Source organism: Flavobacterium sp. AC105, from assembly GCF_979258495.1.
In genome coordinates, this window is the sequence record NZ_OZ409860.1 from 1,038,088 (window position 1) to 1,268,773 (window position 230,686).

A 230,686-nucleotide genomic window follows, 5' to 3' on the forward strand; every position below is an offset into this window, starting at 1 on the left:
GTACGCTTTATAGCTCATCAGGTTATCTTAATATGTTGAGCGGACGTAGAGGAAATGTAGAAGTAGATTACTGGACACCTGAAAACACAGATGCAAAATATCCAAGACCAGGCGGAATTACAAGCAATGATAATCCAAAATACGGCTCTACTTTAGGATATTTTGATGCTTCATATGTTAAAATTCGTACGATTACCCTTGGTTATAATATTACCGAAAAATTTATTAAAGACCTTGGTGTTGATAGATTTCGTCTTTACTGCACCGTGCAAAACCCATTCGTAATCTATTCACCTTACCACAAAGAAACAGGTATGGATCCGGAAACCAACTCGTATGGTAACGAAAATGCAGCAACAACCGATTTTTACAAAAGACGTTTGCTGACATTAGGAACAAACACGCCTTCAACGCGTACCTTCTTGCTAGGGCTTAATTTAACATTTTAAAAAAAGATAACGATGAAACCGATACAAATAAAAACTTTTATGGTAACAGCGATAATAACGCTGTTCCTGGGAGCATGTTCTAATGTTTTAGAAGAAGAGCCTCGCAGCATTTTTACTCCCGAATATTTTAAAACCGAAAAAGGGGTTGTTGGAGGATTAACGTCAATGTATGCTCACTTGCGCTATATCTACGGACAGGGTTACTACTACAATACGACCGAAACCGGAACCGATGAAGCAACATACGCACAAAGTGCAGATGCCAATTTTAAAGATATGGATCTTTCAGGAGTAGGATCAATTACGCCTTCTTCAAGCCGTACCGATGCATTGTGGCAGCCTGCATTTATTAATATCAATACTGCAAGTGGTATTATCGAAAATGCTCAGGCGATTGGAACCATATCAAACGCCATGATTTCTGAAGCCAGATTTTTTCGTGCATTTGATTATTTCCAGTTAGTGCAGACTTTCGGCGGAGTTCCGTTAGATTTGGGAGCAGGAGAACTTAAATTTAATACAAGTCCGTCAAGATTTTCAGTTAGAAATACCGTACCGGAAGTTTATACAAAAGCTATTTTTCCTGATTTAGTCCTAGCATCAAATGAATTGCCGGATGTGGGAAGAGTAAAAGGAGGCGTAACCAAAACAGCTGCCAGACTATTTTTGGCAAAAGCTTATTTAACATATGCGTGGTGGTTAAAAAATCCAAACAACATTCCAACTTATCCTGAAACTCCTCGCGTTGATCCTGACGGACATGATGCAGCATGGTATTTCCAGAAAGCTTATGATGTAGCAGCAACAGCAATCGATTCTCACGGCGCATTTGCGTTACAGGCAACTTATTATGACGTAAACGTAGGAAGTAATGACCGCAACAATGAAATCCTATTATACGCAGATCATACTGAAAAAAGCGAATTTTTTAATGCCAGCAGTCTTACCTATTCAAATGGTGCTGCACCCGAAAATTTTGCCGTTTGGATGATGACGCCAAATTATACCAACATAAGAAGTTCAGGCGTAAGCTCAGTACAACGTGAAGCTGAACAGCACTTAGGACGTCCTTACGTTCGTATGTGTCCAACAATTGGCGCAATCGCAAATACATTTGCAGACAAAACCAATGATTCTCGTTACGATGGTACCTTTACAACAGTATATCGTGGTAACTGGAACAAAGCGGGTAATACCAGCCCAACACTTAATAATGCGAATGGTTTACCTATTGCCCCGGGAGGTGCAGTACTTTCATTCCTGAATAATGAAGATCCATCGATTGCTTACAGCGCATCAAATGGAGCGGTTGGAGCAGGAGTTTTGGCAGGAAGATCAGATTTTGTTATCGCTCCAAGCGGTATCAGTAGAATTTTGTTTCCAGGTCTATGGAAACTGGGAGTTTACCGTACAGATGGTGCCGGAGGATTAGGTCAGCCAAATGCCGCAAGTACACGTCCTTACAATATTGCCAAATTATCAGAACTCTATTTAATAGCTGCAGAAGCGGCTGTAATGGGTGCTGCTCCTCAAGGCGGAAAAAGTGCCAGAGAATTAGTAAACGTTTTACGCGCCCGTGCCGGAAAATGGAGATTTGACAACAACGGAAATGTTGCTAAAACAGTAGATAATAGCGCTGCAATGGTTGCTGCAACGCCTGCAACTATTGATATTAATTATATTTTGGCAGAACGTTCACGTGAATATTTTGGTGAAGGATATCGTTGGTTCGATTTAATTCGTACTCAAAAATGGACAGAACTTTCAGGTTCATACCAAATTTGCGGAACTGCATACGGAGATCACACACCAGCAACTGTAACAAGAGACATAAAACCCTATCATTATTTACGTCCAATTCCACAAGTTCAGTTTGATGCAATGATTATGACAAGTTCAGAAAAAGCAGCATATCAGAATCCCGGATATTAATAAAAAATAGCATTTTTTCTATGATAAAGAATAAAAACAAGTTGGTTAAACGTAAAGTTTAAGATAGTTATAAGTGTTATTTTACAGTTTGATTTATAGCTAATTAGGTTTGTTTTTAGACGAAAGCCGAGAGTTAATTTCTTTCGGCTTTTTGTTGAAATAAAGAATAATAATCTGAGAACTAAATTATTTCTTCGGAATAAAAAATCACAAGTATCAAAATAGAATGTTTGCATTGAAACTAAAATGGACGCAAACCAATTAATCATACAACCAAAAAATGAACAACAAAATAGACCAACAAGCAGCAGATAATATCCGTGCTTTAGCCATTTCGATGGTCGAGAAAGCCAATTCAGGACATCCCGGAGGCTCAATGGGAGGTGCCGATTTCATGCACATTTTATATTCCGAATATTTAAAATACGATCCAACCGATATGCACTGGATTTTCAGGGATCGGTTTTTTATGGATGCCGGACATCTTTCGGCCTTGATGTACGCGCAGTATTATCTGCTTGGGAATTACGAAAAAACAGATCTTCAGAATTTCAGACAATGGGGATCCGTAACGCCCGGACATCCGGAAATTGATGTCAAAAGAGGAGTCGAAAACACATCCGGACCGCTTGGTCAGGGACACGCAATGGGAGTTGGAGCGGCAATTGCAGCCAAATTTTTATCAGCACGATTCAATAATTTATTCGATCATAAAATATACGGGTTTATAACCGATGGAGGCGTTCAGGAAGAAATCTCACAAGGTGCCGGACGTATTGCAGGACATTTGGGACTCAACAATTTTATTATGTTTTATGATTCAAATGATGTTCAGCTTTCGTCGATGACCGATGAGGTTACAACCGAAAATACGGCGATGAAATACGAATCCTGGGGCTGGAAAGTCATCACGATCGACGGACATAACCACACGCATATTCGCTCGGCCTTAAATGCAGCGCACGCGGAACTTGAAAGGCCAACACTTATTATCGGAAGAACCATAATGGGAAAAGGCTGCGTTACCGCCGATGGAACGATGTACGAAGGACAATGCGAATTGCACGGAAAACCTATTGGAGCTACAAAAGCAGACTTCGAAAAAACCTTGCTAAATCTGGGCGCAAATCCAGAAGACTCATTTGCGATTTATGAAGAAGTCGAAGCAGAATATCGAAAAATTTTAGCCAAAAAGACAAAAGAAGCAACAGATAAAAAAGCAAAATTTCAGGCTTGGGAAAATCAAAATCCTGAACTGGCTCAAAAGATAAAACAGTTTTTCAATAATGAATTGCCAAAGCTGGATTTCAGCAGTATAACCCAAAAAGCAAACGCAGCGACCAGAGATGCTTCGGCAGCAGTTTTAGGATATCTGGCTGAGAATGTAGAGAACATGATTGTGTCTTCTGCCGATTTATCGAACAGTGATAAAACAGATGGTTTCCTTAAAAAATCATCGGTTTTGCAGAAGAATAATTTCAGCGGAGGATTTCTGCAAGCCGGAGTTGCGGAACTTACCATGGCGGCAATCGCCAACGGAATTGCACTTCACGGCGGGGTTATTCCCGTTGTGGCAACATTTTTCGTGTTTTCAGATTATATGAAGCCGGCAATTCGTCTGGCTGCTATTCAGGAACTTGCGGTAAAATATGTCTGGACACACGATTCCTTCCGCGTAGGCGAAGACGGACCAACGCACCAACCCATCGAGCAGGAAGCACAGATCAGGTTATTGGAGAAAATCAAAAACCATTCGGGAGATCATAGTTTGTTGGCACTTCGTCCGGCAGATGCAGTTGAAACTTCCGTTGCCTGGCAAATGGCATTAGAAAATAAGAAAACACCAACCGGACTTATTCTTTCCAGACAGGAAATCAAGGATCTTCCGTCAAGCGGAAATTCAAGATTTGAAGAAGCATCTCAGGCTAAAAAAGGAGGCTATTTGGTAAAATCAATTCAAAATCCGGATATCACTTTAATCGCAAACGGATCAGAAGTTGCCACACTTATCGAAGCCGCAACAGCATTAGAAAATAGCATCGACATCAAGATAAACGTAGCTTCTATAATCTCAGAAGGTTTATTCAGGTCACAATCAAAAGACTATCAGGAAAGTGTTATTCCAAAAGACGGATTGGTTTTCGGACTTACAGCGGGACTTCCGGTTAATCTGGAAAATTTGGTTGGCAGCAGCGGAAAAGTTTTTGGTTTGGATCATTTTGGGTATTCAGCTCCGGCTTCTGTTTTGGATGAGAAATTCGGATTTACAAGCAAAAATGCTTCCGAAGAAATTTTGAAATATTTAAAAGAAAATAATTACAGTATATAATAATAATGTTTTGAATTTCAATAAATACAATAATTCGACAGATTTAAAATAATACTTGCTTACGTTATTTATATTATTTAACTTACATAATAATTTAACAAAATCCGTTTTTAAAATAAAAATTTGAAACGGATTTTTCCTTTGATATGGTCGTTTATACTATATCTTTGCCGCCATATTTATGGGCAAAAATGACGAAAAATAAAATAAATAAATGATAATTTTAGGAGATAAAGAATATTACAAAGGAATTGGTCAGATTAATTTTGAAGGAAAAGATTCAGATAATCCTTTAGCATTTAGATATTATAATCCAAATCAAATTGTCGCCGGCAAGACAATGCGTGAACATTTTAAGTTTGCAGTTTCATATTGGTATAGCTTTGGCGGAAATGGTGCTGATTTACACGGACACGGAACTCATAATTTAACCTGGAACGAACTCAGAGAACCTATTCAGGCGGCAAAAAACAGGGCCGATGCTGCTTTTGAATTTATTGGCAAAATGGGATTCGATTATTTTTGTTTTCATGACCATGATTTGGTTCAGGAAGGGCAAACTTTTGGACAATCAGAATTGCGATTGGCTACAATGACAGAATATCTAAAAGAAAAAATGGCAGCGTCAGGAATTAAGGTTCTTTGGGGAGCGGCAAATTGTTTTTCGAATTCCCGTTATATGAACGGCGCGGCAACAAATCCGGATTTTAAGGTGGTTGCCAGAGCTGCAGCGCAAGTAAAACTGGCTATGGATGTAACAATTGCCCTTGATGGCGAAAGTTATGTTTTTTGGGGAGCGCGCGAAGGATATATGACTTTGCTTAACACGGATATGAAACGCGAACTGGATCATTTAGGACAGTTTTTTATCCAGGCAAGAGATTATGCAAGGTCGCAGGGTTTTAAAGGAAATCTTTTAATTGAGCCAAAACCTATGGAACCCTCTAAACATCAATATGATTTTGATTGTGCTACGACTATTGGTTTTTTGTGTAAATATGGTTTAGAGAAAGATTTTAAATTGAATATAGAAGCAAATCACGCCACATTAGCACAGCATACTTTTCAGCATGAACTTGAAGTTGCGGCAAATGCCGGCATGCTTGGCAGTATTGACGCCAATAGGGGAGATCATCAAAATGGCTGGGATACAAGTCAGTTTCCAAATAATATTCAGGATGTTACAGAGGCGATGTTGGTTTTTCTTAAAGCAGGAGGACTTCAGAGCGGCGGAATAAATTTTGATGCCAAAATCAGAAGAAATTCAACAGATATGGAAGATATTTTTCTCGCACATATTGGCGGGGCTGATGTTTTTGCAAGAGCCTTATTAACGGCAGATAAAATTATATCATCGTCATCTTATGAAACTTTAAGAAAACAGCGTTACAGCTCTTTCGATTCCGGAAAAGGAAAAGAATTTGAAGAAGGCAAGCTAAATTTTAAAGATTTATATGCCATTGCCCGAGAAAATGGCGAACTGGAATTACAAAGCGGAAAACAAGAACTTTTCGAAAATATTATCAATAGATATATCTAAGTAAATATTCAGATAAATTTAAATTATTATAAAATTCAACCTCTAAAGTCATTTTGATTTTGGAGGTTTTTTTGTGAATTATGCTGCAATTATTAAATTTTTCAGGCAGAACGAATTGGGCTTCGATTCAATTTTGAAATTTAAAATCATGCTTCTTTAATTGCTGGTACTGTTTTGCCTTAATTGTTTCTTCTCTAATGCATTGATAGTGCTGACTCAAAAATAATTTATCAGAAAGGGATTAACAATTATCTTCAAAAAACAATTCTATATAGGATTTTTGTTTATTTTTATTTCGGATAATCAGATAGTTGGTAAGTGAATATTTACTGATAATCTTCAGATTTGTTTTTACAAATGATATTATAAATGTTTTCAGAATCTTTTATTTCTAATAAGGAGTAACCGAAAATCCTTTAAAGAGTAGGTAAATTTAAGATTATAAATTATGAATGTAGTAAAATATCAAATTGAAGAGAATAGCAATCAGATAAATATAGCAGTAAATATAATAACTGCCGATGGTGCTTTGGTTACAGCAGATGTAGATTTATACTTAAATGACAAAAAATATCTTAAAGGAGAATCAAAAAATGGTGAGCATTTTATAAGTGAATCTCCTCTTGGAATTGCAAATGAGCTGGCAAATGGTTTATTGGTAATAGAAGCAGATATGGATTTAAAACTTATCGAAAAAGATTTTTGGGAAGATACTTTTAAAAACTTAAGTGTCGAATATATTTTGAAAGGGGGAAAAGAAGACAAAAGCTTTAAACTTGAAACAGAAGATATTAAATACAAAAGTGATTCCGGCAGAATTATTATTACCAAAAAATATATTTTCCTAAAACGAGTTAAATCATGAAAAAGATAATTCGAATACTAGTACTTAGTCTGATACTTATTTCAAGTGTGCAGGCACAAGAAACAGTGAAATTAAAGGATTTAAAAACGCCTAATTCTCCGGGTTTTCAAATTCTTGACGTTGCCCCTTCGTCTATAGAACGACCAACAAATCCAAAAGCTTTTGCAGCAACTTTAATGAGTTTAACAAGTAATGGCACTGCGATTCCAAAAAACTTTGCTTTGGAATTTTCGCCTTTTTGGACGTTTAAATCAGATTCTGTAAGTAGTGTTCACAAATATCTTAACATTAGAAAAGATAATAATTCGAATGCTTTTAGCGGAATTTTTAGAAAAATGAGTCTTTCACTAGCTTCAACTTTTAGTGATTCTACATCAGGAAGTTTGCTTAAAAATACCAATTATATTGCTTTTGGGGTTAGAACTAATCTCGTTACCATTAGAACAAAAGCGCAATCTGATAAAATCTACAAAGCATTGTCTAAATATTCTAAGAAAGTTAGAGAGCTAAGAACCCATAAAGCTGAGTTGGATTCGCTAAATAATGAATTGGCCAATAGTATCGCGCTATCAGAACAATTAAATGATAATTTGGAAGATGTTACGGGTGATGAAAAGAAAGATATACAAAAAAAATATAACGAACAGATTGCTAAACAAACTGTGATAGGTTTAAAAATTGTTGCCATAAGCCAGGCTCAGCCCAATGAATTAGAAAAAGCTTTAGATGATGATAAAGACATTCAAAGCTATTACAAAGTCTTTGCAGAACTTCCGGTTTTTCAATTGGATGGTGCTTTTGCGTATTCAGAAGCTTTATCAAATAATCAATCGGATAACAGGCGTTTTAACAGAAGCGGATTTTGGCTTAACGGAGCTTACAATATCAATAATCTTAAAGTTGATGATAATTTATTAAACGGAAGTTTTTCAATAATAGGATCTGTTCGCTACATCAGCGATAATATTTTAGAAGTCAATACAACAGATGTTTTTAATAGAACGAATGCTTTTGATTATGGCGGAAGAATTCAATATACCATAAAAGATTTCTCTATATCGTATGAATATTTAAAAAGAGAATATTCAGATAATAGCAGCCTCAATAGTGATAGAAGTGTAGGTTTGATGGAATATAAAATTAATGATAACCTATATTTTACCGGAACTTATGGTAAGAATTTCGGAGAAGTAAACAGACTTTTTACCTTATTCGGAATCAACTACGGATTTGGAGATTCTAAATTAAAAACGGAAAGTGAATAATAATTATCTGAAAAAAATAATATAATTTATAAAAGTATTGTATGAAAGTAGGAATTTATATAAATGGATTAGGGCAGTCTCTCGCTGATGAAAACGGGATTGATTATGCAACGAGATTAGCCAATGAAATGAATAAAAATGACGATGACTTTGATTATAGTACAAAACTGGAAAAGATTGAATACGCTGCAGGGCAAAAAAGTAATATCATTTGTATTCTAAAAAAAGATAAAAATACAGCAGCTGAGGATATTATTTATAAATTTTATGAATTTCAATACAATGAAGCCTTAACGAAAAGTTACACCAACAAAAACCTGATCTATAAAAATTACCTGTTGTTTACTATCGTGATTACTAAATTCCCTATTCTGATATGGAGAAGTATTGCGCGTACCAAAGAATATAAATTTACCATTCAAACGTTATATATCTTTTTCATTTTTTTAGTGATTGCCCTGTCTATTTTACTAATGGTTCCGGCTACTTTGGCCTTATTTTTAAATGATGGTTTAATAACGGCAATAAAAAATGTTTCCTGGATATATGGGCCTTTGCATTATTTGGGAATTACGAAAAAAGGTATAGTCGAAACTTCAGAGATATTTGTTCCCATAATAGCTTTAATCATGTTAATCATACCAAAAGCTAATTTGATCATTGCAGGATTGGCGACTGAATTTGTAAGTGCACATTTATATCTTCAATACGCTGAACAAAAAGGAATTATCTTGGGAAGTTTAGATCTTCTCTATGAATATATTGTTAATAATAACAAGGATGCGGAAATACATGTTCATGCCTATAGTTTTGGATCCCTGATCGCATTGGATTATTTATATCCTTATAAAAGAGAACTCACAGGCAATACATTAAAACGAACAAAGGGTTTGATTACCATTGGAACTCCTTTTGATTTTATAAGCAGTTATTATCCTAATTATTATGATGATCGCGGTACTGAAATTGAATCAAAAATAAAGTGGATTAATGTATATTCTATTACCGATACTTTGGCGAGTAATTTTAGAAATGATTCTAATGCAGGACCTGCGGATTATGGGATTACCAAAACGGGAATTCTGCCAGCCAACATTAATTATGAAGTGATAATTGCTACTAATTTCGGGCTTTTAAATTATATGCTTTTAAATAATTTAAAAGTGCACGGTATGTATTGGAGTGAAACCACCAATGGCAAAAGCTGTTTGGATCCTATTTACATGAAAATGGTTCAATTGCAAATGATATAACCTGAACTTTTGGAAATCTCAGTATTAGATTTACTAAAATTTGATACAATTTAGAACAGCCAATTCCATTATCCTCCATCTTAAATTTGTTAGTTTTGAATGAATGATATTTCATTTTCAAAACAATAAAAAAGATCTAAAATGGTGAACGAAAGAGTGATGGAGAAGTTGGGCATTTTGGCGGATGCAGCCAAATATGATGTCTCGTGTTCATCGAGTCAAAGCAACAGAAAGAATAAAGATAAAGGATTAGGAAATTCTAAAGGAATGGGAATTTGTCATTCTTATACCGAAGACGGACGTTGTGTGGCGTTGCTGAAAATTTTACTCACCAATCATTGTATTTTTGACTGTGCGTATTGCGTAAGCAGAAAAAGCAACGATGTTAAACGTGCCGCTTTTACAGTGCAGGAAGTTGTTGATCTTACAATTGGTTTCTACCGAAGAAATTATATTGAAGGATTATTTTTGAGTTCCGGTATTTTTGATAATCCGGATTATACGATGGAACGTTTGGTCAGGATTGCCAAGAAATTGAGGTTAGAACACAATTTTAATGGCTATATTCACCTAAAAGCTATTCCCGGAGCAAGTGACGAATTGCTGCAGCAAGCCGGAATTTACGCAGATCGTTTAAGCGTAAATGTTGAAATGCCAACAGAACAAAGCCTCAAATTACTAGCCCCGGACAAGAATCACATTGATGTGATTAAACCCATGGAATATCTTAAAGAGGAGATTGCCGGTCATAAAGAAGAAAGAAAACAAAACTACAAAGCACCACTTTTTGCTCCGGCAGGACAAAGTACCCAGATGGTAATTGGCGCTACAAAAGAAAGTGATCTCGAAATTCTGGGCATGGCAGATTATTTCTATCAGCAAATGAACATGAAACGTGTTTATTATTCCGGATATGTACCCATAAGTTATGACAATCGATTGCCGGCTATAGGAACGCCAGTTCCTGTAATACGCGAAAACAGGTTATATCAGGCTGATTGGCTGATTCGGTATTATGGTTTTAATGTAAATGAAATTGTAGGTTTCAATCAGCCCAATCTCGATCTCGATATTGATCCAAAACTAGGTTGGGCGTTACGAAATCTGAATCAGTTTCCCGTAGATATCAATACTGCTGATCTGGAACTGATCAAACGTATTCCCGGAATTGGTTATTTAAGTGCCCAGAAAATTGTCGCGGCCAGAAAATTTAAAAGACTTATTCCTGAGGATTTACAAAAAATGGGAATTGCGTATACGCGTGCCAAATATTTCCTGGCTTTTGCAACACCATTTCAAATTCAAAAAGACTTAACGGCGATTCAGATCAAAGCTCATATTTTGAATTTTCAATCCAGTAAATACAAGAACGATTTTTCGAGTCAACTTTCATTATTTTAATGCCAAATGACACAAATAATTTACGACGGAACCTATGAAGGCTGGCTTACGGCGGTTTTTGAAATTTATGATTATAAACTAAATGATATTGTTTTTGCTAAAGATGAAGCTTCCGGTGGATTGCTTTTTTCAGATAAACATTTTGTTGTAACAGAAATTACAAAAGCAAATCGGGTTTTAGATGGTTTAAGAAAACGGCTTTCAAAAAACGGTCTGAAAAGCATTTATTATACTTTTTTATCAGAAGTAGATAAAGCGGAGGAAATCATGTTTTATTTTGCAAAATATGCGCTTTCAAGTGCTGAAAATATCGAAGAAGATTTTGGAAATCCTATCGTATGGAATATCAGAAAAGCAGACAGACTTGTCATGAAAGAAGCCCATCGTATGGAAGCCTTTGTCAGGTTTAAACTCACCAAAGACGAATTATATTATGCCATTGTTGAACCCGATTGTGATGTGCTGCCTGTGATAGAAAGCCATTTTAAAAGCCGTTACGCAGATCAACGCTGGTTAATTTATGATGCTAAACGCAAATACGGCATTTATTACGATCTCGAAAATGTTTCTACAGTTGAATTGCAATTTGATGCACAAGCATCTTCTTCAAAATTTCTGGCTGAAATATGCGATGAAGGAGAAGAATTTTTTCAGAACCTATGGCGTCAATATTTTAAAAGCGTCAATATTGAATCCAGAAAAAATACAAAACTTCATCTTCAGCACATGCCAAAACGATATTGGAAAAATTTGATAGAAAAGATTCCGGATATGAAAAGATCATAATTTGAAACATACTATAAAACCCTTAAACATTGATTTATTTAAGGGTTTTTATTTTTTCTAAATTATACTTTAAAGCAATTGCAGCTTTTTATCTTTTTGCCTTTTTGCAAGAGAAGGCTGCTCAAAATAGGAGGTAAGTTCTAAGGAATAAATGACGCTGGTAATTTTCCATTTTCCATCTCTTTTAATTAAAGTTAAATACTTGCCGCCCCAATTTGTCATTTTGTTATTGGCCCAAAAACTATAATCCATTGTTACAGCTGCAACGGTTCCGTCTTCGATAATATGAACGTTATCAAATTTATCTTCGGTAGATTCATAACCAAATAAACCTCTTAAAAAACCTTTGTAACTTCCTGAAAAATAATTGGACCCGGCTTTTTCTTTGCCTCTCTTTTCTACTTCTTTACTTTGAGATTTATCTTTAAGAGCGGCGCACCACGTTACGGTTCCATCATTAAATAAATTATAAAAAGTGACAGAATCTTTTTTAATAACGCTTTCGCTATATAGTTTTATAATCTCGTTTATTGCAACTTTATCAGTAGTTTTTTGCTGTGGATATAAATGCTGAATCGTAATCAAAAGCATGAAGGTTAGTAGTTTTATAGATTTCATTTTTCTATTTTTTACGATTATTAATCCATTTGTACTCAATCGTTAGTCCGTCATATCCGTAAGCATCTGCTTTCATTTCTTCAATAGCCGTATAACTTACCGGATGAATAGTGCCAAGACGTGATGTCAATGCCTGATGAACAGCTTCGATATATTTGGCTTTATCTTCTTTTAGATTGGTAGAATCAGAAATTTTAATGGTAAGATGAAAACTATTGGTCTTTAATTCAGTCAGGGATTCTGAATTTATAAACCAAAAATCATTTGGAGTAAAGGAAACGGTTACAACCGTAACTTCCGGTTTTTTGTTTAGAACCTCTTTGGTCAGGCCACTGATTGTAAGTGCTAATTCTTTTGCTAAAGCGGGATTTTCTTCACCGCTTATTTTTAAATTGATTATAGGCATACTTCAAATATTTAAATTAATGAAGTACAAAGCTCAGTATATCAATACTATTATTTATTGATGTATGTTAAGAGTTTTATTCGGCTGAGGGATTCCGGTTTAATGCCCAGATAAGAAGCAATATGATACTGAGGAACTTTTTGTTCGATGCCCGGATAAAGTTTTCGAATCATTTCTAATCTTTCGGCTGCGGAATTTTTAAGGAAAGAGGTTTCTCTTTTACATTTCCGAATAAAATAAGAATCGGAAATGTATTTGGCCAGTTTTAGAAAATCAGTGTCTTTTTCTATTAGAGCATGAAATTGTTTATGCGTAATATAATAAACCTGCACATCGGTTAAGGCTTCTATATTGCAATTCGTAGGCATTTGAGTTAAAAAACTGGTGTAGGCACTTGCGAAGCTATTTTCGAGATAAAAATCATTATTAAACTCACCATCATTATTTTGAATATAAGATCGCATTGTTCCTGAAATTATGATTGCTATAAAATCACAAACAGCACCTTCCTGAATCAAATACTCTTTTTTCTTTAGGTTTTTGATGTGCAATTCTTTGTAAAAAACTTCAAAATGATGATCGCTTAATCCTAACACTTCCGTGAAAATAACTCTTAATGATTCCATTATTTTTAAAATAAAATAGATTTAATATCCGTAAGGCTTGGATTTCTAAAATACTGATTCTATAAATTGAAGCATATTAGAAATTTAGAAAGTTACAATTGAATTATTAAAACAGGGTTTATTAATTTTCTACCAGTTCAATATCCATTGTTTTAATCAATCCGTCCTGAAAAGTGTAAATATGTTTTACTAATCCGTCAAACATTAAACCGCCTTGCAAATCTTTTACATTTTGATGTACCTTGACTTCCAGGCTTCCATTTTCTCTTTTATCAAAACCAACAGGTTCAACTTTAGGGTTTATTTCCGTCCATTGTCTGGTCCAGTATTCTTTAATTTCGTTGTGTCCGCTAATGTAACCGCCTTCCCAGGCTTTTGACCATTGCACATCTTCTTGCATTGTCGATAATGCATGGTCAATATTTCTTTCGTTAAAAGCAGAATAGGCTTTTTTGATTGTATCTTCGAATTGATTTGCCATTTTTCTTTAGATTTTCGTTTTGCTACTATAATTCACCTTGCAATTTAAGCATTTTGAGTTTATGAAATAAATTTCAAATAAGCATTTCAAAAGAATGTTTAAAAAAAAACAAACCCTTAAACGATGATGTTTAAGGGTTTGTTCCAGAAGAAAACCACTTCATAAAAGTCTATTTTGCATTAAAAGATTTTCCTGAAATCAATTTTGCGTTTATTAATCATTTTATGTTCTGATTGTTTATGAAATTTTATAAAATAGAATTTAAAATTAAAGAGCATTTTGTACCACATTTGGAACTTCCGGATAAGAATCTTCCAGAGCAGTTTGAATATCTTCTGCCGGATAGATTAATTGGGTCGTAACCTCCATTTTTATATTTTTTCCTTCAATTCCGCTGGCTACCAGTTTACGATCCCAGCCCGAAGTTAACATCCCATCTTGCTGACCTAAATCTACGCACGTCACATAATCTTTATAACTATATGCTTTTAAAGTTTCTGAGAATAAACTGTTAACAGCATTATGACCCGCAAATTTGCCAAGAAACATAGAGAACTGACAAGCCATAAGTGAGCTATTTCCTTCATCGTCAGTAGGAATATTGGCAACATCACCAGCGGCAATTACATTGTCATATTCTTTTAATTGCAGATATTGATTTACATGCAGGCGTCCCAATTTATCTTTTTCTCCTTTAAAAAAATTGCAAAGTGAACTTGCTACTAATCCAATTGTCGAGATAACTGTTTGTGAAGCTATAAAACGTCCATCACTTAATGTCGCTCCATTGTTTTTGACTGCAGCCATATATACTCCGCTTGCGATTGTTATATCTTTGGCTCTCAATGTTTCTATAACGTAATCCTGCGCATCAGGAGCATAATAATTGCCAACTTTGTGTGACTTTTCGATCAATACAACATTAAATTCAATGGCTTTTTTGTTAAGATCAGCTAGTATTTTATTTGCTTTTTCTTTGATAACGGTAACTACTTCAAGACCAGTTAATCCGCTTCCGGCAACTACAAAAGTTTTAGCGCCTTCGCCTTCAAAATTTTTATGCGCTAGTTGTGTTAAGTGATTTTCCAGTTTTTGGGCTCCGTTAAAAGTGTCTACATTAAAAGTATTTTCAATGCCCGGAATGTTTATAGCCTTTAAAACACTTCCTGAAGATAAAATCAAATAATCGTAATTTAAAATTCTTGAACCGCTTTCGGTAGCAACTGTTACGATGTTTTGTTCAGGATCGATAATTTCTGCTTTACCGATAATAAGTTTAATATTCAGCTGATTGAAATATTTATTCAGTTCAACTCTTAATCCTTCCAAAGAAACCTCATATAATCTTGGACGAATCGTTAAATATTGATCCATATTGACCAAAGTTACTTCAAGCTCATTTTCTTTTTTTAATTCACGACTTTGACGAATAGCACTCAAAGCACTCCAAAAACCCGCAAATCCACCGCCAATAATCAATAATTGTTTTTTCATTTCCTTTAAAATATTTGTCGCAAATTAAGGGAAATAATCCATATTTATAAGTAAATTCCTTCTTTTTTGTTTTGGGAATTTATTATTTAAAATTCATTTCAAATTTTTCAAACTGAAAATTATTTTTTATTAGTTTTAAATCAATAGATTAATAAAATAGAAAAAAACAAAATCTGAATTGTCGAGAGTTTAAATTAGCTTAAAATAATTCCAGTTGATTATTTGGATTTGAAGGTTTGTTTTTTGGAGGTTTTGCCTCTCCAAAAATAGTTCTTCCGCCATATTTATATGATTCGTCGCGTTCTTTTTGAATCAAGGCATCAAAGTTAGAATTGGGTGTAAAACTTTCTTCGGCTTTTCTTGAGATTTCAGATAATTTTTGAATGGCCTGAATTTTGTCCGTATTTCCAATTTTAGCCCGATTTATGGCTCTTTGCAAAGTATCAATTGTTTCGTCATAAATTTTTACGGGAACAGGAAACGGATGCCCGTCTTTTCCGCCATGAGCGAAAGAAAAACGCGCAGGATCTTCAAATCGGGTAGGAGTGCCGTAAATGATTTCACTAACTAAGGCTAAAGATTGCAGCGCTCTTGGTCCCATTCCTTTTAAAAGTAAAAGTTCTTCAAAATCTTCCGGTTTATTTTCGTGCGTTGTCCATAACATTGCGCCGAGTCTTTTCATATTAACATCTTCCATTCTCACATCGTGATGTGCAGGCATAGAAAGATATTGCATTTCCTTCATGATTTTTGTTGGCGATTCTTTCGATAATTCTAAAATACCTTCTCTGGATTTTTCGGCTGTCTGAGCAGTAAGATTTAAAATTGTTCCTTGATTTTCGCCGTAAATAAAAGTGTGAGGCTCATTTATAAAAGACTTTAAATCCTGCGAATGCCAATGATATCTTCTGGCGGTTTTAGAGTTAGGGTTCATTCCCTGCTGAATAACGGCCCATTGTCCTTTATTATCAACAATAAAATTATGCTGGTACAATTGAAAACCGTCCTGAATAGCTGTATTATCTACTTTTGCGGTAAGTCTGCTGCAGTTTGCAAGATTGTTGCCGTCAAGACCGGTTTTTTCGCCCACAAATAAAAGTTCTTGTGGCGTTAACATCGAATGTTTGCCTTTTCCTCCGCAGATATAAATTCCGAGTTCTTTCGAATGCGGGTTTACGGACTTTTTTAATGCGCCAAGTACCGAAGTTGTAATTCCGGAAGAATGCCAGTCCATTCCCATTACGGCACCAAAACTTTGAAACCAGAAAGGATTGCTTAATTTGCTTATTACTTCGGAAGTTGAAAATTCTAAGGCAATTGTTTCGACAATTGCAAAACCAAGTTTAGACATTCGGTCAGCAAGCCATAACGGAACATGTCCGTAATGTAAAGGTAAATCTGCTGTGCCTGAACGTTTCATTTAGTGGAATTTATAGTTATACAAAAATAAATAAAATACGCTTAAATGCTGGTGCGATCGAAAAGTTGTTCCAGATTGTAACTTTTATTTTTCTTTTTTAAACCATTAAAACAGAAATCTGATTTTATATCGGTTTACAGAAATTATTTCCCGTGTAGTAATTTTTCTAAATATTCTATTTTATCTTTTTCAGCTTGCAGCAAACGTTCGTAAAGTTTTTTGTTTTCTTCAAAAGATTCCACAAGTTTATCTAATGGATTGAAAGTACAATAATTTGAATTTACAGGACCATTTAGAGTACTGTCATTAAAAGTATTGAAATAATTAACCATATTTTCTTCAGTAAAGTTTTTTATAGCTTCAACACTAACTCCAAGTGCTTTTGCTACTTCTAAAAGCTTTTCGTCATCAATAGTTTCGCTGTTCTCTATTGCAGATACCGTTTGTTGAGATGTTCCTAAAGCTTGTGCCAAAGCTTCTTGCTTCATGTCTTTCAGTTCACGAATACGGCTAATTTTTCGCCCTATATGACTTGGTTTTGATAGTGTGCTCATAGTTCAAAGATATTCAAAATTCTTTAAAATTTTCTGGTTTGGTAAAACACGTTGCTATAGCAGTAAGATACGTTTAATAACAAGATCTTGTGTTTATTGCGTGTTTAAACAAAAGTACGATTTTTTGGACAATGTTGTGATTGAAAGAATGAGTTATGAAAAGAATTATTAAGGATGAAAGTGAAGCAAGTTAAACCTTAAAGTTTTTCTTCTTCTAAACCATCAACGGCAGAAATCTGATCGAGGATATTGGTTTGGTTTGGCGAAATGTAGTTTTTGACTTCGCTTGGGGTTTCTTTTTTAAAAAGAATATCTAATGCATTGTACAATTTTAATAAAACATCCTTGTCTTCTTTCGCTATATCTAAAGCCGTATTAAAATTAAAAACATAATTATTAGAATTACGTACTTCTACTTTTATAGTTTTTGATGTGATTTTAAATTTGACTATATCCATGTTGTTTATTACTTAATTTGCTGGGCAAAGTTATCGTAAATATCTTGAAAATTTTAAATATAAACCAAAACTAGGATAGAGAATTGCGAGGTCACATTTTATAGTAAGATTTTGGTAATTAAAAAGTAATTTTTTTATATTGTTACTTAATCATTTAGTATAGAAGACTGCTTTAAAGGCAGGGTCACTATAAATTCTGCCCCGTTGTCTTTTTCCCCTATGGCTGTAATAGTTCCGTTATGGCGCTTGGCAATTTTTCTGCAAAGGGCAAGTCCAAGACCATTTCCTTCATATTCATCTTTAGAATGCAGTCTTTCAAAGGCAGTAAATATCCTTTCGGCAAAAGCGGCATCCATTCCAATTCCGTTATCTTTGATTTTAATTTGCACAGCTTCCATTTCATTAATAGTTGTAAAAGAAGCTGTTATAATTACTCTTGGAGGCTCATCAGCTTTAGAAAATTTAAGGGCATTTTGTATTAGATTATAGAAAAGTTGTGTGATAAGAATTGGGGCTCCCTCTATTTGCGGCAAATCGCAGCCAACAAATATGGCACCTTTTTCTTTGATGATGAGTTCCAAATCTATTTTTATATTCTCAATAATTTCATTTAGATCTATCGTTTCAACAGGCTGTCTGCTTTTACCCAGCGTAGAGTAGGAAAGAATTCCCTCTATGATATTCTGCATTCTTTGTGTAGACTGATCTATTTTATTAAGGTACTTTATACAATTGTCGTTAAATGCAGTGTCTTTTTCATTTCTTAAAAAAGTATTGAAAATTTTAATTTTTCGAACAGGCTCTCTCAGGTCATGGCTCACTATATTGGCAAAATGCAAAAGATCATCATTGGATCTTTTTAGTTCTTCGGTGTTGCTGGCCACTTGTCTTTTTAGTTCGTCTTCAAATTTTCGCTGCTCATTAATATCCTGAATGATTCCGATTATAGTAGTTGGAACTCCATTTTCGTCTTTGATAATTTTGCCCTTAATTTTTGCCCACTTAGTGGATTGATCATTATTTACGATACGTGTTTCATAAGATATTTTTCCTGTTATCAGTGCCTCCTCATGTGCTTTCTCTCGTATGGCAAGATCATCAGGATGTAATTTTGCGATAAGTTCGTCGTTAGAAACTTCCTTGTCTATAGACCAGATGGTATTGAAATTTCCGGAAGTTTTTATCTGTTTTGTGGCGAGGTCTATTTCATAAGTACCAAGTTCAGAAGTGTCGATCGCCATTTTAAGTCTTTCTTCTGAACTTTTTATCTGCTGTTGCGCCATGTACAACTCTGTTACATCTGTACCTGTATTCATTACTCCATAAACGTTGCCATCAGCATCTTTGAGTGGAATAAAGCTATAATTGAAATAATAGGTGGTCATAACGCCTTCAATAACCAAATCTACTTTTTTATTCTTTCCATGATAAGGGACGCCAGTATTCAGTACATTGATAGCCTGATCAAAGAATTCCTGTTTTTTGATTTCGGGCAAAACCTCCAGATAATTTTTTCCTATGACATCGTTACCTTTGCCCCAGGTTTTAATCATGGAGTCATTTGCGAGTTCTATTTTGAGATTACTACCAGAGTATACTGCGATTGGCAAAGGTGTATTGTCCACTATATCGTTTAAGAGCCCAATATTTCGGTACATAGCGTTTTGATTTAGTTTTTGTTGGTGAAGCTATTTGATTTTTTAAATTATTTGCTTATATTAATTCGGAAAGATGTTTCAAAATTCAAATCGTGATTTTTTATATTTTTTTTCTAACTTTTATCCTTTTCGTTTTGATATTTTGTTGTTGGAAATCAGGCGTTGTAAATTTGATTTGAAGCGCTCTATTCCGTGTATGCGTTTTGCATTGTGTTTAGTGCTGCAATGTTCTACCCGCTTCCGCCATAATTTATAGCTGCTAAATTTTAATTCTTTTTTCATCAGTGATCGAACTTCGGATTCAGATAAATTAAACTGAAACTTTATAGCTTCAAACGTAGTACGGTCCTCCCAGGCCATTTCAATAATACGGTCGAGTTCTTCAAGTGAAAAATTGGAACTATTTGCTTTCATATTTCAATTTTCGTCGTTTAAATATAATATATATTCAGTCTGCACAAAAATTTTTAAACTCACTTTTTATAAAAGTAGAAGCAGTCGTGCATAGCTAAGTTAATTAATTAGAATTTATTTTGTTTAACTTTTTTAAAAAATAATTAAACAATACCGTATCTTTAACAATATTAGAATCGAAAATTTTGAATTTGCCAAAAAAACAATAATTGAGTATTTATAATTAGTAATTATGATCTTATAAAAATGTTTAAATCTTAATTTGACGCATTCAGAAGAAGATTACCAATAAATTTCTAAAATGAATAAAATTGTAATTGCGAATCTTTTATGATTAATAAAAAGAATTCTCGAGTAATATGTAGTTTTGAGAACAAAATCCCAATAAAAAACCCTTAAACATTTGATGTTTAAGGGTTGTTTTTTGTAGCGAGGACGGGAGTTGAACCCGTGTCCGCGGCGGCGGATATAAATCCTGCGAGCTATAAGTTATAAATCAGATTTTGAATAAATTCTCTTACTGATCCTGTTTTTAGATATTTTTCTCTTTTGAGTGCTTCCGATTTAGAAGCGAAAAATTCCACATGAATTACAGTCCAAGGTCTAAATTTTAATGTAAATCCTTTTGTCCCAAGATGATTATGAGATTTGAACCTTTCAATTAAATTAGAGGTAAATCCAGTATAATTTTTATTAAATCTTTCAGAATAAAGAATATAGACAACAAATTCTTCCATATATGAATTTTGTAAATAAAAAAAACACCAACTTTTCAGTGGTGTTTTTTGTTTTTGTAGCAAGGACGGGAGTTGAACCCGTGTCCGCCGTGGCGGATACAAATCCTGCCAGCTATAAGTTATAAATCAGATTTTGAATAAATTCTCTTCCTGATCCTGTCTTTAGATATTTTTCTCTTTTGAGTGCTTCCGATTTAGAAGCGAAAAATTCCACATGAATTACAGTCCAAGGCCTAAATTTTAATGTAAATCCTTTTGTCCCAAGATGATTTCTAATGATTCTTTTTCTTTATAACTGGTGAGGACGGAGCAAGACCTATTTTTTGATTTTTTGTTATATCATCCGGTTTCGGAGCATTTTGAGTAAAAACATCTTGACCAATTTGAGTTGAGCGCCAGTTATTTTTTGTATCTGTTTCAGTAGTCAATAGCCAAGTTGTAACTATAGTTGGTTCGCCATTAATTATTTGAACCTGTCCACTCCACGTAGTAACTGCATCTGAATTTCCGTGAATTTTATTAGTCCAGACAACAACCCATCCAATAGCATGGCTTTTATCATTATCAGTGTCTATTTGTCCTACTAAATCATATTCCCCTTCTGCATCACCTACTTTAGTAATATATGTTCCAGTGATTTTCGCTCCGTTGACCTTTAAAGTCATACGTGATGTTAATTGATTGTACCAAGTTCCGTCCAATTGTGCCATAGTAATTAGTATTAGTTAGTATTAGTTAGTTTTGATAAACCCGTTGAAATTCAGGATATTAATAGTAAAGTTCGTGATTTTTTTTCAATTGAGCAGAATTTTTTATAAATCCGAATATTCCCAATCTACTTGATATTTAATGAATTTGTCATTGCCAATTTTTTCTATAAGGTAAACTTTAAAATACGGATGAATTGAAGTTACTGGAAAAGGAGTCACAAATCCGGACTTCTTATAAGCATCAGTTTTTTTAATTTCTTTTTGGTAATACAAAACTTCATTTTCTCTGAGTTTAGCACTGTCATCTAATTTAATCTTCTTTAAAAGGCTCACAGCAGAAGTTTCCGATTTATTTTTGTCTTTATCAAAAACAAATCTTTCAGACTTTATTTTGAAATATATTTTCCCGTCCTTTTGAGTTTTCGTATCCTCTTTTAGGTTAAATAGTACGTATTTTAAAGGTTTTAAGTGTTTGTCTCCTCCTTTAGAGAAAGTATAATAATCACTTTCTTTTGTCTGTCCGCTTATAAAATTTACTAGCAGAAAAAATAGTATAGTTATATTTGTTTTCATAATTAGTTACTACAGGTTGATGGTCCTTTATATAAGTTCTCATTTATTAAATCAGTAATTGCTGTCTGTTCAGCAGGAGACAAATTATCCCACGCAACAGTGGTTAAGGCACCTCCTAATTTCCCTAAACCAAGCCACGTTACAGATTCATATGTCGAGCGAGGGAGGCGATTATTATCAAATTGTTGTATAACATCCGCAATAGTTCCTCGATAATGACTTGCTATCATATCATGATTCCAATTAGGGTGATTTCTGTTGTAATAATAATCCATCAAGCCCGGATAATTATTTTTTAAAGAATTCACATAGGCAACTTGTTGTTGAGTAGTCATTGTAGCGGGATCTAAACTTCCATTTTGTGCAGCTGACAACATTTTTCTAAAAATCTCTGCGTGAATAACTTCATGAGCAAATACGACTGCATTTCCTAAATCTGATAAAAGTGCTAATTTAGTATTGTCAAATTGAATTTCCGTTATATAATTTACAGGAGCGACTGTAATAGCAAAAACATTTGCGTCCAAATTATTATTAACAGTCAATTTAAGATGACTTACAGCAAAATCACCGTCAAACTTTTTTATAGCAGTACTAAATAAAGTAGAAGCCATTAATCTTTCATAAATACATTTGGCTTTTCCTGTTAGCTGATCGAATATTTTTTTATCTAAAATACATTGATTCAGTTTTTTAACATAACCGTCTGGACAACTGGTTTCCGATGGTGTAGTTGTACTACCACCGCCACCACCGCCATAACCCGGACCCGGTGTTCCACTTCCAGGTGAAGGTGGTACGTTTGATCCGCCACCATAACAACCAACTTCGTACAGTGCTTCAAAATGTCCATCTTCATACCAATAGCCATAATAAACACAAACTTCTTCATCATATCTTGAAGTTATTGAACGTTGCATTTTTTTCCCATTCTTAAACTCGAGTTTGCTTCCTATGTCTGTTGCTAACTCCTGTACAAGAATCTTGCCATCAAAATTATCCTTAATGCTGTAGTAGTTGAAATCTTTATCAATTACAGTATTTTTTTTATCTGTAGTGAAAATTTGAACATTGAAAAGTTTGAAACCCTTATTTTCATCTTTCACAAACATTAAGCGATGATGGTCATTATATAGGTCGGTTTCTTTATTAGTTGCGCTTAGGTTCGCTAAAAGAGTGAAGGGTACTTCTATTACTTCCCCAATCTCTCCATTGGAAATAATGGCATCTTGCCATTGGAGTTCTTTTACATATTCGAAAACGTTTGTATTATAATTACTTTTATTGGCATCAAACCAAATTTTAGCTTCAGTTGAAGACTGACTAACATTTTCTTTAGTGATTTCTTCCGTAGCACAACTACTCATTAAAAGGATAAAGCTTATAACTACAAGACCTTTTAATATTTTGTTAAATTTTCTCATCTAAGTGATTTTCTTACGCTAAAGTATAAATTATTACTTACAAACAAATAGTAATTTTATAAAAAAGTAAGTTTTAAGTTAAATAATGTAGATTTATTTTGATTCTTGGACAAACTGCAGCTGCGGATCTAATTAAAAAAAATCTACATTTATTTTAGAAGTTATTAAAAACACGTAAAAACACCTATTGTTGTTTATGTCGATAATAAGATATTTGCTTATAACAAAAAGGAATTTGTAAATAAATTTATATGAGTCTCAATTTACATAGTGTCGATAATTCTGAAAACCCAAACAAAGAGCTTGTGTGGCTTAAAGTTACTGCCAAAACTAGTTTAGAGGGATATGCCGTAGTTGATCGAACCTTTGATCTAAACGAAAATGTTTCAAATGAGTTTCGTCATGTTTTTTTCTTTCCAAATATTGAAGTCGAAAAAGATGAGTGGGTATTATTATGCACTGGGAAAGGTAAATATAGAAAGGTGACAACTAGTAAAAACTCAATTCATAGGTTTTTTTGGGGCTCAGATGAATGTGTTTGGAATAATAGTGGTAATGATAGCGCATCCTTAATTCAATACACTAATATTAATAGCAAGAAAGTACCTGCTGTAAAAAAATAATATTTAACAGAAAACTGTCTGAAGATATTTGTCGGGAGTTTTGCTTTTATATAATTGTTTTGAAATATTTTGAATAATCCTCAGGTAAAACAGCATCAATGTCACGTAAATATTTTTCTAAAGCGCTCATTGTAGCATGACCGGTAATAAGCATTAATTTGCTTTTTGCCTCGTGTGGGGTACTGTCTTTTACTAATTCTTTGTATAGTTTGGTTATAAAAGTATGTCTGAAACTATAAAGTCCGTAATCTTTACTAAGTTTTAAACTATCTTTTACTTTTTTAAATCGATCTCCAAAATAACCTCTTTTATCTGTTTCGTTAGTTGTCCAATCGAACCCTATTCCTTTTGGTGTAAATAAGAAACTTTCTTTTTCAAATTTTTCTAGGTCAGGAAGTTCCTTCAATAGAATTTCAGGAATTATCTTAGTTTTGACAGGTTGGTTTTTTGCTCTAACATATATAAGTCTATCCTTAATATTAATATCTTTTATTTTTAATCTCACAACTTCTATTGGTCGCAGATGGTTTAATGATATAAATTGAATGAATAAAAGTAAAATAGTGTCGTTCTTTAATAGGTATTCTAATATGTCTTTTTCTTGTTCGGTGCTGAAGGTCTTATTTCTTTCAGGTGTAGATTTTAAAACATTAATTTTTTTTATGAAATTATCAGGGATAATTTCATTGTCTTCAAGAGTTGCGAAAAACATTGATAGATTTGCACGGCTATTGTTTCTATTTCTTGCACTTGTATTTGTTAGAATGGTGTTCAAATACGTTGTTACAGTTTTCTTGTTTACAGTTGTAATGTATCTGTTTTCAAAACCATTTGCTAACAGCCACTTTTCAAATGACTTTATTCTTACTCTAAAATCTTTATAGCTGTTTTCGTTTAATGTGCTTTTATTTAATTCAAGTGCAAAAATTACTGCATCAGGAATGTTGTAGTTTTTTAATTTATCTACTGGTTCTGAGTCTTCAAAAGGATTGTAACCATTTGCCAGAATTGTTTCAACAGCTTCACGAAGGATTTTTATAGCTTCCTTACGTTCTCTAAGAGTTTTGAACTGATTTACGCCTGCGTAGACATGAGTTTGGCGCTCTAATTTTTCTGTTAATGGATTTCGAAAGGAAAAATAAACATACCAGCGTTTTGATAAATCGCCTCTTGCATCATAAATGCGTGGTATTGAATATTTCTTTTTATAACTTAAAACGTGTTCGTTTTTGTGTTCTTTGGATAGTAAGTCGTGAATTTTAGACATAAAAAAACGGTTTTAAATCACTCTAAAACCGTTTAACTTATTGTTTTTAAAAAACTTAACTTTTTGTAGCGAGGACGGGAGTTGAACCCGTGACCTCAGGGTTATGAATCCTGCGCTCTAACCAACTGAGCTACCTCGCCAAGATTGCAAGTGAACCGTGTTCCTCATTGCGGGTGCAAATATAAAAATAATATTAGAGCTTACAAGCATAAAATGAAGAAAAAAAAATATTTTTAAAAATGCATTGTTTTTGGACATATATTCTTATATTTCGAAAAAATTAAATGTAGCTCATGGATCCAAAAATACGTTACGAAATCGAGTTTCCGATCAATTCTTCGCCGCAATTATTGTATCAATATATATCAACACCTTCAGGTTTGTCAGAATGGTTTGCAGACAATGTAAATTCAAGAGGTGAATTCTTTACTTTCATCTGGAATGACTCGCAGGAAAAAGCGCGTTTGGCTTCTAAAAAATCCGGGGAAAAAGTAAAATTCAAATGGGTTGATGAAAGCAGTAAGGACACTGAATACTTTTTTGAACTGCATATTTTAGTTGATGAATTGACTAAAGATGTGTCGTTAATGGTAGTCGATTTCGCTGAAAAAGAAGAAGTAGGAGAAGCTAAACAATTGTGGGAGAATCAGATCTCAGACCTGAAACATCTTATAGGTTCTGTTTAGTAAAAGTCTATTTTATACCTTATATTTGCCCTGAACAAAAAATCAGGGTTTTTTTATGATCAATTTTAACGGAAACATAGTAGCACAAGACGATAATATATTAACTCAAAATCGTGCTTTTTTGTATGGAGATGGTGTTTTTGAAACACTAAAAATCGTCAACAATAAAATCTTGTTTCTCGAAGATCATTACTTCAGATTAATGGCTTCAATGCGTGTTGTCAGAATGGAAATTCCGATGAATTTTACAATGGAATTCCTGGAAGAACAAGTTTTAAGTTTAGTTCAGCAAAACGAAATTTCAGCATCGGCACGAGCCAGAATTACAGTTTTTAGAAACGATGGAGGTTTATATTTGCCAAAAACCAATGAAGTTTCGTATTTAATTCATGCAACGCCTCTTGAAAATACTTCTTACGCTTTAAATTTGAATGAATATGAAGTTGATTTGTATAAAGACTTTTATGTTACAAAACAATTATTATCGTCTATTAAAACGACTAATAAAATGATTAACGTTACCGGAAGTATTTTTGCCCATGAAAATGGTTTGGCAAATTGTCTTTTGGTAAACGATACAAAAAATGTTGTCGAAGCTTTGCAGGGCAATTTATTTATGGTTGTGGGTAAAAAACTAATTACCCCGCCAATTTCTGAAGGTTGTTTAAACGGAGTTATGCGCAGGCAAATTTTGGCTTTAGCTAAAAAAGTTGAAGGCATAGAAGTGTCTGAAGAAATAATTTCGCCGTTTGATCTTCAAAAAGCCGACGAATTATTTCTGACGAATGTAATCATGGGAATACAGCCGATAACTAAATATCGAAAAAAAGAGTTTACAAGTAATCTGGCTCATTTATTAGTGCAGAAACTAAATGAATCTATATCTGAAAATTAATTCAGATATGGATTTTCAGGTGCATTTGACCAAATAAGATAATCGCCACCAAGCTCAATAATCTGCTCTTTCCAAAAATGCGTGGTCGACTTTCCGATAATTTTGTTTTTGTAATTATTATCGGCAATGATCCAGGAGTTTCCTTGCATCTCACTTTCAAGCTGATTTTCATCCCAACCGGTATATCCTAAGAAAAAACGAATATTATTTTTACTAATAGATCCGTCGTTAATTAAGTCTTTGGTCGATTCAAAATCACCTCCCCAATAAATTCCGTTAGAAATCTCAACACTATTTGGGATTAATTCCGGGATATTGTGAATAAAATAAAGGTTGTCTTGTTCTACAGGGCCTCCGTTATATATCTTGAAAGTGGCATCAATTTCAGGAATTAAATCATTAATAGTGTATTTTAATGGCTTATTAATGATAAAACCTATTGATCCTTCTTTGTTATGGTCTGCTAATAAAATTACCGATCTATTAAATGATAAATCTCCAATTATCGAAGGTTCGGCAATAAGCAGGTGTCCTTTTTTTAATTTTTCTGAAATCATACGGCTACAATTTTTATTAAATTTAATCATAAAATTTTTAAAAACCCAAATAAAATCGTTAAACCGCACAAAAAAACCCTCCATGAGGAGGGTTTTGATTATATTATAAGTTTAGAGAACTTTTCTTACTTAGTTCACTGCACCTTCTAATTCAGCTCCAGCTTTGAATTTTACTACATTTTTTGCAGCAATCTGGATAGTTTTTCCTGTTTGAGGGTTTCTACCGTCTCTAGCAGCTCTAGCAGATACTGACCATGATCCAAAACCTACTAATGAAACTCTTCCACCTTTTTTCAAAGTAGCCCCTACGTTTCCTAAAAATGATTCTAAAGCTAATTTTGCCGCAGCTTTTGTGATTCCTGCATCAGCAGCGATAGCATCGATTAATTCTGATTTGTTCATAATAATTAGTTATTAATTGTTGGTTAAAAAAAATTGTTAATACACAAATTTAGTAGGAAATCCGTTCCTTGCAAGTGTTTTCTTTAAATTTAGCAAAAATTGTTAATAACTTAGTTTTTTTGTTCATAAAGCAAGTCATTTTTCTGTCAAAAACAAGTAAAAACCCCTGTTTTACTGACCTTAATAGACTTTTGCCTCGTTGGTAAAAGTGATCCCATTTAATAATTCTGCCACTTGCATTCGTTTTTTTCCCGGTAATTGCAAACTCAAAAGTTGAACAAAACCGTCTTTAATCGATATTTTGATTTCTTTTTTGCTGCTAATCAGACTTCCAATCTCAAAATTATGTGATTCTAAAACCAGTTTTGCCTCATATATTTTGATGCTTAACTCTTCATTTTTATCCTTCAAAAAGCACCACGAAGCAGGATAAGGACTCAAACCGCGTATTAAATTATTGATTTCATCTCCGGATTTTGTCCAGTCGATCTTACAATTTTCCTTGTTGAGTTTGTAAGCCGTTTTAATTTCGGCATCATCTTTCTGAATTGTTGTTGTTACATTTCCGTTTTCAATTACTTTCAAAGTATCAATAACGGTTAAACTTCCTAAATCCATTAATCGGTCATGCAATTCTCCGGCATTTTCTGTTGGTTGAATTTCAATTTCCGAATTTAAAATCATCGCACCGGTATCAATTTTATCATCAATAAAAAATGTAGTAACGCCCGTTTTGGTTTCACCATTAATAATTGCCCAGTTGATAGGTGCCGCACCGCGATAATTTGGCAATAAAGAAGCATGAAGATTAAAAGTCCCTAAACTAGGCATTTCCCAAACTACATTTGGCAGCATTCTAAAAGCAACCACGATTTGTAAATTAGCATTTAAAGCTTTCAATTCGGCTAAAAAACTTTCGTCTTTTAAATTTGTAGGCTGTAATAAAGTAAGGTTGTTCGCCAGTGCATATTCTTTTACTGCCGAATATTTTATTTTTTGTCCGCGTCCCGCCGGTTTATCCGCAGCTGTAATAACGCCAACAACATCATAATTGTTTTTAATAATGGTGTCCAGAATACCAACGGCAAATTCCGGAGTTCCCATAAATATAATTCTCAATTTTTCCATTATAATTTTAAAGTGTATTTATTATTCGATTGGATGGTAATATAATTGTTTTCGAGTAATTCCTGAAGTGCCAAAAGTACATCGTTGGCGTCCAGTTTTACTTTCGTCTGAATTTCTCGCGAATTTAAAGCTGCGGTTTTTAATACGTGAAGAATTTTATCTGCAATGGAGTCGGCTTCTGTAATTTTGCCCTTTTGTGTAATGCAATATGAACAAACGCCACAATTTTTTGTTGTTTCTTCTCCAAAATAATCCAAAATCAATCGGTTTTTGCATGTTTTTCTGTCCTTTATATAATATAGAACAGATAAAAGCTGGTCTTTTTTAAGTTGATTTTGTCTTTCCAGATATTTTGCAACTCTGTTTATGGTAAGATTATCTTCGCGAACTTCATTAAATAATATAGTTGCGTCGTTATTCCTTGATTTATAATCGATGATTTCTTTCTCTTTCAGTTTTTCTAATACTGCCGAAACCTGCGCTTCTGTATGATTTGATTTTTTTGCAATTAGCGAAATATTAAACGGTGTTTTCATTTCGTAAATTCCGGGATACGTCCTCAGAATTGCGAGAATGATTTCTTCGTCATTTGAATTCAAACTCATATATCGGATTACTTCTTTTGATTCGATCAAAAACTGCATCGTAATCTTTTCAGAAAATTCCTGAGACATAGTAATAATTCCCTGCTGATTCAAAAACTGCAAAGCATTATAGGTTTTAAGAGTTGGGAAGTCGTACTTCTGACAAAAATGATTTAGTTTAAACGAAAACGAATCATCTAAACCTTCGCCGTAAGCGATCTGAAAATAATTGCAAAGTTTTACATACATTAAATTCAGAAACTGTTTATCCGGCAGAATGCTCAAAAACTGTTGTTCTGATTGATTACTATCCGATGAATTTGTCAAAACAACCGAAAATGCTTTTTCGCCATTTCGTCCTGCTCTTCCTGATTCCTGATAATAATTTTCGATATTTTCGGGCAATTGTGTGTGAATAACCGTTTTTACGTTGTCTTTGTCAATTCCCATTCCAAACGCATTTGTGGCTACAATGACCTGTGCTTGTTCTGACATCCACAATTGCATGTTTTTGTCTTTTTCTTTTGCCGAAAGTCCGCCGTGATAATAAGTCGCTTTAAAACCTAAAGATTGCAATTGCGTTGACATATTCAAACACGATTTCCGGTTTCGCACATATATAATAGAAGGCTGTGGATTTTTCTTTAAGATTTGTTCTGTGCGATACAATTTGTCTTCGACTTCGAAAACCATGTATGCAATATTTTTTCTTTCAAAAGATTGCTGAAAAAGTTTTGGATCTTTTAATCCCAATTCGGTTTTAATATCTTCAATAACTCTGGGAGTTGCTGTTGCAGTCAAAGCCAAAAACGGAATCTTAGGAAAAAACTTTTTAAGTTCTGAAATCTTCAAATAAGCCGGACGAAAGTCGTGTCCCCATTGCGAAACACAATGCGCTTCATCAATAGCAATTAAATTTATAGGCAGATTTTTAATGCGTTCCAAAATCCAATCTGATTGCAAACGCTCAGGCGAAAGATATAAAAACTTATAATTTCCGTATTGGCAATTGTCCAGAAGATCAATAATTTCTTCGGTATGAATGCCGCCGGTAAGTGCAATTGCTTTAATTTCCCGCTTTTGCAAATTTGCTACCTGATCTTTCATCAAGGCAATTAAAGGCGAAACTACTAAACAAATACCTTCCTGCATCATGGCCGGAACCTGAAAACAAATCGATTTTCCGCCACCGGTTGGAAGCAGGGCAAAAGTATCCTGACCGTCCAAAACCGAATCAATAATTTCTTTTTGAAGTGGTCTGAAACTGTCGTGTTTCCAGTATTTTAAAAGAATTTCCTGCGCTTCTGGCATTGGTTATGTTTTAAAGTTAAAAAATTTAGAAATCAGTTTCTAGTTTTGCAACTTTAAACATATGCCTAAATTTTATCTAAGATATAAAGAATTCTGTTCTCAACCGTATCTTTAGGCACTTCAATTAAGTCGTAGCCATATTTTTTATAGGTGTCAACAAGATATTTCTGAATCGTTTGTGCCTGTTCAAAATTTTCGTAGCGCTCTGTATCGCTCTCGTAAATTTCTTCCCAAGGCGGCAAAATAAAAGTTTTCGTATATTTAAAATCTTCACAAGCTTTTATAAAGTGTGAAGGATATTGATCGCCAATATAATCCATATAAGCAACTACATCCGGGATTCCGCGGTCTATAAAAACTACATTGTCAGGTTCTTCCAGTGCATTTTCGAATTGCTTAATGCGGCCTTCCAATAACATTTCGCTAAACAATAAAGGCTGTTCCAGGAACAACTGGTCGATACCACGTTGTTGTGCTTCGAGCGTAACTTGTCTTGAAATTTCAGGATAACAGCAATAGCCACGAGCGACTAATTCGTTAATAAGAGTAGATTTTCCCGTTCCCGGGCCACCAATGAGAACTATGATTTGTTTTTGCACTTTCTAAAAATAAAGCGCAAATTTACCTAAACTTATTGGTATTTAAAAAGAATATTTTGCTTTGAGCGAATGATTTCGCAATTTTAGGAGATAAATGTTCCTGCTTTCAGCTATATCTTTTATGTCGAACCCCGCCATAAAAGGATATCACCTCAATCAGGGCTAATGAGCAAGCATGGTTTTATTTTTGGAAACATTTCAAATATTGTGTTTCCTGCAAGGTTTCCAAAACCTTGTAGGTATAAATGACCTTTTTTTAGATTTATATAATTCGACAACATGATTTCAACGGATTAAAATCCGTTGCTACAAAATAATTCGTTCCTCCGGAACTGAAACAAAAAAGAGTCGTAGGCCTCGACAAATATTGTGCGGGATTAAAATCCAGCTCTACAAAATCCATCGTTCCTCTGGAACTAAACGACAAAGAGCCATCGGCTCGACAAATATTGTAGGGCTGGACTTCAGTCCAGTTTATAGCAAGTATTAGTCCCATCGGGACATCATATTTATAGAAAATTACAAGGTAGTTTGGCAAAACCCCATCGGGGTGACATATTAAAAATCAATATACCGCTCCGCTGGAGCTTTTAAGTATGAAACGTAAAAATTGGCTATAAATATTTTACTCCGCTGGAGCTTTTTGGTTGTAATTTAATATCACTCACAAAACAAATATTTTCCAGAACTAGTACTTTTCTTTCCCGAAGGAATAATCAAATGCGATTCAAATTTCTTTCCTTTCAAAACATCATTCACGAAATCCAAAACATATTGTTGTCCCTGATGAAAAAGATAGCCTGAAAATTCATGTCCGCCACCGCAAAAAGTAATCAATTCAATGTCCTTATGTAATTCATTCATATGATTATAAACGGCATAAGATCCAAAAAGAATCAGCCAGCCCGAAGCATTTGTTGGGCAAGAGCGATGAGAACCCGCATTATACGGAACCGTTTCATCACTATTTCCGTGTGCCAATAACATCGGGATTGCATTTTCTTTGGTAATCAGATTAATATCCTGAATTGCTCCCGAGCCTCCAATAAAACCTTTGTATTTAAAGTTTTCCGGTAGATTGTTTTTATATAAATTCATCAGTTTATAATCCCAAAACGAAGCCTGAAAACCAATTTCGGCACCAGCACTAATTCCTGAGATAAATATTTTCGAGGAATCAAGATTGTATTTATTGGCATTTTCAATCAAGAAAGAAGTCGCCTGCCACATATCGCTCACGCCAATTTGAATTGCTTTTATTTTCTCGGTCAGCGTTCCTTTACAACCAAAATCTTTTCCTTTCATATATAAACTGTACGAAATACTGGCAACCGCATAACCGTTTTTCGCCATAAACATTCCGAAATCTTTTTCGCTTGTACGTTCTCCCCAGAAAATCCTCCGCCAAAAGCGAAAATAACTAGCGGAATTTTTTCATTCGTTTTCTTCTGAGGTAAATACAAATCCAGATCCAGTTTGATGGTATCATTTTGAAAATAAGTCATTGTTTTTATTTCCTGAGCCTGAAAATTGTGAAAAGTGAGAATTGTAAAAAGTAAAAAGATAATTTTTTTCATTGAATTGTGTTTTTAATCTCGCAAAGTCGCAGAGTTCCAAAGTTTTTTAAGTTTGGCTCTTTTAATTATGCGAGAGAATTTCTTAGTAAAGTTTATCAAATATAAAAGTTAGCCACGAATTTCACTAATTAACGCGATTTTTTTAATTTATAACTCAATCTAAACCATACGAAATTTCCATTTTTTTTAAAGAAGTTTTAATTTGTGAAAATTTGTGAAATTTGTGGCAAAAAAACATCCTAAAAAATCTAAAATCTAAAATCCAAAATCTAAACTCAAAACCGTATATTTGCGTTTATTTTTAATTACGAATGGAAAACGATAAAGAAAAAGAAACCGCCGAATTTTACGAAAGATTAAAGGTTGAGTTAGATAATTCAAATACCTGGCCTGCAGAGTACTTGTATAAATTTATAATGCCTTCAGTAGGCGATAATGTTGAACGAGTTGAAAAAACGTTTGACAATATGGGTGCGGTTATCAAGACAACAAAATCTAAAACCGGTAAATTTACCAGTGTTTCTATAGATGTTACCATGCATAGCGCTGACGAAGTGATTAGCAAATACAAAGAAGTTTCTACCATAGAAGGTATAGTTTCATTATAAATTATGATCGAAAAATATAAAAAAGAAGTCGCAAATGACGTTGTTTTTAATTTAGAATATAATTCTGAAAGACAGCGTTTACTTATTCCCGAATATGGTCGTCATTTGCAAAAACTGATCGATCAGGCAACGATTATTGAAGATGCCGAAACGCGTAATAAAGCTGCGAAATACATTATCCAGGTAATGGGAAGTCTTAATCCGCATTTGCGTGATGTTCCGGATTTTCAGCATAAATTATGGGATCAGCTTTTTATCATGTCTGATTTTAAATTAGATGTAGAATCGCCATATCCAATTCCTTCGAGAGATGTATTGCAGTTAAAACCAGATGTTTTACAATATCCTCAAAACTTCCCGAAATATAGATTTTACGGTAACAATATCAAATATATGATTGATGTTGCCAATAGATGGGAAGATGGTGAAATGAAAAATGCATTGGTTTTGGTGATTGCCAATCACATGAAAAAATCATATTTGAGCTGGAACAAAGACACAGTAAAAGACGATGTGATTTTTGAACATTTATTTGAATTGTCTGATGGGAAAATCAATTTATTACAAAGTACAGAAGAACTTTTAAATACAACTGATTTATTGCGTACCAACAAACGCATGTCAAACAAAATCACGCCACCGGGACAACCAAAAATCCAAAGCAATAAAAACATTAAAGGTCCGGGAAAGCCAAAGCCTTTTCAGAAAAATAATAATCAGAAGTAAAAAAAGGCACTAAGTTTCTAAGATGCTAAGGGACTAAGTTTTTTTAGTTCAATAACTTAGAATCTCATTAACTCAGAACCTAAATAAAAAACAATCAGAAATAAAAAAAGGTACTAAGATACTAAGTGACTACGTCTCTAAGTTTTTTAAAACTCAGAATCTTAGAAACTCAGAACCTTAGCAACTTTAAAAGAAGAACCTTAAAAAAAATCTATGGGAATTTTTAAAATCGAAGGAGGAATTCCTTTAAAAGGAGAAATCACTCCGCAAGGAGCAAAAAATGAGGCATTACAAATTTTATGTGCCGTGCTTCTAACGGGGGATAAAGTAAAAATTAATAATATTCCCGATATTATTGACATCAATAAATTAATCACTTTGTTGGGTAATTTAGGAGTTAAAATTCAACGCAATGAACCGGGTTCGATTACGTTTCAGGCTGATGAAGTTAATGTTGGATATTTAGAAACCGAAGCTTTCAAAAAAGAAGGTGGAGCGCTTCGTGGTTCTATTATGATTGTTGGACCGCTTTTGGCACGTTTCGGAAAAGGATATATTCCAAAACCGGGAGGAGATAAAATTGGCCGTCGTAGATTAGATACACACTTTGAAGGTTTTATCAACCTTGGAGCAAAATTCAGATACAATAGAGAAGATCACTTTTACGGTGTAGAATCTCCTGCAGAAGGATTACAAGGAACAGATATGCTGCTTGATGAAGCATCTGTAACCGGAACTGCAAATATCGTTATGGCTGCAGTTTTGGCAAAAGGACAAACTACAGTTTACAACGCTGCCTGCGAGCCTTATTTACAACAATTGTGCAAAATGCTGAACTCTATGGGAGCTAAAATTACCGGAGTTGGATCTAACTTATTAACTATCGAAGGTGTTGAAAGCCTTGGTGGTTGTGAGCATAGAATCTTGCCTGATATGATTGAAATTGGTTCCTGGATTGGTCTTGCGGCTATGACCAAAAGCGAAATCACGATCAAAAATGTAAGTTGGGAAAACTTAGGTTTAATTCCAAATACTTTTAGAAAATTGGGTATTACGATCGAAAAACGTGGTGATGATATTTATATTCCTGCTCACACAAACGGGTACGAAGTAAAAACAGATATCGATGGTTCTATTTTAACCATTGCTGATGCGCCTTGGCCAGGATTTACGCCTGACTTATTGAGTATCGTTTTGGTTGTGGCAACACAAGCAAAAGGCGATGTTTTAATTCACCAGAAAATGTTCGAAAGCCGTTTGTTTTTCGTAGATAAATTAATCGATATGGGAGCAAAAATTATGTTATGTGATCCGCACAGAGCTGTGGTTATGGGACATAATTTCGAATCTCAATTAAAAGCAACAACAATGTCATCTCCTGATATTCGTGCGGGAATTTCATTATTGATTGCTGCGCTTTCAGCAAAAGGAACAAGTACAATCCAAAATATTGAACAAATCGACCGTGGATACGAGCGTATCGATGAGCGTTTAAGAGCTATTGGAGCAAAAATCGTGAGAGCGTAAAAAAATAAAGTTAGCCACGAATTCACGAATTAAACGAAGATTAAGATGGTGCTTTATTGCATTAATTTTTTAAATAAAATTCGTGTAATTGAATTCTATAAATTAAGAGTTGTTTAATTCGTGAATTCGTGGCGAAAAAAAATAGTCTACATGACAGATGAACAAAAAGCTGTAAAAGCTACTATCTTTAGTATAGTTGGAAACACCTGCTTAGCCGTTATAAAAGGCTTGGCAGGTTTTTTTGGCAATTCTTACGCCTTGATTGCAGATGCAATAGAATCAACAGCAGACATATTTTCGTCTTGTTTGGTTTTATTCGGAATCAAGTATTCTAACAAACCTCCTGATGAAAATCATCCTTATGGACATGGCCGCGCCGAACCTTTAATTACCTTTTTGGTAGTTGGATTTTTAATTACTTCGGCAACAATTATTGGGTATGAAAGTATTGCGAATATCCAGACTTCACATGCTTTGCCGAAATCGTGGACTTTATACATTTTGGGCGCTATAATTATATGGAAAGAATATTCGTTTCGTTTGGTAATGAAACGAAGCAAAGAAACAAATAGTTCTTCTCTTGCAGCAGATGCCTGGCATCATCGTAGTGATGCGATTACTTCAGTAGCAGCATTTATTGGGATTTCAATTGCGCTGATTATGGGAAAAGGGTATGAATCAGCAGATGATTGGGCGGCACTTTTTGCTGCTTTTTTTATCTTATATAACAGTTACAAAATTTTTAGACCTGCGCTTGGCGAAATTATGGACGAAAATCTAAATGATGATTTAGTCGAAGAAATTCGTATAAAATCCTTAACTGTTGAAGGTATTCTTGGAACCGAAAAATGTTTTATCCGTAAAGCAGGAATGAAATATCATGTTGATCTTCATGCTATAGTTTCGGCAAAAATTTCTGTAAAAGAAGGGCACGATTTATCACATAAACTACAAGATACTTTAAGGGAACAAATACCTCAATTAGGGAATATTTTGATTCATATTGAACCAGATGATTATCATTGAAAAAAAGCTTCTAAGTTGCTGAGGTTCTGAGTTGCTGAGGTTTCTTTAGCAATTAAAAAAAAATAAAATCCGTTTATTCTATTGGAGTAAGCGGATTTTTTATTTGGACGTTCTCCGCCGCGGCGGTCGACGCTATCCGCGATATCTTTTATTTTTAAAGGAAAAAATAAAAAGATATCGCTTCTATCCCTAACGCAAACTTGGATAAGTTAGATGTTTAAGCCTTTAAGTGTTTTGTCAGTTCGAGCGGAGTCGAGAACCCGCAAAGAATTTCAACTTAGCATCTCAGTATCTCAGCAACTTAGTCTAATACATTCAAAATCTTCATTCCTAAAACAACTCCATTTTGCTGAATTCCGCCTTGATAAGAATGTACATAATCCAATCTGAATAATTTAAACTTGCCAAAACCCAGATTATCTAAACCAACAGTAAATTCAGAATATGGTTTTCTGTCCGGAATTGCCAATGAATGAAATCCAATATTCATAGTTGATTTTAAGAGATTCAATAATGGAATTTTATTCATAATAAATCCCGTATCATTATATTCCAAGTGATTTTCAAAATAACTGTCATTTGTACTATTTGCATAATACGGCATTAAATTAAAAACATTCAGATAACGATCACTTGTACCAATATGAGTTTGGTTTCCGTTAAAATGCCTGTAATCGATGAACGAAATATTCTCGGCATTAAAGAACTTTCCAGCTCTGAAATTCATTCCCAGAATTCCTTTATTATCTAACGATAAATCATATTGTACAGAAGCTCCGATGCGTTCAAACTCATATTTTTTTTGACTTGCTGCAAATGCTTTTTCAAAGGCTAAAAATATTGTTGGATATTTATCATCTTTAAAATTATATCTTCCGTCAGGTCTTGAAATGTATTTATTTCCAAAATTAATTCGCGCAGTTAAAGCAGCTTTAAATAAATGATGAGGATCAAAAGCCTGAGCATCAAAGTCATTTGGCGCAAGCGGATTGTTTGAAGAATAAATATCATTCCTTTTAAAGAAAGAGTAATCAGTTGTATTAATAAGAGGTTTTCGCTGTTCGTAACCTACTTTTGCATTCAGGTTTATTCCGTTTGCAACATCTTGGGCATAATTAACCTGAGCAAATTCTAAATTGTACAACTTCATATAATTGTCTTTAAAAAACAAAGAACTTATAGAATTTATGAACTTGCTTATAGGTTCGGCACTATTAAACTGCGCAACTTTTGTTCCTCCCGAAACTCCAATTGTAGCGTAATTGATATTATTAAATTTATGACTGAATTGGCCAGTAACACGAAAACGATCATCCGAAAAACCATAATTAAAAGTAGTACTTATCGAAGTCGATTTTCCTTGTTCTTCATTCCATTTCTTAAATGAAAAACCAGAATCTAAATTAAATCCCTGAACCGTATTAAAACTCAAAGACGATAAGTTTAATAATCCTTTATATTCAAAAGAATGTTTTTTGAACGTATTTTTGTTTTCATACCCCATTATAACATCCCAAATCTTGAATTTGTTGTTTTTTGCATCAACAGAATCGGTATATTTTTGAGATTTTCTAATAGTTTGCAGACTGTCTTTTTTGGTGTAATCGTTGCTTTCTTCAATAGTTAACGGAATTGGGCGAATTTCATTCCAGAAAGTATCATCTTTTTTATTGGCATTTGCTTCAAAAGCAACGATTTCATTTCCGAAAGTTTTCTTTTCAAATGAAGCCGGAAATTCATAATTCGAATAAATATAATTGAATTTTCCGGAGAATTTCACTCCAAAAGCACCGGCATTAAATGAAAGCGTTTGCGCATTTTTCGACCAGATTTTATTTTTAGAATTATAACTGAAACTCTGTTTTAAGGTCATAATTTCAGTAAATTCATTTTTCATTCGGTAACCTTTTATATTCAAATCTATGGCATAAATAGCGTAACTGTCATCTACAATATAAATATAACCTTCAAAAACAGGTTCTTTATCGCGTTTTGGCGTTACTTTTATTTTGAATATCTGTTGATTATTATCGTCAAAAAAAGTTCCTTCGAGTTTGTATTTATAATAATTGAAAGCATTATCGGCAATAGGCGAAATGAGGTTTATATTGAATTCCAAAGTATTGTCATAAAAATCATAAGTAGATAATGTGGCTGTGTTATAACTATATCCACGGTTGTTTCCTGATATTTTTGAGGCAATAATTTTCTCTTTTAGCTTATTGGGTTTTTCAAATGAAATTTTCGAAATGGTTTCTGATAAATATAAAATTCCTGTTCCGGTCGAATCTAAGTTAGACGCCATATCATCGCCAATATCAACCTTCATTCCCATTATTTTCTTGGGTAAATCTTTGATTTTAAACATTCCCTTCGAATAAAAGTCGGCAGTATATCTTGCAGCTTTTCCGGAGTTTTCTTTTTTGTTTGCAATTGCACTTTTTATAATCGCATTGGCAGGATTATTTTTTGGATCAATTACAACTTCATTTAATGCAAAACTTTCTTCCTGCATTACAATGTTTAAAGTAATTGTTTTTGAATCTGGTGAAACAGTTATTTTTTGCGTTTTAAATCCTAAGTATTGAAAAACGATTTTGTCTTTACCAATTTCTTTTACATTAAGTTGGTATTTTCCCTGTTCGTTAGATGTTGTTCCGGTATAGGTATTTTCCTCAAAAACTGAAACAAATGGCAGCGGATTTCCTTTATCATCGGTAATAGTTCCTTTGATTTGAGCGAAGTTGGAAAGCGAAAAAAATAAAAAGGCGAGTAAAGTATAGTTTTTCATGAAAGCTTTTTCTCTCACAAAAATAGAATAAGTAAAAAACGTGGCTATTAATAATTTGTTAAATTGTAATTGTTTTAGAAGAACCCTTTTGTCAGGCTGAGCGGAGTCGAAGCTCACGTTCCAATTGGAGCGCCCTTCGACTCCGCTCAGGATAACATTCGTTTACTTATTTTATAAGAATGCCTGAATCGCCAATTCATAACTTTTTAATCCAAAACCTAAAATAACACCTTTTGCATTTCCTGACAAATACGATTGATGTCTGAAACTTTCGCGTGCATATGTATTCGAAATATGAACTTCGATAACCGGAGTTGTAACCGCTTTTATGGCATCGCCCAAACCAATTGAAGTGTGCGTATAAGCGCCGGCATTTAAAATAATTCCGTCAAAAGAAAAACCGTATTCCTGAATTTTTCCAATCAATTCGCCTTCAATATTACTTTGGTAATACGAAAGTTCAATGTTAGGATAAGATTTTTGCAACGTTTCAAAATAATCTTCAAAAGTTTGACTTCCGTAAACTTCAGGTTCTCTTTTTCCTAAAAGATTCAAATTGGGTCCGTTGATAATAGCGATTTTCATAAATGATTAATTATATTATAGTGTTTTTGAATCCATTTTACATTTCACAGAGACATTTCACAAGAATGTAAAAATAAAAAAACCGTTCTAATTAATAGAACGGTTTTTATAAAAGTATGTGATATTCTTTTTAGAACATAAATCCAGCGGATATTTGTACTGTTGAATTTTTAACATCTGCATTTTTTGAAGCTTCCGTTAATCCTAAGCCATAACGACCTTGAATAAAGAAGTTTTTGGTTAGCTTAAATCCTAATCCGGCATTAAGACCAAATTCGAAAGTTTCAGCATCTTTAACATCAAAATCATTTTTTTCGCTTAATAAGAAAGAAGCTTGTGGTCCAACTTCAAGGCTAAATGAATCAGTTAAATAAAATTTTGCCATTACAGGAATAGATAAATACCCCAACTCATTTTTGAATTCGTCTACCGCATTTTTGTAAGTTGCTCCCTGAGTTGAGTATAAAAGCTCCGGTTGAACAGAGAATTTGTCTAATAATTTAATTTCTGCAACAAGACCTGCATGATAACTGGTGATTCCTTCTTTATCAAATGCTACTCCCTGCATATAAGCATCGCCTGTTTGACTTGCAAAATTTACCCCTGCTTTTACTCCAAATTGTAATAATTGTGCGTGCATTGTAGCTGATGTTGCGATGAACAGTACAGCTGCTAAAAATATTTTTTTCATAAAAATGTTTTTAAAGTTTGGTATCCGTTTTTAATGTTATTATATAAATCAAAACTACAGAATAATGGATTTATTGTTTTGTATCCTGTTTTAAATAATTAATAAAATTCCCACTTATTCCTTATTTGCGACTGTTTACCTTCTATTTTAACGTTAAGGAATCTGAAAATCAGTTTCTTTTTTTAGATGTAATTATGTCTTATTCTGATATTTAATTTTCTTTTAGTGGAATTTTTTCATAAGAAAATAGCTATGTTTGTTGTGTTGTGAAATTAAAAGTACATTATTTTTACTACCATTAGAATGATGTTTTTAAATTTTGCAATACAGTTTTCTTTTCCATACGGAAGTGATTTTCCTTAAAACCTTTCTGAATTTTTAGAAAGGTTTTTTTATGTCTTATTCTAATATTTTTTTATTTTTTAAATGATCTTATTCGGCTGTGTCGTTGTTATGTTTGTGGTATTGTAATTAAATAAAACAGAAATATGTTTAGGGCCTTTCTTTAATTAGGGAGGCTTTTTTTATTAGATTAGTTTAAATGTTTGATGCTAAAGTTTAGTTTTAATAGGACTTTCACTTCAATTACCACTTTATTTGTTAAAATGCAAATAAATTTTTATTAAGTATATTTTTATATTTGATTATTAATTTTAAACCAAACAAATAATATGAGAAAAATTATTTTAACTGCTTTAGCAGTAATGGCATTTGGATTTACTAATGCTCAAAAGACAAGATTTGGAGTAAAAGGGGGCTTAAATATTTCAACTGTTGTTGGAGGAGAAGTTGAAAACACGAAATCTTTAGTAGGCTTCCATGTTGGAGGTTTTGCAGAAATTCATGTTGTTCAGAAATTTTTTATTCAACCAGAGCTTTTATTCTCCACTCAAGGAACTAAAGTTGATGGTCCTTTTGGGACGGATGCTGATATTAAACTGAATTATTTGAATATTCCGGTATTGGCTAAGTATTATATCATAGATAATAAATTTAGTGTTGAAGCAGGACCACAATTAGGTGTTTTATTGTCAGCTAAAGCTGAAGGTGATGATATTAAAGATTTTACCAGATCAGCAGATTTTGGTTTTAATATAGGAGCTGGGTATAATTTCACCGATAATCTTTCAGTAGGTCTTCGTTATACTATTGGTTTATCTCCTCTTTCTGATGAAGATATTGATAATGCAGACGATTATTATGACAGTGCAAAAAACAGTAATCTTGCATTGTCTTTAGCATATAAATTCTAATCTGCTTTTTTAAAATATTTAAAACCTTCCTAATTCAGGAAGGTTTTTTTATGCCTAAAAATTGTTTTACTTTGTAGCTATGAATTGGAGTAGATACATAAAAGATTATCAATCTTATTTGCGAATCGAAAGAGGTTTGTCTAAAAATACAATCGAGAATTACAGTTTTGATATTGAGCGATTGTGTCTTTTTTTAGAAACCAATCAGATAGATGTTTCTCCGATTAAAATAACGGATGAAACGGTTCAGCAATTTATTTATTCGGTTTCAAAAGAAGTAAATCCGCGTTCTCAGGCACGAATTATTTCCGGATTAAAAAGCTTTTTTAGTTATTTGATTTTTGAAGATTATAGAAATGACAGCCCATTAGAATTAATAGAATCTCCTAAAACCGGCCGGAAATTACCGGATACGTTATCCATTAAAGAAATAGACGCTTTAATTGCTGCCATAGATTTAAGTTCTAACGAAGGCGAACGAAATCGCGCCATGTTAGAAACCTTATATGGCTGTGGACTTCGGGTTTCAGAATTGGTGTCGCTTAAAATATCAGATCTGTTTTTTGATGAAGGCTTTATCAAAATTACCGGAAAAGGGAATAAAGAACGTTTTGTTCCTATTGGAAAATTGACTCAGAAATACATGCAGATTTACCAAAAAGAAGTTCGTGTAAATCTCACTATTAAAAAAGGTCATGAAGATACTTTATTTTTAAATCGTAGAGGAAATCAGCTCACACGTGCCATGATTTTTACCATTATAAAAGATCTCGCAGTAAAAATTAATTTAAATAAAAATATAAGTCCGCATACTTTACGACATTCTTTTGCAACACATTTACTCGAAAATGGTGCCGATTTAAGATCGATTCAATTAATGTTGGGACACGAATCGATCACAACAACCGAAATTTATGTACATTTAGACAGAAGTTTTTTAAAAGAAGTGATGCATTCTTTTCATCCCAGAAAATAATTTTTTTTGCGGAGCCGTCATTTTAAAAGCAAAAATTAATATCTTGTATGATATTTTGTATTAATAAGAATAAATAAATATAAATTTGAGTTGATACTCATTTTTATTAAAAGTATTATTTTGATCCAATTTACATAAATAAGTGGCATATGGTTTTTGATTTATATGAAAATGAGGATTGCTTAAAAGTAAATAATTTTTATAAAAAATTATTAGCTGAAATGCCAGATTTGCTTTTTCAGTTTGTTATAGATCGCGATAATAATTATTCTTTTCCCTTAGTCAGTAAATCTGCTGATGAAATTTTTGAACTTACCTGCGATGCATTTTCAAATGAGAGTAAATTAATTATTTACGAACGAATTTTTCCACAGGATCGTGAACTCTTTTTTCAGTCCTTAGTAAAAGCAAAAAGAGAAATAAAACCCTGGGAAGTTGAATTTAGGGCTATTTTACCTAAAAAAGGATTGCGCTGGTTTAAAATTTCTTCTAAAACAGAATTGTCTTCTGATGGAAAAGTTAGTTTCTTCGGGCACGTTTCTGATATTACAGATCTGAAAGATAAAGAAGAAAAACTCCGCATTTCAGAAGAGCGCTTTCAGTTTGCGCTTGAAGCTTCTACAGCCGGTATTTGGGATTGGGATATGGTTACCAATACTGTTTTTTATTCTTCGTTATCATTAAAAATTTTAGAATTAGAATCAACAGATATATTTGATGATCCGGAACGTTGGGATAAAATTGTACATCCGGATGATCTTCCAAAATACTATTCGGATATTCAGGAACATTTTGATAATAAGATTCCATATTATGAAAATTACCACCGCGTTATGACTTCGAGCGGTAATTATAAGTGGATTTTAGACAGAGGAAAAGTTATAAAAAGAGACGAAAATGGGAAGCCATTACGCGTTATAGGAACGCATACCGATGTTTCGCTGCAAAAAGAAAAAGAGTTAGAACTTATAAAAACGATGAAATTGTACAGCGATCAAAATAGCCGATTGGTTAATTTTTCGCATATCGTTTCACATAATTTAAATACTCAGGCTGGAAATATAAAATCGATTTTAGATTTTATAGATGCTGATGTTGATAAGCAAACGATTAACGAAATGCTGGAACATTTGCGAACCGTTTCTAACGATTTAAATGAGACGATTTCTAATTTAACCCAGATCGTAAAAACACAAAGTAATATCAATATTGCTGTGGCGCCTTTGAATCTTTGCGAGTATATCGAGAAAACGATTTCAACAATAAAAGGATATGACAAGCAGACTAATGTTAAGATTATTAATAATGTTCCTAAGTATTTGACCATTAATTTTAATCCGGCTTATCTTGAAAGTGTTTTACTGAATTTTGCAACAAATGCTATAAAATATGCGCATCCGGATCGTGATCCTGTTGTTGTTTTTGATTTTTCGATTGAACCAGAAGGTTATAAATCCCTGAAGATTACAGATAATGGTTTAGGGATTGATTTGGCGGTTTATGGCGATTTATTATTCGGAATGTATAAAACATTTCATAAACATGAGGAAGCCCGCGGAATTGGACTTTATATTACCAGAAATCAAATCGAGGCAATGAAAGGAACTATTTCTGTAGAAAGTGAAGTAGGCGTGGGGACGAGTTTTAAAATCGTGTTTAATGATGTTTAACAGTTAATAGTTTCTCGATAAAGATTGATATAAACACCATTTATATAACATAGCCAACGGTTTCAACCGTTGGAGCGCAATCCATTAATGATCTATGTCCCCACGGTTAAAACCGCGGGCTATATTTAAAATAAGCTAAAATTTCTGGATAGTAGTAAGACTGGTGATGCTGACATGAAAAAACAAAGGCTATCCGTTAAGATAGCCTTTGTTTTTTATAAGGAAAAGAGATTATTTCGCAATATTTACGGCTCTTGTTTCTCTAATTACTGTAACTTTTACCTGACCCGGATAAGTCATTTCAGTTTGAATTTTTTGTGAAATCTCGAAAGATAAGTTCGCTGCATTATCATCAGAAACTTTTTCGCTTTCTACAATTACACGAAGTTCTCTACCAGCCTGAATTGCGTATGCATTTTTTACACCGCTAAAACCGTAAGCCACTTCTTCAAGATCTTTCAAACGTTGAATATATGAATCTAAAACCTGGCGTCTTGCACCTGGTCTTGCACCTGAAATAGCATCACAAACCTGAACGATTGGAGAAAGTAATGATTTCATTTCAATCTCGTCGTGGTGGGCTCCAATTGCGTTGCAAACTTCTTCTTTCTCACCATATTTCTCCGCCCATTGCATTCCTAATAATGCGTGAGGTAAATCACTTTCAGTATCCGGAACTTTACCAATATCGTGAAGTAAACCAGCTCTTTTTGCCAGTTTTACGTTTAAGCCTAATTCGGCAGCCATAATACCACAAAGTTTAGAAACCTCTCTGGAGTGCTGCAATAAGTTTTGTCCGTAAGAAGAACGGTATTTCATTCTACCTACAACTTTAATTAATTCAGGATGTAAACCGTGAATTCCTAAGTCAATAACCGTACGTTTACCAACTTCAACAATTTCGTCGTCGATTTGTTTCGCTGTTTTTGCAACAACTTCTTCAATACGAGCTGGGTGAATACGTCCGTCAGTTACTAATTTGTGCAATGACAAACGGGCAATTTCTCTACGAACAGGGTCAAAACAAGAAAGTATAATAGCTTCCGGTGTATCATCAACAATGATTTCTACTCCCGTTGCAGCTTCTAGGGCTCTAATGTTACGACCTTCACGACCAATAATTCTACCTTTTACATCATCAGATTCAATGTTGAAAACCGAAACGCAATTTTCAACTGCTTCTTCAGTTCCAACTCTTTGAATTGTGTTGATGATAATTTTCTTCGCTTCTTGCTGTGCAGTAAGTTTCGCTTCTTCAATAGTATCCTGAATATGCGACATTGCTTTGCTTTTAGCTTCGGCTTTTAAACCTTCTACTAATTGCTCTTTTGCTTCTTCGGCAGAAAGCCCAGAAATTACTTCAAGCTGTTGTAACTGGCTTTTGTGTAATTTGTCAACTTCTGCTTGTTTTTTGTCTAAAACTTCAATTTTGTTATTGTATTCTTGTGTTTTAGCTTCAAAATCGTCATTTACCTTTTTAGCTTTCGAAAGCTCATTAGAAATTTGAGATTCTTTATCACGAACTCTTTTTTCTACTTCAGCGACTTTTTTATCCCTTGCTAAAATAACCTGTTCGTGTTCTGATTTTAATTCGATAAATTTCTCTTTTGCCTGAAGGATTTTATCTTTTTTAATATTTTCTGCTTCTAAATTAGCATCTTTTAATATGGAAGCTGCTTCTTTTTTTGCGTTTTTGATTAGATTAGAAATATTGCTTTTTTCGATGATTTTAGCTATTGCAAAACCTGCTGCAATACCTACAATGCCTGAAATAATGATCGTTATTATGTCCATGTTTGTTAAAATTTATATATAAAAAAGCCTACATTAATTGCTTGAATAAACTCGTAAAGACAAGTTTTGAGCTAACTCACTGTTCAAGTTTCCAAGCCGAAGCATGGCATACTATAGTAGCGACGATTTGCTCATTCTAAATTGTTAGTGTTGAGTTTACCAATTGTGAACTAATGTAGGCAGTATCTTAGTTTATGTAAAGAACGTTTAATTTTCGAGATATTGATCTAATAGCGAATTTAATCTTTTAATTCTTTCGATGGTTTCTTCGCCATCGATTGCATTATCAATTTGTTTTTGTTCTACTTGTGATGCAAATTGCAAGGCACACATAGCCAGAACATCTTGTTTGTCACGAACCGCGTAACTTTCTTCGAATTGCTTAATCATAGCATCAATTTTTTTAGAAGCACTTCTAAGTCCTTCTTCCTGAGCTGGTTCAACCGTTAACGGGTAAACTCTGTCTGCAATTGATATTTTAATTCTCAGCTTTCCGTCCATGTTTTACTAATCTGATAGTTGTGCTATACAGTAATCAATTTCGCGAATTAATGAATTTATTTTAAGCTTAGTCTCTCTCTTGTTATTGTCGCTGCCGAGCAACGAATTGGCTATTTTAAGTGTATCATATTGCTTTCTCAAAGCTTCCATTTCTTCAGATTGTTTCTGGATAATTTGCGCAGCTTTGGCTAGTTCTAATCGTAAAACCTGATTGTTTTTCTCCAAGCTTTTTGATTTCTCAAAGAGCTTCTCGACTTTATATTCAAGAGTATCAATTATTTCGGCAATTACACTCATTATAAATCCTATTCATTACTTAATCATACAAAGTTAGTATTCCTTTTTATTAATGCAATTTTTTATCGATTTTTTTACATTAAAAATAATCAATCAGATGAAATTCAATCAATTGTATTTTTGTAGCTTTTTGCTCGTTTTTAGTAGCTATTTTCTTTATCTTAGCAAAAATGTTGCCTTATGAGATTATCAATACTTACCCTGTTTTTTTGTAATTTAATTTTTGCCCAAACGCAATACCCAAAAGATTATTTTCGTCCGCCACTGGATATTCCAATGCAGCTTTCCGGTAATTTTGGCGAGTTGAGACCCAATCATTTCCATGCCGGTTTTGATTTAAAAACCAATCAGAGAGAAGGCTTAAATGTATACGCTATTGCCGATGGCTACGTTTCGAGAATAAAAATTTCTACTTTTGGAAACGGAAAATGCATTTACATAACACATCCAAACGGATACACTTCTGTATACGGACATTTGCAGACGACTGTTGGCGAAATTCAGGAATATGTTAAGAAAAACCATTATCAGGAAAAGGCATATGAGATCGAAATGTTCCCAAAACCTTTCGAATTACCGGTTACAAAAGGACAATTAATCGCACTTTCCGGAAATACGGGTTCTTCAGAAGGACCACATTTGCATTTTGAAATTCGTGATACGAAAACGGAATTTGTTATTAATCCGATATTTTTCGGATTTGATAAAAATATAAAAGACAGTAAAAAACCAACGATTTCAAGTTTATATGTATATCCAATGGATAATACAACCGTAAATCAATCTAAACAGCCTTTATTGTTGAATGTTTCGCTTCAAAAAGACGGAACTTATCTGGCAAGTAAAGTAAAAGCAAACGGGAAAATTGGTTTCGGAATTTCTGCTATAGATTTTGATGATGTGTCGTTTAATAAAAATGGCGTTTTTAATGTTTCGACTTTTTTTAACGGAAATCAGAATTACAATTATCAGTTCAATACGTATTCTTTTGATGAAATGCGTTACGTAAATGCTTTGGTTGATTATGCTAAATATAAAAAATCAGGACAGCGCGTTCAAAAACTTTTCATGAAAACGCCTTATGCTTTGAGCATTATAAAAACAGATTCACTTCGTGGAATTATTCCGGTCGAGCCGAATTTAGCTTCAACGTACAGAATTGAGGTTTCAGATTATTTTGGAAATTTAAGTTCCATCACAGTTCCAATCGAATATGATACGGCGACGCCAATCGTAAATGCAGAACCTGTAACGTCAAAATATTTCATAAAAGTGAATAAAGATTCTAATTTCGAAAAAGATAATATGTCTGTATTTTTTCCGGCTGGAACTTTTTATGATGATTTTAATTTGAATTTTGATGTTAAAAATAACCGAATTTATATTCACGATGATACGGTTCCGGTTCATACAAACTTTACGATTACCATAAAAGACAGCACTTATGCAGAAGCGTTAAGGGATAAACTTTTTATTGGAAGAATTAGCGGAAATAGTGCCAGTTATAATGGTACAATTAGAAAAGGCGATGTTTTTACAGCCAAATCAAAAACGTTAGGACAGTTTGGATTGGTATTAGATACGATTCCGCCAACTATTAAAATTGTAAAACCAATTCAGGGTAAATGGATTAGTGATCAAAAGAAAGTTGAGTTTATAATTAATGACGCTTCATCAGGAATTAAATCCTACAACGGTTATTTAAACGGAAATTGGGTTTTGTTTGAGTATGAAAATAAAACGAGAAAAATCACGCATACTTTTGATGATGCTTTGTTAGCCGAAGGCGCAAATGATTTAAAAATTGAAGTGATTGATAATGTAGGAAATTCTGTTATCTTTGAAACTCATTTTTTTAGAAGCCAACCAAAATAAAACCAAAACGTTTGAATAATAACAGGTTAATATTCGTTTTTCTTTTTTTATGCATTACTTGCGTTTCATTTGCTCAAAATGCTCATGTTAAAGGTATTATTATCGATAATGAAAATCGTCCGGTTGCAGATGTAAATATTGCTGCATCAGGAAGTGTTTCGCAATCAGACTCTAATGGTTTTTTCGAAATTGAAATACCATCAAATAAAAAAATCTCTCTGATTTTTACCCACATTTCATTAAAAATGATGAGTTTAACGGTGAGTTTAAGACCAAATGAAATCTTTGTTTTTAATCCCGTAATGAGCAATTCTGAAGAACAAATGGGAGAAGTTTTTGTATCATCCAAAAACAAAAAACGTGTTCAGGGAATTACAAATATTGATGCGGCAACGATTAAGAAAATTCCGGGTGCAAATGCCGGAATCGAAAATATATTAAAAACACTACCAGGCGTAAATTCCAATAATGAATTAAGTACACAATATGCAGTTCGTGGCGGAAATTACGATGAAAACTTAGTTTATGTAAACGAAGTCGAAGTGTATCGCCCGTTTTTAATTCGTTCCGGTCAGCAAGAAGGATTAAGTTTTACAAATACAGATTTGGTTCAGAATGTAGATTTTTCTGCGGGAGGATTTCAGGCTAAATTTGGAGATAAATTATCTTCAGTTTTAGATATTACCTATAGAAAACCAACTCAGTTTGGAGCATCTTTAGAAGCCAGTTTATTAGGCGGAAGTGTTTCTGTTGATGCCGTTTCAAAAAATAAAAAATGGTCTGCCGTAACTGGCGTTCGGTATCGAAACAATAGTTTATTGGTCAATAGTCAGGATACACAAACTAACTATACGCCAACATTTGCAGATATCCAGACCAATGTAAATTATGATATTTCTAAAAAGTGGCAAATAAGCTTTCTAGGAAATATTTCTCAAAACAAATATTTATACCAGCCTTTAACACGCGAAACCAGATTTGGAACTATCGATCAGCCAATGGCACTTGCGGTGTATTATGAAGGTCAGGAAAAAGATAAATATGATACTTATTTCGGGGCTTTAAAAACAACTTATAAAGTTTCAGAAAGTCTTACTTTAAAATTAATCGGGTCTTTATTTCATACTACAGAACAGGAGCATTTTGATATTCTGGCACAATATCGTTTAGGAAATGTAAACTCTGAAGAAACAACAAGAGTCGAAGATGTAGATTTTACTCGCGGAATAGGTTCGCAACTAAATCACGCCCGAAATGATCTGGACGCATTAATCGCCAATATAGAAATTAAAGGTTTAAAAGAATGGCAAGAGAATCAATTAGAATTTGGATTAAAATATACCAGAGAGTCCATTCGGGATCGCGTTGTAGAGTGGGAGGTTATTGATTCGGCGGGATTTTCTATAAATCCTCCAATAGTTCTTTTGCCTAAAAATAATCAGCCGTATGAGCCGTATACAGGTCCGCTTTTGCCGTATCAGGATATTCGCGCCACAAATTTCAACACAATCAACAGGGTTTCAGGTTACGCACAATGGAACAATAAAACAGAACTGGGTTCAAGTCAGATTTGGTATCATATTGGGGCACGTTTTCAGAGTTGGGATGTTTCGGGCGCTGCAGTTCAAGGAAAAATGCAGACCGTTGTTAGCCCGCGTGCTCAGTTTGCCATAAAACCCGATTGGGATATGGATATGGTTTTCAGGATTTCCGGAGGATTATATCATCAGCCGCCATTTTACAGAGAACTTCGTGATTTAGACGGCGTTGTAAATCCAAATGTAAAAGCGCAGGAATCCGTGCATATTGTTTTGAGTAATGATTACAATTTCAAAATGTGGAGCCGTCCTTTTAAATGGGTTACAGAGGTATATTATAAATCACTTTCAGATGTAAATGTGTATTCTATTGATAATGTGAGAATTCGTTATGTCGCCAATAACAATGCTACGGCATATGCGCAAGGTTTAGATTTTAGATTAAACGGAGAATTTGTGCCCGGAACAGAATCATGGATTAGTTTTGGGTATTTAAAAACCGAAGAAGATTATGCAGATAAAGGATATATCGCCCGCCCTACAGATCAGCGTTTGAAATTTGCGATGTTGTTTCAGGATTATATGCCCAATATTCCGAGTGTAAAATTGTATTTGAATTTAGTTTATAATACCGGTTTACCGGGAGGTTCTCCGGCATATTCAGATCCGTATTTATACCAAAACAGACTAAATGATTACCGTAGAGTAGATGTTGGTTTTGCCAAAGTTTTTGTAGATAGCAGCACTAAAGTCGCCAAAGCAAGGTGGTTGAAAAACTTCAAAGAATTATCGGTTGGATTGGAAGTTTTCAATCTTTTCAATAATCAGAATGCCATAACTAATACTTGGGTTCGTGATGTATATTCTAAAAATCAATACGCAATTCCCAATTATATGACCTCAAGAGTTTTCAATGTGAAGTTGAATATGAGGTTATGATAAAAATTTGGCAATAAGAAAATAAACTTCAGCGTTTAAAGTAATAGTTCATTTTTGTAAAATTCAATAAAAATAGATAATACAATCAAAAATGGTATATTTGATAACCGAATATAATTATTGTAAATGAAAAACTATCCAAAATATATAGCCTTATCGATCATCGCAACATTCATAAGTTGTAAAGATGAAGTTCAAAAGCCAAAAGTAATTTATGATGCTGCCAGTAAAACAAGTGTTGTCGCTAAAACAGATTCAACGCAGATAGAAGTGGCTGATTTACCCATTCAGATGGAAGGAACGGATTATTTAATTCATCCTGTTGGAGATTTGCGTGTTTTCGAAAAAGGAACCAAATCCCGTTACGGATCTTCAAGTGTAAACGATTTGAGTTTCACGATTTCGAATTTAGGAGAATATGAAATAACGGGTTACTTGCAAAATTTGAAATTCCAAAAAGTAGATTCAGATTCTATAAAACCTTTGACCGATAAACCTGCTTTGATTTTAACGGCTACTTATTTAAAAACAGTTGCTGACAGAACCAAAAACCAAGTTATGGTATATACTTTAGCCGATGCAGACACCAATAAAGATGGTAAAATTGATACCGGTGATATTAAAACATTATACTTAAGCAATATCAGCGGAGAAAATTTCACTAAGATTTCTGAAGATTTTCAGGAATTAGTTGATTGGAGTTTAATTGAATCTAAAAACCGTCTATACTTCAGAACAATCGAAGACACCAACCAAAACGGGCAATTTGATAAAAATGATGTTTTGCATTATAACTACATTGATTTAGCTTCTAAAAAATGGGAAGTGAAGAGTTATAAACCTATTTAAGGTTCTGAGATACTAAGACTCTAAGATGCTAAGTTTTTTCGAGTAACGGATTATAAAAATCCGTTAAAAAAAGAGCCGTTAGTCTCGATCAATATTGTAGGGCTGGACTTTAGTCCAGTTTAAAGAAGGTCATTTTAATTTGTGTGAAAAAATCTAAATCAAAATATCGCTTTCCAAATCAGATTTTTCTATTTCAATACCAAATCCTAAACGTTCCACCAATTCAATTACGAGTTTTTTATACCAGTTTTCTGATTTTGGATGAATGTATATCTTCTCAATTAATTGATTGATGTTGACATTAATTTTTAATCCGTCATTTAATTTTAGATCGCTCTTTGAAGTGTCCGTAATAATACGAACCTCACGTTCATATTGAAAGCTTTTTCGTTTAAATAAAAACGGAAAGAACAAATCATCAAACGGAATATATTCTTTTTTGTAGTCGATGTAATTTACTTCGCCAATATACTGATCAAAATTATTTTCAGGTTTCAGCGCTTTTTGCAATCTCCCAATAGTGGACTGAATGGCTAATCCTTCGCTATTTTGGGTGAATATCTGCCACATGGCAAACGATTCATATTCGTTAATATGCCAGCTGCTTATGGCAACTTTTTCGCGATGCGTTTTGTAATAATTTAAAAAGTCAGGATTGTCAATAGCGAGTTTTTTAATCTCCTCAAAAGTAGGTTCGCTAAAAGTGCCTTCGTACTGATCTTCAAATTTATCAGAACGGGACATGAATAATTTCTTAGATAATAATAAATCAAGAAATTTAGACAAGTCTAAGTATTTCCAAACAATTGTATCCGGATCTTCAGGCAGTTTTATGTTTGGATTGTTAAGGTACATTTTTTAAGATTTAATTATTATACTAAAAAAAAATGCCACAGATTACACAGATTTAAAAGATTTTATTTCATTGTTTTATAAAAAAGAATCTGTGTTAATCTATGTAATCTGTGGCTAAAATATATCTTTATATTTATGATTCAAAAGATTGCATCGTAACCAACTTATTATAAGTTCCGTTATGAGCAATTAATTCATCATGAGTTCCTTGTTCTACGATTTTTCCTTTTTGCATAACGACAATCAAATCTGCTTTTTGAATAGTCGAAAGTCTGTGCGCAATTACAATCGAAGTTCTGTTTTGCATCATGTTTTCAAGAGCAATCTGAACAAATTTCTCGCTTTCCGTATCTAATGCAGATGTCGCTTCGTCCAAAATCATAATTGGAGGATTTTTCAAAACCGCACGAGCAATCGACAAACGTTGTTTTTGACCACCTGAAAGCTTGTTTCCGCTGTCGCCAATGTTGGTGTAGATTCCTAAAGGCAATTCTTTTACAAACTCAAAAGCATTGGCAATTTTCAAAGCTTCAATGATCTCATCGTCTGTAGCGTCTAATTTTCCCAAAGAAATATTAGCTTTTATAGTGTCATTAAATAAAATGCTGTCTTGCGTAACCAATCCCATTAAACCACGAAGTGATTGCAGATTCATGTCTTTGATATTGATTCCGTCAATCGAAATTGTGCCGTCATTTACATCATAAAAACGAGTCAGTAAGTTGGCGATTGTACTTTTTCCACTTCCGGATTGACCAACAAGTGCAACGGTTTGTCCTTTTTTAATTTTAAGAGAAAAGTCTTTTAAAACCGTTTCGTCTTCATATTTAAAGTTAATATTCTGAACATTAATATTATCATCAAAAGTTGTCTTTTCGATTGCATTATCCTTTGATGTAATTGTATTTTCCTGCTCTAAAATTTCAAGAACACGTTCTGCTGCAGCATTACCTCTTTTTACTCCGTAAGAAGCTTTCGAGATTGATTTAGCAGGTGTCAGAATGTTATACGCTAATCCCATATAAGCGATAAATGATGGGCCATCAAGGGTTTTTTCTATCAAAACCATTTGACCTCCGTACCAAAGTAATATTGCGATTACTGTAATTCCCATAAATTCGCTGGCAGGCGATGCTAAGTTCTGACGATTTCCGATACTATTTGATAATTTGAAAAAACGTTCTGTTGAATTTTGAAAAATACCGTTGAAATAGTTTTCAGAATTATACCCTTTTACCACTTTTAATCCACCAATAGTTTCTTCAATAGTGGATAAAAAACTACCTTGTTCTTGTTGTGCTTTACTGGATTGTTTCTTTAATTGTTTTCCAATTAATGAGATAATATATCCGGAAACAGGAATAAAAATAAATACAAATAAGGTAAGCTTGGCGCTAATAATTAACATTGCGCCTATAGTGAAAATGATAGTTAAAGGCTCTTTTACGATAAGTTCTAAAATCGCTAAAAATGAAGTCTGAACCTCGTTTACATCGGCAGAAATTCTGGATATAACATCTCCTTTTCTTTTTTCAGAATAAAAAGCTAATGGTAATTCCAGTGTTTTTTTATACAATGCATTTCGCATATCCCTTAAAACACCATTTCGCAAAAAATTGATGAAGAACATAGCTAAGTAATCGGCTAAATTTTTCAATAAAAATATCGAAATAATTAGTGCAACCATTATCGAAAGTACAAAGCCAGGGTTCTTAGGATCTGTGTGTGTTGTGATATAATAACTTAAATAGTTTTCCCCGTAATCTTTTATATGGGTGATTCCGTCGTAAGTTGGCATAACAAAATTCTTTTTGGTTTTATCAAATAAAACCTGAAGCATCGGAATTAATGCCATAAAAGAAAGTGTACTAAAAAGCGCATACAAAACATTAAAAAAGATGTTTAAGAACGCGTATTTTTTGTACGGATAGATGAAAGGAACTATTTTTTTGAAATTACTCATTATAGGTTATTATTTTTACCATTAAAACCCGACAGTTTCTTAAAACAATATCGGGTTCATTAAAAAAGTATGTGTATTTTATTTACTTCAATTGCATTCCTGCAATGATATTTTGTATTTTTTGATCTAAGAAACTTTCTGCAGCGTCAAAATTTTCAACCGAATCTAATTCTGCATTAACACTAATGTAGAATTTAATTTTAGGTTCAGTTCCGCTTGGTCTTGCACAAATTTTAGAACCGTCTTCCGTATAATAAATCAATACGTTCGACTTCGGAATATCCATTGTAGATTCTTCGCCAGTCAATAAATTTAATGCGATTGACGATTGGTAATCTTCAACCATAATAACACGTTGTCCGTTGATTTCTTTCAAAGGATTTTCGCGTAAATCAATCATCATCTGATTAATTTCCTGTAAACCTTCCATTCCTTTTTTGGTTAAAGAAACCAGGAATTCTTTATAGAAACCATTTTCAACATACAATTGTAAAAGTTCTTTATAAACAGAACTTCCTGCTGCTTTTGCCTGAGCCGCAACTTCGCATATTAATAAAGTCGCCGCAACGGCATCTTTATCTCTAACGGCGTCACCAACCATAAAACCAAAGCTTTCCTCACCACCGCCAATAAATTGAAGTTCTGGGAAATCCTTAATCATTTTGGCAATCCATTTAAAACCAGTCAAGCCCACTTTGCATTCTACGCCATAACTTGTCGCCAATTCCATTATCATAGGAGTTGAAACAATAGTAGAACCCACGAATTGTTTTCCGTTAATTTTTCCGGCTTTTTTCCATTGTTTCAATAAAAAAGAAGTCATCAAAACCATCGTTTGATTTCCGTTAAGCAAAATCATTTTGCCTTCATTATTTCTAACGGCAACACCAAGACGATCGCAATCAGGATCAGTTCCAACCACGATATCCGAATTGGTTTTATCGGCCAAAGCCAAAGCCATAGTCAAAGCTTCCGGCTCCTCAGGATTTGGAGATTTTACTGTTGGGAAATCTCCGTCCGGAACTGCCTGTTCAGGAACAATATGTACATTTTTGTAACCCGCCTGCGATAAAGTATCCGGAATAGATTTAATCGAAGTTCCGTGCAGCGAAGTAAAAACAATCTGTAAATTATCTTTGGCTTCAGCCGGAGTATTAAAACTTGCGTTTTCGATAGACGATTTTATAAAAGCCTTGTCAATATCAGTATCGATATATTCAATCAGGCTTTCGTTAGCGTTGAATTTAATTTTGTCGTAATCTAAATTTTCGATTACATTGATAATTGCAGCATCTTCCGGCGGAACAATTTGTCCGCCATCTTGCCAGTAGACTTTGTATCCGTTATATTCCGGCGGATTGTGCGAAGCTGTAAGAACAATTCCGCATTGGCAGCCTAAATATTTAAGCGCAAAAGACAATTCCGGAGTCGGACGCAAATCAGAGAATAAATAAACATGTATTCCGTTTGCCGAAAAAACATCAGCCACAACCTTTGCAAGCGTATTGCTATTATGACGACAATCATAAGCAATAACCACTTTTAACGGTTGATTTGGAAAAACCTCATGCAAATAATCAGATAAACCCTGAGTGTTTTTTCCAAGTGTGTATTTGTTGATTCTGTTGTTTCCCACGCCCATCACGCCGCGCATTCCGCCAGTTCCAAATTCCAGATTTTTATAAAAACTTTCCTCGAGTTCTTTTGGCGAAGTTGTCATTAATTCCTTAACGGCTGCTTGTGTTTCCTGATCAAATGTTGGCGTTAGCCATTCGTTTACAGCATTTAAAATATTAGGTGCTATATTCATGTAATTTTTTTTTTAATGTTTAAACTTAAAGATAAGATTTTTTCAGGAGCTAATCCTGCTGTCCACTATATCTTTTGTGGCGAACCCCGCCACAAAAGGATGCCGTTCCCATCAGGGCTAGGGCTTTACGTTAAAAATTAACCTCTCGGGAAACTTTATAACGTGCTTCGTTGCTTTTAGTTCTCAAAATAATTTCACCAAGAAAACCTGCCAAAAATAATTGAGTTCCTAAAATCATGGTTGTTAATGCAATAAAAAACCAGGGATTACTGGTAATCAAGCTATATTTCATTCCGTTATACATATGGTACAATTTTGAAATACCAATATAACCCGCCAATAAAAACCCGATAATAAACATCAAAGAACCCATTGCGCCAAATAAGTGCATAGGTCTTTTTCCGAATCTTGATAAAAACCAAATCGTAATTAAATCCAGGAAACCGTTTATAAAACGCTCCATTCCAAATTTTGTTTCACCATATTTACGCGCCTGGTGAATAACCACTTTTTCTCCAATTTTATTAAAACCGGCATTTTTTGCCAAAACCGGAATATAACGGTGCATTTCGCCCGAAACTTCTATGTTTTTTACAACCGTATTTTTGTATGCTTTTAATCCGCAGTTAAAATCGTTCAATTCAACGCCGGAAGTTTTTCTGGCAGCCCAATTAAATAATTTCGAAGGAAGATTTTTCGCCACAACAGAGTCGTAACGTTTCTTTTTCCAGCCTGAAACCAAATCGAATTTTTCTTTGGTAATCATTTCAAATAATCCTGGAATTTCGTCCGGGCTATCTTGCAGATCAGCATCCATTGTAATGATAACATCACCTTGTGCTTTTGCAAAACCAGCGTGTAAAGCCTGCGATTTTCCGAAATTCTTCATAAAACGAATCCCCTTTACATTTGGGTTTTCATTAGAAAAACTTTCAATAATATTCCAGGAATCATCCGTACTTCCATCATCTACAAAAATGATTTCATAAGAGTAATTGTTAGATTGCATCACTTTAATAATCCATGAATAGAGTTCTTTCAGTGATTCCTCCTCGTTTAGAAGCGGTATAAGTATAGATAAATTCATTTAGTTTTTTATTCTTGTGTAGTTTTGCTTTTAAAAAATGCTGCGAAAATTAATCCAAAAATCGAACTGATTACAATAGCAAAAACAGAACCTTTAAGTAATTCTAATGTAGAATACGGATTTGTTTCTTTCATTTTTGCAATAGTCTCATTAATAACCGAAGCTGGCGATCCAAATTTCTGCATCATTCCTGCAGTATATTTAATGATCAATTCGTTTAAAGTATCTTTTGCAGCCGGATCAATAAAATTGAATAAAATAATATTAAAAAACGTAGAAATCAGGATTCCGGTTACGGCAGCTATAAAATAAGTTGTAAATGCTTCCTTAAATGTAAAGACACCATTTAATTCTTTCTTGGTTTTCGAAAGTAAAATAATACATATAGTAATGTTAACCGCAAGGCTTAATAAGCCAATCCACCATGAAGTGAATAAGTTTAAATCGATTGCATATATAGTAGACGTTACTAGTGCACCTGCAATTCCTATTAATACACCATATGTAATACCGTTCTTTTTTATAACTTCATTAATCATAATTTCTAAGTGTTTTAAAATTAATCCACAAATATAGCAATTCCCAATATAATGGAAGACAAAAAAAGCTTTTTGAATTTAACTAAAAAAAAGTGAGTTAAACATTTGTATATTAAAAAAGAATTGTAAATTTGCAAACTCAAAATAATTAAAAGTTTAAACAAAAAAGAGTATCCTTTGTTTACACCTTTTTCTAACCATGAAAAAGCTTCAAAATAAAAATGCTCTAAACAATAAATAAAAGAAAAGATGAAAAAAGGAATCCACCCAGAAAATTACAGATTAGTTGCATTTAAAGACATGTCAAATGATGACGTTTTTATCACTAAATCTACTGCAGATACAAAAGAAACAATTGAAGTTGACGGAGTTGAGTATCCAGTTGTAAAAATGGAGATTTCCAGAACATCTCACCCTTTTTATACTGGTAAATCTAAACTTATCGATACTGCAGGACGTATTGACAAGTTCAAAACTAAATATGCAAAACACGTTAAAAACTAATAACTGTTTTTATTTATACAAAAGCCTTCCAATTTGGGAGGCTTTTTTTATGCGGTATTTTGTTTGAAGATAGTGTAACCAAGATTTCAGTGTAAATTAAGTTTTGCGCAACTAAGAGTTAACTTATTTCACGCAAAGTCGCGAAGTCGCAAAGTTTTTCTTTTTTAAGCTTTTCTTTGAGACTTCGCGACTTTGCGAGATTAAATAAAATTACTTTGCATTAAAATGATTAATCAGTACAAATTCGTGAATTCGTGGCAAAAAAAACGGATTGGATTCCATATTTTGAGTAAGAATACCTTTAATGAAACCCATAAATATTTGTAACTTTGACCTCGATAACCAAATCAGGATTTTAACAAGTACCAAATTTTTTAATTTATGAATTACATTCTTTTTGACGGTCCCGTCCGGAATGCACTATTGCCATTTACGTTTACAAGACCTGTTGCTGATATATTAATCGGGATAATGACGATTCGCCAAAAATGGGAAGCGCGTTTGGGGTCGACTATAACTACGATTACAGAGGAATATTTGTCAGAGAAATTTCCGATGGTAGAATTAGAAGAAAATGTGATGATTAACGCTGCGTATCTGCCAAATGATACGCTTGCCGAAATGGTTTCTAATTTAACAACAAATCAGGCGATATTTAAAGGAGACGATGTAATTGCTTTTTTTACAAATGAAAATCAGGAAGAAGTTGATTTTGATTCGTACGAAATTATTCAATACAGCGATGATATATTGACAGTTGAACATACCTGGGATATTTTCTCTAAAAATGATGCTGCAATTCGTGAAGACTTTATTTATTTAACCGAAGACAGAAAGTCACAGCCAATTCCGAAAAGTGTAAATGTTATTGCGCCCGAAAATATATTTATTGAAGAAGGGGCAAAATTAGAGTTTGTAACCTTAAATGCTTCAACCGGTCCTATATATATAGGTAAGAATACCGAAATTATGGAAGGAACCGTAATTCGCGGTCCTTTTGCTTTATGCGAAAATGCACAAGTAAAATTAAACGCTAAAGTTTACGGAGCAACTACAGTTGGTCCGGGATCAAGAATAGGAGGAGAGGTTAAAAATTCGGTTCTGTTTGCAAATTCAAATAAAGGGCATGACGGATTTTTAGGTGATTCTGTTCTGGGAGAATGGTGTAATATTGGAGCGGACAGCAACAACTCGAACTTAAAAAATAACTACGAAGAAGTAAAATTATGGAGTTACGAAACAGAAGGTTTTGCTAAAACCGGACTTCAGTTTTGTGGTTTAATGATGGGCGATCATAGTAAATGCGGCATTAATACGATGTTTAATACCGGAACTGTTGTTGGCGTAAGTGCTAATATTTTTGGTAGTGGTTTTCCTCGCAATTTTGTTCCGAGTTTTTCATGGGGAGGCGCAGCAGGTTTTACCACTTATGTAACCAAAAAAGCTTTTGAAACTGCAAAACTAGTAATGGGAAGAAGAAATATAGATTTTGACGAAACAGAATCGGCAATCTTAGAACACATTTTTGAGGAAACTAAAAAATGGAGAAAAGATTAATTCAATTAGATAATTAGTCAATTAGATAATTAGAAAATGTAATAAACAAACCCGATAGATTTTTAATCTGTCGGGTTTGTTGTATATTATTTATTGTCAGACTGAGCGGAGTCGAAATCCCGTTTATTGAATCACTTTGCGAAACTTCGACTTCGCTCAGTCTGACAAAATTGAGTTATAGTAAAAACCCGCCATGTTCATAAAAACGTGACGGGTTTTGTTTTATTTATTTTTCAATTCTGAGAAAATTTCCCTGAAGATCAAAAAATAAATCCCAATCGTTAGAAAGTTCTACTTCAGTATATGTTCTTTCTTTGTCGATTGTATTTATCGATTGAGTTGGATAATTCGCAGTTACATAAGTACGGATCTTCTCTGGAATTAAAGCGGTTGGTATAGCTTGACGATCTCCGTCTATTTCTACCCAGTTTCCGTTAGCATCAAAATCAATTTCGAAACCGTTCGAAAGCGAAACATCATAAACAGTTCCGTTTGCACCTGCATTATTTTGTTTTTCTACTAATCTAATTGTTGCAGTTGGAAAATGCGTACTGATTAAAGTCGCTGCTGCTGTTGGTAATGTAGATGGATTAACTACAACTTCGTTATGATTGTCGCCGTCGTGATCAATTCTGACAAAATCTCCCTGAGTAGTAAAAACTAAATCTAATCCGTTAGAAAGTTCAACGTCATATTTCGTTTTTTCATTTTCTATCTGAACAACAAATAAAGATGGATAGTTCGCTGCAATATATGCGTTAATTTTTTCCGGAATTAATGTTGTTGGAATCGCCTGATTTCCTCCGTCAATTTCAGTCCAGTTTCCGTTAGCATCAAAATCAATTTCGAATCCGTTTGCAAGCGAAATGTCATAAACAGATCCGTTTAAACTTGGCACTTTTAATTTTGTTGTTGATTTATATACTGCATTTGGGAAATAAGTATCTGTAAATGTTTTTGCTGTACTAGGAAGTGTTGTTGGTTCGATGACTGTTTTATCATTATTAATTATATCTTCTGCACTATCGCAAGAAGCTGTAGCAAGTAAAATAGATAAAGCAAGGAAACTTGTTAAGAATGGTTTTTTCATGATTGTCGTATTAAAATTATTATTTTATTTATAGTGCAATATTATAACCTGAATCTGGAAACATTTAGGAATTTTCTTTCTTTTAGGAAATAATTAGAAAATAAAAAAGAAAGCTCCGATATTTTAATATCAGAGCTTTTCAGGTATGGAATTTATAGTTTTAGTAATCGATTCTAAGGAAATTTCCCTGAGTATCAAATATTAATTCTAAGTTGTTCGAAAGTTCAATTTCAACATAAGTTCTTTCGTTATCAATAGAAGTAACCGTTTGATTTGGGTAATTCGCGGCAATATAAGTATTGATTTTCTCCGGAATCAATGCAGCCGGAATTGCCTGATGATTTCCATCAATATCAACCCAGTTTCCGTTTCCATCAAAATCAATTTCAAAACCGTTTGTCAGGTAAACATCATAAATAGAACCATCATTATCAGCTCTGTTTTGTTTTTTTACCGTCAAATAAGTTGCATTTGGAAAATAAGTTGTAACAAATGAATCTGCTGATTTTGGCAAATCACTTGCCGTGATTATAATATCCTTGTCGTCATCGCTATCGCAAGATGTTGTTGTCAATAAAGATAAAGCGATAAAACCAGTTAAGATTATTTTTTTCATGTTTGTAATATTTAATGTTGCTTAATTATCAATTCTTGTAAAAGTGCCTTTAGAATTGAATTCCAATTCTAAACCATTGCTTATATCTACTTCATAACCTTTATAATCTTTGCTGATTTTGGTTACTGTTGTATTGGCAAAATTTGCTTTTACATAAGAAGCAATTGCTTTAGGAACTATCGCGGTAGGAATTGCGGTATGATTTCCATCAACTTCTTCCCAATTTCCTTTTCCGTCAAATTCTACTTCAATATTGTTGTCAAATTGAACTTTATAATCTGTCGAGAAAGTTTCTTTGTCCTTAATAATATAAGATGGTTCTTGTCCTGCAAAATGAGTTTTCAGGAAAGTTTGCGCATTAACGGGCAAAGCCGCTTTTGTTATAGTTGTTTTTTGAGCGTTTGCAGAAAATGTTAATCCCACAAGCAGGCATGTTGCCAGTTTTAATTTCGTTTTCATAATCGTATGTTTTAATTCTGGTACAAGTGTATAACCTGAATTAGGAAACAATTAGGAAAACATAATAAAAAGACTACTTTATTGGAAATTTAATTTTGAAGATATGATTTTCGTCAAATGAATATTCAATAGAAATGGAATAATTAAGAATGATCGATTTTACGATAGATAAACCCAATCCTGTAGATTCGTTTGTTGTTGTATGGCGGTAAAACCTATTGAAAATAGCATCTGAATTTAATGGAGAATTATTTCCGCTGTTTGAAATTATAATATCGTTTTTATCAATTATAAAATTTACAAATCCTTTCTGATGATTATGAATCAAGGCATTTTTCAATAAATTACTAATTAATGTAATTGCCAAACCTTTATTCATTTTAAAATGTAAAGCATCATTTTCGGTTACAGATATTTTTACCTTTTTAAAATCAGCTAAATCCGAATAATCTTCCGTTAACAATAAAATAAGTTTATTAAAATCAACATTTTCTTCCTCAGAATATTGTTGGTTTTCAATTTTTGATAACATCAATAACGATTTATTCAATCTTGTTAATCGGTTCAAAGTATCTGTAATTTTTCCAATTTCCATCATTTGTTCTTCTGATAGTGCGCTGTTTTCAGTAAATAATTCGAGTTTATTAATACTTATTGCTAATGGAGTTTGTAATTCATGAGCCGCATTTTCGATAAATTGTTTCTGACTCGAATAAATTGATTCGTTCCTGTTTAGCATTATTTCGACTTCTTTTCCTAAAATATTAAATTCGTCAATAGGAGAATTTATTGGTTTTAGTTTGCTTCCGGTTCCGAGTTTTATTTCTTTAAGATTATCTAAAATAGTATGAAATGATTTCCATATTTTTTTTAGAAGCAAATGATTTACCACCAAAATACTAATTACCAACATAACATATAAACCAATTAAGGAAAGAAATAAATCTTCTAATAATTCATCTTCCTCAACAATTGAAGCTTTTATAATGAGTTCATAAGAGTTTTGTTTATCATCATCAAAAATAGTTTTTAATATTCTTATAGGTTCATCTTCATTGTCATATTCCATGAATTCAGACGAAGTATAAAGTTCGTCTTTATGCGAATAATTGCCTTTTGGAAGTGGCTTTATCGTAAATTTATTGATTCCGAATTCAGGAGAATTCAATATTGTTTTATCCGAAAAAACATGTCGGATTATCATCATTTTTGAATTCTTTAAATCATCATCAATATTATCATGCACTTCATCTAAAATATGGATATAAAAAATCCCCGCCCAAATTGGGATAACAATAAGCAAGGTAATTGCCAGATAGCGAAGTGTGTAATTTTGTAATTTCATTAACTCATTTTATATCCAATACCGTAAACTGCCTGAATATCAATTTCGGCATCACTGTCTTTTAGTTTTTTTCGTAAATTTTTAATCTGCGAATACACAAAATCCAAATTGTCAGCCTGATCCGTATGATCGCCCCAGACATATTCGGCAATAGCCGTTTTGTTAATTAATCGGTTTGGATTAATGATAAAATAATAAAGCAAATCAAATTCCTTTCTGTTTAAAGTCAATTCTTTTTCATCAATCAAAACCGTTCGTTGTTCCGGCGAAAGCGTAATATTTTTCCAAACAATAAAATTATCTCCATTATGATTGTTTCTTCTAATTGCTGATTTAATTCGGGCGTGTAATTCCGATAAATGAAAAGGTTTACTCAAATAATCATCAGCGCCTAAATCCAGGCCTTTAACTTTATCATCAACAGCATCTTTTGCCGAAATAATAATCACGGCACTTTGTTTTTTTTGTCTTTTTATTTCCTTTAGTAAATCCAGTCCATTTCCGTTTGGAAGCATAATATCGATTAAAATGCAATCATAATCATAAGCGCCTAATTTGTCTAATCCTGAAATAAAATCGTGGGCAGTTTCTACAATATATTTTTCTTTTTCAAGCGATTGCTGCACCACTTCACGCAAACCAGCTTCATCTTCTATTATTAAAATTTTCATTTTTGCTTGTTTTATGATACTCAAATGTAAGAATATGATTTCAAAATAAACCCGGATTTCTGGAAACATTTAGGAATTTCTCTAATTATGAAATGTGCCAATTAGAAAATGAAATGCTGCTGTTTTAAAAGGAATTATATAATTTTCTAGTAACCATCGTTTTACATTATCTCATTTTCTAATTGGCACATTATCTAATTCTGAAATTATCTAATTAAACAAATTGGCACATTATCTAATTAAATCTATCTTTGCGCTTTCAAAAAAATACTTGTTTAGGGATTAAAAATCTAAACAGTCTAAAAACCTAAAAAATCTAAATGATTACAGTTAACGATATTTCGGTTCAGTTTGGTGGAACTACATTATTTAGCGATGTTTCTTTTGCTATCAATGAAAATGATAAAATTGCCCTTATGGGTAAAAATGGTGCGGGAAAATCGACACTTTTAAAAATAATTGCAGGTCAAAGTAAACCTTCTACCGGAAGTATTTCGGCTCCAAAAGAAGCAGTTATTGCTTATTTGCCTCAGCATTTATTGACAAAAGATGGTTCGACTGTAATGGAAGAAGCTTCAAAAGCTTTTGGTGAAATTTTTCAGATGAAAGCCGAAATTGATGAAATCAACGAACAATTAACCGTTCGTACTGATTATGAAAGTGATGAATACATGAAATTGATCGAAAGAGTTTCTGACTTAAGCGAGAAATTTTATGCAATTGAAGAAGTAAATTACGAAGCAGAAGTTGAGAAAATTTTAGTTGGTTTAGGTTTTGAACGCGAAGATTTTACACGTCAGACTTCTGAATTTTCCGGAGGATGGAGAATGCGTATCGAACTGGCAAAAATCCTTTTAAGAAAACCGGATTTAATTTTATTAGATGAGCCAACCAACCACATGGATATCGAAAGTATTCAATGGTTAGAAGAGTTTTTGATCAATTCGGCGAAAGCAGTTGTAGTAATTTCGCACGATAGAGCGTTTGTAGATAATATTACAAACCGTACTATTGAAGTTACAATGGGAAGAATTTACGATTATAAAGCAAAGTATTCTCATTATTTAGAATTAAGAAAAGATCGTCGTGTACACCAGCAAAAAGCATACGACGAACAGCAAAAAATGATTGCTGATAACAGAGCTTTTATCGATCGTTTTAAAGGAACATTCTCTAAAACAGATGCCGTTCAGTCTCGTGTTAAAATGCTTGAAAAACTGGTTATTGTACAAGTTGACGAAGTAGATAATTCTGCATTAAAATTAAAATTCCCGCCCGCAGCACGTTCAGGACAATATCCGGTTGTGGTAAAAGAGCTTTCTAAATCATACGGAGATCATGTGGTTTTTAAAGATGCTAATATTGTAATTGAAAGAGGTCAGAAAGTAGCTTTTGTGGGTAAAAATGGTGAAGGAAAATCGACTATGATCAAAGCCATTATGAAAGAAATTGGTATTGATGAAGGAAGTGTAGAAATTGGACACAATTCTCAAATTGGATATTTTGCTCAAAACCAGGCTTCTTTATTAGATGAAAATGCTACCATTTTTGAAACTATTGATAATATTGCTGTTGGAGATGTTCGTACGCAAATAAAAAATATTCTAGGCGCTTTTATGTTTCAGGGAGACGATATTACCAAGAAAGTAAAAGTGCTTTCAGGAGGAGAAAAGACACGTTTGGCAATGATTAAATTATTGTTGGAACCTGTTAACTTATTAATTCTGGATGAGCCTTCGAATCACTTAGATATGAAAACCAAAGACATTATCAAGGATGCATTACGTGATTTTGACGGAACTTTAATCCTGGTTTCTCACGATCGTGATTTCCTTGACGGATTAGCAACAAAAGTTTTTGAGTTTGGAAACAAACGCGTTAAGGAACATTTTGAAGATGTCGCTGGTTTCTTAGCACATAAAAAAATGGATTCTATGAGAGAGATTGAAAAGTAATTCGCTAAAATACTTACAGTATATGAAAAGCACAAGTTAATTCTTGTGCTTTTTTATTGCGCTATATTTAAATAACTATAAGATTTATAAAAGTTTAAAGTATGATTTAAATCAGGTTTCTGTACGATTTATCAAATTAAATTTATTGTAAGAATTAATTTATAAAATTAATCCTCAATAGCAACAAGATTTAATTTATAGTTATGAAGCGAGCATATGATTTTTTGAGCTTAAAGTTCTTTTTTATTTTTTTAATAGTTCCTTTTTTCTCGAACGGACAAACTTCGGCATATAATATTCAAAGTGAAATAAAATATCCGCAATTTAAATTTCAGGGACTTTTTCAAGGACGTTATTTAATGAGTTCTGACGGAATCGATGCGACAACCGGACTTCATCACACAGATGATAAAGCGGTCGAAAATACATTTGATGTTAAAAGAATGCGCTTGGGTGTTACCGCCAAATTAAGTGATGGCTTTGATATTGTAGTTCTTGCGAATTTGGCTGATTTTAAATCAGATCCGAAAAACAAAGTCTTAGAAAATGCTTTTGCACGATATATTTTCAATAAAAATATTGGTATTATGGCCGGTCAGTTTAGGCCCTCTTTTGGAATCGAAGAACTCAATCCTGCTGATATTCTCAGATCATTTGACTATTCTAATCAATACACGGAATTTGGCAATAATGGCTGGGCAAGTTTTCAAACCGGAGCTTCTGTATCTGGCATTTTTACTTTGGGGAAACTTCCGGTTAGCTACGCAATTTCTGCCATAAATGGAAATGGCAAAAATCAGGTTTCCGATAAAGACAATGGCAAACAATATTCTTCGCGTCTTGCTTTTGAATTAAGCAAAAAATACAATATTAATTTTGGTTTGAATGGCGGAATTGGGGAAGTTTTTAACAGCAAAGTTTTTGCAGTTGCTTTAGATTTTACAGCAGATTTTAAATTAGCAGACAAATTAATATTGCAAACGCAGCTCGAAGGAAAACAAGGAACCAATCATTATTTATATTATTCTTTAGATACAGATTCCCGAACCACAAATATTAATGATTATGAAATGCGCGGCGCTTATTTTCTGCCTAATCTGAGATATGAAATTAAATATCAAAAACTAACGGCGATAGAATTTTCGTGCCGCTATGAATATTTTGACAGGAATTTTAAAATCAATTCAAACGCAAGGCAAACGTATACGCCAATGTTTGGTTTAGAATTTGGAAAAGGATACACCGGACGTATCGAAATGGGAATGCAGTTTGATGACTATAAAATTAATGTGCCCAAAACAATTATTTATGATAATAATTTATTTATCATACAATTTCAAGGCAGGTTTTTCTGATTCAATTATTAGAAAATTATTCTCTGTTTTTTATTAATTTAGACAGAGAATGCAATACAACGAGCTCATCCTGCAGCAATACGGCGTAGGAATTTCTCTCGGGATTCCGGGCTTACTGTTGGCTTTTATGCTTGGTTTTATAGGTTCTCTTTGCGGAACTTTAACGCATACGAACCACGGACCTGCACCAGTTTTTTTGGAAGTGGGTATGTCGACCTAAAAATTGGTGGGTCAAAGGACTCATAACCGGATTGGTTATGCTCTTTTATGTGGCAATTGCGGATTATAGCTCCGAATCTTCGGTTATTTTTAAGATTAAATCCTGATTCCGGGTGGAAGTAATTCTTTGTATTCAGGATTTTTTTTGATAAATAATACAATTCTAGGATGAATAGGCATTAATTTAAATTTCTTTTCAATGACAATTTCCATGATATTTTTTAGTAAAGCATCAATTATAATTTGATTGTCAAAACCTTCCGGCGTGTTGATTTTTGTTAAGAAAATTTTCTTTTCCTGAAAAGAATACTCAACAGAAAGTAATCCTTCAGGGACCATGGTTTCAAATTGTCTTGCAAAAGTATTGTCTTTGATTTCCATAGTTTCAATAGGTTCCATATTTGTCATGTTTTGGGGTGGATTAAAAAATAATAGAAAAAGAACATGAAATAACAATGCACAAAAAGTCTTTTAAAATAAGATTCGCATAGATTATTCCGACTACAAAGATAATCATTTGATTATCAATATTAAGTTAATTTTTTACTGACATACCTATTATGTAGTTTCCTGCCTTTTTCAATTTTGCTTGTTTTGGTCAATAATAATGGTGTAAGATTTGCTGTGCATATCACTAAAAAAAGTAATTTTAGCTTGAAATTAAAAACCGTAATTATAATTCCTTGTCCATCAAATGAGTAAAATTCCTGTTTATTTTATGCCTGGTCTGGCTGCGAGTTCAACTATTTTTGAAAGAATCAAATTAGATGAATCTGTTTTTGAAATGTGTTTGCTGGAATGGGAAATTCCGGAACCAAAAGAATCTTTATCTGATTATGCACTTCGCATTACTAAAAATATCAAACATCAAAACCCGGTTTTAATTGGAGTTTCCTTTGGAGGAATTCTGGTTCAGGAAATGGCGAAACATATCGAAACCCAAAAAGTAATTATTATTTCGAGTGTACGAAGCAATGCTGAATTTCCAAGAAGAATGAAAATCGGAAAAACAACAAGAGCTTATAAACTGATTCCGATGAAGCTAATTTTGAATATTGAGAATTTAGCAAAATATTCGTTTGGAGAAAAAATCAATAAGCGTATAAAGTTATATGAAAAATTCCTGGCAATGCGCGATATTCGATATTTGCAATGGGCAGTTGAGAATGTAATTTTATGGGACAGAAATCAAACCGATGAAAATGTAATTCATATTCATGGCGATCAGGATGAAGTATTTCCTATTAAATATATCAAAAGCTGCATTGTCGTAAAAGGAGGAACTCATATCATGATTATCAATAAATATAAATGGCTGAATGAGAATTTGCCTTCGATTATATTGGAAGATTAAAGGTAGGTGTGTATATAGTAACTCCGCGCAATCTTGTCATCCTGACGGAGGAAGGATCTTAGCAAGAAACTAACGCAAAGTGTTTTCTGTATTGTCGAGCTACTAATAGAGATCCTTCCTTCGTCAGGATGACAATTATTGTGGTTACCTCATGAGATTGCTTCGTTCCTCGCAAAAACTAATAAAAAAATCCCAAACACCATTAATTTGGAATTTGGGATTTTAAAATATTTGGAATTTAAAGTAAATCTAGATTTTCTTCATTTGATCTTTCATCATGGTGATTTGCTCTTTCAGCATTCCTTGTTTGTCTAATTTCTTAGCTTCGTTCAATAAATTAGTCGCTTCAAGTTTTCTGCGGCGTGACATGGCAACTCCGGCAAGGTTTAATTTTGCTACGGCTAAATCCATATCCATTGATAGTCCAAGTTCGATCGCTTTTTTGAAATGTTTCTCGGCCTGGTTAATATTGGTTTGAGATAACATGATTCCGTGAAGGTAATTAAAGTATCCTTGTTGTTTTCTTACCAATGCAGCTTCTGGATTTTTGATGTATGCCAGCCATTTTTTAGCGCCTTCAAAGTCTTGTTTTCTTAATTTAAGGAAAGCTAAAAGGATGAATTCATTTTTAAAGTAAAGAAATATTGGAATTGCAGTTAATAAAATAAGGAAGATTCCGTTCCCGATATTACTTTCGGTAAATTGCCAAATGCCAGCAACTACAAGAAGTCCGGCTAAAATAAGTTTAATATTTTTGTGAAACATAATAGATGTATATTTGTGATTGCAAATATAGTAAAATGAATTAAAAATATTTTTATTAAAGTACTTGCCAGAAAAAAAAGTCTTTGTATATTTGCACTCGGTTTTCGAATAACGATATTCAAAAACAGAAAAGAGATATTAGACACCATTTTAAAGATACAAAGCAATGAGCAAAAGAACATTTCAACCATCGAAAAGAAAAAGAAGAAATAAGCACGGATTTATGGACAGAATGGCTTCTGCGAATGGAAGAAAAGTTCTAGCGCGTAGAAGAGCAAAAGGAAGACATAAATTAACTGTTTCTAGCGAGCCTAGACACAAAAAATAATGTTTGTATAAACATAAATAAGGCGTTACTTTTTTTAGTATCGCCTTTTTTTATACCTTGTCGGTAAAAAAATCTCAACATTCTAGTTTAGAATACACTACGAATGTTTTTTAAAGTACTTTATAACTACACAATACAAATAAAATGCCTAAAGACACATCAATAAAATCCGTTTTAATAATAGGTTCAGGACCTATTGTTATTGGTCAAGCTTGCGAATTTGATTATGCAGGTTCTCAATCTGCACGTTCTATTCGTGAAGAAGGAATTGAAGTTATCTTGATAAACTCAAATCCAGCGACAATTATGACCGACCCTACAATGGCCGATCATGTATATTTGAAACCATTAACTACAAAATCGATTATTGAAATTCTAAAGGAACATCCACAAATTGATGCTGTTTTGCCTACAATGGGAGGTCAAACGGCTTTAAATTTATGTTTGGAAGCTGAAGAAAAAGGAATCTGGCAGGATTTTGGAGTAAGATTAATTGGAGTTGACGTAAACGCAATCAATATTACAGAAGACAGAGAGCAGTTTAAACAGCTTTTAGAAAGAATCAATGTACCAACTGCACCTGCAAAAACGGCTACTTCCTATTTAGAAGGAAAAGAAATTGCTCAGGAATTTGGTTTCCCGCTTGTAATTCGTCCTTCGTTTACACTTGGAGGAACAGGAGCTGCAATTGTTTATAAAAAAGAAGACTTTGATGAGCTTTTAACTCGCGGACTTGAAGCTTCGCCAATTCATGAGGTTTTGATTGACAAAGCTTTAATGGGCTGGAAAGAATATGAGTTAGAACTTTTAAGAGATAAAAATGATAATGTTGTCATCATTTGTTCGATCGAAAATATGGACCCAATGGGAATTCATACCGGAGATTCGATTACAGTTGCGCCAGCGATGACATTATCTGATACAACTTTCCAAAAGTTACGTGACTATGCCATCTTAATGATGCGTAGTATCGGGAATTTTGCAGGAGGCTGTAACGTACAATTTGCAGTTTCACCAGACGAAAAAGAAGATATTGTAGCAATCGAGATTAATCCTCGTGTGTCTCGTTCTTCTGCATTAGCATCAAAAGCAACAGGTTATCCAATTGCGAAAATTGCTTCTAAACTGGCTTTAGGATACAACTTAGATGAATTGCAAAACCAGATTACAAAATCGACTTCGGCTCTTTTTGAACCAACTTTGGATTATGTAATCGTGAAAATACCACGTTGGAACTTCGATAAATTTGAAGGTGCCGACAGAACTTTAGGACTTCAGATGAAATCTGTTGGTGAGGTAATGGGAATTGGACGTTCGTTTCAGGAAGCATTACACAAAGCCACTCAATCTCTTGAAATTAAAAGAAATGGGTTAGGTGCTGACGGAAAAGGATATAAAAATTACGAACAAATTATCGAGAAACTAACTTTTGCAAGTTGGGATCGTGTTTTTGTAATTTATGATGCAATCGCAATGGGAATTCCGTTGAGCCGTATTCATGAAATCACAAAAATCGATATGTGGTTCTTAAAACAATACGAAGAGCTTTATACTTTAGAGAAAGAAATTTCGAACTATAAAATCGATAATCTTCCTAAAGAATTGCTGCTTGAAGCGAAACAAAAAGGTTTTGCCGACAGACAAATCGCGCACATGATGAATTGTCTGGAAAGTGAAGTGCATACTTTGCGTATGGATCAAAACATTAACCGTGTATTTAAACTGGTTGATACTTGTGCTGCTGAGTTTAAAGCGCAGACACCTTATTACTATTCAACTTTTGAAGCTGAAATTGAAAAAGCAAACGGCGAGCGTTATGTAGATAACGAAAGTATTGTTACTGATAAAAAGAAAATCATTGTTCTTGGTTCCGGACCAAACAGAATTGGACAAGGAATTGAGTTTGATTATTCTTGTGTACACGGAGTTTTGGCTGCAAAAGAATGTGGTTACGAAACGATCATGATTAACTGTAATCCTGAAACAGTTTCGACTGATTTTGATACGGCTGATAAATTATACTTCGAACCGGTTTTCTGGGAACATATTTACGATATTATTCAGCATGAAAAACCAGAAGGTGTTATTGTTCAGTTAGGTGGACAAACAGCTTTGAAACTGGCTGAAAAATTATCTAAATATGGCGTAAAAATCATCGGAACTAGTTTTGATGCACTAGATTTAGCAGAAGACAGAGGACGTTTCTCAGACTTGTTGAGAGAATTGGATATCCCTTTTCCACAATTCGGGATTGCTGAAACTGCTGATGAAGCTTCTGCGCTTGCAGATACTTTAGACTTCCCGTTATTGATTCGTCCTTCTTATGTATTAGGAGGTCAGGGAATGAAAATTGTAATCAACAAAAAAGAACTTGAAGAGCACGTTATCAATTTATTAAAAACGATTCCAGGAAATAAATTACTTCTTGATCACTATTTAGCCGGAGCAATCGAAGCGGAAGCGGATGCAATTTGTGATGCTGATGGAAATGTTTACATCATCGGAATCATGGAGCATATCGAACCTTGCGGAGTTCACTCTGGAGATAGTAATGCTACATTGCCTCCTTTTAACTTAGGAGAATTTGTAATGCAGCAAATAAAAGATCATACTCATAAAATTGCGAGAGCGCTGAAAACAGTAGGTTTAATCAATATTCAGTTTGCGATAAAAGATGATACGGTTTACATTATTGAGGCAAATCCAAGAGCTTCGAGAACAGTACCATTTATTGCAAAAGCATACGGAGAACCTTATGTAAACTATGCTACAAAAGTAATGTTAGGACACAATAAAGTAACAGATTTCAACTTTAATCCGCAATTGAAAGGTTATGCGATTAAACAACCAGTTTTCTCTTTCAGTAAATTCCACAATGTAAATAAAGCATTAGGACCAGAAATGAAATCAACTGGAGAAAGCATCTTGTTTATTGATGACTTAAAAGACGATCAATTCTACGAATTATATTCCAGAAGAAAAATGTATTTGAGTAAATAATAACTCAGATTTGTATATAAAAAAAGCTCCAATGAAAATTGGAGCTTTTTTAGTTTAATCTGGAAGTTGATTTTTATTAATAGTCCTTAAAATATTATTCATTAGAGAACGACATATTATCTCTAGTGTTTTTTTGTACCGAAATAGCACCAAATAATGCTAATAAAAATGCAAATGCATAAAAACCTTTTTCGCTTGGCAGAATAGTTGCATTCCAAAGTCCGACTGTTAGTAACACAATTGATAACAGCGTTCCGAACCAGCAAATTCCGTAATACATATCTGTTACCGGAAGTTTTTCGAGTCTGTCCCTAACACTTTTTTGCAATGAAACTACCGCAAAAAGGCCAAACATTAAAACGGTGAAGTAATATCCTTTTTCATTCAACAGCATTTCGGCTCTTGCAAGTCCAACAATATATCCAACCATTCCTGCTCCAAGAGCTACCCAAGACGCCGCTATAAAGGCATTCGATGTTTTTTGTACCATATTATTTAATTTATTAATCTTATTGGTTATAAGCAAATGTAATTAAATTAGGTTCACTTTTACAAAAGGGTATATAAATATTTGTTCAGTATAATCCTCTTAATGGGTAAAATAAAAAAAGCTCCATATTGGAGCTTTTTTTGTTTTAAAATAAGATATATTATTTGTTGTTAATCAATTGCTGCAAAGGCTTTAATTGTTCCATGTCAATTTTTGATTGTTTCAAAACTGACATTAAAGTCATAATGTTATTTGGATTCATGTTTTCACCCAATACGCGAACGACTGCAAAACCGTTTTCTTTTTTGTTGGCAAAAACTACAAATTCTTTAATATTGTCATCAGTACCAACATAACTTATAGATGCACCGTCTTTACCGGACCCAAACGACATTAATTGCTGGTATTTTGGATCTTTCAGGATCGCTTTGATTTTTGCTCTTTCTGTTTCAAATTGTACCTGGTTTTTAGCGTTCGCTTTAAAAGCTAAAATATTCATTTTGTCAAATGACTTTAAAGCTTCGTTTTGCTCTGCGGATAGTTTTGCTTTCTCTAAATTTAAAATATTAGGCGAAAGATCAAGCGCAATAAAATCTTTATTATCTGTATTTTCTACAAAATATTTCTGCAATGAAGGTTCAGAATTACAACTTACTAAAGTTAGTAATACTAAAAGGGCTGAGGTAAAGACGCTGATTTTCATATTATTTTTTACCTTTTGAGGCTTTTTTTAAATCAGAACCACCCGGAAGCTGCATTTTATCCGTTAGAACTGAAATTTCGTTGATATCAAAATTACCTGTTAATGATAATAAAACTGTTTCGTCGCCTTTAGCTCCGTCAATAAACATCAATAATTCTTTTACTTGTGAATCTGTTGCACCTGATTTTACAGATATTCTTACGTTTCTTCCGCTATCGTTTACTCGCATTAATTCTTCTAAACCGGCAGATTTAACATATTTATCAGCAGAAGCTTTCATGTCAGCTTCAATTTTAGGATTTTTGGTTGTAAATACTTTTAAGTAGTCTAATTTTTTGATCAGATTAATGTATTGTTGTGTTTCTTTATCAGAACCATCAGCTTTTACCTTGCTCATTAAATCAAACATTTTTTTGTTTACAATTACAGATGTTACATCGTCCTGACCATCAAATTTGTCAAAAACGCCTTGTGCATAAAAAGCTTGTGTAACGAATGCGAAAACTAGTGTTATGATGAAATTTTTCATTTTTGATTGAATTTTAATTATTGTTTAAAAATTTTGTTTTTTGATTGCTCGTATTCTTTAATGTATTGTACACTTTCTATACCTACATTAACATTGTTTGATAATAATGCCAAAGCTTTTTGAGTTGCTTTCAGCGCTTCTTCAGGATTATCATAGGTTCCTAATTCTGATTGCGCTACAACCGGAGTTGTAGTTTTTTGGCTCACAAAATAAAAGGTTCCAATTCCTAGTAAAAGAACAGCCGAAGCCGCAATTGATAACCACGCCACATTTCGTTTTTTGTCCCGAGACTTCGGGAGTGGAATCTCCTGCGTCGATTTTTGTTCTTTTACCTGAGAGAAATAACCAAACATTGGTTTGTATTGCTCTAAATGCTGCGCAACATTCGATGAAGAAAAATAAGTTTTTAATTCATTTTCTTCGGCAATAGTAGTTTCTCCCTGAAAGTATTTTTCTAATATATATTCTATTTTATCTAATTCCATAACTGTGTGTATTAACCATTGATTCTCTTATTTTTTTTCTCGCTCTCGAAAGGGCTACCCGAATAGCGGTTTCATTCATGTTGACAATTTTCGCAATTTCATCAAATTCATATTGTTCAACATCGCGTAACTGAATTAATATTTGCAGCTGTTCAGGCAACTGGTTTATAATTTTTTCAACCCATTCTAAACTATCTGAGTCTTCTAATTTTTTATCTAATTGAGGCTCTCTGTCGGTAAAATTATTATGAACGATTTTTAGATTTCCGGCTCTTTTTGATTTTAACTGGTCCAGACAATAATTTTTGGTCATTGTCATTGCAACAGCTTCAATATTATTATAAGCGTCTAAATTGTCTTTTTTGTTCCATAATTTCACCATAACTTCCTGTGTAGCATCTTCTGCTTCCTCAGTACTGGTGAGCAATCTTTTTGCCAGACGAAAAACTTTGTCTTTAAAAGGATTTACTAATTCTATAAACACAATCTGGTTCATCTGTGGTTATTTTTTGGTTTTTGGCTGGTTCATGTAATTCGCATATTTCGATCGGGTTAGCGATAAATTTAAGCTCATTTTCATTTTATAAACAAACCATTAATAGTTCGCTTATATAGTCAAGACGAGACACTATTATTTTTGTTACAGGCAATATGTGAATTTTAATAAAAAAAAGTGCTTTAAATTAATCATTGTTAAAACTAAAGATACTATTTTTACGTTAGTACTCATAGATACCACTATAATGAAAACAATTTTAAAGAGTTTACTGCTGCTTTTTTTACTTGCATTTTCTTTGCAATCTTGTGAAGATCAGGATGATGTTGCGGCTCCGGCTGACTTGCAGGTAAATAATTTTATCTGGGAAGGATTAAATCAATATTATTTATGGCAAGCCGATGTGCCTAACTTAGCTGATGATCGTAAAGAAGGAATTAATTCTTTTTTAAGAGGATATTCAAATCCCGAAGATTTATTTCAGGATTTATTGAATAAACCAATCAGCAAATTCCCAAAAGGTCAGGCAATTGACCGTTTTAGCTGGATTGTTGACGATTATACGGTCTTAGAACAAGAACTTCAGGGAACTACAAAAAATGATGGTGTCGATTTTAGACTGAGTTACAAACCAGGAAGTTCAACAGAGTTGGTAGGCTTTGTACGTTATATCATTCCAAATTCTGATGCTTCGACAAAAGATATCAAACGCGGTGATCTTTTTACAGGAATAAACGGAACACAACTTACGGTTTCAAATTATCAATCGCTTATAAGTGCTGATAGTTATACCTTAAATATGGCATCTTTTAACGGAACTGTGGTTACGCCTAACGGAAAAACAGTTTCTTTGGTTAAAACAACTTTAGATGAAAATCCAGTTTTTATTAATAAAGTAATTACATCGGGAAGTCATAAAATTGGTTATTTGATGTATAACGGATTCTACGCCAATTATGATGGTCAGCTTAATAATGCTTTCGCCGAATTAAAAGCGCAAGGCGTAACAGATCTTGTTTTAGATTTAAGATATAATGGTGGAGGATCTATCCTAACGGCAACTCGTTTGGCAAGTATGATTACAGGTCAATTTACAGATCAGATTTTTGCTAAAGAAAAATGGAACTCGAAAATTAACGAATATTACGAAAGTAAAGATGCAGAATCGCTTAATAATAGATTTGTAGATAAAATTGACGGAGGAGCGCCAATTAATAGCCTTAATTTAAGTAAGGTCTATATTATTACTACAGATGGTACAGCTTCTGCAAGTGAATTGGTTATAAACGGATTAGCGCCATATATTTCTGTTGTTCAGGTTGGTGAAACAACTGTGGGTAAAAATGTAGGTTCTGTTACTTTATATGATTCCCCAACTTTTGCAAAAGTAAATGTAAATCCAAATCATAAATATGCGATGCAGCCTTTGGTTTTAAAAATTGTAAATGCAGCTGATTTTGGTGAATATACAGATGGTTTAAAACCAACTTATGAGCAATTGGAATATATTACAAACATGGGCGTTTTAGGCGATCCGTCAGAGCCATTACTAAATCTTGCACTTTCAAAAATAACCGGAGCAACGGCTAAAAAAATACAACAAGACAGAGGACAAACTTTGAAAATGTTTATGGATGCAAAAGCAATGAACGGAATCAGAAATCAAATGTATCTTGAAAAACTTCCGTAAAGAACTTAGAAGTTTTAAAACATTAAAATAAAAAAGAGGCTTTCAGAAATGAAAGCCTCTTTTTTTCAAAAAATCCAAAAACTAATTCTAATTATAAAAAAACTAATCGTTAAAGTAAAAGCCGTTTGGTCCAACACCAACGCCAATTTCTTTTTGTAAAGTTCCGCTTAAACTGTAGATATAAGCTTTACTGTCTGCTTTAAAATCTCCGCTATCAGCGATGTAAATATGATCGTTATTAACAGCAAATCCGTATAAATATCCAATAGAAGGAGTTGCAATTGCAGTTGTTGATGCAGCAGTTGCAGTTGTGCTTATTGCGTAAACTGAATTTCCTACTGTATAATAAATTTTACTATCATAAATATCTAAAAATGCAGCTCCGTCTAAACTTTCAGGAAATGTAATTTTAGAAGTAGTTTTATCTGCTAATTTTACTTTTACAATTTCACTTCTGTCTCCGTAAGGACCTCTTAAAGTATATAAAACACCGTCTTTTACTTCCATAGTATCAGCACCATATCCTACAGTTACTGCAGGTTCTAATGCTTTTGTAGCTGGGTTTACTACCAATAATTTATCGCTGCTGTAAGGCTCAGTAATATATAATTTTCCGTTTTCTAAAAGAATTCTGTTAGCAGTTGCATTCAGTTCAATTTTAGATTCAAAAGTATTAGTCGCTAAATTAATTACAGCAATATAATCGTCAGTATCTCCGGCTGGATTAGTTGAAGAAGAATATGTATTTGCATTAGTAACATAAGCTTTTCCGTTTAACGTAACACCATATCTTGGGTTTTTAAGTCCGGTTTCAATTTTAGCAACTAACTTAAAAGTATATCTGTTTACTACATTAATTACGTTTGTACCACCAGCAATGATGTAAGCATTGTCTCCATCAAAAAAGATGTTTTGTGCATATTTCCCAAGCAAATCACCAGCATTAGCCGTTGTGTAAGCGTCTTTGGTAAAAGTGGTAAAGTCATCACTTAGGAACGAAACAGAACCTTGTCCTGCACTTCCTTCATTTAAAATAAAAACACCATTGTCATAAACTCCTTTTGGTTCATTCGAATCATTGTCATCATTAGAACATGAAACAAATAAGGAAACGCTAAGCGCTATTAAAAACAATTTACTAAACTTCATATATTAAAATTTTAAGGTTAAATACATATTAAAATTGCGACCCGGCATAGGTCTGTCTTCTAAGCTTTCATAATCTTCATTAAAGAGATTCAGGACTTGAAAACCAAGTTTGAAAGAGTCTAAGAATTTAAAATCATAATCAATTCCGATGTTTGAAACGGTATAATCATTTATAATTTCTTTTGGGTCATTGTCTGATCTTGTATACACAAAACCATTATACAAGAATTGATAATAAGCAGAAATATTATTTCTCGAATAAGAAACCGATCCTGTTACTTTATTAAAAGGCACAAAAAAGAGTTGTTTTTTAGTTGCTTCATCTTGAGAAACGGTGTAAGCGTAAGTAGCATTTGCACCAAAATAATTTTTGCCAAAATGCTTTTTCCAGCTCAATAAAGTTTCTGCGCCATAACTATTTACGTTATCTGTGTTTTTGGGTGACCAAATGCCATTATTTCCGGGAATCCATTGCAATAAGTCTTTTATTTTCATGTAATAAAAGGTTTGTGTAAGCGAAATGTTTTTGAAGGTAAAAACGTTTCCAATTTCTGCCTGATACGAACTTTCAGGTTTTAAATCCGGATTCCCGCCTTCTTCCCAATACAAATCATTAAAGGTTGGAATTCTGAAATTTCGGGACACATTCAATTTCAAATTATACAGTGTATTAAATTGATAAGAAGATCCTAAAGAAAATAAAACAGGCGATTCATAATTGTCTGTAAACTCTTTTCTAATGCCAAACTCATTCTTCCAGTCTGCCGAAATATCTTGTTTTACCAATAAGGCAGCCGAACTAATTTCGCGAACGTGATCTCCAAAACCACTTCCGTAACCTTTTGTTCGGTTGTAATCCAGAATACCATTTATTTGTGTCGATTTAAAAAGCTGATATCCTAAATCGGCTTTAGTAATAAGGCTTTCAGTTTTTCCAAATGTGTAGAAGTTTTGCGAATTATCAGCGTAATATTGATAATTTTCAAAAATATAAGCAGCTTTTAAGTTGGTTGTAAATTTGCCGAAATCACCATCATATTCTAATAAATTTCTATTGAAACCATTAATGTATTTTGTTTTCGTTTCAGATTCGGATATTAATGAAGTATTTCGATCTGTATTAGAAGTCTGGCTGTATAATTTCAGGCTGTTTTTTGCATCGAATTTATAACCAACATTCGCGCTCATCGTAATGACGTCATATTGACCATTTTGGTTCCAACGCTGTTCACCTTTCCAGTTGTATTTATTGATGTATTTATAATCGTTGGTCGAACTATTTTTAGAAAAACCAATTTGTGCGCTCCATTTTTCGTTAGAAATATTGGTTTTGAAATTGATACCGATAGTATTAAAACTTCCGTAATCCAGTTTTAGAAAGTTATCGAACCTTTTGTAAAAACTCAAATCATTATTAAGATGAACTGTTCCTCCAACAGCGCCGCTGCCATAAAGTACGCTTCCTCCACCGGCTTTTATACTTATAGAATTATAATCAGAACCTGAAATCGTATTAAAATCAGTGCTTCCGTTCATTTGCGAATTGATGTTGATTCCGTTCCAGATTACGGCCGTTTGCGATGCTGTAGTTCCTCTAAAAGCAACTGTCGAAAGCATCCCGCGTCCGTATTCTTTAAAATAAATAGTCGAATTAAAGTTTAAGAGATCCGTAAGTAAAGCTTCATTTTTATTGATAATAGAATCATTTAGCTTTAAAACCGATTGTGAATTGGAGTATTTTTTAAGATTTGCATCAGAAACCAAGACTTCTTTTAGTTTTGTAATAGAGTCATTCTGCGCGCAAATAAATTGGCACATAAGAAAAAAGCAAAAAGCAAAAAGTTTTTTTAATGTCATAATTTCTACACTCTTTTTCCCGAGAGTTCGATATTTGTTACAAAGGCAGGTCTCCTGGCTTGCGTCTTGTTGTTTACCTTCCCACTCGCGTGGGCGAGCAGTGGTTTGGAGTTAACAACAAGCATTCTTTTCAGAACTAAGCTTACAGTTGCGGGTACAGCTCAAGATTTTTAGCAATTGCGATTCACTTGATTCCCTTTTAATGTGTTTTCTAAAATTAGAAACACAACCTTAATTTCGTGCAAAGATAAAGTTAAAATTACCGATTTATCTAATTTTTGTTTTACTTTTTAAATTATAATTTAAACAAAACAACCTTTACGTCGTTATTTTTATGACTTCGCCAAAGTCAACTTTATTGTTAAAAGCATCTTTTAAAGGCAATGCAGTATGATGACACAAGATGCTTCTGATAACTCCGGCATGAGCTACAATAATGATTGGATTTGAAGTTTCTTTTGAAATTTCATTGGATAAAAAATGCTCAACACGATGGTGTAAATCGATAAAAGATTCTCCATTTGAAACCTGAATGTTTACAAAATCTTCCATCCACGGATTCAGTTGTTCGGGATCAATTTCATTCCATGTTTTCATTTCCCAATCACCAAAATTCATTTCCATCAAACGTGGATCTTCCTGATATGAAATAGTTTTAATATTCTTCTGAATGAATTTTGCCAAAAGCACGCAACGTTTCAAAGTACTGGAATATATAACTGCTTCTGAAGGTAATTGTGAAACGATATTTTCAAAAATACTTTCAAAAGGTTCTGCTAAATCCACATCGGTTTGTCCGTAACAAATTCCTTTATCACAGCTTGTTTGAGTGTGGCGAACTAGATAAATTTCCATATAAAAAGAATACTTAAATAATAAATAACTTCGCAAACTTGCTGCGTTGCACCAAGACAATCTCCTGTATAACCATCAATCCATTTTTGGAAATATCGAGCCAAAAAATATCGGGTAATAAAAACAGGAATTAAAGCAAAAAGTATTTTATGATGAAAATAAGCGAATACCAACAAAGGAATTAATCCGAAGAAAAAGGAACCAAAAATTTCTTTCCAGGTATGCTTTTTTGCAATAGGCTTGCTTTTGCTTGAAGCGTCATCACGAGAATATTCGTGTGTAAAAATGATTGAAATCGCCGCCAAACGACTCAAAGCATGAGCAGAAATAAACAAAAGAAAAATAAAAAGATAAGAATCATTATTTGTGAAAAGCGAAATAGATTCTGAAAGCAATTTGAATTTCAAAAGAAATAGCAAAACCAAACCAATTGCTCCATAAGCGCCAATTGCACTATCTTTCATAATTATCAGGATTTTTTCTTTGGTCCAGCCTCCGCCAAAACCATCACAAACATCAGCAAAACCATCTTCATGAAAAGCTCCGGTGGTCAGAATAGAAATAATAATAGCAATAATTACGGCAGATTCTATTGATAGAAAAAGAGAAAAAACATAGAACGCTAAAAAAGAAATACTTCCAACAATCCATCCTATAAAAGGAAAATAACGAGTTGCTTTATTTAAATAATCAGAATTGTGATCAATGTTTTTTGGACAAGGAATTCGGGTGTAAAACATTAAACAGGTAAAGAAAATATGTAGTTCTTTTTTCATTGAAATTTGATATGTATATTATTTGGCTAAAGCCATTTTCGCTGCAAATTTTATACCCCAGATAAATCTGGGGGCTATTCAATTCGAGATTGTGCATGAATTATATAGTTTTGAATTTGTTGACATTTTGATTGAAATAAATATGTTGATAATTCAAATTTGAAATTGCATTTTTGCGGAATTATTTCTTGAATAGCCTCCAGATTTATCTGGAGGTTACAAATTTGTATTATCAATTGGCTTTAGCCAAATTCTATTTATTCAATATTTTTTGAAACCCAAATTTGCTAATAATTTCATCATATTCATCCTGAAACGTTTTTTTCTTGTGATGAATTTCTTGATTTTTTATATAATCTCTCACTTTGTCAATCATAGATTCTGAAATTGAAACTGCAAAATATTCATCTTGCCATTCAAATTTCTCTTTAGTCAATTTATTTTTATTAATCCAAAAAGAAGATTCCCCTTTAATTAATTGCATAATCTTTTGTATATTTTGATCTATTCCTAAAGAAACAATACAATGACAATGATCCGAATAGCCATTAATAAAATCAAGGTATATTCCTTTTTCTTTAGCATTTTCTTTTATATGATTCCAAACTTTTTGACGTAATTCAATAGAATTTAAGAATGGAAATCTGTTTTTTGTACTCCAAACAAAATGTATGTAAACTTTTACTAATGACATATAATAATTTTATAAAACTACTTCCTGCTAACTCCCGCACTTTCAAAACTCGCCATTTCATTCAAAAAAGCTTCTGCCGATTTTAAAATAGGAAAAGCAATTGCACAACCCGTTCCTTCACCTAAACGCAAATCCAGATTTAAAATTGGTTTTGCCCCTAAATAATCAAGCAATTTTTGATGTGCTTTTTCAGCAGAGCAATGACAAAAAACAGCATTTTTTCTAATATTAGGATTTATTTTCGACGCAATTAAAAAAGCGACACTGCAAATAAAACCATCGACAAGAATTAGGATTTTATTTTCGAAAGCCGTTAACATTCCGCTTGCTATTTGTATGATTTCAAAACCTCCAAAATAAGCGAGCTGCTGCATTAATTCGGCTTGACCGGAATAATTATGAATGGCATTTTTAAGAATATTTTGTTTCTGAATCAATTTTTCATCTTCAACACCAGTTCCTTTTCCCACACATTCTTCAATAGAAAAACCAGTTAAAAGACTCATTAATACTGAAGCTGTAGACGTATTTCCAATTCCCATTTCGCCAAAACCGATACAATTACAACCCGTTTTTGCAATATTTTCAACGATAGATTTTCCTTTTTCAAAACACAATTGCAATTCGGTTTCGCTCATTGCGGGAATATGCAAAAAGGATTGAGTTCCTTTTGCAATTTTAGCATGAATTAAATTTGCATTCGTTGGAAAATCATAATTTACGCCAGCATCAACAATTGATAATTTAATATTGTTCTGATTGCAAAATACATTTATCGCAGCACCGCCTTCCAGAAAATTACCAACCATTTGTCGGGTAACATCTTGTGGGTAAGCGCTAACGCCGTGATTCGCAATACCGTGATCCGCTGCAAAAACCACAATATTAGGGTTTATGATTTTAGGATTTAAAGTTTCAAAAACTGTCGCCATCTGAAAAGCCAAAGTTTCCAGAGTTCCCAAAGCGCCAATTGGTTTGGTTTTAGAATCTATTTTTTCTTGTAAAAGTGTACTGAAATCAGTTTTGTTTTCAACTTCAGTTTGAGATTTTAAAACGAAATCAGAAATAGAATTTTCAGTAATATGTTTAATTTCTGTACAAACAGGCGATTCCGATTTTTGTTTCCAATTCAGCTGTTGCAACATAGGCTGATTGTCGTAATTTGTGGCAGGTTTTCCGATACAGAAATAACCCAAAGGTTCGATATTTTCCGGTAAATCAAGGGTTTTTTTGAATTGGTAATAATTCAAAATCGAAACCCAGCCCATTCCGTAGCCTTGTTCTGTAAGCGAAAGCCAAATATTTTGCGCCGCACAAACCGAACTAAATTTTACCGCTTCATTACTGCCAACAGTTCCAATCGTAAATTGATTCAGAACAGATCGATCGTAGGCAATAATAAGTCCAATTGGCGCTTCTTCAATTGCTTCCAGTTTCAGCGATTTATAATGTTCTTTTTGCTCCGGATTATCCGTTAGCGATTCAGCTTTTTTATTATAATCCAAAAACAAATTTTTAATCGCACTTTTAACTTCAGTAGATTTGATGATAAAATACCTTGTAGCGTCAGTCAAACCAACAGATGGCGCCCAATGTCCGGCCTGCAAAGCTTTTTTAATTACCTCATCAGGAACCTCATCGGTTGTAAAATGTCGGGTATCGCGACGTGATTTTAAAATATCATCCAGGTAGCTCATTTTAAATCCCAATTTTTTAAATTCCAAATCAATATCAATTGTAAAATCAATTCAATTTGAAATTTAATATTTTAAGTAAAGGTAAAGTATAGCCTTGGAATTTGGAATTTAAAAATTTGGAATTTTTATTGCGATTGATATTGATCTTGGAATTGTTAACCTTTGATCTTAACCGGAATTCCGGAAACCATCAATACAACTTCATTAGCATTTGAAGCCAAAAATTGATTCATCCAGCCTTGCAATTCGGTAAATTTTCTGCCAATATGAGTTTCGGCATGAACGCCCATTCCAATTTCATTTGTTACAATAATCAAAGTTGCATTTTCCTGATTGGCAATCGAAAGAAACTCTTTTTTCGCTTCTTCCAAACTTAAAGTAACATCATATTTATGATCTGTAAAAAAGTTGGTAAGCCAAAGTGTAACACAATCAATCAACGCTATTTTTTCGGAAAAATCAATTTTACTTAAATATTTTTCCTCTTCAATATTCGTCCAGCGTTCATCGCGTTCCTGCTGATGGCGATCAATTCTATTCTGGAAATCGGCATCCCATTTTCTGGCAGTTGCCACATAAATTGGTGATCCTGAAAGTTGTAAGGCTAAATTTTGGGCATAACTGCTTTTTCCTGATCGCTCGCCACCGGTAATTAAGTAAATCATTTTTAATTATTAATTGTAAATTGTTAGTTGTTAATTTTAAGGATTGGTTGTTTAGAAATGATTTGACTTTTAGTAGTTTTAATAATACTCGTGATAAGTTTTAATATTGTAATTGCATCATTACTGATATTTTGAAACTCTTTTTCATTTAAATAATCGGTTGCTTTTAATAATTCTAACCAATAAACAGATTCATTAGCTTCTTTTTGAGCAATCGCAAATTTATGAACAAAATCATTTTACTTTCAGCATGTTCTGCTTCCCGAATCATTGCTCCAATACTTGTTCCAGATCGTAGTAGTTGTTTTGAAAGTGTAAATTCTTTCTTTTCAGTACATAAATATTGATATAGTTTGACTATTCGAATAGCAAAGTCAAAACTTTTATCTTTTACAATATTATTTTTCATAATTAACAACTAACAATTTATAATTAACAATTAGTATGGGCAATGTCTGCAGCCATTTCCGCAGCAAGTTCCTCTTTTTAGATGAAACCAGGTTTTAAAAACATAATTTCCGTTTTCGATATAATAATCAATTCCTTCAATCAGTTTTTCTTGTTTTGGCAAAGATATAGCTTTATTGTTAAGCGCTTTTTGGGGAGTCATTGTTTCCAGATAAGCATCAATTTTGTCTTCGCAAGCTTCTTTAAAGCAAGACGGACAAAGACAATCGCCTCCTTCTGAAAGATTAAAAATAGGAGGGAAGTCGTTACACCAACATTTGTTTTCAAAAGAAATATCTCCGCAGTTAAAAGAAGAATCGCAAGTAGAGCAAATTTTGGTTTTTGTGGTATTCATATAGGTTAAAATAGATTTGTGGTTTTTGTAAGAATAAAGGTAAACAAAAAAAATAGAAATTGCGTTACCTTTGTCACTATCGAAAACGTAATTATGAAATTATAATGGCTCAAAATCCAAGCCAGGAACGAATAACAACAAAAGATATTCCAAAATAATATAACCTACATATGAAACATTTATTACCCAAATCGATTTTTATTTTATCTTTTTTTATTCTTATCGGATGTAAAAAGAATGAAAATGAAGTTGTTGCAAAATCTGAAGCTGCAAAAAATAGTATCGAATATGCATCTGGACTTTCTATCCTAAAATATGAAGGCTATTCGGTTGTAACGGTTACAGAACCCTGGCCGAATGCGAATGCAAAATTCACGTATGTTTTAAAAGAAAAAGAAGCAAAAGTTCCGGATAGTTTACAAAAATATACTGCAATAAAAGTTCCTTTAGAATCTGTTGTTGTAACGTCGACAACCAATATTCCGTTTTTAGAAATGTTGGAAGTTGAAGATAAATTGGTTGGTTTTCCGCATACAGACTATGTTTCATCAGAAAAAACAAGAGCCTTAATTGATAAAGGTGCTGTTAAAAATGTTGGACAAAATGAAAAATTAAACATCGAACAATTAATAGAATTATCTCCGGATCTGATTGTAACTTTTGGAGTTGACAATAACAATCCGACGCTTGATAATTTGAAAAAAAGCGGCTTGAATGTTTTCGTTCAGGCCGATTGGATGGAACAATCTCCTCTTGGAAAAGCAGAATGGATCAAACTTTACGGCGCTTTATTTGGAAAGGAAGAAAAAGCCAAGGAATTGTTTGATAAAATTGTTTTGAGCTACAATCAGGCACTAAAATTAGTGGCTGATAAACCGGCAACTTCATCTGTTTTATACGGTTCTATGTACGAAGATATTTGGTACGTTGCCAAAGGAAATAGCTGGGTTGCACAATTTATGAAAGACGCGCATGCAAATTATTTATGGTCAGATTTAAAAGGAACCGGAAGTGAAGGTTTATCTTTTGAAAAAATATTGGTAAAAGCCAAAACTGCTGATTTCTGGATTGCTTCAGGTTCTTTCAAAACCCTGGATGAATTCGGGAAAAGCAACCCGCATTATACGCAATTTGATGCTTTCAAAAATAAAAATGTATATACTTTCGAAGGCAAATTTGGCGCAACAGGCGGAACCGTTTATTATGAATCAGCGCCAAGTCGCCCGGATTTAGTTTTAAAAGATTATATCAAGATTTTTCATCCTGATTTATTGCCAAGCTATGAATTTACTTTTGCATCTAAATTAAATTAAGGATCAATTGGTAAATAAAAAGCGAAATATAATTCTGTTTTCCGTACTTGGTCTGGCACTTTTGTTTATGTTTTTTCTGGACATTAGTCTGGGTTCTGTTACGATTCCGTTCAAAGAAGTTTATACCAGTATGACTGGCGGTCAGGCGAGCAAATCAACGTGGGAATATATCATTATTAACTATCGTTTGCCAAAAGCTATTACTGCGTTTTTGGTTGGCGTGGGATTATCGGTAAGTGGTTTATTAATGCAGACTTTATTTAGAAATCCATTAGCAGGACCAGATGTTTTAGGATTAAGTTCCGGAGCAATTCTGGCCGTTGCAATTGTAATTTTAGGTGCAGGTTTATTGCCAACTTTTTTAACGCCGGTTTTATTATCACCATACGGAATTGTATTAGCGTCAACATTAGGAAGTATTTCGGTTTTAATGCTGGTTTTAGTAGTAGCACAAAAATTAAGAAATACAATGGCAATTTTAATTGTCGGACTTATGTTTGCCAGTTTTACCAGCGCCATTGTTGGAGTTTTGACTTATTTTAGTTCGGCTGAACAATTGCAGAAATTTACTTTTTGGTCATTAGGAAGTCTTGGAAATCTTTCCTGGACTTCTATTTCGATTCTGGCAGTTTGTGTTGGTGTGGGTTTGCTTTTAAGTGCCAGTAGTATTAAACCTTTAAATGCTTTGCTTTTAGGCGAAAATTACGCTAAAAGCATGGGATTGAATTATAAAAGAGCCCGATTGATTATCATTTTTGCAACAAGTATTCTGGCAGGAAGTATAACAGCTTTTGCCGGTCCGATTGCTTTTATTGGTTTGGCAGTTCCGCATATTGCAAAGCTCACTTTTCAGACGAGTAATCATGCGGTTTTATATTGGAGTACGTTTTTTTATGGTGGAATTATTATGTTGTTTTGCGATATCGCTTCGCAAATGCCGGGGTTAGAAACTACGTTGCCAATCAATGCGATTACATCTTTAATTGGTGCGCCGGTTGTGGTTTATTTGCTAATGCGAAAAAGAAATTTTCAGTAAACATGATTGCCCACAGATTTTACAGATTAAACGAATTATCACAGATTATTTTAAATCATATTAATCTGTAGAAGAAAACTTAGAGACTTAGAATCTTAGCAACTCAGAACCTTAAAAGATGAATACAATCCTATCAACTTCAAATTTAAGTATTGGCTATAAGTCCAAGAAAGCAACTGTGACTATTGCTGAGAATCTAAATTTGAATTTTGATTCAGGAAAACTCATTGCTTTAATTGGGGCAAACGGAATTGGGAAATCAACTTTACTAAGAACTATTACAGGAATTCAGCAGCCTTTATCAGGAACTGTTTTCCTAAATGATAAAAATATAAATACTTATAAACCTCTGGATTTAGCTCAGAATTTAAGTTTGGTTTTAACCGAAAATTTACCGCCAAGTAATCTTTCTGTTTTTGAATTAGTGGCGCTGGGTCGTCAGCCGTATACCAATTGGATAGGGACTTTAACCCAAACTGATATCGAGAAAGTTCAGGAAGCATTAGCACTTACGCAAATAGAACATTTGGCTAAAAAGAAGCATTACGAAATTAGCGACGGACAATTACAAAAAGTTCTTATTGCAAGGGCTTTAGCGCAGGATACGCCCTTGATTATTCTGGATGAACCAACGACACATCTTGATTTACTGCACAAAGTTTCTCTTTTTAAATTGTTGAAAAAATTAACGCAAGAAACTCAGAAATGTATTTTATTCTCCACACACGATATCGATCTGGCAATACAATTAAGCGACGAAATGATTATTATGACTCCAGAATTTATTGTTCAGGATGAACCTTGCAATTTAATTTCAAAAGGAAGTTTTGCAGCTTTATTCAAAGATGAACATATTGTTTTTGACGCTGAAAAAGGGAAGTTTGTGATTACTTAAGCAGTATTGTAGGTATTGTTAAGCTTAAAATAAAAAAAAAATAGTTCTAAAATAAATCTGATTTATACCTACAAGGTTGAAAAAACCTTGCAGGAAATCGTTCGCTAAGTTTCGATTAAACATCTATACAAATAAACGATTAAACTTTTCTCAGCCCAATTTGTCTCTTCGCTTCACCAACCACAAAAGCCACAGAATTCGCGATATTAAAACTGCGAATTAATTTAGACATCGGAATTGTTAAATGATTTTCGAAACGAGCCAAAACTTCTTTGCTCAAACCAACACTTTCTTTTCCGAAAACCAACCAGTCTCCATCCTGAAAATCCGTTTCCAGATATGATTTTTCGGCATGAGAGCTCATTAAAAAAACACGCGATTGATCTGGAATCTGCTCAATCCATTCTTCTATATTTTGATATTCGGTAACGTCAAGATGAACCCAATAATCCAATCCGGAACGTTTTAGATTTTTATCATTAATCACAAATCCAAAAGGATGAATTAAGTGTAATCTACTTTCAGTTCCTACACATAATCTTCCAATATTTCCAGTATTATTCGGGATTTCAGGTTCTACAAGAACAACGTTTAGCATTATTTTTTTGAGTTATAAGTTATAAGTTATGAATTAAGAGTTATAAGTTATGAGTTATAAGTTTCAAAAATTATCTAATTCTCAATTGACACATTATCTAATTAATTTTCTAATTTAAAATCAGAGACTTCAAGAACTTCTCCGGCTTTTAAGTCCTGCAAATATACATTTCCTATTCGCACGCGGACTAATCTCAAAGTAGGAAAACCAACAGCGGCAGTCATTTTTCTGACCTGGCGAAACTTTCCTTCATTTACAGTTATCGATGCCCATGAAGTTGGTCCGTGACGTTCGTCCCGTATCTTTTTTGCTCTTGGTCCAAAATCAGGAATTTCAGTTACAATAAAAGCAGAGCAAGGTTTGGTTATGTATTTTCCGCCATCAAAACCAATTTCAACACCGTTTTGTAATTGTTCAATCGCTTCCGGTGTAATAACGCCATCGACCTGAACGTAATATTCTTTATCGACTTTCTTGCTTCTTATTTGTTCGCTTACTTTTCCGTCGGTTGTGAGTAAAAGCAATCCTTCAGAATCTTCGTCTAATCGGCCAATAGCCATTGTGCCTTCGGGGAAATGGTATAATTCTCCCAAAAGCTTTTTCTTCCTTTTTAATTCATATATAAATTGGCTTAAATAACCATAAGGTTTAAAAAGAATGAAATGTTGATGCATGCCGTATTTTTTTGACTGCAAAGATAGTTTTGTTTAGAAGAATTTCAATTAGCAAATGTGTCAATTAGGGAAGATGTCTATTAGATAATTTACGCAACAATGAAATTATCTAATTATCTAATTGACACATTATCTAATTATCTCATTAAATAAACCAAAAGCAATGTTAAAGGTTTTATTTTTTTGCGTTAGAATTCGTAATATTATAAGACTAATACTAAAATATACAATCATGGAAACTAATAATTTAGGAACGAAAAAGATAAACGGAGTTCAAAAAAATATAGATGAATCTAAAGGGAAAAATGTTTCTCACGATACAGAATCGAAAGAACCAAAACTGAATAAAGAAGTTGTCGCAGATAAAGACGGTGATAAGGAAGTTGTTGATAGAGCACGAAATGAGAATGAAGATATAAAAGAAGTCTCAAGCAAAACACAAACCAATAACGCAAATGCAAACCGCGGAGTTACTACGGATGAAGAAGCAGAAAAAACCGTAGAAAACAAGGACCTAAACTCAGATATTACGCCAAATCGTTATCCGAATTCTAATCCTGAAAGTCATAAAGATCGCGGAAACATGAAATTAGATGAATAAAATTATCTCATCCAATCGATAAAAATAGCAATAACATCTAGTTAAAAACGGCTGTCTGAATTCAGGCAGCCATTTTTTTTCTTTTTTATTTCATATTAAATGTGTTATATGTTTAGCGAAAATCGAGTCTAAAGCTGTTTAATTTAACTTAACTTACGGCATTTAAAAAATAATCTTACAATTATTTTAAGTTTTTACAATATTCTCTTAACTTTAAAGACTATAAATTTGATTTCTAAAAACTCTATTTTATAATCATATGAAAAATATTTACTTTGCACGCCATCTAATGGCTTTTTTAAGTTTTTTTTGCTTTTCGGTAAATCTTTTTGCCCAGACAGCACCCGCGCCGCAAACCTTGCCATATGTACAAAATTTTGATGCATTAGCGGCAAGTTCAACTACCTATCCTGCAGGTTTTCAAGGCTGGACAGCAAGTATAGTACCCGGAGCAACTTTTAATACAAGCGGTACATTAGTTGCGGACAGACCTTTAGTAGCAAGTAGTACAGCTGCTACGAATAGTGGTAATTTTCATAATTATGATGGAAAAATTGGTTTTTTAAATACTGGATCTCTTGATTTGACCATAGGTTTTGCATTTGCAACATTAGGACAAACTGCAATTCAGGTTCAATATGATGCCATGACAATTCGTAATCCGTATGATGTACCGCCAACTACGACTAATACGCGTATTAATGAAATGGTTTTGCAATATAGAGTAGGGACTACTGCTGCTTTTGTTTCATTATTGCCAACCGCTTATTCAAATAATGATGTAAAACAAATAACTGCTGTTACAACTCCTCAAAATTCAAAAACAATAAAGGTTACATTGCCTGCAGAATGCGAGAATCAGCCGGTTGTTCAAATTCGTTGGATTTCAAGACAAATTTCAGGTGCAGGTTCACGTCCGTCATTTGCAATTGATAATATCGATATTAGAAGCGATATTCAGGCTCCAATTAGCGAAACCGGATATCCAAAAGCAGATAATATTGCGTCAAATGGTTTTGACTTTTCTAATAAACTAAACGAACCTGCAAAAACATATTACGTTTTATTGCCTTCAGGAAGTGCAACACCAACGTCTGCTCAGGTAAAAGCAGGTCTTGATGCCAATGATACTGCAGCTTTACAATCAGGATTTCTGGATGTTACCGATATATCTCAGGTGTATGTAAAAAGTTTTACAGGACTGATTTTAAATACAGCATATTCAGTTTTCTCTGTTTCCGAAGATCTTAATGGAAATATACAAACGAATGTTACTAAAACCGATGTTACAACTTCGAGTGTCGTAGTTCCTTCAGTTTCAACAACAGTTTCTTCACTTTATTTAGGATTTTCTGAAGCAGCTTATAACTCAGAAAGTTTGAGTTACCAAATTCAGGCTTCTAATCTTACAGATAATGTTGTGGTGACTTCTTCTTTGACAAATTTTACGGTATCTAAGGATAATACTGCTTTTGCATCTTCTATAACATTTACAGCTGCTGAACTTGCCACAGCCCAAACTGTTTATGTACGTTTTATACCATCTGCAATTGGTAATTTTTCAGGTGAAATAAAGCATGAATCAACTGGTGCAACGACTAAAATTGTTACGGTATCAGGAATAGGAATCAACCCGTATACACAAGGTTTTAACGATGCAAATGTTCTGACAAATAGTGGCTGGACACAATATAATGTAGCCGGGACACTAAATAAATGGGGATATACAGCTGTTACAAGAAATGTAAATTCAGGAACTGGAGCTGTTTTAATGAATGGCTTTTCTGACACCGGAGCCAGTAAAGACTGGTTGGTTTCGCCACGATTACGTTTGAATAATTTTACGCAATTGCCATTATTGTCTTTCTATTCACGTAAATTTTATGCAGGATCAGAATTAAAACTATTGGTTTCTACAGATTATGATGGTAAAAGCAGTCCGGAAACAGCAACCTGGACAGCGATAAACGGTAATTTTCCAACAACAACGGGAACTTATGTGCAATCTCAATTTATAGATTTAAGTGCTTATAAAACAGATCATACCTACATTGCTTGGGTTTACGAAACTACAGCAGGAGGAACTAATAATGCTGCAGAATGGTCGTTAGATGATATTGCTATTACTAATGAAGTTGGTTATGTGGCATCAAATCCTATTTTAGATTTTGGAGATGTAAGTCAGAATAGCGTATCTGCAAGTCAGTCTTTTGTTTTTAAAGCAATGGGTTATAATGATATTACATTAACTGCGCCTGCACATTATCAGGTTTCTTTAGATAATATTGCGTATCAGTCAAGTATTATTGTTACCGAAGCTGATGCAGCTGCAGGAAAAATAGTCTACGTAAGATTTGCTCCTACTGTAAAAGAATTAAGCCTTACCGGAAAAATAACAGTAACGGGAACTTCATTAAACAAAGAAATTGGGTTTCTTACCGGCTCTTCTATTCCAAAAGCAGATACTTTTGATATTGTAACGTATAATTTAGAATTTTTTGGTACCGATGTAAAAGGAACGGACGGAGTTGAATTTGGTCCAACTGATGATGCTTTGCAAATTGATAATGTTGCCAAAGTAATGAACAAGTTAAATGCTGATGTTTATGTGGTTCAGGAAGTATCTGATGATCCGTCTTTGGATGCTTTAATTCAGAAAATAAACATTAACGGAAAAACATTTGATAAGTCAGTTTCGACATCCTGGTCGTATTCATTTGAAGCACCGGATCCAAATTTCCCACCTCAAAAATTAGTTGTTCTTTATAATACACAAAACACTACAGTAAAAAATACGCGTGTAATGTTTAAAAAACTATATGATGATGTTCGTGCAGGAACAGCAACTTTGCCAAATTATCCTGGCGGAAATGGAGCAAGTTTCTTCTCGTCCGGACGTTTGCCATATAAAGTAGATATAGAAACCAATATTGGCGGAATTAAAAAACAAATTAGCCTGATTGATCTTCATGCCCGAGCCAATAGCGGATCGGATATTTCGAGATATAATATGCGTAAATACGATGCTCAGGTATTAAAAGACAGTTTAGATGCCCATTATCCAAGTACTAACTTTATGATTTTAGGAGATTTTAATGATGATGTAAAAGCATCTGTTATTGCAGGAAATCCTTCGTCATATGAGCCAATCGTTACAGATGAAACTAATTACAATACACTTACGCTTGAGATTAGTAAAGCTGGAGCTTACAGCTTTTTAAGTTCTGGTGGATTTTTAGATCATATCGTTATATCTAATGAATTAACAGATCAATATATTCCAAATTCAATTGCGGTTTATGATCCTCGTACAGATATCGCAAACTATACAAATACAACTTCAGATCACGGACCAGTTATTGCCCGTTTTGAATTGAAACCTGATAATTTATCTACGGTTGATTTTGGAAACAAAAATAAATATGGTGTTAGAACATATCCAAATCCGGTAACAGATCAGTTGAATATTGTGGTAAAAACAGAGGAGAACAGGAATTTGAAATTAAAACTGTATGATCTAAACGGTCATTTAGTAGGCAATTCAGTTGAAATTAACGTTGGACAAGATAAAAACACAACCGTAATTCCAATACATAATTTACAATCGGGTATTTATATTTATACGCTTACCGAAAATAATAAAGTAATCTTTAGCGATAAGATTATAAAGAAATAAAATCGCATAATATGAAAAAAGGCAGCCTGATTAGAGCTGCCTTTTTTTATTTAATTAAAAAGTAAATTTTCAAAAGCATCAAAATCTACATCCGGCGTTATTTCATAAAAATAATTTAACTGCCATTCCTGGGTTTTCTGAGCTTGTTTACTTGTCGTTTCATACCAGGGCGGATAAACACGAGTAGCTCTTTTTCCTTCTGTAGTTTTCGTAGAGAAGATTTCTTTTTCTAATAAGATTGCTTTCGGAAATATAAATTGTCCAAATTGAGCATCTTTTCTCACACTAACGATTACAAAATCAATATCGTCTGAAGAATCAAATGGTTCAATAATTCCAAAGATATTCCGTTTCCATAAAGTCACAAACTGACCTATTTTTGTTGGGGTAATTTTAGCTTCACGATAAAAGATACGTTTTTCATTTAAATAAAAAACATGACCACCGTATTCGGCGCTTTCAGGATCTGCTTTTGGCTGCGTACAATCAAAATCATAACAATCATAAACTAATTCCTTGGCAAGTATCAGGTCTTTGGGGAAGGACTTTTGATTTGACCAATGGTTTTTGATTATCATTTTGAGAAAGTTTGCTTTGAGGCTTGTTTTCAAAATTATGTAGGTTTAGGGGGTTACGTAGGTTTGGGTTTAATAGTTAATATTTTTTTTTAAAATGAAACATTCAATCCAAAATTCAATCCCCATTGGAATTGGTTAAAAGATTGATTATTCAAGGGGTTAATATAGTAATTTATTGTGGGTTCTGCAAAAATATTTGTTTTTTTGTAAATTTTGTATTGAACCGTACTGCTTAAGGTTGAACCGTATACAAAATCATTGGCATTCAGATTCTGACCTATCGCATTTCCGTCCAAAGCCGCATTGTTCGAAATTAATTTACCCACAAAACCACCGGTGTTTAAACTGATACTGGCTTTGTTTTTAGTAAATACAGCATACGAAACCTCCAAAGGCATCTCAAGATATCTTAAACTTTGATCTAAATTTCCAGTTTGTACATTATCACTTTGTATATCATTGCTTTTTATGGCATTTATAGTACTATTTGAAACAAATACATAATTAGAATTATTAATTATTTTTGGCGCAGCTGTAGTTTCATTTTGATTAAAATAATCACTTGGGCTTAAAGATGCTGAAGTACCAACTTTTGAATTGATATAAGATACATTAGCAACACTTTGACCTAATTCATTAATTTTAAAACCAGAACCTACAGCCCATTTTTTATTAATCTTATATTTTGTTTTTACACCATAAGTAGTACCTTGTTTAGAATCGTTTGTATTGCCCAGCGTTTTGTCATTTTTGTAATTTTCAGAACTGGCAACTCCGGCAAAAACAGCAAGATCCCATTTTTCGGCATTAGAAAGAGGTTTAGTTTCTTTTTCTTTTTTAACTTCTTTATTATCAGCAATACCTTTTTCTAAATTTTGAAGTTCTGCCAGTTGAACAGAATCTTTTTTGCTTAAAGCGTTATTAGATTTTGAACTGTTATTTTGAGCGCTGGCAATTGATTTATCAAATAAAATACTTTCGTTTTTTTGCTTCGTTTTATTTTCAGCAAAAGATTTCTGATTGTTATTTACGCCTGAGTTTGCAGGATTAAAAGCAAGACCATTATTGTTTTTATTGTTTGAAGTTAGTTTATCTTCAAAAATAGAATTCGACAGTTTGTTTTTTGAACCAGAATTAAAACCGTTTGTTTTACCGGAACTGAATGTTTTCTCGGCTAAAATTTTATCTGCAGTTTTTTTGTCCGTATTTAATTTTTGATTTTTTGATAATGAATTCAATGGATCTCCTTTTCCAGTTCCGGTTGTAAATGTTTTTTCGGCTACAGCCTGATTTGCATTTCTTTTTGCGGAATTTGGCATTTTATTTTTTGAAGCCGAATTAAATTGATTTCCAGTTCCGGTTGTAAATGTTTTTTCGGCTACAGCCTGATTTGCATTTCTTTTTGTGGAATTTGATATTTGATATTTTGAATCCGGATTATTTTGATTTTCTTTTTCAGAAGAAATTGTTTTTTCGGCTACACTTTTATTGATGTTTCTTTTTTCAATATTTAATTTTTGATCTGAAGCATTATTTGAAGCATCATTATTAGAATCCGCATGAGCAACTGCAGTTTCTGGATTTTGATCTTCTTTCGAATTATTTAAATTATTTTCAGTGTTATTTGTTGTTGAAACTTCTGTATTACGATCTGATTTTCCTTCAATACCATTTCCTTCTGTAGAGATTGAATTATTTTTATTTACATCATTTTTTTTCTCTTCAAAAACAACATTATTATTTCCTTTTGAGCCATTATCTATATTCTTAATTCCAGAATCTGAATTAAAATGTAAAACAGAAGGGAGCAACAAGCCTAATAATAGACATGCTGCAGCCGACCACCAAAGAATTGCTCTTTTCTTCTTTTTAGGTTTGTCTAATTTTTCCTCAATTTGCCCCCATAATTCTGGCGGCGGAACACTTGAAAAGTTTTCCATTGATGAAAAAATATCTTCTATATTTTGTTTCTTCATGCTGTTTTAAAATTTTTTATGCTCAAAATTCTTTTTTGCAAAATCCCCTTGGCCCTGTTTAAATTTGATTTTGATGTTCCTTCTGAAATCTTTAATAATTCGGCGATTTCTTTGTGTTTCATTTTTTCAAAAACATACAAGTTAAAAACCGTCCGGTATTGATCAGGTAAATCCCGAATATACTCTAACAATTTTTCTTGTTCTATTGGGATAATATCTAATTCCTCTTCTTCAATAAAATCAGTATCAGGATCAAAAACATCGAGAAAGAAACTTTCCTTTTTCTTCTTATTTAAAGTCTCGATTAGTTTATTAATGAAAATACGTTTTAGCCAGCCCTCAAAACTTCCTTCAAATTTGTATTGGCTTATTTTTTGAAAAACAATGACAAATGCTTCTTGAAAAACATCTTTGGCATCGTCTTCATTTTTCATATATTTTAGGCAAATACCATACAAGACAGGAGAGAACAACTGATATATCTTCAGTTGTCCAGCCCTGTCATTTTTCATGCATTGCCTGATATATTTTTCTAAATCGTCTTTCAAAAAGTGGTTAAATTTGGTTTTGCAAAAATAGCGTTTATAAGCTTATAAAACTATCTTTTATAAATAGTGCGAGTTGCGTCCTGGCTGTTACTTACAATCGTTAGGTTTTGATTGTCAAGGTTTTCTATGATGTAAGTTTTGCCTTCAAACGTAATTAAATCATGTTCTGACTGATCAAAAAAACCAATGCCTTTTTCTATTTTATACGTACTATTTCTAATTTCCACATCATTTTTATACGTGATAACGCGTCCTTCAGGAGTAAAAATTACCTTTTTATTAAACCCAATAGTTTTAGGAGTTGAGGTATACGGATTACTTGCTCCGCCAATAGATTTTTCCCAGATCCAAGTATTCACTATCGATCCCGAAGTTACACCTGTTGCCTCAAATGAATAAACTGTTGAGAAAAGGCAAAATACAATAAAAAATAAAAAATGCTTTTTCATGATTCAATTAGTTTAAGCTTGTAATTTTGTCTTTAATCGCTTTTTTGAATGCTTTTACTTCAGCACTTTGATCTTGAGTATCGTTGTTATCAATATATATTTTGGTAACCGTTATGCCTTGGCGCAGTTCAAAATAAATACCACCCTGATCAGCTGAATCCGGAGAACCATACGTTTTGGTTTGTCCTTTTAGGTTTAAAATTTCTGTAGGAACATTTTTCAGGAATAAAGTATAATCGCCTCTTTTTGCTGTTGCAGTATATTTATATTGACCAAAATCATAACTTCCGTTCACTACATTTTGGAATTTCATAATGTTGAAGTCGTTAATCTGGTAGAATTTTTGACAATCAGAACCCGTACATTCGCTGAAAAAACTTCCAATCACGATATTATCCGGACTTTCTGTAGTTCTGTTAAAAAGGATTGGTTTTGGAGTAAACGGAATTAAAATAAAATCAGACGGATATGTTGGCGAATTTGTTGTTGGCTCACCAGGAAGTGGCGCTTTTTCGTAATAATTGATTAAAACTTCGCAATTATTTTGAACAATCGAAGTAATCTTGATCGTATATCCGCTAGTTGGTTTTACTCCTGCAAAAATGCCAACTAACATGTTTTTAGTAAAATCGATATTTGGATCACTTGCATTTGGACACGTATTTGCGTGTTTCGTAAAATAATAGTCCATTTTTTCTTGAGAACCAGCTACAACTGCAGCCGGATTATTAGGTAAACTTTTAACGGCATAATTACATAATAGAGGAAATCCTGTAAAAGAAAGTGTGGTATTCGTTCCGCAATCTACATTCAAATCTTCACCGCCAAGCGAGCAGGCGCTGAATCCAAAAGCTATAAATAAGCTCAGCATTAATTTTTTCATGATATTTTAATTAGGTTATATTTTGTAGATGTGCTTTTTATAGAATGGTTGCGTATAAAATATTTTTTAATTGAATTTTTTCAGAATGTTTGTTTATTTTAGAAATGGCAATAATTCGTGAAATTTTGGTTTTAAAAATTAACGACTACGTATTATTGCGTACTTTTACTTAAAAATAAACTTAGTTATGATTGACTTTCTTCCTGTTTTATTGGCTTTTGTTGTTGCATTATTCTTAGGGATTTACTTAGGAAAAATGTTGTTTTCGGCTAGGTTTCAATCAGAAAAAGTAGGTTTGGAAGAAAGATTAAATGCGAATCTGAATCAATTGCAATTGCAGAAAGAGCAATTTGAAAACGAAAGAAGAAATTTCGAAAAACAGCTTCAATTTACAAATTCAGAAAAAGAAAATATCCGAACAGAAAAAGACAGTCTTGCCATTCAGCTTTCTAAAAAAGAAGTCGATTTTGAAAATTTATGGGAACGCCATAAAGAACAAAAAAATGAAATCTCTGAATTACAGGAAAAATTTACCAAAGAATTCGAAAATCTGGCTAATAAAATCCTTGAAGAAAAATCAGCTAAATTCACCGAACAAAATAGCGAAAACATGAAAAATATCTTGCTGCCTTTGCAGAATAAAATTCAGGGTTTTGAACAAAAAGTAGAACAAACACATAAAGAAAGTATTGATTATCACGCCGCTCTACGCCAACAAATTTTAGGCTTAAGCGAAATGAACGCTCAAATGAGCAAAGAGACGCTAAACTTGACGAAAGCTTTAAAAGGCGATAGTAAAATACAGGGAAATTGGGGAGAACTGGTTTTGGAACGCGTTTTAGAAAAATCAGGTTTAGAAAAAGGACGTGAATATGAAGTGCAGCAAAGTTTTACAAATACCGATGGGAACAGGGTTTTCCCCGATGTCGTAATCAATTTGCCGGACGGTAAAAAGATGATTGTCGATTCTAAAGTTTCTCTTGTTGCTTATGAAAGATGGATCAACGAAGAATCTGAAATCCTTAAAATTGATTTTCTAAAAGAACATGTATTGTCTATTAAAAGACACGTCGAACAACTCGGAAGTAAAAATTACCATGATTTATATCAGATAGAAAGTCCTGATTTTGTTTTGCTTTTTATCCCGATAGAACCCGCTTTTGCCATTGCGCTAAACGAAGATTCGACCTTATATAATAAAGCCTTTGACCGCAATATTGTTATTGTTACGCCAACGACATTATTAGCGACTTTAAGAACAATTGACAGTATGTGGAGCAATCAGAAACAGCAGGAAAATGCTTTTGAAATTGCCAGACAAGCCGGAGCATTATATGATAAATTTGAAGGTTTTGTAATGGATTTGGTCAGAATTGGAAATAAAATTAAGGACACAAAAACCGAATACGAAAACGCCATGAATAAATTGGTTGATGGCAAAGGAAATTTAATTTCAAGCGTAGAAAGACTGAAGAAAATGGGAGCAAAGGCTAAAAAGTCGCTTCCGGAAAATATTATTGCAAGAGCTTCAAATACAGACGAAAATCAATCTTTAAATTAAAATCGTATGAAAAGAATTTTTATAATTATTCCGGCAATTTGTGTATTGATTGTTTCAGCGTATTTCGCTTTTATTTATTACGTTCCGTATAGCGAAGGATATCGTTCCGGCGAATTAATCAGGATGAGCCATAAAGGTGTCGTGATGAAAACCTGGGAAGGCGAGATAAGCCAAGGCGTTTCCGGATCGCAGATATTTAGGTTTTCGGTTTTAGACAGCGATAAAGATGTAATAGATCAATTGAATAATTTAGAAGGCCAATATGTAAAATTGACTTATATAGAACGATACAGAACTTTTAGCTGGTGGGGAGATTCTCATTATTTTATCACGGCTGTTCGAAAAGAAACTTCCCCATTTAAATATAAATAAACAATATGACTGCAGATTTTAAACCCGTTTCTTCATCAAAAATTAGTATTTCAGAATTAATGTTACCGTCGCACACTAATTTTAGCGGTAAGATTCACGGAGGATATATTTTACAATTATTAGATCAGATTGCTTTTGCTTCTGCATCAAAATTTTCCGGGAATTATTGCGTAACCGCTTCGGTTGATACGGTAAATTTTTTAAAACCAATTGAAGTTGGCGAATTGGTAACCATGAAAGCTTCTGTAAATTATGTGGGCAGAAGTTCTATGATTGTAGGTATTCGTGTTGAAGCAGAAAATATTCAGACCGGAGCCGTAAAACATTGTAATTCGTCTTATTTTACAATGGTTGCAAAAGATAAAGAAGGAAAAAGTGTTGCCGTTCCGGGACTTATTTTATCCAGTTTAGATGAAGTACGCCGTTTTAGAAAATGCATCAAACAAATTGAATCTAAAAAAGAAGTTGAAGAACATGCCAAAATAACCAATGTAAATTCTATTGAAGATTTGGCGAGTTTAGATAAATACAATGTACTTTTAGAAATTAGTTAAAATAATAAATTAGATAAGAAATGGTAAAATTTGGATACACAATTTTGTATGTAGAAGATGTCGAAAAATCGATTGTGTTCTACGAAAACGTATTTGGATTCGCGAGAAAATTTATTGCACCAGAAAATGAGTATGGCGAATTGAATACAGGAGATACTACGATTTCATTTGCATCAAAAAACTTAGCAAATCAAAATTTAAAAGAAGGTTTTATAGAAAGTACTTTAGAAGATAAGCCTTTTGCAATTGAATTGGGTTTTATAACCGATAAAGTTGAAGAATTAGTGCAAAAAGCAACTTCGTTTGGAGCAATATTAGTTTCAGAACCAAAGCAAAAACCATGGGGACAAATCGTTGCCTATGTGAGAGATTTGGACGGATTTTTAATAGAGATTTGTACAGAAGTTGAAGGGTAAGATTTAATATTTGAATAAATATTATGTAGTGTCCCTAAGGGACATTTTTGACAATAGATATTTTTTGTACCAATATTTAATTCCTAAGAATATCTCATAGGGATTATAATATTTTAATTTTGCGGGATTATTTTCTGCCAATATTTATTCCTACGAATATCTCATAAAGATTTTAATTTGAGATTTTAATTTTGCGGGATTATTTTCTGTCAATATTTATTGCTACGAATATCTCATAAAGATTTTAATTTGAGATTTTAATTTTTGCGGGATTATTTTCTGCCAATATTTAATTCCTAACGGATATCTCATAGAGATTACACGTTAGGAATTTTTGATTTTACGCAATGCTTTTTCTTCCCATATTAATTCTCATAGAAATATCTCGTAGAGATTACATGTTGGTAGAAAAAAAATACATCCGCTCCAATTGTCCCGTAGGGACAACATATATAATTCTTCACAAATATCTTTTACTCATTTCACATTTCACAATAAAGATTTCACAACAAAAGAAAACATTTCACAAATATTTAGCATAATATCAGAGACTTAAAGCCAGAAATTTTCGTAACTTTAAAATATAGGACTAATTCCTATAAGAATGTTTCACGGAGTATTGCCATTCGACTTTTTTAAAATTAGTAAGTCCAGTTTTTTCTCTTCTTAAAATAAAAAAATCGATTGACATAATTGTTTAAATAGTAACGATTATGAAAAAAATTACCTTATTTATTTTACTCTTTAGCGCTTATTCCGTTATTGCTCAGGATAAATTTTATACCAATTCAGGAACAATAAATTTCGAAGCTTCGGTACCATTTTTCGAAGAAATAAAAGCCGTAAACAGACAGGTTGCCATTATTTTGGAGCCAAAAGCCAGTACTTTTATTTGTACTGTTGTCATCAAAGATTTTCGTTTTAAACTTGATATGATGCAGGAACATTTTAATGAAAATTATCTCGAAAGCAATCGATATCCTAAAGCTGTTTTTAAAGGAAAAATTGAAAAATTTGATTTAAAAGATATAAATGAAATTGAAAAGCAATATCAAATAAAAGGAAAATTAGTAATGCACGGAAAATCAAGAGAAGTTATTGTAAATGCCCTGATCAAAAAAATGGGTGACGGAATCCAGATTATATCTGATTTTCCGATTTCTATAGCTGATTTTGATATTGAGATTCCAACCCGAATTGCGGATAAAATTTCAAAAACTGCCAATACAGAATTAATTGGTGTAATAAGAAGTAACGAATTAAACTATCTGACTTTAAAATAATTAGTTCAGACAATTTATAATTGCCTTTTCTAAATCTGTAAATTGAAACTCAAAACCGGCCTTCTGAATTTTTGCCGATGAAACCCTTTGTCCAGTTAGAACAGCAACACTCATTTCGCCCAAAGCAATCTTAAGGAGAAAAGCAGGTATTTTAGGAAGCCAGATTTTGTATCCGTATAATTTAGCAAGCGTTTTTGATAATGTTAAGTTTGTAGTATTATCTGAAATAGTTGCGTTATATGGACCTTGTAATTGTTCGTCTGTAACTGCTTTTAAATAAATTTGAGATAAATCTTCGACATGAATCCAGGGGATATATTGTTTTCCTGTTCCTAAAACGGCGCCAAAACCCGATTTAAAACTCGGAATTATTTTTTTCAGGAAACCTCCGTCATTGCCTAAAACAATTCCGGTTCTCACATTTACAGTTCTTATTCCCAGCGCTCCAATTTTATCAACGGCGTTTTCCCATTCCTGACACGTTATGCCTAAAAAATCCTTTGCGGGCGATGTCATTTCATTGCAAATTTTATTGCTGTTTACAGCGCCATAAATTCCAACTGCCGAAGCTGAAATAAAAGCGTCCAACTTTTTATTGTTGTTTTTTAAAATTGAAAATATAAGATCAATCGGTTTTACACGACTTTCTAAAATTAATTTTTTGCGTCTGTTACTCCATCTTTTTTCGACTATTCCCTCGCCGGCTAAATGAATAATATAATCTGCTTTTAAAATGGCTTCTTCTTCAATAAAATTTTGATCTAAATTCCATTTGTAGTACTTAATCAAGAGTGTGTTTTTTCTGTCAGAGCGGGTTAAAACAGATACGGAAAAACCATTGGCAATTAAGACGTTTGTCAGATGTTTGCCAATAAAACCAGTGCCTCCGGTAAGTAAGATATTTTTAGCCATGATAGTTTATAATATATTTAACATTACCTTCTGTTGAGGCATAAGTAAAGATACTTAAACATTGATTATCTTTAACAAAATTCTAAATTTAATGAAATGGCTGCTAAAAAAAAGAATATCACAAGAGATGAAATCGTTTCAAAATATATGGATGAAGTTTTAGAAAAAGGACAGAAACCAAAATCTGTTTATCATTTTGCAAAAGAAAATGATTTTACTGAAGCTGAATTTTATACTTTTTTTGGAACATTGGAAGGTTTAGAAAAAGAGATTTTCAGATTGTTTTTTGTTAATACAATTGACTTATTGCATAAAAATGGAGATTATCTCGAATACGATATGAAAAACAAAATGCTCAGTTTTTATTTTACATTCTTCGAAATTCTGACCGCAAACAGAAGTTATGTTTTGCAGTCGTTAAAACTCGACAGAAATCCGCTTAAAAATTTAGTACAATTAACGTCACTTCGTGAGGGATTTAAAGAATATGTTTCTGAAATCTTAACAGACGATTACAGACTTGAACAGGAAAAACTTCAAAAATTTCAGGAAAAAACCATTCAGGAAACTGCCTGGTTACAATTAATGATGACGATAAAATTCTGGATGGACGATGCTTCGCCGGCGTTTGAAAAAACAGATATTTTTATCGAAAAATCGGTTAACGCTTCATTTGAATTAATGAATGTTGCACCTATAAATCATTTGATAGATTTTGGAAAATTTCTATTCAAAGAAAAAATATACAGCAAACAATGAAAACAATAGATTATATCCCAACGTCAAAAATAGAAAGAGCCAGCAAATTGGTACAAACCGGTGCAAAAGTAGGCGTAAACTATATAAAGCATTATGCTGAGAAAATGGTAAATTCTGATTTGACGCGTGATAAACTCAATGAAAATAATGCCGAAGATATTTACGACGGATTAAAAAGCCTGAAAGGAAGCGCATTAAAAGTTGCGCAAATGCTGAGTATGGATAAAAACTTTCTGCCACAGGCATATGTGGAGAAATTCTCGTTATCGCAATTCTCTGTTCCGCCGCTTTCTGCTCCTTTGGTTTTAAAAACGTTCAAAACTAATTTCGGAAAAACTCCTTATGAAATTTTTGATGAATTCAATGCTAATTCTGTCAATGCGGCAAGTATTGGTCAGGTTCATTTAGCAACGAAAAATGGAAAAAAACTAGCCGTTAAAATTCAATATCCTGGTGTTGCCAATAGTATTTCGTCAGATTTGGCTTTAGTAAAACCTATTGCGATTCGTATGTTTAATCTTCAGGGAAAAGATTCTGATAAATATTTTAAAGAAGTTGAAGACAAACTAATCGAAGAAACCAATTATTTATTGGAATTAAAACAAAGTCAGGAAGTTGTTGAAGCTTGCAGTAAAATCGAGAATATTCTTTTTCCGGGTTATTATCCTGAGTTTTCATCAGAGAAAATTATCACAATGGATTGGATGACCGGAATTCACCTTTCCGAATTTACAGCAAAAAATACAGATCGCGAAGTGGGCGATAAAATTGGTCAGGCACTTTGGGATTTCTATATGTACCAGATTCATGTTTTGCGAAAAGTACACGCAGATCCGCATCCGGGAAACTTTCTGGTAGACGATCAAAACCATTTGATTGCACTGGATTTTGGATGTATGAAACAAATTCCAAACGAATTTTACGTGCCTTATTTTGAGTTAATCAATAAAAATGTGATTACAGATCAGGCACTTTTTAATCAAAAATTATTCGAATTAGAAATTCTTCGTCCCGATGATACAGCTTCAGAAATTGAATATTTTACCGAGATGTTTCATGATTTGTTATCGCTTTTTACGAAACCTTTTCAAGGTGAAACTTTCGATTTTGCCGATGAAACTTTCTTTGAAAGTATTGCCAAATTAGGCGAACGTTTCTCAAATGATACAAATCTCAAAAAAATGAACGGAAATCGTGGTTCAAAACATTTTATTTATATGAACCGTACTTTCTTTGGATTGTATAATTTAATGTTTGATTTAAAAGCGAAGATAAATGTTGAGAATTATTTGAAATACTAGTTCTTTGTTTCAGGTTTCAAGTTTCAGGTTGCGTAACTTGAAACTTGAAACCTGAAACAAAATAACTACTTTAAGATTCCTTTTTTATAAGTCGCAATCGCGCGATCTCTTGCAAAAGCATGCTCGACCATCGGTTCGTTATAACCCAAATCAAATTCAGGAATCCATTTGCGGATGTAGATTCCTTTTTCGTCAAATTTCTTTTGTTGAATTTCGGGATTAAAAACCCTGAAATAAGGTGCAGCATCACAACCAGTTCCGGCTGCCCATTGCCAGTTTCCAACATTTGACGCTAATTCAAAATCTAATAATTTTTCGGCAAAATAAGCTTCGCCCCATTGCCAGTTAATGAGTAAATGTTTGCATAAAAAACTCGCCACCACCATGCGAACGCGATTGTGCATATAACCGGTTTCATTCAATTGGCGCATTCCGGCATCTACCATCGGGTAACCTGTAGTTCCGGAACACCAGCGTTTAAAATCATCTTCGTTATTGCGCCATTCGATTCCGTCATAAGCCGATTTGAAATTGTGATTCACAACATTAGGAAAACTAAACAGAATCTGGATAAAAAATTCTCTCCAAATCAATTCGCTTAAAAAAGTTTGATTTTTTCTGTTTGCCCAATTTACTAATTTCCGAATACTTACTGTACCAAAACGCAAATGTGGCGAAAGATATGAAGTACTGTCTAAAGCCGGAAAATCCCGTGTTTCTTTATAATTAGAAATTTGTGTTAAGTTGTGAGGAAGCACTTTTATGAAACTTCTTTCAAAACCAATTTCAGATAATTCAGGAAAAGGAAATTGATTTTTAGTAAAATTAGAGAACAAAGGTTTTGTGTCATATTCAGAAGCTTGTCCTGAAAGATGGTATTTCTCGAGCCATTTATTTTTATACGGTGTATAAATCGTGTACGGAAGTCCGTCAGCTTTTGTGATTTCTTTTTCTTCAAATATCACGTGATCTTTGAATGAGAAAACTTCAGCATTGTTTTCTTTTAATAAAGAACTAATTGCCAAATCACGTTTTATGGCGTAAGGTTCATAATCTTTATTAAAGAAGATTTGTTGAATATCGAATTCTTCTACAAGTGATTTCCAAACGTCGAAAGTTTTTCCTTTTTTGATTAAAATCGAGGATTCAATTGTGTGGAGTTCGTTATTTATTTTTTCAAGTGAATCATAAATAAAGCTTACACGTGCATCATTTTTGGGAAGATGTTCCAAAATATCTTCATCAAATATAAATAAAGGAATCACGGGAAAATCTGATTGAAGGGCATGGAATAATCCAATATTATCTTCTAATCGTAAATCTCGTCTAAACCAGAAAAAGGTTGCTTTTTGTTTCATTATAAAATTCTGTCCTGTTTTTTCGCCACGAATTCACGAATTTTTTTGTAATGTTTTAATTCGTGAATTACTTCGTCTATTCCCTTCGGTCGAGTCGTGGCTAACTTTTTAAATGCTTGTATTGAATAATTCTTCGATTTTGTTGCGGCGATAATCAAAAATGGTTTTTAGTTTGTTTTTGACCATTATATAATTTGCAATTTGGCCTAAGAAGCCAAATGGTAAAGCATAATGCACAACGTCAGTCATTTTTGTGCCGGTTTCAGTGGGTTCAAAAAAGTGTTTGTGATGCCATAATGCATAAGGTCCGAAACGTTGTTCGTCTACAAAATATTCATTTTCCTGAGAAACTGTGATAATGGTCATCCAGTTGATTTTGATTCCTAAAAGCGGTTTTAAAGTATAGGTAATAACTTGTCCGGGATACATGCGTTTGCCATCAAAATCCTGGATCTCAAAACTCATATTGTCGAGCGTTATGGTTTGCAGGTTTTTTGGGCTTGAAAAAAAGTCCCAACATTCTTCGATACTGGCGTTTATATGTTGTACGGCTTCTAATTTATATACTTTCATACTATCAATTATTACGGATTGTTCTTGAAGGAGCTGTTGCGTTAGGGATTGAAGTGAGCTCTTTTTTTGAGAGGCTTTTGCCGAACAAAAAAAGCGGGAACGGAAAGCCTAATCCGCCGCGGCGGATAACAAATTTTGCTACATTTTATAATATTTGAAGGGAACGAATAACATTCCGAAACATTCTCCGTGCTCTTTTCCCAAATGTTTATGATGTATTTTATGTGCTTTTCGTAAACCAATGAGGTATTTGTTTTTGGTGTTTTTAAACCATTTAAAGCGCTGATGAATCAAAACATCATGTATTAGAAAATAACACAGACCGTAAAAAGTGACGCCGCATCCAATGAAAAACAAATAATTGAACCCGCCCTGAACGCCAAAATAAAACAGAATGATACTGGGAATCGCAAAAATGACAAAGAAAATATCATTTCGCTCAAAAGTATGTTCGTATTTAGGCTGGTGATGATCTGCATGAAAATACCACATAAGTCCGTGCATGATGTATTTATGGGTTAGCCATGTTACACATTCCATGAAGAGAAAAACGCTTAAAAAGATTAAAAAAGAAATCATTTTGTTAATTATTGAAGTATTAAATTATCATTTAAAGTATAAAGGCATAGATTTTAAGTGCGAATAAGTTTGTTTGAGTGTTTATTTTGGCTTTTATCTATATGCTATGCCTTTTATGTTATAGGTAAATTCTAAACAAGTTTTAATTTGTAAGTTACAAAAGATTGCGCTAAAAGCCCGGCCTTGGTATAATTTGAAACCCTGATTCTTGAATTTCCTATTTCGTAATAAGGTGTATTTTTGAGTTTTTTCAGCAGTTTTTTATAGTAAATATAAGCAGTATAAACACCAAATTGTGCTTCTATTGGGAGCTTTATGATTCCTTGATAAGCAATTCTAAAATCTTCTTCGATTTCATTTATAATGGCTGTTTTTGCATTTTCATCAAAAGTATTGAGATCAACTCCCGGAAAATAATTTCGGTTTAAAACCAAATTATCATCTTTTAAATCTCTCAGAAAATTTACTTTCTGAAAAGCCGACCCCAAACGCATTGCTTCAGCTTTCAATTGGTCGTATTTTTGATCGTTTCCTTTTACAAAAACCTTGAGGCACATTAAACCCACAACATCTGCAGAACCATAAATGTAATCTTCATATTCGGTTTGTGTGTTGTAATTTGATTTTATAAGGTCAAGTTTCATGCTTTTTAAAAAAGCCTGAACTAATTCGTCAGTAATATTATATTCTTTTACAGTATGCTGAAATGAGTTTAAAATTGGGTTTAAACTTATGTTCATTTCCATTGCTTTATAATATTCTTTTTCGAAATCATTGATAAGTTCTTCTTTGTTATAATCATGAAACGAATCAACGATTTCATCCGCAAAACGCACAAAACCATAAATACTATAAATAGAATCGCGAATGCTTGGCGACAGCATTTTGACTGCTAATGAAAATGAAGTGCTGTAGTTTTTGGTAACCAGCTTGCTGCATTTGAAAGAAACGGCGTCGAATAGTGATTTCATTTTTTAAGATCTAAAAGATTTTTGAATTAACTCAGCTACTAATTTTCCTGATATTAAAGCAGGCGGAACACCTGGGCCAGGAACCGTTAATTGTCCTGTAAAATATAAATTACGAACTTTTTTACTCTTTAGTTTTGGCCTTAGAAATGCAGTTTGCAATAAAGTATTTGCCATCCCGTATGCATTTCCTTTATATGCATTATAATCTGTTACAAAATCGTTCTTGCAAAAAGATCTCTTAAATATAATGTTATTTTTGATTTTTTGTTGTGTAATATGTTCAAAACGCGTTATAATTTTTTCGAAATATTCTTCTCGAAGTGTTTCATTATCAGTAATTCCCGGCGCTAACGGAATAAGAAAAAAAGCACTTTCCATTCCTTCCGGAACTGCGGTTTTATCTGTTTTTGATGGAAAATTGGCGTAAAACAAAGGCGCTTCCGGCCATTTTGGATTATCATAAATATCAATCGCATGCTGATTAAAATCGACATCAAAAAATAAAGCGTGATGCGTAATATTTTCTATTTTTTTATTAAATCCCACGAAAAAAAGGAGAGAAGAAGGGGCGAAAATCCGGCTTTCCCAATATTTCTCAGAATATACGCGATGTTGTTTTTCCAGTAAAGTTTCGGTATGATGATAATCAGCACCGCTTAAAACCACATCTGCCTGAATAAATTCTCCGTTGATAATGATTCCGGTTGCCGTTTCGTTTTCGACAATTATTTTTTCTATTGGTGAATTGGTTTTGATGGTAACGCCTAATTCCAAAGCCAGTTTTTCCATTCCCCGAACGACGTCAAACATTCCGGTTTTTGGATGCCAGGTTCCTAGTCCAAAATCGGCGTAATTCATAAAATTATAAAACGAAGGTGTTTTGGTTGGTTTTGCGCCTAAAAATAAAACCGGAAATTCAAGGATCTGAATTAGCTTTTCATTTTTAAATTTCTTGTGGATATCAGTACTTACGGTGCTAAAAAATTGATTTAATTTTAAAATCGTTTCAGGCGTAATTAATTCAAGCGGGGAAATTCCCGGACGATAAACTAAATCTTTAATCGCAATATCATAATTGCTTTTTGCCTGATTTATGAAAGCTTCTAATTTCTGGCCACTTCCTTTTTCGATGTTTTCAAAAGTGGTTTTTATTTCCTCCAGATTATCATAAATATTGATGAAATCATTAACGCCAAAATAAACCCGATAAGCCGGATTTAGTTTTATAAGCTCATAATAATCTGATGGTTTTTTATTGAAATCCTGAAAAAAACGCTCAAAAACATCTGGCATCCAATACCAGCTTGGTCCCATATCAAACGTAAAACCGTCTGACTTAAATTGTCTTGCACGGCCGCCAATGCTTTCGTTTTTTTCATAAATAGTGACTTTGTTACCTTGCCTGGACAAGTAACATGAAGCGGCTAAAGCAGAAAAGCCTGATCCTAGTATTGCGATTGTTTTTGTCATTTGTTTAACAAATATACAAAAACTTTAAACAAAAAATATTATATCATATTAATTGTTTCTTCCATAGATTCAAAAATGCGGATTCTTTCCGGTAAATTTTTCTGGTCGATGTGTTCAACCATATTGCCCATAAGCCAGATTTCATTGTTTTGCAGCAATAATTTTTGTCCCATTGATTTGACATACTGATTTATAACGCTGCGGTCAGGCTGAATTGTCATAAACGAAACGAAAGTAATATTCTCGAAATGTCTGGTAAGATCCTGCAGGTTTTCAATTGGCATGCTTTCGCCCAGATAAATGGTTTTGTATCCTTTTGATAAAATTTCATATTGCAGGTATAACAAACCTATTTGATGAATTTCATTTAAGGGTAACGAAAGAACAAAAATCCGATCTGTTTTGGTTGGTTTCTGAATTTGAAGACTTTCAGTATATATTAATATTTTTTGCTTGATTAAATGGCTCATGAAATGTTCATTTGCCGGAGTTATGGTTTCGGATTGCCACAATAATCCCAATTCTTTCAATAAAGGAAGAAAATGTTCCTTGAATACTTCTTTGAATGATTTTTCAGAAATTAACCAGTCAAAAGTGTTGAAAAATTGTTCCTGGTCAAAATTCATCATGGCCATTTTAAAGGAAGTAATGGCAAAGTTTTGTGAATTCTTTTTTGAGATAATTTCGCGAACCAATTGTGGAATTTTCTCTTCTGAATAAGTAGCAATTTTAGAAATCTTATAACCGTATTCGTGTAATAATGTTATGTTTAAAAGTTTCTGTAGGTTTTGTAAATTATAAAGCCTGATATTCGTATCAGTACGCATGGGCTCAAGAATGTTATATCTCTTTTCCCATATTCGAATGGTATGAGCTTTTATTCCAGATAAATTTTCAAGGTCTTTTATACTAAAAACAGTCTTAATATTGTTTATCATTCTATTGAATTTGGTCAAACAAAAATAGAATAAAATCTGAAATTTCGTTTAAAACTTCAGTAAAATGATAGATTATTAAAAGTTTGTAGTATCATACTGATTTAATTTATCCAGATGCAATATTGTTTTAGAACCATCTTTACTTCTGTTGTACATTGTTCTGAATTTCGCACCATAAATTATTTCATTAAAAGTATATGATGTTCTTGCTGCGACTGTGTTGCTAAACATATCATCAAAGGTGGTTATGAAAACCAGAATTTCACCATGTATCTTTTTAAAGTCTTCTTCGGTAAAATTGTATAAGGGGCTATTTTCGGTTATAGGATGCACTAATGTCCAGCTTAAAGAAAGCGCATTTATGGTATCGAGTTCGAGTTCTAATTTGTAGAATTTATTTGTTGTTATCCCGTCTTCTTCCAGGCTTATTCCTAAAGTCATTTTGGCTGTAGCATCTGTAAAATTGGTATTTTTAAAAGGAACAAGACGAATCATCAAACCTTTTTGCGCTCCATAAGGTGAAATTAATGCATTGTGCGAAAACTTTAAAAAAGCGGTTGGTTTGCTGAATCTTCCAAAAAATAAACCTGTTGCAATAGCAAAACTCAGTAAGCCAATTAAAGCTTCGGCTGCGGATAATGCGCTTGTTAAAAAACCGGTTGGGCTAATGTGTCCGTAACCAACAGTTGTAAAAGTTTGCGCGCTAAAAAAATAAGCCTGACCAAATTGTATTAACTCACTTTGAGATTGTGCAATTCCGTCCAGATGCTGAATGCCAATAGCGTAATAAATTATGGCAAAAATAAAATTGATGATAATATAAAAACCAAACAAAATAGACAGGAATTTCCAGTTTGGCATCTCGATCATGGTATGGTACCAACTAATGCGGTGCAATAAATGCATACCAGTTTTTTCGATATTTGGCGTTCCGTTTTTGTTTACAAATCGACCTCCGTAACTGCTGGCATTTGTTCCAAAACCGGAATTTTTGTCGGTTTGGGCATTATTGTTTATTTTTCTTAAAAGCGACATGTATTTTTTGTCAGGTTATTGTTTGATTACTTTTTTGGTGCTTTTTCCATTTTCATTTGAAACAGAAATAAAATAAATTCCTTTTGGATATGAACTCCAATCGGTTTTCACGGTGTTTGAATTTTGTTTTGATTCATACAGTAAATGCCCTGAAACATCATACATTTTATAATTTAGAATAGGCTGACCCGCCTGAATCGTTAATGAATTTGTAACGGGATTTGGATACAAAATTAGATTATTTAATTCACTGTTTTCAGCTATGGATAAATTATTATCTGATGTTGCAATCCAGCTTGACGCCAAAGCATTATCCAGGTCTGTGCTGGAAAGCTGTAGATAATTTCCGTTGCCATCTGCGGCCGGCCAAGGAGCTGTATTGGAGTATTCTACAGTATCGATCGTGTTTCCAAATCCGTCTGCTAAAACAATTTTTTGTGAAGTATTGGAAAGATTACGAGAGAATTGCCCAAAAGCTGTTTTGCCGTATTTAGCTTCAAAACTGGTTTTGTTGCTTGTTATGTATAAACTTTGGCCGGCTAATAACGTTGTATTGGCCGGAAATTGATACGAAAGTCCAAGTTCTTTTAAATAAACGCCGGTTAGGTTTGCATTTGTATTTCCTGTGTTTGTGAGTTCGATAAATTCTAAATCATTACTGGTTGGAAAACTTGCCGAAACACTTGGATTATAATTGATTTTTGTAATGACAAGCGATGGAATTTCAATATTGCTGCAACCTGAATAACTTCCTAATTGAGTCGTCATCCAACTAATTCTATTGGATAAAAATGTTTTTAGATTGTTAATTTCAAGTGCATCATTTGGAATTGTTCCCCATTTTTGATTTTCCCTAACTTTTGCTTCGCTGATATAAGCTGCAGTTTGATCTATAAATTGAGAAAGAGTATTGTAATTTAAAGGTTGTCCTGACTGCGTTAGCTCGTTCCATCTTTTCGAAAAATAGCATTTATAAGTACTGTCATTAAATAAATCACGCCAGAATTTAGCGCCTTCATTATCTCCGTTTGAGAATTGCCAAACATTATATTTACTGCGATCATAACCCCATGAAAATAAATCATTGCCATACGATAAATTAAAATCCCAGATTGGGCCTGCGCGCAATTTTCCGTCTTTGTCTTTATGAAAATAAGTGCTGTATTGATAACTGTCGACGTTTGAAGCCAACTCTGCCAAAACCATATAATCAACAAACGACGGAACATCAATAATCGATGGATATCCGGTTGCTAAATCAATATTATGTGCGTTTGAAGTGGTTTCGAGACTTAAAAACTGATCTTTGATATAATTATTTTGCTGAACAGTAATGTTTTCAGGTTTTGGTAATTCATGAATAAAATCAACAGAACCAGCGTATGAAGCCATCGTCCAGGCAACAGGATCTCCTCCGGTTGTTTTGTCTGATTTGGTAATATACCCTCCACTCATATTGGGAAGCGTATTGTCAGAATCAGCCATTTTTATAACGTTTACCCTGCTGGTATTTGATTTTATTTTTTCCTGTAAAATATACAAACCCTGATAAGCGCCATTTATCACCACTTCGCAATAAACAGTTCGGGAGGCATAATCACCAATTTGTCGGGATAAATTATAAGAGATATAATCTCGAATGCAGGACGGATCAAATGCTAAGGAATTTAAAACCCAGTCATTTTCTGCGGGCATTCCAAGCAGGCTGACATTATTATTGCTTGTATTATTTGCTTTTAAAGTCGTAAAACCATAAGGCTTTTTTGGAAGAGATTGCGAAGTTGATCCTCTAAGTTCAATACCAATACGTCCGTTATAATCAAGATAGGTATTTGTATTACTGTCGGTTAGATAATTTCTTGTTCCGTCAGGTCTTTTAATGATTTTCATCGATGCTAAAACTTTTGGATCATCCGGAATTTCAGCTGGCAAATTTGTAGCAGGATTAATATCGGTATTAATGATTACGATTGGCAAATTACTATCTGTAAAAGTTTGTGATTTTACAGTGGTTGACAAAAAAAACACCAATAAAATTAAAAGGATATTTGATGTGTAAGTTTTTGAAAAGTAGTGGTTTATCATAGTTAGATTAATTTTAACAAATGTAATCATAACTATAATACTTATAAAAAAGCGGATTTTTTTTGCGAAAAACAGATTAAAAACAACCTGCAAACATGTTGTTTTGCAGATTGTTTTCTGTTAAGCTTATTTTGATTTGTTATTTACAAAAAGTAGCTCTGTTTTTTATAGCACTTTGACTTCCTAATTCAATTGCTTTTGAAAAATCTTTACATGCATTTTTCTTGTCTCCTAATTTATTATACGCCAAAGCCCTTAAATTGTAAGCGATATAATCTTTTGGATTTAAACCAAGAGAAGAAGTACAATCGGAAATGGTTTCCTTAAAGTTTTGTAATTTGTAGTTTACGTTTGCGCGGCCCGTAAAAGCGTCGGCGTTCATGTCGTCTAATTCGATTGTTTTGCTAAAATCGTCTAAAGCTCCTTTTAAATCATTGAGTTTGCATTTTGCTACGCCTCGGTTTTGATATGCCTCGACAAATTTTGGGCTCATTGCGATGGCTTTTGTATAATCGGCGATTGCGCCTTTTGTGTTGCCGGCTTCGGCTTTTTTCATGGCTTTGTCAAAATAGCCAGTTGCAGATTGTGCCCAGCTCGAGCACGTAATCATGATAAACGATACTAGTAATAAATGTTTCATAAACCAATTTGGGATTTAGGTTAGTAGGTTAATTATTCTAAAAACGAATTTAATAAAGTTTTGTTTTGTTGCGGAAGTTCTTTTGTTAAATAATGAGCAATAATTTTGAAGATGATTATAGTTTTCTAAATCTATAATTTATTTTGAAAATGGGTGCCCTAGCCCAGACAGGAGCGGCATCCTTTTTCTGGCTTCTTTAGCCGGGAAAAGATACAGCGGATGGCTGGATTAGCTCCTGAAAAAAATGATAAACGATAAATTTAAAAGGTTTTGTTTTTTAGAAATAACTGAAAAGAATCAAATAATAATCCAAACCTGATAAATAATAATTGACGTTATGATACTAAAAAACATATCATACATTTGTCTCACAACAAGCAATATAAAATATAGTGAGCCAAAAATTACGTATTATAGTTTTCTTTTTCTTTAGCTTCATTTGCGGAATATCAAGCGCTCAAAATACTGAGATTGATAGTTTGAAGAGGATTCTGATTCACACAAAAATTGATACTTCAAAAGTAAATCAGTACAATAAAATTGCGGATTTGTATAAAGAAATCAATCCTGATTCGACTTTGTTTTATGCACAAAAAGCATCGCTTATTAGCAAGAAAACAGATTTTACTTTTGGACTTGCAACGGCTTATGTGAACAAAGGAAATGCTTCGATTATTTTGGGAAATTATCCTGTTGCTTTAAAATATTTTAAAAGTGCCCAAACTGAATTTAAAAAAGCGCTGCAGGAAAACCCGAATAAGAAGGAAATAAAAAGCGGATTGGCGCGATCTTATGCGAGTTCCGGAGTTGTATATTCGGAGCAAAGCAATCAAAGTATGGCTTTGAAAAATTATGAAGAAGCCTTGAAATTATATCAGGAAATTGATGAACAGGCAAATGTTTCTAAGGCTTTAAATAATATTGGAATCATATATAAATCACAGCTTAATTACCCAAAAGCTTTAGAATATTTAAAGAAAGCATCTCAAATTCAATCGGTTTTAGGTGAACAGAATGCGGCGGTTACGCTGACTAATATTGGTGTAATTTATTTTGAAACCGGGCAGGACAAAAACGCTTTTGCATATTATGAGAAAGCAAAAAACCTGTTTGAGAAAAATGAAAACAAACGCGGATTTGCGTTATTGTGTAATTATCTGGGCGATTATTATAAGAAGCAAAAAGATGTAAATCTCGCTTCAGATTATTATAAAAAGTCATTGGATTTGTATGAAGAACTGCAGAATAAATTTGGCGCAGCACTTTCTTTATATAATATCGGAAACTTATTGCTGGAACAAAAAAAGTATAAAGAAGCAATGCCTTTTGCGCAAAAATCACTTGATTATGCCAAGGAAATCGGCGTTCTCGATCAAACGTATCATTCAGAAAAACTGCTTAGCGAATTGTATGAATCGTTGAATAATCCTAATGAAGCTTTATTGCATTATAAAAATTATGTGGCTGCACGCGACAGTATTATTAACGAAACTACCAGTATGAAATTTGCTTTGGCCGAAGTAAATTACGAATACAAACAAAAAGAAGCTTTATTGTCTGAGAAGAATAAAAGACAGATTCAGTTTATCATTTTTTCGATTCTGGGAACTTTATTACTGATCGCTTTGATTTTGGTAATTTATAACAGAATGCAGGTAAAACGCCAACTGACATTGAAAAAAGAAGTGGCAGAATACGAACAGAAAGCGCTGCATTTGCAAATGAATCCGCATTTTGTATTTAATTGCCTGAGTTCGATTTCGAGTTTTATTGTTCAGAACGGAACAGATTCGGCTTTGAAATATTTGTCTAAATTTTCAAAGCTAATGCGTCTGACACTCGAATATTCTAAAGGTTCGTTGATTCCGATTGATAAGGAAATCGAGAGTTTACAGAATTACCTGGAACTGGAACAGCTCCGTTTTCATGACAAGTTTGAATTCGAAATAAGATCAAGCGAAAGAGTAGAATTTAATATGGGATTATCGCCCTTATTGATTCAGCCTTTTGTAGAAAATGCTATTCTTCACGGAATTGTTCCAAAAGAAGGAAACGGAAAAATTGAAGTTGATTTTGATGTAGAAAACGATCAGTTGATTTGTACGATTACGGATGATGGAATTGGTTTGTCTGAATCGAAACATCTGAAAGAAAACTCAGTTACGGCGCATAAATCGATGGCGTTGGAAATCACGAAAAAGCGTTTGGAAATCATGGAATCCATCACATCCAAATCGGCACAAATAGAAATTACCGAATTACAATCTGATAATAAAAAAGCGGGCACAAAAGTAGTTTTACGATTGCCTGTTCAATACATACCCTAATTTTAAATAAATGATAACAGCAGTATTAATTGAGGATGACAAACATTTGCGAACCGGTTTAAAAGCGCTTTTAGACCGTTATACAAATGATATTTTGATTATTGGCGAAGCCGAAAGTGTAAAAACCGGAATTGCTGTTATTGAAAAATTAAGACCTCAGGTCATTTTTCTGGATATTCACTTAACGGACGGAACCGGATTTGATATACTGGAAGGACTTACCAAAGTAAACGGAAAATTGAATGCCCACATTGTATTTATCACCGCGCATGAGCAATACGCTGTAAAGGCATTTAAATTTAGTGCGCTGGATTTTATATTAAAACCGGTTGATCCGGAGGAATTGCAATTTACGATGGCAAAAATAAAAGAAGCTGTTGGAAAGAATAACTCCTTTGAAAACATTGATTTGCTGTTGGAAAACATCCGAAAAAAGGTAGATAATTTTAAACGAATCGCGCTTTCTACGAGTGACGGCATTCATTTGTTTGAAGTTTCGGATATTATTCGCTGTGAAGCAAAAATAAATTACACGCAATTCTTTATCAAAAATCACAAACCGGTATTGATTTCAAAAACACTCAAAGAATATGAGGAACTTCTGGCCGAACATGGTTTTGAACGCATTCATCAATCACATCTTATTAATTTATCGTACCTCAAATCATACATAAAAACCGATGGAGGTTATGTGATTATGGCCGATAATTCTAATATTCCGATTGCGCAGAGTAAAAAAGAAAAACTACAGGAGTTAATTAATGCTCTTTAAAATTACCCCAAAGACCAAAAACTATTAATTATGAAAAGAAAACTACTTATACTTTTACTGCTGTTTACCGTAATGCTAAATGCGCAGGTTTTAACTTTTACCGATCCTACTTTTAAGGCAATGCTTGTAAATGGAGGCGCTGCGAACTTTACTGCTTTTTCCGGCGGAGTTGCTGTAACCCGAATAGATACTAATTTTGATAACCAAATTCAGATTTCTGAAGCGGCTTTGATCGACAGGCTCTGGATTGAAGGAGCAAATGCTTATGCCGTTACGAATATTCAGGGAATTGAAGGTTTTACAAACGTAACTGAATTAGGTTTTACCGGAATCAGCACAACGTCTGTTAATTTAAGCGGAATGCCAAACCTGAAAACAATTTTTCTAAAAAGTCCAACTTTAGTTTCAGCGACAATTTCAGGAATGAATGGATTGACAGGAGTTTCGGTTATGGAAAATCCTTTAATGACAACTTTAAATATTTCGAATTGCTCAGGTTTGGCTACTATTGTGGCGCAGCAAAATCCTTTATTTGATACTTTCAATGTTAGTAATCTTGCAGCTTTAAAAGGATTATATCTGGAAGATAATATTCTGACTGCTCTTGATTTAACGGGTTGTTTAAATCTGGAATCTTTTAATGCTGTAAATAATAAACTGACTTCAATAAATATTTCGGGATTAACAAAGCTGACTACTTTTTTAATTGAGGATAATCCAACTTTAACCAGTATAAATGCCTCAGGTTGTACGTTGCTTAATATTCCGCAATCGACATTTCTTTTTAGTAATGCACTTATTACAGCTGATTTTTCGAATTGTTCCAGTTTAGAATATCTGCAAATTCCGGATAATGCATTAACGACATTAAATCTGGCTGGTTGTAGTGCTTTGAAAGATTTAAATATTAAAAATAATGTTTTAACTTCATTAACATTAACAGGCTGCACGGCACTTACCAATATAGATTGCAGCAACAATCAGCTTACGGCTTTGAATTTAAGTTCGTCTCCAAATCTTGTACAAATTCTGGCAGCTACAAATGCTATTTCGAATTTAAATCTTGCAGGAACTTCTAATTTAAAAAATGCATTTTTAAAATCGAATCAAATTCTGTCATTGAATCTTTCGGGAAACACCAATCTGGAAATTCTGGATCTGGATTTAAATCCAACAACCAATCTGAATCTTTCCGGTTGTACAGCATTAAAAAATCTAAATATTCCGAATACGCCTCTGGTAACTGCTGATTTTTCGAATTGCAGTTCCTTGAAAAATATTAATAATATCAGTAATGCCTTATTGTCTATAAATGTTCAGGGTTGTGCTGCGCTTGAAGTACTTTCGATTGCGGGAGAAATAGCTCAAAAAGCCCCGTTAACAACAATAAATGCTTCTGGTCTTGCTAATTTAAAAATTCTGAATGTCAGTTATAATAGCCTGACGTCACTAAATTTAACAGGCTGCATGAACTTAACAAATTTGTTTTGTATGGATGCACCAATTACAACTTTAGATTTTTCGGGTTCACCAAATATTACTGTTTTAAATATTAGTAATACAGGTTTAGAAAATATTGATGTTTCGAATTTATTCAATTTCCAATCGTTATCAGCAAATAACAATCCGAATCTTAAAATGGTTTTTGCCAAGAATGGGAGAGATGAAGATTTCTTTTTTGGAGCCGGAAATACAGGATTGGTTTTTGTTTGTCAGGATGACGCTTATATCGAAGACACGAAAAATTATTTGTTAGGTTTAGGATTGTCAAATGCGGTTGTAAATTCGTATTGTACTTTCGCTCCAGGCGGAAATTACAACACCATAACCGGAACAATTGCCTTTGATGTTGATAATAATGGTTGTGATATCAATGATGCCAAACAAGCAAATGTAAAAGTAAATTTGAACGATGGTGTTACGCAAAGTTCTACTTTTACAGATAAAAACGGAAAATATACTTTCTATACCGGCACAGGAAATTTTACGCTAAAACCTGCTGTAGAAAACCCAACATTCTTTTCGATTTCGCCAGCTTTGCCAGCCGTTATATTTGCAGATAATAATAATCATGTTTCGACTCAGGATTTCTGTGTGACTTCTGCAGGAACTATAAATGATGCTGAGATTGTTATTGCGCCAATTTATCCGGCAAAACCAGGATTTATGGCCTGGTACGAAATTGTGATTAAAAATAAAGGAAATCAAACTCTTAACGGAACTGCCGATTTTAACTACAATCAAAATTTGCTGCATTATGCTTTGGCAACTTTAGCGCCAAACACCCAAATTCCGGGTTCGATGAGTTGGAATTACACCAATTTGTTACCGTTTGAAAGCAGAACTTTTTATGTAGGTTTAAATGTAAATACGCCAACGCAGACTCCGCCCGCAAATCTGGGAGATATCCTGAATTTTACAGCTTCTATAAATCCTGTTTCCGGTGATATAAATCCATCAGATAATCAGTTTGTTTACAATCAGACTATAATTGGTTCATATGACCCAAATGATATTACGTGTATGGAAGGCGAAAGTGTTTCTCCTTCGGCAATTGGCGATTATTTGCATTATGTAGTGAATTTTGAAAATACAGGCACAGCCGAAGCTGAAAAAGTAGTCGTAAAAATTGTTATCGACGAAAGCAAATACGATATTAATTCATTGCAACTATTAAACGCTTCTCATCCCGCGAAAATTTTGGTGAAGAAAAATGTAGCCGAATTTGTTTTTGAAAATATCAATTTGGGTATGATAAAAACGCCGCCGGTTGGAGGTCATGGAAATATTTTATTTAAAATAAAAACCCTATCATCACTTATTACAGGCGATCAGGTTGGTAAAGAAGCTGATATTTATTTTGATTATAATGCAGCAGTCGAAACCAATAAAGCCGAAACGATTTTTAAATCATTAGGCAATAAAGATTTTGAACAAGATAAAAGCATCAGAATATATCCAACCCAAACAAAAGGAGAAATTCATGTTGATTGTAATACCACAATAAAATCAATTGAATTATTTGATGTTCAGGGAAGAATTCTTCAAAGAAAAATAGAAGATAAAAATACTTCGCAACTTGATATTTCTGATAAAGCAAACGGATTATACTTCTTGAGAATTACTTCTGATAAAGGAATCAAAGTCGAGAAAATAATTAAAGAATAAAATAATTAAAAATACATTCAGGTATATTTTATACTGCTCACAAGCCTTTCAAAGTCATTGATTTTGAAAGGTTTTTTTTATTGAAAAAATTAATATTTTTTTGGAAAAGAAATATGAAAATAAGGATATTAGATAATAAGGTATAATTTTACATCAAATAAAAATTGAAATGAATCTATACGAACTTACCGTAAACGATACCGAAAAAATAGCGTTGAAGGATTTGCTTTTTAGCGACGAAAATAAAATCGCTTTAGCGCAGACTATTAAAGAGCATCAGTACATCGAAGAATTAAAAAAGTACAATCTTAATGTTGATCATAAAATATTGCTTTACGGTCATTCAGGATGCGGAAAAACAACAACTGCAAAAGCGATTGCTGCAGCTTTGAACAAAAATATCGTAATTATCAATCTGAGTACTTTAATTAATGCCCGAATTGGTGAAACTTCTAAAAATGTAAAAGCCATATTTGATAAAGCGATTCGGGAAAAAGCCGTTTTGTTTTTAGACGAATTTGATCAAATAGGAAAAAGCAGGGATAGCGATGATAAAGACGTTGGAGAAATGCGACGTTTGGTAAATACTTTGATCCAATTGATAGATTATTTTCCAAGTGACAGTTTGTTGATGTGCGCAACGAATAATTACAATATGATCGATACGGCGTTATTGCGACGATTTCAATTAAGGTTAAAATTTGAAATGCCTGACGAAAATGAATTAGATCTTTATTATGATAAAATCTTAGTGGCATTTCCTCTTCATTTGCAGGAAATTCCACGTAAGTATAAAATCTCTTATGCTGAAGCAAAAGATTATATTCATACCACAATGAAAAAGCTCATTATTGAGGAATTGGAACTTCAGAAATAAGATATGAAAGAAAATTGGCTATTTATAAAAACTCCAAACCTAAAAAATTAATAAACCTAAAAAATGAATAAACAAATTCTATTGTCATTACTTATTGTGAGCCTATTTTGTACACAATACATTGTTTACGGACAGGTGAAAAAGAACGAAGCCGCGATTAAAGAATCTATTCGGCTTGATACGGATGAGGTTTTTAATAGTCTCGTTCAAATTAGAAGAGCGTTACATCAAAATCCGGAACTTGCAGGAAAAGAAAAGAGTACGCAGGAAACAATAAAAAAATATTTATTGAATTTAGGACTTCAGGTCGAAATGGATATTTACGGTTATGGGATCGTTGGTATTTTAAAAGGCGGTAAAAAAGGCAAAAGAATTGCCTGGCGAGCAGAAATGGACGCTTTGCCAAATGACTTTCCGGATAAATCTGATTTTAAATCCAAAGTAAAAGGTGTTCAGCATGGTTGCGGACATGATGTGCATATGGCAATTGCATTAGGAATAGCCGAAGTTTTGACAAAAAACAAAAAGTCATTGCACGGAACGGTTTGTTTTATTTTTCAGCCGGAAGAAGAAACGTTTGTAGGCGCAAAAAAAATGATTGAAAATAAAATAGTTGCCAAATTTAAAATTGATGAAATTTATGGACTTCATGTAACAGCATTACCAGTGGGACAAATAATGGTAAAGCCAAATGAAATGTTCGCCTACCAAAAAGAAATAGGAATTCAGTTTAAGAATACATTATCTGCCGATGAGGTGAAAGAACTCACATCAAAAATTCGCAATTCCTTAGTTAGGACAAATAATGGCAGTAAGCCATGGGAAATCCAGTCTATTATAGATCCTAAAATTGGATTGACGAATCCAAACACCATATTCAAAGATTATTTTATTACGGAGGGAAATTTCAGAAGCTATTCTAAAAACGGCACGTTCCATATAAATGCAGAAATATATGAAACAGATGCCACTCGATTAAAAAACATTATTCCTGCCGTTGAAAAGGTAATCAAAGACAGTAATTACGCTTCTCAATTACTTTCTGTTACGTTCATAAAAGAAAATCCAACGGTTGTAAACGATCCAAATTTAACCCGCACGGCTGTAAATACGCTTGATGATATTTACGGAAAAGAATTTGTTACTACAGATTACGGGCAGGTTCCTTATTTTAATGATGATTTCGCTTATTTTCAACAAAAAATACCGGGAGTTTATTTCTTTTTGGGAGGTTCCAACTTCGAAAAGGGAATCATAGCCATGAATCATGCTCCTGATTTTGAAGTTGATGAAGAATGTATTAGAACTGGAGTAAGAACATTTTCTTCGTTGCTATTTGAAAGGGGTAAATAAAACCAGATTCACTTAATTGCAGTTTTGTAAAAACGCTGATTTTACAAACGTTCAAAAAAGACATAAAAAAAACCTATTTCAGATGAAATAGGTTTTTTTTATTTTGTGACCACGGTGGGATTTGAACCCACACGCCCTTACGAGCACCACCCCCTCAAGATGGCAAGTCTACCGTTTCTCCACGTGGCCTAAAATAAAAAAAGGTCAAGTAAAATAAATTACTCGACCTTTTGTGACCCGACTGGGGCTCGAACCCAGGACCCCATCATTAAAAGTGATGTGCTCTACCGACTGAGCTATCGAGTCATTGCTTTCAAGAAACTTATTTTGTTAATCACAAATTTTGTGACCCGACTGGGGCTCGAACCCAGGACCCCATCATTAAAAGTGATGTGCTCTACCGACTGAGCTATCGAGTCATATGTTTCTTGAATGCGGGTGCAAATATAAGGAGTTTATTTTATTATTTGCAAGCATTTTTATTATAAATTTGTCTTTTTTTAACCAACGTCTACAACGCCCTAGTTTATAGGGTTTTATTAAAATGAAAAAAATCATATTATTAGGATATATGGGTTGCGGAAAGTCAACTATTGCCCAAAATCTTTCAAAAATTACAAATATTCCGTTTTTAGATTTAGATAAATGCATCGAAAAAAGAGCAAATTTATCTATAAATGAAATTTTCGAACAACACGGAGAGATTTATTTTAGAAAATTAGAACACAAAATGTTTCTGGAATTACTCGAATCTTCAGAAAACAGCATAATTGGTTTAGGCGGAGGAACGCCTTGTTATGCCAATAATCATGAATTACTAAAAAGAGATGATGTTACCTCTATTTATTTAAAGGCTTCAATAGAGACTTTATATAATAGATTAGTGCACAATAAAAGTAAACGTCCTTTAATTGCCAATATGGATGAAGAAGAAATGAGAGAATTTATTGCCAAACATTTATTCGACAGAAGTTTCTATTATAACCATGCACAGCATAAAGTGGTGGTTGATAATAAGACTGTCGAAGAAACGGTTGAAGATATTTTAGAGGTATTAGCTTAAAAAGGCATAATCGTCGCCATTGTCATCAAAAACAACTTGTACATGCTCTAATAAAGATGTAGAAAGTGAAATTCCTTTAAAATCGGCCTTTACAGGATATTTTTTATGATTTCTGTCAACAAGTACCGCTGTTTTGAATTTCTTTAACGGAACGTCTAAGAAATGACGAACAGCGTAGATTAAAGTTGTTCCGGAGTTTAAAACGTCGTCAACCAATACTAATCCTTTGTTTTCGTATTCTGATGCAGTCAAAGAAGTCTGTATTGGCAATTGTGGATTTTGCTTATCGACTTTGACTTCGCAAAGCGAAACCTTAAGTGTCGAAATATTGCTTAAAGCTTCGGCAATTTTTTGGGCAAAAACAGAACCGTTAGAAGCGATTCCGGCAATCACAATTTCTTCTTCATCAACAAAAGTCTCGTAAATTTGATAAGCGATACGTTTTATTTTATGTTCGATTTCCTGATTGTTTAAAATGATGTTTTTGCTCATGATTTATTTTTTTTGCTAATATAACTAATTTAAATTCCAACTTTTAAAATCCAAATCCCAATATTGAGGTTTTGATTTTAATTTTTTTTGGATTTTGGAATTTAATCTTTGGAATTTAATCTTTGGAATTTTAAAACTGTAATTTTTGAATTTTGATTTTAAAAGTTGGAATTTAATTTTCCTCGTCTTCATCAAAAATTTCATTACCGTATTCGTCAATATCTCTTCTGTCTTTTTTGGTTGGTCTTCCGGTTCCGGCTTTGCGATAATGTTCTTTGGATAGTTTTAATAACTCTAAATGCGCATATGCTTCCGGAGAAGTTTCGTTTTTTCGGTATATATCAACAAGTTTTGCGCCCACACGACTTTCGGGAATATCGAGTACGGTAATAATTTGTGTAATCTGATCTTTTCTAAAGGTAATTCTATCCGTTGGGAAAACTTCCTTAGATGGTTTGGCAACCTGCCCATTTACTGTGATATGGTTTTTTTTGCATGCTTCAGTTACCATATTTCTGGTCTTGTAATAACGCACGCACCATAAGTATTTATCTATTCTCATAATTTTTCTAAAATCAAAGTTAAATTCTTTACAAAAATAAATCAATATTGTATCTTGCGCACTTAAAAAATTAACAATAATGAATAAATTTAAATATTATTTTATTTTATTGCTTGCGGGTATTTCTTTGGTTTCTTGTAATAAAAAAGATGATGATGATATTGTGGTCGTTCCCTTAAGGGATTATACAGTACAATATAATGCTGATAATGACTCAATTGTAAAATATTTAAAGACTAATTATATAACTGTAACACCAACTTATGATGTTACAATAACTAAAATTCCTGCTGGTGGTACACAGGTTTCTATTTGGGATCAAACAGATTATCCACTGCAATTTAGAAATGTTTACAACCATGATGTTACTTATAAAGTCTATTATTTGACTTTAAGAAAAGGAACAGGTCAGTCTCCTTGTAATTCAGATCGAATTTATGCTTCTTATTCAGGAAATTTACTAGACGGAACTCTTTTTGATTCTTCATATGGTGTTGGAGGAACTTTCGATTTATATATGTATGCAACAGCTCCTGTAATAGATGGCTGGGGAGAAATTTTTCCTCAATTTAAAACCGGTACTCCAGCCAATGGGCCTGATGGTACTGTAACTTATGATAATTATGGAGCGGGAGTAATGTTTTTGCCATCAGGTTTAGGATATTACGGATCTGCTCAAGGTAAAATTCCAATTTATTCTCCTTTGGTATTTAGTTTTAAATTGTATGATGTTCAAAGATTAGATCATGATATAGAAAATGTTGGAGGTCAGGCAACAAATATTCCTGATGGAGTTCCTGATTATTTAGAAGATATTAATCATGACGGGTATGTTTATGATTTTAGAGATACGGCTAAATTTCCTAATCCTCCGGCTAATTTAATTGATGATACTGATGGTGACGGGATCGCTGACTTTTTAGATTTTGATGATGATGGGGATGGTTATAAAACAAGATTTGAAATTACAAAACCAGATTATGATCTTGATCCTTTAATTTCTGGTTTAAGTAAGTATTATCCTTTTGATAAGGTTGATGATAATCCTAAAACTCCAAATGTAGATGAAACGGAACGTCATGGAATTCCTTCGTTTACACCAAGCGGAAAAAATGAGGATATTGATTATCTTTCTCCAACCAGATTAAGAATTCATGTTGATAAAGCGCATCATTCGGCTAAGTAATGATTTGCATTGAAATAAAAAAACCCGAAAGCTAGTTTCGGGTTTTTTTATGGATAATAATTGCTGGAAGTTTTATAAAAAAAGAAGTCTTTGTATTTATGCGTACTAAATTTGTATAAACAAAAATCCTCGAAAATTACTTTTCGAGGATTTTTTATAAGTAAGAAAATTAAAAATTATTTTCTTTTGATAACTCTTTCTACAGCTTCAACAATGGCTTGATTGTTTAATTTGTATTTTTCCATTAATTGCTCTGGAGTTCCAGATTCACCAAAACTATCGTTTACAGCTACAAACTCTTGTGGAGCTGGATTGTTTAAAGCTAATACTCTGGAAACGCTTTCTCCAAGACCTCCAAGAATGTTGTGCTCTTCTGCAGTTACCACACATTTTGTTTTAGCCAATGATTTTAGAATCGCTTCTTCGTCAAGAGGTTTAATTGTATGGATGTTGATTACCTCGGCAGAAATTCCTTTTGCTTCAAGAGCTTCAGCAGCAATAAGGGCTTCCCAAACTAAGTGTCCTGTTGCAACAATAGTTACATCAGTTCCTTCGCTTAATAAAATAGCTTTTCCAATTACGAAAGGTTCGTCAGCAGGAGTGAAGTTAGGTACAACCGGACGGCCAAAACGTAAATAAGCCGGACCATGATGATCTGCTAATGCTAAAGTAGCTGCTTTAGTCTGATTGTAATCGCAAGTATTGATTACAGTCATTCCTGGCAACATTTTCATTAAACCAATATCTTCAAGGATTTGGTGTGTTGCTCCGTCTTCACCAAGTGTTAAACCTGCGTGAGAAGCACAAATTTTCACGTTTTTATCAGAATAAGCAACTGATTGACGAATTTGATCGTAAACTCTTCCTGTTGAGAAGTTAGCGAAAGTTCCTGTAAAAGGAATTTTTCCTCCAATTGTTAAACCTGCAGCGATACCAATCATGTTAGCTTCTGCGATTCCAATTTGGAAAAAACGCTCCGGGTGATTTTTTTTGAAATCATCAAATTTTAATGATCCAATTAAATCAGCACAAAGTGCTACTACTTTTTCATTTTTTTGACCTAATTCAGTCATTCCCGCTCCAAAACCTGAACGAGTGTCTTTACTTCCTGTATTTTCGTATTTTTTCATTGTTTTTCTTTTGAGATGCTAAGTTTCTAAGTGGCTAAGTTTCTGAGTTTTTATACTGAGAACTGCCCACTGAGACTGAACACTTTTTTAATAGTCGATTTGATCTGCAGAATAGTTTTGAGCCAAAGCACTTGCCAACTGATCGTTGTTTGGTGCTTTACCATGCCATGCATGAGTATGCATCATAAAATCAACTCCGTTACCCATTTCAGTATATAATAAAATACAAACTGGTTTTCCTTTTCCTGTTCTTGATTTAGCGTCAGTTAAACCTGCGATGATAGCGTCGATGTTGTTTCCTTCTTTGATTTCAAGAACGTCCCAGTCAAAAGCTTCAAATTTAGCACGGATACTTCCCATTGCTAAAACTTCGTCAGTTGTTCCGTCAATTTGTTTTCCGTTAACGTCAACAGTTGCAATAAGGTTGTCTACTTTTTTTGCAGAAGCATACATGATCGCTTCCCAGTTTTGACCTTCTTGTAATTCTCCGTCACCGTGTAAAGTGTAAATTAAATGATTGTCACCATTTAGTTTTTTTGCCTGAGCTGCACCAAGTGCTACAGATAAACCTTGTCCTAATGAACCAGAAGCCATACGTACACCAGGTAAACCTTCGTGAGTTGTTGGGTGTCCTTGTAAACGTGAGTTTAGTAATCTAAAAGTTGCTAGTTCTGATACAGGGAAATAACCGCTACGTGCTAAAACGCTATAAAATACTGGAGAAATATGACCGTTTGAAAGGAAAAAGATGTCTTCTCCAATTCCGTCCATATCAAAACCTTCTTTGCGCTCCATAATGTTTTGGTATAGTGTTACCAAAAATTCAGTACAACCTAATGATCCACCTGGGTGGCCTGAGTTGACAGCATGTACCATTCGAAGAATATCTCTTCTTACTTGGATAGTTAAATCGCTTAATTGTTGTGTGTTAGGCTTCATTTTATATGTAAAAGTTAAACTGGTGCAAAAGTAATTTTTATTTTGCGGGGACACAAATGATTTTTTGCTTTAGTTTGCTATGATTGTTAAATTCTGCTTGTTTTTTTATTGATATTAAAAAAAAACTCCAAAATCTTGTGCGTAGTATATAAAAGTTTGCCACACCTTAAAAGATAATGTTGATTTAAAAATCTTTATCTTTTAAGGTGTGGCAAAATTGTAATTTGGGTCAAAAAAGGCTTATTCGGTATCTCCTTCGCTATAAAAATTATTTTCTTCGTCTTCGGATCCAACATCTTCTTGTTCATCATCAAGTTCTGAACCTGGAATGTCTAAATCATTTCCGAGTTTGTCGCTGTTTTGTTTCCATTCGTGATTGTCCTGATTGATGGTTTTTTCTGTTGAAATTTCTTCTGCATCGATATCTTCAAGTTTATCTTCTTGATTATAAATATCTTCACTTGCCGGATAATCTAAATTTTCAAGATTTCTCTCGATCTGATCTTCTTTTATCTGATCTTCACTTATTGGATTTTTTTCTTCTGAATTTATCATGATTCTATATTTTTAAATGGATAATAATTTCATTTTCTAGTATGTATTAAAGTTACAAATCAATCTTTCGATCGTGTTATACTTTTATGTTATAATTGTTGTAATTTTTGCATTTGTGATTATTGCAATTTCTTAAAAAAATGTCCCGTCTTTTTTGCGTTAGGGATGGGAGTGATATCCTTTTGTTTTTTTCTTTAAAAAACAAAAGATATAGTGGACAGCCCGACCGAAGGGAACGCCCAAATAAAAATTTCAATTTCAATTTTTTTATCCCCAAGCTTCGGGACCAAATTCCAACCTAATTTTATTGTTATAGTAATTCTTCATTATCTAATTTTCTAATTGCCACATTATCTAATTAATTTTCTCTGAAATTAACCTATCTTTGCCGACTGAAAAAAGAAACAGATGAAGTTTGATTTATTACAAAAAGATCCGCAATCTAAAGCAAGAGCGGGTAGCATTACTACAGATCACGGCGTAATTGAAACGCCTATTTTTATGCCTGTTGGAACTGTAGCTTCAGTAAAAGGAGTACACCAACGCGAACTTAAAGAAGATATTAATCCGGATATTATTCTGGGAAATACATACCATTTATACTTACGTCCGCAAACAGAAATTCTTGAAAAAGCGGGAGGATTGCATAAATTCATGAATTGGGATCGTAATATTTTGACTGATTCAGGTGGATATCAGGTATATTCTCTTTCTAATAACAGAAAAATTAAAGAAGAAGGAGTAAAGTTTAAATCGCATATTGATGGTTCTTATCACTTTTTTTCACCGGAAAGTGTAATGGAAATTCAGCGCACAATTGGAGCTGATATTATTATGGCTTTTGATGAATGTACGCCTTATCCTTGCGATTACAGATATGCGCAACGTTCGATGCACATGACGCACCGTTGGTTAGATCGTTGTATTAATCATTTAGATAAAGTGCCTTATAAATATGGGTACGAGCAAACATTTTTTCCGATTGTTCAGGGAAGTACCTATAAAGATTTGCGTCAACAATCAGCCGAATATATTGCGAGTTCAGGTCAGCAAGGAAATGCAATTGGTGGATTGTCAGTAGGAGAGCCTGCTGAAGAAATGTACGCCATGACTGAAGTTGTTTGTGAAATTTTACCGGAAGATAAACCTCGTTATTTGATGGGTGTTGGAACTCCGATAAATATTTTGGAAAATATTGCGTTAGGAATTGATATGTTTGATTGCGTTATGCCAACAAGAAATGCCAGAAACGGAATGTTGTTTACGGCAAATGGAACAATTAACATTAAAAATAAAAAGTGGGAAGCTGATTTTTCGCCAATCGATGAAATGGGACATACTTTTGTTGATACAGAATATACAAAAGCCTATTTGCGTCACTTATTTGCTGCAAATGAATATTTGGGAAAACAAATTGCAACAATTCATAATCTTGGTTTCTATATGTGGTTGGTTCGTGAAGCCAGAAAACATATCTTAGCAGGAGATTTTAGACCATGGAAAGAAATGATGGTTAAAAATATGGACCAAAGACTTTAAAAAAGTTTCAAGTTTCACGTTTCAGGTTTCACGTTGCTTTGAGTAACCTGAAATATGAAACGTGAAACAACAAAAACAAAAAAATCTATGCTGACGATAATAGATAAGTATATTTTAAAAAGATATTTAGCCACTTTCTCGGTGATGATCTTATTATTTATTCCGATTGGAATTGTAATTGACGTCTCTGAAAAGGTAAATAAAATGCTGGAAAACAAAATTCCGTTTACGGCAATTGCGCTCTATTATTACAATTTTACCGTTTATTTTGCTAATTCACTATTTCCTATATTCTTGTTTTTATCGGTAATTTGGTTTACATCGAAATTGGCAAATAATACAGAAATTATCGCAATTTTAAGTTCGGGAATTTCATTTACACGTTTTTTACGACCTTATATTATTGGTGCTTCTATCGTTTCGGTTTTTGTGCTTTTAATGGGTTTCTTTATTGTTCCTGCCGCGAGTGAGGGTTTCAATAATTTCAGGTACACCTATTTAAAAGGAAACGGAAAAGAGCTCATGCATGGTGAAAACACGAATGTGTACAGACAAATTAACGATAATGATTTTATTTTTGTAAATAGTTTTAACGAAGAATCTAAAACAGCTTTTAATTTTTCGCTGGAACATTTTGAAAAAGATAAGCTGACCTATAAAATTACGGCAAGCCGTATTAAATGGGATGCGAAAAAGAAGACTTATATATTATATGATTATACGAAAAGAACGATTGGGGATTTGAATGATGTAATTGAAAAAGTTCCTGAAAAAAATGTTCCTTTCAAATTTGAATTGGCGGATTTAACGCCTGTAGTTTATATTGCAGAAACACTTCCGTTAGGAAAACTGATCGACTTTATCGAAAAAGAACGTAAACGAGGATCAGGAAATATCAATACGTATTTAGTGGTACTTTATAAAAAATATAGTGTACCGGTTTCTGCCTTTATATTAACGATTATTGCTGTAGCGGTTTCAGCAATGAAACGCCGTGGTGGTATGGGAACCAATCTTGCTATCGGAATTGCAATTGCCTTTTCATTTGTGTTTTTCGATAAAATATTTGGTACTCTTGCCGAAAAATCTACTTTCTCACCTTTATTAGCTGTCTGGTTCCCGAATATTGTTTTCGGAATTTTAGCAGTTTATTTATTACGTAATGCGAAACGATAATTTAAAAAGTTATTTAAACCTTCATTTAATTGTTTTTATCTGGGGTTTTACGGCCATTTTAGGCGCTTTGATAACCATTGATGCCGAAAATTTAGTTTGGTTCAGAATGCTTTTGGCTGGAGTTTTTCTGGCAGCTTTTATCATATATAAAAAACAATCCTTTGTGATTTCGGCTAAATCTTTTGCCAAATTAATTTTTGTTGGATTGCTGATTGCCATGCATTGGATTTTCTTTTTTAAGGCAATTCATGTTTCGAATGTTTCTATAACACTTTCGATTTTTTCGTTGGGAGCTTTTTTTGCTTCCTTATTAGAGCCGCTTTTCTACGGAAGAAAGATTTTGTGGTATGAAGTTTTCTTCGGATTAATAATTATTGCAGGTTTAGCACTAATCATGCAGGTTGAAGTGAAATATCTGCACGGCATGTATTATGCTTTAGCTTCTATTATTCTGGGTGTTTTATTTACGTTAATGAACGGAAAATTAATTTCGGATCACGAGCCTTCGGTTATTACATTTTATGAATTTGGTGCCGGGGTTTTCTTTATTTCTGTTTATTTTTTAGTACAGGGAAAATTTACGGCAGATTTCTTCGTGATGTCCTTAAATAATTGGATTCTGTTACTTGTATTGGCTTCAGTTTGTACGGCTTATGCTTTTACGGCTTCGGTAAAAGTAATGCAGAAATTAACACCTTACACCGTAATGTTAACCACTAATTTAGAGCCTGTTTACGGCATTATGCTGGCTTATTTTATTTTGGGAGGAAAAGAAAAAATGAGCACAGAATTTTATATTGGCGCCTTAATAATTGTAATTACAGTTATCTTAAACGGCGTTTTTAAACACTATAAAAATAAGAAAGAAGTGTAATAGTTTACTTATTTTTAAATTACAATTTGATACTTTAATAACAATTATCTGCACCAATGATATAATATTTTTATATTTGCGGTTCGATTTACAAACAAAATTCAAAAATCCATGGAATATTTAGATTTTGAGCTTCCAATCAAAGAACTTGAAGAGCAGTTACAAAAGTGTGTTATAATTGGAAAAGAATCTGATGTTGATGTAACACCAACCTGCAAGGAAATCAACAAGAAATTAGAGCAAACTAAGAAAGAAATATATAAAAACCTTACGGCATGGCAACGTGTTCAGCTGTCAAGGCATCCAAACAGACCTTATACTTTAGATTATATCAGAGCAATTTGCGGTGATACTTTTTTAGAACTTCACGGAGACAGAGGTTTTAAAGATGATAAAGCAATGGTTGGCGGATTAGGAAAAGTAAACGGACAGTCGTTTATGATCGTTGGTCAGCAAAAGGGTTTTAATACAAAAACACGTCAGTACCGTAATTTTGGTATGGCAAATCCTGAAGGATATCGTAAGGCTTTGCGTTTGATGAAAATGGCAGAGAAATTTGGTATCCCGGTTTTAACTTTAGTAGATACTCCGGGTGCATATCCGGGATTAGAAGCCGAAGAAAGAGGACAAGGTGAAGCAATAGCCAGAAACATTTTTGAAATGGTTCGTTTGCAAGTGCCAATCATCACTATTATTGTTGGTGAAGGTGCTTCTGGAGGAGCTTTAGGAATAGGTGTTGGTGATAAAGTATACATGTTAGAGAATACCTGGTATTCTGTAATTTCGCCAGAATCATGTTCGTCTATTTTATGGAAAAGCTGGGAGTACAAAGAACGTGCTGCCGATGCTTTGAAATTGACTTCGTCTGACATGAAAAGACAAAAATTAGTAGATGATGTTATTCCGGAACCACTTGGCGGAGCACACTACGATCGTGAAACTACTTTTAAAACAGTAGCCGAATATATTACAAAAGGATATAACGAATTGAAGGACTTATCAACAGCCGACTTAATTGCCCAAAGGATGGACAAATACAGTAAGATGGGCGAATATAAAGAGTAAATTCTTACAATAGTAATTAAAATCCGAAGCCTTATCGTTTCGGATTTTTTTTTGGTTATCAACAAAAAAAACTTATTTATAAACAATTAATAGTTATAACTCAATAACGATTTTTTTTTAAATTTTGCTACTTTCGCTATATGGAAAATTTCAAAAATATAAACCCTGTCAAGGTAGACAAAACCACAATTATCAATTTAGAAAAAGGAAAGTTACCTCCGCAAGTACTTGATTTAGAGGAAGCTGTGCTTGGTGCGATGATGATTGATAAAAAAGGGGTTGATGATGTAATTGATATTTTGCAGGCTGATGCTTTTTATAAAGATGCACATAAATATATATTCGAAGCTATCGTTCAGCTTTTTACTGAAACACAACCAATTGACTTATTAACTGTTTCGGCACAATTAAGAAAGAATGGAAAATTAGATTTAGTTGGCGGTGATTTTTATTTAATTCAACTTACGCAAAAAATCGCATCTTCGGCGCATATTGAATTTCACTCTCGTATCATTCTACAGAAATTTATTCAAAGGAGTTTGATCCGAATTTCTTCTGAAATTATCGAAGCCTCATATGATGAAACTACAGATGTATTTGATTTGCTGGATCAGGCCGAATCAAAATTATATGAAGTAACACAAGGAAATATAAAACGTAGTTCTGAAACAGCACAGAGTTTAGTACTTCAGGCAAAAAAACGTATTGAAGAAATTGCCAAACAAGAAGGTTTAAGTGGTGTTGAAACCGGTTTTACAAATTTAGACAAGCTGACTTCAGGATGGCAGCCTTCGGATTTAATTATTATTGCGGCAAGACCTGCGATGGGTAAGACCGCGTTTGTACTTTCGATGGCCAGAAATATCGCTATCGATTTTGGACATCCGGTGGCATTGTTCTCACTGGAGATGGCATCAGTTCAGTTAATCACGAGGTTAATTTCATCAGAAACGGGATTGTCGTCAGAAAAATTACGTACTGGTAAATTAGAACCTCACGAATGGGAAATGTTGAGTACGAAAGTAAAAAACTTAGAAAAAGCACCTTTGTTTATTGATGATACGCCGTCACTTTCAATTTTTGACTTAAGAGCAAAATGCCGTCGTTTAGTTTCTCAGCATGGTATTAAAATCATCATTGTCGATTATTTGCAATTGATGACTGCCGGAGGAAATAGTAAAGGAGGAGGAAACCGTGAGCAGGAGATTTCTACAATTTCCCGAAACTTAAAGGCTTTGGCAAAAGAACTTAACGTTCCGGTAATTGCACTTTCGCAGTTATCGCGTGCCGTTGAAACGCGTGGATCAAGCAAGCGTCCGTTGCTGTCAGATCTTCGTGAATCTGGGGCGATTGAGCAGGATGCCGATATTGTTTCGTTTTTATATAGACCTGAATATTACAAAATTGACGAATGGGATGATGATGAAGCTTCGCCAACTACCGGTCAGGCAGAGATTATGATCGCGAAACACCGTAATGGTGGTATTGAAAATGTTCGTTTAAAATTTATAGGACACTTAGGAAAATTTGATAACCTTGATGATTTTTCAGGAAGTTATGATGATTTGCCATCTAAAATGAACCATGATGATAATCCGTTTATCACTAAAAATCTACCATCAGCAAATGAAGCTTTTGGCAGTAATTTAAATGATGACGATGATGATAGCGATGTTCCTTTTTAACAAATCATTAAAAAGCCTTATTATTAGGCTTTTTTTTATGCCTGAATGTTAATTTTTTTTATAAAATTCAGTAGCTTAGCAAAGCAATAAGACCACACAATTGCAAATTAACTTATAACCAAAAACAAATTTATATTATGTCAGAAAAACAAAGTCTTGAAAATTTAGGAAGTGTAGAAATAGCATTATCTGTTGGGGAAGCCTGGGCTGCAAAATACCGCAAAGCTCCGGGAATCGAAGAAGACGGAAAAAACAAAACTACGGCTTATCTTATTCCGTTAGCAACTTTACAAGCAGTATTAGCGAACCCAATTGATGCTGTACGTGCTTATAAAGGGATTAATAACGCAGGTGAGCAGTGTTTGATTTTTGTTGGAACTCAATTGGATGAAAAAACAGGTATTTACAAAGATGTTTTTTTCCCTGCTGTAGGAGATTCAGGAGAAAATGCTGCAAAAGCAGAAGCTACTGATGCACAAGTTGTGTATGATGCAACTCGCCCATGTCCTCCAAACGGAGATCCTGCAAGTCCTTTAAATCCATAATTTGACTAGATGGCGTATCTTTTCTTTACATATTTTGGTTATTTACTTTTAATAATCAATTTTATACTATACGCTAAAGGCTTTTCCAGATTTGGAAAAGCCTTTAAAATATATACGTATTACCTTTTTCTATTGGTAATTGTTCAGTTAGCCATGGAAGTTTTGACCTTGTTAGCGATACACAATCTCTATCTCATCCATTTGTATTTTATTGGTCAGTTTGTTCTTTTAGGATTTTTTTACAAAACACTTTTGCAAAATCCAGTTCAAAAAAAAATGGTTTACATTTCTATAGGTATTGGTTTGTTGATATTAGGTATTCAGTACGCGCTTGAGCCGGAATTATTTTTTGAATTCAATTTATTTGAAATTGCATTAACATCATTATTAACGGTATTTTTTGCGATGCTTTATCTTTATAACATGCTTACAGATACTAAAAAGTACTATTACATAACGATCGGTTTGATCATTTACTTATTAGCCAGTACAGTTTTGTTTCTGGTTGGAAATCTGACGATTGGATTGAGTAATGAACTAAAATTGATGAGTTGGACTTTAAATGCTTTTTTTGTTGTAGTAAATCAGTTTTTTATATTGTATGAATGGAAAGTAAGTTTCAATACTAAAAAAGAAATAGGCATAGAAATATGAGTGGAACTCCAATTTACGAAAAAGAAATTGTCGCCATAATTTTGTATACATCATGTTTCTTCATGATTGTTGCAGTTTTGTTGGTAATGTTTTTTTATTTTTCAAGAAAAAAGATTATTCAAAAAGAAATTGAGAATAAAAACTTAGAAATTCAGCATCAAAAAGAACAATTGCACGCTGTAATTGTTACTCAGGAAGAAGAACGAAAGCGAATTGCGCAGGATTTGCATGATGATATTAGTTCTAAACTTAATATTGTTTCGTTGAACAGTCATTTGCTGACTGCTCCCAATTTAACAGAAGCTGAAACAATTGAAATCACAGACAATATAATTGCGCTGACTACAAAAGCACTCGAAAATTCCAGAAAAATTGCCCATAATTTACTGCCTCCGGTTTTTGAAAAATTTGGATTAAATGCTGCCGTAGAAGAATTATGCGAAGAATTTGAAAGCAGTAAGGCAGTTAAAACGTATTATACAAATGAAATTGATTTTGAAGACAAAGGAATTGATCGTAATCTGCATATTTTTAGAATTCTTCAGGAGTTAATGAATAATTCTTTGCGTCATGGAAAAGCTACAGAAATTTGGATTGCCTTTAAAAATATTAACGGAATCTATACTTGTAATTATGAAGATAACGGAGTAGGTTTTGATAGTAAAAGTACTGAAAATCAAAAAGGACTTGGAATGAAAAACATTGATAGCAGGATTTCTTTTTTGGGTGGAACTATCAAAATAGATGCTGAAATTAATAAAGGTATTGCTGTAATTTTTACTTTTTAAGTTAAAATATAATAATAAATTCACTTTTAATCCAAATATAATAAGGTTCTTGAATTGTTTTTGTTTCTTATTTTTGTAATTTCGGCAAACCAAATGACCAAAAACAAAATAAAAAATGAGTGCCGCTATTAAAATTGCTTTAGTCGATGACGAAGTTTTATTTCGGAAAGGAATATCTTTTTTACTTCAAAGAGAAGATAATATCGAAATTATTTTTGAAGCATCAAATGGCGAAGAACTCCTATCGCACCTGGAAAGACATGAAGTAAAACCGGATATTATTGTCATGGATTTGAAAATGCCTGTTTTAAATGGTGTCGAAGCAACAAAAATTATTAGAAAATCATTTCCTGACATTAAAATCATCGCATTAACCAGTTATGATACAAAATCATTTATTGCAAATATGATTCAGGTTGGTGCAGTTGCTTATTTAATAAAGAATACAACACCAAAAGATTTAATTCGTACGATAAATGAAGTTGCCAAAAAAGGATTTTACTACAACGAAAATGTATTAAAGACAATTCAGGAAACAATCATTTCATCAAAAAATTCAAAAGGAAATTTAGAAACCAGTTTTCTTTCGCCTCGCGAAATAGAAATTCTTCAGCTTATTTGTCAGCAAAAAACAACTTTAGAAATTGCTGATCACCTTTACTTAAGTCCAAGAACGGTCGAAGGGCATCGCAATAATTTATTGCTTAAAACGGAGTCCAGAAATATTGCCGGTTTAGTGGTTTATGCAATTCAAAACGAAATTGCGGTTTTGACACTTTAATTTTTAACTCGTTAAAAATTGAAATGATAATACATAATACACTATAATTGTAAGGACTAGCACACAAAGACCTATTTTTCGCATTACATTCATCTCTGGTTCATTATTACTATCATTATACTTCATGGTTTGGTTTTTCATTGATTAGTAGATCATTTGTTTAGCAAATTTAGCAAGAAAATAGTTGCAGAAAACAGGTGTTTTTACCTGTTTTTGTAAACTAAATAATTATTTAGTAATCAAAAGATCATATTTAACGTAATATTCACTCATAAAACAGTAATATCTATTGTGTTTTTTAAAGCTTCCTTTATATCTTTACTAAAATAATTTTCTAATGAATAAGTGTTTAGTTTGTATTTTCATATTCCTACTTTCATTAACAGCAAAAGCTTCGTTTATCTTACTTCCGATGGACGAAACCACACAACAAAATCATCTTAAAGCATACGGAATTACTTATTGGTGTTTGAGCAAAGATTATAAAGCAAGTTGGCTGCTAAATTATCGCGGAGGTTCATTTTTGTTGCCAGATGCCCCCGAAATCCGTAAAGAATGCCAAATTCGAGGCGTTAGTTTCGAAATCCTTTCAGATAGTGAAGAAGCTTCAATTTTGAATGATATTTCAAGCCCTTCGCAAAATATGGAATCTGTTATTCTTGAAAAAGCACCAAAAATTGCAGTTTATACTCCAAAAGGAAAACAGCCTTGGGATGATGCTGTAACATTGGTTTTAACATATGCCGAAATTCCTTTTACACCAATTTATGATGAGGAAGTTTTAAGCGATCAATTATTACTTTATGACTGGCTGCATTTGCATCATGAGGATTTTACGGGACAATACGGAAAATTTTATGCCGCTTACAAAAATACGCCCTGGTATATTGACCAAAAGAAAGATGCTGAAGCTTTGGCCGCAAAATTAGGGTATTCTAAAGTTTCGCAGGAAAAAGGAGCAGTTGCCAAAAAAATCAGGGATTTTGTTATTGGCGGGGGCTTTATGTTCGCCATGTGTTCTGCAACAGATAGTTTTGATATTGCACTTTCGGCAGATGGAGTAGATATTTGCGAAGCCATGTTTGACGGAGATCCGAGCGATTCCAATTATCAGGCAAAATTAAATTATTCGAATACTTTTGCCTTTAAAGATTTTACTTTAGAAAGAAAACCAGAAGTTTATGAGTTTTCAGATATTGATATGACCACAAAACGCAGGGTTCCGGTTGAGAAAGATTATTTTACGCTAATGGAATTTTCTGCAAAATGGGATCCGATTCCGAGTATGTTATGTCAGAATCATACCCAATTGGTGAAGGGTTTTATGGGACAAACGACTTCATTTGATTCATCTTTTATAAAATCGAATGTCCTCGTAATGGGAACTTGCGAATTGAATGGCGAATCAAGATATATTCATGGTGAAAAAGGCAAGGGAATGTTTACCTTTTTTGGTGGTCATGATCCTGAAGATTATCAGCATCAGGTTGGAGATCCGCCAACGGTCTTAGATTTGCACCCTAATTCTCCGGGTTACAGATTAATTTTGAACAATGTTTTATTTCCTGCTGCGAAAAAGAAAAAGCTTAAAACATAATTAATTCAAAGAAAATTCAAACCAAACAGGAACATGATCAGATATTTTTCTGGCTTCTTTTAAGGAATTAAAGTTTTTATAAAATGAAACTATTCCAGCATTGATGGTATGCAATGAATTTGTTTTATAGAATACATTATCAAATTCAGAAGCAAGACATTTTGTTGATATGCATTGTTGTTTTAATGTGGTTTTTTGATTTTGCAAAATAGGAGCGTAGCCCATTTTCTTCAACGGATTAAAGACAGTATGCGATTGCGGACAATTAAAATCTCCCATAAAAACCAAATTCAAATTGGGATATTCCTGAGGTAAAAATTTAAAATATTTAATTTCAGTTTCGGGTTGTTTGCTTTTGGTAATAGCATGAAAACTTACTAATGTAATTGTCTTTTTATTAATTTCGAAAGTTGCAAAATAAGGTTCTCTGTCAATTTCTAAATGGTATTTTTTTTCCAGCCACGGATTTCCTTTTAATTTTACTCTGCTCGTTTTCCAGATAAAAGCATAACGCTCAGTTTTGTAACTGCTGCTGCTTGTGGGATCACTTATCGAATAATCCCATTTTGCCCCTCTTTCATTTAATATTGCTGTAAGTTTTGCCACAGCCTGAGCCCCGCCAGAACCAGCAACAACTTCCTGAATTGTTATAATATCATATTCAAGAATGGTATTGGCAATAAAATTTAATTCGGTTTGAGATTTCGATTTTCCAAAGTTCTCCAAATTCCATGATAGGATTTTAGTTTGCGAAAAAGTAAAAACGGTAAAAAATAAGAGAATAAAGCTTAGGATGTTTTTCATGCAGAATTTTAAAAATCAAATATAAGCATTTCAAAATTTGACAATTGTTTCTTTATTCTAATTTTTGATTTTATTTTGATAGAGAACCTTAAAAGAAAGATTCTCTATCTATGTAGTTTATTTTATCGGAATAAATATTAGAATTAAAGTGTGAACTTTAATGTTTTTTGTACCTGTTTTTTAAGGCAGTTCCTATAATTATAATTTGTAAAACAAGAAGTGCAGGAATAAAAACTAATTTCCAATCAACTTCTAGCCAGCCTGTTTTTTCAGAAACGAAAGCAACAGTTAACGAAAGAAAAAGACAAAGCAACATTGTTTTCATAATAATTCTATTTTTGGTTGTATTAAGTTTTGAGATAAATTTTTGGCGTAAACTTTTCTCAGGACTAATCCGGTATTTAGGTTTCATTAGTTAGTTAATAATTTCTACACAAATTTAGACCTCTAAAAATAGATTTCCTTACGGGATTCCGTAAAAGCATAAAATTTATACCAAACCAAAATCTTTGGCAATGGCAATTAAATGCACATTGTTATTAGCTTTAAAGTATATTTTTAATTTATTGATTCGTTTTTCGATGCTGCTTGTTCCGTTTGGAGTTATCGAAGCCGCTTTAAATTCGTGCGAAATGTTTTCCAGAATATATCCTTGTGCCAAAAGCTGAAGAATTGAAATGTCATAAGATTCAATTTCGATCAAAGATTTATCATTAAAACTAAAAGACAAGTCAGATGAAAGAATCTTTTCTTCATTTCGAAAAGTTCCTTCAATAGCTTTTCTTAATTCATTGATGCTGTTTCTTCCTTTAGATACATATCCATTAATTCCTAAATCGTAAAAAAGAGATTTAATTCGGTATGATTTATCTTCAATTGAAAATACTATTTTTTTTATCGATGGCTGCACCTCGTTTATTGCTTCTATAAGGCCTTCGCCCGAAGAAATAGTGACATTTCTATGATCTGATTTAAAAGATAAATCACTAATTAACAGGTCGTAAGGCTCGTTATCAATCAGACCTTTTTTTATTTTTAAAAGAGCATCATCACAATATTTTACATGATGTATTGTTGATACTTTTAGATCTTCAAGCACTTGTACAACTGCAATACTGATACTGTCTAAATCTTCGGCAACTAAAACTTTTTTGAACATATTATAGTGTTTATAAAGGGAAAGTGAAACTCAACTTAAAACCTTTTTTAGAATTATCGTCAAAAATAATAGTTCCATTTATAGTTTTAATACGGTTTTCCACATTTGCTAGACCATTTTTAAAAATTATCGAAGAATTTTCATTTCTGGTTCCGTTATCATTATAATCTACCGAAATATTTTTGTCGCTTATTTTAAAGGTAACACTTACTAAAGTGGCGTTGCTATGTTTTTTCAGGTTATAAAATAATTCTTGTAAAACCCGGTAAAGAATTATTTTTTTGTTTTTCTGGATTTTATTCCAAGCAATCAAATCAAACCCATTCAGTAAAATATGAATATCGGGTGTCTTAAATCCGGCAATCATTTCTCTTAAAGCAAAAGGATAATTTTCGTCTGTAGCAATTTGGCTGTTTTCTTTAGAAATATTCCGTGTTCGTGAATACATGATTTCTAAATTATTTAATAATTTTTCCTTGTTTGTATCAATTTCCAAATCTTTATGGGTAACAAATTGAAGTGTTTGATAAGCATCATTCGCGAGTTCATCATGTAATTTTTTAGATATTCGCATTTCGCTTTGATAGATTACCTCATTTTTTTCCTTTTTTTCTTTTGTTTTTAAATGAAAATAAAAGAATGTAATGAATCCAAGAATAAATGCAATTATAATATAAGAGATAATATTTCGTTTTTTCTGTCTTTCTAACTGTAATTCATATGTTACTTTTTGAGCTTTTAGCTTCAAATTTTCATCTTTCTCTGTTTTCGAAATATATTTAATATTTGTAAATTGGTTTTTTGCACTTTGTCTTGCACTTACAATACTATCTGCGAGTTTTATATAAGCTAATGAATATTGTTTTAAATCCTTTCCTTCACTACATTTAATTAATAAATTTAATGTGATAACCCGGTCAATAGCACTATTTAGTTTTAATGCATGATCGTAAGCTTTTCTAGCATAATCTCTGGATAAATTCGGGTTTGTTTTTTCAAAAAACAGAGAAAGATGTTTGTATGTTCCTATTAATCCCTCTTGTGTTTCTGGTTTTAATCTAATTTTTAAAGCTTCATAAAAACAATCTAATGCTTTTTTAGAATCGCCTAACTTGAAATAACAAAACCCCAAATTGTCTATTGCGAAAGAATAAATATTGTGATTTATAGCATCATATTTTGAAATATTTTTTTGTGTCACCAGTATTAAAAGTATTTTTTTTGCTTTCTTATACTTACGTTGGTTTATGTAAATTGAAGCAAGGTTATTTAAAGCAATAAATTTTCTCCATGTACTTGATTTTAGTGCTATTGCTTTTTTAAAGTATATGATAGCTGTAGCATTGTCATAACTATCACCATAATTAAGCCCCAATAAATTATAGACAATCCATGAATATCTGGGATTTTTGATCTGTTTTAAATAGGGCAATGCCTCTGTCGCATTCTCTTCACTAGAAATATAATTCCCCTGTTTTAGATAAAGTTCAGAAATACAGGATAGAGCATATACATAATCTATTGTATTTGTTTTTGGATTACATAATTTTTTTACTTTCGTAAAGACATATATGGCACTATCATTTTTATTGGTATCAAAATAAACATCTGCAATATCCGTGAGCCTTTTTATTTCTTCAGTATTATCCTTTTTTGCATGTTTTAAAGGTTTTTTGCTTTTATAAGAATAAAATAAAATTATGCTGCCTATTAATAATAGAGATAGAAATATCATGAGATACTTCAAGGCAGTTTTGTTTTGAAAAAAATAAAAAGTTTTGCTCATGATTATATTGGGAATTTAAAAAAGACTTTAAATCCTTTATTTAGTGCCGAATCGATATCAATTTCTCCTTTTATAGCCAGAATTCTGTTTTTAATATTATATATCCCGTTTTTAAATGTCATGTTACTAAGGTCAATACCTTTACCATTATCGGTATACGTAACAGTAATATTTTTATCTGTTTTTTTGAAATTTATACCAATTAAAGACGCATCACTATGTTTTTTTGTGTTTACAAGTAGTTCCTGTAAAACCCTGTAAACAGTTATTTTTTTGTTCTTTTCAATTTCATTCCACGAAATAGTTTCCAGGCCATTCAATAAAAGATTAAGGTTTGGATCGTTGAATTCCGAAATCATTTCTTTTAATGCAATACTATAATTTTCATTTGTAATAATGGTACTGTTTTCCTTTGAAATATTTCTTGCTCGTGAATAAATGATTTGTAAATTATTTAATAACTGGTTTTTATTTTCAATTAATTCAAGATCCCTATTTTGGGCAAAAGCCAATGTTTGATAAACATCGTTTGCGAGTTCATCATGTAGTTTTCTTGATATTTGCATTTCACTTTTATAGATAGCTTCACTTTTTTCTTTTCTGGCTTTAGAAGTTAAGCGAAAATATAGAATTGTAATCAGTCCAAAAATCACTGCAATTATTATAGAACAAATTATATTTCGTTTTTTTTGCCTTTCTAATTTTAATTCATTTTCTGCTTTTTGAGATTTTAGCTGTAGATTTTCTTGTTTATCAACCTTAGAATCGTATCTGATATTACTGAATTGATTTTTTGCAGTTTGTGCAGCCTTGTTTACACTATCAATCAGGTTAATGTAAGTTAGAGAATATTTCTTTAGTTCATTCCCGTTACTACTCTCAATTAATTGAGAAAGACAATTAATTTTGTCTGTAGCATTGTTAAATTCTGAAGCATTTTCATATCCTAGTTTTGCATATTTTTTTGCCAGTAAAGGATTGGTATTTTGATAAAATCTGGAAAAATGATAATATCCGGCAGACATTAAATAATCTTTTTTTGCTTGTAATCTTATTTTTAAACTCTCATTATAACAATCTAAAGCCTTTTTATCTCCTATTTTATAGTAACAATATCCTAAATTATCTAACAAAAGTGCATGTTGAGAATTATTAATATAATCATATTTTGATATTTTAGGATATTTAGCAAGAATAGAAAATAAATTAATTGCGTCTTTATATTTGTTTTGAGACATATAAACCAAAGCTATATTGTTTAGCGTATATGCTTTTCTATAAACACTTGTTTTTAATCGCAATGCTTTTTTTAAATATTCAAGAGCGTTATTATAATCAGAAAGACTATTATAATTGATGCCCTGCATGTTATATACTAGCCATGCATATCTCGTCTTTTTTATCTTTATTAAATAGGGCAAAGTCTTGGTCAAATTTGCTTCACTGCCAATATAATCACCTTTTATGTGCTGAATTTTTGCCATTGATGACAATGCATAAACATAATCAGTATAGTTTATTATAGGATCACAAAGAAACTGAGCCTTGTTATAATATATATAAGCACTATCTTTTTTTCTGCACCAAAATAAAAATTATCCGCTAAATCTATAAGTTTTTTTATTTCAGCAGCGTTATCTTTTGCTTTTAAGATTACAGGAATTTCTTTTCTATAAGAATTTAATAAAAGAAATAATCCGCCTAATAATAAAAACTGTACGAGTATAAGGTATTTTAAAATTGTTTTGTTTGGGATATAATGCGATACTTTTCTCATTTTATAATGGAAATTTAAAGAAGACTTTAAATCCTTTTCCAATACCTGAATCCACATCAATTTGCCCTTTTATGGCAAGAATCCTGTTTTCTACATTATGCAGTCCATTTTTAAAAGTTATATTATTTAGATCAATACCTTTTCCATTATCAGTATAAGTAACAATAACATTTTTATCTGAATTTTTAAAAGTAATGCCAACTAAAGTCGCATTACTGTGTTTTTTCATGTTTACAAGCAATTCCTGTAATACTCTGTAAACGGCTATTTTTTTATTTTTTTCAATTTCATTCCACCAAATTGTTTCTATACCATTCAATAATATATTAATATTTGGAGTATTAAATCCGGCAATCATTTCTTTCAGATAATAAATATATTCCTCTGTGGTAATTATTGGACTATTTTCTTTTGATATATCTCGCGTTCTTGAATATATTAAATCCAGATTTTTTAATAGTTGATCTTTGTTTTCTGCTAAAGAAAGGTTTTTATTTTCGGCGAAAGCCATCGTGTGATAAATGTCGTTAGCAAGTTCATCATGAAGTTTCTTTGCAATTCTCGTTTCACTTTTATAAGTCGCTTCAATCTTTTCTCTGTTTCCTCGTGAAGTCAAATAGAAATAAAGTACCAGAATAAGACTTAAACTTAATACTATAATAATATATGAAATGATATTTCTGTTCTTTTGCTTTTCTAATTGAAGCTCATTTTCGGCCTTATGCGTTTTAAGTTTTAGATTTTCGTCTTTCTCCTTTTTTGAATCGTATTTGATTCTTGCAAATTGATTTTTGGCTTTTTGTCTTACTTCAAAAATACTGTCTACCAGATTGACATAAATTATTGAGTACTTCTTTAATTCCTTATCAGAACTATTTGTCATTATTAGCTTTAAAGCCGATAATCTTTCATCAACAATGTTTATAATACTAAACTTTTCATAGCTTAATAACATATATTTTTTTGCTAGCAAAGGATTATTTTTTTCATAAAACTTTGCAAAATGAATATAACTTTTTCCTAAATCAAAAGGTTTCTTTTCCTTTTGCTTTATTTCAAGACTTTTATTAAAATAGTAAAGCGCCTTTTTAGAGTCGTTTTTTTTAAAATAGCAAAAGCCAATATTATCTAAGGCCTTTCCCTGAAATTCGTTATCCGCTAATACTTCTTTTTTTGTTATCAGTGAAAGAAAAATTTTAAGAGATTCATCGTATTTTCCTTCTTCTATTAATATAACAGCTATATTATTTTTAGCAGCTAATTTTCTCCATTCCTTTGTTTTTAATTGTAAAGCCTTTTGATTGTATAATATTGCGTTTTTATATTCGTAAGTGTTTAAGTAATTTGTGCTCAGGGTCACATAAGAGTTCCATATTTGAGCTGTTTTTTTTACATACTTCAGATACGGAAGAGCTTCAGTAATTGTGGTTTCACTTCCGGCATAATCACCATGAATTTGCTGAATCTCAGCCATACAGTTTGACACGGCAACATAATTGTCTGCATCAGTTATCGGATTACAAATAAACTTTGCCTTATTGTAATAATAAAAAGCACTATCTAGCTTATTATTATCATAAAATAGATTGTCCGCAATAGCGATCAGCCTTTTAACCTCGGCTTTTGTGTTCCTAGGTTTAATAGGATCATCATTCTTTTTTTGACAGGATAAAAAAATCAAAAAACTAAATATAATATATAAAAACGACGGTATTCTTTGTGGTATCATGCGCCAAAAATAAAGAATTTTAGCTTTGAAAAAAGAGTATAAATGTAGTATTTTGTGTATTTATCTAATTCTTTATTTTAGGACTTTGTTTTTCAGTATAAACAATGAAACCCTCATAATTGAGGGTTTTATCAAGAATATATATATGTAAATTATACAGCTCTCATTCCTGTAGTAATTGCAAGTCTGTTCCATGAATTAATAGTAATGATTAGCAAAATAATTTCTGCAAGGTACTTATCATCAAACAAGTTAGCGGCATTTTGATATACTTCTTCAGAAACATGATTGCTAATTAAAGTCACTTGCTCGGTTAAGGCTAAAATTGCTTTTTCTTCTTCGGTATAAACATCCGCTTCACGCCATGCACTTAACAAGTATATTTTTTGCTCAGTTATACCATGTTTTCTACCATCGGCAGTATGCATGTTGATGCAGTATGCACAGCCATTTATTTGAGAAGCGCGGATTTTAATTAATTCTTTATGTACAGGTGTTAATGAAGTGGTAGAAATGTATTTTTCTAAATTCATTAAGGCTTGATAAGCTTCTGGAGCAACTGCCGGAATAACGATTCTTGGTTTCATTTTTCTTATTTTTTAAAGTTTGATACAAAGGTCAGGGATATCAGCTTTAAAAAACTTGAACTACTTCAAGAAATAAACTTACACTTTTCCAGCTCTTATTTTACTCATAAACTCTGCAGAAAAATCGAGATAGGAGGCAAGCATGTATTGAGGAATACGCTGTACAAATTCCGGGTTTATATTATTAAAATGATGATATCTTTCTTCTGCTGACATAGTAAATAAAAATTTGATCCGCATTTGAGCAGCACCAAATGATTTTTGAGAAACAATTCGAAAGTAACGTTCCAGTTTCGGAATCTGAATCAAAAGAGATTCAAGGACAGGTTTTTCTATAGCAATAACATCGCAATTTTCAATGGCCTGAATGTAGAAATGAGAAGGAATATGATTGTGATAACTTAGATAATCAGTAATCCACCAATTTTCAATCCCAAACTGGAGTGTTTGCTCACTTCCTCTGGAGTTAATGATATATTGTCTCATGCATCCTTTAACGATAAAATACATTGTATTACAAACCTGGCCTTCTTGCAATACAAGTGTTTTCTTTTTGATTGCAGATAAGTTTAAACACGATTCAAGGATATCAATCTCTGAAGATTCCAGGACTGTAAATTTTTCTATATGTTGAATAAGCGATGTAAACATTTAGAGATATTGGTTTTTATACAAATGTACTTTTTATATTCAATTTTTAAAAGATAGAATTTTTGAAAAAGGTATAAAAGCAAAAAACCACTCGCAAAGCGAATGGTTTTTCTATGATAAGTAAGTAATCTTAAATTGAGTTTATAAAACGTTTATTTTACTTTATTAAGTATTGCTTTGAAAGCTTCAGGGTGGTTCATCGCTAAATCTGCAAGAACTTTACGGTTCAATTCGATTCCGTTAGCTTTTACTTTCCCCATGAATTGAGAATAAGACATTCCTTCCAATCTGGCTCCAGCGTTGATACGTTGAATCCATAAAGCACGGAAATTTCTTTTGTTTTGTTTTCTATCGCGGTAAGCGTAGCACATTGCTTTCTCTACTGCATTCTTAGCAACTGTCCAAACGTTTTTACGTCTACCAAAGAAACCTTTGGCTTGCTTCATTATTTTTTTTCTTCTTGCTCTTTTAGCAACTGAATTTACCGATCTTGGCATAATTTTAATGTGTTTTTGTAGCAGGCGTCCTGAATTAAATCAAAGGAACTTAAAAGCCATACTCCAAGGTTATTTAAATAATTTTTTAACCTAAAGAAATTCTCTAGTCAAATGTTTAAAGTCAAATGTCAAAAGCCAATTACTGACTTTAAACTTATAACTTTTTACTTTCGACTTATATTAGATAATTCTTAATTGTTGTTTGATGCTTTTCATATCTGTAGAGTGAACTAGCGCTGAGTGTGTCAAAGCTAATTTACGTTTTTTAGATTTTTTAGTCAAGATGTGACTTTTAAAAGCATGCTTTCTTTTAATCTTTCCAGAACCAGTAACTTTAAAACGTTTCTTGGCGCTAGATTTTGTTTTCATTTTAGGCATTTTTCCTAGTGTTTTAATTTATTCTTACTTACTTATATTTTCATTAGCTTTATGCTTTTAGGCTTTAAGCTTTAGGCAAACGTTTATGATAACAATTTGCTTAAAGCTTAAGGCTTATTGCTTATAGCAAATAATTATTTCTTCTTCTTCGGAGCAATGAACATAATCATTCTCTTTCCTTCCAAAACTGGCATAGCTTCCACTTTACCATGTTCTTCTAAATCGGTAGCCAAACGTAGTAATAAAATCTGTCCTTGATCTTTATAGATAATAGAACGTCCTTTAAAGAAAACGAATGCTTTTAATTTAGCGCCTTCTTTCAGGAACTTCTCAGCATTTTTTCTTTTAAATTCGTAATCATGCTCATCTGTCTGAGGACCAAAACGAATCTCTTTTACTACAACTTGCGTAGACTTAGCTTTTAAAACCTTATCACGTTTCTTTTGTTCGTAAACAAATTTCTTGTAATCCATGATTTTACAAACCGGCGGCTCAGCGTTTGGCGATATTTCAACCAAATCCAATTCGAATTGATCCGCTAAACGTAAAGCTTCTGCAAGCTTAAATACACCTGGTTCGATGTTCTCGCCTACTAGTCTTACTTCCTGTACACCACGAATATTATTGTTTATTCTGTGTGCATCTTTTTTTTCTACTCGAGGTTGATAACCTCTGTTGCTTCTTATTGCTATGACTTTATAATTTAAGTTAAACTGTAAAAACTTTTAATGTCTTTTTTATTTCTTCGTTTACAATAGCGACAAATTCATCAATTGTAACTGTAATATTTCCTTTTCCTTCTTGCCCGTGACGACGAATTGAAATCGTTCCGTTTTTCTCTTCTTCCTCACCAACAATCAGCATAAATGGGATTTTTTGCATTTCAGCATCTCTAATTTTCTTACCAATAGTCTCGCTTCGGTTGTCAATTAGGGCGCGAATTTCGTGATTTTCTAGCAAATCTAAAACTTTTTTAGCATATATTTCGTATTTCTCGCTCAAAGACAAGATTATAGCCTGTTCCGGCATCAGCCAAAGTGGGAAATTTCCTGCAGTATGTTCTAGCAAAATTGCGATAAATCGTTCCATAGATCCAAAAGGAGCTCTGTGAATCATAACAGGGCGATGTAATTCATTATCAGCACCTTTATAAGTCAATTCAAAACGCTCAGGAAGGTTGTAATCAACCTGAATAGTTCCTAATTGCCACTGTCTTCCTAAAGCATCCTTAACCATAAAGTCAAGCTTCGGACCGTAAAAAGCAGCCTCACCATATTCTACAACAGTATTAAGGCCTTTATCAGCAGCAGCATTGATAATTGCATTTTCTGCTTTCTCCCAATTTTCATCAGAACCAATATATTTATCTCTGTTTTCCTGATCTCTCAATGAAATTTGAGCTGTAAAGTTTTCAAAACCTAACGAACCAAACACATAAAGTACAAGGTCAATTACTTTTTTAAATTCCTCATCTAATTGTTCCGGAGTACAAAAAATATGCGCATCATCCTGAGTAAACCCTCTAACACGAGTCAAACCATGCAATTCACCAGATTGCTCATATCTGTATACAGTACCAAATTCAGCATAACGCTTAGGTAAATCTTTATACGACCAAGGTCTTACATTGTAAATCTCACAGTGATGAGGACAGTTCATAGGTTTCAATAAAAACTCTTCGCCTTCAGCAGGAGTATGTATGGGCTGAAAACTATCCGCACCATATTTAGCATAATGGCCAGAAGTAACATAAAGTTCTTTTTGTCCAATATGTGGCGTAACTACTTGTTCGTATCCGGCTTTCTTTTGAGCTTTCTTTAAAAACTGCTCCAAACGATCTCTAAGTGCAGCACCTTTTGGTAACCATAAAGGTAAACCTTGTCCAACTTTCTGAGAGAAAGCAAACAATTCAAGTTCCTTGCCTAATTTACGGTGATCACGACGTTTCGCTTCCTCAAGAAGTTCAAGATACTCAGTCAAATCCTTTTGTTTAGGAAAAGAAGTTCCATAAACACGAGTCAATTGTTTGTTTTTCTCATCACCTCTCCAGTAAGCACCAGCAACGCTCATGATTTTAAAAGCTTTGATAATACCAGTATTCGGAATATGTCCACCTCTACATAAATCAGTAAAAGTAGCATGATCACAAAACGTAATCGTTCCGTCTTCAAGATTCGAAATCAATTCAGTCTTGTAAACGTTGTCTTTATATAATTCTAAAGCATCAGCTTTACTAACCGGACGCATTTTAAACTCATGTTTGCCTCTTGAAATCTCAAGAACACGATCTTCGATCTTTTTAAAATCAGCATCAGTAATTTTCTGATCTTCAAAATCAACATCATAATAGAAACCGTTAGAAATCGCAGGTCCAAGAGTTAACTTAATTCCAGGGTACAATTCCTCAAGCGCTTGCGCCATTACGTGCGAAGTCGAATGCCAGAAAGCTTTTTTACCTTCCGCATCATTCCAGGTATATAAAATAAGACTACCGTCGGTCGTCAATGGAGTTTCGGTTTCAATTGTTGTACCATTAAAAGACGCAGAAATCACATTTCTTGCAAATCCTTCACTAATGCTCTTAGCAACCTCCATCGGAGTTATGCCCGAAGCAAACTCTCTAATTGACCCATCGGGTAAAGTAATCTTAATCATTGTTTATAATTTTGTGAATGCAAATATAACGCATTACAGAAATACATACAATACATATATTCATGTTTATACTATAATATGTAAGAGTAAATGTCATAATTATCTTCAAGCGTATTTTCTACTACTATATATAAAAGTACATCAGTAATCCAATTGAAATTTAGAACCCTGTTTACTCTTATATAATAAGTGTAATTTAGTGCACCTATATATAAGAATAGCTAATTTATCCTGCTGAGTGTCCTGATCCCGAAACTTCGGGACGGGAGAAGCATTCAAAGATTGGAATTTGGACTTGAGCGCTAGCGAAGAGGCGAAGCAATTTAAAAAGATTGTAATTTGAATAAGGAGCTATTTCCCGCTATCCGTTCCAATCTTTTGCTTTTAAAGAAAAAAGCAAAAGGATTTCCACTGCTATCGGGGCTAGGGCATAGGTTCCAAAAGAAAATCCTGGACAGGAGAATAAAATTTGGCGTCTTTGCGCCTTTGCGCGATTAAAAAAAACCAGGGCAAAGAAACTTTGAGCCTTGGTATTTCATGGCAAAACCCGAAAAGCCACCACAAACAGTCCAAACCCCAAAAGGGATAAAAAAAACTTTGCCCTGTAAAAAACATGATACCAATGAGTTATAAAAAAGATGGAAAATATATAATAAAAAGTCTTGTAAATGTAAATAAAGGTGGTACTTTTGCACCCGCAACAACGACAGACGTTCACTGAAATACTGACAGGCAAACGAATTTAGGATGAAAATTTTTTTTCAAAAAAGATTCAAAAAAGCTTGTGAGATTTAAAAACAGAAGTTACATTTGCACCCCGCAAAACAGGGAAAGTTCATTGAGAGATTGGCAAGGTTTGGAAGAAAAAAAGAAAAGAAATTTTCTTTAAAAAACTTCAAAAAACATTTGCTAGATTAAAATAAGTTTTCTACTTTTGCACCCGCTTTGAAACACAAGCGAAACAAGATTGAAAGACACGTTCGTAGACATATTGAATTGACAGCCGCTTTAACAGAGATGTTAGAGCAAAAGAATAAGAGTAAAGGAATCGCGAGATTCGAGAAGAACCGATAGAGAAGCATCGCATAATAATTAGTTCCGATTTATCGGAACACACAATATACGATGAAGAGTTTGATCCTGGCTCAGGATGAACGCTAGCGGCAGGCTTAACACATGCAAGTCGAGGGGTATGTTTCTTCGGAAGCAGAGACCGGCGCACGGGTGCGTAACGCGTATGCAATCTACCTTTTACAGAGGGATAGCCCAGAGAAATTTGGATTAATACCTCATAGTATATAGACTCGGCATCGAGATTATATTAAAGTCACAACGGTAAAAGATGAGCATGCGTCCCATTAGCTAGTTGGTAAGGTAACGGCTTACCAAGGCTACGATGGGTAGGGGTCCTGAGAGGGAGATCCCCCACACTGGTACTGAGACACGGACCAGACTCCTACGGGAGGCAGCAGTGAGGAATATTGGACAATGGGCGCAAGCCTGATCCAGCCATGCCGCGTGCAGGATGACGGTCCTATGGATTGTAAACTGCTTTTATACGAGAAGAAACACTGCTTCGTGAAGCAGCTTGACGGTATCGTAAGAATAAGGATCGGCTAACTCCGTGCCAGCAGCCGCGGTAATACGGAGGATCCAAGCGTTATCCGGAATCATTGGGTTTAAAGGGTCCGTAGGCGGTTTAATAAGTCAGTGGTGAAAGCCCATCGCTCAACGGTGGAACGGCCATTGATACTGTTAAACTTGAATTATTAGGAAGTAACTAGAATATGTAGTGTAGCGGTGAAATGCTTAGAGATTACATGGAATACCAATTGCGAAGGCAGGTTACTACTAATGGATTGACGCTGATGGACGAAAGCGTGGGTAGCGAACAGGATTAGATACCCTGGTAGTCCACGCCGTAAACGATGGATACTAGCTGTTGGGTGCAAACTCAGTGGCTAAGCGAAAGTGATAAGTATCCCACCTGGGGAGTACGTTCGCAAGAATGAAACTCAAAGGAATTGACGGGGGCCCGCACAAGCGGTGGAGCATGTGGTTTAATTCGATGATACGCGAGGAACCTTACCAAGGCTTAAATGTAGATTGACCGTTTTGGAAACAGAACTTTCGCAAGACAATTTACAAGGTGCTGCATGGTTGTCGTCAGCTCGTGCCGTGAGGTGTCAGGTTAAGTCCTATAACGAGCGCAACCCCTGTTGTTAGTTGCCAGCGAGTCATGTCGGGAACTCTAACAAGACTGCCAGTGCAAACTGTGAGGAAGGTGGGGATGACGTCAAATCATCACGGCCCTTACGCCTTGGGCTACACACGTGCTACAATGGCCGGTACAGAGAGCAGCCACTGGGCGACCAGGAGCGAATCTATAAAACCGGTCACAGTTCGGATCGGAGTCTGCAACTCGACTCCGTGAAGCTGGAATCGCTAGTAATCGGATATCAGCCATGATCCGGTGAATACGTTCCCGGGCCTTGTACACACCGCCCGTCAAGCCATGGAAGCTGGGGGTGCCTGAAGTCGGTGACCGCAAGGAGCTGCCTAGGGTAAAACTGGTAACTAGGGCTAAGTCGTAACAAGGTAGCCGTACCGGAAGGTGCGGCTGGAACACCTCCTTTCTAGAGCCCCAATTGTTAGCAGTAATGCACGATGGGGAAAAAAGATGTTAATCTTGAAGGTTCTGAATCACAAAATTTCATTACTCTTGCTGTTAGTTCAAATAATAAATTTTAAGTAAAACAGAGTCTCGTAGCTCAGCTGGTTAGAGTACTACACTGATAATGTAGGGGTCGGCAGTTCGAGTCTGCCCGGGACTACTTTTTAAATTGTTGATTATAAATTATGAATTGTAAGTTATAAGAAAAAACAACAAACTAAAAAGACTGCAAACTTAAAAAAAAGGAAATTTTAGAAGTTGAAAGATTAAGAATCAAAAAGTTCATAATTTTTAATTCACGATTTTTAATTTTTAATTAAAAAGGGGGATTAGCTCAGCTGGCTAGAGCGCCTGCCTTGCACGCAGGAGGTCAACGGTTCGACTCCGTTATTCTCCACTGATTTACTATAAAGATAGTAAATAAAAGTTCATTGACATATTGAGATAAGAAAATAATAAAAAGTAGAAAGCGTTTTTTACAATTTATTGTAAAAGACAAAAAAAAACGGTCATATTAATTTATGATTGGTACAATAAGCAAAATAAGGGCGTATGGGGGATGCCTTGGCTCTCAGAGGCGATGAAAGGCGTGATAAGCTGCGAAAAGCTACGGGGACGGGCACACACCGATTGATCCGTAGATACCTGAATGGGGCAACCCACTATGTTGAAGACATAGTACACCGATAGGTGGGCAAACCCGCTGAACTGAAACATCTAAGTAGGCGGAGGAGAAGAAAACAAAAGTGATTCCGTAAGTAGTGGCGAGCGAACGCGGATTAGCCCAAACCAGTGTTGTTACGGCAATGCTGGGGTTGTAGGACCACGATATTTTATGTACAAGGAACCGGAAGTTGCTGGAAAGCGACACCAAAGAGGGTGATAGTCCCGTATGGGTAACGAGTATAATAGATAGTGGTATCCTGAGTAGGGCGGGGCACGTGAAACCCTGTCTGAATTTGGCGGGACCATCCGCTAAGGCTAAATACTCCTGAGAGACCGATAGTGAACCAGTACCGTGAGGGAAAGGTGAAAAGAACCGTGAATAACGGAGTGAAATAGATCCTGAAACCATACGCTTACAAGCGGTCGGAGCCCTTTCGTGGGGTGACGGCGTGCCTTTTGCATAATGAGCCTACGAGTTAACGTTGCTGGCAAGGTTAAGTGGTTAAGCCACGGATCCGTAGCGAAAGCGAGTCTGAATAGGGCGCTTTAGTCAGTAGTGTTAGACGCGAAACCGTGTGATCTACCCATGGGCAGGATGAAGCGCTGGTAACACAGTGTGGAGGTCCGAACCGGTTGACGTTGAAAAGTCTTCGGATGACCTGTGGGTAGGGGTGAAAGGCCAATCAAACTCGGAAATAGCTCGTACTCCCCGAAATGCATTTAGGTGCAGCGTTATGCGTAAAGTTATATAGAGGTAGAGCTACTGATTGGATGCGGGGGCTTCACCGCCTACCAATTCCTGACAAACTCCGAATGCTATATAATGTTTCATAACAGTGAGGGCTTGGGTGCTAAGGTCCAAGTCCGAGAGGGAAAGAACCCAGACCATCAGCTAAGGTCCCCAAATATACGCTAAGTTGAAAGAACGAGGTTTGTCTGCCCAGACAGCTAGGATGTTGGCTTGGAAGCAGCCATTCATTTAAAGAGTGCGTAACAGCTCACTAGTCGAGCGGACGAGCATGGATAATAATCGGGCATAAGCGTATTACCGAAGCTATGGATTTAGAGTTTACTCTAAGTGGTAGGGGAGCATTCCAGCAGGGTTGAAGGTGTATCGTCAGGTATGCTGGACCGGCTGGAAAAGAAAATGTAGGCATAAGTAACGATAATGCGGGCGAGAAACCCGCACACCGAAAAACTAAGGTTTCCACAGCTATGCTAATCAGCTGTGGGTTAGTCTGGTCCTAAGGCGAACCCGAAAGGGACAGTCGATGGCCAACGGGTTAATATTCCCGTACTACTAATTACTGTGATGGGGTGACGGAGTGATGAAAGCGCCGCGAACTGACGGAATAGTTCGTTGAAGTACCTACCTATAAGATGCGCAGGCAAATCCACGCGTCTTGGGGAAATACGATAGTACTCGGCGTCTTCGGACAAAGAGATAGTGCGCCTAAGGGCTTCCAAGAAAAACCTCTAAACTTCAGGTAATTAGTACCAGTACCGTAAACCGACACAGGTAGTTGAGGAGAGAATCCTAAGGTGCTCGAGAGATTCATGGCTAAGGAATTAGGCAAAATAGACCCGTAACTTCGGGAGAAGGGTCGCCCTGTAGCAATACAGGGCCGCAGTGAAGAGGTCCAGGCGACTGTTTATCAAAAACACAGGGCTCTGCAAAATCGTAAGATGAAGTATAGGGCCTGACACCTGCCCGGTGCTGGAAGGTTAAGAGGAGATGTTATCTTCGGAGAAGCATTGAATTGAAGCCCCAGTAAACGGCGGCCGTAACTATAACGGTCCTAAGGTAGCGAAATTCCTTGTCGGGTAAGTTCCGACCTGCACGAATGGTGTAACGATCTGGACACTGTCTCAGCCATGAGCTCGGTGAAATTGTAGTAACGGTGAAGATGCCGTTTACCCGCAGTGGGACGAAAAGACCCTGTGCACCTTTACTATAGCTTAGTATTGACCTTGGATAAATGATGTGTAGGATAGGTTGGAGACTATGAAGCGTCGTCGCCAGGCGTTGTGGAGTCATTGTTGAAATACAACCCTTTGTTTATCTGAGGCCTAACCCCGTTTTGCGGGGGACATTGCTTGGTGGGTAGTTTGACTGGGGTGGTCGCCTCCAAAAGAGTAACGGAGGCTTCTAAAGGTTCCCTCAGTACGCTTGGTAACCGTGCGTAGAGTGCAATGGCATAAGGGAGCTTGACTGAGAGACATACAGGTCGATCAGGTACGAAAGTAGAGCATAGTGATCCGGTGGTTCCGCATGGAAGGGCCATCGCTCAAAGGATAAAAGGTACGCCGGGGATAACAGGCTGATCTCCCCCAAGAGCTCATATCGACGGGGGGGTTTGGCACCTCGATGTCGGCTCGTCACATCCTGGGGCTGGAGAAGGTCCCAAGGGTTGGGCTGTTCGCCCATTAAAGTGGCACGCGAGCTGGGTTCAGAACGTCGTGAGACAGTTCGGTCTCTATCTACTGTGGGCGTTAGAAATTTGAGTGGATCTGATTCTAGTACGAGAGGACCGAATTGGACAAACCTCTAGTGTATCTGTTGTCCCGCCAGGGGCACCGCAGAGTAGCTACGTTTGGAAGGGATAAGCGCTGAAAGCATATAAGCGCGAAACCCACCACAAGATGAGATTTCTTTTAAGGATCGTGGAAGATGACCACGTTGATAGGCTATAGATGTAAAGGCAGTAATGTCATAGTCGAGTAGTACTAATAATCCGTAAGCTTATGTACACCCTTTTCCTCCCGTCCAAAAGACGGGAGGAAGAAACTTTCTAAAAATAATAAATAAAAATATTTTTCTTTATCTCAGTATGTTAAGATATTTGCTCGACGCGAGCAGTCTTTAAGTCGAAAGATTAAAGTCATAAAGTCAAAAGACTTTTTTACTTTAAGACTTGTGACTTTAGACTAACAACCTTAAGGTGGTTATTGCGGCGGGGCTCACCTCTTCCCATCCCGAACAGAGTAGTTAAGCCCGCCTGCGCAGATGGTACTGCAGTTATGTGGGAGAGTATGTCGTCGCCTTTCTTTGAAAAACCCTATTCTAACGAATGGGGTTTTTTGTTTTATAAAAATTTTTGATTTTATTCGGTTTTTATTTTTCTTCTCTTTTGGAAAATAAACTTCTTTTACGGATCAGGTTCAAAAGTTGGGGATTAGGCAAAAAGATTAGATAATCTGAATAAGAAGAAATCTATATTTCTGACTCCTCTAAATTGGGATCTAAAAGCTTTAATTTTTGCATTAAAAGATTCTGCTGAAGCATTTGTACTTCTGTTGTCAAAATAGTTTAAGATTGACTGGTAATTAAAAGTTATGGTATTGAGTAAAATATTAAAGTTTTTAAAACCTGATTCCTCTACGTTTTTGTACCAATGCGCCAGTTTGGTCATGGCAATATGCTTGTCATTATTGTTGTTATAAATCCCTCGAAGTTGTTGACTTAGATTATATGCCTGCTTTATATCAGGATATAATTCAAATACCATTTTTGCTCTTTCTTTTTGACTATCAGTCCATTTTTCCCGAGATTTATAAAGTAGATACCTGCTTCTTGCTAATAACTGTTTTACAGAATCTCCGTTGGGTAATAGCTCTTGAATGTATGTTTTGTTTTCTGATTTTGCCTGCAGGATCAATTGATTCTCAAAATCCATGGCTTCCCATCGATGTTTGATCCTGATTTCTTGTAATGCTTCCAAAGCTAATTTTTGAACATGAAACCTATCGGTCACCTGTATCGCTTTTGGGAAACATCTTTTTGAGATCAGTTTCATAGAATTAGCCATATCGAGTGTTATTTCTTTTACCGAAGCTCTCTTTTTATAGTCAATTTTGCTGATATGCTCTATTACCTGATCTGCTTTAGTTCCAGAGATAATAGCCACTAAAGAACCTTTCCTGCCTTTGAATTTCTTGTTGGTGACAATAGTATAAAGTTCTCCTTGAGACAAAGCTACTTCGTCAATCGATAAATGCGACCCCATATTTTCAGGATAAATAATCCATTGGTGGGCATGTTTGCGTGAAATCCAGGTACTAAAAGAACTCAGATGTTTTTTATATTGTCTTTGAAGTTTTTTACCGTTGACTCCAAAAAAGCCTCCAATGGTATTACAATCTGTAGCACTCTTATCGATTAATTTCTTTTAAAAAAGTCGCAAACTCCTGAGTCATGCGTGTTCCTTTGGCTACTAAAGCCCAATCTCTTTTAATAATCTCTGCAGTGCTTTTGTTAGTCCAGCGACGTCTTTTGATGTGCAAATAGACCAACTTACCTCTTAAAGGAAAATCCTGAATGGTAACTTCGTCCAAAAAACCTTTGGATACCAATTCAACAGATGCAAATTCTTTTGGAATAGTAGATTTCTCTTCAAAATACAAATGCAGATTTTCTTCCGAATTTTTAAATGAGGTTAGGTTAAAGTTTTCAATTAAAAACTCAGGCAATATTAATTTCAGCAGTTCTATATACGATTCCAATTCTAAACTATTTTTTTACAAATATCCGAATTCTTAATTAGTTCTCCCCAGGTTTTGTTCTTGATCCTAAACTTCTCTTACCCGGATTTTGTTTAGGGATGGAAGCCTTTTTGTGACAGCCTAAACTTCTTGTCCTGACCAAAAATTTGCTCACAAAAAATTTAGCGAACAGCCCGGCCCATAGGTGAACGTCATAAGTAACATTGGAATAATTTTCTAAATCAGTTCTGTTAAATAAAAGTCAATTTTGTGTTTTAAATTATCGTCAGTTAGACTTTTAAGATGCGAATCTGTATTTTTGTATTAAATATTATAATTTAAGTATGAAAAAAAGTATCGTATTGTTGACATTGTTTGTGATCTCAAATTTAAGTGCTCAACAACGCCCTAAGTTGGTTGTAGGAATTGTAGTTGATCAGATGAAAATGGAATATTTATATCGGTTTTCAGATGATTTTTCACCTAACGGATTTAAGAGATTAATGAATAATGGATATACTTTTCAGAATATGCATTATAATTATATGCCCACTTATACTGCACCGGGACATGCTTCAATTTATACAGGTACTACACCAGCTACACACGGAATCGTTGGTAACGAATGGTTCAGCAGAACACTTGGTAAAAGCATGTACTGTACAGATGATGCTTCAGTAAAAACTGTTGGAGACGGAACTGTTGAAGAAGGAGCAATGTCTCCAAAAAATCTTCAGAGTACTACTATTACAGATGAAGTGAGAATGGCAACTAATTTTCAAGGAAAAGTTATTGGCATAAGCCTTAAAGATCGTGGTGCAATTTTGCCGGCAGGTCATTTTGCAAACTGGGCTTTCTGGTATAGCAAAACCGGTTCTTTTATATCAAGTACTTTCTATGGTGAAAAATTACCTGATTGGGTTACTCAATTTAATAATGAAAAGCATTATCTGCCTTACATTAATAAAGGTTGGGACTTATACAAGCCAGCTTCAACTTACAACGAAAGCTTGCCGGATAATAATCCGTATGAAGGGAAATTATACGGAAGTACTGCTCCGGTTTTTCCATACGATTTAAAAACAATGTATGAGAAAAATGATGCTGGAATATTAAGAGCAACTCCTTATGGGAATGATTTATTAGCTGAATTTGCAAAAAAAGCTATTGAGAAAGAAGAACTGGGAAAAGACAATATAACCGATTTCTTAACGGTTAGTTTTTCTTCTACAGATTACGTTGGGCATTTATTAGGACCAAGATCTATAGAACTACAGGATACTTATTTAAGATTAGATCAAACTATTGCTGACTTTTTGACTTATTTGGATACAACTGTTGGTAAAGGAAATTATCTTTTATTTTTAACAGCGGATCATGCGGGTGCTGAAAACGTAATCTACTTGAAAGACCATAAATATAATGTTGATAATTATCCTTCAAAAGATGTTAAAAAGAGTTTACAAGATTTCTCAACTAAAACATTTGGAGTTGACTTAATTTTAGATTATTCAAATTTCAATATTTTCTTTAATAAGTTGATTATAAAAGATAAAGGCTTGGATTTGGTAAAAGTAAAACAAGCTTTCAAGGAGTTTTTAATTTCTCAGCCACAAGTTAAACGAGTATATACTGAAGAAGAAATTTTAGCGAATTCAGGAAATGATTATTATTTAAATTTTGTTGCAAAAGGTTATGATGTTACTCAGAATGGTGATATGGTTATAATCGATAAACCTGGGGATATTGAATACTCAACCACTGGAACTTCCCACGGAACGCCTTATAGTTATGATACTCACGTACCAGCAATTTTCTTTGGATGGCATATTAAAAAAGGAGAATCATACGATAAAAAAGCAATTACAGAAATCGCTCCAACAATCGCTCAGAAAATTAAAGTCAGTTTCCCAAATGGAACTGAAGCAAAAGTATTGCAGGAAGTTTTAGATGAGAAAAATGACAAAAATGAGAAAAAATAGTTTTCTCCATTTTGTATAAAATATAAACCTGTCATAATTTATGGCAGGTTTTTTTATACTTAAAAAAAAGGCCTTTCAATTAAGAAAAGCCCTTTAATTAGTGTTTAGTAAGCACTTATTACAATGTTAGCACTATGCGTTTGCTAACACTATTTCTTCGTTAAAAGGAAGATTCCAAGCTTCAGCAACTCCTTTGTAAAGAATTTTTCCATTAGCTATATTTAATCCTTTTTTCAATTCTTCATTTTCATTACAAGCTTTTTCCCATCCTTTATTGGCTAATTGTACAGCATATGGTAAAGTAGCATTTGTTAAAGCTAAAGTAGAAGTGTAAGGAACAGCTCCTGGCATATTAGCCACACAGTAGTGAACAATATCATCAATAATAAAAGTTGGATTTTCGTGAGTTGTAGGCGTACAAGTTTCAATACAACCACCTTGATCTACGGCTACGTCAACAACAACAGTTCCCGGACGCATTAATTTTAGCATATCACGAGTAATTAAGTGAGGCGCTTTTGCTCCAGGAATTAAAACTGCTCCAACAATTAAATCAGCATCTTTAATTGCTCTTGTTATATTATAATGGTTAGACATTTCTGTATTTACATTTGCAGGCATAATATCATCTAAATGACGTAAACGTGGCAAACTTAAATCCATAATAGTTACTTGAGCACCAAGACCAGCGGCCATTTTTGCAGCCTGAGTTCCTACGATTCCTCCACCTAAAACTAATACTTTTGCTGGTGGTACACCCGGAACACCACCTAAAAGAATTCCTCTTCCTTTTAATGGTTTTTCCAAATATTTTGCTCCTTGTTGAATTGCCATACGACCAGCAACTTCAGACATTGGAACTAATAATGGCAAACTACGATCTGTTTTTTCAACAGTTTCGTATGCTAAACATACAGCACCTTTTTCAAGCATCGCATGAGTTAATGGTTCTGATGAAGCAAAGTGAAAGTAAGTAAAAAGTAATTGATCTTTTTTGATTAAATCATACTCAGATGCAATTGGCTCTTTTACTTTAATGATCATATCTGCAATAGCATATACTTCTTCAATAGTTCCTAAAACTACTGCACCTGCATTTGTATATTCCTCATCGCTAAATCCGCTTCCTAAACCTGCAGTTGATTGAACATAAACAACATGTCCATTATTTTTCATTTCTGAAACACCAGCTGGAGTTAAAGCAACACGGTTTTCGTTATTCTTAATTTCTTTTGGAACACCTATTATCATTTGTATATTTTTTTTGATTTCTTTAATTGTTTTACAAATCTACAGATAGAGAATATATTATTGATAATAGGTGCATAAATAAGAAAATATTATTTTATTTTGTATTTTTACAGGAAAATATTCTGTTTAAGGCTGTTGGTATTTGTCTAAAGAGAAAAAATGACTGATTTTTAATTATTAAAGAAAACGTTTTCGTTATGGCTTTAGATGAAATTGACAAAAAAATCTTACGACTTTTACAGGAAAATGCACATTACACTTTAAAAGACATTGCGAACAAAATAAATTTGTCTTTAACTCCTGTTCATGATCGTGTAAAACGCCTTGAAAAAGAAGGTGTTATTGAAAAGTATGTTTCTATTTTAAACAAGAAAAAACTAGGTAATAATCTTACAGTTTATTGTCAGGTTACATTGACTAAACAAACCTACGATACTTCTGAAGGATTTAATCAATCTATTTTAGATTTACCAGAAGTTGTTGAATGTAATTATGTTTCCGGCAACTTTGATTATATGCTTAAAATTATCATCCCGGATATGGAAAGTTATCATCATTTTCATCAAAAAAAATTATCCATTCTTCCTGAAGTTTCTCTTATAAATACTGTTTTTGTAATCTCTGAAGTAAAGAGTACAACAGTTTTGCCTATTTAAAACAAACAAAAAACCACCAAGAATACTTGATGGTTTTAAGAAAGTGGTTTTGGTTGTATTTAGTTAATAGTAAGTAAAACGTCTTACTTTGGCAATGTATTTAGCCAGACGAATTACTTGGTGACTATATCCATATTCGTTATCGTACCAAATGTAAAGCACAATATTTTTTCCGTCTTTTGAAACTATAGTTGCATTGCTGTCATAAATTGAAGGGGCAGATGTGCCTACAATATCTGATGAAACTAATTCATTATTCAAAGAATATTTTATCTGCTCTACCAATTCTCCTTCAAGAGCATATTTTTTCATGATTTTATTTATTGCAGCAATAGAAGTTGCTTTTTTAACTTCTAAATTTAGAACAACTAAGGAGCCGTTTGGAACCGGAACACGAATAGCGTTCGAAGTTAATTTTCCTTCCAAAGAAGGCAATGCTTTTGCTACAGCACTTCCGGCACCAGTTTCGGTAATAACCATATTTAAAGCTGCAGCTCTGCCACGGCGGTATTTTTTATGCATATTATCAACCAGATTTTGATCGTTTGTATAGGCATGAATCGTTTCTAAATGTCCTTTTACAACTCCCAGAGTATCTTCAACAGCTTTTAAAACCGGAGTTATTGCATTTGTTGTGCAAGAAGCAGCCGAGAAAATATTTATTTCATCAGGATTATATTCGTTGTGATTTACACCGTGAACAATATTTGGAATTCCTTTTCCAGGTGCTGTCAATAAAACTTTGCTAACACCTTGTGAGATTAAATGTCTTTTTAAAGCTTCTTCAGTAGTAAAAGCTCCGGTATTATCAATTACCAATGCATCATTTATGCCGTATTCCGTATAGTCAATTTCTTCTGGAGAATTCGCCGTAATGATGTGAACGGTAGTTCCGTTTATAATTAAGGCATTATTTTTTGAATCAGCAATTACAGATCCCTGAAAATCTCCGTGAATAGAATCATAACGCAAAAGAGAAGCTCGTTTCTCTAAAGTTGATGCATCATTTTTGTCGCGGGTTACAATTGCTCTCAATCGCAATTGGTTTCCTTTTCCGGTTTTCGACATTAATTCTCGCGCCAATAATCTGCCAATTCTACCAAAACCATATAAAACAACATCTTTTGGTTGAATTTCTTCTGATGATTTGGCTTTTTTCAATTTGTCGATTACAAAATATCTGGCATCCGGATATTTTTCATCTTCTAAACGATATTCATAAGTCAGTTTTCCAAGATCTAATTTCGCAGGCGGAAGATCTAACGATAAAATAACTTTTGCGATTTCAACCGAATCAAAAATGGTGATAGGTTTGCCTACAAATTCACCTGCATATTGATGCAAATTGATAATATCGCTGACATTTTTGTCCAATAATTGATTTTTAAATAAAACCATTTCTATGGATTTGTCATACCATAAATCGCTTATGATTTTTATTAATTCGACGCCAGCTCTTCTTCGGTCGACTTGTAATGATACCTCTTTTTGGTACAAAGATTTGTTGCTCATAATTGATTAAATTGAAAATAGAAATACACGAATATTTTTAAATTTGGCGCAAAAGTATCTATTTCAATCGATTTCGTAAACTATTTTGTGATTTATTTTTGAAAATAAAAAAAGCCGCCTTATTTCTAAGATGGCTTTTGAAGTTGTAAATTTTAAAGTTTTCACTCGCAGTCTGAGTTTTCAATTTTGGACAAAAAACGAAGACTGAAAACTGTTACTAAATAATAATTCTAAAGATTTCTCCGTTTTTGTTGATCATTTCAATTCGGACACTTTGTCCTTCATCTTTTTTGCTTAAAAGTTTAGAAACAGTTTCAACATTTGTCGCTTTCACATTATCAATGCTTAAAATAATATTGCCTTGTAATTCATTTTGATATTGCGCTAAATTTTCATTTGTGATGTTTTTAATTTTTACACCATAATCAATTCTGAATTTCTTTTTATCTGCTGAATCTATATTTTCTAATTCAATTCCTTTAAATTCGGTACTAAAAAATTCATTTTTACTTAAAGTTACCGGAACCATTTTGGATTTTCCATCTTTTAGATAAGTAACTTTAACAACATCATTTGGACGTTTTGTATTAATATAGCCAGAAAGATCCGCATAAGTTGCAATGTTTTGATCGTCAAGTTTTACAATGATATCTCCTTTTGAAAGACCCGCTTTTTCAGCTCCGGAATTTTTAGAAACTTTACTAATATAAAAGCCTTGTGTTTGAGAAACTCCTAATTCTTTTGAAGCAGTGCTGTTTAATTCACCACCTTCAACGCCCAGAATTCCTCTTTGAACGTTACCGAATTCCATAATATCTTCGATAATTTTTCGGGCAATATTAGACGGAACTGCAAATGAATATCCAACATATGAACCTGTCATTGACGAAATCATCGTGTTAATACCAATTAATTCACCACGCGTATTTACTAACGCACCACCGCTATTTCCCGGATTTACAGCAGCGTCAGTCTGGATAAAAGACTGAATTCCGCTTGTGTCTAAATTTCTGGCTTTCGCCGAAACAATTCCGGCAGTTACAGTCGAAGTCAAGTTGTAAGGATTTCCAACTGCCAAAACCCATTCGCCAACTTTTACATTATCAGAATTTGCAAACGCGGTGTAAGGCAATTTTTCGTCGGCATTAATTTTTAATAATGCGATATCCATTTTTGAATCCGTACCGATTAATTTTGCCGTGTATGATTTTTTGTTGTTTAAGGTAATTTCAATTTCCGAAGCATCTTTTACAACATGATTATTGGTCACAATATAACCATCTTCAGAAATAATGACACCAGAACCGGTTCCTACTTGTTCCTGTTGCTGTTGACCTCCATAACCATAGAAAAATTCCATCATAGGATTACTTACAGTTCTTCGCGAAACATTTTTTACGTGAACAACCGTGTGGATTGTCTTATCTGCCGCAGCGGTAAAATCGACCGTTTCAGCTGGTAAACCAACATTTTTTCCGAATGAATCGGGGGCAAGAGTTACAACAGAATTTTGTCTTCCAAAAAAAGAATTGTTGCTCTCAAATAATAACTTGTAAGCACCAAGAGTAGTAGCGCCACTCATGAGCGATACCAAAAATAAGGTTGAAAATCTTTTCATAATTACAATTTATGTTTAAGTTATTTAACGTAAAATTAAATCAAAAAATTATTCTGTAAAATGCTTTAACGCTCTTTAACAATGATTAACATTTCATTAATTAATAGTTCGTACTTTTGTACTTCTTAATGGACTAAAAATGCAAATAGAATTTTATAAATATCAAGGTACGGGGAATGATTTTGTAATGATTGATAACCGATCAGATTTCTTTCCTAAAGATGACATTAAATTAATTGAACGCTTGTGTGACAGACGTTTCGGGATTGGAGCCGACGGACTTATTTTGCTTGAAAACGATGCTGAAACAGACTTCAGAATGGTGTATTACAACTCAGATGGAAATCAGAGCTCAATGTGCGGAAATGGTGGTCGCTGTTTAGTTGCTTTTGCTAATCAATTAGGCGTTATCGAAGATAAAACAACTTTTATTGCTACAGATGGTTTGCATCATGCATCTGTTGGTGATGATGCAATTATTTCATTGCAAATGATTGATGTTGACGAAGTACAAAAAAAGGATGCCTATACATTTTTAAATACAGGTTCGCCACATCATGTTCAAATTGTTGATGACTTAGAACATTATAATGTAAAAGAAAACGGAGCAGCAATTCGATATGGAGAATTGTATGGAGAAAAAGGAAGTAATGTCAATTTTGTTAAGAAAGTTGATGATAGTACTTTTTCACTTCGTACGTATGAAAGGGGTGTTGAAGATGAAACCTTAGCTTGCGGAACCGGAGCAACAGCTGTAGCAATTGCTATGAACGCAATTGGACAAACTGATAAAACATCCATTAATTTGAATGTTGAAGGAGGAAAACTAGTCGTTTCTTTCGATAAATTAGGTGAACATTTTAGCAATGTTTTTTTAACCGGACCAGCAAAATTTGTTTTTAAAGGAACAATTGAGATTTAATCAATGATGTCAGTCTGAGCGGAGTCAAAGACAAAATCTATTCTAAAATTTACATTATAAAATCATAAATCTAAATTCAAGATGATAACACTCAAAGGCGATTCAATTTATCTTCGTGCACTTGAACCTAATGATTTAGAGTTTGTGTATGCAATGGAAAATGATCAGACAATTTGGGAAGTTAGCAATACCAACACACCTTATAGTCGTTTTTTGGTTCGGCAATATCTCGAAAATGCACAACAGGATATTTATGAAGCAAAACAATTGCGTCTGGCGATTTGTCAGGACGTAGATTTTCCTGCTATTGGATTGATTGATTTATTTGAATTTGATCCGAGAAATAACAGGGCAGGTGTTGGAATTGTCATTCAAAAAAGCGAAAATAGAAAGCAAAATATTGGTTCTGAAGCCTTAGAGCTTTTAATTAAGTACGCATTTTATAATTTAAATCTGCATCAATTATATGCAAATATTGCTGTAGGAAATGTAGCAAGTATAGCTCTTTTTACTAAATTTGGCTTTGAGAAAATAGGAATTAAAAAAGATTGGATTTTGCTGAATAACCACTATCAAGACGAAGCAATTTTTCAGTTAATCAATAAACACATTTAAAACTTTAGCTTTGAAATTAAAAAAAATAATCACGTTAACTGCCGTAGCCGTAATTTCAGTCTTAATGATTTACGGATTTGTTTTAATAAGCAAAATCTTTAGCGCCAATACTAAATTCGAAGAAAAAGAATTATATGTATACGTTCCAACCGGTGCAAATTATACTGATGTAAAAAAAATATTAGAGCCATATATCAAGAATTTCGACAATTTTGAAATGGTAGCCAATAAAAGAAGCTATCCTGAAAATGTAAAATCAGGTCGTTTCTTGCTTAAAAAAGACATGAACAATATTGATCTAGTTCGTGCCATGCGTTCTAATGCTCCTGTAAAATTGGCATTTAACAACCAGGAACGTTTAGAAAATTTTGCCGGCAGAGTAGGTTCAGAAATTGAAGCAGATAGTTTGTCTTTGATGAAAGCAATTAAAGATCCTGCCTTCTTAAAAGAAAATGGTTTTAATGAAGAGAATGTTTTTGCCATGTTTATTCCGAATACCTATGAGATTTACTGGAATACATCTGCAGAAAAATTCCGTGATAAAATGATTAAAGAATACCATAATTTTTGGACAGAAGAAAGAATCGAGAAAGCAAAAAAACAAGGTTTAACTCCGGTTCAGGCTACAATTTTAGCTTCAATCGTTCACAAAGAATCAGTTAAGAAAGACGAAAGACCACGTATTGCAGGTGTTTATTTAAATCGTTTGCGTTTAGAAATGCCATTGCAAGCAGATCCAACAGTTATTTATGCCTTAAAGCTTAGGGATAATAATTTTGATCAGGTTATCAAAAGAGTTTTTTATAATGATTTGATTATGAGATCTCCATATAATACTTATGTGAACGTAGGACTTCCTCCTGGACCAATTGCAATGCCGGATATTACCGCTCTTGATGCTGTTTTAAACCCCGAGAAAAACGATTATATTTATTTTTGTGCAAGTGTAGATCGTTTCGGATATCATGAATTTGCTTCTACTTATGAGCAGCATACTATAAATGCAAAAAAATATTCGGACTGGATTGCTAGCCAGGGTGTATTAAGATAGTTTTTCAATTATTTAAATAAATAAAAACCGAAGTTTAAGCTTCGGTTTTTTTGTGATTTTAATTTATGGATTTTGCATTTTAAAATGTTTTCATAAGTAATAATTTAAAACATTCTCCTTTAATATTACCCATTTTGATATACTCTTAAAATGCAAATATTATTAAAGACACAGATTTTTATTTTAACAAATTGTTAAAAAAAATGAGTCAAAACGGAATTTATTATTCGTAAAAAACCTTTAAATTAAGTAGGTTTTATCTTTCTATTTTAACAAATCTGCTAAAAAAATGATAAAAATGACATTTTTGATGATTTTATTTTAGTGCTTTTTAACCAAAATAAAAACCTTATCCAAACGCTCGAAAACGGCATCAATAAAGGGATTCTCGGATATATTTAAATTTTAAAAATATGTAAACAACTGATTATCAGTATTGTTTTATATTCGTTACCTTTGCATCGTAGAAATTTCAAGAGGGTGACAGCATTTTGAAGAAAAACAATTTATGATAAAGAAATGGTACTTTTATGCGAGTTTGATCGTTATTATTACATTTTTAAGTTTGGGTTTCAAACCCTTTACTATAGAAGCCAAACCTTGGTTTCTGACAGAGAAAACAGATGGAGCTGAATATATGTTTCCATCGCGGGAAAAGGATGATTATCCTACTGCAAACTTCCCATACACCGGAAATCATTTTATAGGTTTTAAAGAAGCAGTTGCTTTTAAAGAATCTCAAGGTAAATACCGAAAGGTAAATTCACTTGGTTACATGGGAAAATACCAATTTGGTTCTGAAACTTTGAGAACCGTAGGTGTTCACAATGACAAAGCTTTTCTAAAAAATCCCGCATTACAGGAAAAAGCATTTATTGCATTATTATCCAAAAATAAATGGGCATTACGCAATGAAATTGAAAAGTATGAAGGAAAAATTATTAACGGCGTTGAAATTACCGAATCAGGAATTTTAGCCGCTGCACACCTTGGAGGAGCACGTTCAGTTAAGAATTTCTTCAGAAACAAAGGAAACAGACATTTTAGAGATGCTTATGGCACTTCATTAAGAAGTTACATGAAAGCCTTTGGAGGTTATGATCTTTCTTATATTGAAGCGGATAGTAACGCTACAATTAAAGATTAAGGAGTAAATAAGAGAAATAAAAAATCCCGAATTATCGGGATTTTTTTATGGAAATATTTTTAGTCAATTAGTATTTCCAGAATTTTAATGGCAGCTTCACTAATTTTGGTTCCCGGACCAAAAACTGCAACAGCACCCGCATCAAATAGAAATTGATAGTCCTGTGCCGGAATTACGCCGCCAACAATCACCATAATATCTTCCCGACCGTGTTTTTTTAATTCTTCAATTACTTGAGGAACCAGTGTTTTGTGACCGGCTGCCAGAGATGAAACGCCCAAAATATGAACGTCATTTTCCACAGCTTGTTTAGCAGCTTCTGCAGGAGTTTGAAAAAGTGGGCCAATATCTACATCAAAACCAACATCTGCATAACCCGTTGCGACTACTTTTGCGCCACGATCATGTCCGTCTTGTCCCATTTTGGCAATCATGATTCTGGGACGTCTGCCTTCTTGTTTTGCAAAGGCATCTGCTAATTGTTTTGCCTTTTCAAAATCTTCGTCATTTTTTATTGCTGCACTATACACACCGCTGAAGGATTTAATTTGTGCTTTAAATCGTCCAAAGATAGTTTCAAGAGCATCACTGATTTCGCCTAAAGTTGCACGGTTTCGCGCAGCTTCAATAGCAATCTCCAGTAAATTTCCCTGACCGGTTTTAGCACAAAGAATTAATTTTTCGAGTGATTGATTTACTTTTTCAGTATCTCTTTTCGCTTTTATTGCTGTAAGCTGCTCCAGTTGTTGTTTGCGAACCATTTGGTTATCAACATCCAAAATATGCAAAGGATCTTCTTTCTCTAATCTGTATTTGTTTACACCAACGATAATATCTTGTCCGCTGTCAATTCGGGCTTGTTTTCTTGCGGCAGCTTCCTCAATTCTTAGTTTAGGAATTCCGGCTTCGATGGCTTTTGTCATTCCGCCTAATTCTTCCACTTCTTCAATCAGCTTCCAGGTACTTTCTGTAATTTCATTGGTCAGGTTTTCGACATAATAACTTCCTGCCCAGGGATCAACGGTTTTGGTTATTTTAGTTTCTTCCTGTAAAAATATCTGCGTATTACGCGCAATTCTGGCTGAGAAGTCCGTTGGCAAAGCAATAGCTTCATCAAGAGCGTTAGTGTGTAAAGATTGTGTTCCGCCAAAAGCTGCAGCAGTAGCTTCAATACAAGTACGTGCTACGTTGTTAAAGGGATCTTGTTCCGTTAAACTCCAGCCACTTGTTTGACAATGTGTTCTCAACGCTAAAGATTTATCACTTTTGGGATTAAACTGTTGTAATAATTTGGCCCAAATCATTCTTCCGGCTCTCATCTTGGCAATTTCCATAAAATGATTCATACCAATTGCCCAGAAAAAAGACAGGCGAGGAGCAAACTCATCAATTGTCATTCCGGTTGATAATCCGGTTCTGATATATTCTAAACCATCGGCCAAAGTATAGGCTAATTCAATATCAGCTGTTGCTCCGGCTTCCTGCATATGATATCCTGAAATAGAAATAGAATTGAATTTTGGCATTTTCTTGCTCGTAAATTCAAAAATATCGGCAATGATTTTCATCGAAGGTGTTGGCGGATAGATATAAGTGTTACGAACCATAAATTCTTTCAAAATATCATTCTGAATCGTTCCGGATAGTTTTTCTATTGCAACACCTTGTTCTTCAGCCGCAACAATATAAAAAGCCATAATAGGTAAAACAGCGCCGTTCATAGTCATAGAAACTGACATTTCATCAAGTGGAATTTGATCAAACAATACTTTCATATCCTCTACAGAATCAATGGCAACTCCGGCTTTACCGACATCTCCCACAACTCTTTCATGATCAGAATCATAACCGCGATGTGTGGGTAAATCAAAAGCGATGGATAATCCTTTTTGCCCGGCAGCCAGATTTCTTCTATAAAAAGCATTACTTTCTTCTGCAGTCGAAAATCCTGCATATTGGCGAATCGTCCACGGGCGTCTTACATACATAGTAGCGTAAGGTCCGCGTAAATTGGGTGCAAAACCTGCTCCAAAATCAAGAAACTCTAAATCCTCAATATCTTTTTCTGAGTAGGTTTTCTTGAGTTCAATTCCTTCAGCTGTGGTAAAGTTGTCAGTTGTTGATTGTTGATTTTGAAATTCAACATCTAACTTCTCACTTTTAACGTCTAACTTTATATGTGTAAGGTCTTTTCTCAATTTTAAAATATTATTAGAATAGGTTTAATTCACTATCTCTAGATGTGTGAAAAATGGATTTAATAACGACACGATTTTCATAAATAGAATAATGTATGGCGTATGGAAAAGTTTTTAAAAATATGATTCGAATATTGTCATATCTTATTTGAAATAGCAATGGGTCTTTTCTAATAATTGCTATACTTCTTTTAAATAAATCATTAAATCGAATAGCTAATTTTGGATGTATATCTTTATACCAAAGTAAAGATTTTTTATAATCTGTTTTAGCCTCTTCAATAATTACTATCTTATAGATCATCTTCAATTTCTTTTAAAAAATCATCAATGTCAGTAACATTCTTGGGGTTTTTTAAATAATTTTCTGTTCTTTCTCTAACTTGATCAATTTGCCATTGAGGAATTTTATAATGATCGTTTTGTACGGGTAAAATAATTACTTCTACTTCATCTGCGATAAAATCATCTGGTAGAATAACTGTGACAGAATGGTTTTTAACGGATATTATTTGTCTAATTGCTTCCATAATTATTTAGGTTTATTTTCAAATATAACTATTTGAAATTAGTTTTTTATTCAAGTTCCAGCCTTTCCTGTTCCAGTTTCTCGGCTAATCTTTTTTCTATGATGGGTGTAATTAATGTTTTTCTTGGTTTTATTTTTACAAAAGGAAACAGTTCTAAATCGTGTTTCATTTTGTCATCTTTATTAGGATGTTTATTGGTGCCCAAAAGAACTTCTTTTTTGGAATCGAATAATTCTTGTTCTTTCGTGGCACTTTCCTGAATTTTCTTTTTAATCGTTCCGTCGTTCAAAAGTTTCAGAAATCCTCCACTTGCTTCAATATCTTTGAATAAAGTCAGACTTTTTTCTGCCAGTTGCATGGTTAAGCTTTCTATATAATAACTTCCATCTGCCGGATTATTGACTTTATCAAAATAACTTTCGTGTTTTAAAACCAGCAATTGATTTCGTGCAATTCTGTCCCCAAATTCATTGTCTTTGTGATATAAAGAATCGTAAGGTAAATTAGCAACTGCATCGGCACCGCCTAAAATAGCCGACATACATTCCGTTGTGGTGCGTAACATATTTACATTATAATCGTAAATCGTTTTGTTGCGTTTTGTTGGCGTAACCAATAAATGACATTCTAAATCAGGATTATATTCAGCAGCAATTAATTTGAAAAGCATTCGTAAAGCACGAAGTTTTGCAATTTCAAAGAAATAATTTGTTCCTACAGAAACCTGAAAAACGATTTGTTTTGGAATAGTTGGCAAACGGTTTAAATACTCGTTTGCATGCGCTAAACTATACGCAATTTGCTGCGTAATATTAGCCCCGGCATTTTGATATAAACCAGAATCAATACTTATTAAAGAAAGATTGGTTGTTGATTTTGAAATTAAATCAATGGTTTCAAAATTATTTTTATCCGATGTTGTAAACCAGTTTCCTTCTCGTGCAAAATGGCCAATAGGATCCAGATTACAATAAAAGATGGCTTTTTTTTGTATGGAAATACGGTCTAATTTATTTACGAAATCGATTGAAATAAAACTCAAATTAAAGTAAACAATTCTATTTTCTAAAGGAAGGTTTTCTAATAATTTTTGAATGTCGATTTTTTCATTTTCGATTGTAAAACGCAAACTTTCTGCACCACGTTCGATGGTGTTTAATGCTCTTTGAATCGATTTCTCAACATCATAAACAAATATGTTTTGGCAAATTTTAAAGTCGCTTGCTTTTGTTTGTACAGGAGCTGCTTTTGAAAATTCGTCGCTATGATAAAAAGGTTTTACCTGAATATCTTCGGGAGAATTCCAGATTACGGTTTCGTTATAATCAGCGCCATCTAATTCAAACTGAATTTTTTGTTTCCATTGTTTGGATGAAATCGGATTAAAATCTTCGAAAAGGGTAGTAGCCATTTGGTTTTTTCTGATTATTCTTTAGTATCTTGAATAGTATCTCCTTCAAATTGGATGATGTAAATATCTTCGCTGTCTTTTTTCATAAAGTACTTTTCGCGAGCGTATTTTTCTATTTGTTCAGGATTTTTAAGCTGTTTTATTTGTTCCTGATCTTTTTTGATTTCTTCCTGATAATATTTTTTATTGTCTTGTAATTCGTTAATCTGTCCGTCTAAAAAACGATGATCAAAATAAGAGTAATTGTCTAAAAATAACATCCATACCACAAAAAAAAGTAAAACCCAAACATATTTATTGCTCATTAATCTGAACCAGCGTTTGTCTTTATATGGATTTTTTATTTTCATTTTCTCTTTAACGGATTACTTCTTTTAATTTCGATTGGTGTTCTAGCCCCGGTTACTTCACTTAGTTTACTGTTTTTCATTTGTGTTCAGTGAACTTAGTTTGACCCGATATCCTTTTTATGTCTGCGAGAGCGGACATAAAAAGATAAAGGCGAAAGCGGGAAATAGCTCCTAACTTTTATGGAATAAATTTACAATAAAAATTATGAAATTCGTTGATTAATTACGGCACGAACTACATCAATTGCAACAGTATTATATTTGTCATTCGGGATTATAATATCGGCAAAAGCTTTAGATGGTTCTATAAATTGCTCATGCATAGGTTTTAAAGTGTTTTGATAACGTGTTAAAACCTCATCGATATCACGACCGCGTTCTGAAATATCACGTTTTAAACGGCGAATTAATCTTTCGTCAGAATCAGCGTGAACGTAAACTTTAACGTCAAAAAGATCCCGAAGCTCGGGATTTGTCAAGATTAAAATACCTTCAACAATCATTACTTTTCTGGGATGAGTTGATACGGTGTCGTCAGTTCTGTTGTGCTGAATGAATGAATATACCGGCTGATCAATCGTTTCGCCTTCTTTTAAGGCTTTTAGGTGTTTTACCAATAATTCAAAATCAATGGCACGCGGATGATCAAAATTAATTAATGCTCTTTCGTCAAATGACAAATTATGGGTTTCTTTATAGTACGAATCCTGAGAAATTACGCCCACTTCAGTATCTGGTAATTCGTTCATAATCTGGTGTACTACTGTTGTTTTTCCACTTCCTGTTCCTCCTGCAATTCCAATAATGAGCATATATTTTTTTGTTTGATATTTGTTTGGCAAAAATAATAATTTAAGTGGATTGTGTAAATATATTATGTATTTAAACCATATAAGTGATATAAGTAAATTTAAGCAACCAGATATTTAAACAATTTATTACTTCATTGAACTTATATTACTTATATGGTGAAAAACATAAAAAAAATCCCGACAGCAATGCCATCGGGATTTAGTGCAATCAGTATAGTTTTAATAAAATATTCTGAATTTAGTAAGCACGTAAAATTATTTATTCTTTTTTGCTTTTATCATCATTTCAAGCTGATCCCAAAGTTCTTCTGGAATTGCTTCCAGTAAATTAAATTGTCCGGCACCTTTTAGCCATTCGCCGCCATCGATCGTGATAACATCACCATTTACATAGGCAGAAAAATCAGAAACCAAATAAGCTGCTAAATTGGCCAATTCCTGGTGATCACCCACACGTTTCAACGGCACTTTTTTCGCCATATCAAATTTTTCCGCTAAATCTCCTGGCAATAATCTGTCCCACGCACCTTTTGTTGGAAATGGTCCCGGCGCAATGGCGTTAGAACGAATTCCGTATTTTGCCCATTCTACAGCTAAACTTCTTGTCATGGCAAGAACTCCAGCTTTTGCAGTAGCACTTGGTACAACATAAGCAGAACCTGTCCAGGCATAAGTAGTCACGATATTTAAAATTGTGGCAGATGTTTGTTTGGTATCAATCCAGTGTTTTCCAAAAGCAAGTGTACAGTTTTTAGAACCTTTTAATACGATATCTATAACAGTATCAAATGCATTTGCAGATAAACGTTCTGTTGGAGAAATGAAATTTCCGGCAGCATTGTTCAAAAGAACATCTACTTTTCCGAAAGCTTTTAAGGTTTCCTGAAGCATATTTTCTACTTCATCATAATGACGAACGTCACATTGAAGCGGTAAACATTTTCCTCCCGTTTCAGTTTCAAGTTCGGTTGCAGTAGCTTTTAGTTTGTCTAAATCTCTTGAAGTAATAGCTACCTGAGCGCCTAATTCCAAGAAATATTTAGTCATCGCTTTCCCTAAACCGCTTCCTCCGCCAGTAACCACAATGACCTTACCTTTTAAAGCGTCATCTCTTAACATTTTATCTGTATAGCTCATATTTTTTTCTTTTTATTACAATATTAATTAAATAAATAGGATGCACGCATAATAATGTTATAAAATTTTGATAAAAATTATATAGCACATAATTTTTTGGCTGCAGATTCTAAGGTAAAATTATCTTTGGCAAAACAAAAACGGATTAATTTTTGGTCTTTATGATCGGAATAAAATGTAGAAATAGGAATCGCGGCAACGCCATGATCTGTGATCAGTTTTTTACAGAAAGTAACATCATCATCATCTGAAATATTCGTATAAGAAGCCACCTGAAAATAAGTTCCTTCGCAAGGTTTTAATTCAAAGTGGCTATTTTGAAGCAGTTTTTGAAAATAATCTCGTTTTTCCTGATAGAATTTCCCTAATAGATTTAAATCGACAACATCTAAATATTGACTTATGGCAGCCTGAGAAATACTATTCACGCTAAAAACCAAAAACTGATGTACTTTTTTGATTTCTTTCATCAGATATTCAGGAGCAACGGTATAACCAATTTTCCAGCCTGTAATATGAAATGATTTTCCGAAAGAAGAAACCATTATACAACGATCTAGAAGAAATTCTTTTGTATGTGCCGAAATATGTTTTTCTTCAAAAGTAATGTATTCATAAACTTCATCAGATAAAACCAAAATGTCAGGATGTTTTGAAAGTAATTTTTTCAGTTGAAGAAAATCGTCCTCTGTTAAAATTTTTCCAGTTGGATTATGTGGATTATTGATAATAATCATCTTGGTTTTCGGAGAACAACCTTTTTCAATCGTTTCCCAATTGGGCGTATAATCATCATTTAAAGCAACCCGAACAGGTTTTGCATTGCACAATAAAACCGGAGATTCATAAGAATCATAGCTCGGATCCAGAATAATAACTTCATCACCCGTTTTTATCAATGCTAAAATCGTGGTGAAAATTCCCTGAGTGGCACCGGCTGTAACCAGAATTTCAGTTTCAGCAACTATAGTTCTATTATATGAACTATGAACCAATTTGGCAATCTGATTCATCAGTGGTGGAAAACCTGCCATTGGTGTATATTGATGCACATTTTCTTTGGCTAATCTTGCAATAATATCAGTTAATCTTTCATCAACAGGAAAATTTGGAAATCCCTGCGAAAGATTAATAGCATTGTATTCGGCTGCCATTTTAGACATGACCGTAAAAATGCTGGTAGTTATATTTGGAAGTTTACTCATGTGGAAGTTTGATTAGGGAAAAACTTGTGAGTACAATATAAGGCAATTTTTACAATTACATTTTATGAATAATAAAAATCGTAGGTCGATTGTGTAAATCAACTTTTAGTTTTTTCCAATCTGCAACTCGCATGGTTTTAATAAATTCTGTTGGCAACGTAATATCAGTCGCAATACAAAGATGAGTCGAAGGATTTACGATTTGCAAAATATCTTCAACCAGTTTGTTGTTTCTGTATGGCGTTTCAATAAAAATTTGAGATTGATTTTTGTCCTGAGATAATTTCTCGAAATGCTTTAAAGCCGATTTTTTCTCGTCTTTATCTATTGGTAAATATCCATTGAAGGTAAAACTTTGCCCGTTCATTCCAGACGCCATCATCGCTAATAATATAGAAGAAGGACCAACTAAAGGTACTACCTGAATGCCTTTTTCGTGTGCCAATTTTACAATTACGGCACCAGGATCAGCAACTCCGGGACAACCGGCTTCGCTCATTAAGCCTACATTTTTTCCTTCTAACAAAGGTTTGATGAAGTCTAAATGCTCGCTTGGTTCGGTGCGTTTATTAAGGGTAAAAAGTATAAGTTCTGATTGTTTTTTTTCCGGAGAAACTGCTTTTATTGATTTTCTGGCTGTTTTTTCGTTTTCAACAATATAATGGTCTATAAAATCGATACTTCTTTTTACCGTTTGCGGCAAAACATCCATCGGATCACTTTCGCCCATTGTTGTTGGAATTAAATATAATTTTCCTGGAAGTTTCATGTGATTTATTTTATAGATTATAAAATGAAAATTTTCAATTATTTAATAATCAAATAATTGAAACAGATAAGTTAGTTAAGAATGTTTTGCGATGAGTTTTTTAGAAATGATATCAGCAACTTCGTCTAACATTTGGTAAACGTTGTCAAAACCATTTACAGCTCCAAAATAGGGATCTGGAACATCTACATTTTCGCCTGGAAATAACTCGTTTAAAATAAGATGAACTTTTTCTTTATGTTCTGGCGTTTTGGCAAGATGAATGACGTCGCGGTAATTCGAATTATCCATAACATAGATATAATCGAATTCATCAAAATCAGCAATTTTAAATTGTCTTCCTTTTTGATTGTCAATACATAAACCATTTTTTTGGGCAACTGCAATGGAGCGTTTGTCAGGTGCGTGTCCCACATGCCAGGAACCTGTTCCAGCTGAATCAACTGTGAATTTGTCTTTTGGAAGTTTAGATGCTAAAATTCCTTCTGCCAAAGGAGACCTGCAAATATTTCCCAAACAAACCATTAAGATTTTTATTGGCATGATGCGCGTTTATAGCGTTAATTTTTTGTTGATGTCTTCGACAAATTTTTTGAATTGTTTGTCTGTAGAAACTAAATTATCAACTGTTTTACAAGCATGTAATACGGTTGCGTGATCGCGATCTCCAATTTGAGATCCAATGTTTGCCAAAGAAGCTTTTGTAAATTTCTTTGCAAAAAACATGGCCAATTGTCTCGCCTGAACCACGTGTCTTTTTCTGGTCTTTGATTGAAGTGTTTCAATATCCAACTGAAAATAATCAGACACAATTTTTTGGATATAATCGATAGAGATTTCTCTCTTTACGTTTTTAACAAATTTCTCTACAACGCTTTTTGCCAATTCAATCGTAACTTCTTTTTTATTGAAAGAAGATTGAGCTATTAATGAAATAATTGCGCCTTCAAGTTCACGAACATTCGATTTAATATTGCGTGCTACATATTCAATAATATCTTCCGGCATATCAACACCATCACGATATAAAATGTTTTTTAAGATCGAAATACGGGTTTCATAATCCGGCTGATGTAACTCAGCAGATAATCCCCATTTAAAACGGGATAATAAACGCTGTTCGATATCCTGCATGTCAACAGGAGCTTTATCCGAAGTTAAAATTACCTGTTTTCCGTTTTGGTGCAAATAATTAAAAATATGGAAGAAAACGTCCTGAGTTCCTGATTTACCTGATAAAAACTGAACATCATCAATAATCAAAACGTCGATTAATTGGTAAAAGTGAATGAAATCATTACGATTATTCTTTTTAACCGAATCAATATATTGTTGTGTAAAAATTTCGGCAGAAATATATAAAACCGTTTTTTCAGGATATTTGTCTTTTACTTCAACACCAATAGCGTGTGCTAAGTGTGTTTTTCCTAAACCAACTCCACCAAAAATCAATAACGGATTAAATGATGTTCCTCCGGGCTTATTGGCAACAGCCATACCTGCAGAACGGGCCAAACGGTTAGAATCGCCTTCAAGGAAATTATCAAAACTGTAATTAGCATTTAATTGCGATTCAATTTTTAAATTTCTGATTCCGGGAATTACAAACGGATTTTTAAGTTCGGGATTTAAGTTTTTAAACGGAGCATCAACCTCTTGCGGTTTCATTGGCACTCTATTGGCACTTGGCAACTGTTCGGTAAACGGTTGTTTATTGCCATAAGTGTTTTCCATTTTAATTTTATAGAGTAACTTTGCGTTTTTTCCCAGTTCTTTGGTAAGCGCAACTTTCAATAATTTAACGTAGTGTTCTTCTAACCATTCGTAGAAAAATTTACTTGGTACTTGAATATATAACGCGTTGTCGGTTAGCTCAACTGATTTGATTGGTTCAAACCAAGTTTTATAGGCTTGATCTTGAATATTGTCTTTTATAAAGGACAAACAGTTTTCCCATACCGATTGAGCAGTTTTAGTCATAGATTCAGATAAATTTTTTATTATTGATAAAGATTCTCCTATTAAAAAAGAAGCAAATTTTTTCCGTATTTCGGGATAACAAATATGTGAACAAATTTCTGTAAAAAAAAATATTTTGGGGTCTAATTTTATAAAAAAATGTTGTAAGAGCGCTTTTAAAATTTAATTTTTTTTAATATATAAATAATGAAAAATCATCAAACGCAAGTGCGTGTTCGTTACTCAGAAACCGATCAAATGGGAGTTGTTTATCACGGAAATTATGTACCCTATTTTGAGATAGGACGCGTGGAATGGCTTAGAAATAAAGGGATTTCGTATAAAAGCATGGAAGAAAGCGGAATTGGACTGCCGATTGTTTCGATGCAAATAAATTATAAAAAATCAGCACGTTACGATGAGCTTCTAACTATTCATACTGCTTTCAAAAGTCAATCATCTGTGAAGATTGAATTTGACTGCGCCATCTATAATGAAGCGAATGAGTTATTAACAACTGCGGCATTTATTTTAGTATTTATTTCGTTAAAAACAGGTCGTCCAACAGCCCCTCCGGATTATATTTTAGAATTATTTAAAACGCTTGTGTAATTGTTAAAATGAGATATGTTTTTATATTAAATTATATAATTTTAATATCGATTTCAAACATTAAATCAAAAATGTCGAATACAGATTCGGCATTTTTTTTGCGCGTTTTTGTCGTTATTTTTCCAATTGGCAATTCGGAATCTTCATCTATTTCCATTTCCTGAGATGTGATTTCCAGTTTCTTTTCTTTGATGACACGCATTACTTTATTCATGTTTTTATAATCAAAAGAGATTAAAAAATGTACATCAATTGTTTTTTCGATAATCTCAGAAACTTCAAGCGCCATTTGAGCGGTTGTTTTATAAGCCGCAATTAATCCGCCAACTCCTAATTTTATTCCGCCAAAAATTCGAACTACCACTACAAGAACGTTCGTTACACCAAAAGATTGTATTTGTCCGTAAATTGGTGCTCCGGCAGTATTGCTTGGTTCTCCGTCATCATTTGCACGATAAGAAATTTTTGGAGCCGTACCTAATTGATACGCATAACAATAATGCACCGCATGCGGATGTAGCTTTTTTAAGTTTTCGATTATGGGTTTTACAGCCTCTTCGTTTTCTATAGGAAAAGCATAGCCAAAGAATTTACTGCCTTTTTCTTTAAAAAGAACTTCTTCAGATTCAAAAGCAATAGTTTGATACGTATCGTTATATTCCAAAAGTTAATTTCTAAATTATGTTTAATGTTTTTTTTGCCACAGATTAAAAGATTAAAAAGATTTTTTTTTTAGCTGTGACAGTTTTCACGCAGATTCTGCAGATTTAAGCAGATTTTATTTTAATTATAATCTGCGTAGATCGGCTTAAATCTTTTTAAATCTGCGTAAAAAAAACATTTTAATCTTTATAATCTGTGGCAGAAATATGAGCTACAATATTTTTTTATCAAATAAATCAACAACATCTTCCTGACCAACCTGTAGATTCCAAACATGAAGACCTAAAGCCGCCGCCGCATCTGTATTTTCTTTTTTATCATCAATAAACAAAGTTCGCTTTGGCGATAATTCGTGTTTGTTAATAATATATTGATATGCTTCGGGATTTGGTTTTCGCATTCCAATTTCAAAAGAAAAATAAACCTTTTCAAAACATTGATAAAAATCACTGTAAAATGAAATCCCGCTTTTATTTTCGAAAGTTTCAATATGAATAGAATCGGTATTGCTTAACAGAAACAAACGGTATTTTTTAGAAAGCAATTGCAGAAATTCTAATCGATATAATGGAAAATCAGCCAAAACAGCATTCCAGGCTTCCAGAATTTCTTCGATAGAAGCATTTGGAAGTTCTTTTTGAAAACCTGCCAAAAAATCAGCATGCGAAATGTCTCCGGTTTCAAACAAAAGATTCAAACGGTCAAATTCTGAATTCCATTCTGTCATGCCTAACTTCTGTAATCCTGAAATAGTTGCTTGTTTGTTTAAATTGATAAAAATATCACCAAAGTCAAAAATTATAGTATCAATCATGATTTCTAACATGTATTAATTCGTCGGTTTGAATAGGAGTTTTTGTCACATTTCTCTTTGTCAAAATTGGCGCTTTTGTTCCTTTTCCGAAAGAAGTTTTTCCGATAAAAATTCGTGCTTCATCCCAAATATTGCAATCAATAAAAGATTGTAATGTTTGTAAACCGCCTTCAATAATAATAGACTGAATTTGGTTTTGATGCAAAACAGAAAGAATTTGCGGTATCGTATTTTGAGAAAAATCTATACTTTCAAAGCTTGTGTTTTCTGTCGAAATCAGATTTTCAGATTTTGTAAATACAATGGTTTTTACGCTATCGTCAAAAATAAAACTATCTTTTGATATGCGATTGTTTTGGTCTAAAACAACTCTCACCGGATTATCTCCTGCCCAATCACGGGTATTAAGTTTGGGATTATCATCTATAACAGTTTGAGTTCCTACTAAAACAGCCTGTTCTTCGCTTCGCCATTTATGAACCAATTGTCTCGAATATTGATTGGTAATCCAAACCGGTTTTCGTTCCTGATTAATCTCTTTTTCAGGAGATAAAAAGCCATCCTGGGTTTCTGCCCATTTCAATATAATATAAGGTCTCTTTTTTTGATGAAAAGTAAAAAAGCGTTTATTAAGTTCGTTGCATTCGTTTTCTAAAACACCAACGGTAACATTTATTCCCGCAGCAATTAGTTTTTTAATGCCGTTTCCTGCTACTTTTTCGTTAGGATCAACAGTTCCAACGATAACATTTGGGATTTCGTTTGCAATAATTAAATCACAACACGGAGGTGTTTTTCCAAAATGGCTGCAAGGTTCTAAACTCACATAAATAGTAGCTTTTTTTAATAGCGATTTGTCTTTTACAGATCGAACCGCATTGACTTCGGCGTGAGGTTCACCGGCTTTTTTGTGCCATCCTTCGCCAATAATTTTGTCTTCGTAAACAATTACACTTCCTACCATTGGGTTTGGATATGTAGTTCCAAAACCGTTTTTGGCAAGTTCAATGCAACGTTTTATATATTTCTCATGTATATTCACAATACAAAAGTAGTTAATTTTTGAGTTTTCTTCTGATACTGGTGGGTATTGTTAGCAAACTATCAAAAAAGTATTTTACTTTTGTATATATAAAATACGAATAAACATACATGGAAAATTGGATTATCAGAGCGATTAAAAAAGAAGATAATGAGGCAGTTGCGCAATTAATAAGATCAGTTTTTGATGAAATGGAAATTCCGAAAGTAGGAACTGCTTATGAAGATCCGTATTTAGATTTAATGTTTGAAGAATACAACAAACCAAAATCTATTTATTTGGTAGTTGAAAAAGAAGGAAAAGTTGTGGGTTGTGCCGGAATTGCCCCTTTAGAAAATGGTGATCCTGCTATTTGCGAATTGCAAAAGATGTATTTTTTGCCGGAAACCCGCGGATTAGGAATTGGAAGTAAAATGATGGAGCAATGTCTTGAAAAAGCAAGGGATTTTGGTTTTGAAAAATGTTATATTGAGACAATGCCTTTCATGCATGCGGCTCAAAAATTATATAAAAAATCCGGATTTGAGTATTTAAATGCTCCAATGGGGTGTACTGGGCACAATTCTTGCCCTGTTTGGATGTTAAAAGTTTTGTAAATCAGAATGTTAAAAGTTTTGTTTTGCATGGCTTATTGGAAAAAAAATTGGTGTTAGCTGTAAATGAATGCTTAAATTGCCCTAATGAAAATTAAACAATATCGGACTCACTTTATTAAAGAATTGTCGCCTTTTTACGATGCATATGAAGCAGAAAGTTTCTTCTATTTAATTTTAGAAGATAAACATAAACTGCGTCAAATTGATTTGGCCTTAAATCATGAATTAAGTTTTTCGGATAGTGATTTTGTTGTTTGGAATTCATTACTGGCACAATTAAAAAAAGAAGTTCCAATTCAGTATTTACTTGGTAAAACGAGTTTTTACGGTTTGGATTTTGAAGTAAACGATAATGTTTTAATTCCGAGACCTGAAACGGAAGAATTGGTTGAGTGGATTATTAACGAAAATTCGAAAACAGATAAATCAAAAAAAATCAAGATTCTGGATATCGGGACCGGAAGTGGCTGTATCGCAATTTCATTGGCTAAAAATCTGCCTAATGCTGATGTTTATGCCATTGATATTTCGAAAAAAGCGCTTGATATTGCTAAAAGAAATGCTGTAAATAATAATGTAGATATAACTTTTATATACCAGAATATTTTAGAAACCGAAGAATTAAAATGCAATTTTGATATTATAGTTTCAAATCCTCCATATGTTCGGAATTTAGAAAAGGAAGAAATCAAAAAGAATGTTTTAGAACATGAACCACATTTGGCCCTTTTTGTGGAAGATAATGACGCTTTGATTTTTTATAGGAAAATTGCAAAATTGGCAGAAAATAATCTTTCCGAAAATGGACAGCTTTATTTTGAAATCAATCAGTATTTAGGACAGGAAACCACTGATTTATTAACCGAAATGCATTTTACAAACATCGAACTACGAAGAGATATTTACGATAATGACCGTATGATTTACTGTAAAGTTTCTAAAACCGTTTAGGGAAAGTTCTTAAAAGTTAAAAAATTCTAATCTAGCCCCGATAGCAGTGGAAATCCTTTTTTTTTGCTGGGGTTCAGCAAAAAAAAGATTGAAACGAATAGCGGGACAAATGGTCTTTTGGAACTATTATTACTGTTTCAAACAAAAAATCTACTCATAACGCAAAGCCTCGATAGGATCAAGTTTAGAAGCTTTTATTGCAGGATATAATCCAGAAACTATTGCAACTATAAAACTGGTTGCAAAAGCAGCAAAAATTGCCATCCACGGAATCACAAATGCAAATTTCATTATAGCAGCAAAAGCAGCACCTATTAAGATTCCAAATACAATTCCGACCAAACCGCCAATTTGTCCAATCAACAAAGTTTCGATAAAAAACTGAACCGAAATCGTAATTTTTGTAGCGCCTAAAGCTTTACGAACACCAATTTCCCGCGTACGTTCTGTAACCGAAACAATCATGATATTCATTAAAGCAATTGATGATCCTAAAATTGTAATAACACTGATAATCCAGGCTGCCCAGCCTAAATACTGTGTGATTCCGAGGATTCTGTTAATTAAATCGTCGCTTCGGCCAATGCCAAAATTATTATCACGAACCGGACTTAATTTACGAACTCTTCGCATGGTACTTGTCGCATTATCAACAGCTTCGTCAAGAAGTTCTTTTTTAGAAACCATGACGCTCATGGTATAATTGATGTTTGGAGCGGTAAATAAAGAACGCGCAACCTGAATTGGAATCAAAACGCGTAAATCCTGACTATGTCCAAACGTTGATCCTTTTTCTTTCAGGACGCCAATTACTTTAAATCGGGCACCGCGAATAGAAATTATTTTATCAATTGGGTTCACATCTTTCAATAATCCTTTTTCAAAATCAGAACCTACAATGCAGGAATACGTATTATTTTCAATATCAAATTGATTAAAAGAACGTCCCGAAGTAGTTTCTAAACCAGAATTTGAAATAAAATGTTCATCGACACCAACAATAGTAATTTCCGGGTCGGTTTTTTGATCTAAATATTTTACTTCTGCAGATGATGTTGCGGTGAATGAAAGAGAAGTTTGCGTAAAAGGATATTTGTATTTGTTTTTGAAAGCGACAGCTTCAGGATACGAAATGATTGGGTTTATGACTTCGCGCTCATTTCCGCCACGATTTTTAACAGTATTTTCGTATTGATTGATGTTAAAAGTATTCGCTCCCATTGAAGCAAAATTAGTCGAAACCGTGTTTTCGAGTGCAGTAACAACAGTTAGAATTCCAACCAAAGCTGTAATTCCGATAGCGATGATTAATACGGTAAGAATGGTTCGCAATAATTGTGTTTTGATAGAACCAAAAGCAATTCGGATATTTTCTTTAAATAATTTTAGCATCATGACCAATTTGTCACGAAAATACGTTTTTTGTTACAAGTTTGTTTTCGAACAGGCAATATTTATTTTAAAAAATAAGATATTTGCAGTCCATTAGAAATTAAGAGAAATCTAAAATCTATGAAAATCCAATAATATCAAGATCATTTAAATTTTAGACTTCAAAAAAAAAGAAATCTAATAATCTAAAGATCCAAAAATCTAATATCTAAAAAAAAATGGCTTCAAAACCAAGCATACCACAAGGAACAAGAGATTTTTCGCCTGCAGAGGTGTCAAAACGTCAATATATTATACAAAACATTAAAAGTAATTTTGAGAAATTTGGTTTTCAGCCGATCGAAACGCCTTCGTTTGAAAATTCAGATACTTTAATGGGAAAATACGGAGAAGAAGGTGATCGTTTGATTTTTAAAATATTGAATTCGGGTAATTTTTTCTTCAATAAAAATAAAATTGAATTACCGGAATCTATCGAATCGCTTCAAATTAATTCGGCCGAAACAATTAATCTGGATCAAAGAATTGAGCTGAATAAATTTACCGGAAAAATTTCAGAAGAAAGCGTTGCGTTACGACTTAACAGTTCCGTTTGCAAGATATGTGGTACAGCATCAAAACGAAATTGAGTTTCCATTTAAAAGATACCAAATCCAACCAGTTTGGAGAGCAGACAGACCTCAAAGAGGACGCTACAGAGAGTTTTATCAATGTGATGCTGATGTTGTGGGTTCAAAATCGTTGTGGCAGGAAGTTGAATTGGTACAATTATACGATACGGTTTTTACTTCTTTAGGATTAGAAGGCGTTACAATCAAAATCAATAACAGAAAAATATTATCCGGAATCGCCGAAGTTATTGGCGCATCTGATAAATTAATTGATTTTACGGTTGCCCTTGATAAACTGGATAAAATTGGTGAAGACGGAGTAAAAAAAGAAATGATCGAAAAAGGTATTGCTGAAGAAGCGTTGGTTAAAGTTCAGCCGCTTTTTAGTTTTACAGGAAGTTTTTCGGATAAAATAAACCAGCTTTCAGACTTATTAGCAGAATCTGAAGAAGGAATGAAAGGGGTTGAGGAATTGAAATTTATTTGTGACAATGTGGCAACTTTAGGTTTGTCAACAGCGACATTAGATCTTGATGTAACGCTGGCTCGTGGATTAAATTATTATACAGGAGCAATTTTTGAAGTAGCGGCGCCAAAAACCGTTTCGATGGGTTCTATTGGCGGTGGCGGAAGATACGACGATTTGACTGGTATTTTTGGTTTGAAAAATATGAGCGGCGTTGGAATTTCTTTTGGTTTAGACCGAATTTATCTGGTTTTGGAAGAATTACAATTATTCCCTGAAACGGTTTCAGCAACATCAAAAGCATTGTTTGTCAATTATGGTGATAAAGAAGCTTTATATGCTTCGCAGGCGATTCAGAAATTACGACAAGAAAATATAAAAGTCGAATTGTATCCTGATAATGTAAAAGTTGGGAAACAATTTCAATATGCAGATAAACGCTTGATTCCGTTTGCAGTAATTGCGGGAGATCAGGAAATTGCATCAAATTCATATTCGCTTAAAAATTTAGTTTCCGGCGAACAGATTTCGGTTGATTTTGAAGGATTGAAAAATGCTTTGTTGGCATAATTGAATGGTCAAGTGTTTTGCCACTCCCGATAGCTATCGGGATAAAAAGAATTTTGCATATACGAGCAGATTTAATTTGGTTGTTATGTAAAATATATCTTTTTTAATCTGCTTAAATCTTTTTTAAAATCTGCGTGAAATAAAAAATCATAGGTAACTATTTGAAGCAAAGGTTTTTGCTTCGGATCATGCGTGTTTAAAGGATTTTCTTTCTAAATCTCTACTTAAAATAGTTGCCGGAGAAGAAAAAAAACTTTTAATTTGCCGACCTTAATACGGGCGTAGTTCAAGGGTAGAATAGCGGTCTCCAAAACCGTTGATGGGGGTTCGAATCCCTCCGCCCGTGCAATATTTTACCGCAAAGAGCACAAAGATTTTTATCTAAGTACCTTTCAAAAAAAACACAAGTTCGCAAAGCTAATCCATATAAAGCTTTGCGAACTTTGTCTTTTGTAAAGCTTAAGAGTAAAAAAATCTTAGCGTTCTTTGCGGTAAATTTTCTTTCTCAAAAAACATAAAAAAAAGCTTCGTCTGAAATAGGCGAAGCTTTTTTTAATATAAGGTAAACTTGAATTAATAATTATTTATAAAGCCGAGGCTAACCCTTAAATTCAATTTTGATAGGTAATAATTTGATTTCTATTGGACTCCAAATATAGTTTAAACTAAAACGTAATAGTCTTAAAATTATACTAAATTTTTAAAGTGTATTTTTGCTTTTTAAAAGGCTCAGTTTTAATAAAGTGACAATTTGACATTTTATAAGATTTGGCAGTACTTTTGCAATCCAACAAAAAGAATAAAAAATGAAGTTTAAAAATATTTTTAAAAATAAAAGTAATATGACTACGGAAAATACAGAATTCGATCAGGAATTAGATGATGTAACGTTAGAGAACAATGCCAACGGTGAGCAGTTAATTGTTGAAGAATTAAGTGTTGAAGAGCAATTGGCTCAAGACTTGGCAAAAGAAAAAGATAAGTTTTTGAGATTATTTGCCGAATTTGAAAATTACAAAAAAAGAACTTCAAAAGAGCGTATCGATTTGTTTAAAACAGCAAACCAAGAAGTTTTGTTAGCAATGCTTCCTGTTTTGGATGATTTTGACAGAGCGACTGTAGAAATCAACAAATCTGAAGATGAAAATTTGAAAAAAGGAGTGGAGTTGATTTACGAAAAATTGAAAAGCACTTTGGTTTCTAAAGGTTTAGAGCAAGTTGAAGTAAGAGCAGGTGATGCTTTTAATGCTGATTTTGCTGAAGCAATTACCCAAATTCCAGCTCCGTCTGATAAATTAAAAGGGAAAATTGTTGATGTTATTGAAAAAGGATACAAATTAGGAGACAAAATTATTCGTTTCCCTAAAGTGGTCATCGGAAACTAAAAATGCAAATAAATATTCTGAAGGTCAATTTTTTATGAATTGGAATTTAGAATTTTAGATTTGGAATTTACGCTAAATTATGAAAAAAGATTTTTACGAAATACTAGGCATTTCAAAAAATGCTGACGCTGCCGAAATAAAAAAAGCTTACCGAAAAAGTGCTTTGAAATACCACCCGGATAAAAATCCAGGCGACAAAGAGGCAGAAGAAAATTTTAAATTAGCCGCAGAAGCTTATGAAGTTTTAAGCGATCCTAACAAAAAAGCGAAATACGACCAATACGGACATCAGGCATTTGATGGTTCAGGAGGATTTGGCGGTGGCCATGGCGGTATGAATATGGATGACATTTTCAGCCAGTTTGGTGATATTTTTGGTGGAGGATTTGGCGGTTTCGGCGGAGGCGGAGGCGGTCCTCGTCGCGCTAAAGGAAGCAATCTTCGAATTAAAGTAAAATTGACTTTAGAAGAAATTGCAAATGGTGTTGAGAAAAAAGTAAAAGTAAAACGTAAAGTTCAGGCTAAAGGAGTTACCTACAAAACATGTTCGACTTGTAACGGTCAAGGACAGGTAATGCGTGTAACAAACACTATTTTAGGCAGAATGCAATCTGCATCAACTTGCCCAACTTGTGGTGGTTCTGGACAAATTTTAGATAAAAAACCATCTGAAGCAGATGCTCAGGGAATGGTTCAGGAAGATGAAACCGTTTCAATCAAAATTCCTGCAGGAGTTGTTGATGGTATGCAGCTTAAAGTTTCTAACAAAGGAAATGATGCTCCGGGAAATAGTGTTCCTGGTGATTTAATTGTTGCCATCGAAGAATTAGAGCACGAATTTTTAAAACGTGAAGGCGAAAATATTCATTTCGATTTATATATCAGTTTCCCGGAAGCCGTTTTAGGAGTTTCTAAAGATATTGAAGCAATCAACGGAAAAGTTCGTATTAAGTTAGAAGAAGGAATTCAATCCGGAAAAATCTTAAGATTAAAAGGAAAAGGAATTCCAAGTATCAACGGTTACGGAAGCGGGGATTTATTAGTTCACGTAAATGTATGGACACCTAAAACGTTGAATAAAGAGCAAAAACAATTTTTTGAAAATGCTTTAAACGACGAACATTTTGTTCCGAGTCCAGAAAAATCAGAAAAATCATTTTTTGAGAAAGTAAAAGATATGTTTTCATAAGCTAAACTTTTTCGAAAAAGGTATAAATAAATTTAAAACCCATTCTAATGCAAATTTAGAATGGGTTTTTTGCGTATTATTATACAATTTAGCTACTAATTATTTACTTTTACAGGCCGTTAAACCACAATGGTCAAACTGACACAGAAATTCTAAAAACAGCATGAGCAATTTACTCGAAGTACATAAAGTCGTAAAACAATACGGTGATTATGTAGCGCTTAACGAAGTTTCATTAAATGTACCAAAAGGTAGTATTTACGGATTATTAGGTCCGAATGGAGCTGGAAAAACTTCCCTAATCCGAATCATCAATCAAATTACATTGCCGGATAGCGGTGAAGTTATTCTTGATGGAGAAAAATTGCAGCCAAAACATGTACAGACTATTGGTTATCTTCCTGAAGAAAGAGGTTTGTACAGCACAATGAAAGTAGGAGAACAATGTTTGTATCTGGCACAAATGAAAGGACTTTCTAAAGCCGAAGCAAAATTACAACTGGAATATTGGTTTGACCGTTTAGGAATTCAGGGTTGGTGGAACAAGAAAATCCAGGAACTTTCGAAAGGAATGGCACAAAAAATTCAGTTTGTGGTTTGTGTATTGCATAAGCCTAAATTGCTAATATTTGACGAACCTTTCTCTGGTTTTGATCCTGTAAATGCAAATGTGATTAAAGATGAAATTTTGGCATTAAAGGAACAAGGCGCAACAATAATTTTTTCGACACACAGAATGGAAAGTGTTGAAGAGCTTTGCGATCATATTGCTTTAATTCATAAATCGAATAAATTAATTGAAGGAAAGCTGAGCGATGTAAAACGTCAATTTAAAACCAATAGTTTTGAAGTTGGAATTCTGACTGATAATGTGGAAGGTTTGATGTATGATATAACACAGAAATTTACCGTTTCGCCGGCTAATTTTAAATCTTTAAACGATGATTTGAAATTAGAAATTCAGATAGGAAATTCAGCTCCAAATGAATTATTGAACCTTTTAACACAAAGAGGACAAGTCACGCACTTTGTAGAAAAAATCCCGAGTGTAAACGATATTTTTATTCAAACAGTAACAAAATAGATCTTTAGATCGTTAGACTTCTTAGATTTTAGACTAATTCTGAGAATCAAAAAAATCTAACAATCTAAGAAGTCTAACAATCTAACTAATCTAAATAAATGAGCATAATTTCATTAATTATAAAAAGAGAATTTATTGCAAAAGTCCGCAATAAATCTTTTGTTGTCATGACTTTCTTGAGTCCGTTGCTGTTTGTCGCAATTGCCGGATTTATTGGTTATTTGAGTTCAATGAAAGCAGAAACCAAACGAATTGCTATTCATGACGAAACAGGTTTGTTTGCCGATGATTTTGTAAAACAGAACAAAAAAGAGAGCGAATATCGATATTTGAATCTTTCTGAAATTGATGTAAAAGCTTTAAAAGACAGTATTACAAAAGAAAATTTCAGCGGACTGATTGTTATTCCAAAAACGGAAAACCATAAGGATTTAGAAAGCAAAATTGAATTTATTTCGAATAATAGTCCAAGTATTTCCTTTATAGAAAATACGCAGGATATTATTGCAGAGAAAATTACAAAAATAAATCTCGAAGCAGCAAAACTGGATACTTTGGCAATTCAAAAAGCACAAGCAGCAGTTAATATTCATTTGGTTAAAGCTTCGGGAGAAGAAAGCTTAAAAGGATTAAATGAAATCAAAATTGGTATTGGCGGCGCTTTTGGTTATTTGATTATGATGTTCATTATCATTTACGGAAACATGGTAATGCGAAGCGTAATCGAAGAAAAAACAAACCGAATTATCGAAATCATTATTTCATCGGTAAAACCATTTCAGTTAATGATTGGTAAAATTGTAGGTACTTCACTTGCGGGATTATTGCAATTTATAATCTGGGCTATAATTGGTTTAGGATTAATGTTTGCAGCTTCGGCATTTTTTGGAGTTAATGTTGGTCCAACGGCTAAAATTCCGCCAGAATTAATGCAGTCAGCACAACATGAAATGTCAGGAACGGCACAAATGTATATTAGCGAATTATGGAATTTGCCAATCGCAAGTATCTTAATTGGTTTTGTGGTTTATTTCATCGGGGGATATTTTTTGTACAGTTCTTTTTATGCCGCAATTGGAGCCGCGGTTGATAATCAAACTGATTCTCAACAGTTTCTTTTACCGATAATTATGCCGCTTATTTTAAGTGTTTATATAGGATTTTTTACAGTTGTAAATGATCCGCACGGAACTATTGCCGTGGTATTTTCGATGATTCCGTTAACCTCGCCAATTGTTATGTTAATGCGGCTTCCGTTTGGAGTGCCGTGGTGGCAAGTGGCAATTTCGGTATCATTATTGTTTGCTACCTTTTTCCTTGTTGTCTGGTTCGCCGCAAAAATTTACCGTATTGGTATTTTAATGTATGGCAAAAAACCAACCTGGAAAGAATTGTATAGATGGCTTAAATATTAATTTTAAAAAGTTGCTAAGAAGCTAAGGTTCTGAGATGCTAAGATTTTTTATATTAGTTTGTCAGAAAAACTTAGAACCTTAGCAACTCAGAACCTTAGCACCTTTAAAAAGAATGAGTAAAATATTAATTATAGAAGACGAAGCATCGATCAGAAGAGTTTTGGTAAAAATCTTATCAGAAGAAAATGATTCCTATCAGGTTGATGAAGCAGAAGATGGTGTTGCAGGTCTTGAAAAAATAAAAAACAACGATTACGATTTGGTTTTGTGTGATATCAAAATGCCAAAAATGGACGGTGTTGAGGTTTTAGAAGAAGCAAAAAAAATCAAACCCGAAATTCCGATGGTGATGATTTCCGGTCACGGCGATATGGAAACGGCGATTCACACGATGCGTTTGGGTGCTTTTGATTATATCTCAAAACCGCCGGATTTAAACCGTTTATTGAACACGGTTCGTAATGCTTTAGATAAAAAACAATTAGTAGTTGAGAATAAAATTCTAAAGAAAAAAGTTAGTAAAAACTACGAAATGGTTGGCGAAAGCGAAGCCATCAATCATATAAAAGTAATGATTGATAAAGTTGCCCAAACCGAAGCCAGAGTTCTAATTACAGGTCCAAACGGAACCGGAAAAGAATTAGTAGCACATCAATTACATGAAAAAAGCGAACGCGCTAATTTTCCAATGATTGAAGTAAACTGTGCTGCGATTCCGAGTGAGTTGATCGAAAGTGAATTGTTTGGCCACGTAAAAGGTGCTTTTACATCGGCAGTAAAAGATCGTGCAGGAAAGTTTGAAGCGGCAGATAAAGGAACTATTTTTCTGGATGAAATTGGAGATATGAGTCTTTCGGCGCAAGCCAAAGTATTACGCGCTTTGCAGGAAAGTATGATAACCAGAGTTGGTGCTGAAAAAGATATAAAAGTCGATGTGCGTGTTGTGGCTGCAACCAATAAAGACTTGAAAACTGAAATTGCCGAAGGTCGTTTCCGTGAAGATTTGTACCATCGTTTGGCCGTTATTTTGATTAAAGTCCCGCCATTAAACGAAAGACGTGATGATATTCCGGCTTTGATTAGACATTTTGCAGAGAAAATTGCTTCAGAACAAGGAAATGTGGTAAAAGTTTTTTCTCAGCCAGCCATCAAATTATTGCAGGAATATGATTGGACAGGAAATATCCGTGAACTTCGAAATGTAGTCGAAAGATTAATTATTTTGGGAGGAAACGAAATTTCTGAAACTGATGTAAAATTGTTTGCTAGCAAATAAATTTAGCTTTAAGCTTTAGGCAATATGCTTTAAGCAAATACGATGTAGAATTTTGCCTATAGCATATTGCCTAAAGCTTAAAGCATTAAAAAATATTACAAATAATTTTTGCTTATAGCGTATTGCCTAAAGCTTAAAGAATAAAAAAATGAAACTAAAAAAAATAAACGAAAAGTTACAAGATGCCTTAATTGAAAATGGTTTAACAGAAGCAAATGTATTGCAGATGGAAACTTTTTCAACCATAAAAAGTGGGGCTGATTGTATGATTGTCTCTCCAAAAGGAACCGGAAAATCGACAACAATTGTATTGAATGTGATTCAACAATTGGCCGGGCATACCGAAGAATCACCGCGCGCATTGATTATTGTGGAAGACAAGGAGAAAGTATTGGCGATGGAAGCTCTTTTTGAGAAATACGGAAAATATACCAATCTTGAAGTTTACGGTGTACACGACAAAGGCGATATGGATTATGATAAAAACTATATTTCGACAGGAATCGATGTTTTAATTGGTACGCCAAATAAACTAAGCGATATGTTTACCACTGCAGGTTACAATGTAAACCGCTTAAAAATGTTGATTTTAGATGATGCAGATCCTATTTTGAGATTGCGTAACGAAACTAAAATCATGCGTATTTCGAATAGTATTGCCAAAACACAGCGTATCATTTTTGCAGAAATACTGACAGAGCGCATCGAGATTCTGGCAGATAAATTCCTATTTGAGCCGTACTTTTTTGATATGGATGAAGAAGGAGAAGAAGAACTGGACGAAGAAGAAGGTTTTATCGAAGAAGAATAGAAGTCGCAGGTTTCAGTTACAGTGAATTGAAAACTGAAAATGGAAACTGAAAACTAAATTTATGGAAATACTCAAGACTTTTAAATTTTTAATAATTGTGCTATTGGCATTTTTTGTTATTATTTACGTTTTGATTGTTTCTTATGTATATTTTAATCAGGTTGGAATGGTTTTTCAAAGTGCCAGACTTTCAAAAGAGTATCAATTTGATTATCAGCATAAATTTGAAGAATTAAATATTAAATCGTTTGATGGAATTAATTTAAATGGTTTGTTATTTAAAGCGGAAAATTCTAAAGGACTTGTTTTTTATCTTCACGGAAATGCCGGAACATTAGAAACCTGGGGGAAAATTGCGAAAACATATACCAATCTGGGTTATGATATTTTCATTTTGGATTACAGAAGTTTTGGTAAAAGTGAAGGTGAAATTGAAAATGAAGAACAATTAGATAAAGATATTTCGATTGTCTATAAAACATTAACGAAACGATATCCTGAAAATAAAATTATTATTACAGGTTATTCGATTGGTTCAGGTCTTGCAACAATTTTGGCTTCGCAGAATAATGCAAAAGCTTTAATATTGCAATCGCCTTATTATAGTTTTACAGAATTATCGAGCAGCAGAGTGCCGTTTTTTCCTGATTTTCTAAAGAAGTTCAGTTTAGAAACTTACGAATATTTGCCAAAAATTAAAGTACCAGTTTATATTTTTCATGGAATGCAGGATCAACTAATTCCATACGAAAATTCAGTTCGATTAAGTAAACTTTTGAAGAACAATGGGCACTTTTATCCATTAAAAAATCAAGAACATATTGGGATGAATGAAAACAGTGATTTTCAGCATCAGCTAAAAATAATATTACAATAAAAATTTAAAAATAAATGTTATGGGATTAATGAAGGTATATTCAGGAAGTGAAGTTTTAGCACTTGCATTACAAGAAAGATTAGAAGAAGCCGGAGTAGAAACTACAAAAAAAGATAATATTCAATCAGCTCGTTTGGGAGGTTTTGGACAATCTGATTTAGCAGTTGAGGTATTTATTCAGGAAACTGATTTTGCAAAAGCAAACCCGGTTATTGAAGAATTCAGAATGAGTATCTAAAGGAAGTTTTCGGTTTTCAGTCTCAGTTTACAGTGATTACTGAGACTGAGACTAAAAACTGAGACTGAAAACTTAAAGAACATGCAATACAAAATGCTAGTGCTCGACATGGATGATACCTTGTTGACAGACGATCATAAAATTTCAGATTTAAATAAAAAAGTACTTCTCGAGGCTCAGGCAAAAGGTGTTTATGTGGTTTTGGCTTCCGGGCGGCCAACATCGGCGATGACCGCCTACGCTAAAGAACTGGAATTAGATTTAAATGATTCGTATATTATTTCGTTTAACGGAGCTGTAATTAGTACAGTAAAAGATGATCTAATTTTATTCGAACAATGTCTGACACCGGAACAAATTCATGATTTATACGATTACAGTGTAAAAATGAAAACGCATATTATTACTTATATTGATGGTGAAATTGTTAGTGAAACGGATTCTGAATATATCGAAATCGAGAAAGAAATCACGGGATTACCACACAATAAAGTGCCTGATTTTAAAGCAGCAGTAACTAAACCTGCAGTAAAATGCATTTTATTAGCAGAACCTTCTTATCTAAAAGAAGTCGAAAAAGATTTAAAACTAGCAATGCCACATTTAAGTGTTGCAATGTCTAAACCGTTTTTTCTGGAAGCTGCTCAAAACGGAATCGATAAAGCGCATAGTTTAAAACTTTTGGCTGCAAAACTCAATATTCATCAAAGCGAAATTATTGCGGTTGGAAATGCCGGAAATGATTTAACAATGATTGAATATGCCGGTTTAGGGGTTTGGGTTGATAATGTTACGCCAGAGTTAAGAGATAAAGCTAATGTAATTGTGGCTTCCAATAATGATGATGGAGTTGCTGAAGTAGTTCAGCGTTATATTTTAAATTAACTTTTATGAAAGATCCAATTGAAACAGAACGTTTGCTTTTAAGAGAATTACTTCTTTCAGATGTTGATGGAATGTTTGAATTGGATTCTAATCCTAATGTGCATCTTTTTCTGGGAAATAAACCCGTAAAACATATTGAGGAAAGTCTGGATTATATTCAAAACATTCAAAAACAATATAAAGATTTCGGAATTGGCCGTTGGGCAGTTATTCTTAAAGATACCAATGAATTTTTAGGCTGGTCCGGAATAAAATTCATTACCAATGAAATCAATAATCATAAAAACTTTTACGAAATTGGATACCGTTTTATTGAGAAACATTGGGGAAAAGGTTATGCTACAGAAGCAGGAAAAGCTTTTATAGACTATGCTTTTAATGTAATGAAAGTAGATGCGCTGTATGCTTATGCAGATGCAGGAAACGAAAATTCAAGAAGAATATTAGAAAAACTTGGTTTGCATTACGTTAATTCTTTTAAATATGAAGAAGAATTAGAAGTTTGGTACGAATTAAAAAATCCGAACTTGTAAATCCTAAGAAATGCGTCCCAAATCTTTATAAACTTATTATTTAAAGTTTACAAAGATTTGGAAAACAGCTCGTAGTTTGTAATTGTCTGAAAGTATTTTGTATTATTTTTTAGCTACAGAAACAAAATATTTATTTCCGTCACCCATTGTCAATTTTACACGCTCGTCGCAAAGATCGATAGCAAAATTAGCACTTTCGTAACAGCTGCAAGTTGTGTTTTTGTCTTTAGACATTTCAGTTTTACAATTGTTGTTTTTAAAAGTCGCCAATTGCGGTGTGTATAAACTTACCAGGTCAGTAGACGCAGTTACTAACGAAATAATACTTGCCGAATTGTTGTTTGTAATTCTATAAACAATTCTATCTGTATAATTTACTTCATTTACGGTTACTTTACGAATATAAGTATATGCTGTAGAACCTTCACCTGGCTCTTTTACTTCAAACTTAAACCCAACGGCACGAATGGCAATGTCAAATTGTGATTGAGAGTTTAAGCTCGCCCAATTTGTTAATGTGCTAATAGATGGAAATGGATTTGCAGCTGGAGCATTAGTCTGCGCTTGCGAACCGAAAATGGCTAAGAACATCAAGCAGATCGTGGGTAAAAATGCTTTCATAGTGGAGTTTAATTTATAATTGTTGCCTACTCTTTTTGGTTTTCGGCTTGCCCATTTTTTTATAACAGCAAAACAACAACATAACGATTAAAATTCAAAATTGTTATGATCAATTTGTCATTAAAATTACACAATTTTATTAAAAGTTTTTGGAGACGTGAAAGTACATCGAAAAACTATTTAAAACAAAGCTAAATGTAAGAAAATTTCAATTTAATGCTTAAAAAAACGTACTTAATCGATAATATTTGCATTTAATCGATGTTTTTGTCATTTTATTCTTATTGAAATGATTTATTCCTATTTCATAGACATAATTTATTTTTTACTTTGTTGTCTTTAAAACTTGTTTTTTAATTCAGGTGTAAAATATATGTTTATTGCAAAATGTTGATATATAGTATATTATTGATTTTATTTTAAAGAATATTGTACGTAAATTTGCAAACTCTTTAAAAGAGATGTAAATATAATATCTTACTACTTAAAATGTAGTTTATTCCTATGGAAAATAGAAAAAAAGTTGCCTTTTATACGCTTGGTTGCAAATTGAATTTCTCAGAGACTTCTACAATTGCCAGAAACTTCAATGATGAAGGTTTTGATCGCGTAGATTTTGAAGAAATAGCCGACATTTATGTCATCAATACCTGTTCGGTTACAGAGAATGCGGATAAGCAGTTTAAGCAGGTCGTAAAAAAAGCAATGAAACTCAATGATAAGGCATTTGTTGCCGCAGTTGGGTGTTATGCGCAATTAAAACCAGAAGAATTAGCAGCTGTCGATGGTGTTGATTTAGTTCTTGGTGCCACAGAAAAATTTAAAATTACCGACTATATTAATGACTTAAGCAAAAACGACATGGGCGAAGTTCATTCATGCGAAATTGCCGAGGCTGATTTTTATGTCGGAAGTTATTCAATTGGCGATCGTACCCGTGCTTTTTTGAAAGTTCAGGACGGCTGCGATTATAAATGTACTTATTGTACGATTCCGTTAGCAAGGGGAATTTCAAGAAGTGATGCTCTAGAAAATGTTTTGCAAAATGCCAAAGAAATCTCTTCTCAAAATATTAAAGAAATTGTTTTAACTGGAGTAAATATCGGTGATTACGGAAAAGGAGAATTCGGAAACAAAAAACACGAACATACTTTTCTTGATTTAGTTCAGGCTTTGGATAAAGTAGATGGAATCGAACGTTTGCGAATTTCATCTATCGAACCTAATTTATTGAAAAATGAAACGATAGAATTTGTTTCAAAAAGCCGAACTTTTGTACCGCATTTTCATATTCCGTTACAATCCGGAAGCAATGATATTTTAAAATTAATGAAACGCCGCTACTTACGTGAAGTTTATACAGAACGTGTAAACAAGATTCGCGAAGTTATGCCGCACGCTTGTATTGGTGTTGATGTTATTGTTGGTTTTCCGGGTGAAACCGATGAGCATTTTCTTGAAACATACCATTTCCTTAATGAAATGGATATTTCGTATTTGCACGTTTTTACCTATTCTGAAAGAGATAATACCGAAGCAGCAAATATGCCCGGAATTGTTCCTGCAAACGTAAGAGCAAAACGAAGCAAAATGTTACGCGGATTATCCGTTAAAAAACGTCGTGCTTTTTATGAAGGCCAATTGGGATCTAACAGAACAGTTTTATTCGAAAGTGAAAATAAAGAAGGATACATTCACGGTTTTACAGAAAATTACGTAAAAGTAAAAACGCCTTGGAATCCGGAATTAGTGAATACATTGCAAGAAATCAATTTGACAAAAATAGACGAAGACGGAAGTGTTCGTTTAGAGTTTATAAATAAATTATCAGAAGCTTAAACACACAGTTTGTCTTTGCGATTTTATCATATAATCAAATATTTTTTCAGGAGCTAACCCCGCTATCAAAAAACAGAAAAAGCCTTTACAAAAGGCTTTTTCTGTTTTTAATTATTATTTCTGATCTTCCGGAATCACCAATTTCAAAGAATTAATATAATCCGTATCAAATTCAATTACTCTGATTTTTTCAGGATTAAAACTTAATTCTCCGCCAAACTGACCTTTAATATCCAGGAAATCAATTGTCAGTTCTTCGTCGTTTAACTCAATCAGTTTTCCTAAATAAGCAGATTTGGCTGATTTTTTTGAAATCTGAAAAATACCGTATTTGTTATTTACATAATTCAGGATCGAACTCAAATCCCTAATCGGAATTATATCTTCGGCATTCGTTTTTAGGCCCTTTAAACGAATTACTTTTTCGGTAAAAGCAAGATCCTGATCTCTGTGAACGGCTTCGATATTTTTATTTTTAAGAATTACAAAACCATCCAATATAAAATCTTCAGGATTGTTTCGTAGTAAAATCCAATCGTCAGAATAATCAATAAGAAATCCGGTAAATAGTTCTTTTTTATCGGTGAATTCTATTGCAATTAATTGTCTTAAATATTGTTCCATTTGATGTTTGTTTAAGGCGTTTAAAATCTTTGTCAAAGGTTGAAACTTTCACAAAGGTTAGGAAGTAAATTATAAAAATTTCCAATTCAATCAACAAGTTGGAATTTGGGATTTTACAAATTGGAATTATTTTTATTTTTTAAGGATTCGTAGACCAAATACTGCTGTTTTTTATAAAAACGCGACGGCTTAATTTTAATTGTGCGATAATTAATTCGGCCACGTCTTCAGACTGCATTACTTTATCCGGATTTCCATCAGTTAACTTTAAATCTAATGCCAAATCAGTTGCAACTGTACTTGGCGTTAACGCCGTAACACGAATATTATGTTTACGAACTTCCTGCATTAAAGAATCTGTTAATCCCAAAACAGCAAATTTCGAAGCGCTGTAAGCACTTGTCAAAGCATTTCCGTTTAATCCTGCAGTCGACGAAATATTGATGATATCACCAGTTTGTCTTTCGATCATATTGGGCAAAACGGCACGTGTTGTATAATACGTTCCCATTAAATTTACCTGAATAATTTTTTCCCATTCGGCTGGTTCTAATGTCAGGAAATTTCCAAAAGCAGCAATACCGGCATTATTAATTAAAATATCGATCGTTTTAAATTCGGCGAAAGCCTTTTCTACCGCGTTATTAATAGAATTAATATCAGCAACATCAGCCGATAAAGCTAAAGATTTTACGCCTAGTTTAGAAGTTTCAATCGCCAATTGGTCAACATCTGCCTGAGTTCTTGAAATTAAAATTACGTTTACGCCTTCTTTTGCTAACGCAATCGCAATTGCTTTTCCAATTCCTTTTCCGGCACCTGTAATTAAGGCATTTTTATTTTTTAAGTCTGTCATGATCTTATTTTTGAAATGCAAAAAGCATCATTTATAGTTACACAAAAATAAAGCTTTTGTGAACTAAAATGATGCTTTCAATAATTTTCTTAATCTAAGTTTAACAACTTATTTATTCTTCCAAAATCGTATAGATAACGGCAGCCAGAATTAATTGTCTAATCGAACTATCTTGCGATACTGTTTCTTCAATTGCAAAATCAATTGCAAAAATAATTCTATTGATAAATCAATATTAAATTAGAATGAAGCCAATAATGAATCCTTAATCTTCTTCTTTTGATGTAATAATTATGACTCCATTTATAGCTTTATTTCCGTAAAGAGAAGTTGCTTCAATTCCCTTTAAAATTTTTATATTTTCGATGTCATTTGGATTAATCTTAGAAAATTCCTTCGCATTTAAAATTTTTCCATCCAAAATATATAAAGGTTCTTTTATGAGAGATTTATTCGATGGCGCACATATTATTATTTTATTTGCTAGGATAGCATCTATAGAATTTGATGAAATTTTTGAATTACGAATTGTGTCTTTAGAAATTATTTTTTCCTGAGCCACAGCTAAGAAACATGCGAACATAGAAATACCTAATGAAATAAGTTTTACGTTTTTCATGATAAGAATTTAAGTAATATTGTGGATTATCTTTGTCAAAGTTTTAAACTTTGACAAAGATTTTTGAGATTAGATTTTAACCTAGTTTTTTGGCGCTGGTTTCCCGGTTTTAGTCGTAATAATTACAACACCTTTTTTACCTTTATCGCCATATTTTGAGGTAGCTTCTAAGTCCTGAAGAACCGTAATCGTTTTAATTTCCTGTTTGTTCAAAGGTGCATAAGGACTTGTTGGGTTTGCACCGAATAAATCATTTTCCGAATAATAAATACCATCAATAATATACAAAGGCGCATCTAAAACAATAAGCGAATCTACATTTTCAGGCTGTAGATTAGGAAGTTCTTTCTGCATCATTTTATCTCTCTTTTCGTCATCATTATGAGATATTGCATTTCCGTTAAGAACAATTAACGGTGCACTTTTTTTAGCCATCGGAGCTTGTGTTTCTGCGTAAGCAACCTTTGCTGATTCTCTTTGTGTAGTTCTTAAATAACCAAAATCTGCTGCATCTTTATTTTTAGAAACCGTATTTTCTTCTTCTATTCTGGAATAGCCGGATTGCATTGATGTTGGCGCAGCAGCCTCATCAGTGGCTATTGCAGCAGGTGCTGACTGAACTGGAATAGGTTCACGGGTAATAGAACCTTGCACTTCGTTTATGGCTACATTTTGTTGCTGTTTAATTTGTTTGTCTAAAATTTTAACTGCTTCGGCTTTTGGGACAATTGGTGAATCTGAAGAAACTGCAGCATCATTTTTTTCCGGAATAAGTTCTTTGTTTTTTTCATTCGTTACAACTTTAGGAGTTTGAGTTGTATAAATTTTATCAGATTTTAAAAACTGAGATCCTATTGAAATTACTAATAAAAGAGAAGCTGCAACTGCAATTTTTTTCCATAACGAAATCGCTTTTTTATCTTCTTTTTTATTGAGTTTGTCTTCAACGCGCGCCCAGACTTTGTCCATTCCCGGAAACTCTTTTCGTTCCGAATTTTCTGCGGCTTCTTTAAATTTATCGAATATTTTATCTTGATTGTCCATGACTATTTTGCTTTTTGGTAATACAACTTATTGACTAATTCCTTTAGTTTGGTTTTCGCAGCATTCAATTGTGATTTTGATGTGCCTTCAGAAATGTTTAGCATTGCGGCTATTTCTTTATGTCCGAAACCTTCTATAACAAAAAGGTTAAAGACAGTTTTACAGCCGTCCGGAATATGGTTTAGTAAATTGAGTAAATCTTCTTCTTCTAACGTATTGATCTCATCTGTAAAAGGCTGCGAAAGCAATTTGACATCGTCAAGATACATATTGAAATTGGTGTTTTTCTTGATCGTTGCCAAACAATGGTTAACGGTTATTTTTCGCGCCCAGGCTTCAAAAGCCAGAACTTCCTTAAGTTGTTCCAGTTTTGTAAATATGGTGTAGAAAGCATCAGCCATAGCCTCTTCAATTTCTTCTTCCTTTTTTAGGTATCGTTTGCAAACGCGATACAATTTTGGAGCCATATGCTCATAAACCTGACGCTGTGCATCGCGGTTCATTTTTTTGCAGTTAGAAATTAGAGTTTCGTTTATCACAATTGTTGTCTTTATACTAAAGAGGGTTAAAAAGATAAAAAGGTTGGGATGGGGGTAAAAAAAAGTTTTTTTTTAAAGGTCAGAGATTCAAAGTTACAAAGATACACAGAGGTTTTTTGTAGAGGCGCACAGCAGTGCGTCTTCGTCCAGTATGTTTTTTATTGCGGATATTCGTTGCGGGAGACGCACTGCTGTGCGCCTCTACGGAATTTCGGTGTAAATATATGCTCAGCCTTGAGATAAAATATGTTTAATTTTTATTGGCCGTAGTTTGATACCACTTTTCTATTTTCCTGATAGATTCTTCATCTGTTTTAGGATTACAATTCAAACCCATGTTAATTTTGGTATTTGAGATATAAGAGTTTAGAAAAATTATGGCAAAACCTCCAACTTCAGCATCTTCACTTGAAATAAAAGAGGAAAATGTATTCATATATCCACAACATTTTTCTTTAGAATGCATAATCGACATTAAATATTGAATATCATTTGGTTTAACCCAATTATTAGGAAAATCTCCTGTCATTGATACAATGTTTAATGAGGATTTATTATATCTCTCTTTAAAAAGAGTGATAAATGATTTTGGATTTAAATCTTTTGGGTTTAAATTCTTATAATATTCCTTTTTTGGTTTGTTTATTTTAAAATCGTAAAATAGATAGCTACCAGTCAAAATAATGAAAACTATTAATAAGGTAAGAATTATTTTTTTCATAGAGATTAGCGAATTATTTAACCGGCAAACTCAATTTAAAAATCTTAGTTTCCAATAATTCCGTATCGTTATCCTCGCAAAGTAAAAACTCAATTTTATCATTTGATTTTTTATAGAAAGTCAAACCTTCAAATTTATTGGTTGAGGTAATTTTTTGAGTAAAATCGATTTTCATGGTTTTAAGATCGATTCGGCCAATGAAACTTCCCAGGATTTCTCCGTCGTCGTAAGTTGATTTGGTGTCTTCTGCGGTAGAAAGGAAATAGATTTTGTCTTCGACCAAAATAGCATCGGTAAAACTGGAACGAACGCCTTTTATTTTCGGAAGTTTATAATTGGTTGCCACCAATGCAAATTCTTCGCCAAGGTTTTTAGCGTGAATGGTAAAAATCGTGTTTTTGTTGGAAATTCCGTTTCCGCGATTGAATAAATACCAGTTTTCTCCATCGAAAATGGCACCTTCAAGATTAAAATCTTCTGGTTTTATAGCGCCGAAACTTTGCATTACGGCATATAAATCTATCAGATTGTTTTTTTGTAAAACGGTTTTGTTTTTAAGATCAAACTCAATCATTTTGTTTCGATTCTCGGTGGAACCGGAACCAAAAACATATAAAGTATCGTTGTGATGCGTGATCGATTCAAAATCGGGTTTTATGTTTTTCGGAATATTTTGCGATGGATTGTCAATTAAAGGATGTTGGTTTAATTGCTGATTCTGCATATTGTATTCGTATAAATAACCGCTGTTATCGCCAATGATATAAAGAGAATTGTTATTGAAAAATAATCCTGATGCCGAACCGATTCCGATGATTTGAAATAATATTTCTAATGTGAATTTTTCCATGAATTTTGTTTTGAATAATAGTGCATAGCCCTGATAGTCCCGAAACTTCGGAAGAAAATACTTTGAGTAGAAATTGTATATTTTCCTGACAGAACAAAGCGACCAACGGAAACTCTTGTTGTGGCTTAGAAAAAACAATTTATCGAAAAAGTATTGCAATGAGCAGTCCCGATAGCTATCGGGATTCGTAAAATTAGTATATTTATGAGATATAAAATTAAATAATATGAAATCAATAGATCCGAATGATTTTAAAGTTACAGATAAAATAAAATTATCCAAGATTCCGACTTTACTGCAGATAGATGCCAGTGAAGAGGAAAAGGAAGAAAAATTAGAAAAAGTAAAAGCAAAACTGAGCGATTTGCAGGATGTAATGTATTCGTATAATAAATACAGCGTTTTAATTTGCCTTCAGGGAATGGATACTTCGGGAAAAGACAGTTTGATCAGGGAAGTTTTTAAAGAATTTAATCCCCGTGGAGTGGTGGTTCATAGTTTTAAAACGCCAAATTCGACTGAATTGGAACACGATTATTTATGGAGACATTATATAGCCTTGCCGGAAAAAGGAAAATTTGCGATTTTTAATCGTACGCATTACGAGAATGTTTTGGTTACGCGTGTACATCCTGAATTTATTTTGGCTGAGAATTTACCGGGAATTAATTCGGTTGATGATATCACGCCAAAATTCTGGAAAAGAAGAATTGAGCAAATCAATAATTTTGAAAGTCATATTGCCGAAAACGGAACGATTGTCATGAAGTTTTTTCTTCATTTGAGTAAAGAGGAGCAAAGACAACGCTTATTACGCCGACTGGAAGAGGGAAAACACAACTGGAAATTTTCGCCGGGAGATTTAAAAGAACGTGAACATTGGGACGAATATCAGCAATATTATGAAGAGGCGATAAACAGAACTTCGACAGAACAAGCGCCTTGGTATATTATTCCTGCTGATGATAAGGAAATGGCACGCTATATTGTTGCTAAAATTATTTGGGAAGAAATGCAAAAACATACCGATATTAAAGAACCTGAACTGGATGAAAAGATAAAAGCTAATTTTGACGTTTATGAAAAGCAATTAAAAAAAGAGTCTTAAAATTAGGCTCTTTTTTTTGTTTGGATGTTACTGAAACTTTATGAGTATTTTATAGTACTAATTTAATGTTAATTTTTTCGAGTCAATTATCGTTTTGGAGTTAGAGTTTTATTTTTTTGATAATATCAAAGTCATTTTAAGTTAAAGAGTAGGGGTTTACTTTGTAAAAAAAATAAAATCAAACTTTAACTCCATGAAAAGAATTATTTTACCGCTAATTATTCTTGGTTCGTTGCTTACATCTTGTAATAACGATTCTAAAGATCAGGAAGAAACAACAAGTGTTGTATTGAAGGACCAATCTGTTACGCCAAGTTTACTGAAAGCGAAAACAGGTTTTGAAAATTTAAAAATCTATTCTCTTTTTAGTTCAGATGATGTTTTTGCTGACAGTCCAAAGTTTATTTTTGGAGGTTCTGCAGATGGTTCAGGTTTGTTAAAAAATACGGACGGGACTTTTACTTTTTTAGTAAACAACGAAGACAATTTTGCAGTATCAAGAATTACATTAGACAAAACATTTAAACCTACAAAAGGAGAATATTTATTAAACTCTAACGGAGGAACCTGGAGATTATGTGGCGCTACAATGGCTACACAAGCTGAAAATGGTTTTGGACCGGTTTATTTAACGTGTGGAGAATCTGGAGAAGAATCTCGTACGCATGCCTTAGATCCTTACGGAAGCGCAGGTTCTGCATCAGTATCTAAAGAATTGGCAGGTTTTGGACGTTTAAGTGCTGAGAATGCTTTGCCACTACGTTCTTCTGCTTACAAAGGCAAAACGGTTGTCGTAATTGGCGATGACGATTCCGGAACTTACGGAGGTCAGGTTTTTATGTATGTATCTAATACTGTGGGCGATTTAACTGGAGGTTCTTTGTACATGCTTAAAAGAAATGATGACAATCAAAGAGAGAAAGATATGGAAGTTAGTAAAACATATCCTGTTTCTTTTGTAAAAATTGACAATCATACAACACTTACAGGTGCTCAGATTAATGCGGCTGTAAATACATTGAAAGCAATTAAATTTGGCCGTGTTGAAGATTTAGATTACCGTAAAGGTGGCGCTAATGCAGATCGTGAATTGTATTTTAACGTAACCGGACAAGATATAACAGGAACTAACGCTGACGGTTCAAGAGCTAAATATGGTAGAGTTTACAGATTAAATCTTGATGCTGCTGACCCATTAAAAGGAACTCTTGAAGTAATTCTTGATGGTGATAACCGTTCTGGAATTGCTGGTAAATTCCAAAATCCGGATAACATTTGTGTAACTAAAAATTATGTATACGTTCAGGAAGATGCAAACGGATATGGAGACGAAACTCATGATGCTTACATTTATCAATACAATATTGCAACTAAAGATTTGAAAGTTGTGGTAGAATTAGATCACCATCGTACGGCAACAGATGCTGCAAAATACAACGTAGGCGGGACTTCTAAATTTGGTGCCTGGGAATACGGTGCTTTAATAGATGTGTCTGAACAAGTTGGTATTGCAGATACTTTTATGCTAAGCGTACAGCCACATACCTGGACTGGAGAAAAATACAGAGCCGCTGATGGAGGAACAAATCGCCCTAAAGAAGAACAAGCAAGTCAAATTGTAGTTATAAAAGGTTTGGCGAGATAAATTTTAAATCATTACAAAACAGATGTCCACTATTTCAATTTGAGGTAGTGGTTTCTGTTTTTCTGAATATTCCTCTTTTAATTTTTTATTAAATCATGAAAAAAATATATTGTTTGTTCTTCTTGCTAGCGTTTGTTGCCTGTCAGAAAAAAAACAAACATCAGGAAGTAAATGAAATTTTTAAATCTGATATTACTTTATTGGTCGAAAAAGTAGCCAAACTTAAGTATTCGGTTCAAACAGATTCTACAGAAGCGCAGATTCAGCGGCAATTTCTGGAAGCGCATCAAAGTTATAAAAAGGTTGAAATGATTAGTGAATATTATTCGCCCGCAGTTTCTAAATCGATAAACGGACCCGCGATTCCTGAGTTTGAAGAAAATGATAAAATAACGGTTTCGCCCGAAGGTTTTCAGGTTGTCGAAGAATTGGTTTTTCCGAAATACAACAAAGAAAATAAAAAAGAATTACTGCAGGAATTGGGCGTTTTATCGGCAAATTTAATTCGGTTAGAAAAAGTTTCAAATTCTAATGAATTAACTGATGCACATGTTTTTGATGCCATGAGATTAGAAGTTTATCGAATTATAACTTTGGGAATTACCGGTTTTGATTCGCCTGTTGTTTTGAATTCACTTCCGGAAGCATTCACATCTTTAGAAACTATCGAAAAATATTATCAGGTTTATCTTGAAGAAAAATCGGTTTCAAATTCTAAAGAAGTTATTCAGATTTTGGAAAAAGGCAAAAAATATTTAAAGGCAAATAAAAATTTTAATGCTTTTGATCGTGCGTATTTTATCAAAGAAATTTTAAATCCGTTAAGTAAAGGACTTTATAAAACGCAGGGCGAATTAGGAATTCCGTTCATGAAAGAACAAAAAGGATTAAAAGCAACAGCAGAAACTTTATTTGACAAAGATGCTTTTGATGCAGAAGCTTTTTCGGGTTTCCCCGATTATAAAACAACACCGAAAAAAATTGCTTTAGGCAAGAAGTTATTCAACGATCCTATCTTGTCCGGAAACAATACACGTTCCTGTGCTTCGTGCCATCATGCTGATAAGGCGTTTACAGATGGTTTGGAAAGAGCCGTTTCGCTTGACGGAAAATCAATGATTCAGCGCAATACGCCAACGCTAAATAATATTGCTTTTCAGCGTGTTTTTTTTGCAGATTCCCGAGTAAGTTATCTCGAAGATCAGGCGGTTGCGGTTATTAAAAATGAAAACGAAATGCATGGATCTTTAGAGAAATCGGCTGTTGAAATTCAAAAAAACGAAGATTACATAAAAGAGTTTAAGAAGGCATTTCCGAAAGGAGAAATAAATGAATTTGCGATCAAAAATGCTTTGGCATCTTATATTCGTTCATTAAGTCATTACGACTCAAAATTTGATGCTTATATGCAAAACAAAGCCCAGTTTACGGCAGATGAAAAAGCGGGTTTTAATTTATTTGCCGGAAAAGCCAAATGTGCAACCTGTCATTTTATTCCGCTTACAAACGGAACTGTTCCGCCAAACTTTGACAGATCCGAAAGTGAAATTTTAGGCACTCTAAACAAAAATAAAAAACTCGACGGAGATTTAGGCAAGTTTGTTATTACGCAAGCCGCAATTCATAAAAATTCCTTTAAAACCCCAACAATAAGAAACATAGAACTTACTGCGCCATATATGCACAACGGGGTTTATAAAACCTTAGAAGAAGTTATTGATTTTTATGATCAAGGTGGAGGATTAGGTTTAGGATTCGATGTCCCGAACCAAACTTTACCAGAAGATAAACTAAAATTATCTGATCAGGAAAAAAAGCAATTAATTGCTTTTATGAAAACGTTGACAGATAATAAGTATTTAGAAGAAAGAAAATAGAAGAAAGAAAATAGAAGAAAGAGAAGAGAGGAAAGAAGTTTGCCACGAATTCACGAATTTTAATCCGCTAAAATCTTCACGTAACGCTTTGTGAACTTTGCATTCTTTAGAAAATAAAAACTTTGCGAACTTTGCGATCTCGATAGCTATCGGGATTGCGAATCTTTGCGGTTAATTTCTTGCCACAGATTAAAAAAATTGTAAAACAGTATGATAACTAAACCTACAAGGTTTCGAAAACCTTGCAGGATTGATAGTGTAGAAAATAACAAAACCCGACAGACTATGCGATCTGTCGGGTTTATTACCAAAAACAAAAAAATAAATTAAACCTTACTTTTATAAATCAAAACCATAAGCTAAACGTAAAGCCACCTGATTGGTTTTGAATTTGTTGTAATCCTCATAACGGACACTAATATCAATGTATTTGTTGGCGTACCCAATTCCTGGTGCCCATAAAAAAGTAGTGTCATTATAACCGTTTGTAACGGCAAAACCAGCACCAACTTCACCTAAGACATAAAATTGATCTTCCCAGATAAAGGCTTTAAAACCCGCTTTTGCAGGAATAAATCCAAGATCTTTTTGGTCAACTCCATTTTCATCTTTTCCCATAAACAAATTGGTAAAACCAGTTGTTAAGGTAAGTGAAGCTCTTTTTGTTAAATCATATTGCAAACGCACGTCTCCACCCAGAGACCAGTCGTATGCATTATCCGTTGGTATACCACCATTTAATCCAAATCCTAATCTAAAACCCTGATCGTATTTTCTGATTTCACCTTCCGTTTTTTCAATTGTTGAATCTTGAGCGAAAGTTGTATTGGCGTATAAAAAAGCAAAAGCTGCTAGGCATAACATTTTTAGATTTCTCGAATTCTTCATATAATTTTTATTTGATTTTAATATTGTAAAAGTACTATCACAGCTTTTGGAGCTTGTTATATAATTTTTTGAAATTGTTATATAATATTGAGATTCGTTAAAAATTGACTTAATATTTGCTTATGTTTTTAATAATAAGAAAGAATCCAAAGCTTCTGATTATCTTTGCCGACTAAAAAACATGCAGCAGTGAATTTAAAGCAGTATACCAAGGAGTTTTCTTATAATTTAAGATTAGCATATCCTATTATATTAGGAATGGTCGGGCATACTTTAATTGGTATTGTCGATAATATAATGGTAGGAAAATTGGGAAGTACGGAGCTTGCAGCAGTTTCATTAGGAAACAGTATGATTTTTATTGCAATGTCGTTAGGAATTGGTTTTTCGACAGCCATTACTCCAATTGTTGCAGAAGGTGATGCGGAGAAAAACGATTCTAAAATTCGTTCGGCATTTCATCATGGTTTGTTTTTGTGCATCATTTTAGGATTAGTTCTTTTTGGCGTAATTGTTCTGGCAAAGCCCATAATGGAATTACTGCAACAACCGGCAGATGTAATTGCACTTGCAAAACCCTATCTGGATTGGGTTGCTTTTTCGCTGATTCCGCTAATTATGTATCAGGGTTATAAACAATTTGCAGACGGAATGTCGATGACAAAATATTCGATGTATGCAATGGTTATGGCAAATGTGCTGCATGTGGGAATCAATTATATGCTGATTTACGGAATCTGGATTTTTCCTAAAATGGGAATTGTAGGCGCAGCACTTGGAACCGTAATTTCAAGAATATTTTTGGTCATGTTCATGCATATCATGTTATCACGAAGAAATGATTTAAAACAATATTTTAAGAATTTCAGCTTTGACGAAATCAAAAAAGAAACGATAAAAAAAATTATAAGCATCGGATTTCCATCAGCAATGCAAATGCTTTTTGAAGTCGTATTGTTTACAGCATCGATCTGGCTTTGTGGTAATATTGGCAAAACCAGTCAGGCAGCAAATCAAATTGCATTGAGTTTGTCTTCGATGACGTTTATGTTTGCGATGGGATTAAGTGTAACTTCTATGATTAGGGTTAGTAATCAAAGAGGATTAAACGATTATAAAAACTTAGTAATTGTGGCGCGTTCGATTTTTTTACTCGCTATTATAATAGAAACTGTTTTTGCGATTCTGTTTGTTGTTTTTCATAATTTCCTGCCTCATATCTTTTTGAATATGGAAAACGGAGGACAGCTTCTGGACAATAATGAAGTTATAAGTATTGCATCGAAGTTATTTATAATAGCAGCAGTTTTCCAGATTTCTGATGGAATTCAGGTTGTGGTTTTAGGTGCTTTGCGTGGTTTACAGGATGTCAAAATTCCAATGTATATCACATTTGTTGCTTATTGGATTATTGGTTTTCCGGTTTCGTATTACTTAGCCGAGTATACAGAATTAAAGGCACAAGGAGTCTGGATCGGACTTTTGGCAGGATTAACTTCTGCAGCAATTTTCCTTTATATTCGCTTTCATTACCTAACAAAAAAATTAATCCAAAATTCACTTTCAAATAGTTAAATTTGGAAGATAAAAATAAAAAATAAGCTACTGATTATTTTAAAAATTCATTTAATCAGTCCCCGATAGCTATAGAGAGTGGAAAAAAATAATAAAAACAAAAAATAAATAAAATGGAATTACCTAAATTTTTACTCGGAGATAATACTGATTTTCCAGATGATATTTTTATCATTCATCTTGATTATCCAAGATTTATAATCAACTTAAAAGATGATGAGGTTGAGTTTATGGAAGAAGCAGAAGATCTTGACGAAGCCGAATTAAATATAGAAATGGAAGGTTTAATTGTTCTGGCAAATGAGTTTTATGACAGAGAAATAAAACGTTACGAAGAGTAAAATGCCTTAACAAAAATATTTAAATCTTTCTAATGAAAAAATTAAGTTTTTTAAAACCCATTTTTAATTTCATAGCAATCGGATTGCTAATTACGACTTTAAGCCGAATCTTTTTATTTTTTCTTTTTAAAGACAGAGTAGTCGAAACACCAAATTTCTGGTATATTTTTCCAATCGGACTTCGAATGGATTTAATATTACTTTGTTATTTGTCATTTTTACCGGCAGTTTTAATTACTTTTTTACCCAATAAATGGTTGAAGTTTACCAATAATTTTTTGGTGATTTATAGCTTTTTATTCCTGTTTCTGATTCTTTTTGTTGAATTGGCGTCACCGGATTTCGTAAAACAATATGATACACGTCCAAATAAGATTTTCTTGGATTATCTTATTTACCCGAAAGAAGTGGTAGGAATGCTTCTTAAAAGTTACCTGACTTCTATCATTGTGACTTTTCTGATTTTGGGAATTGTACTTTATTTTGCTTTCAAAAAAGGAAAAAAATATTTCTATACAACTGCTTCTGAATATAAATTCAGATTAATGATTTTTCCATTAGTAGCATTTTTATTGTTTTTTGGAGCACGTTCTAGTCTTACTTCAAAACGTCCAATAAATGCCAGTAATGCTGTTTTTTCGACAGATCAGTTGACGAATACTTTAGGTTTAAATTCATTTTACACCGTAGCTTTTGCAGCGTATTCGATCAAGAATGAAGGAAACACCAAAATGTATGGTAAAATGGATGAAGCCGAAGCAATCGCCCGTGTAAAAAAATACATGATTGCCGGACCAAATGATTTTACCGATGCCGAAATTCCGTTTTTGCATGTACAACAGCCAGATTCAATTAAAAAGAAACCATACAATTTGGTGATTTTTTTACAAGAGAGTTTAGGAGCTGAATACGTTGGAATTTTAGGTGGAAAACCATTAACGCCTGAATTTGACAAATTATCGAAAGAAGGTTTGTTGTTTACCAATTTATATTGCACAGGAACAAGAAGCGTTCGAGGAATCGAAGCGGTTGTAACCGGATTTTTACCATCACCATCAGAAAGTGTGGTAAAGTTAGGAAACTCACAACAAGGCTTTTTTACGCTAGCCCAAGCTTTAAAACAAAAAGGGTACGACACCAGTTTTATTTATGGCGGAATGGCAAATTTTGATAATATGGCTTCGTTTTTCAACGGAAATGGTTTTCAGGATATTGTAGATGAAGAAGATTTTGAATCTGATGGAAATAAATATGCTTTTAAAGGAACCTGGGGTTATTCAGACGAAGATTTGGTGACTAAAGCCAATAATTATTTTAAAGCAAAAGGCGACAAACCTTTCTTTTCTTTGATGTTCTCAACTTCAAATCACGAACCTTTTGAATATCCAGCAGGAAGAATTAAGCCTTTTGATGCAAAACCTGCAACGGTAAATAATGCCATGAAATATGCTGATTTCTCTATTGGGAAATTCTTTGAAATGGCGAAGAAAGAAGCTTATTTTAAAAACACTATTTTCATCGTAATCGCAGATCACAATACAAGAACCTACGGAAAGAATTTGGTACCAATCAATAAATTCCACATTCCGGCTTTAATTATAGGACCTGGAGTTCCAAAAGGAACTTCGTATAGTAAGTTGGCAAGTCAGATTGATATTCCGCCAACATTATTAAGTTATTTAGGACTTTCGTTTGAAACGCCAATGGTGGGTAGAAATCTAAATAAATTAGATCCAAAAACGCAAGGAAGATCAATCATGCAATTTAATGATATTAATGCGTTTAGAGTCGAAAATCAGGTGGTAATCATGCAGCCTAATTTGAAACCTTTGCAATTTGAAATCAAAAATGATACGACTTTAATTCCAGTTAAATTAAATGAAGAATTGGCAAAAGATGCTTTGGCGCATGTTATAACTGCAGGCAATTTGTACAAGGAAAACAAATATAAACTTAGGACTGCAAAAAAATAATTTTCAGTTCATTTTAAAAAAGCTGCTAAGTGTGAAATTTCATATTTAGCAGCTTTTTGTTTGAAAAAAAATAGATTTATGCTGATAATAAAATGAGCATCGAATGAATGAAATGGGATAATTCTGATTTTTTTTTAATTTAAAGCCAAAATAAGGGGTAACAAAAAATAAATTTAATTGATATATACTAAACCAAAAGGCGTAACCTGAAAAGCCTGTGATAGAGTAGGGATCAATTAAATTTTATTTATTATGAAAAATTTACCACAAAAAAGATTAAAAAAATCTGAAGTATTAAAAGTGATGCTAGTTTTTGTGTTTACAGCTTTTTTTATAAGCTGCAGCCAGGAACCTAGTACAAATCAAAATGCTGAATTATCAACATCAGATCAGCAAACCCCATCTAATACCAAAAGAATGTATGGACCATATTCAATTATTGTGCGAAATTGGGGATCGCATAATGTTGACTGCAGTCAGCCACTAGGTTTTTGTTATGATGTTTATACCTTTACATGGTACCACTTTAGCCTTTTTAAGCCAGATGGTAACGGAGGAACACCAGTACGCGTTGACAATGTAAAAGGACAATTTGTTATGGAAATTCAAAAAAGTGCTTTGACAGAAGAGAATCACAAAGATTTAGTAAAAAATGGAGATTTTGTAATACCAGAAGGACAAATTTTAGCTCCGGAAATAGTTAAAGCTTTAAAATTCAATTCAGATATTTTAGTTCCTGGAAAATACCCTATTCAGGAAAGTGAAGAGACTTATACAATTGCAATTAATGTAAAATAAATCAAACTTAAAAAAAAGCTTTAAGAATTCAGAGCTGCTTTTTATATTCATTCAATAAAAACTGAGCGGCTGCAAAAGGTGATATTTCATCATTTTGCACCGCTTTTTTTATTTGTTCCAATTGCCCAACAATCTTAGGGTGATTATAAAAGTTGAGTTTGAGTTGCTCGTTTACAGTTTCCATCATCCAGAACTGATTCTGATCTTTTCGTTTTTCGGGAAAGAAACCAGATTCATTTGTCTGTACAAAATATTGAGAAATAGTATCCCAGATTTCTGAAATACCATCTTTTGTAATAGCGCTGCAAGTCGTAACTTTTGGCTGCCAGTTTGATTTTTTTGGAGGAAATAAATGCAAAGCACGATTAAATTCCAGTTTCGCCTGATTTGCTTTTTTGATATTATCACCGTCCGCTTTGTTGATTACGATGGCATCTGCCATTTCCATAATACCACGTTTAATGCCCTGAAGTTCATCTCCGGCACCGGAAATTTTTAATAATAAAAAAAAGTCCACCATGCTATGAACGGCAGTTTCACTTTGTCCAACACCAACGGTTTCAATAATAATAGTGTCAAAACCTGCAGCTTCGCATAAAATAATAGATTCGCGCGTTTTTCTGGCCACACCGCCCAAAGTATCTCCCGAAGCACTTGGTCTGATAAATGCGTTTTCATCCTTTACGAGTTCTTCCATTCGGGTTTTATCTCCTAAAATACTTCCGTGCGAAAGTGAACTACTCGGGTCAACCGCTAAAACAGCGACTTTTTTACCTAATTGAGTTAAGAAACTTCCAAAAGCTTCAATAAAAGTACTTTTTCCAACTCCGGGAACACCTGTAATTCCTATTCGGATTGAATTATTAGCGTAAGGCAAACATCCATTAATAACCTCATTTGCTTTTGCGGTATGTTCAGGATTTGTGCTTTCGATCAAAGTAATCGCACGGCTCAGCGCGGTTCTGTTTCCATCAAGAATCCCGGCAATTAATTCATTTGAAGAAGGTTGTAGTTTTCTGCTTTTCTTAATTTGATTGATAGCAGAAACATTGGTGATTTCAGGAGGCGAAATTCCGGCTTTTTCTTGTAAACTGCTTGATTGCTTTTTTGAACTTGACAAAACGTTACTTTTAGGTATCGTAAAAGTACAGAAAACAAAAACAGTTTCAAAAAGACAATTGACCTTTTGAAACTGTTGAAGTTTTTGCCACGAATTCACGAATTATTTTAAAGTATTGAATTAAACATAATATGCGCAATCATTCGTGAATTCGTGGCGAAAAAAAATATTAGTAACCCGCTGTAAATCGAACCTGATGATGTTTTGGAGCTTCAGTTTCGTCAGCAATCACAACCGCTAAATCTTCTACAGAAAGAATACTTCTTTGCTCGTCATTAAATACCGGATTTTCTAAACCTAGGCGGTATTTTCCGGTTCTTCCTGTTGTAATACCTTGGTGCATTTCAAGTGCCGGACTAAAAAACGCCCAATCCAAATCTTTTTCTTCCTTAATGACGTTTAGATAATCTCTTGCAGCAGAAGCCGCAGCATGATATTCTTTAGGAAAATCCGGAGTGTCAACGGCTTGTAAATCTGGCGCTACGTACAAACTTCCGGCTCCGCCAATTGTAATAAAACGTTTTACGCCGGATTTTTTTGCAGCTTCCTGAATTGATTTTGATCCGTTCTTGAAATCATCAGCATAGTTTGGATTCGTCCAACCTGGATTATAAGCGTTTATAATTACGTCATTTCCTTTAAGAATATCCGCCAAAGCGTTTACATCAAAAATATCCGCTTTTACCCAATTAACGTTTTTCGTGTCGTTTGGAGTTCTTGCAATAGCAGTAATATCGTGATTTCTGTTTGCTAATTCATTTAAAATGGCTGAGCCAACAAATCCGGTTGCTCCAATAATTGCGATTTTCATAATATATAATTTAAGTTTGTAATAAAAAATGTTACAGTTTTATGTAAAAAAATAGTTTTAGAATTGATTAGAAAAATCTTCCAAAGAAATTCCTTCTAATTGCAGACTAACTTTTTGATTCATGTCAGCATATAAAGAACTCAAATTTTGATTGATTTTTTTTCCAACAGGACAATCAGGATTTGGCTGATTTTTGGCATATCCTAAATTAATGGTTTCAAAAGTCACTTCAAATATTTCTTTTAATGTAATTTTTGAAGGATCTACAGCGAGTTTTGTACCGCCATTTTTGCCTTCTTTGCTTTCTACAATATGATGCGCTTTCAGGTTTGCGATTTCTTTTCGAACCAAAACCGGATTCAAATTAATACTTCCCGCAATGTATTCAGATGATAAAAAATCATTTGGATACTTTGTAAGTAAAGTTAAAATGTGAATCGTTATGGCAAATTTACCTGAAATCATATCTGTAATAAAATATGTTACAAATATAGAAACTTTTATTAAATAATTTTTTTTTTTAACTAAAAATTAAAATTCGTCTACAATTTATAAATACCTATTTTTGTGATTAATCAACAATATGAATAACTTTATTTTAATATTTTTCTTTCTGACATTAGGCTTGCTTTTGCAAAGAGTAAAAGGCTTTCCGTCTAATATTTATAAGGTTTTAAACAAAATAGTGATTTATGTTTGTTTACCGGCAATCACTTTATATCACATTCCGAAAATAAAATGGAGCAACGATTTATTGTTCCCAATAGCATCAGGTTGGATTTGTTTTATATTGGCTTTTATCTTTTTTCATTTTTTAGGGAGAAGATTAGGCTGGTCAAACAAACTTATTGGCTGTTTAATTTTAACAGCCGGATTAAGCAACAGTTCTTTTCTTGGATATCCTATAATTGAAGCTTTGTTTGGGAAAAAAGGTTTAGAAACCGCAATTTTGGTTGATCAGCCCGGAACTTTTGTTGTAGTTTCTACTTTGGGAGTTTTTGTGGCTGCTTTTTATTCAAAAGGAAGTCCTAATGCATTGAGTATTATAAAAAAAGTACTTCTTTTTCCGCCTTTTATTACATTTGTTGTGGCATGTTCGATGAATATTTTTAACTACCAGTTTGATTTTAATGTTCAGGATGTTTTATTGAAAATTGGAAGTTTGGTTACGCCTCTTGCATTACTTTCAGTAGGATTGCAGCTTCAGTTTGATCGCAGAAGCCAGCATTGGAAATTCTTGCGGCTTGGACTTTTCTTTAAATTAATTATGAGTCCTTTTATAATTCTGGTTTTATATGTTTTTATTTTCAAACAACATTCTGAGGCTATAAAAGTGACTTTGATGGAAGTGGCAATGGCACCCATGATTACGGGCGCAATTTTAGCTTCGACATACGGATTAAAACCAAAATTAAGCAGTATGATGATTGGTTTTGGAATTCCAATTTCGTTTGTAACCCTTGCTATTTGGTACTTTGTAGTAAGTTTTATTTAACTTTAATAGTAATTAGATAGAGAATGTAGAATTTTAACTTATTTTTAAATTTTTGATGTTTTCCTTATCTATTTTTTAGTTAATTTTAGAGGAACTAAAAACTATAATTATGTCAACATTAAGATTAGGCGATATAGCTCCGGATTTTCATGCAGAAACAACAGAAGGACCAATTAATTTTCATGAATGGTTAGGAGATTCCTGGGGTGTTTTATTTTCGCATCCTGCAGATTTTACTCCTGTTTGTACAACTGAATTGGGAACTGTAGCCAATTATGTTCCGGAATTTAAAAAAAGAAATACAAAGGTAATTGCGTTAAGTGTAGATGGTTTAGAATCTCACAAATTGTGGATCAAAGACATTAACGAAACTCAAAATACAACTGTTAATTTTCCGATAATTGCTGATGAGGATAAAAAAATAGCAACGTTATATGATATGTTGCATCCAAATGCGAGCGAGAAATTTACAGTTCGTTCGGTTTTCGTGATTGGACCTGACAAAAAAATAAAATTGACTTTGACTTATCCTGCTTCAACAGGAAGAAATTTTGAAGAATTGCTTCGTGTTATTGATAGTTTGCAATTAACGGCAAATTATAGTGTAGCAACTCCGGCGAACTGGAAAGATGGTGAAGATGTAGTAATCACACCAGCAGTTCCTGATAGCGATATTCCTGCAAAATTTCCAAAAGGACATACGCCAATAAAACCATATTTGCGTATGACGCCACAGCCAAATAAATAAGTTTTTTAAGCTTCTAAGTTGCTAAGGCGCTAAGTTTCTAAGATTAGTAAAAGAGTAAAACTCTTAGTATCTTAGAAACTTAGCGCCTTAGCATCTTTTTAAGCTTTCTGAAGTAATTGATTCATTTGTTTTTTATCTCCAACAACCCAAATAATATCGTTTTTTTCTAAGACTAAATGTGATTCAGGATTTAAAATTCGGTTTCCGTTTCTTTCAATTCCCACAACAAGTCCGCCTGTTTTTCCTCTAAACTGACCAATGCTTTTTTGAGCAAACTCTTCCTGAGAAACTTCTAATTGTCTCAAAACAATATCAGATTCTTCCACCTTTTTCGGATCTTCAATTTCATTTTGATTCAGGTATTTATTGAACTCAGTAACCTGAGCATCTGTACCAATTACACAAATTTCATCACCGGGAAATAAGCGTTCATTTTTGGTTGGAATTGGTATCGTAACATCTCCACGTTTTATATAGGCAATATTAATTCCCATTTGTTCCCGAATACGCAATTCATCCAGCGTTTTTCCGGCTAAATTAGATTCTCTTCCAATATCAAAAAAAGACATGTGCCCATCCCAAGGCATTAAATTGGCATAACGTCTGTCGATTTTTTTGTTTTCACGATCGTTTAAATTCTTCAAAAAGTGATTTTCAATTTTATGATATTGTTCGTTTAGTTTTTTAGGGAAAAGCTGATAGACGGCAATCGCGATAATCAAGGCAACAAAGGCAACTAAAGGCGAGAAGAAAATATTCAGTAAAAAACCAATAAAAAATAAGCCCAGACTCATTCTGATTAAAATCAACATCAATAAGGCACCACGATATTTTCGTTCTTCCCATAATAGTTCAACTTCTTCAACGGCCACACGTCTCAGTGAAAGCGCCCATAAAAAAGGTGCAATTACGACTAAGGTAATTAATGCTGCCAATGTATTTCCAAACCTTGTATCTGCCACTAAAGGAGCTACAAATTTTGATGATAATAAAATGATAGCTGCAATAATAATGGTGTGCAATATAATTTGAATAACATAAGCATGCATGACTTTTTGCCACGTGCTTACGGCTTTTATCGCTTGTGCATTGACGCTGTAACGGTTGATATTTTTAACCCATTTTTTAGGCAGTTTTCTTTCCAGGAAATTTGAAAATGGTACGGCATATTTCACCATAAACGGAGTCGTAAAAGTGGTAATAGCAGAAACAGCAACCACAACCGGATATAAAAATGAACTTGTAACATTTAATGTCATTCCCAGTGTCGCAATAATAAAAGAGAATTCACCTATTTGTGATAAACTCATTCCGGTTTGCACGGATTGTTTTAGCGGCTGTCCGGCTAATAATGCGCCAATTGTAGAACTTACAGATTGTCCAATTATAGTTATAAGAGTTAAAATAGCTACAGGAAATGCGTGTGTATAGAGCATTTTGGGGTCAATTAACATTCCGACTGATACAAAAAATATGGCTCCAAATAAATCTTTTACTGGTTTTACTAAATGTTCAATATGTTCTGCCTGAGTAGTTTCGGCAATAATAGATCCCATTATAAAAGCCCCTAAGGCAGGTGAGAAACCAACATTTGAAGCAAAAATTACCATTGTTAAACATAATGCAAGCGAAATAATCAGCAGCATTTCATCTGTCAATAAATGTTTCGCTTTTTTTAGCAATGTTGGAATAAAAAAGATTCCGCCAACAAACCAGGCTGTCAGAAAAAATACGAGTTTTAAAACCGACATCAATAATTCGCTTCCTGAAAATTGCTGGCTTACTGCGATAGTCGAAAGTAAAACCATCATCAAAATTGCTACAATATCCTGAACGATAAGTGACCCAATTACAATTCCGGCAAATTTTTGCGCTTTTACGCCTAATTCATCAAATGTTTTCAGGATTATAGTTGTTGAGGAAATCGATAAAATGACGCCCAGAAAAATACTATCCATTTGGGACCAATCCATCCATCGACCGACTAAATATCCAATAGCGACCATGGTTATGATTTGCGTAATTGCCGTAATTGAAGCCGTTCCGCCAACTTTCATCAGTTTCTTAAAACTAAATTCGAGACCTAAACTAAACAGTAAGATGATAACACCTATTTCAGCCCAAACTTCAACACTTTTCATTTCTGTAATCGATGGAAAAAAGTCAAAGTGGTTTCCAGCTAAAAATCCGGCTATTAAATAGCCTAAAACCAGCGGCTGTTTCATTTTTTTAAATAATAGCACGGCAATTCCGGCGGTCATCAGGATTAATCCCAAGTCGCTAATTAATGGTTCAAGATGGTGTGTGGTTACGGCAGTGGCATTTAAGGCAATAATCATACGCGGGTATTTTTTTACTTAGAAATTTTATCCGGATTTGTTAAAGAGATACTCAAAAAAATATTTTTAATTCAGGTAAACAAGTTTCCTTAGTCGCTTCTGTATCTGCAAAAAAAATATAGTTTTTATAAAGGACTTTTTATTGTAGTCTGGACAAACCTCCTAATCGGGTTATATGGAAATAAAAAAAGCTATCGATAAAGATAGCTTTTTTTGGTAAAATATTTTAGGTTTTCCTTAAATACCTGTGTAATTACTAGGGGTTATAGCTATTAATTCTGCTCTAACTGCATCAGAAACTTCTAAAGTTGCAATAAAGTTGTGAATTGCTTTTTTGTCTATAGCTTCGTTTGTTCTTGTCAGACCTTTTAAAGCTTCATATGGATTTGGATATGCTTCACGGCGTAAAATAGTCTGAATTGCTTCTGCAACAACAGCCCAATTTCTCTCTAAATCTTCAGCAAATTTAGCTTCGTTCAAAAGCAATTTATTTAATCCTTTTAGTGATGCTTCAAAAGCAATAATAGTATGTCCCATTGGAACTCCAATATTACGTAAAACAGTACTGTCAGTCAAATCACGTTGTAATCTTGAAACCGGTAATTTAGCTGCTAAATGTTCAAAAATAGCATTTGCAATTCCTAAATTTCCTTCTGAGTTTTCAAAATCAATCGGGTTTACTTTATGTGGCATTGCCGATGATCCAATTTCACCTGCTTTGATTTTTTGTTTAAAATAATCCATAGAAACATACGTCCAAATATCACGATCTAAGTCGATAATGATATTGTTGATTCTTTTTAAAGCATCAAAAAATGCAGCAAAATGATCATAATGTTCTATTTGGGTTGTTGGAAAAGAATGGTGTAAACCAAGATCAGTTTCTACAAATTTACTTCCAAATTGTTTCCAGTCAATTTGTGGATAAGCTACGTGATGTGCGTTGTAATTTCCTGTTGCACCACCAAATTTAGCTGCAAACGGAATATTGAACAACAAACGCATTTGCTCTTCAAGACGCTCTACAAAAACCAAAATTTCTTTACCTAAGCGGGTAGGAGAAGCCGGTTGTCCGTGCGTACGTGCCAACATTGGAATAGCTGCCCATTCAACACTTAATTCTTTTAATTTAGAAATTAAAGTAATTAAAGAAGGCATATAAACCTGCTCAAAAGCTTCTTTTGTAGAAAGCGGAATTGCAGTATTGTTGATATCCTGAGATGTTAATCCGAAGTGAATGAACTCTTTATATTGAGATAAACCTAGTTTTTCAAAAGCATCTTTGATAAAGTATTCAACCGCTTTTACGTCGTGATTGGTTACTTTCTCTGTTTCTTTTATCCAAAGTGCATCTTCAGTAGAAAAGTTTTTATAGATATTGCGTAAACTGTCAAATAAGTTTGGATTTACGTCTGAAAGTTGTGGTAATGGTACTTCGCACAAGGCAATAAAGTATTCAATTTCAACTAGTACGCGGTATTTTATTAAAGCTTCTTCAGAAAAAAAAGGCGCTAATGAAAGGGTTTTACTTCTATATCTTCCGTCGATTGGCGATATAGCATTCAATTCGTTTAAAGTAGTCATTGTTATGTTGTTTGTTCGAAAGGTGCAAATATAAACAGAATTTGCGGATTAAAATAGACAAAAGATGAAACACAGATTTCACTAATTTTCACGAATTATAAAATTATTTTAATTAGTGAAATCTGTGCTTGATTTTAGTCGATCTCTTAATTCTGCAACACCTTCTGAAGCAACTTTTGCAATTACTTCAACTTTATTCTGAATATTGGGAATCGCAATTGGTTTTGGATCAATATAAAAAACCGGCGTTATGCTATACGTATAGGATATCAATCCGGCAGCGGGATATACTTGTAACGAAGTCCCTATAACGGCAAAATAATCAGCTTGTTCTGTAATAGCAATTGCTTCTTCAAGAGCTGGAACATCTTCTCCAAACCAAACAATATGCGGGCGTAACTGATGTCCGTTTTCATCTAAATCGCCCGTAAATAAATCCTCTTTCCAGTCTAAAATTAAATTCCGATTTTGAACACTTCGCACTTTTAGTAATTCTCCATGCAAATGCAAAACTTTTGTACTTCCGGCTCGTTCGTGCAAATCATCGACATTTTGCGTGATAATATGAACATCAAAATCCTGTTCTAATTCGGCTAAAATTTCATGACCAGGATTTGGTTCAGCTTCTTTAAGCTGTTGGCGTCTTTTGTTGTAAAAATCCAGGACTAATTCCTGGTTTTTGCGCCAGCCTTCAGGAGTTGCAACTTCCATAACATCGTGACCTTCCCATAAACCATCGCTGTCACGAAAAGTTTTAATGCCGCTTTCTGCACTAATTCCGGCTCCGGTTAAAACAACAAGTTTCTTTTTCATTTTCATTCAATTAAAAGATAAAAATAATGATTTCGGCAAACAATAAAAGGGTATTTATACTTATTGTTTCATTCTTACAAATTATTTAATTTTAAGATTAAAAAACCAAAAGAAAATTCTCCATGATTTTGATACAATTTACAGGATTATCAGGTTCAGGTAAAACAACATTGGCCCAAAATGTTAGGCATTTGCTAATGGAAAAAAGCTATAAAGTCGAAATTATTGATGGGGATGTTTACAGAAAAACAATTTGCAATGATTTAGGGTTTTCTAAAGAAGACAGATGCGAAAATATCAGACGTCTGTTTAATGTTGGACAAAATTTTATTGATGAAAACACGATCGTTTTAATGTCAGTAATAAATCCTTATGAAAATCTCAGAAATGAATTAAGAACGTATCAATTTGTTCGAACCGTATATTTAGATTGTGCCATAAAAAATCTCATAAAAAGAGATCCAAAAGGATTGTACAAGAAAGCATTACTTCAGGATAACGACCAAAATAAAATTAATAATTTTACAGGAATAAGTGATGTTTTTGAAGTTCCGTCAAATGCCGATTTAGTTTTAAAAACTGACTTTGAAACAGAGGTTTTTTCGACCAATAAACTGTATAATTTTATCATGAATAATTTATCAGATTTTTAAATAACTTAATCTTTAAACATGAATCCTTCCGCAAGTAAACTTCCAATTTCATTTTCGACAGATAAATTGCAAAAAGAACTCGAAATATGCGAAAATGAGTTATGGACGCCTCATTTTAATACCGGGCGTTACGAAGGCAATTGGACAAGCGTTTCTTTAAGATCGCAATCTGGTTTGGTAAATGATATTACATCTTTTGCTAATACGGAATATAAAAATACCGAATTGTTGGATTGCTGTCCCTATTTTAAAGAAATAATGAATTGGTTTGAATGCGAAAAAGAAGCGGTACGATTACTTCGATTAGGACCTGGAAGTGAAATAAAAGAACATGTAGACAATGATACTTCTTATGAAGATGGTTTTTTTCGAATTCACATTCCAATTATAACTAATGATGAAGTTTATTTTTATGTGGATAAAAAACGTGTTCCGATGCAAATGGGAGAATGCTGGTATGCTAATTTTCAGCTTCCGCATAGTGTAGAAAATAAAAGTTCAGAACCTCGAATTCATCTCACCCTTGATTGTATAAGAAATGAATGGTCAGATAGATTATTTGAACAAATGAGTTTTGATATCCATTATTCGCCACAAGAAGCTCCATATTCAGATGAAATGAAACAAAAGATTATTGATGAACTTTCTCGAAATCCATCAGAAGCCGGAGCAAAAATTATAGCAGATTTATTAGCAGAATAAAACAAAAAAATGGAAAATATAAATCATCCTCTTGCAAATTGGATTCCGTATAAGTTGGTAGAAAAAGATAATGAAGTTTATTTTGAATGGATTTATCTGTCTGATATAAAATATGCTGATCCTTTTTTTGATGAAACAATTGCAAAATTTAGAAGTCATGCCTATAACTCGAAGTTTATTAAAGTAGTTAGTACGACAGAAAATATTATAGATTGGTCTGAAGAAATAGTTCCGGCAACGCTAAAATCATTAGTATTTCATGTTTCGCGATGTGGCTCGACGATGTTAAGTCAGTCTTTGGCAACTTCTAATGAGAATATAATGATTTCTGAAGCGCCGATTATTGATGAGATTTTAAGAAGCAATAATTTTAGTGTAGATAAAAAAAGTATTCTTTTAAAAGCTGTAATAGCATTTTTGGGTCAAAAAAGATTTCCTGAACAAAAGAACCTTATTATAAAACTGGATGCCTGGCATATATTCAACGTAGATTATTTAAGATCAATTTTTCCTGAAGTACCATTTGCATTGCTTTACAGGAAACCAATTGAGGTTTTAAAATCACATCAAAAATTAACGGGAATGCACATGGTTCCTAATTTATTACCGTCTGCTATTTTTGGAATTTCTGCTAAAGAGATTTCTGAGATTAGTTTTCATCAATATGGAACTTTGGTTTTGGAGAAATATTTTCAGGGATTTTTGAATTTTTATAACAAAGATCAAAATGTTGTAAAACTGAATTACAATGAAGGAATGAAAAATGTAATAGAAAATTTTATATCCTTTATTAATGTGGATTATGCGCCTGATGAACTTGACAAAATGTATGAACGTTTAAAAAAACATTCTAAAAATGAGAGCGCCGTTTTTGCAGGTGATTTGTACAAAGATGAAGATTTGCAAATTGATGTAGTACAGGTAAATATGCTGCACGAAAAATTAAATAATAGTTTTATTAATGCTTAATGAGACGAAAATAGTGATCGATTTTTCTTTCTATTTCATTTAAACTGTATTTTTGTTGCAAATAAGTTTATAATGATTGATTTAGATTACCTCGCTTTTCTTGAAAATATATTGACAGATAACCGCAAAGAAAAATTCCTTAAAGTTCTTGGAAACCGAACCAAGCATTTTACAATTGTTGTCGAAGATGTTTTCCAGATGCACAATACAAGTGCGGTTATGCGCAGTTGTGAAGTTTTTGGAATTCAGGAACTTAATGTTATTGAACAGCGTTACGGGAAAAAAATTGATAAAGAAATTGCAATGGGCGCCCAAAAATGGGTTGATATCAATCAATTCGATTCGGTAACCAATTGTATTGCTACAATGAAAAATCAAGGCTATCAAATCATTGCAACAACACCTCATGAAAATGATTGTTTGATGGAAGATTTTGATATTACGAAACCAAGTGCCTTATTTTTTGGAACAGAAAGAGACGGATTATCAGAAGAAATTCTGGAAAAAGCAGATGGTTTTCTTAAAATTCCGATGGTAGGTTTTACCGAAAGTTTAAATATTTCTGTTTCGGCCGCAATCATTATTCAAAACCTGACAAACAGATTAAGAAATTCAGATATTAATTGGCAATTGTCTGAAGAAGAAATTCTGGAGAAACGTTTGGCCTGGGCTAAAAATTCGATTAAAGATATTAAGCGAATCGAAGCGCGTTATTTTGAAGAAAATCCGAGATAAAAAAGTTGCCGCGAATTACACGAATTTTCACTAATTCCTTGTTTTAATTTTAAATCTAATTCGTGAGAATTCGTGTAATTTGTGGCGAAAAAATTATCTTCCAAAGGAACCATAAGTATCTTCGGCATATTTTTCAAAACGTTTTAACAAAACAATGTTTTCTTTTTCGACTGGTGTTAGTTCATGGTTTACATTTTCTGAAACAGGAATATACCATTCGACGTCATTA

Annotated in this window: 217 protein-coding genes, 7 tRNA genes, 3 rRNA genes, 4 pseudogenes and 1 riboswitch (2 of these 232 running past the window's edge); of the genes and pseudogenes, 100 read left to right on the forward strand and 131 right to left on the reverse strand. The window is 33.5% G+C overall.

From position 1 onward, the window contains the following. The 9 genes from ACZ0AH_RS04600 to ACZ0AH_RS04640 form a co-directional block, all read left to right on the forward strand. A protein-coding gene (locus ACZ0AH_RS04600; RefSeq protein ID WP_463474673.1) for a SusC/RagA family TonB-linked outer membrane protein crosses the window boundary here: on the forward strand, positions 1-449 show its final stretch. Its footprint begins 2,641 nt before the window's first position; the window shows 449 of its 3,090 coding nt (coding positions 2,642-3,090); its start codon lies beyond the left edge, outside the window; it ends in the stop codon at positions 447-449. 12 nt (positions 450-461) lie between these two features. Then, positions 462-2,381, forward strand: coding sequence for a RagB/SusD family nutrient uptake outer membrane protein (locus ACZ0AH_RS04605; RefSeq protein WP_463474674.1), 1,920 nt, complete (start codon positions 462-464; stop codon positions 2,379-2,381). A 280-nt stretch (positions 2,382-2,661) separates the two neighbouring features. Continuing rightward, the gene (locus tag ACZ0AH_RS04610) at positions 2,662-4,710 is read left to right on the forward strand and encodes a transketolase family protein (protein WP_463474675.1); all 2,049 of its coding nucleotides are present in this window, start codon (positions 2,662-2,664) and stop codon (positions 4,708-4,710) included. A gap of 214 nt (positions 4,711-4,924) precedes the next feature. Further along, positions 4,925-6,250: a xylose isomerase gene (gene xylA, locus ACZ0AH_RS04615; RefSeq protein ID WP_463474676.1), complete on the forward strand. Its 1,326-nt coding sequence runs from the start codon at positions 4,925-4,927 to the stop codon at positions 6,248-6,250. Positions 6,251-6,698: 448 nt separating this feature from the next. After that, complete coding sequence (locus ACZ0AH_RS04620) at positions 6,699-7,115, forward strand: hypothetical protein (RefSeq protein ID WP_463474677.1); 417 nt, start codon at positions 6,699-6,701, stop codon at positions 7,113-7,115. Then, positions 7,112-8,380 carry a hypothetical protein gene (locus ACZ0AH_RS04625; RefSeq protein WP_463474678.1) on the forward strand — a complete coding sequence of 423 codons (1,269 nt, stop codon included), beginning with the start codon at positions 7,112-7,114 and terminating at the stop codon, positions 8,378-8,380. Before ACZ0AH_RS04620 ends, ACZ0AH_RS04625 begins: the two co-directional genes overlap by 4 nt. A 41-nt stretch (positions 8,381-8,421) precedes the next feature. Next, entirely contained in the window at positions 8,422-9,633 is a 1,212-nt protein-coding gene (locus ACZ0AH_RS04630) for a hypothetical protein (RefSeq protein ID WP_463474679.1), read from the forward strand. A gap of 141 nt (positions 9,634-9,774) precedes the next feature. Next, positions 9,775-11,034, forward strand: coding sequence for a putative DNA modification/repair radical SAM protein (locus ACZ0AH_RS04635; protein ID WP_463474680.1), 1,260 nt, complete (start codon positions 9,775-9,777; stop codon positions 11,032-11,034). A 6-nt stretch (positions 11,035-11,040) separates the two neighbouring features. After that, positions 11,041-11,820, forward strand: a complete 780-nt coding sequence (locus ACZ0AH_RS04640; protein ID WP_463474681.1) for a TIGR03915 family putative DNA repair protein — start codon at positions 11,041-11,043, stop codon at positions 11,818-11,820. 69 nt (positions 11,821-11,889) lie between these two features. Here the strand turns inward: ACZ0AH_RS04640 and ACZ0AH_RS04645 are convergent, their stop codons facing one another. The 15 genes from ACZ0AH_RS04645 to ACZ0AH_RS04715 form a co-directional block, all read right to left on the reverse strand. Beyond that, positions 11,890-12,438: a Cif family virulence factor gene (locus tag ACZ0AH_RS04645; protein ID WP_463474682.1), complete on the reverse strand. Its 549-nt coding sequence runs from the start codon at positions 12,436-12,438 to the stop codon at positions 11,890-11,892. Positions 12,439-12,442: 4 nt separating this feature from the next. Next, on the reverse strand, positions 12,443-12,844 hold the full coding sequence (locus ACZ0AH_RS04650) for a tautomerase family protein (RefSeq protein ID WP_463474683.1): 402 nt from the start codon (positions 12,842-12,844) through the stop codon (positions 12,443-12,445). Between the two features lie 50 nt (positions 12,845-12,894). Beyond that, the gene (locus ACZ0AH_RS04655; protein ID WP_463474684.1) at positions 12,895-13,470 is read right to left on the reverse strand and encodes a Crp/Fnr family transcriptional regulator; all 576 of its coding nucleotides are present in this window, start codon (positions 13,468-13,470) and stop codon (positions 12,895-12,897) included. A 121-nt stretch (positions 13,471-13,591) separates the two neighbouring features. Further along, positions 13,592-13,951, reverse strand: coding sequence for a nuclear transport factor 2 family protein (locus ACZ0AH_RS04660; RefSeq protein ID WP_463474685.1), 360 nt, complete (start codon positions 13,949-13,951; stop codon positions 13,592-13,594). Positions 13,952-14,218: 267 nt separating this feature from the next. Continuing rightward, positions 14,219-15,445, reverse strand: coding sequence for an NAD(P)/FAD-dependent oxidoreductase (locus tag ACZ0AH_RS04665; RefSeq protein WP_463474686.1), 1,227 nt, complete (start codon positions 15,443-15,445; stop codon positions 14,219-14,221). Positions 15,446-15,644: 199 nt separating this feature from the next. Beyond that, entirely contained in the window at positions 15,645-16,865 is a 1,221-nt protein-coding gene (locus ACZ0AH_RS04670) for a DUF763 domain-containing protein (RefSeq protein WP_463474687.1), read from the reverse strand. A gap of 143 nt (positions 16,866-17,008) precedes the next feature. After that, positions 17,009-17,419 carry a helix-turn-helix domain-containing protein gene (locus tag ACZ0AH_RS04675; RefSeq protein ID WP_463474688.1) on the reverse strand — a complete coding sequence of 137 codons (411 nt, stop codon included), beginning with the start codon at positions 17,417-17,419 and terminating at the stop codon, positions 17,009-17,011. A gap of 197 nt (positions 17,420-17,616) precedes the next feature. Beyond that, positions 17,617-17,877, reverse strand: a complete 261-nt coding sequence (locus ACZ0AH_RS04680; RefSeq protein ID WP_463474689.1) for a hypothetical protein — start codon at positions 17,875-17,877, stop codon at positions 17,617-17,619. Positions 17,878-18,023: 146 nt separating this feature from the next. Next, positions 18,024-19,535: a sensor histidine kinase gene (locus ACZ0AH_RS04685; RefSeq protein WP_463474690.1), complete on the reverse strand. Its 1,512-nt coding sequence runs from the start codon at positions 19,533-19,535 to the stop codon at positions 18,024-18,026. Positions 19,536-19,655: 120 nt separating this feature from the next. Beyond that, entirely contained in the window at positions 19,656-19,949 is a 294-nt protein-coding gene (locus ACZ0AH_RS04690) for a TIGR03643 family protein (protein WP_463474691.1), read from the reverse strand. Between the two features lie 482 nt (positions 19,950-20,431). After that, positions 20,432-20,686 carry a GIY-YIG nuclease family protein gene (locus ACZ0AH_RS04695; RefSeq protein ID WP_463474692.1) on the reverse strand — a complete coding sequence of 85 codons (255 nt, stop codon included), beginning with the start codon at positions 20,684-20,686 and terminating at the stop codon, positions 20,432-20,434. Between the two features lie 112 nt (positions 20,687-20,798). Next, the gene (locus ACZ0AH_RS04700; protein WP_463478086.1) at positions 20,799-20,966 is read right to left on the reverse strand and encodes a GIY-YIG nuclease family protein; all 168 of its coding nucleotides are present in this window, start codon (positions 20,964-20,966) and stop codon (positions 20,799-20,801) included. After that, positions 20,959-21,396: an avidin/streptavidin family protein gene (locus tag ACZ0AH_RS04705; RefSeq protein ID WP_463474693.1), complete on the reverse strand. Its 438-nt coding sequence runs from the start codon at positions 21,394-21,396 to the stop codon at positions 20,959-20,961. The genes ACZ0AH_RS04700 and ACZ0AH_RS04705 overlap by 8 nt, the downstream gene beginning before the upstream one ends. Before the next feature lie 102 nt (positions 21,397-21,498). Continuing rightward, the gene (locus tag ACZ0AH_RS04710; protein WP_463474694.1) at positions 21,499-21,969 is read right to left on the reverse strand and encodes a hypothetical protein; all 471 of its coding nucleotides are present in this window, start codon (positions 21,967-21,969) and stop codon (positions 21,499-21,501) included. Positions 21,970-21,971: 2 nt separating this feature from the next. Continuing rightward, positions 21,972-23,393, reverse strand: a complete 1,422-nt coding sequence (locus ACZ0AH_RS04715; protein ID WP_463474695.1) for a hypothetical protein — start codon at positions 23,391-23,393, stop codon at positions 21,972-21,974. A gap of 251 nt (positions 23,394-23,644) precedes the next feature. Here ACZ0AH_RS04715 and ACZ0AH_RS04720 point away from each other — a divergent pair, with 251 nt between their 5' ends. Continuing rightward, positions 23,645-24,016, forward strand: coding sequence for a hypothetical protein (locus ACZ0AH_RS04720; protein ID WP_463474696.1), 372 nt, complete (start codon positions 23,645-23,647; stop codon positions 24,014-24,016). Between the two features lie 46 nt (positions 24,017-24,062). On the opposite strand, the gene ACZ0AH_RS04725 is transcribed toward ACZ0AH_RS04720, so the two are convergent. Beyond that, a complete protein-coding gene (locus ACZ0AH_RS04725) occupies positions 24,063-25,283 on the reverse strand; it encodes a tyrosine-type recombinase/integrase (protein WP_463474697.1) in 1,221 nt (406 codons plus the stop codon). Between the two features lie 66 nt (positions 25,284-25,349). After that, positions 25,350-25,423 (reverse strand) — tRNA-Met (locus tag ACZ0AH_RS04730). Between the two features lie 153 nt (positions 25,424-25,576). Here ACZ0AH_RS04730 and ACZ0AH_RS04735 point away from each other — a divergent pair. Beyond that, positions 25,577-25,969, forward strand: a complete 393-nt coding sequence (locus ACZ0AH_RS04735; RefSeq protein WP_035682083.1) for an START-like domain-containing protein — start codon at positions 25,577-25,579, stop codon at positions 25,967-25,969. 55 nt (positions 25,970-26,024) lie between these two features. After that, on the forward strand, positions 26,025-26,864 hold the full coding sequence (locus ACZ0AH_RS04740; RefSeq protein ID WP_463474698.1) for an aminotransferase class IV: 840 nt from the start codon (positions 26,025-26,027) through the stop codon (positions 26,862-26,864). Here ACZ0AH_RS04740 and ACZ0AH_RS04745 read toward each other — a convergent pair. The 8 genes from ACZ0AH_RS04745 to ACZ0AH_RS04780 form a co-directional block, all read right to left on the reverse strand. Continuing rightward, positions 26,861-27,421: a YqgE/AlgH family protein gene (locus ACZ0AH_RS04745; RefSeq protein ID WP_463474699.1), complete on the reverse strand. Its 561-nt coding sequence runs from the start codon at positions 27,419-27,421 to the stop codon at positions 26,861-26,863. The two genes, ACZ0AH_RS04740 and ACZ0AH_RS04745, sit on opposite strands and share 4 nt — an antisense overlap. 129 nt (positions 27,422-27,550) lie before the next feature. Then, on the reverse strand, positions 27,551-27,823 hold the full coding sequence (locus ACZ0AH_RS04750) for an HU family DNA-binding protein (RefSeq protein ID WP_017498096.1): 273 nt from the start codon (positions 27,821-27,823) through the stop codon (positions 27,551-27,553). A 180-nt stretch (positions 27,824-28,003) separates the two neighbouring features. Beyond that, positions 28,004-28,951, reverse strand: a complete 948-nt coding sequence (gene fmt / locus ACZ0AH_RS04755) for a methionyl-tRNA formyltransferase (RefSeq protein ID WP_463474700.1) — start codon at positions 28,949-28,951, stop codon at positions 28,004-28,006. Then, a complete protein-coding gene (locus ACZ0AH_RS04760; RefSeq protein WP_463474701.1) occupies positions 28,951-30,846 on the reverse strand; it encodes a RecQ family ATP-dependent DNA helicase in 1,896 nt (631 codons plus the stop codon). Before ACZ0AH_RS04760 ends, fmt begins: the two co-directional genes overlap by 1 nt. Before the next feature lie 65 nt (positions 30,847-30,911). Continuing rightward, positions 30,912-31,445, reverse strand: coding sequence for an AAA family ATPase (locus ACZ0AH_RS04765; RefSeq protein ID WP_463474702.1), 534 nt, complete (start codon positions 31,443-31,445; stop codon positions 30,912-30,914). 262 nt (positions 31,446-31,707) lie between these two features. Beyond that, on the reverse strand, positions 31,708-31,941 hold the full coding sequence (locus ACZ0AH_RS04770; protein ID WP_463474703.1) for a hypothetical protein: 234 nt from the start codon (positions 31,939-31,941) through the stop codon (positions 31,708-31,710). A gap of 164 nt (positions 31,942-32,105) precedes the next feature. After that, entirely contained in the window at positions 32,106-32,804 is a 699-nt protein-coding gene (locus ACZ0AH_RS04775; protein WP_463474704.1) for an alpha/beta hydrolase, read from the reverse strand. After that, positions 32,747-33,022 carry a hypothetical protein gene (locus ACZ0AH_RS04780; protein WP_463474705.1) on the reverse strand — a complete coding sequence of 92 codons (276 nt, stop codon included), beginning with the start codon at positions 33,020-33,022 and terminating at the stop codon, positions 32,747-32,749. Before ACZ0AH_RS04780 ends, ACZ0AH_RS04775 begins: the two co-directional genes overlap by 58 nt. Before the next feature lie 311 nt (positions 33,023-33,333). On the opposite strand from ACZ0AH_RS04780, the gene ACZ0AH_RS04785 reads away from it, so the two are divergent. From ACZ0AH_RS04785 to ACZ0AH_RS04800, 4 genes are all read left to right on the forward strand, one after another. Further along, positions 33,334-33,630: a DUF493 family protein gene (locus tag ACZ0AH_RS04785; RefSeq protein WP_463474706.1), complete on the forward strand. Its 297-nt coding sequence runs from the start codon at positions 33,334-33,336 to the stop codon at positions 33,628-33,630. A gap of 3 nt (positions 33,631-33,633) precedes the next feature. Then, positions 33,634-34,356: a DUF4290 domain-containing protein gene (locus ACZ0AH_RS04790; RefSeq protein WP_463474707.1), complete on the forward strand. Its 723-nt coding sequence runs from the start codon at positions 33,634-33,636 to the stop codon at positions 34,354-34,356. Positions 34,357-34,569: 213 nt separating this feature from the next. Beyond that, a complete protein-coding gene (murA, locus tag ACZ0AH_RS04795) occupies positions 34,570-35,883 on the forward strand; it encodes a UDP-N-acetylglucosamine 1-carboxyvinyltransferase (protein ID WP_463474708.1) in 1,314 nt (437 codons plus the stop codon). Positions 35,884-36,033: 150 nt separating this feature from the next. Continuing rightward, a complete protein-coding gene (locus ACZ0AH_RS04800; protein WP_463474709.1) occupies positions 36,034-36,909 on the forward strand; it encodes a cation diffusion facilitator family transporter in 876 nt (291 codons plus the stop codon). A 301-nt stretch (positions 36,910-37,210) separates the two neighbouring features. Here ACZ0AH_RS04800 and ACZ0AH_RS04805 read toward each other — a convergent pair whose 3' ends face one another. The 3 genes from ACZ0AH_RS04805 to ACZ0AH_RS04815 form a co-directional block, all read right to left on the reverse strand. Next, positions 37,211-39,700 (reverse strand): DUF5686 and carboxypeptidase regulatory-like domain-containing protein, encoded by a 2,490-nt coding sequence (locus ACZ0AH_RS04805; RefSeq protein ID WP_463474710.1) that lies wholly within the window; start codon positions 39,698-39,700, stop codon positions 37,211-37,213. A gap of 171 nt (positions 39,701-39,871) precedes the next feature. Continuing rightward, entirely contained in the window at positions 39,872-40,285 is a 414-nt protein-coding gene (aroQ, locus tag ACZ0AH_RS04810) for a type II 3-dehydroquinate dehydratase (RefSeq protein ID WP_463474711.1), read from the reverse strand. Between the two features lie 130 nt (positions 40,286-40,415). Further along, positions 40,416-40,976 (reverse strand): porin family protein, encoded by a 561-nt coding sequence (locus tag ACZ0AH_RS04815; RefSeq protein ID WP_463474712.1) that lies wholly within the window; start codon positions 40,974-40,976, stop codon positions 40,416-40,418. A 671-nt stretch (positions 40,977-41,647) separates the two neighbouring features. On the opposite strand from ACZ0AH_RS04815, the gene ACZ0AH_RS04820 reads away from it, so the two are divergent. The 3 genes from ACZ0AH_RS04820 (at position 41,648) to ACZ0AH_RS04830 (ending at position 44,875) form a co-directional block, all read left to right on the forward strand. After that, a complete protein-coding gene (locus tag ACZ0AH_RS04820; RefSeq protein WP_463474713.1) occupies positions 41,648-42,229 on the forward strand; it encodes a porin family protein in 582 nt (193 codons plus the stop codon). A gap of 79 nt (positions 42,230-42,308) precedes the next feature. Then, on the forward strand, positions 42,309-43,205 hold the full coding sequence (gene xerD / locus ACZ0AH_RS04825) for a site-specific tyrosine recombinase XerD (RefSeq protein ID WP_463474714.1): 897 nt from the start codon (positions 42,309-42,311) through the stop codon (positions 43,203-43,205). A gap of 149 nt (positions 43,206-43,354) precedes the next feature. Beyond that, positions 43,355-44,875, forward strand: coding sequence for a sensor histidine kinase (locus ACZ0AH_RS04830; RefSeq protein ID WP_463474715.1), 1,521 nt, complete (start codon positions 43,355-43,357; stop codon positions 44,873-44,875). Positions 44,876-45,106: 231 nt separating this feature from the next. Here the strand turns inward: ACZ0AH_RS04830 and rny are convergent, their stop codons facing one another. The 3 genes from rny to ACZ0AH_RS04845 form a co-directional block, all read right to left on the reverse strand. After that, positions 45,107-46,669, reverse strand: coding sequence for a ribonuclease Y (gene rny / locus ACZ0AH_RS04835; protein WP_463474716.1), 1,563 nt, complete (start codon positions 46,667-46,669; stop codon positions 45,107-45,109). Positions 46,670-46,876: 207 nt separating this feature from the next. After that, the gene (locus tag ACZ0AH_RS04840) at positions 46,877-47,170 is read right to left on the reverse strand and encodes a cell division protein ZapA (protein ID WP_012022231.1); all 294 of its coding nucleotides are present in this window, start codon (positions 47,168-47,170) and stop codon (positions 46,877-46,879) included. 6 nt (positions 47,171-47,176) lie between these two features. Then, positions 47,177-47,467: a hypothetical protein gene (locus ACZ0AH_RS04845; RefSeq protein ID WP_463474717.1), complete on the reverse strand. Its 291-nt coding sequence runs from the start codon at positions 47,465-47,467 to the stop codon at positions 47,177-47,179. 180 nt (positions 47,468-47,647) lie between these two features. Between ACZ0AH_RS04845 and ACZ0AH_RS04850 the strand changes: the two genes are divergently transcribed. From ACZ0AH_RS04850 to ACZ0AH_RS04860, 3 genes are all read left to right on the forward strand, one after another. After that, complete coding sequence (locus ACZ0AH_RS04850; RefSeq protein WP_463474718.1) at positions 47,648-49,342, forward strand: M23 family metallopeptidase; 1,695 nt, start codon at positions 47,648-47,650, stop codon at positions 49,340-49,342. An 11-nt stretch (positions 49,343-49,353) separates the two neighbouring features. Then, entirely contained in the window at positions 49,354-51,819 is a 2,466-nt protein-coding gene (locus ACZ0AH_RS04855; protein ID WP_463474719.1) for a TonB-dependent receptor, read from the forward strand. Between the two features lie 126 nt (positions 51,820-51,945). Further along, complete coding sequence (locus tag ACZ0AH_RS04860) at positions 51,946-52,668, forward strand: hypothetical protein (RefSeq protein WP_463474720.1); 723 nt, start codon at positions 51,946-51,948, stop codon at positions 52,666-52,668. A 153-nt stretch (positions 52,669-52,821) separates the two neighbouring features. On the opposite strand, the gene ACZ0AH_RS04865 is transcribed toward ACZ0AH_RS04860, so the two are convergent. The 5 genes from ACZ0AH_RS04865 to ACZ0AH_RS04885 all read right to left on the reverse strand — a co-directional run bounded on the left by ACZ0AH_RS04865 (position 52,822) and on the right by ACZ0AH_RS04885 (position 58,922). After that, positions 52,822-53,523, reverse strand: a complete 702-nt coding sequence (locus tag ACZ0AH_RS04865; RefSeq protein WP_463474721.1) for a DUF2971 domain-containing protein — start codon at positions 53,521-53,523, stop codon at positions 52,822-52,824. Between the two features lie 133 nt (positions 53,524-53,656). Continuing rightward, positions 53,657-55,486 (reverse strand): ABC transporter ATP-binding protein, encoded by a 1,830-nt coding sequence (locus ACZ0AH_RS04870; protein ID WP_463474722.1) that lies wholly within the window; start codon positions 55,484-55,486, stop codon positions 53,657-53,659. Between the two features lie 82 nt (positions 55,487-55,568). After that, positions 55,569-57,296, reverse strand: a complete 1,728-nt coding sequence (locus ACZ0AH_RS04875) for a phospho-sugar mutase (protein ID WP_463474723.1) — start codon at positions 57,294-57,296, stop codon at positions 55,569-55,571. 130 nt (positions 57,297-57,426) lie between these two features. Continuing rightward, on the reverse strand, positions 57,427-58,383 hold the full coding sequence (locus ACZ0AH_RS04880; protein WP_463474724.1) for a glycosyltransferase family 2 protein: 957 nt from the start codon (positions 58,381-58,383) through the stop codon (positions 57,427-57,429). An 8-nt stretch (positions 58,384-58,391) separates the two neighbouring features. Beyond that, positions 58,392-58,922 (reverse strand): DUF4199 domain-containing protein, encoded by a 531-nt coding sequence (locus ACZ0AH_RS04885; RefSeq protein ID WP_463474725.1) that lies wholly within the window; start codon positions 58,920-58,922, stop codon positions 58,392-58,394. A gap of 249 nt (positions 58,923-59,171) precedes the next feature. Between ACZ0AH_RS04885 and ACZ0AH_RS04890 the strand changes: the two genes are divergently transcribed. Together ACZ0AH_RS04890 and ACZ0AH_RS04895 are read left to right on the forward strand one after the other, a co-directional pair. Further along, positions 59,172-59,426, forward strand: coding sequence for a type B 50S ribosomal protein L31 (locus ACZ0AH_RS04890; RefSeq protein ID WP_041516871.1), 255 nt, complete (start codon positions 59,172-59,174; stop codon positions 59,424-59,426). Between the two features lie 381 nt (positions 59,427-59,807). Further along, positions 59,808-60,983 carry a GlmU family protein gene (locus ACZ0AH_RS04895; RefSeq protein WP_463474726.1) on the forward strand — a complete coding sequence of 392 codons (1,176 nt, stop codon included), beginning with the start codon at positions 59,808-59,810 and terminating at the stop codon, positions 60,981-60,983. Positions 60,984-61,209: 226 nt separating this feature from the next. Here the strand turns inward: ACZ0AH_RS04895 and ACZ0AH_RS04900 are convergent, their stop codons facing one another. From ACZ0AH_RS04900 to ACZ0AH_RS04920, 5 genes are all read right to left on the reverse strand, one after another. Beyond that, a complete protein-coding gene (locus tag ACZ0AH_RS04900) occupies positions 61,210-62,073 on the reverse strand; it encodes a PepSY-like domain-containing protein (protein ID WP_463474727.1) in 864 nt (287 codons plus the stop codon). A 160-nt stretch (positions 62,074-62,233) separates the two neighbouring features. After that, positions 62,234-62,689: a PepSY-like domain-containing protein gene (locus tag ACZ0AH_RS04905; protein ID WP_463474728.1), complete on the reverse strand. Its 456-nt coding sequence runs from the start codon at positions 62,687-62,689 to the stop codon at positions 62,234-62,236. Positions 62,690-62,710: 21 nt separating this feature from the next. After that, the gene (locus ACZ0AH_RS04910) at positions 62,711-63,148 is read right to left on the reverse strand and encodes a PepSY-like domain-containing protein (protein ID WP_463474729.1); all 438 of its coding nucleotides are present in this window, start codon (positions 63,146-63,148) and stop codon (positions 62,711-62,713) included. Between the two features lie 73 nt (positions 63,149-63,221). Next, positions 63,222-64,493, reverse strand: coding sequence for a sensor histidine kinase (locus ACZ0AH_RS04915; protein WP_463474730.1), 1,272 nt, complete (start codon positions 64,491-64,493; stop codon positions 63,222-63,224). Continuing rightward, positions 64,493-65,164: a response regulator transcription factor gene (locus tag ACZ0AH_RS04920; RefSeq protein WP_463474731.1), complete on the reverse strand. Its 672-nt coding sequence runs from the start codon at positions 65,162-65,164 to the stop codon at positions 64,493-64,495. Before ACZ0AH_RS04920 ends, ACZ0AH_RS04915 begins: the two co-directional genes overlap by 1 nt. A 320-nt stretch (positions 65,165-65,484) precedes the next feature. Between ACZ0AH_RS04920 and ACZ0AH_RS04925 the strand changes: the two genes are divergently transcribed. From ACZ0AH_RS04925 to ACZ0AH_RS04935, 3 genes and pseudogenes are all read left to right on the forward strand, one after another. Then, complete coding sequence (locus tag ACZ0AH_RS04925; RefSeq protein ID WP_463474732.1) at positions 65,485-67,119, forward strand: ABC-F family ATP-binding cassette domain-containing protein; 1,635 nt, start codon at positions 65,485-65,487, stop codon at positions 67,117-67,119. A gap of 203 nt (positions 67,120-67,322) precedes the next feature. Continuing rightward, entirely contained in the window at positions 67,323-68,474 is a 1,152-nt protein-coding gene (locus ACZ0AH_RS04930; protein ID WP_463474733.1) for a porin, read from the forward strand. An 82-nt stretch (positions 68,475-68,556) separates the two neighbouring features. Next, a pseudogene (locus tag ACZ0AH_RS04935) lies at positions 68,557-68,800 on the forward strand (anion permease); the annotation flags it as partial. On the opposite strand, the gene ACZ0AH_RS04940 reads toward ACZ0AH_RS04935, so the two are convergent. After that, a complete protein-coding gene (locus ACZ0AH_RS04940) occupies positions 68,790-69,101 on the reverse strand; it encodes a GNAT family N-acetyltransferase (protein WP_463474734.1) in 312 nt (103 codons plus the stop codon). The pseudogene ACZ0AH_RS04935 and the gene ACZ0AH_RS04940 sit on opposite strands and share 11 nt — an antisense overlap. 286 nt (positions 69,102-69,387) lie before the next feature. Here ACZ0AH_RS04940 and ACZ0AH_RS04945 point away from each other — a divergent pair, with 286 nt between their 5' ends. After that, positions 69,388-70,047 carry an alpha/beta hydrolase family protein gene (locus ACZ0AH_RS04945; protein ID WP_463474735.1) on the forward strand — a complete coding sequence of 220 codons (660 nt, stop codon included), beginning with the start codon at positions 69,388-69,390 and terminating at the stop codon, positions 70,045-70,047. Between the two features lie 249 nt (positions 70,048-70,296). On the opposite strand, the gene ACZ0AH_RS04950 is transcribed toward ACZ0AH_RS04945, so the two are convergent. Further along, positions 70,297-70,812: a hypothetical protein gene (locus ACZ0AH_RS04950; protein WP_035682014.1), complete on the reverse strand. Its 516-nt coding sequence runs from the start codon at positions 70,810-70,812 to the stop codon at positions 70,297-70,299. Positions 70,813-70,978: 166 nt separating this feature from the next. Here ACZ0AH_RS04950 and rpmH point away from each other — a divergent pair, with 166 nt between their 5' ends. After that, the gene (gene rpmH, locus ACZ0AH_RS04955; protein WP_008464848.1) at positions 70,979-71,140 is read left to right on the forward strand and encodes a 50S ribosomal protein L34; all 162 of its coding nucleotides are present in this window, start codon (positions 70,979-70,981) and stop codon (positions 71,138-71,140) included. Between the two features lie 144 nt (positions 71,141-71,284). Further along, the gene (carB, locus tag ACZ0AH_RS04960) at positions 71,285-74,140 is read left to right on the forward strand and encodes a carbamoyl-phosphate synthase large subunit (RefSeq protein ID WP_463474736.1); all 2,856 of its coding nucleotides are present in this window, start codon (positions 71,285-71,287) and stop codon (positions 74,138-74,140) included. Positions 74,141-74,234: 94 nt separating this feature from the next. On the opposite strand, the gene yiaA is transcribed toward carB, so the two are convergent. The 5 genes from yiaA to ACZ0AH_RS04985 form a co-directional block, all read right to left on the reverse strand. Then, positions 74,235-74,630: an inner membrane protein YiaA gene (gene yiaA, locus ACZ0AH_RS04965; protein ID WP_463474737.1), complete on the reverse strand. Its 396-nt coding sequence runs from the start codon at positions 74,628-74,630 to the stop codon at positions 74,235-74,237. Positions 74,631-74,790: 160 nt separating this feature from the next. Next, entirely contained in the window at positions 74,791-75,333 is a 543-nt protein-coding gene (locus tag ACZ0AH_RS04970) for a DUF4252 domain-containing protein (protein ID WP_463474738.1), read from the reverse strand. Position 75,334: 1 nt separating this feature from the next. After that, the gene (locus ACZ0AH_RS04975) at positions 75,335-75,862 is read right to left on the reverse strand and encodes a DUF4252 domain-containing protein (RefSeq protein ID WP_463474739.1); all 528 of its coding nucleotides are present in this window, start codon (positions 75,860-75,862) and stop codon (positions 75,335-75,337) included. A gap of 17 nt (positions 75,863-75,879) precedes the next feature. Beyond that, positions 75,880-76,347 (reverse strand): hypothetical protein, encoded by a 468-nt coding sequence (locus ACZ0AH_RS04980; protein WP_463474740.1) that lies wholly within the window; start codon positions 76,345-76,347, stop codon positions 75,880-75,882. Beyond that, complete coding sequence (locus ACZ0AH_RS04985) at positions 76,334-76,843, reverse strand: RNA polymerase sigma factor (protein ID WP_230717533.1); 510 nt, start codon at positions 76,841-76,843, stop codon at positions 76,334-76,336. Before ACZ0AH_RS04985 ends, ACZ0AH_RS04980 begins: the two co-directional genes overlap by 14 nt. Before the next feature lie 247 nt (positions 76,844-77,090). On the opposite strand from ACZ0AH_RS04985, the gene ACZ0AH_RS04990 reads away from it, so the two are divergent. Next, the gene (locus ACZ0AH_RS04990; RefSeq protein WP_463474741.1) at positions 77,091-78,533 is read left to right on the forward strand and encodes a S41 family peptidase; all 1,443 of its coding nucleotides are present in this window, start codon (positions 77,091-77,093) and stop codon (positions 78,531-78,533) included. A gap of 102 nt (positions 78,534-78,635) precedes the next feature. Here ACZ0AH_RS04990 and ACZ0AH_RS04995 read toward each other — a convergent pair whose 3' ends face one another. The 9 genes and pseudogenes from ACZ0AH_RS04995 to ACZ0AH_RS05035 all read right to left on the reverse strand — a co-directional run bounded on the left by ACZ0AH_RS04995 (position 78,636) and on the right by ACZ0AH_RS05035 (position 87,028). Beyond that, complete coding sequence (locus ACZ0AH_RS04995) at positions 78,636-79,682, reverse strand: YncE family protein (RefSeq protein ID WP_463474742.1); 1,047 nt, start codon at positions 79,680-79,682, stop codon at positions 78,636-78,638. Positions 79,683-79,685: 3 nt separating this feature from the next. After that, positions 79,686-81,539 (reverse strand): TonB-dependent receptor plug domain-containing protein, encoded by a 1,854-nt coding sequence (locus ACZ0AH_RS05000; protein ID WP_463474743.1) that lies wholly within the window; start codon positions 81,537-81,539, stop codon positions 79,686-79,688. A 27-nt stretch (positions 81,540-81,566) separates the two neighbouring features. Beyond that, positions 81,567-81,788, reverse strand: a riboswitch (cobalamin riboswitch). 69 nt (positions 81,789-81,857) lie between these two features. Further along, positions 81,858-82,394 carry an alpha-ribazole phosphatase gene (gene cobC, locus ACZ0AH_RS05005; protein ID WP_463474744.1) on the reverse strand — a complete coding sequence of 179 codons (537 nt, stop codon included), beginning with the start codon at positions 82,392-82,394 and terminating at the stop codon, positions 81,858-81,860. After that, positions 82,379-83,170 (reverse strand): adenosylcobinamide-GDP ribazoletransferase, encoded by a 792-nt coding sequence (locus ACZ0AH_RS05010; protein ID WP_463474745.1) that lies wholly within the window; start codon positions 83,168-83,170, stop codon positions 82,379-82,381. The genes cobC and ACZ0AH_RS05010 overlap by 16 nt, the downstream gene beginning before the upstream one ends. A gap of 253 nt (positions 83,171-83,423) precedes the next feature. Next, the gene (tnpA, locus tag ACZ0AH_RS05015; RefSeq protein ID WP_463474746.1) at positions 83,424-83,864 is read right to left on the reverse strand and encodes an IS200/IS605 family transposase; all 441 of its coding nucleotides are present in this window, start codon (positions 83,862-83,864) and stop codon (positions 83,424-83,426) included. A 17-nt stretch (positions 83,865-83,881) separates the two neighbouring features. Further along, entirely contained in the window at positions 83,882-85,561 is a 1,680-nt protein-coding gene (cobT, locus tag ACZ0AH_RS05020) for a nicotinate-nucleotide--dimethylbenzimidazole phosphoribosyltransferase (RefSeq protein ID WP_463474747.1), read from the reverse strand. Between the two features lie 155 nt (positions 85,562-85,716). Then, positions 85,717-86,226, reverse strand: a complete 510-nt coding sequence (gene cobU, locus ACZ0AH_RS05025) for a bifunctional adenosylcobinamide kinase/adenosylcobinamide-phosphate guanylyltransferase (protein ID WP_463474748.1) — start codon at positions 86,224-86,226, stop codon at positions 85,717-85,719. A 23-nt stretch (positions 86,227-86,249) separates the two neighbouring features. Beyond that, a pseudogene (locus ACZ0AH_RS05030) lies at positions 86,250-86,635 on the reverse strand (four helix bundle protein). Positions 86,636-86,665: 30 nt separating this feature from the next. Further along, a complete protein-coding gene (locus tag ACZ0AH_RS05035; RefSeq protein ID WP_463474749.1) occupies positions 86,666-87,028 on the reverse strand; it encodes a DUF5522 domain-containing protein in 363 nt (120 codons plus the stop codon). Positions 87,029-87,198: 170 nt separating this feature from the next. Here ACZ0AH_RS05035 and ACZ0AH_RS05040 point away from each other — a divergent pair, with 170 nt between their 5' ends. The 3 genes from ACZ0AH_RS05040 (at position 87,199) to ACZ0AH_RS05050 (ending at position 90,272) form a co-directional block, all read left to right on the forward strand. Further along, positions 87,199-88,341 (forward strand): ABC transporter substrate-binding protein, encoded by a 1,143-nt coding sequence (locus ACZ0AH_RS05040; RefSeq protein ID WP_463474750.1) that lies wholly within the window; start codon positions 87,199-87,201, stop codon positions 88,339-88,341. A 7-nt stretch (positions 88,342-88,348) separates the two neighbouring features. Next, positions 88,349-89,377, forward strand: coding sequence for an iron chelate uptake ABC transporter family permease subunit (locus tag ACZ0AH_RS05045; RefSeq protein WP_463474751.1), 1,029 nt, complete (start codon positions 88,349-88,351; stop codon positions 89,375-89,377). A gap of 118 nt (positions 89,378-89,495) precedes the next feature. Next, positions 89,496-90,272, forward strand: coding sequence for an ABC transporter ATP-binding protein (locus tag ACZ0AH_RS05050; protein ID WP_463474752.1), 777 nt, complete (start codon positions 89,496-89,498; stop codon positions 90,270-90,272). A 139-nt stretch (positions 90,273-90,411) separates the two neighbouring features. Here ACZ0AH_RS05050 and ACZ0AH_RS05055 read toward each other — a convergent pair whose 3' ends face one another. Beyond that, on the reverse strand, positions 90,412-90,870 hold the full coding sequence (locus ACZ0AH_RS05055) for a tRNA (cytidine(34)-2'-O)-methyltransferase (RefSeq protein WP_463474753.1): 459 nt from the start codon (positions 90,868-90,870) through the stop codon (positions 90,412-90,414). A gap of 101 nt (positions 90,871-90,971) precedes the next feature. Next, positions 90,972-91,544, reverse strand: coding sequence for a pseudouridine synthase (locus ACZ0AH_RS05060; RefSeq protein WP_463474754.1), 573 nt, complete (start codon positions 91,542-91,544; stop codon positions 90,972-90,974). 232 nt (positions 91,545-91,776) lie between these two features. Between ACZ0AH_RS05060 and ACZ0AH_RS05065 the strand changes: the two genes are divergently transcribed. Next, entirely contained in the window at positions 91,777-92,145 is a 369-nt protein-coding gene (locus ACZ0AH_RS05065) for a hypothetical protein (RefSeq protein ID WP_463474755.1), read from the forward strand. 259 nt (positions 92,146-92,404) lie between these two features. After that, positions 92,405-95,821 (forward strand): choice-of-anchor J domain-containing protein, encoded by a 3,417-nt coding sequence (locus ACZ0AH_RS05070; protein WP_463474756.1) that lies wholly within the window; start codon positions 92,405-92,407, stop codon positions 95,819-95,821. A gap of 50 nt (positions 95,822-95,871) precedes the next feature. Here ACZ0AH_RS05070 and ACZ0AH_RS05075 read toward each other — a convergent pair whose 3' ends face one another. The 5 genes from ACZ0AH_RS05075 to ACZ0AH_RS05095 all read right to left on the reverse strand — a co-directional run bounded on the left by ACZ0AH_RS05075 (position 95,872) and on the right by ACZ0AH_RS05095 (position 100,255). Then, the gene (locus tag ACZ0AH_RS05075; RefSeq protein ID WP_463474757.1) at positions 95,872-96,399 is read right to left on the reverse strand and encodes a MepB family protein; all 528 of its coding nucleotides are present in this window, start codon (positions 96,397-96,399) and stop codon (positions 95,872-95,874) included. Positions 96,400-96,488: 89 nt separating this feature from the next. Then, the gene (locus tag ACZ0AH_RS05080) at positions 96,489-98,375 is read right to left on the reverse strand and encodes a hypothetical protein (protein WP_463474758.1); all 1,887 of its coding nucleotides are present in this window, start codon (positions 98,373-98,375) and stop codon (positions 96,489-96,491) included. Continuing rightward, complete coding sequence (locus ACZ0AH_RS05085; RefSeq protein ID WP_463478087.1) at positions 98,372-98,887, reverse strand: RNA polymerase sigma factor; 516 nt, start codon at positions 98,885-98,887, stop codon at positions 98,372-98,374. Before ACZ0AH_RS05085 ends, ACZ0AH_RS05080 begins: the two co-directional genes overlap by 4 nt. Positions 98,888-98,973: 86 nt before the next feature. Beyond that, positions 98,974-99,372 carry a hypothetical protein gene (locus ACZ0AH_RS05090; protein WP_463474759.1) on the reverse strand — a complete coding sequence of 133 codons (399 nt, stop codon included), beginning with the start codon at positions 99,370-99,372 and terminating at the stop codon, positions 98,974-98,976. A 7-nt stretch (positions 99,373-99,379) separates the two neighbouring features. Continuing rightward, the gene (locus ACZ0AH_RS05095; RefSeq protein WP_463474760.1) at positions 99,380-100,255 is read right to left on the reverse strand and encodes a protease complex subunit PrcB family protein; all 876 of its coding nucleotides are present in this window, start codon (positions 100,253-100,255) and stop codon (positions 99,380-99,382) included. 187 nt (positions 100,256-100,442) lie between these two features. Here ACZ0AH_RS05095 and ACZ0AH_RS05100 point away from each other — a divergent pair, with 187 nt between their 5' ends. From ACZ0AH_RS05100 to ACZ0AH_RS05120, 5 genes are all read left to right on the forward strand, one after another. Beyond that, positions 100,443-101,816, forward strand: a complete 1,374-nt coding sequence (locus ACZ0AH_RS05100; RefSeq protein WP_463474761.1) for a DNA recombination protein RmuC — start codon at positions 100,443-100,445, stop codon at positions 101,814-101,816. A 6-nt stretch (positions 101,817-101,822) separates the two neighbouring features. Beyond that, positions 101,823-102,188: a 6-phosphogluconate dehydrogenase gene (locus ACZ0AH_RS05105; protein WP_463474762.1), complete on the forward strand. Its 366-nt coding sequence runs from the start codon at positions 101,823-101,825 to the stop codon at positions 102,186-102,188. Positions 102,189-102,193: 5 nt separating this feature from the next. Further along, complete coding sequence (locus tag ACZ0AH_RS05110; RefSeq protein WP_463474763.1) at positions 102,194-102,742, forward strand: acyl-CoA thioesterase; 549 nt, start codon at positions 102,194-102,196, stop codon at positions 102,740-102,742. A gap of 20 nt (positions 102,743-102,762) precedes the next feature. Further along, positions 102,763-103,158, forward strand: coding sequence for a VOC family protein (locus ACZ0AH_RS05115; protein WP_463474764.1), 396 nt, complete (start codon positions 102,763-102,765; stop codon positions 103,156-103,158). Between the two features lie 713 nt (positions 103,159-103,871). Continuing rightward, on the forward strand, positions 103,872-104,441 hold the full coding sequence (locus ACZ0AH_RS05120; protein WP_463474765.1) for a YceI family protein: 570 nt from the start codon (positions 103,872-103,874) through the stop codon (positions 104,439-104,441). Here the strand turns inward: ACZ0AH_RS05120 and ACZ0AH_RS05125 are convergent, their stop codons facing one another. Further along, positions 104,442-105,353 carry a TIGR01777 family oxidoreductase gene (locus ACZ0AH_RS05125; protein ID WP_463474766.1) on the reverse strand — a complete coding sequence of 304 codons (912 nt, stop codon included), beginning with the start codon at positions 105,351-105,353 and terminating at the stop codon, positions 104,442-104,444. Positions 105,354-105,449: 96 nt separating this feature from the next. Between ACZ0AH_RS05125 and ACZ0AH_RS05130 the strand changes: the two genes are divergently transcribed. Together ACZ0AH_RS05130 and ACZ0AH_RS05135 are read left to right on the forward strand one after the other, a co-directional pair. Continuing rightward, the gene (locus ACZ0AH_RS05130; RefSeq protein ID WP_463474767.1) at positions 105,450-106,112 is read left to right on the forward strand and encodes a TetR family transcriptional regulator C-terminal domain-containing protein; all 663 of its coding nucleotides are present in this window, start codon (positions 105,450-105,452) and stop codon (positions 106,110-106,112) included. Beyond that, entirely contained in the window at positions 106,109-107,413 is a 1,305-nt protein-coding gene (locus ACZ0AH_RS05135; protein WP_463474768.1) for an ABC1 kinase family protein, read from the forward strand. The genes ACZ0AH_RS05130 and ACZ0AH_RS05135 overlap by 4 nt, the downstream gene beginning before the upstream one ends. 65 nt (positions 107,414-107,478) lie before the next feature. Here ACZ0AH_RS05135 and ACZ0AH_RS05140 read toward each other — a convergent pair whose 3' ends face one another. The 9 genes from ACZ0AH_RS05140 to ACZ0AH_RS05180 form a co-directional block, all read right to left on the reverse strand. Beyond that, positions 107,479-108,774: a cryptochrome/photolyase family protein gene (locus tag ACZ0AH_RS05140; protein ID WP_463478088.1), complete on the reverse strand. Its 1,296-nt coding sequence runs from the start codon at positions 108,772-108,774 to the stop codon at positions 107,479-107,481. Positions 108,775-108,879: 105 nt separating this feature from the next. Then, complete coding sequence (locus ACZ0AH_RS05145; protein WP_463474769.1) at positions 108,880-109,344, reverse strand: SRPBCC family protein; 465 nt, start codon at positions 109,342-109,344, stop codon at positions 108,880-108,882. 138 nt (positions 109,345-109,482) lie between these two features. After that, the gene (locus ACZ0AH_RS05150) at positions 109,483-109,923 is read right to left on the reverse strand and encodes a sterol desaturase family protein (protein ID WP_463474770.1); all 441 of its coding nucleotides are present in this window, start codon (positions 109,921-109,923) and stop codon (positions 109,483-109,485) included. Positions 109,924-110,054: 131 nt separating this feature from the next. Then, the gene (locus ACZ0AH_RS05155) at positions 110,055-110,894 is read right to left on the reverse strand and encodes a phytoene/squalene synthase family protein (protein WP_463474771.1); all 840 of its coding nucleotides are present in this window, start codon (positions 110,892-110,894) and stop codon (positions 110,055-110,057) included. Between the two features lie 3 nt (positions 110,895-110,897). Beyond that, positions 110,898-112,364, reverse strand: a complete 1,467-nt coding sequence (locus ACZ0AH_RS05160; RefSeq protein ID WP_463474772.1) for a phytoene desaturase family protein — start codon at positions 112,362-112,364, stop codon at positions 110,898-110,900. A 38-nt stretch (positions 112,365-112,402) separates the two neighbouring features. After that, positions 112,403-113,302, reverse strand: a complete 900-nt coding sequence (locus ACZ0AH_RS05165; RefSeq protein ID WP_463474773.1) for a MerR family transcriptional regulator — start codon at positions 113,300-113,302, stop codon at positions 112,403-112,405. 75 nt (positions 113,303-113,377) lie between these two features. Next, positions 113,378-114,337, reverse strand: coding sequence for an ion channel (locus tag ACZ0AH_RS05170; RefSeq protein WP_463474774.1), 960 nt, complete (start codon positions 114,335-114,337; stop codon positions 113,378-113,380). Between the two features lie 15 nt (positions 114,338-114,352). Beyond that, the gene (locus ACZ0AH_RS05175) at positions 114,353-116,422 is read right to left on the reverse strand and encodes a CotH kinase family protein (protein ID WP_463474775.1); all 2,070 of its coding nucleotides are present in this window, start codon (positions 116,420-116,422) and stop codon (positions 114,353-114,355) included. A gap of 139 nt (positions 116,423-116,561) precedes the next feature. Continuing rightward, a complete protein-coding gene (locus ACZ0AH_RS05180) occupies positions 116,562-117,062 on the reverse strand; it encodes a tetratricopeptide repeat protein (RefSeq protein ID WP_463474776.1) in 501 nt (166 codons plus the stop codon). Positions 117,063-117,454: 392 nt separating this feature from the next. On the opposite strand from ACZ0AH_RS05180, the gene ACZ0AH_RS05185 reads away from it, so the two are divergent. The 5 genes from ACZ0AH_RS05185 (at position 117,455) to ACZ0AH_RS05205 (ending at position 125,559) form a co-directional block, all read left to right on the forward strand. After that, the gene (locus ACZ0AH_RS05185) at positions 117,455-119,389 is read left to right on the forward strand and encodes a tetratricopeptide repeat-containing sensor histidine kinase (protein ID WP_463474777.1); all 1,935 of its coding nucleotides are present in this window, start codon (positions 117,455-117,457) and stop codon (positions 119,387-119,389) included. A gap of 10 nt (positions 119,390-119,399) precedes the next feature. Further along, entirely contained in the window at positions 119,400-120,161 is a 762-nt protein-coding gene (locus ACZ0AH_RS05190; protein WP_463474778.1) for a LytR/AlgR family response regulator transcription factor, read from the forward strand. Between the two features lie 30 nt (positions 120,162-120,191). Then, positions 120,192-123,329, forward strand: coding sequence for a DUF7619 domain-containing protein (locus ACZ0AH_RS05195; RefSeq protein ID WP_463474779.1), 3,138 nt, complete (start codon positions 120,192-120,194; stop codon positions 123,327-123,329). A gap of 169 nt (positions 123,330-123,498) precedes the next feature. After that, the gene (locus ACZ0AH_RS05200; RefSeq protein ID WP_463474780.1) at positions 123,499-124,206 is read left to right on the forward strand and encodes an AAA family ATPase; all 708 of its coding nucleotides are present in this window, start codon (positions 123,499-123,501) and stop codon (positions 124,204-124,206) included. A gap of 63 nt (positions 124,207-124,269) precedes the next feature. After that, the gene (locus ACZ0AH_RS05205; RefSeq protein WP_463474781.1) at positions 124,270-125,559 is read left to right on the forward strand and encodes a M20 metallopeptidase family protein; all 1,290 of its coding nucleotides are present in this window, start codon (positions 124,270-124,272) and stop codon (positions 125,557-125,559) included. A 106-nt stretch (positions 125,560-125,665) separates the two neighbouring features. Here the strand turns inward: ACZ0AH_RS05205 and ACZ0AH_RS05210 are convergent. From ACZ0AH_RS05210 to ACZ0AH_RS05220, 3 genes are all read right to left on the reverse strand, one after another. Next, positions 125,666-125,748 (reverse strand) — tRNA-Leu (locus ACZ0AH_RS05210). A 44-nt stretch (positions 125,749-125,792) separates the two neighbouring features. Next, positions 125,793-125,865 (reverse strand) — tRNA-Lys (locus ACZ0AH_RS05215). A 40-nt stretch (positions 125,866-125,905) separates the two neighbouring features. Next, positions 125,906-125,978 (reverse strand) — tRNA-Lys (locus ACZ0AH_RS05220). 125 nt (positions 125,979-126,103) lie between these two features. Here ACZ0AH_RS05220 and ACZ0AH_RS05225 point away from each other — a divergent pair. Further along, positions 126,104-126,622: a shikimate kinase gene (locus ACZ0AH_RS05225; RefSeq protein ID WP_463474782.1), complete on the forward strand. Its 519-nt coding sequence runs from the start codon at positions 126,104-126,106 to the stop codon at positions 126,620-126,622. Here ACZ0AH_RS05225 and ACZ0AH_RS05230 read toward each other — a convergent pair. Next, on the reverse strand, positions 126,614-127,114 hold the full coding sequence (locus tag ACZ0AH_RS05230; protein WP_463474783.1) for a phosphoribosyltransferase domain-containing protein: 501 nt from the start codon (positions 127,112-127,114) through the stop codon (positions 126,614-126,616). The genes ACZ0AH_RS05225 and ACZ0AH_RS05230 overlap by 9 nt on opposite strands. Before the next feature lie 172 nt (positions 127,115-127,286). Further along, a complete protein-coding gene (locus ACZ0AH_RS05235) occupies positions 127,287-127,676 on the reverse strand; it encodes an RNA-binding S4 domain-containing protein (protein ID WP_463474784.1) in 390 nt (129 codons plus the stop codon). A 79-nt stretch (positions 127,677-127,755) separates the two neighbouring features. Here ACZ0AH_RS05235 and ACZ0AH_RS05240 point away from each other — a divergent pair, with 79 nt between their 5' ends. Continuing rightward, positions 127,756-128,862: an FKBP-type peptidyl-prolyl cis-trans isomerase gene (locus ACZ0AH_RS05240; protein ID WP_463474785.1), complete on the forward strand. Its 1,107-nt coding sequence runs from the start codon at positions 127,756-127,758 to the stop codon at positions 128,860-128,862. Positions 128,863-129,038: 176 nt separating this feature from the next. On the opposite strand, the gene ACZ0AH_RS05245 is transcribed toward ACZ0AH_RS05240, so the two are convergent. The 3 genes from ACZ0AH_RS05245 to ACZ0AH_RS05255 form a co-directional block, all read right to left on the reverse strand. Continuing rightward, positions 129,039-129,992, reverse strand: a complete 954-nt coding sequence (locus tag ACZ0AH_RS05245; protein ID WP_463474786.1) for a transketolase family protein — start codon at positions 129,990-129,992, stop codon at positions 129,039-129,041. An 87-nt stretch (positions 129,993-130,079) separates the two neighbouring features. Next, the gene (locus ACZ0AH_RS05250; RefSeq protein ID WP_463474787.1) at positions 130,080-130,931 is read right to left on the reverse strand and encodes a transketolase; all 852 of its coding nucleotides are present in this window, start codon (positions 130,929-130,931) and stop codon (positions 130,080-130,082) included. 240 nt (positions 130,932-131,171) lie between these two features. Further along, positions 131,172-131,486 carry a hypothetical protein gene (locus ACZ0AH_RS05255; protein ID WP_463474788.1) on the reverse strand — a complete coding sequence of 105 codons (315 nt, stop codon included), beginning with the start codon at positions 131,484-131,486 and terminating at the stop codon, positions 131,172-131,174. A gap of 408 nt (positions 131,487-131,894) precedes the next feature. Between ACZ0AH_RS05255 and tgt the strand changes: the two genes are divergently transcribed. The 10 genes from tgt to ACZ0AH_RS05305 all read left to right on the forward strand — a co-directional run bounded on the left by tgt (position 131,895) and on the right by ACZ0AH_RS05305 (position 142,190). Continuing rightward, positions 131,895-133,025 carry a tRNA guanosine(34) transglycosylase Tgt gene (tgt, locus tag ACZ0AH_RS05260; RefSeq protein WP_463474789.1) on the forward strand — a complete coding sequence of 377 codons (1,131 nt, stop codon included), beginning with the start codon at positions 131,895-131,897 and terminating at the stop codon, positions 133,023-133,025. Between the two features lie 87 nt (positions 133,026-133,112). Further along, the gene (locus ACZ0AH_RS05265) at positions 133,113-134,201 is read left to right on the forward strand and encodes an LptF/LptG family permease (protein WP_463474790.1); all 1,089 of its coding nucleotides are present in this window, start codon (positions 133,113-133,115) and stop codon (positions 134,199-134,201) included. After that, the gene (locus ACZ0AH_RS05270; protein ID WP_463474791.1) at positions 134,188-135,075 is read left to right on the forward strand and encodes a DMT family transporter; all 888 of its coding nucleotides are present in this window, start codon (positions 134,188-134,190) and stop codon (positions 135,073-135,075) included. Before ACZ0AH_RS05265 ends, ACZ0AH_RS05270 begins: the two co-directional genes overlap by 14 nt. Before the next feature lie 111 nt (positions 135,076-135,186). Further along, on the forward strand, positions 135,187-136,140 hold the full coding sequence (locus ACZ0AH_RS05275; RefSeq protein ID WP_463474792.1) for an acetyl-CoA carboxylase carboxyltransferase subunit alpha: 954 nt from the start codon (positions 135,187-135,189) through the stop codon (positions 136,138-136,140). A 140-nt stretch (positions 136,141-136,280) separates the two neighbouring features. After that, positions 136,281-137,825 (forward strand): replicative DNA helicase, encoded by a 1,545-nt coding sequence (gene dnaB, locus ACZ0AH_RS05280; RefSeq protein WP_463474793.1) that lies wholly within the window; start codon positions 136,281-136,283, stop codon positions 137,823-137,825. A 137-nt stretch (positions 137,826-137,962) separates the two neighbouring features. Further along, entirely contained in the window at positions 137,963-138,370 is a 408-nt protein-coding gene (locus ACZ0AH_RS05285; protein ID WP_463474794.1) for a hypothetical protein, read from the forward strand. Between the two features lie 9 nt (positions 138,371-138,379). Further along, the gene (locus ACZ0AH_RS05290) at positions 138,380-139,024 is read left to right on the forward strand and encodes a hypothetical protein (RefSeq protein ID WP_463474795.1); all 645 of its coding nucleotides are present in this window, start codon (positions 138,380-138,382) and stop codon (positions 139,022-139,024) included. Beyond that, positions 139,021-139,812: a sensor histidine kinase gene (locus ACZ0AH_RS05295; protein ID WP_463474796.1), complete on the forward strand. Its 792-nt coding sequence runs from the start codon at positions 139,021-139,023 to the stop codon at positions 139,810-139,812. Before ACZ0AH_RS05290 ends, ACZ0AH_RS05295 begins: the two co-directional genes overlap by 4 nt. Positions 139,813-139,927: 115 nt before the next feature. Continuing rightward, the gene (locus ACZ0AH_RS05300) at positions 139,928-140,593 is read left to right on the forward strand and encodes a response regulator (RefSeq protein ID WP_463474797.1); all 666 of its coding nucleotides are present in this window, start codon (positions 139,928-139,930) and stop codon (positions 140,591-140,593) included. 337 nt (positions 140,594-140,930) lie between these two features. Next, the gene (locus ACZ0AH_RS05305; protein WP_463474798.1) at positions 140,931-142,190 is read left to right on the forward strand and encodes an asparagine synthetase B; all 1,260 of its coding nucleotides are present in this window, start codon (positions 140,931-140,933) and stop codon (positions 142,188-142,190) included. On the opposite strand, the gene ACZ0AH_RS05310 is transcribed toward ACZ0AH_RS05305, so the two are convergent. The 13 genes from ACZ0AH_RS05310 to thrS form a co-directional block, all read right to left on the reverse strand. Continuing rightward, positions 142,191-142,994 (reverse strand): endonuclease/exonuclease/phosphatase family protein, encoded by an 804-nt coding sequence (locus ACZ0AH_RS05310; protein WP_463474799.1) that lies wholly within the window; start codon positions 142,992-142,994, stop codon positions 142,191-142,193. Positions 142,995-143,151: 157 nt separating this feature from the next. Next, entirely contained in the window at positions 143,152-143,406 is a 255-nt protein-coding gene (locus ACZ0AH_RS05315; protein ID WP_463474800.1) for a hypothetical protein, read from the reverse strand. A gap of 78 nt (positions 143,407-143,484) precedes the next feature. Beyond that, the gene (locus tag ACZ0AH_RS05320) at positions 143,485-144,153 is read right to left on the reverse strand and encodes a response regulator (RefSeq protein WP_463474801.1); all 669 of its coding nucleotides are present in this window, start codon (positions 144,151-144,153) and stop codon (positions 143,485-143,487) included. Between the two features lie 10 nt (positions 144,154-144,163). Then, positions 144,164-145,939, reverse strand: a complete 1,776-nt coding sequence (locus ACZ0AH_RS05325; protein ID WP_463474802.1) for a tetratricopeptide repeat-containing sensor histidine kinase — start codon at positions 145,937-145,939, stop codon at positions 144,164-144,166. 2 nt (positions 145,940-145,941) lie between these two features. Beyond that, positions 145,942-147,423 carry a tetratricopeptide repeat-containing sensor histidine kinase gene (locus ACZ0AH_RS05330; RefSeq protein ID WP_463474803.1) on the reverse strand — a complete coding sequence of 494 codons (1,482 nt, stop codon included), beginning with the start codon at positions 147,421-147,423 and terminating at the stop codon, positions 145,942-145,944. A gap of 35 nt (positions 147,424-147,458) precedes the next feature. Further along, entirely contained in the window at positions 147,459-147,716 is a 258-nt protein-coding gene (locus ACZ0AH_RS05335) for a hypothetical protein (protein ID WP_463474804.1), read from the reverse strand. 1 nt (position 147,717) lies between these two features. Continuing rightward, the gene (locus ACZ0AH_RS05340; protein WP_463474805.1) at positions 147,718-149,190 is read right to left on the reverse strand and encodes an ATP-binding protein; all 1,473 of its coding nucleotides are present in this window, start codon (positions 149,188-149,190) and stop codon (positions 147,718-147,720) included. Positions 149,191-149,597: 407 nt separating this feature from the next. Next, the gene (locus ACZ0AH_RS05345) at positions 149,598-150,032 is read right to left on the reverse strand and encodes a carboxymuconolactone decarboxylase family protein (RefSeq protein WP_463474806.1); all 435 of its coding nucleotides are present in this window, start codon (positions 150,030-150,032) and stop codon (positions 149,598-149,600) included. A 78-nt stretch (positions 150,033-150,110) separates the two neighbouring features. Continuing rightward, on the reverse strand, positions 150,111-150,683 hold the full coding sequence (locus ACZ0AH_RS05350; protein WP_463474807.1) for a Crp/Fnr family transcriptional regulator: 573 nt from the start codon (positions 150,681-150,683) through the stop codon (positions 150,111-150,113). A 152-nt stretch (positions 150,684-150,835) separates the two neighbouring features. Then, on the reverse strand, positions 150,836-151,180 hold the full coding sequence (gene rplT / locus ACZ0AH_RS05355; protein WP_007810721.1) for a 50S ribosomal protein L20: 345 nt from the start codon (positions 151,178-151,180) through the stop codon (positions 150,836-150,838). Positions 151,181-151,360: 180 nt separating this feature from the next. Beyond that, on the reverse strand, positions 151,361-151,558 hold the full coding sequence (gene rpmI, locus ACZ0AH_RS05360; RefSeq protein ID WP_007810722.1) for a 50S ribosomal protein L35: 198 nt from the start codon (positions 151,556-151,558) through the stop codon (positions 151,361-151,363). A gap of 134 nt (positions 151,559-151,692) precedes the next feature. Further along, positions 151,693-152,244, reverse strand: a complete 552-nt coding sequence (gene infC / locus ACZ0AH_RS05365; protein WP_072974136.1) for a translation initiation factor IF-3 — start codon at positions 152,242-152,244, stop codon at positions 151,693-151,695. 22 nt (positions 152,245-152,266) lie between these two features. Continuing rightward, a complete protein-coding gene (thrS, locus tag ACZ0AH_RS05370; RefSeq protein ID WP_463474808.1) occupies positions 152,267-154,213 on the reverse strand; it encodes a threonine--tRNA ligase in 1,947 nt (648 codons plus the stop codon). Positions 154,214-155,335: 1,122 nt separating this feature from the next. Here thrS and ACZ0AH_RS05375 point away from each other — a divergent pair. From ACZ0AH_RS05375 to rrf, 5 genes are all read left to right on the forward strand, one after another. Beyond that, positions 155,336-156,849 (forward strand): 16S ribosomal RNA (locus ACZ0AH_RS05375). Positions 156,850-156,973: 124 nt separating this feature from the next. After that, positions 156,974-157,047 (forward strand) — tRNA-Ile (locus ACZ0AH_RS05380). Between the two features lie 163 nt (positions 157,048-157,210). Continuing rightward, positions 157,211-157,284 (forward strand) — tRNA-Ala (locus ACZ0AH_RS05385). Between the two features lie 134 nt (positions 157,285-157,418). Next, positions 157,419-160,304, forward strand: a 23S ribosomal RNA gene (locus ACZ0AH_RS05390). 187 nt (positions 160,305-160,491) lie between these two features. Next, positions 160,492-160,601 (forward strand): 5S ribosomal RNA (gene rrf / locus ACZ0AH_RS05395). Together the 16S, 23S and 5S rRNA genes with 2 tRNA genes alongside form the textbook arrangement of a ribosomal RNA operon. Positions 160,602-160,729: 128 nt before the next feature. Here the strand turns inward: rrf and ACZ0AH_RS05400 are convergent. Together ACZ0AH_RS05400 and ACZ0AH_RS05405 are read right to left on the reverse strand one after the other, a co-directional pair. Then, positions 160,730-161,713 carry an ISAon1 family transposase gene (locus tag ACZ0AH_RS05400; protein ID WP_463478089.1) on the reverse strand — a complete coding sequence of 328 codons (984 nt, stop codon included), beginning with the start codon at positions 161,711-161,713 and terminating at the stop codon, positions 160,730-160,732. Then, complete coding sequence (locus tag ACZ0AH_RS05405; RefSeq protein WP_463474809.1) at positions 161,706-162,056, reverse strand: ISAon1 family transposase N-terminal region protein; 351 nt, start codon at positions 162,054-162,056, stop codon at positions 161,706-161,708. The genes ACZ0AH_RS05400 and ACZ0AH_RS05405 overlap by 8 nt, the downstream gene beginning before the upstream one ends. Positions 162,057-162,379: 323 nt before the next feature. On the opposite strand from ACZ0AH_RS05405, the gene pafA reads away from it, so the two are divergent. Continuing rightward, positions 162,380-164,017 (forward strand): alkaline phosphatase PafA, encoded by a 1,638-nt coding sequence (gene pafA / locus ACZ0AH_RS05410; RefSeq protein WP_463474810.1) that lies wholly within the window; start codon positions 162,380-162,382, stop codon positions 164,015-164,017. A gap of 132 nt (positions 164,018-164,149) precedes the next feature. On the opposite strand, the gene ald is transcribed toward pafA, so the two are convergent. Beyond that, a complete protein-coding gene (gene ald, locus ACZ0AH_RS05415) occupies positions 164,150-165,268 on the reverse strand; it encodes an alanine dehydrogenase (RefSeq protein WP_463474811.1) in 1,119 nt (372 codons plus the stop codon). Positions 165,269-165,465: 197 nt separating this feature from the next. On the opposite strand from ald, the gene ACZ0AH_RS05420 reads away from it, so the two are divergent. Beyond that, positions 165,466-165,924 (forward strand): Lrp/AsnC family transcriptional regulator, encoded by a 459-nt coding sequence (locus tag ACZ0AH_RS05420; protein ID WP_213260277.1) that lies wholly within the window; start codon positions 165,466-165,468, stop codon positions 165,922-165,924. A gap of 63 nt (positions 165,925-165,987) precedes the next feature. Here ACZ0AH_RS05420 and ACZ0AH_RS05425 read toward each other — a convergent pair whose 3' ends face one another. Both ACZ0AH_RS05425 and ACZ0AH_RS05430 read right to left on the reverse strand, forming a co-directional pair. After that, entirely contained in the window at positions 165,988-167,436 is a 1,449-nt protein-coding gene (locus ACZ0AH_RS05425) for a glyceraldehyde-3-phosphate dehydrogenase (protein WP_463474812.1), read from the reverse strand. Between the two features lie 217 nt (positions 167,437-167,653). Next, positions 167,654-169,054, reverse strand: a complete 1,401-nt coding sequence (locus ACZ0AH_RS05430) for a S1C family serine protease (protein ID WP_463474813.1) — start codon at positions 169,052-169,054, stop codon at positions 167,654-167,656. Positions 169,055-169,193: 139 nt separating this feature from the next. Between ACZ0AH_RS05430 and dapF the strand changes: the two genes are divergently transcribed. From dapF to ACZ0AH_RS05450, 4 genes are all read left to right on the forward strand, one after another. Then, complete coding sequence (gene dapF / locus ACZ0AH_RS05435) at positions 169,194-169,976, forward strand: diaminopimelate epimerase (RefSeq protein ID WP_463474814.1); 783 nt, start codon at positions 169,194-169,196, stop codon at positions 169,974-169,976. Between the two features lie 81 nt (positions 169,977-170,057). Next, the gene (locus ACZ0AH_RS05440) at positions 170,058-170,591 is read left to right on the forward strand and encodes a GNAT family N-acetyltransferase (RefSeq protein ID WP_463474815.1); all 534 of its coding nucleotides are present in this window, start codon (positions 170,058-170,060) and stop codon (positions 170,589-170,591) included. Between the two features lie 10 nt (positions 170,592-170,601). Continuing rightward, positions 170,602-171,642 (forward strand): endolytic transglycosylase MltG, encoded by a 1,041-nt coding sequence (mltG, locus tag ACZ0AH_RS05445; RefSeq protein WP_463474816.1) that lies wholly within the window; start codon positions 170,602-170,604, stop codon positions 171,640-171,642. 508 nt (positions 171,643-172,150) lie between these two features. Further along, complete coding sequence (locus tag ACZ0AH_RS05450) at positions 172,151-172,789, forward strand: peptidoglycan-binding protein LysM (RefSeq protein WP_463474817.1); 639 nt, start codon at positions 172,151-172,153, stop codon at positions 172,787-172,789. A 59-nt stretch (positions 172,790-172,848) separates the two neighbouring features. Here ACZ0AH_RS05450 and scpA read toward each other — a convergent pair whose 3' ends face one another. The 11 genes from scpA to dnaA form a co-directional block, all read right to left on the reverse strand. Next, entirely contained in the window at positions 172,849-174,987 is a 2,139-nt protein-coding gene (gene scpA / locus ACZ0AH_RS05455) for a methylmalonyl-CoA mutase (RefSeq protein ID WP_463474818.1), read from the reverse strand. A 13-nt stretch (positions 174,988-175,000) separates the two neighbouring features. Further along, on the reverse strand, positions 175,001-175,291 hold the full coding sequence (locus tag ACZ0AH_RS05460) for a type II toxin-antitoxin system RelE/ParE family toxin (RefSeq protein WP_463474819.1): 291 nt from the start codon (positions 175,289-175,291) through the stop codon (positions 175,001-175,003). Then, a complete protein-coding gene (locus ACZ0AH_RS05465; protein WP_072961921.1) occupies positions 175,281-175,517 on the reverse strand; it encodes a hypothetical protein in 237 nt (78 codons plus the stop codon). The genes ACZ0AH_RS05460 and ACZ0AH_RS05465 overlap by 11 nt, the downstream gene beginning before the upstream one ends. A 46-nt stretch (positions 175,518-175,563) precedes the next feature. Then, a complete protein-coding gene (locus tag ACZ0AH_RS05470; protein ID WP_463474820.1) occupies positions 175,564-176,928 on the reverse strand; it encodes a methylmalonyl-CoA mutase subunit beta in 1,365 nt (454 codons plus the stop codon). Positions 176,929-176,942: 14 nt separating this feature from the next. Beyond that, on the reverse strand, positions 176,943-177,278 hold the full coding sequence (locus ACZ0AH_RS05475; protein ID WP_463474821.1) for an FtsB family cell division protein: 336 nt from the start codon (positions 177,276-177,278) through the stop codon (positions 176,943-176,945). Positions 177,279-177,481: 203 nt separating this feature from the next. Further along, entirely contained in the window at positions 177,482-178,090 is a 609-nt protein-coding gene (gene udk, locus ACZ0AH_RS05480) for a uridine kinase (RefSeq protein WP_055095441.1), read from the reverse strand. Between the two features lie 255 nt (positions 178,091-178,345). Beyond that, positions 178,346-179,227, reverse strand: coding sequence for an SDR family oxidoreductase (locus ACZ0AH_RS05485; protein ID WP_463474822.1), 882 nt, complete (start codon positions 179,225-179,227; stop codon positions 178,346-178,348). Positions 179,228-179,304: 77 nt separating this feature from the next. Beyond that, positions 179,305-180,432, reverse strand: coding sequence for a methionine aminotransferase (locus ACZ0AH_RS05490; RefSeq protein WP_463474823.1), 1,128 nt, complete (start codon positions 180,430-180,432; stop codon positions 179,305-179,307). Between the two features lie 55 nt (positions 180,433-180,487). Then, complete coding sequence (locus tag ACZ0AH_RS05495; protein ID WP_194617551.1) at positions 180,488-181,201, reverse strand: SAM-dependent methyltransferase; 714 nt, start codon at positions 181,199-181,201, stop codon at positions 180,488-180,490. A 75-nt stretch (positions 181,202-181,276) separates the two neighbouring features. Continuing rightward, complete coding sequence (locus tag ACZ0AH_RS05500) at positions 181,277-181,744, reverse strand: low molecular weight protein-tyrosine-phosphatase (RefSeq protein WP_463474824.1); 468 nt, start codon at positions 181,742-181,744, stop codon at positions 181,277-181,279. A 9-nt stretch (positions 181,745-181,753) separates the two neighbouring features. Then, positions 181,754-183,181: a chromosomal replication initiator protein DnaA gene (dnaA, locus tag ACZ0AH_RS05505; RefSeq protein WP_463474825.1), complete on the reverse strand. Its 1,428-nt coding sequence runs from the start codon at positions 183,179-183,181 to the stop codon at positions 181,754-181,756. A 186-nt stretch (positions 183,182-183,367) separates the two neighbouring features. On the opposite strand from dnaA, the gene ACZ0AH_RS05510 reads away from it, so the two are divergent. Next, on the forward strand, positions 183,368-183,772 hold the full coding sequence (locus tag ACZ0AH_RS05510; protein WP_089478567.1) for an acyl-CoA thioesterase: 405 nt from the start codon (positions 183,368-183,370) through the stop codon (positions 183,770-183,772). Between the two features lie 31 nt (positions 183,773-183,803). Here the strand turns inward: ACZ0AH_RS05510 and ACZ0AH_RS05515 are convergent, their stop codons facing one another. From ACZ0AH_RS05515 to ribD, 3 genes are all read right to left on the reverse strand, one after another. Next, positions 183,804-184,436 carry an IMPACT family protein gene (locus ACZ0AH_RS05515; protein ID WP_463474826.1) on the reverse strand — a complete coding sequence of 211 codons (633 nt, stop codon included), beginning with the start codon at positions 184,434-184,436 and terminating at the stop codon, positions 183,804-183,806. Between the two features lie 210 nt (positions 184,437-184,646). Next, positions 184,647-185,249, reverse strand: a complete 603-nt coding sequence (locus ACZ0AH_RS05520; RefSeq protein ID WP_463474827.1) for an HAD family hydrolase — start codon at positions 185,247-185,249, stop codon at positions 184,647-184,649. After that, entirely contained in the window at positions 185,242-186,291 is a 1,050-nt protein-coding gene (gene ribD / locus ACZ0AH_RS05525) for a bifunctional diaminohydroxyphosphoribosylaminopyrimidine deaminase/5-amino-6-(5-phosphoribosylamino)uracil reductase RibD (protein ID WP_463474828.1), read from the reverse strand. The genes ACZ0AH_RS05520 and ribD overlap by 8 nt, the downstream gene beginning before the upstream one ends. Positions 186,292-186,401: 110 nt before the next feature. Here ribD and ACZ0AH_RS05530 point away from each other — a divergent pair, with 110 nt between their 5' ends. Together ACZ0AH_RS05530 and prmC are read left to right on the forward strand one after the other, a co-directional pair. Then, positions 186,402-186,887 (forward strand): GNAT family N-acetyltransferase, encoded by a 486-nt coding sequence (locus ACZ0AH_RS05530; RefSeq protein WP_463474829.1) that lies wholly within the window; start codon positions 186,402-186,404, stop codon positions 186,885-186,887. Between the two features lie 84 nt (positions 186,888-186,971). Further along, positions 186,972-187,838 carry a peptide chain release factor N(5)-glutamine methyltransferase gene (prmC, locus tag ACZ0AH_RS05535; RefSeq protein ID WP_463474830.1) on the forward strand — a complete coding sequence of 289 codons (867 nt, stop codon included), beginning with the start codon at positions 186,972-186,974 and terminating at the stop codon, positions 187,836-187,838. 150 nt (positions 187,839-187,988) lie between these two features. On the opposite strand, the gene ACZ0AH_RS05540 is transcribed toward prmC, so the two are convergent. Beyond that, positions 187,989-189,233, reverse strand: a complete 1,245-nt coding sequence (locus ACZ0AH_RS05540; protein WP_463474831.1) for an ABC transporter permease — start codon at positions 189,231-189,233, stop codon at positions 187,989-187,991. Between the two features lie 215 nt (positions 189,234-189,448). Between ACZ0AH_RS05540 and hisS the strand changes: the two are divergent. The 12 genes and pseudogenes from hisS to ACZ0AH_RS05600 all read left to right on the forward strand — a co-directional run bounded on the left by hisS (position 189,449) and on the right by ACZ0AH_RS05600 (position 200,570). After that, positions 189,449-190,877, forward strand: a pseudogene (gene hisS, locus ACZ0AH_RS05545) (histidine--tRNA ligase). Between the two features lie 275 nt (positions 190,878-191,152). Next, a tRNA-Trp gene (locus ACZ0AH_RS05550) sits at positions 191,153-191,223 on the forward strand. 460 nt (positions 191,224-191,683) lie between these two features. Next, a complete protein-coding gene (locus tag ACZ0AH_RS05555; protein ID WP_055095455.1) occupies positions 191,684-192,262 on the forward strand; it encodes a nucleotide exchange factor GrpE in 579 nt (192 codons plus the stop codon). Between the two features lie 79 nt (positions 192,263-192,341). Then, positions 192,342-193,451: a molecular chaperone DnaJ gene (dnaJ, locus tag ACZ0AH_RS05560; protein ID WP_463474832.1), complete on the forward strand. Its 1,110-nt coding sequence runs from the start codon at positions 192,342-192,344 to the stop codon at positions 193,449-193,451. A 163-nt stretch (positions 193,452-193,614) separates the two neighbouring features. Beyond that, positions 193,615-194,535: an ABC transporter ATP-binding protein gene (locus ACZ0AH_RS05565; protein WP_463474833.1), complete on the forward strand. Its 921-nt coding sequence runs from the start codon at positions 193,615-193,617 to the stop codon at positions 194,533-194,535. A 98-nt stretch (positions 194,536-194,633) separates the two neighbouring features. After that, positions 194,634-195,950, forward strand: a complete 1,317-nt coding sequence (locus ACZ0AH_RS05570) for an ABC transporter permease (RefSeq protein ID WP_463474834.1) — start codon at positions 194,634-194,636, stop codon at positions 195,948-195,950. Positions 195,951-196,062: 112 nt separating this feature from the next. Continuing rightward, positions 196,063-197,226 carry a sigma-54-dependent transcriptional regulator gene (locus tag ACZ0AH_RS05575; protein WP_463474835.1) on the forward strand — a complete coding sequence of 388 codons (1,164 nt, stop codon included), beginning with the start codon at positions 196,063-196,065 and terminating at the stop codon, positions 197,224-197,226. 148 nt (positions 197,227-197,374) lie between these two features. Continuing rightward, the gene (locus ACZ0AH_RS05580; protein ID WP_463474836.1) at positions 197,375-198,037 is read left to right on the forward strand and encodes a DEAD/DEAH box helicase; all 663 of its coding nucleotides are present in this window, start codon (positions 197,375-197,377) and stop codon (positions 198,035-198,037) included. A gap of 61 nt (positions 198,038-198,098) precedes the next feature. Next, complete coding sequence (locus ACZ0AH_RS05585; protein ID WP_463474837.1) at positions 198,099-198,914, forward strand: alpha/beta hydrolase; 816 nt, start codon at positions 198,099-198,101, stop codon at positions 198,912-198,914. Positions 198,915-198,933: 19 nt separating this feature from the next. Beyond that, a complete protein-coding gene (locus ACZ0AH_RS05590) occupies positions 198,934-199,152 on the forward strand; it encodes a putative signal transducing protein (protein WP_072961853.1) in 219 nt (72 codons plus the stop codon). A gap of 81 nt (positions 199,153-199,233) precedes the next feature. Beyond that, positions 199,234-200,037, forward strand: a complete 804-nt coding sequence (locus ACZ0AH_RS05595; protein WP_463474838.1) for a Cof-type HAD-IIB family hydrolase — start codon at positions 199,234-199,236, stop codon at positions 200,035-200,037. Positions 200,038-200,042: 5 nt separating this feature from the next. Continuing rightward, on the forward strand, positions 200,043-200,570 hold the full coding sequence (locus ACZ0AH_RS05600; protein ID WP_463474839.1) for a GNAT family N-acetyltransferase: 528 nt from the start codon (positions 200,043-200,045) through the stop codon (positions 200,568-200,570). Positions 200,571-200,672: 102 nt separating this feature from the next. Here the strand turns inward: ACZ0AH_RS05600 and ACZ0AH_RS05605 are convergent, their stop codons facing one another. After that, a complete protein-coding gene (locus ACZ0AH_RS05605; RefSeq protein ID WP_463474840.1) occupies positions 200,673-201,191 on the reverse strand; it encodes a hypothetical protein in 519 nt (172 codons plus the stop codon). Positions 201,192-201,695: 504 nt separating this feature from the next. Between ACZ0AH_RS05605 and mtaB the strand changes: the two genes are divergently transcribed. After that, complete coding sequence (mtaB, locus tag ACZ0AH_RS05610; protein WP_463474841.1) at positions 201,696-203,030, forward strand: tRNA (N(6)-L-threonylcarbamoyladenosine(37)-C(2))-methylthiotransferase MtaB; 1,335 nt, start codon at positions 201,696-201,698, stop codon at positions 203,028-203,030. 114 nt (positions 203,031-203,144) lie between these two features. Here the strand turns inward: mtaB and ACZ0AH_RS05615 are convergent, their stop codons facing one another. The 7 genes from ACZ0AH_RS05615 to ACZ0AH_RS05645 all read right to left on the reverse strand — a co-directional run bounded on the left by ACZ0AH_RS05615 (position 203,145) and on the right by ACZ0AH_RS05645 (position 208,283). Further along, positions 203,145-203,654, reverse strand: a complete 510-nt coding sequence (locus tag ACZ0AH_RS05615; protein WP_463474842.1) for a hypothetical protein — start codon at positions 203,652-203,654, stop codon at positions 203,145-203,147. A gap of 139 nt (positions 203,655-203,793) precedes the next feature. Further along, complete coding sequence (locus ACZ0AH_RS05620) at positions 203,794-204,510, reverse strand: 3-ketoacyl-ACP reductase (RefSeq protein WP_463474843.1); 717 nt, start codon at positions 204,508-204,510, stop codon at positions 203,794-203,796. 265 nt (positions 204,511-204,775) lie between these two features. Further along, positions 204,776-205,129: a TonB-dependent receptor plug domain-containing protein gene (locus ACZ0AH_RS05625; RefSeq protein WP_463474844.1), complete on the reverse strand. Its 354-nt coding sequence runs from the start codon at positions 205,127-205,129 to the stop codon at positions 204,776-204,778. A gap of 81 nt (positions 205,130-205,210) precedes the next feature. Further along, a complete protein-coding gene (locus ACZ0AH_RS05630; RefSeq protein ID WP_463474845.1) occupies positions 205,211-206,173 on the reverse strand; it encodes a hypothetical protein in 963 nt (320 codons plus the stop codon). 2 nt (positions 206,174-206,175) lie between these two features. Next, positions 206,176-206,676: an RNA polymerase sigma factor gene (locus tag ACZ0AH_RS05635; protein WP_463474846.1), complete on the reverse strand. Its 501-nt coding sequence runs from the start codon at positions 206,674-206,676 to the stop codon at positions 206,176-206,178. 286 nt (positions 206,677-206,962) lie between these two features. Continuing rightward, on the reverse strand, positions 206,963-207,241 hold the full coding sequence (locus ACZ0AH_RS05640) for a hypothetical protein (RefSeq protein ID WP_463474847.1): 279 nt from the start codon (positions 207,239-207,241) through the stop codon (positions 206,963-206,965). 205 nt (positions 207,242-207,446) lie between these two features. Further along, positions 207,447-208,283: a DUF6929 family protein gene (locus ACZ0AH_RS05645; protein WP_463474848.1), complete on the reverse strand. Its 837-nt coding sequence runs from the start codon at positions 208,281-208,283 to the stop codon at positions 207,447-207,449. Between the two features lie 226 nt (positions 208,284-208,509). On the opposite strand from ACZ0AH_RS05645, the gene ACZ0AH_RS05650 reads away from it, so the two are divergent. The 3 genes from ACZ0AH_RS05650 (at position 208,510) to ACZ0AH_RS05660 (ending at position 212,913) form a co-directional block, all read left to right on the forward strand. After that, entirely contained in the window at positions 208,510-209,391 is an 882-nt protein-coding gene (locus tag ACZ0AH_RS05650) for a PPK2 family polyphosphate kinase (RefSeq protein WP_463474849.1), read from the forward strand. Between the two features lie 193 nt (positions 209,392-209,584). Beyond that, a complete protein-coding gene (locus tag ACZ0AH_RS05655) occupies positions 209,585-211,036 on the forward strand; it encodes a PhoX family protein (protein ID WP_463474850.1) in 1,452 nt (483 codons plus the stop codon). Positions 211,037-211,131: 95 nt separating this feature from the next. Continuing rightward, positions 211,132-212,913 (forward strand): cytochrome-c peroxidase, encoded by a 1,782-nt coding sequence (locus tag ACZ0AH_RS05660; RefSeq protein WP_463474851.1) that lies wholly within the window; start codon positions 211,132-211,134, stop codon positions 212,911-212,913. 339 nt (positions 212,914-213,252) lie between these two features. Here the strand turns inward: ACZ0AH_RS05660 and ACZ0AH_RS05665 are convergent, their stop codons facing one another. After that, positions 213,253-213,801 carry a hypothetical protein gene (locus ACZ0AH_RS05665; protein ID WP_463474852.1) on the reverse strand — a complete coding sequence of 183 codons (549 nt, stop codon included), beginning with the start codon at positions 213,799-213,801 and terminating at the stop codon, positions 213,253-213,255. 189 nt (positions 213,802-213,990) lie between these two features. Here ACZ0AH_RS05665 and ACZ0AH_RS05670 point away from each other — a divergent pair, with 189 nt between their 5' ends. The 4 genes from ACZ0AH_RS05670 to ACZ0AH_RS05685 all read left to right on the forward strand — a co-directional run bounded on the left by ACZ0AH_RS05670 (position 213,991) and on the right by ACZ0AH_RS05685 (position 218,488). Continuing rightward, on the forward strand, positions 213,991-215,376 hold the full coding sequence (locus tag ACZ0AH_RS05670) for an MATE family efflux transporter (protein WP_463474853.1): 1,386 nt from the start codon (positions 213,991-213,993) through the stop codon (positions 215,374-215,376). A 113-nt stretch (positions 215,377-215,489) separates the two neighbouring features. Then, a complete protein-coding gene (locus ACZ0AH_RS05675; protein ID WP_463474854.1) occupies positions 215,490-215,717 on the forward strand; it encodes a hypothetical protein in 228 nt (75 codons plus the stop codon). Between the two features lie 32 nt (positions 215,718-215,749). Continuing rightward, on the forward strand, positions 215,750-217,690 hold the full coding sequence (locus tag ACZ0AH_RS05680; RefSeq protein WP_463474855.1) for an LTA synthase family protein: 1,941 nt from the start codon (positions 215,750-215,752) through the stop codon (positions 217,688-217,690). Positions 217,691-217,942: 252 nt separating this feature from the next. Then, entirely contained in the window at positions 217,943-218,488 is a 546-nt protein-coding gene (locus ACZ0AH_RS05685) for a hypothetical protein (RefSeq protein ID WP_463474856.1), read from the forward strand. Between the two features lie 28 nt (positions 218,489-218,516). On the opposite strand, the gene meaB is transcribed toward ACZ0AH_RS05685, so the two are convergent. The 3 genes from meaB to ACZ0AH_RS05700 form a co-directional block, all read right to left on the reverse strand. Further along, entirely contained in the window at positions 218,517-219,608 is a 1,092-nt protein-coding gene (gene meaB, locus ACZ0AH_RS05690; RefSeq protein ID WP_463474857.1) for a methylmalonyl Co-A mutase-associated GTPase MeaB, read from the reverse strand. A gap of 169 nt (positions 219,609-219,777) precedes the next feature. Then, the gene (locus tag ACZ0AH_RS05695; RefSeq protein WP_463474858.1) at positions 219,778-220,419 is read right to left on the reverse strand and encodes an NAD(P)-dependent oxidoreductase; all 642 of its coding nucleotides are present in this window, start codon (positions 220,417-220,419) and stop codon (positions 219,778-219,780) included. 57 nt (positions 220,420-220,476) lie between these two features. Next, entirely contained in the window at positions 220,477-220,884 is a 408-nt protein-coding gene (locus ACZ0AH_RS05700; protein ID WP_463474859.1) for an Rrf2 family transcriptional regulator, read from the reverse strand. 118 nt (positions 220,885-221,002) lie between these two features. On the opposite strand from ACZ0AH_RS05700, the gene ACZ0AH_RS05705 reads away from it, so the two are divergent. Then, positions 221,003-221,914 carry an AEC family transporter gene (locus ACZ0AH_RS05705; RefSeq protein ID WP_463474860.1) on the forward strand — a complete coding sequence of 304 codons (912 nt, stop codon included), beginning with the start codon at positions 221,003-221,005 and terminating at the stop codon, positions 221,912-221,914. A gap of 109 nt (positions 221,915-222,023) precedes the next feature. Beyond that, entirely contained in the window at positions 222,024-222,662 is a 639-nt protein-coding gene (locus ACZ0AH_RS05710) for a peroxiredoxin (RefSeq protein WP_065451270.1), read from the forward strand. Between the two features lie 98 nt (positions 222,663-222,760). On the opposite strand, the gene ACZ0AH_RS05715 is transcribed toward ACZ0AH_RS05710, so the two are convergent. The 3 genes from ACZ0AH_RS05715 to ACZ0AH_RS05725 form a co-directional block, all read right to left on the reverse strand. After that, a complete protein-coding gene (locus tag ACZ0AH_RS05715; RefSeq protein WP_463474861.1) occupies positions 222,761-225,001 on the reverse strand; it encodes a cation:proton antiporter in 2,241 nt (746 codons plus the stop codon). A 237-nt stretch (positions 225,002-225,238) separates the two neighbouring features. Continuing rightward, positions 225,239-226,585 carry an adenylosuccinate lyase gene (gene purB, locus ACZ0AH_RS05720; protein WP_463474862.1) on the reverse strand — a complete coding sequence of 449 codons (1,347 nt, stop codon included), beginning with the start codon at positions 226,583-226,585 and terminating at the stop codon, positions 225,239-225,241. Between the two features lie 108 nt (positions 226,586-226,693). Beyond that, the gene (locus ACZ0AH_RS05725; protein ID WP_463474863.1) at positions 226,694-227,398 is read right to left on the reverse strand and encodes an SIR2 family NAD-dependent protein deacylase; all 705 of its coding nucleotides are present in this window, start codon (positions 227,396-227,398) and stop codon (positions 226,694-226,696) included. 119 nt (positions 227,399-227,517) lie between these two features. Here ACZ0AH_RS05725 and cysC point away from each other — a divergent pair. From cysC to ACZ0AH_RS05745, 4 genes and pseudogenes are all read left to right on the forward strand, one after another. Next, positions 227,518-228,051 (forward strand): annotated as a pseudogene (gene cysC, locus ACZ0AH_RS05730) (adenylyl-sulfate kinase); the annotation flags it as partial. 18 nt (positions 228,052-228,069) lie between these two features. After that, on the forward strand, positions 228,070-228,753 hold the full coding sequence (locus ACZ0AH_RS05735) for an aspartyl/asparaginyl beta-hydroxylase domain-containing protein (protein ID WP_463474864.1): 684 nt from the start codon (positions 228,070-228,072) through the stop codon (positions 228,751-228,753). A 9-nt stretch (positions 228,754-228,762) separates the two neighbouring features. Then, the gene (locus ACZ0AH_RS05740; RefSeq protein WP_463474865.1) at positions 228,763-229,722 is read left to right on the forward strand and encodes a sulfotransferase family protein; all 960 of its coding nucleotides are present in this window, start codon (positions 228,763-228,765) and stop codon (positions 229,720-229,722) included. Between the two features lie 72 nt (positions 229,723-229,794). Further along, positions 229,795-230,457 carry a TrmH family RNA methyltransferase gene (locus ACZ0AH_RS05745; protein WP_463474866.1) on the forward strand — a complete coding sequence of 221 codons (663 nt, stop codon included), beginning with the start codon at positions 229,795-229,797 and terminating at the stop codon, positions 230,455-230,457. Positions 230,458-230,550: 93 nt separating this feature from the next. Here the strand turns inward: ACZ0AH_RS05745 and ACZ0AH_RS05750 are convergent, their stop codons facing one another. Next, positions 230,551-230,686: the 3' end of a YARHG domain-containing protein gene (locus tag ACZ0AH_RS05750; RefSeq protein WP_463474867.1), read on the reverse strand. The gene runs 764 nt beyond the window's last position; 136 of the gene's 900 nt are visible here — the last part of the coding sequence; its start codon lies off the right edge, out of view; it ends in the stop codon at positions 230,551-230,553.

Excerpts from the sequence above, each read along its gene's own strand:
- ACZ0AH_RS04605 (WP_463474674.1), top strand. The coding sequence starts at position 462 with ATGAAACCGATACAAATAAAAACTTTTATGGTAACAGCGATAATAACG.
- ACZ0AH_RS04610 (WP_463474675.1), top strand. The coding sequence starts at position 2,662 with ATGAACAACAAAATAGACCAACAAGCAGCAGATAATATCCGTGCTTTA.
- xylA (WP_463474676.1), top strand. The coding sequence starts at position 4,925 with ATGATAATTTTAGGAGATAAAGAATATTACAAAGGAATTGGTCAGATT.
- ACZ0AH_RS04620 (WP_463474677.1), top strand. The coding sequence starts at position 6,699 with ATGAATGTAGTAAAATATCAAATTGAAGAGAATAGCAATCAGATAAAT.
- ACZ0AH_RS04625 (WP_463474678.1), top strand. The coding sequence starts at position 7,112 with ATGAAAAAGATAATTCGAATACTAGTACTTAGTCTGATACTTATTTCA.
- ACZ0AH_RS04630 (WP_463474679.1), top strand. The coding sequence starts at position 8,422 with ATGAAAGTAGGAATTTATATAAATGGATTAGGGCAGTCTCTCGCTGAT.
- ACZ0AH_RS04635 (WP_463474680.1), top strand. The coding sequence starts at position 9,775 with ATGGTGAACGAAAGAGTGATGGAGAAGTTGGGCATTTTGGCGGATGCA.
- ACZ0AH_RS04640 (WP_463474681.1), top strand. The coding sequence starts at position 11,041 with ATGACACAAATAATTTACGACGGAACCTATGAAGGCTGGCTTACGGCG.
- ACZ0AH_RS04645 (WP_463474682.1), bottom strand. The coding sequence starts at position 12,438 with ATGAAATCTATAAAACTACTAACCTTCATGCTTTTGATTACGATTCAG.
- ACZ0AH_RS04650 (WP_463474683.1), bottom strand. The coding sequence starts at position 12,844 with ATGCCTATAATCAATTTAAAAATAAGCGGTGAAGAAAATCCCGCTTTA.
- ACZ0AH_RS04655 (WP_463474684.1), bottom strand. The coding sequence starts at position 13,470 with ATGGAATCATTAAGAGTTATTTTCACGGAAGTGTTAGGATTAAGCGAT.
- ACZ0AH_RS04660 (WP_463474685.1), bottom strand. The coding sequence starts at position 13,951 with ATGGCAAATCAATTCGAAGATACAATCAAAAAAGCCTATTCTGCTTTT.
- ACZ0AH_RS04665 (WP_463474686.1), bottom strand. The coding sequence starts at position 15,445 with ATGAAAAAACAATTATTGATTATTGGCGGTGGATTTGCGGGTTTTTGG.
- ACZ0AH_RS04670 (WP_463474687.1), bottom strand. The coding sequence starts at position 16,865 with ATGAAACGTTCAGGCACAGCAGATTTACCTTTACATTACGGACATGTT.
- ACZ0AH_RS04675 (WP_463474688.1), bottom strand. The coding sequence starts at position 17,419 with ATGAGCACACTATCAAAACCAAGTCATATAGGGCGAAAAATTAGCCGT.
- ACZ0AH_RS04680 (WP_463474689.1), bottom strand. The coding sequence starts at position 17,877 with ATGGATATAGTCAAATTTAAAATCACATCAAAAACTATAAAAGTAGAA.
- ACZ0AH_RS04685 (WP_463474690.1), bottom strand. The coding sequence starts at position 19,535 with ATGTACCGAAATATTGGGCTCTTAAACGATATAGTGGACAATACACCT.
- ACZ0AH_RS04690 (WP_463474691.1), bottom strand. The coding sequence starts at position 19,949 with ATGAAAGCAAATAGTTCCAATTTTTCACTTGAAGAACTCGACCGTATT.
- ACZ0AH_RS04695 (WP_463474692.1), bottom strand. The coding sequence starts at position 20,686 with ATGGAAGAATTTGTTGTCTATATTCTTTATTCTGAAAGATTTAATAAA.
- ACZ0AH_RS04705 (WP_463474693.1), bottom strand. The coding sequence starts at position 21,396 with ATGGCACAATTGGACGGAACTTGGTACAATCAATTAACATCACGTATG.
- ACZ0AH_RS04710 (WP_463474694.1), bottom strand. The coding sequence starts at position 21,969 with ATGAAAACAAATATAACTATACTATTTTTTCTGCTAGTAAATTTTATA.
- ACZ0AH_RS04715 (WP_463474695.1), bottom strand. The coding sequence starts at position 23,393 with ATGAGAAAATTTAACAAAATATTAAAAGGTCTTGTAGTTATAAGCTTT.
- ACZ0AH_RS04720 (WP_463474696.1), top strand. The coding sequence starts at position 23,645 with ATGAGTCTCAATTTACATAGTGTCGATAATTCTGAAAACCCAAACAAA.
- ACZ0AH_RS04725 (WP_463474697.1), bottom strand. The coding sequence starts at position 25,283 with ATGTCTAAAATTCACGACTTACTATCCAAAGAACACAAAAACGAACAC.
- ACZ0AH_RS04735 (WP_035682083.1), top strand. The coding sequence starts at position 25,577 with ATGGATCCAAAAATACGTTACGAAATCGAGTTTCCGATCAATTCTTCG.
- ACZ0AH_RS04740 (WP_463474698.1), top strand. The coding sequence starts at position 26,025 with ATGATCAATTTTAACGGAAACATAGTAGCACAAGACGATAATATATTA.
- ACZ0AH_RS04745 (WP_463474699.1), bottom strand. The coding sequence starts at position 27,421 with ATGATTTCAGAAAAATTAAAAAAAGGACACCTGCTTATTGCCGAACCT.
- ACZ0AH_RS04750 (WP_017498096.1), bottom strand. The coding sequence starts at position 27,823 with ATGAACAAATCAGAATTAATCGATGCTATCGCTGCTGATGCAGGAATC.
- fmt (WP_463474700.1), bottom strand. The coding sequence starts at position 28,951 with ATGGAAAAATTGAGAATTATATTTATGGGAACTCCGGAATTTGCCGTT.
- ACZ0AH_RS04760 (WP_463474701.1), bottom strand. The coding sequence starts at position 30,846 with ATGCCAGAAGCGCAGGAAATTCTTTTAAAATACTGGAAACACGACAGT.
- ACZ0AH_RS04770 (WP_463474703.1), bottom strand. The coding sequence starts at position 31,941 with ATGGGACTAATACTTGCTATAAACTGGACTGAAGTCCAGCCCTACAAT.
- ACZ0AH_RS04775 (WP_463474704.1), bottom strand. The coding sequence starts at position 32,804 with ATGTTTATGGCGAAAAACGGTTATGCGGTTGCCAGTATTTCGTACAGT.
- ACZ0AH_RS04780 (WP_463474705.1), bottom strand. The coding sequence starts at position 33,022 with ATGAAAAAAATTATCTTTTTACTTTTTACAATTCTCACTTTTCACAAT.
- ACZ0AH_RS04785 (WP_463474706.1), top strand. The coding sequence starts at position 33,334 with ATGGAAAACGATAAAGAAAAAGAAACCGCCGAATTTTACGAAAGATTA.
- ACZ0AH_RS04790 (WP_463474707.1), top strand. The coding sequence starts at position 33,634 with ATGATCGAAAAATATAAAAAAGAAGTCGCAAATGACGTTGTTTTTAAT.
- murA (WP_463474708.1), top strand. The coding sequence starts at position 34,570 with ATGGGAATTTTTAAAATCGAAGGAGGAATTCCTTTAAAAGGAGAAATC.
- ACZ0AH_RS04800 (WP_463474709.1), top strand. The coding sequence starts at position 36,034 with ATGACAGATGAACAAAAAGCTGTAAAAGCTACTATCTTTAGTATAGTT.
- ACZ0AH_RS04805 (WP_463474710.1), bottom strand. The coding sequence starts at position 39,700 with ATGAAAAACTATACTTTACTCGCCTTTTTATTTTTTTCGCTTTCCAAC.
- aroQ (WP_463474711.1), bottom strand. The coding sequence starts at position 40,285 with ATGAAAATCGCTATTATCAACGGACCCAATTTGAATCTTTTAGGAAAA.
- ACZ0AH_RS04815 (WP_463474712.1), bottom strand. The coding sequence starts at position 40,976 with ATGAAAAAAATATTTTTAGCAGCTGTACTGTTCATCGCAACATCAGCT.
- ACZ0AH_RS04820 (WP_463474713.1), top strand. The coding sequence starts at position 41,648 with ATGAGAAAAATTATTTTAACTGCTTTAGCAGTAATGGCATTTGGATTT.
- xerD (WP_463474714.1), top strand. The coding sequence starts at position 42,309 with ATGAATTGGAGTAGATACATAAAAGATTATCAATCTTATTTGCGAATC.
- ACZ0AH_RS04830 (WP_463474715.1), top strand. The coding sequence starts at position 43,355 with ATGGTTTTTGATTTATATGAAAATGAGGATTGCTTAAAAGTAAATAAT.
- rny (WP_463474716.1), bottom strand. The coding sequence starts at position 46,669 with ATGGACATAATAACGATCATTATTTCAGGCATTGTAGGTATTGCAGCA.
- ACZ0AH_RS04840 (WP_012022231.1), bottom strand. The coding sequence starts at position 47,170 with ATGGACGGAAAGCTGAGAATTAAAATATCAATTGCAGACAGAGTTTAC.
- ACZ0AH_RS04845 (WP_463474717.1), bottom strand. The coding sequence starts at position 47,467 with ATGAGTGTAATTGCCGAAATAATTGATACTCTTGAATATAAAGTCGAG.
- ACZ0AH_RS04850 (WP_463474718.1), top strand. The coding sequence starts at position 47,648 with ATGAGATTATCAATACTTACCCTGTTTTTTTGTAATTTAATTTTTGCC.
- ACZ0AH_RS04860 (WP_463474720.1), top strand. The coding sequence starts at position 51,946 with ATGAAAAACTATCCAAAATATATAGCCTTATCGATCATCGCAACATTC.
- ACZ0AH_RS04865 (WP_463474721.1), bottom strand. The coding sequence starts at position 53,523 with ATGTACCTTAACAATCCAAACATAAAACTGCCTGAAGATCCGGATACA.
- ACZ0AH_RS04870 (WP_463474722.1), bottom strand. The coding sequence starts at position 55,486 with ATGAGTAATTTCAAAAAAATAGTTCCTTTCATCTATCCGTACAAAAAA.
- ACZ0AH_RS04875 (WP_463474723.1), bottom strand. The coding sequence starts at position 57,296 with ATGAATATAGCACCTAATATTTTAAATGCTGTAAACGAATGGCTAACG.
- ACZ0AH_RS04880 (WP_463474724.1), bottom strand. The coding sequence starts at position 58,383 with ATGAATTTATCTATACTTATACCGCTTCTAAACGAGGAGGAATCACTG.
- ACZ0AH_RS04885 (WP_463474725.1), bottom strand. The coding sequence starts at position 58,922 with ATGATTAATGAAGTTATAAAAAAGAACGGTATTACATATGGTGTATTA.
- ACZ0AH_RS04890 (WP_041516871.1), top strand. The coding sequence starts at position 59,172 with ATGAAAAAAGGAATCCACCCAGAAAATTACAGATTAGTTGCATTTAAA.
- ACZ0AH_RS04895 (WP_463474726.1), top strand. The coding sequence starts at position 59,808 with ATGAATTACATTCTTTTTGACGGTCCCGTCCGGAATGCACTATTGCCA.
- ACZ0AH_RS04900 (WP_463474727.1), bottom strand. The coding sequence starts at position 62,073 with ATGAAAAAACCATTCTTAACAAGTTTCCTTGCTTTATCTATTTTACTT.
- ACZ0AH_RS04905 (WP_463474728.1), bottom strand. The coding sequence starts at position 62,689 with ATGAAAAAAATAATCTTAACTGGTTTTATCGCTTTATCTTTATTGACA.
- ACZ0AH_RS04910 (WP_463474729.1), bottom strand. The coding sequence starts at position 63,148 with ATGAAAACGAAATTAAAACTGGCAACATGCCTGCTTGTGGGATTAACA.
- ACZ0AH_RS04915 (WP_463474730.1), bottom strand. The coding sequence starts at position 64,493 with ATGAAATTACAAAATTACACACTTCGCTATCTGGCAATTACCTTGCTT.
- ACZ0AH_RS04920 (WP_463474731.1), bottom strand. The coding sequence starts at position 65,164 with ATGAAAATTTTAATAATAGAAGATGAAGCTGGTTTGCGTGAAGTGGTG.
- ACZ0AH_RS04925 (WP_463474732.1), top strand. The coding sequence starts at position 65,485 with ATGATTACAGTTAACGATATTTCGGTTCAGTTTGGTGGAACTACATTA.
- ACZ0AH_RS04930 (WP_463474733.1), top strand. The coding sequence starts at position 67,323 with ATGAAGCGAGCATATGATTTTTTGAGCTTAAAGTTCTTTTTTATTTTT.
- ACZ0AH_RS04940 (WP_463474734.1), bottom strand. The coding sequence starts at position 69,101 with ATGACAAATATGGAACCTATTGAAACTATGGAAATCAAAGACAATACT.
- ACZ0AH_RS04945 (WP_463474735.1), top strand. The coding sequence starts at position 69,388 with ATGAGTAAAATTCCTGTTTATTTTATGCCTGGTCTGGCTGCGAGTTCA.
- ACZ0AH_RS04950 (WP_035682014.1), bottom strand. The coding sequence starts at position 70,812 with ATGTTTCACAAAAATATTAAACTTATTTTAGCCGGACTTCTTGTAGTT.
- rpmH (WP_008464848.1), top strand. The coding sequence starts at position 70,979 with ATGAGCAAAAGAACATTTCAACCATCGAAAAGAAAAAGAAGAAATAAG.
- carB (WP_463474736.1), top strand. The coding sequence starts at position 71,285 with ATGCCTAAAGACACATCAATAAAATCCGTTTTAATAATAGGTTCAGGA.
- yiaA (WP_463474737.1), bottom strand. The coding sequence starts at position 74,630 with ATGGTACAAAAAACATCGAATGCCTTTATAGCGGCGTCTTGGGTAGCT.
- ACZ0AH_RS04970 (WP_463474738.1), bottom strand. The coding sequence starts at position 75,333 with ATGAAAATCAGCGTCTTTACCTCAGCCCTTTTAGTATTACTAACTTTA.
- ACZ0AH_RS04975 (WP_463474739.1), bottom strand. The coding sequence starts at position 75,862 with ATGAAAAATTTCATCATAACACTAGTTTTCGCATTCGTTACACAAGCT.
- ACZ0AH_RS04980 (WP_463474740.1), bottom strand. The coding sequence starts at position 76,347 with ATGGAATTAGATAAAATAGAATATATATTAGAAAAATACTTTCAGGGA.
- ACZ0AH_RS04985 (WP_230717533.1), bottom strand. The coding sequence starts at position 76,843 with ATGAACCAGATTGTGTTTATAGAATTAGTAAATCCTTTTAAAGACAAA.
- ACZ0AH_RS04990 (WP_463474741.1), top strand. The coding sequence starts at position 77,091 with ATGAAAACAATTTTAAAGAGTTTACTGCTGCTTTTTTTACTTGCATTT.
- ACZ0AH_RS04995 (WP_463474742.1), bottom strand. The coding sequence starts at position 79,682 with ATGAAGTTTAGTAAATTGTTTTTAATAGCGCTTAGCGTTTCCTTATTT.
- ACZ0AH_RS05000 (WP_463474743.1), bottom strand. The coding sequence starts at position 81,539 with ATGACATTAAAAAAACTTTTTGCTTTTTGCTTTTTTCTTATGTGCCAA.
- cobC (WP_463474744.1), bottom strand. The coding sequence starts at position 82,394 with ATGGAAATTTATCTAGTTCGCCACACTCAAACAAGCTGTGATAAAGGA.
- ACZ0AH_RS05010 (WP_463474745.1), bottom strand. The coding sequence starts at position 83,170 with ATGAAAAAAGAACTACATATTTTCTTTACCTGTTTAATGTTTTACACC.
- tnpA (WP_463474746.1), bottom strand. The coding sequence starts at position 83,864 with ATGTCATTAGTAAAAGTTTACATACATTTTGTTTGGAGTACAAAAAAC.
- cobT (WP_463474747.1), bottom strand. The coding sequence starts at position 85,561 with ATGAGCTACCTGGATGATATTTTAAAATCACGTCGCGATACCCGACAT.
- cobU (WP_463474748.1), bottom strand. The coding sequence starts at position 86,226 with ATGATTTACTTAATTACCGGTGGCGAGCGATCAGGAAAAAGCAGTTAT.
- ACZ0AH_RS05035 (WP_463474749.1), bottom strand. The coding sequence starts at position 87,028 with ATGAATACCACAAAAACCAAAATTTGCTCTACTTGCGATTCTTCTTTT.
- ACZ0AH_RS05040 (WP_463474750.1), top strand. The coding sequence starts at position 87,199 with ATGAAACATTTATTACCCAAATCGATTTTTATTTTATCTTTTTTTATT.
- ACZ0AH_RS05050 (WP_463474752.1), top strand. The coding sequence starts at position 89,496 with ATGAATACAATCCTATCAACTTCAAATTTAAGTATTGGCTATAAGTCC.
- ACZ0AH_RS05055 (WP_463474753.1), bottom strand. The coding sequence starts at position 90,870 with ATGCTAAACGTTGTTCTTGTAGAACCTGAAATCCCGAATAATACTGGA.
- ACZ0AH_RS05060 (WP_463474754.1), bottom strand. The coding sequence starts at position 91,544 with ATGCATCAACATTTCATTCTTTTTAAACCTTATGGTTATTTAAGCCAA.
- ACZ0AH_RS05065 (WP_463474755.1), top strand. The coding sequence starts at position 91,777 with ATGGAAACTAATAATTTAGGAACGAAAAAGATAAACGGAGTTCAAAAA.
- ACZ0AH_RS05070 (WP_463474756.1), top strand. The coding sequence starts at position 92,405 with ATGAAAAATATTTACTTTGCACGCCATCTAATGGCTTTTTTAAGTTTT.
- ACZ0AH_RS05075 (WP_463474757.1), bottom strand. The coding sequence starts at position 96,399 with ATGATAATCAAAAACCATTGGTCAAATCAAAAGTCCTTCCCCAAAGAC.
- ACZ0AH_RS05080 (WP_463474758.1), bottom strand. The coding sequence starts at position 98,375 with ATGAAGAAACAAAATATAGAAGATATTTTTTCATCAATGGAAAACTTT.
- ACZ0AH_RS05085 (WP_463478087.1), bottom strand. The coding sequence starts at position 98,887 with ATGAAAAATGACAGGGCTGGACAACTGAAGATATATCAGTTGTTCTCT.
- ACZ0AH_RS05090 (WP_463474759.1), bottom strand. The coding sequence starts at position 99,372 with ATGAAAAAGCATTTTTTATTTTTTATTGTATTTTGCCTTTTCTCAACA.
- ACZ0AH_RS05095 (WP_463474760.1), bottom strand. The coding sequence starts at position 100,255 with ATGAAAAAATTAATGCTGAGCTTATTTATAGCTTTTGGATTCAGCGCC.
- ACZ0AH_RS05100 (WP_463474761.1), top strand. The coding sequence starts at position 100,443 with ATGATTGACTTTCTTCCTGTTTTATTGGCTTTTGTTGTTGCATTATTC.
- ACZ0AH_RS05105 (WP_463474762.1), top strand. The coding sequence starts at position 101,823 with ATGAAAAGAATTTTTATAATTATTCCGGCAATTTGTGTATTGATTGTT.
- ACZ0AH_RS05110 (WP_463474763.1), top strand. The coding sequence starts at position 102,194 with ATGACTGCAGATTTTAAACCCGTTTCTTCATCAAAAATTAGTATTTCA.
- ACZ0AH_RS05115 (WP_463474764.1), top strand. The coding sequence starts at position 102,763 with ATGGTAAAATTTGGATACACAATTTTGTATGTAGAAGATGTCGAAAAA.
- ACZ0AH_RS05120 (WP_463474765.1), top strand. The coding sequence starts at position 103,872 with ATGAAAAAAATTACCTTATTTATTTTACTCTTTAGCGCTTATTCCGTT.
- ACZ0AH_RS05125 (WP_463474766.1), bottom strand. The coding sequence starts at position 105,353 with ATGGCTAAAAATATCTTACTTACCGGAGGCACTGGTTTTATTGGCAAA.
- ACZ0AH_RS05130 (WP_463474767.1), top strand. The coding sequence starts at position 105,450 with ATGGCTGCTAAAAAAAAGAATATCACAAGAGATGAAATCGTTTCAAAA.
- ACZ0AH_RS05135 (WP_463474768.1), top strand. The coding sequence starts at position 106,109 with ATGAAAACAATAGATTATATCCCAACGTCAAAAATAGAAAGAGCCAGC.
- ACZ0AH_RS05145 (WP_463474769.1), bottom strand. The coding sequence starts at position 109,344 with ATGAAAGTATATAAATTAGAAGCCGTACAACATATAAACGCCAGTATC.
- ACZ0AH_RS05150 (WP_463474770.1), bottom strand. The coding sequence starts at position 109,923 with ATGATTTCTTTTTTAATCTTTTTAAGCGTTTTTCTCTTCATGGAATGT.
- ACZ0AH_RS05155 (WP_463474771.1), bottom strand. The coding sequence starts at position 110,894 with ATGAAATCACTATTCGACGCCGTTTCTTTCAAATGCAGCAAGCTGGTT.
- ACZ0AH_RS05160 (WP_463474772.1), bottom strand. The coding sequence starts at position 112,364 with ATGACAAAAACAATCGCAATACTAGGATCAGGCTTTTCTGCTTTAGCC.
- ACZ0AH_RS05165 (WP_463474773.1), bottom strand. The coding sequence starts at position 113,302 with ATGATAAACAATATTAAGACTGTTTTTAGTATAAAAGACCTTGAAAAT.
- ACZ0AH_RS05170 (WP_463474774.1), bottom strand. The coding sequence starts at position 114,337 with ATGTCGCTTTTAAGAAAAATAAACAATAATGCCCAAACCGACAAAAAT.
- ACZ0AH_RS05175 (WP_463474775.1), bottom strand. The coding sequence starts at position 116,422 with ATGATAAACCACTACTTTTCAAAAACTTACACATCAAATATCCTTTTA.
- ACZ0AH_RS05180 (WP_463474776.1), bottom strand. The coding sequence starts at position 117,062 with ATGAAACATTTATTACTAGTATCGTTTATCATGATTACGTGCTCGAGC.
- ACZ0AH_RS05190 (WP_463474778.1), top strand. The coding sequence starts at position 119,400 with ATGATAACAGCAGTATTAATTGAGGATGACAAACATTTGCGAACCGGT.
- ACZ0AH_RS05195 (WP_463474779.1), top strand. The coding sequence starts at position 120,192 with ATGAAAAGAAAACTACTTATACTTTTACTGCTGTTTACCGTAATGCTA.
- ACZ0AH_RS05200 (WP_463474780.1), top strand. The coding sequence starts at position 123,499 with ATGAATCTATACGAACTTACCGTAAACGATACCGAAAAAATAGCGTTG.
- ACZ0AH_RS05205 (WP_463474781.1), top strand. The coding sequence starts at position 124,270 with ATGAATAAACAAATTCTATTGTCATTACTTATTGTGAGCCTATTTTGT.
- ACZ0AH_RS05225 (WP_463474782.1), top strand. The coding sequence starts at position 126,104 with ATGAAAAAAATCATATTATTAGGATATATGGGTTGCGGAAAGTCAACT.
- ACZ0AH_RS05230 (WP_463474783.1), bottom strand. The coding sequence starts at position 127,114 with ATGAGCAAAAACATCATTTTAAACAATCAGGAAATCGAACATAAAATA.
- ACZ0AH_RS05235 (WP_463474784.1), bottom strand. The coding sequence starts at position 127,676 with ATGAGAATAGATAAATACTTATGGTGCGTGCGTTATTACAAGACCAGA.
- ACZ0AH_RS05240 (WP_463474785.1), top strand. The coding sequence starts at position 127,756 with ATGAATAAATTTAAATATTATTTTATTTTATTGCTTGCGGGTATTTCT.
- ACZ0AH_RS05245 (WP_463474786.1), bottom strand. The coding sequence starts at position 129,992 with ATGAAAAAATACGAAAATACAGGAAGTAAAGACACTCGTTCAGGTTTT.
- ACZ0AH_RS05250 (WP_463474787.1), bottom strand. The coding sequence starts at position 130,931 with ATGAAGCCTAACACACAACAATTAAGCGATTTAACTATCCAAGTAAGA.
- ACZ0AH_RS05255 (WP_463474788.1), bottom strand. The coding sequence starts at position 131,486 with ATGATAAATTCAGAAGAAAAAAATCCAATAAGTGAAGATCAGATAAAA.
- tgt (WP_463474789.1), top strand. The coding sequence starts at position 131,895 with ATGAAGTTTGATTTATTACAAAAAGATCCGCAATCTAAAGCAAGAGCG.
- ACZ0AH_RS05265 (WP_463474790.1), top strand. The coding sequence starts at position 133,113 with ATGCTGACGATAATAGATAAGTATATTTTAAAAAGATATTTAGCCACT.
- ACZ0AH_RS05270 (WP_463474791.1), top strand. The coding sequence starts at position 134,188 with ATGCGAAACGATAATTTAAAAAGTTATTTAAACCTTCATTTAATTGTT.
- ACZ0AH_RS05275 (WP_463474792.1), top strand. The coding sequence starts at position 135,187 with ATGGAATATTTAGATTTTGAGCTTCCAATCAAAGAACTTGAAGAGCAG.
- dnaB (WP_463474793.1), top strand. The coding sequence starts at position 136,281 with ATGGAAAATTTCAAAAATATAAACCCTGTCAAGGTAGACAAAACCACA.
- ACZ0AH_RS05285 (WP_463474794.1), top strand. The coding sequence starts at position 137,963 with ATGTCAGAAAAACAAAGTCTTGAAAATTTAGGAAGTGTAGAAATAGCA.
- ACZ0AH_RS05290 (WP_463474795.1), top strand. The coding sequence starts at position 138,380 with ATGGCGTATCTTTTCTTTACATATTTTGGTTATTTACTTTTAATAATC.
- ACZ0AH_RS05295 (WP_463474796.1), top strand. The coding sequence starts at position 139,021 with ATGAGTGGAACTCCAATTTACGAAAAAGAAATTGTCGCCATAATTTTG.
- ACZ0AH_RS05300 (WP_463474797.1), top strand. The coding sequence starts at position 139,928 with ATGAGTGCCGCTATTAAAATTGCTTTAGTCGATGACGAAGTTTTATTT.
- ACZ0AH_RS05305 (WP_463474798.1), top strand. The coding sequence starts at position 140,931 with ATGAATAAGTGTTTAGTTTGTATTTTCATATTCCTACTTTCATTAACA.
- ACZ0AH_RS05310 (WP_463474799.1), bottom strand. The coding sequence starts at position 142,994 with ATGAAAAACATCCTAAGCTTTATTCTCTTATTTTTTACCGTTTTTACT.
- ACZ0AH_RS05315 (WP_463474800.1), bottom strand. The coding sequence starts at position 143,406 with ATGAAACCTAAATACCGGATTAGTCCTGAGAAAAGTTTACGCCAAAAA.
- ACZ0AH_RS05320 (WP_463474801.1), bottom strand. The coding sequence starts at position 144,153 with ATGTTCAAAAAAGTTTTAGTTGCCGAAGATTTAGACAGTATCAGTATT.
- ACZ0AH_RS05325 (WP_463474802.1), bottom strand. The coding sequence starts at position 145,939 with ATGAGCAAAACTTTTTATTTTTTTCAAAACAAAACTGCCTTGAAGTAT.
- ACZ0AH_RS05330 (WP_463474803.1), bottom strand. The coding sequence starts at position 147,423 with ATGGCAAAAATTCAGCACATAAAAGGTGATTATATTGGCAGTGAAGCA.
- ACZ0AH_RS05335 (WP_463474804.1), bottom strand. The coding sequence starts at position 147,716 with ATGAGAAAAGTATCGCATTATATCCCAAACAAAACAATTTTAAAATAC.
- ACZ0AH_RS05340 (WP_463474805.1), bottom strand. The coding sequence starts at position 149,190 with ATGGCTGAGATTCAGCAAATTCATGGTGATTATGCCGGAAGTGAAACC.
- ACZ0AH_RS05345 (WP_463474806.1), bottom strand. The coding sequence starts at position 150,032 with ATGAAACCAAGAATCGTTATTCCGGCAGTTGCTCCAGAAGCTTATCAA.
- ACZ0AH_RS05350 (WP_463474807.1), bottom strand. The coding sequence starts at position 150,683 with ATGTTTACATCGCTTATTCAACATATAGAAAAATTTACAGTCCTGGAA.
- rplT (WP_007810721.1), bottom strand. The coding sequence starts at position 151,180 with ATGCCAAGATCGGTAAATTCAGTTGCTAAAAGAGCAAGAAGAAAAAAA.
- rpmI (WP_007810722.1), bottom strand. The coding sequence starts at position 151,558 with ATGCCTAAAATGAAAACAAAATCTAGCGCCAAGAAACGTTTTAAAGTT.
- thrS (WP_463474808.1), bottom strand. The coding sequence starts at position 154,213 with ATGATTAAGATTACTTTACCCGATGGGTCAATTAGAGAGTTTGCTTCG.
- pafA (WP_463474810.1), top strand. The coding sequence starts at position 162,380 with ATGAAAAAAAGTATCGTATTGTTGACATTGTTTGTGATCTCAAATTTA.
- ald (WP_463474811.1), bottom strand. The coding sequence starts at position 165,268 with ATGATAATAGGTGTTCCAAAAGAAATTAAGAATAACGAAAACCGTGTT.
- ACZ0AH_RS05420 (WP_213260277.1), top strand. The coding sequence starts at position 165,466 with ATGGCTTTAGATGAAATTGACAAAAAAATCTTACGACTTTTACAGGAA.
- ACZ0AH_RS05425 (WP_463474812.1), bottom strand. The coding sequence starts at position 167,436 with ATGAGCAACAAATCTTTGTACCAAAAAGAGGTATCATTACAAGTCGAC.
- ACZ0AH_RS05430 (WP_463474813.1), bottom strand. The coding sequence starts at position 169,054 with ATGAAAAGATTTTCAACCTTATTTTTGGTATCGCTCATGAGTGGCGCT.
- dapF (WP_463474814.1), top strand. The coding sequence starts at position 169,194 with ATGCAAATAGAATTTTATAAATATCAAGGTACGGGGAATGATTTTGTA.
- ACZ0AH_RS05440 (WP_463474815.1), top strand. The coding sequence starts at position 170,058 with ATGATAACACTCAAAGGCGATTCAATTTATCTTCGTGCACTTGAACCT.
- ACZ0AH_RS05450 (WP_463474817.1), top strand. The coding sequence starts at position 172,151 with ATGATAAAGAAATGGTACTTTTATGCGAGTTTGATCGTTATTATTACA.
- ACZ0AH_RS05460 (WP_463474819.1), bottom strand. The coding sequence starts at position 175,291 with ATGATCTATAAGATAGTAATTATTGAAGAGGCTAAAACAGATTATAAA.
- ACZ0AH_RS05465 (WP_072961921.1), bottom strand. The coding sequence starts at position 175,517 with ATGGAAGCAATTAGACAAATAATATCCGTTAAAAACCATTCTGTCACA.
- ACZ0AH_RS05470 (WP_463474820.1), bottom strand. The coding sequence starts at position 176,928 with ATGGCTACTACCCTTTTCGAAGATTTTAATCCGATTTCATCCAAACAA.
- ACZ0AH_RS05475 (WP_463474821.1), bottom strand. The coding sequence starts at position 177,278 with ATGAAAATAAAAAATCCATATAAAGACAAACGCTGGTTCAGATTAATG.
- udk (WP_055095441.1), bottom strand. The coding sequence starts at position 178,090 with ATGCTCATTATTGGAATTGCAGGAGGAACAGGAAGTGGAAAAACAACA.
- ACZ0AH_RS05485 (WP_463474822.1), bottom strand. The coding sequence starts at position 179,227 with ATGAGCTATACAGATAAAATGTTAAGAGATGACGCTTTAAAAGGTAAG.
- ACZ0AH_RS05490 (WP_463474823.1), bottom strand. The coding sequence starts at position 180,432 with ATGAGTAAACTTCCAAATATAACTACCAGCATTTTTACGGTCATGTCT.
- ACZ0AH_RS05495 (WP_194617551.1), bottom strand. The coding sequence starts at position 181,201 with ATGAAACTTCCAGGAAAATTATATTTAATTCCAACAACAATGGGCGAA.
- ACZ0AH_RS05500 (WP_463474824.1), bottom strand. The coding sequence starts at position 181,744 with ATGCCAATAAAAATCTTAATGGTTTGTTTGGGAAATATTTGCAGGTCT.
- dnaA (WP_463474825.1), bottom strand. The coding sequence starts at position 183,181 with ATGACTAAAACTGCTCAATCGGTATGGGAAAACTGTTTGTCCTTTATA.
- ACZ0AH_RS05510 (WP_089478567.1), top strand. The coding sequence starts at position 183,368 with ATGAAAAATCATCAAACGCAAGTGCGTGTTCGTTACTCAGAAACCGAT.
- ACZ0AH_RS05520 (WP_463474827.1), bottom strand. The coding sequence starts at position 185,249 with ATGATTGATACTATAATTTTTGACTTTGGTGATATTTTTATCAATTTA.
- ACZ0AH_RS05530 (WP_463474829.1), top strand. The coding sequence starts at position 186,402 with ATGGAAAATTGGATTATCAGAGCGATTAAAAAAGAAGATAATGAGGCA.
- prmC (WP_463474830.1), top strand. The coding sequence starts at position 186,972 with ATGAAAATTAAACAATATCGGACTCACTTTATTAAAGAATTGTCGCCT.
- ACZ0AH_RS05540 (WP_463474831.1), bottom strand. The coding sequence starts at position 189,233 with ATGATGCTAAAATTATTTAAAGAAAATATCCGAATTGCTTTTGGTTCT.
- ACZ0AH_RS05555 (WP_055095455.1), top strand. The coding sequence starts at position 191,684 with ATGAAGTTTAAAAATATTTTTAAAAATAAAAGTAATATGACTACGGAA.
- dnaJ (WP_463474832.1), top strand. The coding sequence starts at position 192,342 with ATGAAAAAAGATTTTTACGAAATACTAGGCATTTCAAAAAATGCTGAC.
- ACZ0AH_RS05565 (WP_463474833.1), top strand. The coding sequence starts at position 193,615 with ATGAGCAATTTACTCGAAGTACATAAAGTCGTAAAACAATACGGTGAT.
- ACZ0AH_RS05570 (WP_463474834.1), top strand. The coding sequence starts at position 194,634 with ATGAGCATAATTTCATTAATTATAAAAAGAGAATTTATTGCAAAAGTC.
- ACZ0AH_RS05575 (WP_463474835.1), top strand. The coding sequence starts at position 196,063 with ATGAGTAAAATATTAATTATAGAAGACGAAGCATCGATCAGAAGAGTT.
- ACZ0AH_RS05580 (WP_463474836.1), top strand. The coding sequence starts at position 197,375 with ATGAAACTAAAAAAAATAAACGAAAAGTTACAAGATGCCTTAATTGAA.
- ACZ0AH_RS05585 (WP_463474837.1), top strand. The coding sequence starts at position 198,099 with ATGGAAATACTCAAGACTTTTAAATTTTTAATAATTGTGCTATTGGCA.
- ACZ0AH_RS05590 (WP_072961853.1), top strand. The coding sequence starts at position 198,934 with ATGGGATTAATGAAGGTATATTCAGGAAGTGAAGTTTTAGCACTTGCA.
- ACZ0AH_RS05595 (WP_463474838.1), top strand. The coding sequence starts at position 199,234 with ATGCAATACAAAATGCTAGTGCTCGACATGGATGATACCTTGTTGACA.
- ACZ0AH_RS05600 (WP_463474839.1), top strand. The coding sequence starts at position 200,043 with ATGAAAGATCCAATTGAAACAGAACGTTTGCTTTTAAGAGAATTACTT.
- ACZ0AH_RS05605 (WP_463474840.1), bottom strand. The coding sequence starts at position 201,191 with ATGAAAGCATTTTTACCCACGATCTGCTTGATGTTCTTAGCCATTTTC.
- mtaB (WP_463474841.1), top strand. The coding sequence starts at position 201,696 with ATGGAAAATAGAAAAAAAGTTGCCTTTTATACGCTTGGTTGCAAATTG.
- ACZ0AH_RS05615 (WP_463474842.1), bottom strand. The coding sequence starts at position 203,654 with ATGGAACAATATTTAAGACAATTAATTGCAATAGAATTCACCGATAAA.
- ACZ0AH_RS05620 (WP_463474843.1), bottom strand. The coding sequence starts at position 204,510 with ATGACAGACTTAAAAAATAAAAATGCCTTAATTACAGGTGCCGGAAAA.
- ACZ0AH_RS05625 (WP_463474844.1), bottom strand. The coding sequence starts at position 205,129 with ATGAAAAACGTAAAACTTATTTCATTAGGTATTTCTATGTTCGCATGT.
- ACZ0AH_RS05630 (WP_463474845.1), bottom strand. The coding sequence starts at position 206,173 with ATGGACAATCAAGATAAAATATTCGATAAATTTAAAGAAGCCGCAGAA.
- ACZ0AH_RS05635 (WP_463474846.1), bottom strand. The coding sequence starts at position 206,676 with ATGAACCGCGATGCACAGCGTCAGGTTTATGAGCATATGGCTCCAAAA.
- ACZ0AH_RS05640 (WP_463474847.1), bottom strand. The coding sequence starts at position 207,241 with ATGACAGGAGATTTTCCTAATAATTGGGTTAAACCAAATGATATTCAA.
- ACZ0AH_RS05645 (WP_463474848.1), bottom strand. The coding sequence starts at position 208,283 with ATGGAAAAATTCACATTAGAAATATTATTTCAAATCATCGGAATCGGT.
- ACZ0AH_RS05650 (WP_463474849.1), top strand. The coding sequence starts at position 208,510 with ATGAAATCAATAGATCCGAATGATTTTAAAGTTACAGATAAAATAAAA.
- ACZ0AH_RS05655 (WP_463474850.1), top strand. The coding sequence starts at position 209,585 with ATGAAAAGAATTATTTTACCGCTAATTATTCTTGGTTCGTTGCTTACA.
- ACZ0AH_RS05660 (WP_463474851.1), top strand. The coding sequence starts at position 211,132 with ATGAAAAAAATATATTGTTTGTTCTTCTTGCTAGCGTTTGTTGCCTGT.
- ACZ0AH_RS05665 (WP_463474852.1), bottom strand. The coding sequence starts at position 213,801 with ATGAAGAATTCGAGAAATCTAAAAATGTTATGCCTAGCAGCTTTTGCT.
- ACZ0AH_RS05675 (WP_463474854.1), top strand. The coding sequence starts at position 215,490 with ATGGAATTACCTAAATTTTTACTCGGAGATAATACTGATTTTCCAGAT.
- ACZ0AH_RS05680 (WP_463474855.1), top strand. The coding sequence starts at position 215,750 with ATGAAAAAATTAAGTTTTTTAAAACCCATTTTTAATTTCATAGCAATC.
- ACZ0AH_RS05685 (WP_463474856.1), top strand. The coding sequence starts at position 217,943 with ATGAAAAATTTACCACAAAAAAGATTAAAAAAATCTGAAGTATTAAAA.
- ACZ0AH_RS05695 (WP_463474858.1), bottom strand. The coding sequence starts at position 220,419 with ATGAAAATCGCAATTATTGGAGCAACCGGATTTGTTGGCTCAGCCATT.
- ACZ0AH_RS05700 (WP_463474859.1), bottom strand. The coding sequence starts at position 220,884 with ATGATTTCAGGTAAATTTGCCATAACGATTCACATTTTAACTTTACTT.
- ACZ0AH_RS05705 (WP_463474860.1), top strand. The coding sequence starts at position 221,003 with ATGAATAACTTTATTTTAATATTTTTCTTTCTGACATTAGGCTTGCTT.
- ACZ0AH_RS05710 (WP_065451270.1), top strand. The coding sequence starts at position 222,024 with ATGTCAACATTAAGATTAGGCGATATAGCTCCGGATTTTCATGCAGAA.
- ACZ0AH_RS05715 (WP_463474861.1), bottom strand. The coding sequence starts at position 225,001 with ATGATTATTGCCTTAAATGCCACTGCCGTAACCACACACCATCTTGAA.
- purB (WP_463474862.1), bottom strand. The coding sequence starts at position 226,585 with ATGACTACTTTAAACGAATTGAATGCTATATCGCCAATCGACGGAAGA.
- ACZ0AH_RS05725 (WP_463474863.1), bottom strand. The coding sequence starts at position 227,398 with ATGAAAAAGAAACTTGTTGTTTTAACCGGAGCCGGAATTAGTGCAGAA.
- ACZ0AH_RS05735 (WP_463474864.1), top strand. The coding sequence starts at position 228,070 with ATGAATCCTTCCGCAAGTAAACTTCCAATTTCATTTTCGACAGATAAA.
- ACZ0AH_RS05740 (WP_463474865.1), top strand. The coding sequence starts at position 228,763 with ATGGAAAATATAAATCATCCTCTTGCAAATTGGATTCCGTATAAGTTG.
- ACZ0AH_RS05745 (WP_463474866.1), top strand. The coding sequence starts at position 229,795 with ATGATTGATTTAGATTACCTCGCTTTTCTTGAAAATATATTGACAGAT.